Raw genomic sequence first — 226242 nt, forward strand, 5'->3', positions numbered from 1 at the left:
TGGTAGTGAGGCTGGATCGAGGTGATCAGGCTCTCGGGCATGACGGTGTCGGCCTGGAGGGAGACGTTGGGCGCGTCGACGCGCATCCCCGCGGTGTCCGCCCCGCTCGTGTTCGCCATCGCGTGATAGCGCGCCGAGTCGCTCATGTTCGTCGCGACGCGAATCGTTCGCTCGGTCCCGTCAGCGGCCGTCACCGTCTGCTCGATGCTGTCGGTGAGGTAGGTGGCCGCGTCCTCTCCCTCCGGCGGGATCGTCCAGAGGCCGTCGCTGACCAGGCGCATGTGCTCGGACCGGGTGACCCGCAGCGCGGTCTGCAGACGCGCCTTGATCTCGGCCTCCTGGGCGACCAGCCCGTACGTGCTCAGCGGTTGCGGGCTGGTCGTCATCTCGGCGTTGTGAAGCCCGAGCTCCTTCTCGAAACCGATGAGTTCGAGCAGCCGTCGCGGGACGCGCCGGAGCGCGCAGTCGTCGGACTTGACGGCGTAGAACTCGTACTCGAAGCCGACGATCGCCTGCGGATTGTCGAAGACGCCGTCCTCGACGGCCTCTTTGATCACCTCGGCGTCAGCCTCGGCCCGCCCGCGGAATTCCTCGGCGTCGACCGACAGCACGTCCGCGACTCGTGCTGCGAGTTCCGCCTCTTCTGGTGGCATACTCCCGAGTGCGCGCTCGACTGTCTTGAAAGCACGTCCCTCTATTGCCGGGGCGACGGTTCCCTCTCTCCGAACGGTTTTACCCGTCCCGGCGGATACACACTGCCGATGGAGTTCGCCACGTTCGCCGACCGTGCCGCCGCGATCGAAGCCGAACCCGCCGACCTCGAGATCGTCGCCCACGTCACGGCGCTGCTCGAGGCGGCGGAACCGCAGACCCTCGAGATCGTCGCCCGGTTCGTTCAGGGACGGGTCTTTCCGGCGTGGGAGTCGACGACGCTGGACATCGGACCGAACACCTGCTACGAGGCGATCGCCCGTGCGGCGGGGACCAACGTCTCCCCGGACGACGTCGAGGAGCGACTCGCCGAGGTCGGCGAGATCGGCGACGTGGCGGCGAGCTACGAGTTCGGCGGCCAGCAGGGATTGGGTGCGTTCGCGGGCGGCGATTCGGGGTCCGGCGACGGCGGCGACCTCACCGTTCCCGAGGTCCACGAGACGCTGACCGACCTCGCGGCGGCCGAGGGCTCGGGGAGCCAGGACCGCAAGGAGGACCTCCTCTTCGGTCTCTTCAACCGGTGCTCGAGCGACGAGGCGCGCTACCTCGCCCGCCTCGTCCTCTCGGAGATGCGCATCGGCGTCGGCGAAGGAACGGTCAGAGACGCGATCAGCGAGGCGTTCGACGTCCCCGGGGACAGCGTCGAACGCGCGCTGCAGGTGTCGAACGACTACGGACAGGTAGCCCGGGTCGCTCGCGAGGAGGGTCAGGACGGACTCGACGCGATCGACCTCGAGATCGGTCGGCCCGTCCAGGCGATGCTCGCCCAGGCCGGAACGGTCACCGACGCGCTCGAGGAGTGGGAGGAGGCGGCGGTGGAGTGGAAGTACGACGGGGCTCGAATCCAGTTGCACTACGAGCCGGATGGTGCGGACGCCGACGGTGCGGACGACGCGGCGGGCGAGACCCGGATCTTCTCGAGAAACATGGAGGAGGTTACGGACGCCCTCCCCGAGGCCGTCGAGTTCGCCGCCGACCACCTCGAGGAGCCGACGATCCTCGACGGCGAGGTCGTCGCGATCGACGACGACGGCGCACCGCTGCCGTTCCAGGAGGTGCTCAAGCGATTCCGGCGCAAACACGACGTCGCGAAGGCCCGCGAGAAGGTCGCGGTTCGGCCGGTCTTCTTCGACTGCCTTCACGCCGACGGCGAGGACTTGCTCGAAGAGCCGCTGACGGCGCGTCACGACCGACTCGAGGCCGCGCTGACCGACGATCCGGATCAGGCACCCGAGGACGTCGACGGACTCTCCCTGCTCCGGCTCACGGACGACCCCGACGAGATCGAAGCTATCGACGCCGACGCGCTCGAGGCGGGCCACGAGGGGATCATGCTCAAGGATCCCGACTCGACGTACTCGCCCGGGCGCCGGGGGAAGAACTGGCGCAAGCGCAAACCGGACGTCGAGACGCTGGACTGCGTCGTGACGGGCGCCGAGTGGGGCGAGGGTCGCCGGGCGACGTTTCTGGGGACGTTCGAGCTCTCGGTGCGCGACGGGGACGACCTCGAGACGGTCGGCAAGGTCGCGACCGGGATCACCGACGAGAAACTGGCCGAGTTGACGGAGCTACTCGAACCACACATCGCCGCCGAGCAGGGCCAGGTGGTCGAACTCGAGCCAGAAGTCGTCTTCGAGGTCGGCTACGAGGAGATCCAGAGCTCGCCCACGTACTCGTCGGGCTACGCGCTTCGGTTCCCGCGGTTCGTGGGGGTTCGTTCGGATAAACGGCCGGGGGATGCGGACACGCTCGAGCGACTCGAGCGGCTTCGAAAGTAAGGGTCGTTGTTAACTGTCGTTTCGGGCAGCACTGAGATCCGATCCGTTGACCGCGATAGTTCTTGAAACGGTCGTTGCGTAGAGGTTGAGTAGGTAACTGAGCAGTAATCGATCTCACCGGTAGCTGTCGAGAACAGCGTGCTGAATAGAGAGCATGAGTACAGCATGACGACTTCGTTTGTTTCACGCCGAAACCAGTGAACCACCTGCTCACTACATGTGCATATTGACCGCCAACGATTCTGACAGCTTCGATAGATGTTCTTCGCGGCGTGCTGAATACAGGGCGCGTTTCGGTTACGACACTCACCCCAGGACGCTGACGAAGACACATCGTGCCCTCAGGGTGATATCGTCGCTACTGCACCGAGTAGCCGTTGATCAATCTGGCTTTTCACTGTCATCCATCAGGGAAGAAACGATGAGTCGTTTGGTCCCACGCCGAAGGAGACCACTGGCTGCAGGTTGAGAGATATCCAGATTAGCGGCGACTTCGCTGAGAGTTGCGTTCCGTGGGTCTTCGAAATACCCTGTGTCGAGTGCGACGAGGAGTGCCTCTCGTTGGCTATCGGTCAATCCCGCGTCCGTATTCCCTAAACTAGCGTATTCGTTCACGCGCAGTAACTCGATATCAATGTCGTTCTGTTCTGCATAGTCCCATAGAGGGGCCAGATTCGTCCGGTCGGGCATCCATACTGTTAGAATCCAACCGTTTCCGTCGTTCTTCATATCGAGTATGACACCGTTCGCGGTCGAAATAATCGGTGAGATGATCTTCGATTCGTCCGTATACTCGAAGCTATAGATCGCCTTCTCGTCTCTGGTTTCAATAACTCGTTCAAACTCGCCAATGGTGTGATCATTCCGCAATCCGTCTTCGAACTGGCGGAAATCAGATGACTGTATGCGATAGAAGAATTTCCCCGATGTAGGGTCAGTTCCTGCCTCTAACACCGATTTGACTGTCGAACTCTGGTCGTGAGTGACTGTCTTTGTGAGCACTATGTCAGGGTGCTCGATTCGGACAACTGCTTTAATATCGGTCACTGTTCTATAGGGTAGGTGTCTTTAATGTATGAATATGTATATCTGGTGAAGCCCTTAGCAACTATCAGAACCGGTTTGCTGCATACAGAGGATATAAAGCATTGACGGTGCGTTCCGAATCGGAGTCAGCGAAACGCTACATACAGAGTCTGCGTTCAGCAGCCGGGCGCTGTTCTATGGGTCAGTGAAACGGAGGCTGCTGGGGGACGATATAAGAGAGCGGTCCGGCGGAGTTGGTGGTACACTACTCAGAACGAGGATGAACGCGCATCGAAAATCTCTCGCGGAGTTCTCTGGGCGATAATCATCCTTTTTGCTTGCCCTCGTCGTCCTCACTGCATCCACCGAGCAACCTGCGAAAGCGGTCAGGAACGCATGAAATCTTCTAGACCCGATATAAATGGATTATTCGATTAAGAGAGAGACCAATGCGGGCACGGTCGGTATGCATTATGTATGGCGCAGAGATACCATGCCGATGACCGAGGCAGCGACACTGAACCAAAATTCTACCTCCCCGCCGGGGTCACCCCACCGTTCGATACCAGTCGCTTCGAGCGTCTCCGGGCGTCGCTATTCAACCATTACGTTGAATCACGATAATGGGTTTCCCTGAGATAGATTCGGCTGTGTTCTTTGGTTCGATTACAATGGTAACTTGGGGAATTTGGGTAGTCTTGGGCAACGCTGCGTCGGAGTCTATCGACCCGAGGACGGCCGCCGCGATCTCCTATCTTGTTGCGGGACCCCTTGCACTCGGATACATACTCGTTTCAGACGCATCGCTTGCCATTACTGCGAGAGGGGGACTGCTCGCTGGCGTGGCCGGATTGTTCACCGGAATAGGCCTGATTTCGATGTACATCGGCCTTTCCGGAGGGTCGACAACAGTCGTCTCTACTCTCGGTGCGATGTACTTCGTCGTCGCGGCCCTCATCGGTATGGTTATCCTCGGAGACGAAGTTACGATAACGAGATTTGCTGGGATAGCGTTCGCAATTATTGGGGTCATTTTGGTTTCCCAATAGATTACCCCTACGCAATCGTTGGGCACGGGATAGCACTCTCGAAAAAATGAGCCAAGGCGCGTCTTCCACTTTCTTAGTAGGTATTAGAGGAAGCAGAATCCTTCTCGTTGCTGATCTACCAGTCCACGTTGTCTCCGTCTGTACTCGTCGCCGTGCTGGATTTCGCTCTGTCTCCAGCACGTCGTTCTTGATAGAGGTTGGATAGGTTTCAATCTGCAGCGTTCTATCGTTTGCCTGTACTGACCGACCACTTCCCTCGCAGATCAGCGCTCAGTCCATGCCACGTTCGCGCTATGTATTCAGCACGACTCTATCAAGATCTCTATTAGCTGATGGAAATAATCACGGTAGGTTCGCACTTTGCACGTAATACGGCGACCGAAATCCGGCAAGAACGGCTCTATCCCGGCAACGGGGGATCGCCACGCCCTCCCCAACCGATTCGCTCGGTCACTCGGTTCCCTCGTTCATCCCTCGCACGGCTTCGAGTCGCGTCTCGCTGTCGCTCGCCGCGATTCAGCGTGCGCCACAGCAGGCCGGATGATCGAGGACGAGCGACTGACGCCATGTAAGCACTCTTAAGAGCCATCGGGAACAGGATTGGCGTATGCAACCGCGCGACCTGTCCGATCACGTCGCCTACGAGGCGGGTCGAGGCATCGAGGAGGTCGCCCGCGAACTCGGGCGCGATCCCTCGGAGTTCATCAAACTCGCCTCGAACGAGAACCCGCACGGGCCCTCGCCGGCGGCCACCGTGGCCATCCGCGAGGCGGCCTCGAGCGTGAGTTCCTACCCCAAGTCCGCCCACACCGACCTCACCGCTGCGATCGCGGACCGCTGGAACGTCGACGACGCCCAGGTCTGGCTCGCCAACGGCGGCGACGGGGCGATCGACTACCTCTCTCGGGCCACGCTCGAGCCCGACGACGACGTGCTCGTTCCCGCACCCGGATTCGCCTACTACGGGATGAGCGCTCGCTTCCACCACGGCGAGGTTCGCGAGTACACCCTCGAGCGGGACGAGGAGTTCGCACAGTCCCCAGGGAAGGTGCTCTCGGCGTACGACGACGACCGGATCGTCTACCTGACCAGTCCGCACAACCCGACGGGTTCGACCGTCGACCTCGCGGACGTCGAGCGGATCGCCGAGGAGACCGGCGACGACACGCTCGTGGTCGTCGACGAAGCGTACGGCGAGTTCGCCGACGTCGACAGCGCCGTCGCGCTGCTCGAGGGCCGCGACGGCTTCGAGGCTCGCGACGACGTCGCCGTTCTGCGCACGTTCTCGAAGGCCTACGGGCTCGCGGGACTGCGTCTCGGCTACGCGATCGTTCCGGACGAGTGGGCCGACGCCTACGCCCGCGTCAACACGCCGTTCGCCGCGAGCGAACTCGCCTGCCGGGCGGGTCTCGCCGCCATCGACGACGACGAGCACGTCGACCGGACCCTCGAGACGGCGCGCGAGTCTCGCGAGTACATGCGCGAACGGATCGACGCGCACGTCTGGCCGAGCGAGGGCAACTTCGTGCTCGTCGCCGTCGGCGACGCGACGGCCGTCGCCGAGGAGACCCGGGAGCGCGGCGTCATCGTCCGGGATTGCTCGAGTTTCGGGCTTCCGGGCTGTATCCGCGTCACCTGCGGCACCGAGGCGGAGACCGACCGCGCCGTCGAGACGATCAACGCCGTCCTCGAGGACGTCGCTCCCGAGAGCAGGGAGGTGTCCGAGGCGTGAGGGTCGCCGTCACCGGGACCCCGGGGACGGGAAAGACCACCGCGACGAAACTACTCGAGTCCCGGCTCGAGGACCGCGATGACGCGCTCGAGGTGATCCACCTCAACGAGGTTCTCGAGGCGGAGGGGCTCTACACCGAGGTCGACCCCGACCGCGAGAGTAAGATCGCGGATCTCGACGGGCTGGCGGCCTGGCTCGACGGCTCCGGAGAGGCGGTGATCGAATCTCACCTCGCCCACCACTTCGCGGTCGACCGCGTCGCCGTCCTGCGCTGTCACCCCGAAACGCTCGAGGAGCGCTTGCTCGAGCGCGGCGAGACGGACGCCAAGGCGAGCGAGAACGCGGAGAGCGAGGCGCTCGACGTCATTCTCGCCGAGGCGGTCGAGGAACACGGACTCGAGTCGGTGTACGAGATCGATACGACCGAGCTGGCCCCCGAGGAAGTCGCGACCGAACTCGACGCGGTCGTCGCGGACGAGCGAGAACCGACCGCCGGCGAGGTCGACTTCGTGGGGTATCTCGGATGACGCTCGACAAGCTTCGTCCGTACGTCTCGCGCTTTCTGGATCCGTTCGTCAGGGGGTTCGACCGCGTCGGAATGACCCCCGACGGCGTCAGCCTGCTGGCGTTCGGGACGGCGGTGCTGGCCGCACTCGCGTTCCTGCTCGGCGGCCGGGCGGATCCGATCTGGTTCGTCGCCGCCGCGACGCTGGTCTTTCTGAACGGCTGGCTGGACATCATCGACGGCGCGCTCGCACGCGAGCAACAGACCGCCTCAGCGGGCGGGGACCTCCTCGACCACGTCATCGACCGCTACGCCGACATCGTCATCATCGGCGGGCTTGCCGCCGGCGTCGGGGACTACTTCCTCGGCTTCCTCGCGGTGACGGGCGTCGTGATGACCTCCTATCTGGGAACGCAGGCCCAGGCCGTCGGTCTCGACCGGGTCTACGGCGGACTCGTCGGCCGCGCCGACCGGCTGGCGATCATCGGCCTCGTCGGCTTCCTCGCCTATCCGCTCTCGGGCGAGTACGGCGGGCTCACGCTGATCGGCTGGCTGCTGGTCTTTCTTGCAGTCGTCGGCCACCTGACCGCACTCCAGCGGTTCTACTACGCCTGGGTGGCACTCGACTGATCGCGGTCCGCGCTCTGGGACTGCGCCGCATGGTTTATCACTCGCCGCGATATAGATTCCTCCATGGTTCAATGCGAGATGTGTGGCACCGAGACGTCGTCTCCGAAGACGATCAAGGTCGAGGGTGCGAAGCTGGACGTGTGTTCGAACTGTACCGATTTCGGTACCGAAGTCAAGCAGTCCTCCTCGAGTTCGAGCACGTCGACGAAGTACTCGACCGGCTCGAGTTCGTCCTCGAGTTCGAGCTCCGGCGGAACGTCGACGAGCGGTGGTTCGAGCTCCTCGAGTTCCGGTGGCTCGCGCCGACAGGACATGTTCGACGACATGGACGAACTCGCGACCGATTACGACGAGCGCGTCCGGAACGCTCGCGAGCAGAAGGGGCTCAGCCAGTCCGATCTCGCGAACGAACTCAACGAGAAGGCGAGCCTCATCCGAAAGATCGAACGTAGCGATACGCTTCCGAGCGACCAGGTGCAGTCGAAACTCGAGAGCTTCCTCGAGATCGACCTGAGCGCCGAGGGCGCCTCCGCCGACGACTCGGAGTGGTCCGGCGGCTCCTCGTCGGGGAGTTACACGCTCGGCGACGTCGTCAAGCGAAAGGACTGAGGCGGACTCGGCGTCGGTGCGGCCAACTGACGTGACTCGCAAGCTATTTCTTTCCTGCGGCGGGCGTCTCTCCTATGTTCGTTCTCGTCAACCTGAAGACGTACCCGTGTGATCCGATCGACGTCGCGGAAGCCGTCCGTGACGTCGACGAACGCACAGACGCGCGTCTGGCCGTCGCGCCGCAGGCCGCTCACCTCGAGCGCGTCGCCGAGACGGGCGTCGAGACGTGGGCCCAGCACGTCGATCCGATCGAGCACGGCAGTAACACCGGCCACACGCTCGCCGAGTCGGTCGCTGACGCGGGTGCGGTCGGAACGCTGATCAACCACTCCGAACGGCGGCTGAAGTTGGCCGACGTCGACGGCTCGGTTCGTGCGGCCGACCGTGCGGGCCTCGAGACGGTTGTCTGTGCCAACAATCCGGCCCAGATCGGCGCCGCGGCGGCGCTCGGCTCCGACGCCGTCGCCGTCGAACCGCCGGAACTCATCGGAACCGGGACGCCGGTCAGCCAGGCCGACCCCGACGTCGTCGAGGACGCCGTCGACGCCGCCGCGAGCGTCGATTCCGACGTCTCGGTGCTGTGCGGTGCCGGAATCAGTACCGGCGACGACGTCGTCGCCGCGGCCGACCTCGGCGCGGAGGGCGTGTTGCTCGCGAGCGGCGTCGCGAAGGCCGACGATCCGACGGCCGCCCTCGAGGACCTCGTGGAACCGCTCTGAGCCGGCGCGACCGATCACTTTTTTCGACGCCGAACCAATGCGGCGGTATGACATCGGAGCCACCGGTCGGCGTCGCACTCGAGAACCGCCTCATGAGCAACGGAATCTACGTGACGGACGTCGCGTGGCTCGACGACGATTCGGACGCTGACGATCTGCCTCGAGACGGCACGGGGCTGACTCTCACGTACGAAACCGTCTCCGAGTCGTCGGCCGTGACGAGCGACGAGGTGAGCGCCGTCGTTCGGACGCTCCTGTCGATCGCCGAGGAGCGAGAGTGGACACCCGGTCGCCTCGAGGTGACCTCGCGGACGACCGACGGCGCACTGCGCGGTCGCTGGCACGTCGAGGCGGAGTGGTTCGCGGGGCTCGGAACGGAACTCTCGGAGATCGAGTTCTCCCAGCGGGTTCTCGAGACGATCGGCGACGTGTCGGACGACGCGTAGATTCCGACCGAAATAAACACGAACGTTGATACGTATCTGGGGTCATACTTTTCGTAGATTCCGCTATGACCGGAGAACAGCTCTACGTCTCGCACGCATCCGCCGATCTCGACCTGGTCCAGAACCTGTTCTCGACGGTCAGGAACTTCCCCGTCGGCGTCCACGTCGCGCTCGAAGAGGTCGAATCCGGACGCTCGCGCAAGCGACTCGAGGGGCGGATCGCGAACAGCAACGTCGTCGTCGCGGTGTTGACGGAGCGGTCGGCCGACAGCCGGTGGGTCAACCAGGAGATCGGGTACGCGCTGGCGAAGGGAATCCCCGTCCTACCGCTGTACGCCGACGCCGATCTCCGGGGCGGATTTCTCACCGATATCGAGGGCGTGGCGATCGATCGAGACGATCTCTCGCGGACGATCTTCGAACTCCTCTGTCGGCTCCGGCGGGAACTCGCGCCGCTGGGCGCGCTCTCGGTTCCGAACTGGTACGTCCAGTTTACGTGCACGAGCGTCCGGTGTACGCACCCCGTCGTCCTCGAACTCGAGGCGGACCAGTCGAAGCTCTGGAAGCTTCACGAGCACGGCAAACTGCTCTCCACCTCGTGTGCGGACTGCGGGGCGACGTACGCCTTCGATCCGGCGACGATCGGGTACGTCCGCCGCGAAAACGCCGTTCAGTGATCGCTCTCCCGAAGCCTGTCGTAGGCGTCCGTGACCAGCTTGAACGCGGATTTGCTCCCGCTCTCCCGGTCGGGATGGGCGCGCTTGACCTGCTCGTGGAACGCCGTACGAAGCCGATCGGCGTCGGCTCCCGATTCGACGCTGAGGATCTCTCGGGCTCGTTCGCGCCGCATCGCGACGCGTTTGAGCACGCCGCGGTCCTCGGCCTCTACCTTGCACGACGAGCAGAGTCGCTCGGTCCGGTCGTCGATCGTCGTGGCGAGAAACAGTTCCTCGGCGACCCACTCGGCACACTGGCTACACCGGTTCAGGGCCCTGTCGGGTTCGTCCGCCGATTCCGTCTCGTCCCCGTCCGCTTCGCCGGGAACCTCGTCCGTACACGACGGACAGCAGGTCACGACGGTGCCGTCGTCCAGGACGAGTTCCTCGAGGTCCCGGCGTCGGAACGTTCCCGCACAGCCGTCGCACGTCCCGCGTCGGCTGTCCGGCGTGTCGGGCGTTCTGGCAGCGTTACGAGCGTGGGGTTCACACGACGGACAGCAGGCGACTCGATCCCCGTTCGGCATCGTCACCGCCGTCAATCGTTCCAGCGCGACCTGGCGGCCGCAGCCGTCACAGCACGCTCGACGTTCGCCGGCCACACTCATCACGCGAGTGATTTATCTTCTTCCTACTTCAGTGCTGTCTCCGTTCGATCCGCCGCGGCGGGCAGCACCGACGTCCGCTAGGAAGCGCTTACGCGGCCACCGCTCGGGTTGCACGGAGCGAAAGGGACAGATTAACGAAGTTCGAAGTGGCCGTACGAACGCTCGTGCGAGGGAATCCTCGCACGGAGACGCGTCTGTCCGTCGGACGGTCCCCGGTGACTCCTCGGTGACTCCTCGGTGGCACCTCGCCGGCCCCTCCTCTGTCAGGTCTTCGGCGGTGGCCGGTCGAAACAGCCGCTTTCGATCGCTGACGGCGGTCGGACGCGCTGCAATGGGCGGACGACGTTCTCACCCCGGACAGCAAATCGTATAGTGTCGGAGGGCCGAGTTCGGCGTATGGACGCCGCAGTTCGCTCGAACAACCCAGGTGGTGCTCTCGACCGGGAGACGATCGCACTCGGCGGCGCGGACGTCGCGCTGCTAGCCGGGATACTTCTCGTCGGACAGCGGAGCCACGGCGTCAACCCGCTCGCGGAACCGCTCGTAGCGCTCGAAACGGTGATCCCGTTCGTCGCCGGCTGGCTGGTCATGGCGACGCTAGCGGGCGTCTACGCGTCCGGTGTTTCGTCGTCGGTGGCTCGAACGGCCCGCACCACGACGGTCGCTTGGATCGCGGGGGCGAACGTCGGACTGCTCCTTCGGGCGTCGCCGCTGTTCGACGGCGGCGCGGCCTGGCCGTTCCCGCTCGTGATCACCGGGTTCGGACTCCTCGCGCTCGTCGCCTGGCGAATCGGATACGCGGCGTACGCCGGTTCGCGCTCGTAGACGCGCTCACCGTTCTTCCGTTTTCGTCTTCGTATCGATGTGCTTTGGCCGTCTCGAGTGAAGGACCTATCACGATCCGTATACACTGTGTTCCGTGCCGAAATAAAAAGTGTATACGATTATTATGGTTCCTTCGAGGAATCTCTCCGGACGATCACTGACGAGGACGGCCCCGTCCGGCGGTTGATAATAGGAGAAGGTATATTATTATCAGATGACGTACCAAGATAGCTGGCGTATTAGGATAAATGTTCTTTCCAGGACCCCAGAATAATCTTCTCATAAGTTATAGCTAACCAGCACTGCAAATTCAAATTAGAAACGAATCCACCATGGGGGAATTATGGGGAACACTTATATGGATATTCCTCATACTATAGAGTACATTATGGCTGGATATTACGACATTGTTCTTGGGTTGATCCCGGTCGCACTGCTCGGAATCACCGCTGCACTGATGGTCGTGGGCCTTTCGCTAACCACAGCAGTCCCGATCGGTTCGGTCGTTTCGATGGCGATTATCGGCCACGCAATGTTCGTCAATACACCCGCTGACGTCGCCGACGAGCCGAAGTCGGCTCGGCCGCCGCTCAACGCGGACTGATTCAGTCTTTCATTCCCCTTCTTTTTCTCTCTCGCCGTCGTTTCGCTCGTTATGACCGAGACGCTGTTTCTCACCAGCGGAGACGTCGCTGACCTCGCATCGCCCGCAGAGTACGTCGCAGCCGTCCGAGAGGGGTATCGCCAGCGCGGCGAGGGCGCCTCCGCCCAGCCGCGGTCGAAGTTCCTCCGGGCCGACCCCGAGGGGATGTTCACCAGCTACGCCGCCATCCTGCCGGATACCGGCGCGATGGGCGGCTACATGTACAGCGCCGGATTCGGGGCCGGCGACGCCTGGTTCATGACGCCGCTGTTCGACGCCGACAGCGGCGAACCGCTCGCCCTGCTCGACGGGGCGAGCATGAATCCCTTCAAGACCGGCGCCGTCGGCGCCGTCGGCGTCGACGAACTCGCGCGCGAGGACGCGGAGACGCTCGCGGTCATCGGCAGCGGCGCACAGGCCCGTGGGCAACTCCGCGCGACGGCGACCGTCCGCGAGCTCACCGACGTCCGCGTCTACTCGCCGACGCCCGAACACTGCGAGGCGTTCGCCGCGGACTTCGACGCGGAACTCGAGGCCGACGTCCACCCCGTCTCCTCGAGCGCGGACGCGCTCGCCGGCGCGGACGTCGCGATCACGGCGACGAAGGCGAGCGACCCGGTGTTCGACGGCGACGACCTCGAGCCCGGAACGCACGTCACGGCGATGGGCCAGTACAGCAGGGACGAGCGCGAACTGGATACGACCACGATCGAGCGGGCGACGTACGTCCCCGACCTGCGGGAGCGGGCGACGTTCGACGCGGGATCGTTCCTCGCGGCACTCGAGGCGGGCGTCGTGAGCGAGGACGACATCCACGCGGAACTCGGCGAGGTCGTCGCCGGGAACGCACCCGGCCGCACGGACGACGAGGAGATCACCGTCTTCGATAGCGGCGGTACCGGGATCGAGACGGTTGCCGCGGCGTACATGCTCTACGAGAAAGCGCTCGAGGAAGGGGTCGGTACCGAGATCTCGTTTGCACCGGCGAGCGAGGCGCTGACGGGCGACTGAAGGCGGAGGTCAGGCGGACCGAACCTTGAACCCGTACCGGGTGACGCCCTCCTGCGTGTAGATGCGTCGAATCGTCGACTCGACCGGGTCGCCGACCGCGAAGTCCGCCGGTTCGGCGTCGGTTCCCATCGCCGGCGCGCTGACGGTCTCGCCGTCCGGTGACTCGAGCGCGACGATCGCGGCCGCGTAGTCGCCCGAGCGAGCCTGCTGGTCGGCGAATTCGGGCGGCGCGCCGCCCTGAGAGATGGTCGTTACGGCCTCGATCGTTCCCTCGCCGGTGAGCCGAACGGTCTCGTACTCCGCGAGCGCACCGCACTCGCCGCAGGCGCCGCTCGGCGGGAACGCCAGTGCGCCACAGTCGACGCAGCGGCCGGCTTCGAGGCGGTAGCGCTGCGGGAGCGACCGCCGCCAGGAGGGGACGCTGACGTAGGCGCCGCCGCCCGAGGGCGGACCGCTCGTGACGACGCCGCGCTGGCGGAGGTACTCGGCGTAGGAGAGCGAACCGCCTCCCTCGAGTGCGCTCTCGACGGGCACCTCGTCGCTCGATTCGACGACGAACGCGTCCGCACCGGCGCCGCTGCCGTGAGAGACGGCGAGGATCGAGTCGCGACCGTCCGCGAGCGCGCCGGCGAGCGAGACGGGGACGCTCGCGGCTCCGAGGTCGCCCAGATCGTGGACGGTCGCACAGGTTTGGATCTCCTCAGTGCCGACGCCCGCGGCGCTCGCCGCACGGTAGGGAAGTTTTCCGTCGGGGGCCTGGATCGCCGCGGCGTCCGGCTCCGGATCGGAGTCCAGACTATCGACTGCGCCGCGGATCGTCTCGGTGAACGCCTGCCGGTCGTACCTGGTGACGTCGAGTCCCTGGGTCTCGTCCGAACCGGTCTCGCGAAACCGGGTACCGGGATAGGGTGCCGTGTGCGATCCGCGATCGACGATCGTCGCCGGCCCCTCGGACCCGAGGACGAACGCCGCGGCCCCGGCGCCTGCAGCGTGATCGACGTCGTCGTCGGGTGCCCCTCGAGGCGCGTCGGCCGCGACGACGAGTGCGGTCTCGGCGTCGCTCTCGAGCGCGTCCATCCCGGCCCAGAGCGCGCGGGTGCCGGCCCGCGTGCTGGCCGTAAACTCGTGGGCGGTCGTCGACTCGGAGAGCGCCAGCATCGCGCCGAGGCGGACGGTCAGGTCCTCCTCCTCGAGCGGCGCTCGCGAGGAGGCGAACGCCAGCCAGTCGACGCTCGAGGCAGAGCAGTCGGCGGCCTCGAGCGCCCTCGTCGCCGCCTCGTACGCCATCGTCAGCGAGTCCTCGTCGGCGCCGGCGACTGCCTTCTCGTTCACGCCCGAGGCCTGGAACCGTCCCCAGGCTTCCTCGAAGGCCTCAGCGCTGATCCGGAACCGCGGCGCGTACGCGCCGGCGCCGGTGACGGCTGCTGGGCTCACGCCTCCACCTCCGTATCGGTCCGTTCCAGAATGTGGACGACCGCCGCACCCCCGCTGCCGCCGACGTTGTGGGTGAGCCCGCGCGTCGGGTTCTCGAGCTGTCGCGGCCCCGCCGTCCCGGAGAGCTGTTTGAACGCTTCGACGACCTGCCCGGCGCCCGTCGCGCCGATGGGGTGGCCCTTCGACTTGAGTCCGCCGGAGGTGTTGACGGGGAGTTCCCCGGTGGGTTCGGTCGCACCGGACTCGATTAACTGACCGGCCTTGCCGCGTTCGCAGAAGCCGAGATCCTCGTAGGCCAGCAGTTCGGCGATCGCGAAGCAGTCGTGGACCTCCGCGAAGTCGAGATCCTCGGGATCGATTCCGGCCATCTCGTAGGCCGACTCGGCCGCCCGCTCGCTCGCGGGGACGCCGGTGTAGCTGTCGCGCTGGAAGAGGCCGACGCTATCGCTGCCGGCGCCGACGCCGGCGACCCGGATCGGCTCGTCCGCGTACTCCGCGACGACGTCCTCGCTGACGATCAGCGCGCAGGCCGCGCCGTCCGAGGTCGGACAGCAGTGATACAGGTTCAGCGGATCCGCGACGACCGGCGCGGACTGGGCGTCCTCGAGCGAGCACTCGAAGCCCAGCTGGGCGTGGGGGTTCTTCGCCCCGTTGGCGTGGTTCTTCACGGCGACCCGAGAGAGCTGTTCCCCGGTCGTTCCGTACCGCTCCATGTGGACGCTCGCCATCTGGGCGTAGACGCCGGCGAACGTGGTTCCAGAGAGACGCTCCCACTCGGTCTCGCCGGAGACGCCGAGCCAGTACTTCGCCGCGTCGGAGCTCAGATCGGACATGACTTCGAACCCGCCCGCGAGGACGACGTCGGCCATTCCCGACTTAACGGCCTGGACGGCCTGCCGGACGGCGAACCCGCTGGCCGCGCAGGCGTTCTCGACGCGGGTACACGGCACCCCATCCAACCCCACGTGCTCGGTCACGGCCGGCCCCGAGAGGCCGAGTTGCCGGCCGCCGACGCCGAGGGTCCCGACGAACGCCTCGTCCACGTCTCCCGGCTCGAGGCCGTCGGGAACGCTCTCGACGGCGGCCTCGAACGCCGTTCGAAACAGTGATCGATAGCTCTCCTCGGGAAAGGCCCCGAACGCCGACTGTCCCGCGCCGACGAGGTACGCGTCTCGCATACTCGAAGCAGTGTGACGGTGTCCCATAAGTGTACGCAGCCCGGATGGCGGTTCGTTCGCGAGGGATAGAAAGACGCACGTACCGCTAACCCGGCTCGGAGGGATGGATCTCCTATGCCCGACGGAGAAGCAGACCTGCTGGACCTGGAGTCCGACGAGGCGCGAGAGGTTGGCGCGGAGATGGCGCGCGAGCCGCCGGATTTCGTCACCGTGACACGCACTTCTACGGCCTCGTGTTCGTCGTCAACTCTCGTCCGAGCACCGTTCAGGGAGAGTTCCGCGGGAGATCGTCGGCCGACTGGCGCTCGAGAGAGTAAGTCGGGTCACCCGCGAAACCGTCATCGTCGACGACAGGTATCGAATCGTTGCGGGTAATTCGACGGTGTCGATCTCGCCGTAGGACGACGATACTCGCGTCAAACATCTACTTACCCCCGTATACTCACTGAAAACGGGAAGAAGTTCAAACGTCTCGGCTCCGTAGTACGACGCATGTCCCGCGCGGCCGAGCTCGCGTCCGTTCTCGAGACGAGTGACTCGCTGGCGATCGTCTGCCACGACAATCCCGACCCGGACTGTCTCGCCAGCGCTCTCGCCCTCGAGACGATCGCGACCGATCAGGACGTCGACGACGTGACGATCGCCTACGGCGGCGAGATCTCCCACCAGCAAAACCGCGCGTTCGTCAACATGCTCGACATCTCGCTCCAGGCGATCAGCGCGACCGATCTCGAGCTGTACGACACGGTCGCCTTCGTCGACCACTCACAGCCCGGAGCGAACACGGAGCTCCCGGAAAGCGTCGTACCGGAGATCGTCGTCGATCACCACCCCGGCGAGCCGGCCGATACGTCGTTCGTGGACGTCCGGATCGACTACGGTGCGACGGTGACGATCTTCATCGAGTACCTGAAGGACCTCGAGATCGACCTGACCGTCCGCCTCGCCTCGGCCCTGCTTTTCGCGTTGCACCGCGAGCGCCTCGATTTCGTCCGCGAGCCGACCAGACGCGAGTACCAGGCCGCACTCGACGTTTACTCGGCGGCGGACCTCGAACTGCTCGAACAGCTGTACGGCAGCGCGTTCTCGTCGGCGACGCTCGACGCCATCGGCCGCGCGATCGCTACCCGGGAGCGGCGGAGTTCGTCGCTCGTCGCGAACGTCGGGCAGACTCCCGAGACGGACGCGCTCCCGCAGGCCGCGGACTACCTGCTCAACCTCGAGGGGGTGGACACGGTGCTGGTCTACGGGATCGTCGAGGATGCGATCCGTCTGAGCGCCCGTTCGATCGATCCGCGGATTCACATCGGCAAGACGCTCACGACGGGCTACGACGATCTCGGATCGGTGGGCGGTCACCACGACATGGCCGGCGGCCGAATCAAACTGGGATTGTTCGCCGACAGCGTCGACGAGGATGCCGACGAACTGCTCGAGTTCGTCGGACAACGGCTGACCCACCGGTTCTTCGAAGCGCTCAACCTCGAGGACGAGTAGGACGGACGCGAAACGGAACCGATCGACTCAGTCGATGTCGATCGCGTGGGACTCCCCGGACGACTCGAGTTTGGGGAGGTGGATCGTCAGAACGCCGTTGTTGACCGTGGCGTGGACTTCGTCGACGTCGACCGGTTCGGGAAGCTGAACCTGCCGACTGAACGACTGGAGCTGTCGCTCGCGACGAATGTAGCTGTCGTCCTCGTCGGACGCGGTTTCGCGTTCGCGCTCACCGCTGACGAGCAGCGTCTCCCCGGAGATGCTGCTAGTGAGATCGTCGGCTCCGTAGCCTGGGACGTCGACGGTGACGATGAACTCGTCGTCGTGGTCGGCGAGGTCGAGACTCGTTGACTCCGCCCCGAAGTCGAACTGGCTCCCGCCGCCGGTCTCCATCTCCCACGTTCGGGGTGTACCGCCGAACTGACGGTTCAATCGGTCGAACAGTTCCTCGAGACTCTCGAACGGGTTTCGTCGGTCGGCCATGGGTCCTCGTTACCGTCTACGGCCCGAATCTCGAAAAAGCCATTTGTCGGCGTCTAGACGGTCAGCGAGGCGGACAGGTCGTCGGCCGAGATTGCGGCAGAATCGAGGGCAGGGCTGGTCGTTTTCAGGCTCCCGACCGTAGCGTCGTCTATGACGAAAGCACTGTTCGTCGTCAGCGAGGAAGGGTATTGGGGCGAAGAATGCGTCGAGCCGCTCGAGACCCTGTCGGACGCGGGCATCGAGATCACGGTCGCGACGCCGTCGGGGAGCCCGCCGGAGATCGACGAACGGTCCCTCGACCCCGAGCAGGTCGGCGAGGAGACGGCCGAACACGTCCGCGAGGTCCACGAGAACGACGAACGGCTGAACGATCCGATCCCGACCGCGCGAGCGGACGCCGAGGAGTTCGACGCGGTCGTCTTCCCCGGCGGTCACGGCACCGAGTGGGACGTCAATCAGGACAGCGACGCGCGACGGCTGCTCCGCGACACCGTCGAGGGCGACGACGGGAAGGCGCTGGTCGTCTGTCACGCCGTCGGCATCCTCGCGTTCGCCCGCGACAACCAGGGGGCGTTCATCGTCAACGGCCGCGACGTGACCGGCTTCCCCAGCGAGTGGGAGGACGAGATCGTCGACGAGAACGACTGCATGCCGAACGGCCGCAAGCTTCCCTACTGGATCGCGGACGAGGTCGAAGCCGCCGGCGGGAACTGGGACGCCGAACTCGACGCCGACACGAGCGTCACCGTCGACGGCGACCTGATCACCGCTCGCGGTCCCGAATCCTCGAGCGCGGCGGGCGAGACGCTGCTCGAGGAACTGGACGTCTAAGCGCCGAAATCACGCGCCAGAGCCACTGAAACGCCCGTCCTCGATCCGCCGGTCGGACGCGCCGTTCCGAACCGGGCCTGTTTTCCCTCCGCGATGCCGAGACTAGCTGTGACCTCCGCCGAACCGTCCCCACTCGAACAACCCGGCCGCCTCCACAGTCGCAGCTACCGGATCACCGTCGACGACGGTCGGGACTCGTTTTTCGCCCTCAGCATCGAAGACGCCGCCAACGACGACGCGTGGCTCATGTCCGACACCGTGCTCGCACTCGAGACGATGCGATAATCGCCGGTGCAGGCTCCGAGGCAGTCGGCCGGAGCCCGCTCGCCGCTCGCGCGTTGCCCTCGCCCGCTACGATTTTAGAGCGACGGCTCTCCCCACCCGACAACCCCATCACGAGAGCGAACCGGCTTTGCGATGTACTGACGGTTCAATCTGCGATACACTGTCGTCTCTTCTGTGATCGATAAACCGCAGTCGAACGACCACCGCCGTCCAATTCCTTGGGAACGGCCGTAGCCTGCCACCGCGAACAGTCGTTCCCGACCCGCGTGAAAGTCTGCGCGGCACGGCGTCCCCGGCAGGAACCGTGAAACCGGTGGCAGCTGCTCGCGGCGTTCGAACCCCGTCACCCCCGCCTAACGCTCGCCGATTCGAGAGGGAACTCACCCAGTATCTCGGGTTCTCGGTTAGTGTCACCGGAAGATATTTACAGAACTATTGAAATGTTATAGGTGTGAAACGGCCCTCCAGGCGGAGCTTCCTTACCGGTAGCACCGTCACGGCCGCCGGCCTCGCCGGCATCTCGGGTGGATCGTACGCGAAACACCTCGCGAGCCTCGACGCCGACTTCCCCGACGACGCTGAGGACGCACTCGCGTTGATTCCGGCGGAGTCAGTCGCGAATGGCGACTACCGGATGGTAATCCTCGCCGACATCGAGGACGAGGACGAGTACGGCTACGAGGTGCGGGAGGTTCTTCGCTCGTTCGACGACCTCGACGCCGACGACGTCTCCCGCGTCGCGACGGCTCGCGTCGCGGATCCTCCCGGTCAGATCGGCGTCGCAGCCGGGTCCTTTGACCGGCCCGACCCGGGCGAGGAGACCGGCGAGCAGGACGACTGGCGGCTCGCGGAAGCGAACGATCGTGCATACGCGACCGCGGAAGACCGCGCGGCGGTCGCCCACGGCGAGGAGTCCGCGGACCTGACGGCCGCGGCTGTCGACGTCGCTGCGGGCGACACCGAGGCGTTTCTCGACGTCCGCGGGGACGCTGCCGCGGCGTTTGAACTGCTCGCCGACCGGCCGCTCGTCTACTTCGCGCCCGACGTCGAGGAGGCGGGCTTCCCCGGCATCGATCCCGACACCCTCGACGCGTTCGCGGCGGGCTTTACGGACGCCCCGAACGTGATCGAGGGCACCGTCGAGAACCGATACGTCCTGTTCCCGGCCGCCGGCATCGACCTCGATGACGAGACCGTCGTGGAGATCGTCACCGAGCTGGAGCCCGGCGTCGCCGCCGAGATCGACGTCGACCGCGAAAACGACATCATCCACACGACGGTGGTCGCCGAGGAGCCGCCGGAACGCGACCGCGAGGCGGCACCCGACGCGCGAATCGTCGCCGAGGTCGATCACGACGAGGGCGTCGTCGTCTTCCGCCACCGCGAGGGTGAGCCGATCGACGCCGACGAGCTCGAGCTGTGGCACGACGGCGAGCTCTCCGACGGGCCGGCCGGCGAGTTCGACGTCTTCGAGGAGGGCGACGAGCTGACCGTCGCCACCGACCCCCTCGCCACGGTCACCCTTCGCTGGTTCGACGAGGACGAGAACGCGTTCTACACGTATGCCACCTTCCTCGTCGGACGGGACGCCTTCGAGGTCGACTACGACTTCGACGCGGAGCGCCTGGAGATCGAGTACGTCGGCGACCGGAAGGCCGACCCGGAGAAGCTGACTCTCCAGTACCGCTCCGATCGCGACGTGGAGAGGCTCGATGGCTTCGCCGACGAGTACGACGCGCTGACCGCGGGCGACGCGGTCACCGCCGAGGGTGTCGGCGTCGGCGACCGCGTTTCGCTGGAACTCGACGTGCCGAACGAGCCACGACGGTCACCGACGCGGCTGGTCAGCCACCGGGTTCGTCCGCCGCGGATCCACCTCCACCGTCGCCCGGAGGAGGGCGTTATCGCGCAGTATCACGACGAGCAAGAGCGCGACGCCGCGGAGTTCCGTCTGCTGGTCGACGGCCGGGAAGCGGAGACGCAGTTTGCCGACCTCGTGAACGCCTTAGAGCGCGGCGACGCCGTCGAACTCGGCGACTACGGTATCGGCACGGAGCTAACCGTCGACTGGATCGCACCGGACGAACCGATCGAAATCGGTGGCTTGGTCGTGCGTCCACACGCGCGATTCGACATGGAGTACGATGGCGGCGACGGAACCCTGACGATCGTCCACAACGAGGGCGACGCTGTCGACGCCGACGACCTCGAGCTGCGCGTCGGCGGCGAGCCGACGGATGTCCAGCCGGCCGACGAGCACGACCGATTCGAGCCGGGCGACGAGCTGAAGGTCGAGGCGGAGCCGTTCGTGGAGGGCAGCCTCTCGTGGGTCCCCGAGGACGTCGACCGCGAGTACACGCTCGGTCGGACGGTGACCGCCGCAGACACCTTCGAGGTAGACTACGATCCCGACGCTGACGAGGTGGAACTCACCTACGTCGGCGAGCAGCGGGCAGACCCCGAGCGGCTGGGCGTCCACCGCCGGGCCCGGGGTTCGGGTGGTACCGACGAACCGGAGCCGCTATTCGCCGAGGGACATAACACGCTAACGACGGACGACGCAATCGTGGTGGCAGACGTCGAGGTCGACGAGCACATCCGGGTCGTCCTCCGCGACGACGAAGGCCGGTACCGACACCACGTCTTCAACTTCACACCGAAGCCCCGCTTCGCGTTCTCCTTCGAGTCCCGGGAGGGCGGCGTCGTCGCCGTCTACCGCGATGAGTTCGCCCGTGGTGCCGCCGAGTTTCGGATCCTCGCGGACGGCGAAGAGACTGACGTTCAGCCGGCCGACGAGCACGACGAACTCGAAGGCGGCGACGAGATCGATCTCGGTGAATTCGAGACGGGGACCGAACTCGTCGTCGAGTGGACCGCCCCGGACCACCCGGTCGAGGTGAGCGACCACGTCATCGTCCCGGACGCTGATTTCGATGTCGTCTACGACGAGAACAAGACGCTGACCGTCACTCACGAGAACGGCGACGAACTCGCCGCCGCCGACGTCCAGTTGTTCATCCAGCCCACGCGGTCCGAGCCGGTGGTGTGGGGCGACGACGGCACCGTCGATGAGGGCGACAGCCGGACGGTTGAACTCGACGAAGACCCGGAGGTCGTCTTCATCGTTTTCCGAGAGCGCGAACTGCTCCACGAGGAGCAGATTAGCGACTGATCGGCGACTCGCGGTCCCCTGCGTTAAGCTGAATCGAGTATCGGATCTCATTCCCACCGACGCAGTGCATTCCCGGTACTGCATCGTCTCGAGTGTGTGGATCGAGAAATCCGCTGATTGAGGGAGTTCTTCGACCTCTCGAGCGCAGAGATCTTGGAAAGGGATCCTGGCTCGCCTTTCCTGCCCTACACCTCGAAGATCCTACTCCTCGCAGCCGTATACTCCGCGGTAGAATCTTTCGGGTGAACGCCGTAGATTCGCCCGCATCAGGGCTCGTTTCTTCCGTGAGCCTTCAAGAACTGAACATTCAAAATCAGTCCCTTTTTACCCGACGGCCGGGAACTGCGACTATGAGCTTCGAGGAAGACGACGACGTCGTCCTGCACGACGAACACAGCGAGTTCGACGGAGAGACCGGCACTGTCACCCAGACGATGGAATCGATGTTCGGCGACGTCACGTACACGATTAGCTTCGAGGACGGTCAGGAGACCGGCGTCCCCGAAGACGATCTCGAGGCGGCCGACGACGTCGACGCCGACGAAGACGAGGAGTAACCCGCTCTCCGGTTGGCCGATCGGGCCGATCACTGAACGCCCCGACCCCCTATCCGTACTGTACCCGAAGATGCCACAGATTCCGCTTCACTACGTCGACTTACGCGCGTTTTGTTACGCCACCGAGGACGAGAAGCGCGTCGAAGAGGCGCTTCGCACGTTCCTGCCCGAAGAGTTCGAGATCGAGCGCGCCGAGAGCGAGGGCCACTACGGCGACCGCATCCTCGTCCTCTCTGCGCGCGTCGAGAACGCCGACGACGTCCGCCACGTGCTCTCGCGACTGGCCGACCTCGAGTCACTCGACGACCTGCTTTCCGAACTCGACGACAGGGTCACCGAGAACACCGAACTCTTCTTGCGACTCGACAAGCAGGCGGCCTTCGAGGGGGACGTTCGTCTCGGCAACGGCATTACGTTCCGCGCGAAGGTCGAGGCCTACCCCGCGAAGAAAGAGCAGGCCGTCGAGAACGCACAGGAGGTTCTCGAGCGACTGCGCGAGGAGCCGTAACCCTCGAGCGCGGCGCTTTTCACTGCCGGCTGTGAGATTCATGTATGCACGTTCACGTCGTCGGTGAGGACCCCGTCCGCGACGCCGTCGCTACCGCGCTCGAAGACGTCGACGTCGACGTCCGAGACGCAGCAGCCGAGGATCTCGAGGAGGCCCGGTTCGCCGTCGTCAGCGGCGTCGCCGGCGCGGCGACGTTCGACCGAGCGAACGCGGCCGCCCGGGAGGGCGACACGCCCTGGATCGCCGTCGAGATCGGCGGCGTCGGCGGACAGCCGCTGTCGTCGGTCGACGCCGCCGTGTCGGGATTCGCCCCGGGAACGGGCTGTTTCGACTGTCTTCGCGCACGCGTCGCGTCGCACCTCGAGGAGAGCGCCGACGAGCCGACGGCGGATCGCAGCGCGGCCCGGTTCGCCGGCGCGGTCGCCGGTCGGGAGTGCGTCCGGGTCCTCTCCGGCGAGGAACGGTCGGTCATCGGCCACGTCGTCGAGATCCCTCACAACCGGCGGCGCTTCCTCCCGGTCCCGAACTGCGACTGCGCGGCCGGCGAGCGAGACCGGACGCTCGAGCGCGACGACGACGCGTTCGACCTCGCGACGGCCGTCGAGCACGCCGATCAGGCCATCGACGACCGGGTCGGCATCGTCGAAAGCATCGGCGAGGTCGAGTCGTTCCCCGCGCCGTACTACCTCGCGACGACGGCCGATACGTCGGGGTACAGCGACGCTAGCGCCCCGGCGCAGGCCGCGGGTGTCGATCCGGACTGGAACGCGGCGCTGATGAAGGCGGTCGGCGAGGGACTCGAGCGCTACTGCGCCGGCGTCTACCGGGACGACGAGTTCGTCCACGCGAGCGAGGACGACCTCGAGCGTGCGGTCTCGCCGACGGATCTGGTTCGACCGGACGAGGCCCCGGCGTACGATCCGAGCGAGGAGCACCGGTGGGTCGAGGGCGAGAACCTCGAGACGGGCGAGACGACGCAGCTTCCCGCCGCGGCGGTCCAGTTTCCCCAGCCCGGCGAGCGGCTGGTCCCCGCGATCACGACCGGCCTCGGACTCGGCTCCTCGCCCGTCGACGCCCTGCGATCGGGGCTGACGGAGGTCATAGAGCGCGACGCGACGATGCTCGCCTGGTACTCGACGTTCGACCCCCTCGGCCTCGCCGTCGAGGACGAGACGTTCGCCGCGCTCGAGCGCCGCGCCCGAAGCGAGGGGCTCACCGTAACGCCGATGCTGGTCACGCAGGACGTCGACGTGCCGGTCGTCGCGGTCACGGTCCACCGGGATCCGGACGCGGCCGGGGACGAGGCGTGGCCGGCGTTTGCGGCAGGTTCTGCGGCGGCGCTCGACGCCACCGAGGCGGCGACGTCGGCGCTGGCCGAGGCACTTCAGAACTGGATGGAACTGCGGAGTCTCGGTCGGGACGGGGCGGACGACGCGTCCGGCGCGATCGGCGAGTACGCGTCGTTCCCGGCCGCGGCGCGCGACTTCGTCAGTGTGGAGCGGACGGTTCCCGCGGCGAGCGTCGGTCCGGACGCGGCTCCGACCGGGGCCGAGGGACTCGAGGAACTCGTCTCGCGGACGGTCGACGCCGGACTGACGCCGTACGCGGCGCGACTGACGACGCGCGACGTCGACCGACTCGGCTTCGAGGCCGTTCGGGTCGTCGTCCCCGGCGCGCAACCGCTGTTCACCGGCGACCCGTTCTTCGGCGAGCGAGCCGAGCTGGTGCCGGACGACCTCGGCTTCGAGCCGCGACTCGAGCGCCCGTTCCACCCGTATCCCTGAGCGACCGCCCGCGATCCGTATCGCTTTATCGCCGCGGAATCTTCGCAGTGACGATGACGGACGAGCCGGACGAGTCGGCCGAACCGATCGCCCGCGAAGCCTACGATCGACTCGCCGCCGGATACGATCGTGAGGGAGAGACGAAACCTGCGAACGCCTACCTCGAGCGGCCGGCGACGCTTTCGTTGGTTCCAGACGTGGCTGGCGATCGGATTCTCGACGCGGGGTGTGGTGCGGGCCATCTCACCGCGGAACTCGCGGATCGCGGTGCGTCGGTCGTCGGCGTCGACGTCAGCGAAGCCATGCTCGCGTACGCTCGAGACCGGCAGCCGTCGGCGTCGTTCGTCCGGGCGGATCTCGGCACCGGGCTTCCGTTCGCGGATCGCGAGTTCGACGGAATCGCCAGTTCGCTCGCGTTTCACTACCTCCGGGAGTGGGAACCGCTCTTCCGCAAACTTCGCCGAATCCTCCGGCCTCGCGGCTGGCTAGTCTTTTCGGTCCAGCACCCCCACGCGGACTTCGTGGAGTACGACGACGCTCGAAACTATCACGAACGAGAGCGAGTCTCCGCGACGTGGGAGTCGTTCGGGACGACCGTCGACGTGCCGGCGTACCGCCGCCCGCTCTCCGCGATGGTCGACCCCGCACTCGACGCCGGCTTTCGGCTCGATCGACTGGTGGAACCGACGCCGACCGACGCGTACAAGCGGGTCGATTCGGAGCGCTACGAGTACGAGTCGACGAATCCGAATTTCCTCTGCTTCCGGTTCGTCGCGTCCGAACGGACCGACGGAACGTGATCCGAGGCCGGCGCTCGCGACGCGTCGACGGAGAACGGCTCAGTCGTCGTCGCGCTCGACGTCCGTTTCGTTCGACCGCTCCTCGGCCTCCTCCTCGTCCGTGATAACCTCGAGTTCGAGTTCGTCGTCGTGGATGGTGATGAGAACGAGTTGGCTCGTCTCGGTGATCGCGGTCGTTTCGACGAGGTTGTCGGCGCCGCGGTCGTCACCGAGCCGCGTGATGCGGAACCGCTGTTCGGACCCCTCGACGTGCGGAGGTCCGACCCGCTCGTTCGGCACTATCGTGTAGCTCTCCTCGTAGGTCTGGCGCTCCGCGTCTCGGGCGTGGGCCTCGAGGTGGACGTTGTAGGGCCGCTCCCCCTCGTTCGTGATCTCGATCGGCACCGGTCGCTGGAGGGTGCCCTGGAAGTGGTCCTCGATCGCCTCGACGCAGCCCGCGAGGCTCGTGACGGCGGCGACGCCGGCGAACTGCAGTACCGTGCGGCGATTCACGGTCGGCCCTCGGGACCGAACGAACGTCAGTATTGCTGTTTCCGGTCGTCTCGTTCGCGGAGAGATGCCGACTTTCTCGAGGCCCCGTTTGTCCCACTCTGGCACGAGGGATTTTGTCACGGTGTGCAAACCTCCGTACACGGAGAAAATCGCCATCGACGACGTCGACGTCGAACGCAACCCGATGGAGGTGCACTCGGTCAGACGGCCGGTCTCGCGGACCCTCGACTTCACCGACTTCGCGATGAACTACTTCGAACTCGAGCCCGGCGAGTCGTTTTCGGGCGGATTGCACACCCATCACGATCAGGAGGAGGTGTTCTACGTCCGGGAGGGCGTCGCCACGTTCGAGATCCGCGGGTCGCAGTCCGATTCGGACGGCACCCGTGGCGACGGTGGGAGCGACGAAACGAGCGAGGTGGCCGTCCGAGAGTTCGTTTCGCCTGACCCGTACCGAGTGTTCGAACTCGTTCGTCCAGGGATAGGCAGCGCTCGCAAACCGTTCGCCGATCGGCGCCTGTGAGCGGTCGTCAACCGACGTTCGCTGGCCGGTCGTTCACATGTTAACGAGCACATTCTCGGCGGTCTGATGAGTCGTATAGTATGATGGCTGGTAACAAAGATGCGCGAGTCGATCGGCGTGACCCCGGTCTGGGCGGGGTCACGGGGCATCGGTCGAGTCGTGGGGAGTTCAACGCTGGTGTGACCGAAACGAAACGGCGCTCGTACTCGAGGGGGTCGACAGACCAATGGCGCGAAACGTAACGATGAGCGTGGTCGGTGTGCTTTCGATCGTCGCACTGATCGCGGCGAGTCTCGGGTGGTACAGAGCGTTCTCGTTCGTCGGCGCAGGGGTCATTCTCTCGGTGTTCGCGGTGGCGTCGATCGAGCGAAGCGCCGGGGATCCCGACCTCGCTCCGTACACGGGGCTGATCGGCGCGCTGGCGGCGTTCTTCCTGCTCGGTCTCGGCGGGATCTGGCTGACGTGGGAGCCGGGTGCGACCGAGTACAGCTACGCTCTCGGCGTTCCGACGCCGACGCTCGTCTACTTCGCGTTCATCTGGCTGTTGCCGCTTACGGCGGCGATCTACTACGCGCTGATCTTCGACCGGATCGCCAGCGAGGAGATCGTCGACGACATCCTCGCGGAGGCGCGCGAAGAACAGCAGCGGGAGTCGTTCCCGCTGGCACCCGAACAGCCGAAACGGTCCATGGAGGCGACCGACGGAGGTGAGGTGAGCGATGAATAATCCCGCCGCGCTCTCCCCGTTCCTGCTCCAGGAAGAGGGAATCCCGGTCGCGGACGATCCGATCATCATCGGCTTCGGAGCAGCGTACCTGCTGATCGTCGTCCTCATCGGCGCCTGGGGCTGGAAGCAGACCGATACCACGAGCGACTTCCTGATCACGGGCAAGAGCATCGGGACGTGGGTGCTCGCGCTGACGGCGTTCTCGGTGATCCAGTCCGGGTTCGGCTTCGTCGGCGGGCCGGAACTGGTCTACTCGTTCGGCACCACCGCGCTGTGGATCTTCTTCACGGCGCCGCTCGGCTTCCTGCTGACGTGGGTCGTCCTCGCGAAGCGAATGCGTGTACTCGCCGATATCCGGAACGTATTGACGCTTCCCGACGCGATGTACGTCCGGTACGAGAGCGACTGGGTTCGGGGACTCAGCGGCGTCGCCGTCGCGCTCGGCGTCGTCGCCTATCTCGCGGTCAACCTGGCCGCGCTCCAGTACGTTATGCGCGCCATCTTCGGCATTCCGCTGCTCTGGGGGCTCCTCGGCGGTGCCCTGATCCTGCTGCTGTACAGCATGCTCGGCGGGATGATCGCCGGCGTCTGGACGGACTTCCTGCAGGCGATCACGATGATCGTCGGCGCCGCGTTCGTCTTCGTCTACGCGATGTCGTTCGGCGGCGGGATGGCGAACATCTCGCAGAACCTGGCGAGCGCGGATCCGAACCTCATCTCGCCGTTCGGGGCGATGGGCACCGCGACCACGGCCGTCTTCGTCGGCATCTCGTGGTGGATCCTGTTCTCCGTCGGCGCGGCCGGACAGCCCCACCTGATCACGAAGTTCTACATGAGCCGTGACATGACGATCCTGAAGTGGGGCGCACCTATCGCCGCCATCTCCTACGCCATCTCGAGCCTGATCGCGTTCTCCGCCGGGCTGTCGATGCGAGCGATGGTCGAAGCCGGTCAGCGACAGGAGACGTTCGCTCCCTCGGAGGTCGGTCCCGTCTTCGTCCTCGATCACACGGGGAGCGTCATCGCCGGGCTGATCCTCGCGGCGCTGCTCGCGGCGATCATGTCGACGAGCGACTCGTTCCTCAACATCGGTGCGGCGGCCATTTCGCGGGACATTCCGCGCGCGATGGGACGCCCCATTACGGACGACAAGACCGAACTCCGCGTGACTCAGGCCGCACTCGCGACGCTGACGGTCCTGTCGACGATCGTCGTCTTCTACTCGCAGGCGCTCGTCGGCATCCTGGGGGCGATCAGCTAGGGCTTCTTCGCCGCCGCGTTCGTTCCCGTCGCCGTCCTCGGGCTGAACTGGAAAGGGGCGACGAAGGAGGGCGCGATCGCCTCGCTCGTCGTCGGGATGGCGTTCAACATCGTGTACAACGTTCCAGCCGAGATGGCGGAGGCCCTCGAAGCCGGCTGGGCCCAGTCGCTCAACGAGACCGTCATGGCGACCTATCCGTTCGCGGAAGCGATGCCGGTCGAAGCGGTCGCGTTGCTGGTCGCGATGGTCGCGTTCATCTTCGTCTCGATCGCGACGCAGAACGGTCAGGACCTCCCGGCCGATCTGCACCCCCTGTTCGAACGATGATGACCGAAAACGAAGAGCCGATCACCCGCTTCGCGCGGTGGCTGCGCCAGCGCCCGAACTCGATCGAGTTCTGGGAACTGGTGCTCACCGACGAGCGGCTCGTCTGGTGTTACGTCGGCCAGTCCTACCGGTCGATGCTGTTGCGAGCCGATATGGGCGAACGTGACCGCACCATCGTCGAGGACAGCCGTCTCGAGGAACTCGAGGGGCTCGCCGAGGAGAACTTTTCGGTCCCGCTCGAAAACCTCGAGTCGATTCGCCACGTCGAGGGAACGCGGTTTCGCCGCGCGCAACTCGAAATCGAGTGGAGAGACGAGGACGGCACCCGGTACGACGGGGAGATGACGCTGGTCAGTACCAGCGAGGCCGATCCACAGGAGGGGGTCGTCGCCGCACTCGAGAACGATCCGCGCCTCGATCACGTCGACGTCGAGACAGAAACGCGGCGCTGGTCGTTCTTCTGAGTCGGTTCTGCCAACCTCTCTGAATCGAAAGGAAGCGGGGGACCGTCTACTGAGATCTACTGACGGATGCGAGACAACGGTATTCAGTTATCTTTGCAACCCCAGCCGAACGCCGTCCAGCCACCGTCGGCAGTAAGCACTTCTCCGGTGACGAAGTTGTCTCCTGAAGCGAGGAACTCGACGCAGTTCGCAACTTCGTCCGGCGTCCCAAACCGATCGAGCGGCGTTCTATCCCTGATATCCTGCTGATCGAATCCGGTATCATCTTGAGCCTGTTCGACCATTTCAGTCATGATATATCCCGGTGCGAGAGCGTTCACGCGTATATCGTGTTCCGCCCACTCGACAGCGAGACACCGAGTGAGATTGTTAACACCTCCCTTCGTCGTATTGTACGGAGTTCGATCCTGTTGTCCCATACTCCCCATCATACTCGAGATGTTGACAATTTCACCGCCGTCTCCCTGTTCGATCATTTGGGCTCCGGCCGCCTGCGCACAGAAGAAGACTCCCGTTAAGTTCACGTCGACGACCCGCTGCCACTCCTCGGGCGACATCTCCTCCGCGGGACCGCGGATGTTGATACCTGCGTTGTTTACCATTACGTCAAGACTACCGAAGCGGTCGACGGTTTCGTCGATCAGATTGTCGACCGACGGTTTTTCGCTCACGTCGACTTCGACCGCGTGAGCCGATCCGCCGCTCTCTTCGAACTCCTCGACAACTTGTTCACAGTCATCGAGTGATCGCGAACAAATAACAACATTATCACCGTTTTCCGCGAACCGATTTGCGATACTCTTTCCTAATCCTCTCGTCGATCCCGTTACGATTACCGTTCGTTTATCTGATCCGGTAGCCATAATATAACTGATCCCTCTCCTAAACGGGCTTAATTATTTTGATCGTGGAGCAACTGTAGATAATTCGGTTCGTTACCTCCGTTACTACATCCGTCTCTCACTTCCCGACGGCCGAGCGGCGTTTTCGGATCAGGAGTCTGTACCAGCAACAGACTCTGGGGTCGAATGCGCGTACACGCTCGCCACACCGGTGAACGCGGTCCTGGAAGCCGCCATCATCGCCTGAAGAACGGCGCTTCAACGAGATCGATTCCCCTTTTCGGTCGATTTCCAGCCACCAGTTTCCGACGCACTCACCGCTGTTTTCCGAGGAGCAGTTACCGTTTCATTCCCACACCTCCCTCACAGCCTTAGGGAAAACGGCGTCCGAAGCGTGAAACCCCGATAACCGCCCCGAGCCCGAATTCGAGTTTCTCGACGCGGCAGACGGATCGTTTTTTACGGTGAACGACGAGCGGTCACCCATGTCCACGGGAGATCCGTCGACGGCCGAGATCGACACGACACTGTTCATCACGGTTTCCGGTCCGCCGGGCTGCGGGGCGACGACGCTCTGTAAACGCCTCGCCGATGCAATGGGCTGTCCGTACGTCTCCGGCGGCGACATCTTCCGCGAACTCGCCGAGGATCGGGAGCTGAACCTCAACCAGCTCACGGCGAAGGCGGAGGCGTCCGACGAGATCGACCGGGCGCTCGATCAACGGCTGCAGTCCATCGCCGAGAAGTGGGGGATGGCGAACAAGCCGTTCATCCTCGAGTCTCGTCTCGCGGGCTGGCTCGCCGGCGAACGCGCCGACCTTCGGATCTGGCTCGACGCGCCCGAAGACGTCCGCCTCGAGCGAATCGAGGATCGTATCGAGACCGAGGCCGAGATGCGGGTCCGCGAAGTCAGCGAGGCGGGACGGTACCACTCCTACTACGAGATCGATATCGACGACCGCGAGTTCTACGATCTCCACATCAACACCGCCCGCTGGAGCAAGCAGGGGGTGTTCGAACTCGTCCGCACCGCACTCGAGGAGTACGATCCCGACATCGACGAGGGGGCGTTCTCGACGCCGACCGTGAATCTCTAGTTGATTTTCCGTCCGACCGTATTTCGTAGCGTGGCTTCTCGAGCGAATCGTGCTCGAACGCGAGAGGCGGTAGCGGCGACTCGGGGTGGTTCCGCTCCGCTGCGGCGGTCGTCCGACGGCGGTAGTTCTTTCTCGCTACCTGTCCACACACCGCACGAATGACGTACTTCGTTACGATCGACGCCGAGACGTACGAGGGGGCCCGCGAGACGTCCACGTGGGACGTTCCGGAAGGGTTCAACGCGGCCGCGGATCTGGTGGGCAAACACGACGACGGGGGACGCGTCGCGCTCTACCAGACCGCGTCCGACGGCGGCGACGAGGCGTACACCTTCGACGACCTCGACGCGCGGTCGAACGCGGTCGCGAACGCCCTCGAGTCGCGCGGACTCGAGTACGGCGACCGCGTGGCCGTCGTCGTCCCACAGAAGCCCGCGAACGCCCTCTCGCACCTCGCGTGCTGGAAGCTTGGTGCCGTCTCGCTACCGCTGTCGGTGCTGTTCGGCACGGACGCGCTGCGCTACCGGCTGACCGACAGCGAGGCCCGGATCGCGGTCGTCGACGCGTCGCAGTGGGAGACGATTCGCGAGGTCGCGCCCGACTGCCCGGCGCTCGAGCACGTGTTGGTCGTCGACGGCGATCCGGACGCGGAGCAGGCTGGCAACGCGACGGTCTCGAGCTTTTCGGGGATCGACTGGAACGAGTCCGCCTACGAGGTCGCCGAAACCGATGTCGACACGCCCGCGATCATCATGTACACGAGCGGGAGCACCGGCGAGCCGAAGGGGGTGCTCCACACGCACGGCGTCTGGCTCGGGCACTGCCCGGCCTTTTTCATGTATTTCGAACACGACATCGGCGACGACGCCGTCTACTGGACGCCCGCCGACTGGGCCTGGATCGGCGCGCTCGGCGATCTCGTCTTCCCGGCCTGGCACTACGGACAACCGGTCGTCGGCTACCCGATGGGCTCGTTCGACCCCGAGGCCGCGTTCGAACTCATGGCGGAGTACGACGTCACCGGGACCTTCCTGCCGCCGACGGCGATCCGGATGCTGATGGACGTCGACGACCCGACCGAACGGTACGATCTCTCGATCCGCGCGATCTGTTCGGGCGGAGAGCCGCTGACGCCCGAAATTCTCGAGTGGGCCGACGAGGCGCTCGCGGGAACGGTCGTCAACGAACTGTACGGCCAGACGGAGGCCAACCTGCTGGTGACCAACTGTCGAGAGTGGTTCCCGGCGAAGGCGGGGAGTATGGGCAAACCGGTCCCGGGTCACGACGTCAGGGTACTCGATCCCGAGACGGGCGATCCGATCGAAACCGGCGCAATCGGCGAGATCGCGGTCCGTCGCGGCGACGACCCCGTGATCTTCGAGGAGTACTGGAACGCGCCGGAGAAGACCGAGCGCGTCACGCTCGAGGACGGGCCGGACGGCGGCGTCTGGCACCTGACCGGCGACCTCGCCGAGCGGGACGGCGACGGCTTCCTCTGGTTCAAGTCGCGCGACGACGACCTCATCATCACGAGCGGCTACCGCGTCGGGCCGCGAGAGGTCGAGGAGGTGATCCTCGAGCACCCGGCGGTCGCGCAGGTCGGCGTCGTCGGCGTCCCGGACGAGCGACGCGGCGAAATCATCAAGGCCGTCGTCCAGCCCGCCGAAAACGCATCGACGGGCGACACGCTGCGCGAGGAGATCCGCGACCTCGTCCGGGATCGACTCGCCGAGTACGAGTACCCGCGCGAGATCGAGTTCCGCGACGAACTGCCGCAGACGACGACGGGAAAGATTCGCCGAACCGCGCTCAAAGAGACGTGACGGGTGGTGCGCGGATCGACGGTGTGTAGATCGATTGCGTACGAGCGACTCGAATTCGGTCTCGAGGTGCCGCGCTCACTCGTTCGGCGAGTAGTTCGGCGCCTCGTCGGTGATGACGACGTCGTGGGCGTGGCTCTCGGCCTGGCCGGCCGAGGAGACGCGGACGAACTCCGAGCGTTCCTTGAACTCGGGGACCGTTCCTGCACCGACGTAGCCCATTCCGGACTGCATGCCGCCCGCGAGCTGGTGAAGTTCGGACTTGAGCGTGCCCTTGTACGGCGTCGCGGCCTCGACGCCCTCGGGGACGTACTCGTCGTCGTCCTCGGGGTCTTCCTTCAGGTAGCGGTCGGCGTCGCCGGACTTCATCGCGCCGACGGAACCCATGCCGCGGTACTGCTTGTACTTCTTGCCGTTCATCGTCACGACGCGGCCGGGGGCCTCGTCGGTGCCGGCGAAGTACGAGCCGAGCATGACCGCGTCGGCGCCCGCGGCGATCGACTTGATCGCGTCGCCGGAGTAGCGGATGCCGCCGTCGGCGATTACCGGCACGTCGTGTTCGCTCGCGACGTCGGCGACCTGCGCGACGGCCGTAATCTGAGGCATGCCGGCGCCGGAGACGACGCGGGTCGTACAGATCGATCCCGGACCGATGCCGACCTTGATGCCGTCGGCGAAGTCGACGAGCTCCTCGGCCGCCTCGCGGGTACCGACGTTGCCCACGACGATGTCGGCCTCGACGGACTCCTTGATCTCGCGGGCGCCCTCGATAACGTTCATGTTGTGCGCGTGGGCGGTGTCGATGAACAGCACGTCGGCACCGGCCTCGTCGGCGGCGGCCGCGCGCTCGCTCTCGAACGGGCTGACGGCGACGCCACAGCGGAGTCGACCGTCCTCGTCGCGGACGGCTTCCTTGTACTCGCGGCGCTGGAGGATGCCCTGCATTGTCACCAGGCCGACGAGGAGGTTCTCGTCGTCGACGACGGGGACGCGCTCGATCTTGTGGTCGTACATCAGCTCGAACGCCTCGCGCGGGTCGATGTCCTCGGGTGCCGTGATGACCTCGTCGGTCATCGCTTCGGTGACGAGGTCGTCCTCGTTGACCTCGAGGTGGGGCCGGATGTCGGTACTCGAGATGATGCCCAGGACTTCGCCGTTCGTGTTGACGACGGGGGCGCCGCCGACGCCCTCGCGGGCCATTCGCTCGTCGACCTCGCGAACCGTCATCTCGGGGTCGGCGGTGACGACCGAGTCGAGGGGGATGATGAGCTCGTCGGCGCTCTTGACGCGCTCGATCTCCTCGACCATCTCGTCGACGTTCATGTTCCGGTGGATGACGCCGAGTCCGCCGTGGCGGGCCATCGCGGTCGCCATGCCGCTCTCCGTGACGGTGTCCATCGCGGCCGAGAGGATCGGGACCGACACCTCGACAGATTTCGAGACGCGCGAGGTGAGGTCGGCGTCGTCCGGTTCGACGCGACTCTCCTTCGGTCGAAGGAGGACGTCGTCGAACGTCAGCGCTTCCGGTACCTGCAGCTTCGAAGAATACGGCTCGTGCTCGGGAGTATCGTTCGCCATGTAAACTGTCCGAAACCGCCGGCAAAAAGTATTGCGAGACGGAATTCGGGTGTGAACGACTGACGATGGGCTCCCTCCTCCGGTTTCGGGTGTTCACGTTGTGCGCCCAAATTCGTTCACTTTCGTCAGAATCTGCTCGTCGTTGTCGAAAATACGCCGAGTTGTGTAACCACTTCCCACGCAACGTTTATTGACCGGCCAGTGCTCAACTCGTGTATGCACGCTGTGAGTTCCAGCGAATCCCGAACCGTTGGTCAGACGAGCTTCGACTCCGTCGCCACCAAAATTTTCGGGAACTTTACATTTAAACTCACAGCACGAGGCCCCGACCGGATGCGCTGGCTGCTCGAGTCAGCACGGCATTCGTCGTCACAACACCCCTCGGCCTCGGGTCACGGCCATCGACCCTGAGCGATGAGTACGTCACAGCACCCGATCGCCCTTCGCCTCGAGAACCTCGTCGGCGGCGATACGCGACTGTTAGCGCTGGTGATGATGCTCCCGCTGGTCGACGGCATCTTCCCGGCGCTGATCCTCACCGGTGCGTTAGACGATCCGTGGGGCGCCGTCCAGGTCGGCCTGCTGATCTTCGGCGGGAGTGCAACCGTCGCAGTAATCCTCGCCGAGATGAGCGGGACGCCCCGCGAACAGGTGAAGGTCGTCCTGCTCGTCGGCATCCCGCTGATTCTGCTTGCCGCCCTGCAGGCGGCACTGGCGCCCGCGATCGGCAGCGTCCTCAACACCGAAATCTTCGAGCGCTTCGCGGCGGTCGTGATCCTCGCCATCGCGGCCAAGACCGCGAGTGCGACGATCGGCGAGTATCTGCCGAGCCCCGCCGTTATCGTCGGACTCGGACTGGTCGCGAGTCTGGATCCGGCGGGCGCCTCGTTCGCCGTGATGGATAATCCCGCACTCGTCGCGAACGCGACGCTGGCGGCGGTCGTCGGGGTCGCGTTCGCGCTCTGTGTCGCCCTCAGCGGGTCCTACCTGCGGGAGTACATGGACATCGACCGGTTCCGCTTCGGTAGCGCCGTCGCGCTCGGCCTGCTGCCGCTGTCGCTGCTGGGGATGGCCTTCGGACAGGCGCCGCTCGCGGCGCTCGTCGTCGCCGCCGTCTTCGCGCTCGACATCCCGCTCGAGCGCGGCGACGACGAGTCCGCATCGAAGACCACCGCGTCGGAGACGATCGACGAACTGCCCTCGAGCGTCACCTCCCCGCCGGCGTCGGTGACGTCTGACACCGCACCGGCAGTCGGCACCGGCCCGCTGTTCGACGGGCGCGACTCGAGTTCGAGCACGTCCACCGACGGCGGCCGCGAGACGGTGCCCGACTCGGACTCCGTCCCGTCGGCGGACGCCAGTAGGACTACCGACGAGTCGGACGACGACTCTGGTCGGGGCGACTCGAGCGAGACCGAAGAACGAGCCCCCTGGCTGTAACCCGAATCGAAACCACTTTACGGCGTATCCCCCAACGTGTTCTCGAGGGGTCGTGGCCAAGCCAGGGATGGCGACTGACTCCAGAGGCAACGCGCCCGGGACGACACTCCAGACTGATATACTGATCGGACACCTGATCAGTGTCCGTGTGATGACCCTCTGGAGTTCCGAGGCGCACCGGAGATATCAGTCGATCGGGGGTTCAAATCCCTCCGACCCCATTTCTGCTGCGAGCAAATCCGCGAGCAGCAGCAATTGAACGAGGAGGATTTGAGTCCAGAGGACGGGCGAAGCGAAATCCTCGTGGTTCGAATCCCCCCGACCCTATCTGAAATAAAAAACCAAGAGAGGCTTTTCTCGCGTTCTCGATACATTCTGAACAGGGGGTGGTCCGCGTGACGGTCGCCCCTAGATCGTCGATCGACAATTCGACGTGTCGCAACTGCGGCGCCCACGTTTCTGAGCGGTTCCGTCGCGTCTACGGCGACAACGGCGACCACGCCCACCGTTGCGGCGAATGCGATACGTACGCCCGGCTGACTCGCGGTTCGGCTGCTGGCATCGACGTCCCGATCCCGGATCCAGAGACGTCGCCCGGCCGTCACGGAGGTGAGGCCGATGTCTGAACGCCTCGAGTGGCCGCCGGAGTTCGACCGAACGCTGTCGAGTGAGCGAACTCGGAATAAGAACTTCGACGTCTCGCTGTCGAAGGCGTTCGACGATCTCGAGGCGGAGCTGTCGCGACTCGACGTCGACGACTTCCGCTACTCGTTCGACGCTCAACAGCGCAAGAGCGATCAGCGTCCATACACTCGTGCGAACCCCGACGATCCAGGTTTCGTGCTCCGCTGGAGCATGGACGGCGAGCAGTACGCGGTGGCCTGCGACCGGTTCTCGCGACTCCGCGACAACGTGCGAACATTCGGACGGTACGTCCGCGAGAAGCGCAAGACGGAGCAGCGGCCGGTCGTCACCGGCGAGCCGGAGTTCGCGAACGCGCGACTACCACCGGCAGACGAGGAACCGATCGCTGCGGAGGTGCCGCCACACGAGATTCTAGACGTCGCTCCGGACGCGAACGAGTTCGAAATCCGGCGGGCGTTCCGCGAAAAGATCAAAGACGCCCATCCTGATACTGGTGGCAGCACAGCGGAGTTCCGGCGAATCAAGGGCGCGAAAGAGGCGATGACGGCCGACGGACCGGGAGGTGGCCGATGACGGAGTTCGTCCCGGCGAGTCGGCTGTATCACGTCGCGAGTCGGACGCCCGTAGCCCACCCTGCGGAGCAGGCGACCGACGAGCAGGTTCGGCGCGCGCTCGAGCGCCACGAATTTGCACAGCCCGAGAACGCGACGCGAAATGGAGGGTGTCGGCGATGAGCTCGCGCGCATCGCCCTTCGAACGTTCGAATGCGAGCGGTGATCCGTTCGAGGATCGTGGGGTGGTCGGCGTAAAAATCGAGACCGCAGTAGCGAGGGCTGATCACGAGTTCTCGAAGGTGTTTGATTCGGAACGCCCGTCCTCAACTACCGCCAACTCGGCATCACCGCAACATCCGGCGGGACTTCCGATAGGGCGTATTTCCCCGTTCTGGTGTTCGACGGCAGCGTATGCGGAACCACACGACTCACAGACTGCCGCTACTTTGCGGGACTCTTCGTTTCCGTTCATTAGCACCGTCAGGCAGTCGACGGATATAGCGTTCTCGTACGGCGGTTTGATATGAATCGAGGGTATCGGCCCTCGAAAGTCCGAAGGCGAGCGGCGACGCCCTCGAGGCCGAGATCGTCCAGACCATCGGCGCACTCGAGTACGTCGGTGACCGGACGGCGACCTGGCACGACGCGCGGACGTCGACTGTCCTCGAGCCGAGTGAGTCGCTGCCGTTCTTCGGGATCGTCCTCGTCGAGTCGGACGTCCCTGTTGAGATCAAGGGCTGTCAAATTCGAACGGGCAACGGGAGCGGATCGACTCGCGGCCGGTTCTACGTGAAGCGGGCGGCGCACGACCGGCTGCTCGAGGCGGGCGGGATGTACCTTCTCGCAGTGTACCTTCCGCGGCCAGGGTTGCCCCAGGTCGCCCGCGCGATCGTGCCGGCGAGCCTGTTCGACGAACTGCTTCGCGGTCGGTGGTACGACGTCGGCGGGTCGCGCTCGGAATCCGGGGTCGCGAAGCTCGCCTGGTCGCACGTGATCGAGCCCGAGTTCGTCGATCCGGAGGCACCCGTGGGTGGTCGGCTGTGAGTTCCGATACCGACCTCGCGATCAGAGACGGTCGGGATCAGATCCGTGATATCGCCGGGAACTGGGCGCGAGCCGACCGGATTCGAAACTGTCGGTTCTGTCGACGCAATTTGCGTGGGCTGTGGGCGGATCCGAGTCAAACGCGCGACGCTCGAGGAACTCGACCAGGAGCCGACCGTCGATCCGACGACGCTCGAGGCGACGGACCTCACGTCGTTCAAACACGTCTGCCACCCGTGCGAGGGTGCGACGTGGTGGAACCCGGTAGCGGTCCTCTCGGGACTGCTCGAGAACGGAGGTGAGTCGGCGTGAGCGACAATACCTGTACGAACGGTACTGAGCGACTGGTTCAGTACCCTGCTACCATCTGGGAAGGATTCTCCCGTATTCAAGCGGTTACATGTACTCCCCGGGCCGTTCTTCGAACTCGTCCCGATGATCGGTGGAGCAGAAGTGGATATTCTTCCCTTGATAGAGAGTTACGATCTGTTCTTCCTCGCTCTCGTAGAGTTCCTCACCACAAACGGGGCACTTTTCCATGTGGATTCTCCTCACGGAAGAGACAGGCAACGCGGCAAGGAGTGCTTTCCCTGCAATTACAAGGATACAGTGTCAACCGGTCGCTACACACGGGCACTGACCGCGAGCGGGGTGAGTAGCCGTGCTGGGCCCCATGGTGACCTGCACGGCCGGCACGAGCGCCCCGAGCTCGTTCAGCAGCACCGCGAGGAGCACGACGACTGTCTCGACGTCGGTCCACTCCTCCGGCGTACTCTCGTTCGTGAGCCACGCCGTGATCAGCACCTCGATCGAGATCAGGAACGCGTCCGTGATCTCCGTCCCGTGGGCCGCGTAGAGTGCATCGGTGAGCGCGACGTTCAGCGGTGCCGAGAACTCGAGCGTCCCGACCGCGCCGATCGAGAACGACGCGATCACGAACAACGGCGCGAGCAGGTTGTCTGTAAGATCGATTCCGTCTTCCCGACGTACCGCGGCGGGAACCATGTTCTGCGGTAGGCTGAGTGCCATACGCTCGGCCGTCGCCCCCGTCTGACGAAAAAGTCAGCAAAACCATGATTCAACAAATTTCATACCAAGGAGGGTTGCCGCCCGGTACATGGCATTGAACAAACTCCGGAAGCTCGACAAGAACTCGGCTGGCGTTACGCTACCGAAAGATGATCTCCGAGTTGAGGTACTGCTCGACGAAAACGGCGAGATCGACGGCGATCACCACGTCCACATTCAGCACGTCGACGACGGTGAATGGACGCTCGAACTTGTTGAGGAAATCAATGTATGAGTAATAGGAGTAGGTCGTTATGTAAGAGACGTAATTGAAAATCTGGATAAATACAATTTGAGATAAGAAGATGCTCTATATTGAGTTAGTTGTAGGCGTCATAGCCACCGAATTCGAACTCTTCAGAGGCGACAACGGTTTCAGTGTCATCATTAGTAACTGCGATCACAGTCAGGGTACCTTGTTGGTGGTCACCAGGATCAATCGCGCTAAAGTCCCAGTCATTATTGTCTCCATTTCCATCGCCATTACTATCGAATCCGTTTTCGGTGTTAGTGTCGTCTAATTCCCATGTGAAGGTAACAACATCTCCAGACTCAGTGAGAGTTGCGCTGCCGGTGTAATCACCGCCCAACTCAATTTCCTCCGCATTGCCCATTGACGTCACTGAAACCTGAACCTGTTGAGTGTTCGAATTATTTTCGACTTCAATTGTTGCTCCTGCCTGTGCTTCGCCCTCAATACTATCACCCATATCGAGAACGAATGCTGCGATCACGGCCGCGAGAATGACCGTTATAGCTACCATCAAGATAACCCCGATGACAGGCGATACTGCGCGTTCCTCGTCGTTGCCGACGAGCTTCCGTACGATCGTTTTCCCATCCATAATTAGAAGTCGTAATCTTCGGATGCGACGGTAGTTTCGGTATCGGAGTCAGTTATGGCAACGACAGTAATTGTACCAGAACCAGACACCTGAACATCTCCACTAGTTTCGCCTATCGAGAGTGTATCTCCGCTACTATCGAAGTTCCCTTCTGCAGTACTATCCACGCTATCTGTGTCACCTCGTACTTCGAAATCTACTGCATTTCCAGACGAGGTGATTTGGATCGTACCTTCCCTGTCGTCATTATCAATGTCGATTGACACTCCTGCCTGTGCTTCGCCCTCAATACTATCACCCATATCGAGAACGAATGCTGCGATCACGGCTGCGAGAATGACCGTGATGGCTACCATCAAGATAACCCCAATAACTGGCGATACTGCGCGTTCCTCGTCGTTGCCGACGAGCTTCCGTACGATTGCTTTTCCGTCCATAGTTTGATCTGCACCACCACAGCGGCGGAAGGCTTTTTGTGACCACCGTGGTCGGTTCCGGTGACGCGTCCAGTGGGATTGGGGGATCCAACCGATCTGTTCGCGTCGCCTTCCGTTCCGCGTTCTTCGGGTGCTAATTAGGACAGTTAAACCAGTACTAATAAATCTTGTTGACAGTCATGAAATCAAGAAGTATCAATGACATCTAGGGTTTTCAGATGTGAGAATTAGGCGGGTGTAGAACCCCTACAGGCACCCCTTGGACGGTTCATAACTGCCGATAGTAGCCGTTTCATCCGTTCTCGGATAATACACGAACGGTTATAGGATCGCGCTCACACTGGACCGATATGACCACTTCGGACCCCGTGATTCGCGCCGAAGATCTCGCGCGGACCTACGACGGTGGGCGGTACGCGGATTCGTGGGACGCGGTCCGGGGGAGTATTTGAGCCCGGAGGACGAGCGAAGCGAAGTCCTCGTGGTTCACATCCCTCCGATTATCCGAAGTAAAGATCCAGGAGAGTCTTTTCTCGAGTCCTCGAGCTATTCTGACCGAGGGCTATCGACGAGCAGGATCGGCGTGTGCTCGAGATTCGAGGTGAGCGACACCGCCGCAGGCGGCACCGATCACTGGTCGGCGACCCAGCTTTCGTCACCCCTGGTACAGTCGACTCTCACTTCACCTCCCGATTCGAGGAGGGTGCTCAGCACCTCCGTCTCGCGGGTAGGGCAGGTAGTGCTTTTCACAGCTAGTTGTTCCCTCTTTGAACGTCAAGAGGTACCGCACTACACAAGTGGGATGTGAGGACACGGGTTACAACTGATGAGTGTCGTGAGTGTCGCACTCGCACTGGAAGTCCCGCAGCGAACTCCGCGCGCTCGTCGAGAGTGCCGAGTACGCACTCGAGAGCGATGCCGATCGAGAGACCGCAGTCGGACTCCGGAAAAGTCACGCAAACCGCCCGCTCTGTAACGACTCGAGTCCCACACAACCGACCGCGGAACTCACACGGCGTCGCCGAACTCCTCCGCTTCCCACTCGGAAACGAGTCGCTTGGCTAACTCGCGTGGTTTGTGGTCGTAGACCAGGTGGTGCTCGAGAGTCTCGTCTTCCTCCATCGATTCGTTACAGACGGGACAGTACACCGGCGACTTGGTAGACATACTCGAAGTAGGTTACAGACGGACAAAAGCCCCCCGCCGAAACGAACTTCGAGAGCCCGGTGGGCGGATCGACCGCCGGGCTCGAACCCGACCACGAGGAACGAACCGGGCAGTATCCTGTCGGCTGGAAGCCAGTGCGGTAGATTCGTCGGACGGTCGCGGCGAATCCCACACCCAGTTACGGCCGACGTAGAGCGAGCGTCCGCTACGGCGAGAGAACGGCAATTCGGGCGGCCATGCGTCCGTTACACGCGGAGTGGTAGCAGAGATCTTTTCCATCTGGCAGCCCCAATAACTCCAATGACCCCACCGTCCCATCGGGACGCGGAATCGACGACCGCTGCTCGCCTTCGGCGACAGGAAATCGTCACCGACCTCGCTCAACGGGCCCTCGAGAGCGACGAGTTCGACCAGTTCGTTAACGATGCAGTGACCGCCGCCGTCGACGCGTTGAACGCGGAGTACGCGAGCCTCCTCGAGTTGCATCCCGCGGACGACGAGGCGGTTCTCAGAGCGGGCATCGGCTGGGACGACGATGCGGGCGAGACCGGGACGGTTCCGATCGGGCAGGGATCTCGAGTCGACGACGCGCTCCGTTCGGACGGACCGATCGTCGTCGGGGATCGCGAGTCGGACGAGATCGGTTCGGAGTCGGCGCTGCTCGCGACCCACGACGTGACGAGCGGGGTCCGTGTCGTCGTCGGCTCCGACGACGAGCCGTGGGGTGTCCTCGAGACCTACACGAGCGAGCGGCGAGCGTACGACGACCACGAGGTCGAGTTCCTCCGGCAGGTCGCGGACGTCATCTCCTCCGCGGCGGAGAACGCGGCCTCGGACCGTGATACCCGGACGTATCAGGCGGATCGGACCGCCTGGGAACCGCCACGGGAACGGATCGTCAGCGCGCTCGAGACCGCCAGCGAGGGGATCAGTCTCCTCGACGAGGACGGCGAGTTCGTCTACGTGAACGACGCCTACGCCGACCTCTACCGGTACGAACCCCAGGAGATGTACGGGATGCGCTGGGAGGCGCTCTATCCCGAGGGGATGACCGACGAGATCTACGAGGACGTCCTCCCGCTGCTCTCGACCGCGGACACCTGGTCCGGAGAGACGGTCGGGCTTCGCAGCGACGGCACGCAGTTTATCGAGGACCACTCCCTCTCGATGACGGACGACGGCAACATGGTCTGTGTCGTCCGGGACGTCACCAAACAGCGACGGCTCGAGGAGGAACTCGACGAGGTGTACAGCCGTATCACGGACGGCTTCATCGGTCTCGATCCTGAGTGGACGTTCACTCACGTCAACGACCGCGCCGCCGAACACATCGGCGCCGACGGTCGGGAACTGGTCGGAAAATCGCTCTGGGAGGTGTTTCCCGACTCCAGGTCGACGCTGGAATCGAAGTTCCGAACGGCGATGGCGACCCAGGAACCGGAGTCGTTCGAGGAGTACGTTCCGTCGCTCGACGCGTGGTTCGAGGTGAACGTGTACCCCTCCGAAACCGGTCTGTCGGTCTACTTCCGGGACGTGACCGAGCAGAAGACGTTCGAACGAGAGCTTCGGGAGAACAACTGGACGCTCCAGCGACTCTACGAGATCACGGCCGACCCGAACCAGGAGTTCGGCGAGAAGGTCGACCTCCTGCTCGAACTCGGCCGCGAGCGGCTCGGTCTCGACGTCGGTTTCGTCGCCAGTATCGACGCCGAGAGGGATCAGTTCGAGGTCGATTACGCGATCGGCGAGGACGAGCGGCTGCAGCCGGGAACGACGACCTCGCTCTCCGAGACGTACTGTCGACGGACGATCGAGTCGGACGAGCTGCTGGCCCTGGAAGACGTCCCGTCCCAGGGCGGGGTGGACGACCGCGCCTACGAACGGTGGGATTTCGACGCCTACGTCGGGTCCAGAATCGACCTCGACGAGGACCAGTACAAGACGATCTGCTTCGCCGACAACTCGAGCCGGTCGACGCCGTTTACGCCCGCGGAACGGAGCTTCGTCGAACTCGCCACCCAGTGGCTCAGCTACGAACTCGAGCGCCAGCAGTACCAGAGCGAACTCGAGGAACTCGTCGCGGAACTCGAGGAGTCGAACGAACGGCTGGAACACTTCGCGTACGCGGCTTCGCACGATCTCCAGGAGCCGCTGCGCATGGTGACGAGCTACCTCTCGCTGATCGAGAGCCGGTACGACGACGAACTCGACGAGGACGGCGAGGAGTTCCTCGAGTTCGCCGTCGACGGCGCCGATCGGATGCGCGAGATGATCGACGGACTGCTCGAGTACTCCCGAGTCGACACGCGCGGCGATCCGTTCGCGCCGGTCGACCTCGAGGAGGTTCTCTCGGAGGTGCGATCCGATCTCCAGTTGCAACTCGAGGAGACGGACGCCGACGTCACCGTCGCGTCACTGCCGCGCGTCGCCGGGGATGCCGATCAGCTCCGTCAGCTCTTCCAGAACCTGCTCAGTAACGCGATCAAGTACAGCGGGGACGAGCCACCTCGCGTGCACGTCTCGGCCGAGGAATCCGACGAAGGGTGGGCCGTCTCGGTTCGCGACGAGGGGATCGGGATCGAGTCGGACGAGCTCGACGGAATCTTCGAGCTGTTCCAGCGACTGCACACGCACGACGAGGAGTCGGGGACCGGGATCGGTCTCGCGCTCTGCCAGCGCATCGTCGAACGCCACGACGGCGAGATCGAGGTCGACTCCGAACCCGGTGCGGGCTCGACGTTTACGATCACGCTGCCGCCAGCCACGGTGCTCGAGGAATAAGCGTCGGCGAGTGATTGCGGTGCGAAGAGCTAACGGAACGGCGCCGTCTCCACTCGTCGGCGGGTAACGATCCAGCGACGAGTCGGCTCCGTGTTCGCCACACCACTCACTCGGTGTCGAACGAAACCCGCGTTACGTCCTCGGAACCACAGGTCGAACAGCGCTGGTCGGGTGACTCGACCAGTCGGCTGCCGCAGCGGCGACACGTCCCCCGACTCGTGTCTCCGCTCTCCCCGCAGAGTGAACACGCCCGGTGGGTCCCTCTGAAGTGGGCTCCGCAGTCCGAGCAGCTGTAGATGCTCTGCATAGAGAAACCTACGTTCCCGTCGCTAAAGTGCGTTTTCCACCTTTCACACCGCTTCGGACGGGAGTTACAGTCGGCGTTGGTTCGAGTCACGAAGCCGTCGGGTTTTTTACACCGTCCGTCGAATCCGACCCCATGGCACGGGATACCGTCCGGCTCGACTGGGACGACGACGTGGCGACGCTGACGATCGACCGCCCCGACGCGCTCAACGCGTTAGACGTGACGACGCTCGAGGCGATGGACGAGGCGCTCACGGAAGCGGCGGACGGAGACGCGCGTGCGCTCGTGCTTACGGGTGCCGGCGACGACGCGTTCATCGCCGGTGCGGACATCGGCTACATGCAGGACCTCACCACCGAGGAGGCCCAGGAGTGGGGCGAACTCGGCCACTCGGTCGCGGACGCCCTCGAGTCGTTCCCGGCGCCGACGATCGCCGCCGTCAACGGCTACGCGTTCGGCGGCGGCTGTGAGATGGCGATCGCCTGCGACCTCCGGGTCGCGAGCGAGTCCGCGCTGATCGGCAACACCGAGATCGATCTCGGCATCATTCCGGGCTGGGGGGCGACCCAGCGGCTGCCTCGACTCGTCGGCGACGAGACGGCCAGACGGATGATCTTCCTCGGCGAACGCCTCGACGCGGCGAGCGCCGCCGAGGTCGGCCTGGTCGGCGAGGTCGTTCCGGACGACGACCTCGAGTCGGTCGTCACCGAACTCGCGAACCGCCTCGCGTCGAAGCCGACGTTCGCCCTCCGGGCGGCGAAGCAGTCGATAAACCAGTTCGGCGAGGGTTCCCGGACGAGCGGGCTCGACTACGAGAAGCGAACGTTCGCCAGTCTGTTCGGGTCACACGACCAGCGCGAGGGGATGTCGGCGTTCCTCGAGGATCGGGAACCGACGTTCGAGTAATCGCGCCTCCCGACTGCGGGCGATTCGGGTCGCCTCCGAACCCGGTGCGGGTTCGGCGATCAGGTGACGCTACAGTGGCGAACTACGGCGGATTCGATCTACTTTTTCCACCGCACGTATCGGCTGCAAGCATATGTCTGGGTGACTGTTACGGGTTCTTTCGTCGAATCGGACGAAGGAGGCTACCGATCCGGAGCCGGCAACATCGTTCACGCTCGCGGCCGGATCACCAGAACCCGAGAGGAGATCCAACCCATGACAGCAGACGACGCTCCCGATTCCGATCGAGAACAGGACCGAGAAGCGGACGTGACTGACGCCGACGCTCCGGACGCGGACCGCGGTGACGACCGGCGATCGCCTCGAGCCGACGGCTCGGGCGCGGACCCCGGATCGACGGGGACGAGCGACGACGGCGGCGAGGAGGTCGACGAGAACAGCAAACACCGACAGCTCGACGAGGTCCGCGAGAACCCCGAGGGCGAGCAGCTGACGACCGATCACGGCGTCAAGGTCAGCGACACCGACAACTCCCTGAAGGCGGGCGAGCGCGGGCCGACGATCATGGAGGACTTCCACTTCCGGGAGAAGATGACGCAGTTCGACCACGAGTCGATCCCGGAGCGCGTGGTCCACGCCCGCGGGACCGGCGCGCACGGCTACTTCCAGCCCTACGAGGATCCCGATCTCGGCGAGTACGACGACGTCTCGGAACTGACGAAGGCCTCGTTCCTGCAGGATCCGGACCGGAAGACGCCGGTGTTCACGCGCTTCTCGACGGTCGTCGGCTCCCGCGGCTCGGCCGACACCGTCCGAGACGTCCGCGGCTTCGCGACCAAGTTCTACACCGAGGAGGGCAACTGGGACCTCGTCGGGAACAACATCCCGATCTTCTTCATCCAGGACGCGATGGAGTTCCCCGACCTCGTGCACGCGATCAAGCCCGAACCCGACGACGGGATGCCCCAGGCGTCGGCGGCCCACGACACCTTCTGGGACTTCGCCTCGCTCAAGCCGGAGATCACGCACATGATCATGTGGGTGCTCTCGGGCCGCGCGCTGCCCCGGTACTACCGCACGATGGAGGGATTCGGCGTCCACACGTTCCGACTCGTCAACGACGATGGCGAGTCGGTCTTCGTCAAGTTCCACTGGAAGCCCAAACTCGGCACTCATCAGCTGGTCTGGGACGAGACGCAGAAGCTCGCGGGCAAAGCGACGGACTTCAACCGGAAGAGCCTCTACGACGCCATCGAGGACGGTCATTACCCCGAGTGGGAACTCGGCGTCCAGATCGTCGCGGAAGAGGAGGCCGATCGGTTCGACTTCGACCTGCTCGATCCGACCAAGATCATCCCCGAGGAGGAGGTCCCGGTTCGGCCCCTCGGGAAGATGGTGCTCAACGAGACGCCGGACAACTTCTTCGCGGAAGTCGAACAGGCGGCCTTCCATCCCGGCAACGTCGTCCCCGGGATCGACTTCTCGAACGATCCGCTCCTCCAGGGGCGGCTGTTCTCCTACCAGGACACCCAGCTCAACCGCTTCGGCAGCGCGAACTGGGACGAGATCCCGATCAACCGACCGATCGCCGAGCGCCACAACAACCAGCGCGCCGGCTTCATGCGCCGGGAGATCAACGACAGCACGGTCTCCTACTCCCCGAACTCGATCGGCGACGACTATCCGGAAGAGGCCCCCGAGGAGGAAGGCGGCTACGAGCACCACGCCGAGAAGGTCGACGGGAAGAAGATCCGCAACCGGAGCGAGAGCTTCGAGAACCACTACTCGCAGGCGCGGCTGTTCTGGAACAGCATGAGCGAACCCGAGAAGGAGAACATCATCGACGCCGCGCACTTCGAACTCGGCAAGGTCGACCGGGTGGAGATTCGCGAGCGAATGGTCTACGACCACTTCAACAACGTCGACCACGAGTTCGCAAAGCGAGTCGCCGAGGGGATCGGGATCGAACCGCCCGAAGAGCCCGGCGATCAGCTTCCCGACCACGACAGGGAGTCGTCCGCGCTGAGCATGGAGAACACCGTAAAGGACACGATCGAGACGCGAAAGATCGCCGTACTGCTCGACGACGGCTTCGAGGACGACCACGTCTCGAGGGTCGTCGAGGAACTCGAGAACCGCGACGCCCAGGTCACGGTGATCTCGAAGGTACTCGGCGAGAAGGAAGGCGAAGACGGCGACGCGGTGGAAGCAGACCAGCACCACGTCGCGAGCGGTTCGATCATGTACGACGCGGTCTTCGTTCCCGGCGGAAGTGACGGCGTCGACGCCCTCGAGGAGCAGGGTGACGCCAAGCACTTCGTCGCAGAGGCGTTCAAGCACAAGAAGCCGATCGCCGCGCTCGGCGAGGGGACCGAGTTGCTCGAGACCGTCGAACTCCCGGACGTCGACGTCGCCGACGACGGCGAGGGGCCGGTCTCGTCAGCCGGAGTCGTGACGTGTCGCGACGACGGCGAACTGGACGCGTTCCTCGAGACGTTCGTCGATGCGATCGCACAGCACCGCCACTGGGAACGGTCTCCGAAGGAAGTCCCCGCGTAACTCGAGACGGCTCCGCCGGTCGGCCTTTTCCGACGGTTACCGTTCGATCGATCACCGTCTGACTCCCGTCCGGAGCAGGCTTACCGCCACGAGACGACCGGTCAATCGGGATGAGTGTCAGCGTCGGGCGTCAGTCACGGGGATTGGATGGCGGGAAGCACTACCGGTAACGTAACTGGTCTATACAGATTTGTGGACTGTACTGGTGATGACGACAGTCGTCGATCTCGAGATTCCGGCCGATCGGCTCGGAGTTGCCCACGCGTTCGATCGTGTTTCGACGTTCGAGTTTCACATCGGCGGGATGGTCGGTGACTTTCCCCCGCTGGTCTGGGTATCTGGCCCGGACCAGCGATCCGTTCGGCGGGCACTCGAGGCGGATCCTACCGTGGAGATCATCGCCGATCTGACCGACGATCCCCGGAACGAACGCGACGGCGACGAACGGGTGCGTGATCGGTGGCTGTATCGTCTCGAGTTCGGAAGTCGGGTCAAACTGTTTCAGCAACTCGTCTCGGAGAACGAGGGAGCGATTCTGGAAGCGAGCGGGCAGAACGATCACTGGTCGGTACAGTTGCTCTTTCACGATCGCCGGGCCGTCTCCGAGTGTCACGCGATGTTCGACCAGTACGATTTTCGGGTGAACGTGGCACGGGTCACCGGCATGAGCGATCTCCCGAGTACGCGAACGCCGCTCACCGAGACCCAGTACGAGACGATCTGTAAGGCCCACGAACTGGGGTACTTCGACGTTCCGCGGAAGGTAACGTTGAAAGAACTCGCGGCCGAACTGGACATCTCTCATCAGGCGCTCTCCGAGCGTCTCCGTCGGAGTCACGCCGCGCTCGTTAGCGCCGAACTGTCGAACGACATCGCACCACCGAAGATCGATCCGTGAGCCGGTCTTCGGGACGCGGCGGATTCCGTTCACCTTCGTTCCAGATCACCTGGACGGATGACAACACCCGAATATGATCGGAAATTTAATTTCGAAATAATTTGATTCTGCATCGGGTAAGTGTGGGAATAGGATATTTTATCGCAACCTAGACTCATTTCGCACCAACAATTACCTTTAATAGTTGACAGAGTAACAGTGAGGTGTCGGCGTAATCGCCGACGGACAGCGGCCTTGCTACGCGGTCTAGGAAGTGCCGGTGGATGACTCGTGCTCAATCACCTTCGGCGGTCACTCGTGGCTGTGTGACCGCTCCGCTGTGAGGCTCGGGTCGTGCCTCGGCCCAGGCACGATCCCGTATCCGTTCCGAAGAACGAGAAACCGCTTTGTACCTCCCGTGCGGCCGGCCGTCCCTCCTCTCGAGTCCCGGATCGTCAATCCGCGTGTGGCACGCGCCTCGTCCCGTTCGTCTCTGTCTGACCCTGGAGAGCCGTGTGCGCGTGAAACACGACCGAGAAGTCCTGCGGACTGGGGATCGCACAGGCGAGCCAGCCGATCAGCGCTGCCGTAACGACCGGCGGCTGGCTGGTCCCGCTCCCGGTGGCGACGAACACGAACGCAGGGACGGCGAGGAACAGCGGTGCCAGGGCTGCGACGCGGAGGATCCAGGGTGGTTCAGCACCGGTCGGGTGTGGCTGGACGACCGCCCACGGGCAGCTCCGTAACAGCCCGAGGACGCCGCCCCGCCGATCCGGTGCGTACGAAATCGTGTAGTCGATGGCAGCGAGCCGAAGCACGAGAGCGTGTGACCACTCGTGAGCGATCAGTCCGAGCACGACGACCAGTGCGAGTGCGCCGCCAGTAATCAGCAGTTCCGTTCCAAGCATAGCAGGTGCAAGCCGTTTATATTCAGCGCCGGGCAGACCCCGTTCGAGTTTCCAGTTACCCCACGCATCTCTGTGGTAGAAGTAGTACGATATTACTGTCCGGCTTCACATATTGTGGTATTATACTAACAACGGAAACGGTTTGCACCCGATTACAGAGCCGCCGTGCGATCAGGTGTGCACTGACTTCAGTGGCTACTACAGGTAGCGACTGGCTGGCCAACGGTTAAGTCCGTGGGGAGGTATTACATGCCATGGCACTTCGTGACTCCCTCGAGTTCGGCCACGCGGACCGCAAGCAAATCTACGAGTACGTGGAGCGACACGGAGCGGTCGATCCCACGAAGGCACAGGACCGTCTCGGCATCGATCCCGGCGGCTTCCGCCACCACGTCGCGATCCTGAAGCGCGACGGTCGTCTCGAGGAGAAAGACGGCACCCTCAGAGTGACGATCGACGCCGGTGCCGAAGAGGAGTACCGGTCGGCGGAACTCGAGTTCCACATTCGACCGGCGAGACAGGAGGACCTCTCGGGCGTCATCGGCGCGATCCGACAGGTCGCCGAGGAACGGACGTACATCGAGGCCGAGAGCGTCGCCGACGAGATCGACCACGAGGAGGCACTGCTCCGCCACAACGAACTCGAGTCGCGGATGTTCTTCGTCGCGACCGTCAACAACGAGGTCGTCGGCTGGGTCCACCTCAACGCGCCGGAACTGGAGAAGCTTTCCCACACCGCCGAACTCACCGTCGGCGTCCTCGAGGGATATCGCGGGCACGGTATCGGTGCGCACCTCCTCTCGCGAGGCCTCGAGTGGGCGGCCTCGAACGGCTACGAGAAGGTCTACCAGAGCGTCCCCTCGACGAACGAGGACGCGATCGCCTTCCTCGAAGAACACGACTGGGAGACCGAGGCGGTCCGGGAGGACCACTACAAGCTAAACGGTCATTACGTCGACGAAGTGATGATGGCCGTCGAACTCTGACCGGTTCGACGGACGCCAAAAGTGGCAGACGGCCTGCGGGCCGATCAGGCCGGGCTCCCCTCGCTCTCTGCGATCTCGAACAGGTCGTCGTACCCCTCGTCGGTCGGGAGCTGGTTCTTGATGTCCTCGAGTGCGCCCTCGGTGACCGCCCCCTCGACCACGTCGAGGACGACCCGTGCGTGGAAGGCGGCGTCGGCGGCGTCGTCCTCGCCGATCTCTTCGCGCTCGGCGACGCGGTCGACGAACTCGTCGAACTCGAAGCGCTCGACGTCGTCGACGTCCTCGAGGAACCGAGCGAGCTCCCCGGGGAGTTGCGATCCCAGGTTCTCCGCCTGTCCCGGGTCGACGCGCTCGGAGAGCGTCGTCAGGGTCGCACGGGAGATGCTCAGTGCGGCCTCTCGGGAGTCGAGCTGCGCGCGGTGTTGCACCTCGCCGATGAAGTTATCATACTGCATACTCGGGTGTCGAGCAGCCGTTCTGATTAGCCTGCAGCCTTAAATTGAAAGGACAGACCCGTCGCCGAGAACTCGTTCGACTCCGATGCGTCCGGTCGCCGCCACTCCTGCGTGATGGTCGAACCGAAAGACAGTTTGAACGGACGATGCTACGGGAAGGCATGCTTTCGATCGCCCTTGCCGGAAAGCCCAACGCCGGCAAGTCTACGTTCTACACCGCGGCGACGATGGCCGAAGTGGACGTCGCCAACTATCCGTTCACCACTATCGACGCCAACCGGGGTGTGAGCTACGTCCGGACCGACTGCCCCTGTCTCGAGCGCGACGAACGGTGCAACGCCGACAACTGCGAGGGCGGCAAGCGCTACGTTCCGATCGAACTCCTTGACGTCGCCGGACTCGTTCCCGGCGCCCACGAGGGGAAGGGCCTCGGCAACCAGTTTCTCGACGAACTCACCAACGCCGACGTGATCGTCAACGTCATCGACGCCTCCGGCGGGACTAACGAGAAGGGCGAACCCGTCGACATCGGCGAGCACGATCCGCTCGAGGACATCGACTTCGTCGAGGAGGAGATGGACCTCTGGCTGGCGGGCATCGTCGACCGCAACTGGGAGTCGATCGAGCGCAAGTCCCGGTCGCCGGGGTTCGACATCGACGATGCGCTGGCGGACATGCTGACCGGCTTCGGCGCCTCGCCGACCGACGTCGCGCGGACCCTCAGGGAGATCGACTACCCCGAGGATCCCCGCGAGTGGACCGACGACCACCGCGAGGCGCTGGCCCGTGAGATCCGCCAGCGGACCAAACCGATCGTCGTCGCGGCGAACAAGATCGATATCGCCCCCGAAGAGAACGTCGAACGCCTGCTCGACCTCGACAAACCCGTGATCCCGACCACGGCGGAGGGCGAACTCGCCCTGCGCCGGGCCGCCGACAACGGTCTCGTCGACTACGACCCGGGCGACGAGACGCTCGAGATCGGCGAGGACGTGAACGACGCCCAGCGCGAGGCCCTCGAGGGACTCGCCGAAACGATGGCCGAGTACGACGGAACGGGCGTGCAGACGGCGCTCGACTACGCGGTCTACGACCTGCTCGAGCACCTCACCGCCTACCCCGTCGAGGACGCCTCGAAGTGGTCCGACGGCAGCGGCAACGTCCTGCCCGACGCCTTTCTGCTCCCCGACGGCTCGACGCCGGTCGACCTCGCCTACGCCGTCCACTCCGACATCGGCGACGGCTACCTCCACGCCGTCGACGCCAGATCCTCCCGCGAAATCGGCGAGACCTACGAACTCGAGGAGGGTGACGTGATCAAGATCGTGAGTACCAACTGATCACTGCACCGCTCAGATTCGATCCGGTCCTGTCACCTGCTCTCTAACCGGACGCGGCGGTAGTGCGGGCGTTCTCTCTATCAGTTCCGGAGGCACCTCCCGAAGCGACGCGGATGCGCTGCGGCGAGTCCGTTTTCGGTTCGCCGTTCCCGGACGAAGCGGTAACGGAATCCGTCCCGCTTCGGTCCGTATCTGCCGGATTAGCGGTAACATTGCTTATCTCGTTAGCTTGCGTACTCTCTCTAATGGTCAAACAAATCAGCTGTCGAGAAGCGGGGATGGACTGTGACTTCCTCATCCGAGACGAAAACGAAGACGAGCTCGTCGAACTCGTCCAACGACACGCCGAACGGACGCACGACGCCGAAATGTCGGATCCGGACGTGCGCGGGCTCATGAGCGAGGTCGAATCGTAGACCGCCGTTCGCGCTCCGACCGAGAACTCACCCGAGAACGCTACTTATCAGCAGTCGGAGTCCGAGTCCGACGAGGATCAGCCCGGAGAGCCACCGCACGCCCGCGGCGACTCTCGGACGCGCGACCAGGAGTTGTCGCACGCCGCTCGAGCCGACCGCGACCGTCGCGAGGTAGCCCGTCGTCAGGACCGCGTAGATTCCGCCGAGGACCGATAGCTGGACCGGAACGTGGCCGCTTCGGTCGACGAACTGCGGAAGGAACGCGAGGAAGAACAGCGCCACCTGGGGGTTCAGGACGTTAACCATCACGGCCTCTCGGAACGGGTTCGCGGCGGATTCGGTGCTCCCGTCGATCAACAGCCCGTCGTCTCGAGCCGTTCGAACGCCGAGGTAGACGAGGTAGGCCGCGCCGACGTACGAGACGGCGGCGAACGCGAGCTCGGAGGTCCGAAAGATCGCGGAGAGTCCGACGACCGCCGCGACGGTGTGGACGAGCACGCCGACGCTGATCCCGCCGGCGGAAGCGACGCCGGCGTTGCGACCGTCGCCGATGCTCCTCGTGAGCACGTAGAGCGTGTCCGGTCCCGGAGAGAGAATCATCGCCCCCGCTGCCAGGAGGTAGACCGCGAGCACCGCCGGCTCGATCAGCGCGGAGCGAGCGACCTCGAGCATCGGCGGACTACCCCTCCGTGGATCCCGCGTTCGGACCGGGTGGATTCGACGCGACGCCGAACGAGGGCCGGCTCTCGGTGTCGATACGACCGACGGTTCGCTGGGGTCTCACTACCGGCCACGTTCGCGTCCGTCGATAAAAACGCGGGGGGATCCGCTCGCTCCGGAGAGGCCGGTCGACTCGAGGCCCGGTGATCCTCAACCCAGTCGAGACAGCGGTTCGAACCAGACGGCCGCCACAAGGACGGCGAGGAAGACGTACGAGCCGCGGATGAGCAGCATCGTCGCCAGGTCGGGCGGCGCGCGGCGGGCGACGACGGCGACCGCGGCGAAGGCGAGCGCCGCGAGGACCGCGGTGGGCGGAAAGATCCGCGCGACCGCGAAGGCGACGACGACGAGCAGCGCCGTGACCATGAGTCCGTAGGCGACGGTGTAGGCGCGATCCGGGCCCAGGGCGACGGCGACGGTCTGCTTTCGGATCGACCGGTCGTAGTCGTAGTCCGTGGCGTCGTCGATCACCTTGATCCCCGACAGCAGGACGAGGAAGACGACGGCGAAGCCGAGCGGAACGGCCGCGACCGTCTCGGCCTGCGCGTAGAATCCGCCGAACAGCGAGAGCGCGATTCCCAGCGGGTAGCCGGTCGTCGCCGTCACGGGGTTCATATCCAGTTGCGGCGCGTGGTAGTAGGCGATCAGCCACGTCGGCAGGGTCAGCGCGACGGCGACCCAGTCGACCAGCGCGAAGAGGACGAGACAGCAGAGCGCGAACGTCGCGGTCGAGAACGCGAGTCCGACGCGACAACCTCGCTCGGTCAGCGGGTGATCGTCGTCCTCGCCGCGGACGTAGAAATCGACGTAGCCGTCCTTGAGGTGGGCCGTGTACACCGCTGCGAACATCGCGACGACGTGGACCGCCGCGAGTACCGGAACGGCCTCTCGAGCGAGGACCGCCCCGAACAGGGAGGCGGCGAGCGGCGGCAGCATGAATACGGGGTGGACCTGCGACCAGAACGCCCGGAGCGTCGCCCCGATGCCGCCTCCGTGTCTCGCGAGGGACATAGCTCGTGTGACCACGAACCGACGTAAAATACCGTGGGTAACCGGGCGAATCGTCCGGCACCCGCCACCCGCCTCGCGACCGCGGCTACTGCGGCAGGTACGCGATGCCGACCGGATGGCGTTCGGTCTCCTGGCGCTCGGTTTCGGTCTGCGTCTTCTGCCCCGGATCGCCCTAACTCCCCGAAAACCGGTGAGCGAATCGGCCTCGTTCCCGCCGGGACACACAGATTCATGTGGAAGTACGACTCATGGTGGCCTATGTCAGGCAGCTACACCGGCGCCGATCTCTTTACCGACGCCCTCGAGTCCTACGGCGTCGACTACGTCTTCGGCAACCCGGGAACGACGGAACTGCCGGTCGTCGACGCGATCAGCCACAGCGACCTCGAGTACGTCCTCGGCCTCCACGAGGACGTCGCGGTCGGAATGGCCTCCGGCTACGCCCAGACGCGGCGGTATCACGCCCACCACGACGAGTCGATCACTCCGGTCGGCGTCGCGAACCTCCACATCGCACCCGGGCTGGCACACGGCCTCGGCAACCTCTACGCGGCGAAGATCGCCGGCGCGCCGGTCGTCGTCACCGCCGGTAACCACAGCACCGACTTCCGCCACGAGGAGCCGATCCTGTCGGGCGAACTCGTCGAGATGGCCGACCAGTTCTGCAAGTGGTCCGACGAGGTGCTCGACGTCGAGGCGCTGCCGGCGATGCTCCGACGCGCGTTCCGGGTCGCGCTGACGCCGCCGACAGGGCCGGTCTTCCTCGGCCTTCCGCTCGACGTGATGCTCACGGAGACCGACGCCGAACCCGAGCGACTCGGCGGGATTCCAAACGGCGGGAGCGGCGATCCGACCCAGCTCGAGCGCGCAGCAGAACTGCTGGCCGAGGCCGAGAACCCGGCGATGGTGGTCGGCGATCAGATTGCGCGCTCGGGGGCGGACGCCGTCGCCGCAGCAGTCGAACTCGCGGAGGCGTCCGGCGCCCGCGTCCACGGCGAGATCCTCGCCTGCGAGGTCGATTACCCGACCGACCACGCCCAGTGGGTCTCCTACATCCCGCCGGACGAGAACCTCGCGTCGATGCTGATGGATACCGACACGCTGCTGTTCGTCGGCTGTTCGACGAACACGACGCTGACCCGCCACGAGGAGGCGCTGGTCGATTCGGAGACGACCTGCATCCACGTCGGCGACGACGCCTGGCAACTCGGCAAGAACCAGCCGGCGGACGCCGCGGTCGTCGGCGACCCGGGACTCGCCCTGCAGGGACTTACCGAACGGGTTCAGGAGCGACTCTCCGAGGACGTCGTCGCGGAGCGCCTCGAGCACGTCGGCGCGGTCAGGGAGATGGTTGAAGCGAAGATCGCGGCGATGGGCGAGGACGAGGCGACCGACGACCCGCGGGCCTCGAAGGCCCAGCTCGTCGACGCGATGGAACGGGTCGCCGGCGACGCTTACATCGTCGACGAAGGGGTGACCTCGAAGTACGCCATGCTCACGCGCTGGGATCTCGCCCCCGAGCAGTACATCTCGAACAAGGGCGGCGGACTCGGCTACGGCCTGCCGGCGTCGGTCGGCGCGGCCGTCGCCGAGAGCCAGCGAGACGAGTCGCGGGACGTGATCGGCTTTATCGGCGACGGCTCCTACCTCTACTACCCGAACGCGATCTACAGCGCGGCCCGGTACGACCTCGACCTCACCGTCGTCGTCCCCGACAACCGCAACTACCGGATCCTGAAGGACAACACGCTCAAAATCATGGGCGGCGAGGAGGACGACTACGAGTTCGTCGGAATGGACTTCGAGCCGCCGGTCGACATTCCGAAGAACGCCGAGAGCCATGGCGCCCGCGGCGAACTCGTCGAGACGCCCGACGAGATCGAGGGAGCGCTCGAGGACGCGCTCGCCCGCGGCGGGACCGGCGTGCTCGACGTGCTGGTTCACGACTGACTCGAGTCCACTGAGAACGTTCGGCGGTTGCCGTCTACGGGGCGCTCCGTCGCTATAGGAGACGCACACAGAGCCTTCGAATCATCCCGTTCACGGTTGTATTGGTTTCGTTCTATGAATAGTCTAATTCAGTTAACCCGGGATTGTTATCGATAGAACAATTCGTGAGTGTTCGGTAGCGCTCGATTATTAATAAACGAGGATGAGACTCAAGGTGTTTTAAAATAACATTTATAACCAAACAAATCAAAAGTACGTTGTGAGTGAACCAAAGTATGTGGGAGAAATTCTTTTAATCGAAGATAATCCCGGGGATGTTCGTCTCACAAAGGAGATATTCAAGGAAGCGAGATTGTACGGTACTTACTACGTTGCTGACGACGGCGTCGAGGCGTTAGACTTCCTCTATCAGCGTGGCGACTACGTTGACGCACCTCGCCCGAATATCGTCTTTCTCGACTGGCATTTCCCCAAGAAGAGCGGGAAAGAGGTGCTGACGGAGCTAAAGAATGACGAACGCCTGAAACAGATTCCAGTAGTCGTTCTGACGGGGATACAACCGGAGTTGACCGATCTGAAATCGGAAACTCCTCGAGCCGATGCGTACATCCTGAAACCGCTCGATCTCGACGACCTCCTCAAGATCGTTGAAGAGTTCTCTCTCGATCAGCCTCTCGAGTGATTCTAACGAATATCGATATGTACCTCACCGGCACGTAACAGCCGTTTTGCGGCCAAACCGGAAACCCACGGTACACATACGACAGTCGTCACTCGTTCACTCGTCGAGTTCGGTGCGCTCACGAACCAGCTCTCCCGCCGCAGTCTCCGGGAATATCTTCCCCGGATTCAGCGTCCCCGTCGGATCGAGCGCGCGCTTGATCCGTCGCATGGTCTCGACCGCACCGGAGCCGTGTTCGGCCTCGAGGTACTCGCGTTTCCCCTGGCCGATTCCGTGTTCGCCGGTCGCCGTCCCGCCCAGTTCGAGCGCTCGCTCGACGATGGTCGCGTAGACTTCCTCGCCCCGCGCGACCTGATCCGGGTCGTTTCGATCGACGAGGACCGTGTAGTGGAGGTTGCCGTCGCCCGCGTGGCCGAAGCAGGGGGCCAGCAGGTCCCGTTCGTCCGCGAGGCGCCTGGTCTCGCGGACGATCTCCGGATACGAACTGATCGGGACCGTCACGTCGCCGGGGTGGAGCGGCTCGAGGTCGGTCTCGTACGACGCCACGGCGTACGCCAGTTCCCGGCGGGCCCGCCAGAGATCGTCCATCTCGCCGTCGTCCGCGCTCATCTCGAAGGTGGCGATGTCGTGCTCCTCGAAAATCGTTCGGCAGAGATCGATCTCCTCCTCGACGCCGTGGTTGGCGTGGAACTCGAGGAAGACCATCGGCGCGTCGGGGAGGTCGGTCCCCAGGTAGGCGTTGGCCATCCGCGCGCTCAGCCCGTCGACGAGTTCGATCCGCGCCACGTCGACGTCCGTCCGCACGGCGTCGGAGACCGCCGCGGTCGCGTCGTCCAGCGTCTCGAAGATCGCCCGCCCGCCGCGGATCTGCTGAGGGCGACCCGCGAGTTCCAGGGTCGCCTCGGTGACGACGGCGAGGGTGCCCTCGCTGCCGACGATCAGCTCGGTGAGGTTGTAGCCGCTCGAGGTCTTGATCGCTCGCGAACCCGTCTGCACGACGGTGCCGTCGGCGAGGACGGCCTCGAGGCCGAGCACCCAGTCGGCGATCTCGCCGTACCTGACCGTCTTCATCCCGCTGGCGTCCGTCGCGATCATTCCCCCGATCGTCGAGATGTCGCCCGAGGAGGGAAGCGGCGGGAAGAAGAGGCCGTCCGCGGCGACGTGCTCCTCGACGGCCGAGCCGACGATTCCCGGTCCGACGTCGATCTGGAAGTCGTCGGGTCGGTACTCCCGGATGTCGTCCATGCGCGTGAGATCGAGGCTGATCCCGCCGTAGGCCGGGACCGCGCTACCCTCGAGTCCCGTCCCCGCCGCGTAGGGCGTCACCGGCACCCCGCGTTCGGTCGCCGCCGCGAGGACCGCCGAGACGTCGTCGGTGCTCTCGGGCCAGACCACCGCGTCGGGACGAACCTCGCCGCCCCGTTGCTCCGCCCCGTAGTCGGCGGCGTGGCTGTCGCGCTGCCCCTCGGCGAACGAGCGCTGGTCGTCCGCGAGGGGGAGTCCCCCGAGAAACGAGCAGTCGTGTGTCATACGTGCACATCATTCACCGGTGGCATCAACGTTGTCCTCGCTCTCGGTCGCCGCAGGGCCCGCGATTCTCGGGGGCCCACGATCCGGGACAACGGTGACGGTACTCGAGCCCGTTCGATCGACCGTGACCGATCCGCCGGAGGACCTCCCCGACGATTCGCTCGAGGTGCAACTCGAGGCGCTTCGCGACCACCTCGAGGCGACCGCCGAGCTTCCGATCGATCCCAAGACGAACCGCTGGCTCGGGGAGGCCGAAGCCGTCGCTCGAGACGCCGCACGGAACGACATCGATCCGGAAACGGCTCGAGAGCGCGTGGATCAGGTCCGACGACTGCTCTCTGAGGCCGACGAGCCGGATCACGAGGAGGCGGCCGCGCACCTCGGGGCGGCTCGCGACCTGTGTCGTGACGTTCTATCGACGTGAGATGGGGAGAACGGCGTGCTGAATACAGAGGGTGTCTCTCTCACGGTACCTTCGGTATTTCTGCCCGCCACGTTTGAGTCAACTGGTGGGCAGAGATGCGAACTGAACGGCGGAAATTCGTTCGGATTCGGACGGTGTGCATTGAGCCGTTCCGAAAACTCCTGCGTGAGTCCGGGGCGCAGTTCAGTCTGAAACAGTTTCGCAGATAGAAACATGATACTATTGACCAGATAGTATTATAACTGGTTTTCCTGCTCGCTCGTATGGCTATGTGGGACCGACGATCCGTACTGGCAACCTGTGCAGCGCTTTCGACAACCGGCGCGCTCGCGTCGATCGGCTCGACGGCCGCGGAATCGACGGGGTCGGGAGAGACGACCTCGAGTTCGGGCTGGCTCGACGGCTCGGAGGGATGGTCCTCGGCTCGCGGCAACGCCGCGAACTCTCGCTATCTACCGCTTGAGGGCGAGTTCCCGAAACCGGATACCGAGGCCTGGCGGTACGAACTGCCGGATGCGGAGGACGTTGAGACCGCCGTCACGACCGACCGAGTGGCCGTCGTCGACGGTACGGTCTACGTCCGGACGGACGGCGAGATCCACGCGCTCGATGCCGCCCACGGCGACCTCGAGTGGGCGACGGACGCCGACGCGACCGGCGCTCCGGCGGTGTTCGATGGCGCGGTCTACGTCACGGGCGACCGTCACCTCGCGGCGCTCGACACCGCGGACGGGACGGTCGAGTGGGAGCGGGAGTTCGAGACCGACGAGTCGCTCGCGGACCCGACGATCGCGTTCGAGACGATCTACCTCGTCGTCGACGGCGCGCTCCACGCGCTCGAGCCCGCGGACGGTTCGACTCAATGGACGGTGGAGACGGTCGACGTGCGGGCCAACTCTCCGGACTCCGAATCCGACGAGCGGGTGCCGACGCCGTTCCGCCCGGAGACGGTCGCCGTCGCGAACGGGACCGTCTACGCCGCCCTCGAGGGCGCGCCGTGGGTCGACGAGAGCGCCTGGGAGGATGAAACGTTCGAGTTCTCCTGCGCGTTCGGCGCGGTCGACGCGGCGACCGGCGACAGGGAGTGGGGAGTCGCGCTCGTCGACCCGTACGCGGGCGGTGACACCGCCGCTCCGATCACCGCGAGCGAACGGGTCGTAAACGCGAACCTGACCAGTGGAACAGGCAGTTACAGACTCAGTACCGAAGACGGGAGCGGCTACTTTCTCGAGTGGTCCGTGAAAGCCGGTACGGAAACGAGATTCGTCCACACCTACGGGGATATGAACGGCCTCCTCTCTGTTCGCGATCACGAAGACGAGAACCACTGGATGGTCGAGAGCGACGTTACCGCGTGGCAGTCGCCGATCGTCGTGGGCGACACGTTGATCGCCGATCACTACTCGACGTACACCTCCGACTATCCAAAGAAGTCGCTCGTCGCGTTCGACATCGCTGACGGCAGCGACCGCTGGGTCCTCGACTTCGACGAACAGCTCTCCGACTCCAGCGGCGAACCCGCCGCCGCCGCCGAGAACACGCTCTACCTCGAGACCGGCGAGGCACTCGTCGCGCTGCGTTCGTCCGACGCCGAACCAGACGACGGAGACGACTCGGACGACGGAGACGGCGACGATGACTCCGATTGCGACTGCGAAGACGGAAACGGTGGCGGAGACGGAAACGGGAACAACGACGGCGACGGCGGAAACGGTGACAGCGATGATAGCGACGCTGACGGCGGGAACGGCGGCAGCGACGGAGACGACGAAAACGGCGACATCGGTGACGGCGACGGTTCGAACGGCGGGGACGACGATACCGGATCGGATGGTGATGCGACCGAACCGGACGAGGACGACAGTGTGCCCGGCTTCACGACCGGTGCCGGTCTTCTCGGCGGCGCGGCCACCCTCGAGTGGCTGCGCCGGAAGGCCGGCGCCGACGAATCGACCGCCGTCGACGAATCAGCCAAGTAACGAACACCACTGATTGCGACGATCTTCTGTTCGGCACGGCTTCCTCCTTCTCTCGATATTTGATAGAAACCGCGGCGTTACATTCGAATATTTATATAAAGATGACAATTCAAATCCGTCCGCAATTCTGAAGAGTCCGACGGATCCACGGGGTCCAACCGCACTACGACGTTCCCGGTAGACCCGTGAAGATGGGACGCGCCTCCTACGCGGCGCCGTCTCCACTCGAGTATCGCGGCTCTCGATCCGTTAAGTCAATCAGTGACGCGGTCGATGGTGCCACGTATGATTCGACGGCCTTTGCGGAGGGGAGACGCGTGAACGCGGAACTGGACCTGCTGGTGCGACTCGGCGACTACGAGCGACCGCAGGAGGTCGCCGACCGCGCCGTCCGCGCGGAGGAACTGGGCTTCGACCGCATCTCGATGGGCGAGACGACGGGCTGGAACATCGTCCCGGTGCTGACGCTCGTCGCCGACCGGACGGACGAGCTCGGCGTCTCGAACGACGTCATCTCGCCGTTCGGCCGGTCGCCAGCAATGCTCGCCCAGACGGCGCTGACGCTGCACGACGCTTCGGATGGCCGGTTCCGGCTCGGACTCGGCCCGAGTTCGCCCGCGATCACCGAACGCTGGCACGGCCAGTCGTTCGACCGCCCGCTGCGGCGTACGCGCGAGGCAATCGAGATCGTCCGGGCCGTCTACGAGGAGGGCAACCCCGCTTACGAAGGCGAAATCTTCGATGTCGCCGGGCTCAATTACGAGCGGGAACTCCCCGAAAATCCGCCGCCGATCGACCTCGGAACGCTCGGACCGAAAGCGACGGAGATGGCGGGTCGGTTCGGCGACGGCTGGGCGCCCCAACTGTTCACGAAAGATGGCCTCGAGGAGCGACTCGAGGACCTCGAGCGCGGCGCCGAACTCGCGGGTAAAGACCTCTCTGACCTGCGCGTGAGCCCGATCGTTCGCGGGGTCGCCTCCGAGGACCGCGATCGGGCACGCGACCTCGCTCGCGGAACCGTCGTGTTCATGCTCGGCGCCTACGGTCCCTACTACGGCGATTCCGTGGCCGACCAGGGTTACCCCGACGTCGTTTCGGACATCCGGGACGCCTGGGAGGACAGGGACACCGACGCGATGGCCGCGCGGCTCCCCGACGAGGTGTTAGACGAACTGGCTCCCGCGGGCACTCCCGAGGAGGTCCGCGAGTGGGTCGCGGAGTACGCCGCGATCGACGGCGTCGACGCCGTCCGCGTCGGCTTCGTCGACGGGATGACCGACGAGGACAAGGAGGCGACGATGGCGGCCGTTGCGGACGTGAAATAACAAAGACGGAGCGGCTCGAGCCGTCTCACCGATTGCGAGCGCGTAGGGAGACGCTCTTCACGCCGTAGCTCTGGCAGGCACCCTGTGCCTGCTCCGTGAGGAACTCGTACCCCGAGTTCTCCCTGAGGTCGACGACCGCAAAGCCGGGGGTCTCGATCACGTCGGTGTAGTCGTCGATCTGCATGGCGCCGCCGATACACGCCGCCCAGAGGTCCGCATCCTGCTTGATCCGGTCCGGCAGCCGGCGCTCGCTGATGATGTCGGAGATCGCCAGCCGTCCGTCGGGGGCGAGAACCCGGCTCACCTCCTCGAAGACGCGATCCTTCCTCGCGGAGAGGTTGATCACGCCGTTCGACAGTACGACGTCGAACGTCCCATCTTCGAACGGCAGCTCCTCGATGTACCCTTTCTCGAAGGAGACGTTCGATACTCCTGCATCGTCGCGGAGCCGTCGCGACTTCGCGAGCTGTTCGTCGGTCATGTCGAGACCGGTCACGTGGCCGCCGTCGCCGACCCGAAGCGCCGCGACGAAGACGTCCATTCCGGAGCCGCTGCCGAGATCGAGGACGCGATCGCCCTCGGTGAGGTCGGCGAGATCCACGTGATAGCCGACGCCGGCGAAGGAATCGACGGCGTCCTGCGGGATCTGGTCGAGTTCTCCCGGCGAGTAGCCGAGTCGCTCCGCCAGTCCGCGCCCCATCTCGAAGTGGAACTCCTCGTCCGGCGCGTCGGCGACGTCTCGATAGATTTCTTTCACCCTGTTCTCCAGTTCCTGTTCGTTGACTGTAGTGCTCATTTGCGTGTCCTCGTCAGGTGACGATCACGTCGGTCTCGAGCGGCGCCTCGTTCGTGATCATGTCCACCAGCGGCGACGTCTTCTCGACCCGTTCCTTGAGTTCGATGACCTGGTCGTCCGAGGCGTCGGTCGTGACGTACGTCGTGCAGGTCATCGTGCTGTACCCCGGGCGGACCTCCTCGGAGATTCCGAGGAATCCTCGAAGGTCGATGTCGCCGTCCAGTTCGAACCGAAGCTCCTCGAGATCGATGTCCATGGCCGCGGCGTTCGCGGCGTAGCCGACGCTCAGACACGACCCGAGCGCGGCGAGCAGCAGTTCGGCCGCGTTCGGTCCGGTCCGCTCGCCGAGGATTTCCTCCGGCTCGTCGCCCTCGATTCGGAACGTCTCGGTTCGGATTCGGTCGCCCGCTTGATCGAACTCGTCGATCGTCGTCGCGCACTTCAGGGCGTCGGTCCACTCGGTTTTCGCGTGGAATCTGAATCGCCCGGCGTCCGGTTCCCGTGAGATCGTTTCGACCGCCTGACCGAGCTGTTCGACGTCGACGCCGTTTTTGACTGTCATGGTAGTGTTCACCCAGCTGGTTCCGTCGTCGGGAAAGGCGGTCCGCGCCGGCTCCGGATCGCCGGCCGTCGGCCGCGGTTCGGTTCGCCCTTCCGTCAGAAGTGATACGGCTGTTCGGACGATGTACGTACCTCGTGATATTCGGGCGATCGGTGAGTCCGTTGCAGCCGGTGACTCGCGGTCACCGGCTGCAAGGCGCCGCTCGTTCGTCGGACGATAGCCGTCTGCGGCTTCCTTTCTCCCCGAGCCAGCAGCTACCGATCCTCGCGAGCACCCCGGAACTGCTCCGTCAGTTCGTCACCACTTCGATCGCGAGCGGCCGGGCCTCTCGCCGGTAGGATTCGTAAACCGACTCCGCCCACTCGCGCACCGCCGGGACGTCGGTGTCGATCAGGACCCGTACCGTTCCGCTGTCGGGATTGTAGCCACAGACGCCGACGCGGTCGTCGAAGAGACAGATCCCGTAGGTCGGCAGGTCGTCGTGGAGCAGGACCGCGAGATTCCCGCTCTCCAGGGTTTCCGCCGACTGCTCCGGATACGTCGACCGGATGTGGCTGGCAACGTTCGGCGGGTCGATGATCTCGGTTCGCATCCCGTCGACGATCCGCTGGCAGAGTTCGACCTGACAGGGCTCGAACAGGGCCAGGTCGAAGCCGACGAACCGAAACCGATCGGTCTCCCGCAGCAGCGACACGAATCGGTTCACCGGGCGGTACGGGTCGTCGACCGCGGCGACCGTCACGACCGCGTCGCTCATCGTCTCGAGTCCCAGTTCGCGCACCTCGAGGGGTAGCCACTGCCAGACGTCGCGGAACTGCCGTTCGGTTTCGAGTCGCCCGAGCAGTTCCTCCATCACGGACGCGACGAACGCGCCCGGCTGCGTCGCCTCGTACCGATGGCCGTCCCTGCGGACCCAGTGTCGGGCTTCGAACTCGCGAAGCGTTCGGCTAATCGTCGACGGTGAGACGCCGGTCAACTCACGAAGGTCCGTGCGACTCCGGGGGCGTCCGGCCAGCGCGGCGAGTGTGGTAACGCGGTGCGGTGCCCGCGTGAGATACGCGACGTCGTCGACCGCGCTCGATCGTTCCGTCGCTCGGGTGTCGGTTCCGCCAGGGTCGTCACTCTCGTCGAGGTACGTCACCATGCCACTCCTACGCACGCAGGGATAATAGCGTTAGACGGAACCAGTCACAAATCGAACCAAACCGGGTCAAACTGGGTTCACGGCCGCCCGACTCGTCGTTTCGACCGGTCAGGGCTCGATGACGACTTTCCCGAGGAAGCTCTCGCCCATAACGTCGCGCTGGGCCCGAGCGGCCTCCTCGAGGTCGTAGGTCCGCTCGACGTCGACCGAGAGTCGCCCGGTATCCATGAGGTGTGCGACCCCGCGCAGCGGCACGCGGAGATCCGGCGTGTTGAACATGCTCATGAACTGGTAGCTGACGTCCTTCGAGCGGGCCGCGCCGTCGTTCGTGAACGCCGGATCGGGGCTGTTCTCGCCGATGCCGACGACTCGGGCACCCTGGGCCGCGACGTCGGCGTCGAACTGGAGGTAGTCGTCGAGCCGATGGTCGAGGATCGCGTCCGCGCCGCCGTCGCTCGCCTCGAGCACGGCGTCCGCGAGGTCGTCGCGGCCGTAGTCGAGGACGGTCCCGGCGCCGAGTTCCGAGAGCCGCTCGTGGTACTCTTCGGCCGCGGTCGTCACGACGCGGGCGCTCACCGCGTCGCCGATCTGGACGGCGACGTGACCGACGCCGCCGGAACCGCCGTGGACGAGGCAGTACTCGGCGGGGTCGAGGTCGGCGTGGTCGATCAGCGCGCGCCAGGCGGTGACGCCGACGACGCCCGCGGCGCCCGCCTCGGTCGCGTCGACGCCGTCGGGGAGGTGGACGACGCGATCGGTCGGGACGGTCGCGTACTCGGCGTACGCCCCCTGGAACGAGCCGTTCCCGATTCCGGTGCCGTAGACGCGGTCGCCCTCGGCAAAGTCCTCGACGTCCGATCCCGTCTCCGCGACGGTACCCGCGAAGTCGACGCCCGGCGTGAACGGGACGTCGACCGGCGAGTACGAGCCGTCCCGGAAGTAGGTGTCGACGGGGTTGATACCGGCGGCGGCGACCTCGAGCAACAGTTCGTCGGCCGCGGGTTCGGGTCGGTCGATCTCTTCGACCTGCAGTACGTCGGGTCCACCGTGTTCTGAAAGTCGTACGGCGCGCATGACGGTCGACACCACGTCTCGAGGTGTAAAAAGGTACGCCATCCCGCGTCGGTCGCCCTTGCGGTGGCGGGTAGTCCCTCGAATCGACAGATTAAGAGTCCTCACCGGCGAAGCCGTCGTCGATGTTAGACACGCTACTGCACACCGGTTCCGAACACCCCGACCTCCTGTGGATCGTCCTACCGAGTCTCCTCTCGTTCGTCGCTGGAGTGAGCGCCGGCACGTTCTCCGATCGAGTTCGGAGCTGGCTCCGACCGCAGCACGAAACGTCGAACGACTGAGCCTGCGTTCCGCTCGGGATCGATTCGCCCGTCGCCGGCCTCCCGGTTTCGCACCGGGACACCTGTGCGACGGGCGAGGGAATTACCGGACCGCGGCCGTCGCATCGTCGATGATCTCGAGCGCCTCTTTCAGTTCCTCCATCCCCGTCGCGTAGGAGAGGCGGGCGTAGCCCTCACCGTTCGCGCCGAAGGCGTCGCCGGGGACGACGATCACGTCTCGGTCGAGGACCGCATCGCACCAGCCGTCGGGCACCTTCGGCATGACGTAGAACGCCCCGGAGGGCGTGGGAACCTCGAGGCCGGCGTCCTCGAGGCCGTCGACCACGACGTCGCGCCGCTCCTCGAAGGCGTCGACCATCTCCCGGACCGGTTCCTGCGGGCCGGTTATCGCGGCTTCGGCGGCGTACTGTGCTGGGGCGGAGGCGCAGGCCTGGGCGTACTGGTGAACCCGGAGCATCCGTTCGATTCGACGGTTCGAGGCGACGATCCAGCCGAGGCGCCAGCCCGTCATCGAGTAGGTCTTCGAGCAGGCGCTGACGACGACGACGTTGTCCGTTTCGGCGAACTGCATCGGCGAGTAGTGCTCGCCCTCGAAGACGATGTGCTCGTACACCTCGTCGGTGAGACAGAGCACGTCGTGTTCGTCCGCGATGCGGGCGAACTCGCGCATATCGGCCTCGCTCTGGACGGCACCCGTCGGATTCGCCGGGCTGTTGACGACGAATACTGCCGTCTCGTCGGTGACGGTCTCCTCGACCGCCGCCGGATCGAGCGTGAGGTCCTCGCGCAGTCCGACCGGCTTCGGCGTTCCGCCGGCGATCCGGGTCAGCGCGTCGTAGGAAACGAAGCCGGGATCGGGGAAGATGACCTCCTGGCCGGGATCGACGTGGGCCTCGAGTACCAGGTGGAGCGCCTCGCTACCGCCGGACGTGGCGATGATATCCGCGGGATCGACGTCGATCTCGTAGTCGCGGTCGTACTTGTCCGCGATCGCCTCGCGGAGCGATCGGGTTCCCTTGTTCGACGTGTACGCGTCGGTTAGCTCGGCCTCGATGGCTTCGATCGCGCCGCGGCGGGCGTGTTCGGGCGTCGGAAAGTCCGGCTGCCCGATTCCGAGATTGATCGCGTCCTCGCTCGCGGCCTCGAACACCTCTCGAATACCGCTGATCGACACCTGCTCGACCCGGGCTGCAAACTCCGTCATGGCTAAACGGCTGTGGGCGATCCCGATAACTCTTGATGTGTGCTCGCTTCGCACGATTACGGACCCGCCGCCGCAAACGAACCGTGTGGGAGGTTCTCTACCCGGCCGAACGAGTCACAACAAATATACGCCCGCTACGGCACAACTGTGGTGATGACGACCTCTCGACGATCGCTTCTCGCTGCGGGGGCGACCGGTACGCTCGCGGTCACGTCCGGCTGTCTGGACGTCGTGTTCGGCGGTGAACCGCTCGAGTTCGACGCCGGCCGCGTCGCCCCGACGGATGCGGCACTCGCGGACACCGGCTACGAAGTAGACGAGACCGACCAACGATCGGTCGAGCAAACGATCAGCGTCGGCGTCGACCGCCAGGTACGCGGCTCGTTCTGGAGTTCGACCTACACGAAACGGCGCGAACACGAGGGGGAACTGCGCGACGCGAGCCTGTTCGCCGCGATTTCGTTACCGGGGATGAAGGCCGTCGGCCACTCCGTCAACCCGCTCGACGGGATGTCGAGCGAGGAACTCCTCGAAGAGATTCTCGAGCGAGTCGACGGGACGTACGGCTCGATAAAGGACGTCACTCACGAGGAGTCGTTCTCGCTCGAGATCCTCGAGGCGGGCCGGGAGGTGGACGTCTTCGTCGGCGAGACGGAGTTCGAGGGCGAGCGCGTCGAGGTCGACGTCACGATCACGTCGTTCGATCACGAAGACGACCTCCTCGTCCTGGTCGGGAGTCATCCCGACCTGCTCGCCGAGGAGTCGGCGAACCTCGAACTGTTGATGGAATCTGTCGAGCATCCGGTCGACGACGAATAGGGAACTACGGCGGCGTCGAACCGCTCTTCTGCGGACGTGTTTTGGCGCGAGCGTTACCAGTAGATAGTAGCACGATTTCTTTATTCAGAAACACTCGTGAAACGTCTGGTACGTACGGGCGATACAGGTACCGCGCGGTCAGCATCTGCTCGCTTTGCGAGCAGTCCACCGCCGAAGCGGACGAAGTCCGCGCAGGCGGCCTTTTTCATCGAAGTTTTTGCGCCGAGGGTGAGCGAGCACAGCGAGCGAACCCGAGGCGGAAAAAGTTCGTTGTGCATCTCTACGTAGCGAATCGACCAGTTCAGATTCAGAACCAACACTGAATAAAGAAACTGTCTTACCAATTACTGTTACCGACGTGCGCGTCCCTGACGTTGTCAGTTCGGTGTCTTCCGGGGGCGCAATAGCAGTCGCTCGTGGGTAGTAGAAGTGACGGGGTAGGTCAACAACGGGAAGCACGCGTGGAAACCACACGTGCCGAAAGGTGGCTGCTGACCGTGCCGTCTACCTGGTCCTCTCTCCTGTCGCTACAAAACACCTCCGATACTCAGGTCTGTAAAGTTCGGTGTTTTGAGAAACGTCGCTCTGCAAGCGACGTGATCCGTACTGCGTCTCGAGAAGACAAAAACCGCACCGAAACCGAGCGGCCGTCGTCAGTAGAATTCGCGGACGAGGTCCATCGCGTCCTCGGGCGCGCCGTCCGGAATCTCGGACATGTCCTCGGTGACGCCGTGCTGTTCGTGGTACGGCACGGAGTTTTCGTTCTGATACATCACGCCCTGGTACTCCTTCTCGCTGTCGAGGATGACTTTCTTGGCGGCCTCGTAGTCGTTCGCGTCGTGGTCCTCGTCCTCCTGCAGGTCGACCAGCGAGTCGCGGAAGTAGTCGTAGGTGTCGACGTCGTTGAACGTGACGCAGGGACTGAAGACGTTGACGAAGCCGAAACCGTCGTGTTCGATCGCTTTCTGGACGATCTCCTGGTGGCGCAGCGCGTCCGAGGCGAACGACTGCGCGATGAAGGTGGCGCCGGAAGCGAGCGCGAGCGCGAGCGGGTTGACCGGCGGCTGCTTCGGTCCTTCGGGCGTCGTCGCGGTCTCGAAGTCCGAGCGCGAGGTCGGCGAGGCCTGTCCCTTCGTCAGGCCGTAGATCCGGTTGTCCATGACGACGTAGGACATGTCGACGTTCCGGCGGACGGCGTGGACGAAGTGACCGGCACCGATCGAGTAGCCGTCACCGTCGCCGCCGGCGACCATGACCTCGATGTCGGGGCGGGCCATCTTGACGCCGGTCCCGACCGGGAGCGCACGGCCGTGAACCCCGTGAAGGGCGTAGCTGTGCATGTAGGTCCCGATCTTGCCGGAACAGCCGATCCCGGCCACCACGAAGGTGTTGTCGGGATCGTTGCCGGTCTCGGCGAGGGCTTTCATCATACCGTTCATCGTCCCGAAGTCGCCGCATCCGGGACACCACGTCGGCTGCTTGTCGGATTTGAAGTCTGTGAATCGAACGTCGGAGCTCATTGTGCTGGTACCTCCTCGGAGAGTTTGTCGGTGATCTCTTCTGCGAGTTCGTCCGCCTTGAAGCGGACGCCGGTGTACTTGTTAATGCGCTTCACGCGGGTAAGCACGTCGTGTTCGATGAGGTCGGCGAACTGCCCGGTCGCGTTACACTCGGCGACGATCACGTCGTCGGCGGCCTCGATCTCCTCGCTCAGATCCGGTCGCGGGAAGATGTACGGCACCGAGATCACGCGCACGTCGATTCCTTCGTCCTCGAGGTAGTCGAGTGCTTCGACGAGCGCGCCCTCGTTCGACCCCCACGAGATGACGAGGTTGTCCGCGTCGGAGTTCCCGAACTCGCGGTAGTCCCAGTCTTCCTCGTTCTTGGCCGTCTCGACCTTTCGGTTTCGCTTGTCGACCTGCTGAACGCGTTCGTTCTGTTCCTCGGTCCGCCGACCGAGTTCGTCGTGCTCGAGACCCGTGCTCATGTGGGCGCCGTCGGTCGTGCCGGGGACTGCACGCGGACTGACGCCGTCCTCGGTGACGGCGTGGGCGCGGAACCGACCCTGGGCGTCGAGCCACTCGTCGACCTCCTCTTCGTCGACGAGTTTGCCGCGGTCGATCTCGACCTCGTCCATGTCGAACGCCTCCGGCGGGAACGTCTGTTCGGTCACCGCGAGCGCGAGGTCGGCGACGACGTAGACCGGGGTCTGGTACTGCTCGGCGAAGTTGAACGCCTCGACGGTCTTCCAGAAACACTCCGAGATGGTCGTCGGGGCGACGACGAACCGCGGGATCTCGCCGTGGCCGCCGTACAGCGTCATGTTGAGGTCGCCCTGCTCCTGTTTCGTCGGCATCCCGGTCGAGGGACCCGAGCGCATGACGTCGACGATGACCAGCGGCGTCTCGCTGGTCGCGACCAGTCCGAAGGTCTCGGTCATGAGGTCGATACCGGGGCCCGAGGTCGCCGTCATCGAGCGCGCACCGCCGCGTGCGGCGCCGAGCGCCATGTTGATCGCGGCCAGTTCGTCCTCGGCCTGGACGACGTGCCCGCCGAACTCCTCGATTCGACCCGTCAGATACGTCATCACGTCCGTCGCCGGCGTGATCGGATAGCCGGCGTAGAAGCGACAGCCGGCGGCGATCGCACCCATCCCGATCGCCTCGTCGCCGTTGAGCAGGACGTAATCGTTGTCGGTCGTCTCGAGGTCGTAGCCGAGGTCGTCGAGATCGTAGTTCTCCCGGACGTACTCCTGTCCCAGGCGAGCGGCTTCCTTGTTGTTCTCGACGATCTGCGTTCCCTTCCCGCCGAAGCGCTTCTCGAGCGATTCGTCGAGGTACTCGACGTCGAAGCCCGTGATCTCGCAGGCGGCACCGAGCGCGACGACGTTGCGCATGATCGAACCGCCGGCGTCCTCGGCGATCGACTTCAGCGGAACGTCGACGCCCGTGACGTCCTCGGGAACGTCGGCGTCCCAGGAGCGCTCGCCGTCGTAGATGACGGCGCTCCCCTCGTGGAGTTCGTCCAGGTTCTCGTCGATCGTTCGCTGGGTCAGTGCGACGAGGATGTCCAGTCGATCGACGACGCTCTGGACCTCGTCGACGGACGTCCGGATCTTGTAGGCTGTGTATCCGCCGCGGATCCGCGACGCGAAGTCTTTCGAGGTGAATACGTGTCGTCCAGCACGCGAGAGTGCCTGAGCGAAGATCTTACCGGTGGAGTCGATGCCGTCGCCAGCCTCGCCCCCGATCGCCCAGTTGAGGTCCTCAGCCATGTTATGCAGAACCTTGCTCCCAGTAAATGAAAAGGCTTCTGAAACCCCCATCGAACTACTGACTCGCCCCCGAGTATATCGTTACTCGCCCCGGTCGTCCGCCCCTCGCCGAGGTGAACGGAACCGCTTTTCACGCCGCCGCTGGACTGGTTCGACATGGTCGACATCGAGGGAACGCCAGTTGCCGTCGAATCGGTACGCGAGGTCGGACCGAACACCGTCGCGCTCGAACTCGAAACGCCCGACGGATTCGACGCGCTTCCGGGACAGTTCGTGCTGCTCCGGGCCGTGCCGGGCGAGGACGAGGCCGCCGACGAGGACGACGTCGTCGCGCGCCACTACACGCTTTCTTCCTCGTCGGTCGAGGAGACCTTCGAGATCACGGTCGGGATCGACCCCGACGGCGATCTCTCGCCGTGGCTCGCGGACCTCGAGAGCGGCGAGACCGTCCACGTCGAGGGCCCCTTCGGCGAGATCACCTACGAACGCGATCGGGACGTCGTCGCGGTCGCGGGCGGTCCGGGTATCGGCCCCGCGGTCTCGATCGCCGAAGCGGCGTACGAGGCGGGCCACGACGCGACCGTCGTCTACCAGGCCGACGAACCGGCCCACGTCAACCGACTCGAGAATCTCGAGGACGAGGGCGTGACGGTCGTCTTCGTCGACGAGGACGACGAGGACGAACTGGGCGACGCGATCGGGGCGCACCTCGAGGACGGACAGTGCTACGCCTTCGGCTTCCACGACTTCGTCACGTTCGTCGCGGAGACGATCGACGAGGCGGGTGGCGACTCCGACGAGGCGCTGATCGAGAACTTCGGGTAAGAGGTCGCTTTCGCGCTCGGGAGCGGCGGTTCGATCGATGACGGGCCGCTATGCCCGCACCGAGCGTCAGTGCTCGGAGTCTTCGATCTCCGCGTAGTACTCCTCCTCCGACCAGTCGCCGTCGAGGTACGCGTTGGCCCATTCGGGTTCGAGAAAGACCATGAAATCCACGTTTTCGTCGTCGAGAGCGGTCGGCATCGCGCGACGATCGAACCCCCGACCGACGATCTCGGCGTAGGCGGTCCCGAGGATCGGGACGTCGGCGTCTACTCCGCCGCTGTCGGTGTACTCCGGGACGAACATCCCGTTTAATTCCCAGTTCGCGACCGAGAGGTCGTCGTCGATAGCCTCGACCATCTCCGCGGCGAGCCCCCTCACCTCCTCGCTGTCGCCGCTCGGATCGTCCGCGTCGCCGGCTCCCCCGTCATCACCGTCCCCGTTCCCGGTCGTATCGTCCAGACAGCCCGCGATCGTTCCGCCGCCGACGGCAGTCGCGATACCCAGAAGGGTCCGCCTCGAGAGGGCGGCGGGTGTTCCGGAGATCCCTCGTTGTGCCATGAATAGGACCTCCGTTATCGAGTCACAAAATACGTTCCCGGGATCGGTAGTAGCGCGGATAGGTACGGACCGTTCCCTACTCGATCCACGAGTGTGAGTCTCGTTCACGCACGACTGAACGAAGAGTTATTCGGCCGGAGTCCCTGAAACAAACAATGAGCGCGCTCGAACCCACGCTCCTGCAACTCGAGGAGGTGCTCGCCGAGCCGACGCTGCTCGTCGGACTGCTCGTGCTCGCGGTCGCGGCCATCACCGTCTGGCAGATGGTCGAGATCGTCGACGCCTACAACAGGGGTGCGCTGACCGTCTTCGGGGAGTATCGCAAACTGCTCCAGCCGGGGCTGAACATCGTGCCGCCGTTCGTCTCGCGGGTCTACACGTTCGACATGCGAACCCAGACGATCGACGTGCCGACCCAGGAGGCGATCACGCGGGACAACTCGCCCGTGACCGCCGACGCCGTCGTCTACATCCGCGTTATGGACGCGAAACGAGCGTTCCTCGAGGTCGACGACTACAAGAACGCCGTCTCGAACCTCGCCCAGACGACGCTGCGAGCCGTGCTGGGTGACATGGAACTCGACGACACGCTCAGCCGGCGCGAGATGATCAACGAGCGGATTCGCACCGAACTCGACGAACCCACCGACGAGTGGGGGATCCGCGTCGAGAGCGTCGAGGTCCGCGAGGTCACGCCCTCGCGCGACGTCAAGGGGGCGATGGAGCAACAGACCTCCGCCGAACGGAAGCGCCGCGCGATGATCCTCGAGGCCCAGGGTGAACGCCGCAGCGCCGTCGAGAAAGCGGAGGGTGACAAGCAGTCGAACATCATCCGCGCCCAGGGTGAAAAGCAGAGCCAGATCCTCGAGGCCCAGGGTGACTCGATCTCGACCGTCCTGCGCGCTCGCTCCGCCGAGTCGATGGGCGAACGGGCCGTGATCGACAAGGGGATGGAAACCCTCGCCGAGATCGGGGGAAGCGAGTCGACGACGTTCGTCATGCCCCAGGAACTCACCTCGATGGTCGGCCGCTACGGCAAACACCTCTCCGGCAGCGACGTCGAACAGGACGGTGCGAAACTCGAGAGTCTCGAGTTCGACGACGAGACCCGCGAACTGATCGGCCTCGACGACATCAGCGAGATCCTCGGCGAGATCGACGAGGAACTCGAGATGGACGTCGAGGCGATGGAACAGGAGGCCAAGGCGATTCAGGAGGGCGAAGACATGGGCCAGAATCCCGACAGCGTCAGCGATCCCGACGAAGTCGACGCGATGCCGGGTGAGGCGGAGTCAGACGAGCGCTAAGAGAACCGCTCGAGCAGTTCTGACGGAGCCGGGCGAGCACCGAGGCCGGAAACCAGAATCGTTTTTCACCGTCCGGCGGATGTGAGAGCATGCCAGACGAGTCGCAGTTCGACCCCGGGGAGCGTCCGATATCGCGATGGACGCGATCGCAGGCGGCGGATCGGGCGCAGCGACGAGACGATGGCGCCGGTCGTCTATCCGCCGGAGAACGACGTCGACCTCGATCTGCACATCTGGGACACCTGGTTCCCCCGGAATCGCGACGGCACGATCGCCGAAATCGACGGCTACCGAGTCGTCTTCTCGCTGACGGCCTCGAGCGAACTCTTTCCCGGCAAGCGCCACGACGTGGCGACGATTCGCCACTTCTACTCCCGGGACGGCCGCGAGTGGACCTGCGGCGGACCGGTCTTCGAGGACGGCGCGGAGCAACGCTCCGCGAGCAGTCGGACGCAGTCCGGCGACGACCGGCCTGTCGATCTCGGGCCCGTTCGACCACGAGATCCTGTTGTGCCCGGACGGGACGGTGTACGAGCGAGAAGACCAGTCCCGCGGAATGATCTACACCTTCCGCAACCCGTGGTTCTTCGAGGATCCCCAGACCGGCGAGACCTGTCTGCTGTTCGAGACCAACACGCCGATTCCAGATCCCGAACTCGAGGAGGGTTCGACGCCGAACCGAAACACCTCGATTTCAACGGCAGCGTCGGCATCGCCGTCTCGCCGTCCGGCGATCCGACCGACTGGGAACTCGAGTCGCCGCTACTGGAGGGTGCCGGGACGAACCAGGAACTCGAGCGCCCGCACGTCGTCGTCCGCGACGGGCGATACTACCTGTTCCTCTCGAGTCACGAACACACCTCCGCGGAGGGACTCGAGGGGTACGACGCGCTCTACGGATTCGTCGCCGATTCGCTGCGAGGCGAGTACGTGCCGCTGAACGAGTCCGGACTCGTCCTGACGAACCCACCGAGCGCCCCGTTTCAGACTTACTCCTGGCTCGCCTACCCACACCGCGAGGAAATCCTCGTCAACAGCTTCTTCAACTACTACGACCTGCGGGGGCTCTCGCTCGACGACGTGACGAACCTCTCGCTCGACGAACAGCAGCGACGGTTCGGCGGTACGTGGCCTCCACGGTTCGGCTGACCGTCGACGGTACCGAAAGTCGCGCGCTCGGGGTTCTCGAGCACGGGCGCTTGCCGCTTCCGGACGAGGACTTCCCGCCGATCCGGCGTATCGGTCGATTTACCCGCCGGGGAATTCGACCCGCGTCGCCCCTCGTCCGTCGGCGTCTTCGGGCCGCCGGATCGATTTCCGACGAGCAACGGCCGCGTACGCGCCCTGTAGCGCGCCCCTCTTCGCGGTAGCGACGCTGAACGATCAGCGTACGTTCAAATGACTAAATTAGGAAATCCGTGAGGATGGTAGCAACTCAATGGCGGATCAAAAAACCGCGAGTGTACGTCGATCTGATCTTCGTGGGGATGACGCCGAGACGAGGCGCGCGGTGGGCGAGACGCAATCGGGCCACGAAGCGGCCGTCATCGATACGATCAGAGCGATCGACAGCGCCCGGTGGAACGCGGTCGTCGAGCGCTCGAGCTGTGGCACCGTCTTCCACCGTCACGAGTGGCTCGACGCGATCGAAACAGGGCTGGAGTACGAGTCGAAACACCTCGTCGTGACGAAGGACGGAAACATCATCGGGCTGCTGCCAAATTTCGTCGCGGACGTTCCGATGACGCCGGTCCAGCGGTTGACGTCCCTCTACCCGGGGTTCGGCGGACCGGTGGTGACGACGGACGTGGAAGACGCCCTCTCGCTGATGATCGACGCCGTTCCGGACCTCTGCACCGGGCGGACGGTCGCCCACGAGATCCGCGCGTGCAACACCGACTACCTCCGGTACAACGACTTTCTGCAGTCTCGAGGGTACCGTCCGGCTCGACTGGGCGGTCGGTTTCTGCTCCACCTCGACAGGAGCTACGAGGAGATCCTGGCCGGCATGAGTAAATCGAGACGAAAGGGTATCGAACGCGGACGGGATACCGATCACGAGATCGTCGAAGAGGACGTGACGAGGGCGAGCCTGGAGCGATTTCACCGGGTGTACGAACGACACATGGAAAACGTCGGGGGCGAAGCTTATCCGCTCGAGTTCTTCGAACGCCTAGCGGACGTGCGGTCGCGGATACTCCTCGTCACGATCCGAATCGAGGGCGAGTACGCGGGCGGGTTCCTAGAGCTGCTCGACGACGAGCAATCCGCCGTACACGGATTTTTCGCCGCCGTACCCGAAGCGTACTACGACTATCACGCGTCGGAACTCCTGTACGATTACGTGATCCGGTGGGCGATAGACCACGACTACGACCTGTACGACTTCGGCGGTTCGGAGGCCGACTTCGACGACGGCGTGTTCAGGTTCAAGGAGGGGTTCGGCGGTCGCCTGGTCCCGAACCTCTACTGGGAGCGCGGCTGCAGTCCGGCGTGGAAACTGGTGAAGGCTGGGCGATCGCTGTACTGGCGACACGCCAAGTGAGCGGCGATCACCGCCGACGCCGTCGGCCAGCCGAGCGACGAGTGTGTTGCGGTCGGCGATTTCGCCGGCCCTCGTGCCGTTCGCACCGTCCGCCGGGAACTGTTTCTCCGCCGAGATCCGTCCGGATCATGTCTCCGGGAGCGGCAGTCCCGTCCGCGTCACATTATCCGATAACCATCAATTGTAAGACATACTCAGGCCAAACGAGGGAGATAACTATGGCGGTAGAAGTGTGAGATAGTTAATAAATGACGCCGGCGAAACCGACCGCAGTCGGAATCCTGTGCGAGCCGTTCCTGTACGAGTGGCACGTGCGCTCCGTAGAGCGACTGCAGGCTGAGGCGAGTGCGAACGTTCCGCTGGTAGTGAGCAACGCCGCTACTAGGGAACACGAAGCCGAATCGTGGAACACGAGGGATCGCATCGGTCTCGACGACGTCGTCCAATTTTTCGACGTCTTCCGGCGGCAGAAAGCCTGGACGGTCGTTCTGGCGGAGCGAAACGTCGGCCGGTTGCTCGGCGACGAGGAACCGCTCTGGCACCGACGCTCCGTCGAAAACGTCGAGTGCCTCGCCGACGCGGATCACGTTCGCTGCGAGCCGAGGCGGGAGGACGGTTGGTTCGAGTTCCCCGACGACGTCGTCGCCAGGATCGCGGAGCGGTGCGACGTCGTGATCCTCTTCGGGTTCGGTCTGATCAGAGGAAAAATCCTAAACGCGCCCGAGTACGGCGTTCTGAACGTCCATCCTGCTGATATCCGGCGGTATCGAGGATTAGGTCCCGAGACGGCTTTCTACGACGGACGGACCAGCGCCGGCGCGACGGTTCAACGGCTAAACGAGACGGTCGACGGCGGCGAGATCGTCGCGTTCGACGAGACGGATATTAGCGATTGCGACACGCTGTGGGACGTCTGGGAGCGAATCGTAACGCTACAGGCCCGCCTCCTGGCCGAGGCCGTCGACAATTTGCGCGACCCGACGTTCGAACCGACGAGCGTCCCCGACGAGCAACTGGGCGACTTCTACTATCGAAGTCACCGTCACGGGCCGGAGTTCTCGGGACGAATCCTGGCGAAGAACCTCTTCGGGCGAATCCGGCGACAGTTTCGGAAAGCGGACGTCGCGGGCGGTCGGTCTATTTAACGTACGGTTCGGTTACACCGGGCGTAGGGAGCTTTTACGGCTACCTTTCGCTGCGATTCTCCTCGCTTATTTTTCTCGTTCGGGCCGCTTCGACCCCGCGACCGCGCTGCCGGCTCCGATCATCGCGACGACGCGGCCTCCTCGCGAGTCGCGGACTCCCGTTCTTCCTCCCAAGCCGAACCCATCGTCCACACGTCGATCGACTCGATGGCGGCGGTCCCGTCGGCCGCGTGGATCGACACGCCGTCGCTGTCCTCGCGCGTCGGGAAGATCCGGGTCGTCAAGCAGTGGCGTTCGTTCGCGAAAAGTTCGACGACCGAGCCGTCGACGAGGACGCGAAGCGAGAGCGTGTCGTCGACCGGCGTTACGGGCATCGAAACGGGTGCGTCCGAAGCTTGCGGATCCGCCGTCGACGCCGACCGATCGACGACCACGTCGCCCTCTCGCGTGTATCGGATCAGCGTCGTTTCCTCGCCGTCCGGCGACTCGCGGACGGCGAGTCCGAATTCGGCGGCGTCGTCGAGTCGAACCTCGGCCCGGAGTTCGAAGGATCGACTGTTGACCGGAAGCTGTCGCCGTTCGTCCTCGAGCACCCGTTCGTCCCCGTACTCGTGTGATTCCCGAAGTTCGGTCAGTTCGGGTGCGGGTCGCTGTCGAAGCCTCCCGTCGGCGTCGAGTTCCACTTGCCGGGGAAGCGACAGGGTTCCCGACCAGCCGGCGTCCCACTGGGCGGCGGGGCTTCTGTCCGGTTTCACCCAGCCCCAGGTGAGCTAGCGGTCGTTGTCGTCGTCGCGCAGCGACTGCGGTGCGTAGTAGACGCCGTGATCGAGGAGTCGTCGCTCGCCGTCGCCGAGGATCGCGAGGAGATTCGATAGCAGGCGCGTTCGGTTTTTCGCGGCCGCGTCGATTACCGGCCCGTCGAACTCGAGGGCGGTTCCGAGTCCGGCGACGTCGCCCTCGCCGACCCGCCAGCCGACCAGCGCGACCTCGTGGGGTGCCTCGATATCCTCGTGGAGGGTACTCGCGAGGACGGTCCCTCGCTCCGGAAGCACGCGTTCGTACCGCGCAGACGGCTGTACCCCCTCCGGCGCTCGCGTCCGGATGCGAACTCCGTCCAGTCCGTCGACGGCGGGATGGTCGTCGTAGTGCGATTTCCAGAAGAGTCCCGCCGTCGTCGGCTCCTCGAGCAGCGAGACGTCGGGGACGACGGGGTCGATATCGAGCGTCGGGACGGCCTCGAGGGCCCGCAGGGTGAGCAACAGCCCGCCCTCCTTCTCGACGTACGTCCTGATCGGCTCGCTGGCGCCCGTCAGCGCGGGAACGTCCGCGGCCGGTTCGGCGCGGTGCCACCAGAGGACGTCGTACTCCGTCGGGACGGTGCCGTCCGTCGCGACGGCGGCGAGTGAGACAGTATCCGCGTCGATCCCGGCCTCGGCACACCACTCGAGTGCCGCGTGCTGTTCCGGTGAACGGTCGCCGTCGACCAGGAACCCGACGGTTGCTGCTAGATCACTCATCTACACGCAACGCAGCGTTGGACGGTTATAGGATTGCCGAGGCGGACCGGTTACGGCACGATTCACCCCTCTCGCACGCCTCCTTGCCACCGATATCCGAATTCCGGGGAGGAGTCCCGGTGGATCAAGCAGGGGCGTGCTATTTGATCGTGGGGTCCCTCGTCTCGGACGAGAGACGATGACCATTCACGCTACCAGTTCGGGGTTCGACGGATCGGCTGCGAAGAAGCTCAGTACCGTCTCGACGGTGATCGACGCGGCGCTCGCGTTCGCTCGAGGCCGACCGAAGAGCGGCCTGCTGCTGCTCGCGGCTGCCGCGCTTTCCTCGCGGCTCCCCGGTCTCGGAACGGCCGTCTCGCTGCTGCTCAGACTGGCCCGACGGCTCCGCTAACTCGGGCTCGAACTGAAACTCGTGGCAAAGGAGTTTATGTTGCGAGGTAGCCGGAATCAGTATGAGGCGGCGCGAGCTACTCGTCCGTACGGCCGGCGGATTCGGCGGAATCGTCACGTTCGGGAGCGGCGGCGCCGGAGGGGCCTCGATCAGTCGATCTCCCGACGAGCCGGACGCGAGGGACCGACTGATCGAGCGTCGTGACCAGCGCTGCGTCGGCGACGAGGAAGACGAGGCGACGATCCGATTCGCGGACGAGTGCGTGGTCGTCGAGGGACTGATCAGAACGCCGACGCCGTGTCACCCGCTCGAACTCGAGGACGCGTCGTTCGACCCAGCCGACGACGCGCTCGTAGTCCGGGTCGGGGTCGGTCGTCCGGATGAAACGATCTGCGTGCAGTGTCTCGGTATCGTCGAGTACGAAGCCAGGATCGGTCTCGACGGACGTTCTCCCGACCGCGTCGAGGTCGTCCACGAGCGCCCCGACGAGACGGTCGACGTCGCGACCGCTGATCGGTAGACTCAGTGCTCGACGAACTCGATCAGGATTCCGCCGGTGTCTCTCGGATGCAGGAACGCGACCGTGTGGCCCCACGCACCGGGGCGCGGCTCCTCGTCGACGAGTTCGACGTCCTGGTCGCGTGCGGTCTCGAGTGCGGCCTCGATGTCGTCGGTCGCGAGCGCGAGGTGGTGGACACCCGGGCCGTTGCGGTCGAGGTACTGCGAGATCGTTCCGCCCTCGAGGGGCTCGAGCAGTTCGACGTAACCGTTGCCGCAGTCGAGGAAGACGACGCGCATCCCGTCGAACTCCTCCTCGTGAGCGATCTCGAGGTCGAAGAGCTCCGCGTACAGTTCTGCGAGGTCCCGTGCGTCGTCGGTCGCGATCCCTGCGTGGTCGAAGTGCATCGAGAGAGGGGTTCGATCCGCCGCGGTGAGAGTGTTGCTGTTCGAACGATTCTATCGCGACGGCTGGTTCCGACTCGACGGGTTGTTCCTCGATCGGTCCGAACTACTCACGCGTCGCCGTCGTCTACGGCCGGCAGCGTGAACGAGAACGTCGAGCCCTCGCCGGGCTCGGAGTCGACCCAGATGTCGCCGCCGTGGCGCTCGACGATCCGCTCGCACAGAGCCAGTCCGATGCCGGTGCCGGCGTGCTCGTTGCGGCTGTGGAGGCGATTGAACATCTCGAAGATACGGTCTCTCTCGTCCGGTTCGATCCCGATACCCTCGTCGCGAACGGAGACGGTCCACTCCGTTCCAGTTCGTTCGGTCGAGACGTGAACGCGCGGAGCGTCGTCGCTGTACTCGATCGCGTTGTCGAGCAGGTTCTGGAACACCTGCCGGAGCTGGCTGGCGTCTCCCTCGACGCGTGGGAGCGGCTCCGCGGTGATCTCGGCGTCGCGTTCCGCGATCCGTATCTCGAGGTCCGACAGGACGTCCTCGAGGACCGTCTCGAGATCGACCGATTCGAACGGATCGCCCCGCGTCTTGATCCGGGAGTAAGCGAGCAGCCCGTCGATCATCGCCCGCATCCGCTCGGCACCGTCGAGGGCGTACTCGAGGAACTCCTCGCCGTCGTCGTCGAGCGCGTCCTCGTACCGCCGCTCGAGAAGCTGGAGGTAGCTCGAGACCATCCGCAACGGCTCCTGCAGGTCGTGGCTGGCGGCGTAGGCGAACTGCTCGAGGCGCCGGGTCTCCGCCTGTAACTCGTCGATGTACTCCTGGCGTTCGAAGTGAAACTTCACGAGCGTCGCGACCGTGTCGATCAGCTCGCGCTCTTCGTCGATAAACAGTTCCGTCTCGTTCTCCGGCGGGAGTTCGATGAAGCCGACGTCGATCGTGATCGGCGTCCCGTTGGCCGTACTGGTGCGGGCGGTGATCTGTCGCTCGAACAGTTCGTACGCATCGGTGGCCGCCTCGTAATCGCCGATCGAGATGTGCGCGGCGGTCCGCGCCGGGTACCGGAAGGACTTCGGGAGCTCCGCGACGAACTCCTCGAGCAGCTCGTCGACCGGCTGGTCGCCGGTCTCGAGCAAGTTCGTGGCGAGCTGGACGGTGGCCAGTTCCTGCTCACGTTCCTCGAGTTCCTGCTTGCGCCGTTCTGCTAGCTCCTTCAGCTCGGTGATGTCCGTCGCGGTCACGACGACCTGCTTCGGCTCTCTCCCTTCGGCGGTAATCGGCGTGGCGTTTATCGACAGCCACGTCTGCTGCTGGTCCGGTGGGTCTAACAGAATTTCTCGATCGTACAGGGGCTCGCCCGTCTCGAAGGCCCGGGCTGCGGGTCGTTCCTCGACCGAGAGCAGGTTGCCGTTCGCGTCGAACACGTTCCGCTGGTCCGCAGTGTACTCCAGGGCGTCGGCCGGTGAAACGCCGAGCAGTTCCGACATCCGTTCGTTTGCCCGACTGATCGATCCGTCCGGATTGACGACCTTGATGCCGACCGGACTCGTTTCCAGAATCTGCTCGGTCAGGTCGCGTTCGCGCTGGAGTTGCTGTTCCCGCGCTCGACGATCGGTCATATCACGAGTGACCTTCGCGTACCCCTGTAGCTCGCCCTCGTCACGGATGGCCGTAATCGTCACGTTCGCCCAGAACTGCGAGCCGTCGGAGCGGACGCGCCAGCCTTCGTCCTCGACGGAACCGCGTTCTCTCGCCTGTCCGAGATTCCGCTCAGGAACGCCGTTCGCCCGATCGTCGTCGGTGTAGAAAACCGAAAAGTGCTCGCCGAGGATCTCCGTCGCCTCGTAGCCCTTGATTCGTTCGGCCCCTTCGTTCCAGCTGACGATCCGCCCCTCGGGATCGAGCATGAATATCGCGTACTCTTCGACCGCATCGACCAGCGACTGAAACCGCTGTTCGCTCTCCTGGTGGGCCCGTTTCGACTCCTTCCGGTCGGTTATGTCGTAGTACAGTTCGACGCGACCGCCGGCGTACTGGCCGGACTCGATGGGTTTGCTCCGGTGTTCGAGCCAGCGCTCCGCTCGATCGGGACCGGGCGTGATTCGACACTCGAACCGTTCGATGTAGGTATTATCGTCGTAGGTCGCCGAGAGGGTCTCCACGAATTCGTCGGGATCGGCGAGGCGGTCCCGAATCGTCTCCTCGATGACCGTGCGCTTGTCCCGACCGATGACATCGGTTCGATCCACGCCGAAGTACTCTTCGGCGGTTTCGTCGATCCACGCGACGTCGAACCTCTCGTCGAGGATGAACACGCCGACGTCGGCTTCGTCGATGACGGAGGAGATCGACTTGTAGGTCTCCCAGATCGACGTGAAGTCGTCGTGTCCGCGGCCACGGTCGTCGACGTCTCGAAGGACGCCGACGGTTCCCTCGAACTCGCCGTCAGTTTCGAGGAGGCTGAACCGCAACTCGCAGGGAACGGCGTCGCCGTCTGCAGTCTCGATTGAGAGGTCGAACGTGGTGTTTCCGTCCGCGTCGGTCTCGAGCCGTCTTCGGACTTCGTGCGCCAGTTTCTCGGCGTTCTCCTCGTCGACGACGATCGAGACGTGCTCGCCGAGAAGTTCGTCGCGCGCGTACCCTGTCGTTTCGAGGACGCCGTCGTTGACCGCGACGAACCGCCCCTCGGCGTCGAGTTGGAAAATTCCGTCGTCGACCGTGTTCACCAGCGTTTGATACCGTTGAAGCGCCTCAGTTTCGTTCTCTCCACCCCAGAACGCTCCTTCGGAAGCCCCCACACGATCGTCCATACCGGTACCGTGACTCGTGAGCCGCATAAGCTCTCTGTCCGACCGGTATGGTAACGGACGATAACTCTCATCTCCAGTCGCCCGTCACTACGTGAGTCCGATTCTGCGTGCGATTCTCGACGCCAGACTTCGCTCGGTCAGTTCGAACACCGTCCGCATCTCGTCGGACGAGAGTTCGAAGTCGAAGACGTCCGCGTTCGCCTCGATGTGTTCGCGACTCGAGGCCTTCGGGATCGCGGCGACGAAGGGCTGCTGGAGCAGCCACCGCAAGGCGACTTGCGCCGCGGATTTCCCGTACCGCTCGCCGATCTCCTCGAGGCGATCGTCGCCGACGACGGAACCCTTCGCGAGCGGGCTGTACGCCGTCAGCAGGATCTCCTCGTCGACGCAGTACGACAGGAGGTCGTCCTGTCGGTGGTAGGGATGGTACTTCACCTGGTTGGTAAGGATCGGCGTCTCCGAACGCTCTTGTGCGTGCTCGAGTTGCTCGACCGAGAAGTTACTGACGCCGATGTGCTCGACGGCACCCTCGTCCTGGAGCTCGTTCATCGCACCGAGCGTCTCCTCGAGCGGCGTGTGATCTCGCGGCGCGTGGATCAACAGGAGATCGACGCGGTCGATCCCCAGGCGCTCGAGGCTCGCGCGGGTCGACTCGAGGACGTCGTCGTGCGCGAGATTGGCGGTATCGACCTTAGTCACGACGAAGACGTCCTCGCGCGGAACGTCGCTCTCCGCGAGCGCGTTCCCGACGGCGTCCTCGTTGTCGTACAGCTGGGCGGTGTCGACGTGTCGGTAGCCGGCCTCGAGCGCGGCCGCGACCGCGCGCCGACACTCGTCGCCGGTCGTTCGGGCAGTTCCGAACCCGAGCGACGGGACGTCGACCCCCTGTGCGGTTACGGTTTCGGATGCGGGATCGGGGTTCACGGACGGACGTTCACCGCTTCGGCTCTTGAGTATTCTCCCGATCGACCGGAGTTCGGTTTCCCGCCGATCGTTCGCCGGCAGTACACGGGTCGGAACCCGTAGCGATACTCTGAATCGGTCGAATCGTATTACTGTTACCCGTTTCTATTAACGCACCTGCTCCAGTAACGGATAACAATCATACGCGCGCGACTTTTTATCAATCTCCGTATAATATTTATGCCGATAGTCGCCGTAGCCGTCAATCACGTCGACCTCGAGGCCGTAACCACGCGGATCGCTGCACCAGGCCGGTCACTCGAGCGGCTTCCAGTATTAATGGAGATTGATGATCCGATGAAAGCCATCGTACTTGCGGGTGGATACGCAACCCGTATGTGGCCGATTACGAGGCACCGACCGAAGATGCTCCTGCCGCTCGGAGAGCGGACTGTTATCGGGCAAATCCTCGCGCAACTCGAGGCAGACGAGCGAATCGACGACATTTACGTGAGCGTCAATCGACGATTCGCCGAGGATTTCGTGCAGTTTCTCGCGGCGAGCGGGTTCGAACGTCCGCGGGTGAGCGTCGAAGAGACGACGAGCGAGTACGAGAAGCTCGGCGTCATTGGCGCGCTCTCGCAACTCGTCGAGCGCGAGAGGATCGACGACGATCTGCTGGTCGTCGCCGGTGACAACCTGATGGGCTTCACCATGAGTGAGTTCGTCGATGCGTTTCAAGAACGCGACGCATCGACGATTGCAACCTACGACGTCGGCTCGCGCGAGAAGGCGAAATCGTACGGTCTCGTCCGGGCCGACAACGGCCGAGTAACGAGTTTTCAGGAGAAACCGGCCGAACCCGAGAGTACGCTCGTTTCGGTCGCCTGTTACGCGTTTCCCCGCGATGTTGTCGTCTTCGACGAGTACCTCGCCGACGGGAACAATCCGGACGAGATCGGCTGGTTCGTACAGTGGTTGCAGGCGCGACAGCCGGTCTACACGTACTCGTTCGACGAGGTCTGGTACGACATCGGCTCCGGCGAGAGTTACATCGACGCCGTCAGCTGGGCGCTCGAGGGCGAGTCGTTGGTCGCGGAGTCCGCGACGGTCGAAGAGTCGACGCTTCAAGAGAGCGTCCACGTGATGCCCGGCGCGACGGTCGAAAACTCGACGCTCCGAAAGTCGGTCGTCTTTCCCGAGACGGAGATCAGGAACAGCGAGCTCTCTCGAACGGTCGTCGATCAGTACGCGTCGGTCGTCGACCTCGAACTGTCGGAGACGCTCGTCGGTCCTCACTCGAAGCTCAGCCGGTGATCGATTACTCGACCGTTCCCGTTCGGTTTCGTAACCGAGACCGCCCGTACACCGTTCGACGACTAACGCCAAGCCGGAGCCGAAGACGGCCGCAATCGCGGCGATCGGGGGCCGCTCCTCACGCTGATTCGTCTATAGCACCAATTGAAACGGTTCACACACCGATCGCACTGTGCGCGGTTCTCGCTTGCTTCGCTCGCTCCGACCCGCGCTCCCGTCGTGCGATCGGTGTGCGCTGACTTTCAGCGGCTACTATAGTCGCACTCGAACCGCGAAGACAGTACTGATCGGCCCCTCGAACTGCTCGAGCGTCTTTTCGACGACCTCTTCGACGAGACGTTCCGTACCGACCCTTCGTATCCGAGCGCGACAGGTGACGACCCGCGATTTCGGTGTGACCGTCCTCTGCCCGTTCGTCGACGATCCGTCCATCGAGTTCCGCTCGAGAACGTCCGGATACGAGACGTCCTCGCCGGTCTCTGTTTCTTCGGTTTTCACCGTACACACCCCGCAATACCTGTGCCGACGATTGTTCCGCCGGCATCGACCAGAAATTCCGCCGATCCGTCGCGCGCTTGCCCTGTTCTTCTTCCAACGTCATACGACCGGCGTCCGTCGGTAGTAATGCCCTCATTCAACCACACGTAACGCTAACGTGAGCGTACACGGGCGCTCCGGTGGACGAAGCGTCGGCCGAGTGAGCGACCGAGGCAGTTCATCACACACGTGACAACAACACACCATACACGTATATAATATTATAGTATAAAGAACGGGGCTAATCGTGTTACTTTTATCGGTTGGTTCGATGTCAGTTGTCTAAGTCCCCGGACGAATCGTGTATGAACACGGCCGAAAACGCGCCTCGAACCGCGTCACACGTGCCCTCTAAGCCCCCGTTAAAGATGAGATCCGATGAAACCGACTCGACGCCGACCCGATCAGAATCGGAGAGGCCGACCGTGGATGCGCCCAGCGGTGGCGTATTGCTCGCATCCGATAGCGAAATCGACCCCGTCTTGAGCATCATTATGCCGACCCTCAACGAGGAGGTCGGCGTCGTCGAATGTCTCCGACGGATCAAACGGGCGGTGACGGAGTTGGACGTCCCGGCCGAGGTGATCGTGAGCGATAGTTCGACGGACCGAACTCCGGCGATCGCCCGCGAACACGGCGCGATCGTCGTGACTCCTGACGGAATAGGATACGGCTACGCGTACCGGTACGCGTTTGAACGTGCGCGTGGCGATTACATCGCGATCGGCGACGCGGACACGACCTACGATTTCGAAGATCTTCCTCGCCTGTACGAGCGCGTCGCGCACGGTGACGCGGATATGGCGCTCGGAAGTCGCTTGAACGGCGAGATCGAACCCGGAGCGATGCCACTCTTGCATCGGTATATCGGCAACCCTGCGCTCACGATGTTCCTGAACGTATTCTACGACGCAAACGTGAGCGACGCTCACAGCGGGTTTCGGGTCGTCGAAAAGGAAGCTCTCGATCAACTCGAACTCCGCAGCAGCGGGATGGAGTTCGCGAGCGAGATGTTGATGAAGGCAAATGTCGAGGGACTGGAGATTGAGGAGGTACCCATCACCTATCACACTCGAGAAGGAGAGGCGAAACTCAGCACCCTTCACGACGGCTGGCGACACGTTCGGTTTATGCTGATCAACGCCCCAGGGTACCTCTTCTCAGTACCGAGCGTACTATTCCTGGTCTCCGGGATTGCACTTTTGCTTTCCGCTCGATTTACCACCGATATTCTCGTGTTCTTCGGACTTCGTGCGGCCGTGGTCGGGAGTCTGCTGCTTATCGTTGGTTTCCAGATCGGCAGTCTCGCGGTCTTCAGCACAGTCGCGGGTGGCTCGATTCGTGCTACGCGCGATCCCCTCACGAACTGGATCGCCGACTCCAGGAAACTCGAGCACGGCCTTACTGCTGGAGTTCTATTATCTGTCAGCGGTACGGCGTATTATGCCGTCCTCTTGGTTAGAGCTCTCGAAGCGGGTTCGCCTCCTTCACTCATATCCAGCATGACTGCGTTTACCGTGATCATATTGGGATTGCAAACGGTATTTTCGTCGTTCTTCTTCAGCCTTCTCGGAGACTATCACAAATGACGTTCCGATCGGTGTAGGGGAACTGTAGAACCCCTCTCTAGGAGGAATCGATCTAGATATAAATTGATAGCTTTACTGCCTGTAATAAAAACCACGTTCACCGTCGTCGGTTCTCTACTAGGCGGTGTCGCGTTGTAATTACCACCAGTCCGGTATCGGCACCCGATCTCTCCACTCGCGCCCCTCGATGTCCCAGTCCCCAGCAGGTTCCGTTAATCCCTGACGGTTGAATTCGCTCTTCAGAGCGATCCGTTTACTCACGTACTCTTCGCCGAGGACATTATGGCGGTATCGCAGATATGTTCCGTATGCGAATAGTAGGAACCCGATCGGAGCCGGGATGATAAACATGCTCCAGACAGCCCCGGTTACGATATACTTCGTCGATTTTCGGTACCGCTCTCCTCGCTTGATCTCTTTCTTGGACCATCCTTGTTCTTGAAATTGCTTTTTGATCCAATATTCTCGGTACTGCCAGTTCTCTGCGGTCGAGTCTTTCATCACTTATCTAACGATATCCCGAGGTATGTAATAAGTGGGCAGGAACAATCCAATTAGTAATGTGTGTATTGTGAATAACGGTCTCGCGTTACGAGCATCATTACCCATGCAATCTTATGGTAATAACGACAAATTATACGAATTTATTTGATATTCTATCACCAAACTCCTGTGAACGGTTCTGCGACCAGTATTTCTAAATCGTGTACCAGAGAACGTTTCAAAGGATAATATAGTCTCACACCTGACATAAGACATAGTGAATTTATCAGCTGTTAGGCGCGTCATTACAAGGATTTTATTGGGAATACCAAAAACGATGAGCGGACGATCGTCGCGGGGAACTTTCCGGACGTTCCTTCGAGAGTTTCCCGCAGATCTCGGGGCGGTACTCGTACTGACGGCACTGGTTAACGTCTCTACCTTTGCACCAGTAGTCCGAGAGACGGCGCTGCGGATCCCTCTCGGTCTCGTGTTTATCCTTTTCGCTCCGGGATACGTCTTTGTCGCGGCTTTGTTTCCCGAGATCCCGTCGAACGACACTACCGATAGCGGATCAGAGAGCCGGATTTCGAGGGTACGGTCCGAAATGGACTTGATCAAGCGCGTCGCTCTTTCTCTCGGGGTGAGCATAGCGATCGTCCCGCTGATCGGACTCGTACTGTCTTTCGTGCCGGTGAGTAGCGGGTTCAGGTCGGTCATGGTTGCACTGACCGTATTTACGCTCACCGTCACGATCGTCGCGGCGATACGAAGACGGGACCTGCCCGAAGAAAAACGCTTTCAGATTCCGTATCGCGACTGGTACGGTACTTGCCGCAGCGGTATTCTCGAACCGGACACGCGTCTCGATCTGGGCTACAGCATCCTCGTTATACTCTCGCTCGTCTTGTTGCTCGGGGCAGTGTCGTTCGCGATCACCGCCCCGCTCGAGGACGAGCAATTCTCGACCATCTACCTCCTCACGGAAGAGGAGGAAGACCTCACCGCGAATAATTATCCGACGGAGTTCGCCGCAGGGGAGAGCGAGGAGTTAATCGTCGGCGTCGAGAATAACGAACATCGGACGGTAGCGTACACCGTGGTCGCTGTCGAACAGAAAGCGGACGTCGTCGACAACCGAACTTCCGTTACCGAACAGCGGGAGCTCGATCGCTTCGAGACGGAACTCGACCACGACGAATCGTCCCAGCGTACGTACGAATTAGAGCCCACGTTGACGGGTGAGAACGTCCGCGTCGTGTGGTTACTGTACGCCGACGGTACCGTGCCCGACGAACCGTCGATGGAGAACGCCGACTACTACGTCTATCTCTGGCTGAGCGTCACCGAGTGACCGGACCGCTCTCGAAACGCTGCGTCACTAGCGCTGGTCTCGGGACCGGGAGTGAAAGATGAGCGCTATCCACACCGACTACTGTCAGCGATATATTTCTAATTTTACTATTGTGGGGAATCGAAGAGTTATCGCTGCTGTCACCGCTCGAACTGTTTCGGAAACGCGTCACTAGTAGCACCCCCTATTTAACCCTCGACACCGTCGGGCTATAAATGATTCTCCATGGAAAATCGAGATCGTGGGGAAATAATGTCCGATTCAGGTAAAGAGTACGTTCTGGTCACGGAGTATTTCCACCCGGATACGGCATCCACCGGCCAATTGATGACGGATCTCGCGGTCGGGCTCAAGGAACGAGGACTGGACATCAAAGTGTATACCGGACAGCCGAACTATCACAGCGGGGAAAACGAGAAACAGCCGAGGGTGTCAGTGTACGAGAATACTCCCGTAGTTCGGATTAGCGCTCCACAAGTTCGTCAGTCGTCACTGATTCGGCGATTGTTTAACTGGACGGTATTCATCTCCTGGATGTTCGTAGTGCTACTTCTCGATACGTCGCGGAACGACCGTGAGGTGGTATTCGTTTCAATAACCCCGTTCCTTTCGACGGTGGTGTCGTTAGCCTGTCGGCTCAACGGCTGGGATTACACGTACATCGCGTACGATCTCTATCCGGACCAGGCCGCCGAGTTGGGATACGTGGCGAAAGGCGGGATCGTCGAGAGGCTATGGCGACGGGTTGAGAATAGCACGCTCTCGAGTGCGAACAACGTCGTAGTCAACGGGGAACTGATGAAAGAACGGTTACTCGAAAATTCCGAGGGGCGAGTAGATCCGACCGACGTAAAAATTATACACAACTGGGCAGACGAGGACTTTCTCCGACCGATGCCCAAAGAAGAGAATCCCTTCAGCCGAGAACACGACCTCGTCGATCCGTTCACCGTCCTGTACTCGGGGAACATCGGAGAATTCCACGATCTCGAGACGTTGATCGAAGCGGCAGCTCGGTTCGACGACGGAGACGTACAGTTTCTCATCATCGGCGAAGGTGACAAGAAGAAGTCGCTAATCCGCCTCGCGGAGTCCCTCTCTATCCTCGGGGATACCGTAACGTTCCTCCCGTATCAACCGTGGGACGACCTGCCGCACAGTCTCACGTCCGGCGACGTTTCCGTCGTAACGGTCCAGAAAGGCTTCGAGGGAGTCTGCGTCTCGAGCAAGATCTATTCGGCGATGGCGGCGGGAATGCCGATTCTCTGTATCGCTCAACCGTTCGACGACGAATCTCGTCTCGTCGATCAGTTCGACATGGGACTTCACGTCCCGCAGGGAGACGTCGACGGCACCGTCGAAGCGATCGAATCGTGGCGATCGGACGAGAGACTGTTGCAGAACCAAGGCCGAAACGCTCGGTCGGCCTTCGAGCAGAATTTCACGAAAGACGAGTGTATCGACGATTATTATCAGTTATTGACCGAAGACGGTCGGTAGGTCTGCTCACTCGATCTTCGTGCGGCAGTGTACGAACGCGAGCTGGATCGTCTACCTGAGTCGGCGAAACTCCCCTGTCCCGACGAAGGAGAACTCGCAACGTCGATCGGAACCGTAGCGCTGTTCGAACCCGTCGAACGGGTGGGAGCGTCGCGTCGATCGTCTCACTCACCGTCCGAACCGAGAGATGTAGTGATTGCGGTAACTCGGAGACGGTTACTCTCGAGACGAGGGTGAATTGATGAAGACGGACTCGGAGTCGTAGATTCTGTTATTCGAGGTTATACACGGGACGCGTTCGATTTCGGTGTACCTCTCGTACTCCGCTTGCGCACTCGCCCAATCGGTCGTCTCGCTCTCTCCGTCCTGTTCCAATAGCGGTACGATTAATTGACCTCTCTCCTCTAATTCACCGCTTCTGACTAGAAACGGTGTCGTGCAAATTTGATCGGTCTCTTCCACCGTGGTCACGTCTGACCGAGTGGATTGACCGGTTTCCTCTTCGACTACTTTCGAATACTCGAGAAAGCTCACCGATTGTCTATCACCCGTAACCGTATCGGTGTGGTAGATGCTGAATTGGACGGCGTCACTCTCCGGTTCCGTGAAATAGTCGCTAAACGTTCCGGTCCGTTCGAGAGGGTTGTCCCGCGTGTACAGGTCGTTAGAATACGTTACCGTCCCCGTCAGGGCTGCCGTGACGAGGAGGAGTACGAGCAAGGGTTCGGAATGCGTCCGCAATAATTCTACGCAGCCGATGCTCGCAACCAGAACGATCAACACCAAACTGTACTGTGCCAGCCGCTCGATGCCGATCCGGAGGAATACGTACTGGAGAGGGCCGGGGAAGTATATCGGCGCGGTTACGATTCCCGCGATGACGAGGACGAGTATCTTGTGTCCGGTATCTTCGCTAATTTTGAAAAAGCCCGCGATAAATAGTATCAGAATCACGCTACTGTTGGCGAGTGTGGAAAGGACGCCGATGGGCGACGAGAACGCGAACCCGCCCTCGGTGGTCGTTCCGGAGAGGAGACTACCGTACGAGAAACTGGCTTCGATTAACTCTACCACGTATCGTGGGATATCGGCGAGAAGAATGAGGAATAACTGAAGCGAGATCATGATCGCGACGAGGAAAATTACTTGGAAGTGATATCGACTATTCACGACGATATTGTGGAAGTAGCCGTAACTGATCCGATCGCCGAAGAGGACGATTAGCAGGACGAACCCGAGCAACACCGAATCGATTTTATGATAAAATGCGATGGAAACGAGAAACGTTACGGAGAGGATACCGTATCGGAATCCAAAGTTCGTCTGGTTGGCCAGCGCGATCAAGACGATTCCCGTGAGGAAAAGCGATACTCCCGACGCCATCGACCGGGGCAACGAGTAGAGTCCGATGTAGTGAAACTGGTGAGTCAAAGAGAGCACGAAAGCGGGAACGAGCGTATACCGATCGGGAATGACGTTCAATTCGCTCGTGATCCACGTTATCGCCCATAAACAGGAGACGTACATGATCGCAGAAGTTACGAAAAGCGCCACTCGAGGAGAGAGGACCGTTACGTCTCCGATGATTTTAACTAGAATGAAATAGTTCGGAAACAAGTCGTATCCGGCTAACGTCGTGAGCTCGTCGGTTCGAAGTGAAATTTCGGTCGAAGCCCACATCCACAGGGTGTCTCCGGAACCGATATAGAGGGCGTTCGTGAGCGTGGTGGAAAGGTGAAACAGCAAATTGGTGGCGGTGAGACCCACGAGCGGCAACACGAAACGAAACGAAACGAGAGAGTAGACGATCGCGAGTGTATTCAGGACCGCTAAGATGACGAAGAATAATCGGGGACGAGGGGCAAATATCGATAGAATCACCGCCGCGCTAACGGCAACTACGAATGAAAATACAAAAACTGTACCGTTAAATTCGATTTTCTCGAAGGTATTCTCGGTCGGTTTGCTTTCGGAAACAACGAGTTGGTACAAGAACGGACAAAGAAACAGCGGTAGAATCGCGTAAGACGCTATAATCGCTATAAACGTCATCTCGAAAGAAAGAAGGACGACAACCGCACAAATTCCAACTATCGGACCGAGAACGGCTAGAGCTCGAATCGTTCGATCGACACTCCAGATAGTCCCCCTCATTATCGGCATTTCTTACTATTCCGGCTACCATTAAACCGGTGCCTTGCCATTCTCGTAAGAAATATCGGTGAGAATGATAATAATCTGAATATAATGGTGTAGAATAAAACTAACCGAACACGTCTGTTTTCAATACGGTGCCTCGTCCCTTGAGGATTTCGAGGCCCTCGAATCACACCCACTCACTTTCAGAGTCGAGGCTTCCCCGTCACAGCACGTTTGACGCGACGAGGCGCTTGTAACGAAGCAGGATTTTAACAACGATCGGCCGCTCCCGTAGAAATCCTTTCGAGTCGTGTTCGCCGTGTGAGGTACAATTCTACTGGAACGTATACTAAAACTGGAGATACGTATATGAATTAGGCGTATTATTAGTAGCATAGATGTCATTTGGCTCCTATCCTTTTATGGATGGTCGAAGTATTGGCCAAAGGTAGTCCCTTATACCCTCTCGAAATTTCTCACACCCTCAGAGAATCTGACGAACGGAAAACACCGGATAGCATCCTGAAAATTAGAACGCATTCACGCGAGTAAAGAGACCGAAAATGGATATTGTCAAGTCCAGCTTCAAGGTGTTAATGGCAAAGACTGCGGGAGCGTTACTCACGTTCGTCGGAACTGTGATCTTTGCCAGGGAGCTGGGCGCTACCGCACTCGGAATTTTCTTCTTATTTCAAGCCGCTCTCGGCGTATTGGCCGTGCCCGCGGATTTCGGCTTACGGACTGCGGTAGAAAAACGTCTCAGTGAGGGACAAACCGGCGATCAGATCTTCACCGCCGGAATCATTCTCAAAACGGTCCCGCTGGGCGCGGTCTCTGTCGGGATTATCGCATTTCAAGGGACAATAAATGCCTACCTCGGAGCTCCACTGGCGATGTATCTCGTATTAACTCTTATTTTACAGGAATTGGCAGACTTTTCGCTCCGTCTCTTGCGCGGTGAATTACGCGTCGGCGAGACGTGGTTTCTTCAATTTATCAGGGATGCTGGTTGGGTCGTCGTCGGCATCCCGTTACTGGTTCTCGGCTTCGACGTCTACGCACTAGTGTACGGATTGTTAGTCGGGTTTACGGTTACGTTCGTTTGGGGGATGCACAAAACGTCGCTCGCGTTTCAGCAGCCCGCCAAACTACACGTCGACTCGCTCGTTTCGTACGCTAAGTTCGACGTGTTTTCTGGAGTCGGAAAGCAGTTTTATAGCCGAATGGATTTACTGGTGATCGCGATATTTCTTCCCAAGGCGGCCGTAAGTAGTTACGAGATCGCGTGGCTCATCACGATGGTGGTGATCCTCACCGGAGAGTCGGTCGCCGTAACGATTTTTCCGCAAGTCAGCGAATGGAGCGCCCAGAAAGCGACCGACAGAATCGAAGCGATCGTTCCCGCCGCGCTCGTCCCCGGCTTGTTGATTTCTATTCCCGCCTTCTTCGGAACGCTGGTGTTTTCCAGCGAAATACTCGGACTCGTATTCGGGGACGCGTACACGATCGCGTCGGTTGCCCTGATAATACTGATGGGGGAGAAAATACTCCAGTCGTTCTACGTCGTGTTCGGTCGTTCACTCCGAGCGATAAACAGAGAGGACTTGTCAGCCAAATCGACGATAGTGTCGATCGTAGCTAACCTGATCCTCACGTTCGTTTTAGTCCCGCTATTCGGTTTGTCCGGTGCGGCGATCGCGACGGCGGTCTCGTTCGGTCTGAACACTATCTTACACGCCGTCTATCTATCCGAATTCATATCGATCAGATTTCCTATCGTGGAGGTGGGATGGGCGTTAGTCGCCGCGATCACGATGACGATCTCGTTACTCGCTCTGCGTCACGTCCTCCCGATTCAAACGCTCGTAGAGCTACTGCTAGTCATTTCTCTGGGGGCTCTCACGTACACTGTCGTGTTACTGTTGTTCCCTCCGCTGAGAAAAAACGTAATCGTGCAGGCGAAGCACATACTGGATATTTAACCGAACGGCGATCGGCGGTACGAGTCGAGCCGATACGCCCAGTGAGACCGCCCGAACTCTCCGCCTATCCGTACTCCGTAACTCGCTACCGACCGTTGCCGTCGCCTCGATTCCGGATCGCGGTCAATAGGCGGCTTCCCACGACCATTCGAGGTTCTCCGCTCCAGCAGGCGGTGGTGAGACGTAGTGCACCGTGAGGGTCGACTCGTCCGCCGTCACGTGACTGACGGATCCCGCGTCCTCGGACTGTGGCGTTACGTGGCGAAACCGCGGGGTACCGACTAACTCGTGGTCGATCGGAAACTCCGACGTACTGCCGTCGCCGCTTCGAACGTCCGTTCCCCGGTTTAGGGTGGTATCCGTGTTTCCACCGTTGAACGTGACGTCGAAGTAATCACCGTTTCGGGGATCGGCTCCCGCGGGATCCCAGCCGACGTCGCCGTCTCGCATCCACGAGCGGACGAAGATGTGATTTCGTTCACCCCCCTGATACGAGACGGCCGCTTCGCCGTTCCCGTGAAGGCTATTGGCGACGATGTAGGAGTCTTTCAGTCCGCTCTCTGCCCCCAGCAGAATGCCGTGACCGCCGTTAGATTCGGAGCGGAGGTAGCCGACGTGGAGTTCCTGACCGTCCGCCTTCAGGCCGTGGCTATCCCAGTCGGTGACGAGCGCCTGACCGATCGATACCGGACCGCCGTCGATCTCGACTCCGATATTGCCCGTTCCGGAGTTCGACCCGTTGCCGCGGGCGATCAGTCGGCCGATTCGAGTCGCTTCCCCGATCTCGAGGCCGCCGCCGCTTCCGCCAGCCTGGAGTTTGACCTGCCGACAGCTGAACTCGTCGTCGACGATCCCGTCCTCGTTATCGACGTAGACGTAGGTTGCTTCGCCGTGATTGGCGTGCAGCTGAGGGGCGTGATTACTGTAACTGTGGAGGTAGAGGTCGTCGTAATAGCCGTCCCACGAATCGTCGGTATCGGTATCGTGCAACCAGCCCCGGCCGGCGTGTTCGGCCGGAACGGCCCAGATCGTCGAGTCGTGTGGCCCGCGCCAGACGATGCCGTGGCCGTCTCCGTTCCAGGCTCGGAGTCTGATCGCGGCTTCCGGTTTTTCCTTTCCGGTCCAGTTCGCGGTCTCTTGCCAGCCGCATTCGCTGTAGAAAGACGTACCCGCGCAGTTCTCGATAAAGGCCGGGGTGTTCCCGTAGCCGCCTAGGCGATAGTTCTTTCCGTAGAAGGCGACGCCGCCGATCTCGATACCGTCGACCGACGTCGTCGAACTGCCGCCGTTGTTCTCGCGATTGCCGTAGATGAAGCCGTGGAAACCGAAGTTGTAGGGAACCTCGGTCGGTTCCGTCCCGGAGCGCCAGGTGTTACTACCGGTGAGCGGATCGAAATCACGTGATTTCACCGCACAGATATTCGCGTCGTCCGCGATCTCGAGGTTCGCGACGAGCGTCACGTTCGATTTGAGCACGACCGGTGACGAGATCGTGACGAACTCTGACGGCCCGACGACGTAGCTCTGGCCCATCACCGGCGTTGCAGAATGGGCAGCGTCGATCAGCTCGTTGACGTCGGCGGCGGTCGATCCGGCGTCGAAAGTCCGCGTATTGTGCGGGCCAACCGCACCGCCGATCGGTTTCGTGTGCGTCGTTCCGCCGGGATCGGTAAACGAATCGGTGACGGTAAACGCCCCGACTTTGCGCGTAGCGAGGTTCCACTCCGTTCCGTCACCGTCGTACACGGCTCCCGTGTCGGTGGCGATGAACGTCGCTCCGACGTGAGGCGTGTATTTCGAGCGAGCGGCTTCTTCATCACGGACGAGGAGTCGCTCCTCGATCGTTTCCATATCGGACGTTCGTCCCCCCTCGGCGTCGTCCGACTCGTACAAGTTCAGCCGGTGGTTCGGCGTTTTCTCTTCCATTCCTAATCTACTACAAAAAACGGCGGCGGGCGAGCCAATAGGTATACGTCATCGTTATGAGAACCCAATACGATATTAAAGATCCCCGGATTCGGGACTACTATCGTACGTGCACGCCAATTTCGTCGTGTAGCGGCCGGAGGAGCGTCGATGATCGAAACGGGGTGACTCGTCACCTTTTATGCAGTAGTTGGTGAAGATTATCAGATACGTCCGATCTCTCTCGGTTCTCTCGATACCAGTCGACGGTGCGTTCGATTCCGTCACTGAGATCGTACTCCGGTTCCCAGTCGAGTAATTCGTTCGCGCGCGTACTGTCTGCGGCTCGATGACGAACTCCGACCGGTTTCTCCGTCCGGTAATCGATTTCCTCGGGACGCCAGTCGAGCGAGTCGAAGATAGCCTCCACTACGTTATTGACGGAGATGTAGTCTGGAACACCGGCGTTGACGGGCGTACCGTCGGTGACGTTTTCGGCAGCCAGGCGAAGAGCGCTCGTGATATCCTTCACGTACGTGAAATTCCGCGTTTGCTCTCCGTCTCCCCAGATTTGGAACGGGTCCTGCTCGGCGTACGCCTTCGCGATTAGCGCGACTATCGCGTGCGTTTCGTTCTCTCGAGGGCCGTAGGCCGTGAAAATACGAACGATGCTGGCGTCGATGTCGTACTGCTCTTGGTGAGCCTGGAGCGATCGTTCGCCCATGAGTTTAGCCCATCCGTACATCTCGTCGGCGAACGCGCCACCTCGCTCTTCGAAACTCACCATCTCTTCGCGCAGCGGTCGTTTTTCCTGTTGGATATCGGTCGGATAGACGCACGCACTCGAGGCGAACGTGATACGATCGACGTCGTTCTTCGCCGCCGTCTCGAAGACGATATTATCGAGCGCCATGTTCGTCGCGCAGTTCGCGGGATGGTTCGAAATGTACCCCCGTCCCCCGTGGTCGGCGGCGAGGTGAAACACCGTGTCCACGTCCGAAGTCGCTTCCGAAGCGAAGTCCCAATTTTTGAGATCGCCTTCGATGATGGAAATTCGGTCTTCGACGGCCGAGAGGTGGTCGCGTTCCCCGCTCGAGAAATCGTCGGCGACGACGACGTCCGCACCTTCCGCTACTAGGTCTTCGACGAGATACGAACCGATGAAAGAGGCGCCTCCCGTTACCAGAACCCGTTCTTCTGTCCAATCGATCATTCGTCCTCACCTCGACCCGGGCGTGTAGCACGGTTGAGAGAGGGAAGTTCTACCACTGGCGAGGTGATTTTCGTCGCCACGCTCGTGCCGGTATCTACTGGACGTTCCATCACAGGCCCCTACTCGGATCATTCACTGTTTTATTATGTGCGTACTACAAGACCGCGGGAAAATTCCGCGCGTGTATGTGGGATCTAAATCCGGTATTGTCCCGTAAGAAACCGTAATCCGTCACGGAAACGTAAAGTTGCGTCAAGAGAGCGGAAACGCAACCCGTTCCACCGCGGTTAATAACTGGTAGAACAGGCAAAACACGGAAGATTTCGTACACGTATGCGACTGCGGGTCTATAGTTCGTAGTCATATTTCGCCTACGAGTCTGCGAGCGGCCCGTTCGACGGCCTCGTCGCTCGACTGATCCGGTTCCCATCCCGTCGCGAGGAGTTTTTCGGTAGAGAGACGCATCCGCCTTACATCCCCGGGCCATCCTCGTTCGGTACCGGTGTACTCGTATCGAGGGTCCAAGCCCATTACGTCGGAGACGATATCCGCGATCTGGTTGACCGACGTGGTCGTCCCCGTACCGAGATTGAACGTGTTTACGGGATCGCCTGTCCGGTCGATGACGTGTAGCATCGCATTGATACAATCGCTAACGTACATGTACGACTTCTCCTGGCGACCGTCACCGAGAATCTGCAACCGATCGGGGTTCGTAGAGAGTTTCTCGATAAAATCGGGAATGACCGCGCCGCGAAGGCGCGGCCCGATTATATTCGCGAACCTGAAATTCCAAACGGTGAGGTCGTTCGAGTGGGCGGTAGCCGATAGTAGCCCCTCGTCCGCGAGTTTGGACGCTCCGTAGACGCTAATCGGTTCCAGCGGCCCGAAGTCTTCCGGCGTCGGGTTCGGCGCTTCGCCGTACACCGTCGACGAGGAGGTGAATACGATCTTCGAAACGCCGACGTCCGCCATCCGCTCGAGTAGGTTGTACGTCATCCGGCTGTTCTCCTCGAACTGTCTTCGCGGGTTCGGCGAGTTGACGACCTTCGACGCCGCTAAGTGGTATACGATATCGATAGTGTCGGTGAGCGCCGACTCCGCCGTCTCTCGCTCGGTAAGATCACCGTTTACGAACGTCGTCTCTTCTGGCATCCACGTCCTCTCTCCGTGGGACAAGTCATCGACGACGGTCACAGAATCTCCTCCTCTGACGAGTCGTTCGGCGAGATGAGAACCGATGAACCCCGCTCCTCCGGTAATCAACGCGTGGTCGTTACTCATAACTATAGATTCATCAGGTGAGAAGTAATGTATTATTCTTCGATACCTGGGATATTTAGCCGACAATAATGACTTTGAATATCACGTACGTAATTGTCACTTCTCCGCCGTCACTCTCCTTACCGTGTGCCCGTCGATGCGCGACGCGGAGAATCACGGTAACCACGGGGACGGCGACGACGGTAGACCGTCAGCGAAAGAAGAGCTACGAGAAACTGGCTATCGGCGTTCATCTTCTCTCACGACGATGTCGAGGGCTGTCCCCCCAGTTGGGCCCGCGAGCGGCTTACCCGTCTCTGATCGGGCACCGTGTAGAACTGTGCTAAACTATGCCAATACGTGATTTCTCGAGAACAAGACCGATATATTCGTTTAACGGTACCGACAAGCTATTTTGCGTCGTACTGAGGGTCCGGCATGCGAAACAAGCGACTCCTCGTAACCGGCGGGGCGGGATTCATCGGGTCGAATCTCGCGAATCGGCTAGCCGGCCGAAACGACGTGATCGCGGTCGACAGCGGGTACCTCGGAACGCCCGAGAACCTCAACGATCGAGTAGTCTTCGAGGATCGGAGCGTTCTCGCCGAGGATCTGCCGACCGACGTGGACGTCGTCTTTCACCTCGCGGCGCTCTCGTCGTACGGGATGCACGAGCGGGATCCGACGACGGGAGTACGAGTCAACGTCGAGGGGTTCGTTAACACCGTCGAACAGGCCCGGGACGACGGCTGTGATACGGTCGTCTACGCCTCGACGTCGTCGATCTACGGCAGTCGAACGGAACCTTCGCCGGAGGACACGGAGGTGTCGGTCCACACCGGGTACGAGGCCTCGAAACTCGCTCGAGAGAAGTACGCGGAGTACTTCGCGAACCATTACGGGATGCGCCTCGCCGGGCTGCGGTTCTTCTCGGTGTACCAAGGGTATCACGGCGCGGAAGAACACAAGGGCGTGTACGCGAACGTCATCGCGCAGTTCGCGGACGACATCGCCCACGGCCGGTCGCCGCGGATTTTCGGCGACGGCACCCAGACCCGCGACTTCACGCACGTCGACGATATCGTTCGCGGCATCGAACTGGCCGCAGAGCACCGATTGAACGGGGTCTACAACCTCGGAACGGGCGAGGCCCACGAGTTCAACGCCGTCGTCGATCAGCTCGCCGAGGAACTCGACGCCGACGTCGAACCGGAATACGTCGAAAACCCGATTCCGGGGCAGGTGTACGTCCGCGATACGTGCGCGGATCCGACGAAGATGATGAACGCTACCGGCTGGGAACCGCGGGTGAGCTTCGAAGAGGGAATCCGGCGCGTGTGTGGGCCGTACCGGGACTCGTAACACCTCCCCACGATGAAGGAGCGATACAACTTCACGGAACGCGATTGGTACGAACCCGTCGACGGCGGCCCGGTTCGTATAGCCGTCGTCGGCACGGGACGGTTCGCCTGTCGCCGAGCACTTCCCGCGATTCGAAAAACGGACCTGTGCGAGGCGACGATCGTGGTCGACCTGTGGTCCGAAAAAGCGCGGGCGGTAGCGGAGGCGTTCGACGTTCCGAACTGGATCAGCAGTGACGAGTTCAAAGCTGGAGTCGCGGTCGAGACGTACGACGCGGTGTACGTTGCCACGCCGAACGCGTTTCACCTGCCGTACGTGGAGGCTGCGGCTCGATTCGGCAAATCGGTTCTGTGTGAGAAACCCCTCGACGTGAGCATCGATCGAGCCGAGCGAATGGTTCGGATCTGCGAGAGAGAGGACGTGATGTTGATGACGGGATATCGGATGCAGACGGAACCCTTCATCAGACGCATGCGCGAACTCGTCGCGGACGGATTCATCGGCCAGCCGGTTCACCTCACCGGTAAATTTTCCAATTGTATAGATACCGACGGTGGCACGATACGGTGGCGAAACGATCCGTCCATCGCGGGTGGCGGTGCACTGATGGATCTCGGAATCTACCCGTTGAACACGATCCGGTTTCTACTGGGACGCGATCCCGTCCGGGTGTACGGGTCCACGGCGTCGAACCACCTGGCGTTCGAAGAGGTCGACGAGCACGTGGCGTTTCAGTTGCTGTTCCCCGATAGCGTGGTCGCGTCCTGTACCGCCAGTCTCAACGCGTATCCGTCGAGCCGACTCGAGATATACGGTACCGAAGGAGAGATCCAGATAACGTCGGCGTTCGGCGGCATCGCTTCGGAAGAGATCGTCGCGGAGCGCGACGGCACTCGAATCGAGTACGCGGGTCCGCCGGTCGACGAAGTGAGAGAAGAGTTCGACTACTTCGCGTACTGTCTCCTGGCGGATCAGAAACCGGAACCCAGTGGAAAAGACGGCGTCGCCGATCTGGTGATCATCGAGGCGATATACGAATCCGACGAGAGGGGGAGACCGATTTCGCTGTAGGTGCGACGGAGAGAACCGATCTCCCGGTCGCGGGACCATCTGGGACTCTCGAGCCGTTCCAAATCGCGGCGACCGCGTCCCGAGGTTCCTGACTCTCATCAAAATATGGAGTTAACGCGGCGGGACGCTCAAAACGCCTAATTGGGCGACGGGAAAACCGGGACACTCCGGGGTCGAAATCATGTCACGGGGAATAACACACTTCGCTTTCGGCAGCACCGTCACCGCGATCATCGTCGCTCTCGTTCCCGACGTTCCGTATCCGCGGACGCTCGTCCTCGTGGGCGGCGCGTGGGGACTCGTTCCCGACGCGGTGAAACTCGTTCGCCACCCGATTCTGTCGACACTCCACGAGGGTCCGATAGCCGACATGTTCTGGTTCCACCGTACGTTCGATCGGTTCGACGTCGCCGACTCCGTCGGGCTCGCGAGCGTATCGCTGGCGATCTTTATCGGCGTCACGTCGATCCTCGAGCGGCGGTCCTATCGGGCACCCGAGACGGTTCGCGACCGGGTACCCGACTGACCGACAGCGAAGCGCGGTCGCCTCCGGAGAACAGCGACGGATCGGATTCCGGCGATTCGTGTCTCTGGCCGTAAGACAGAGTCACGAGTACTGATTGGGTAGTAGCTGGAACCCCGAGACTCTCCCTCGTCCGACCGATCACGCCCCGCCAAACCGTCTGAACCCCCCGCCGGCGACCAGTTCCCGACCGTCTCGACGTCCGGTACCGACGGAACGGTGCGAAAACGGTCAGGAATTACTGATAATTCGGAGAACGTTTTACGTGTGTTCGTGGAATGCGGGGGTACTATGACCGAGTTTGGCGCAACGTACGTCCCGAAGGTGTGCGCCTACATCACCCGCAACGAGCGAGAACTACTCGTGTTCGAGGGGCCCGAACACGACGGGCTGCAGATCCCGAAGGGGACGATCGAAGCCGGCGAATCGAGACTCGAGGCGCTGCGACGAGAGGTCAGGGAGGAAAGCGGTCTCAAGACGCTACGAGCGGTCCGGCACGTCGCGAGCGACAGTTGGATGCGCCAAAAATCGCCCCCGCGGTTCTACAGACGCCACTTCTTTCACGCATCCGTCGACGGGGCCCCCGACGAGTGGACGCACGCGGTTACCGGCGAGGGCGCGGAACGCGGCTTCGAGTTCGAGTTCTCCTGGCAGGAACTCCCGCCGAATCGCGAATTCGCGATGGCACTCGACGACTACGTCCACCTCGTCGAGCGGTCACTCTCGCGGACCGATCGGTAACCGCTCGCGTCCCTATCGCCGTCTACGCGCCGGTCCCTCGCACGACCGGTCGAATTTTTTCTCACTCCTCAGACGGCTCCCGGCTGGTACTCACCGAACTCGTCGCGCATGACGTTACAGATCTCGCCGACCGTCGCGTAGGCCTTCACCGCGTCGACGATGTACGGCATGAGGTTCTCCTCGCCCCGCGCGGCGTCGCGCAGGGCCTCGAGCGTCTCGTCGACGGCCTCGTCGTCGCGCTCCGCGCGAGTCGACTCGAGGCTATCGATCTGGCGACGCTCGTCCTCCGCGGTGACTTCCTCGACGTCCATCTGGGGGTCCTCGTCGACCTCGAACTCGTTGACGCCGACGATGACCCGCTCTTTCTCCTCGATCTCGCGCTGGCGGTCGAAGGCGGTGTCCTGGATCTGGCGCTGGACCCACTGCTGCTCGACGGCCTCGAGCATTCCGTCGCGTTTGTCGACCTCGTCGATGATCTCGTAGGCGTCCTCCTCGACTTCGTCGGTCAGCGATTCGACGTAGTAGCTGCCCGCGAGCGGGTCGATCGTGTCGGCCGCGCCGGATTCGTGGGCGAGGATCTGCTGAGTTCGAAGGGCGGTTCGAACGGACTCCTCGGTCGGGAGGGCGAGGGCCTCGTCCTTCCCGTTGGTGTGGAGACTCTGCGTGCCGCCGAGCACCGCCGCGAGCGCCTGGTAGGCCACCCGGACGACGTTGTTCTCGATCTGCTGGGCGGTCAGCATCGAACCCGCAGTCTGAGTGTGGAACTTCAGCTGTTTCGATTTGGGGTTCTCCGCGTCGAAGCGCTCCTCCATGATGTCGTGCCACATCCGGCGGGCCGCGCGGAACTTGGCGACCTCCTCGAAAATGTTGTTGTGCCCGTTGAAGAAAAAGGAGAGCTGCGGGGCGAACTCGTCGACGTCCAGTCCGGCCTCGATGGCCGCTTCGACGTACTCGATGCCGTTTCCGAGGGTGAAGGCGAGTTCCTGAGCGGCCGTCGAACCGGCCTCGCGGATGTGGTAGCCCGAGATCGAGATCGTGTTGAACTTCGGCGTCTCCGCGGCGCAGAACTCGAAGATATCCGTGATGATCCGCATCGAGGGCTCCGGCGGGTAGATGTAGGTGTTTCGAGCGATGTACTCCTTCAGGAGGTCGTTCTGAATCGTCCCTCGAAGTTCCTTGCGGTCGACGCCCTGCTTGTCGCCGACCGCGATGTACATCGCGAGCAGCACGGAGGCGGGCGCGTTGATCGTCATCGAAGTCGAGACCTCGTCGAGCGGGATGCCGTCGAAGACGGTCTCCATGTCCGAAAGCGAGTCGATCGCGACGCCGGCTTTTCCCACCTCGCCGGCCGCCATGCTGGCGTCGGAGTCGTACCCCATCTGCGTCGGCAGGTCGAAGGCCATCGAGAGTCCCGTCTGGCCCTGGTCGAGCAGGTAGTGATAGCGCTCGTTGGTGTCCGCCGGCGTCGAGAACCCGGCGTACTGGCGCATCGTCCACATTCGTCCTCGATACCCCGTCGAGTAGACGCCGCGCGTGTACGGCGGCTCACCCGGATAGCCGAGATCCTCCCGGTAGTCGAGGTCGTCGACGTCCGCCGGCGTGTAGAGGCGATCGACCTCCTGTCCTCCCGTATCGGTCGTGAACGTTTCCTTGCGCTCACCGAACCGCTCGAGCACCGGCTCGACCTCTTCCTCGTGCCACTCTTCGTGGCCCTCGCGGATCTCCTCGAGTTCCTCGGAATCGAACATTATAGTTACCGATGGTCGGAGAGGGCTTCAAGGTTAATGTACGCGACCAATGCTATGGGATTCGATACACCGTCAGCCGCGAGCGGGCGTCCGACTCAGACGGCGTCGGTCGGTTCGTGCCGGTCGGCCATCCGCGAGGCTTCGCTGGCGTACCGGTCCCGCTCCGCCGGATCGTCGACGGGCCCGAGTTCATCCGGTGAGACGACCAGTCCCGCTTTCGTGTCCCTGACAGGGCCGCTGAAACTCGTCAGCGCGCGCTCTCGGCGGTGGTAGTATCGTCCGTCCTCCGTTGCGTAAATGAGAACGATGAGGTTGAGCTCGTCGTCCGAGTACGTGCGTTCGACGAGCCAGACGCGGACGCCGTCGTCAGCGTCACTGCCATCGGCGCCGGATCTCGAGCGTGATCGATCGGAACACATCGGTGGTAGTCAGATTCCCGCGACCTTTTTCCGCTGTGCCGTCGTCGAGCCGGGTATGGGCTCGGAGACGCCGTTGCCGACGGGCGAGGGGACGCGCAATCGCCGTCGGGCCGCCCTCTACGTCGCTCCCTTTCTCGCGATCGGACTGTTCAACCTCGTCATCTTGCTCCGATGGGGACTGGATCCGCTGTGGGCCTTCGCGATCGTGCCACCGATCCTGTTTATCACCGCGGTCGCCTGGATCGCGTTTCGGCACGGATTCGACCGCCGCCCGCACGATCCCGGGAACCAGTCGTAAGCCACCGTGACCTCGCTCAGCGGCCCGTATCGTACTTGTAGGTCGCGGTATCGGAATCGATCCCGAAGTCCTCGGCCGTCTCGGTAGTCGGCTCTTCCTCGGGACTCTTCGAGGCCTGCTTGAACGCTTCCCGGAGTCGCTCGGGCATCTGGAACCGGTCGATCTCGATCTCGAGCGGCACCGCGTCCGGATCGGTCCGGTCGCGCTTCTCCGAGAGTCGCCCCTGAAGCGGTTCCGGAAGCTGTTCCGTCTCGATCCGGCGGAAGCCGAACTGAGCGAGGTAGGCGCTCTGGCCGGTTAGCGAGTAGACGGTATCGAACCCCTCGTCGCCGGCGTACTCGAGGAGTCGCTCGATGACGTGTGCGCCGACACCCTGACCACGCCAGCTCTCGAGAACGCCGATACTGGTCAACTCGCAGACCTCGGCCGGTCCCTCGTCACCGGCGGGACTGCCGTTTGCGTCGGTCGGTTCGCCGTCGACCTTGTGGACGCGGATGCGCCCGAAACCCGCCTTCTCGCCGGTGACTTCGTCGATCGCGACGACGTAGTCACGCGAGCGGAACGCCGTGTCGTCGAGCCCCATCGACTCGATGTAGTCGAGCAGCCAGACCTCCTCCCTGTTTTTCGCGTCCCGCACGTACATGAGTGGATCTAGGCCATCTGCCACCAAAAGCGTTTGTGGGGCCCCAGAACCCCACCCGTGGCGTAGCGTGGTCTGTAGTCGGTAATGTGGCGTTCATTTTGACTGTATTTGAGTCGTCTCCGGTGTACGTACGGCGTACAGGACGGGCGGTAAACCCGGATTTCGGCGATGGCGTCCTCCGGACCCGAGGCAGTGAGTTGCGTGAAAGCCGACAAATAGATCGATTTCGGTGGCGGTACGGTTCCTTTCGGGATCCCGAGAATCGGCTGTCCGATGTCGAACACGAGCGTGAGGCGAGATCGGCGGCCGCGATATCACTATTGTAACCGACAACGCATCCGATCAGTATCGAGTCCGCAATTAGCTGCGCATTTTGTTCTCTCGATTCGGTCGCGTCGCCGGTAATACGAGATATTCTAGATGTGGGGACAGCGGTAGTTGTCGTCTGAGTTAATTAATAGTTGAAACGCTCTCGACCGTTCATAATGGCATTCGCAATACGGCCGGAGTGGGCGAGACCCGCCCAGAGACCATATGACAGACGAACCATCGCGTAGCACTCGCCGCAGCGTGCTTCTGACCACGGGTGGAATCACCGTCAGTGCGGTCGGGCTTACTGGAGGGGCTGCTGCCTCCCGCAAGGACGGGAAAAAGAAAGACGGCACAAAGAACAACGGGAAGAGGAAGAAAGACGAACCGAAGAAAAAGAAGGACAAGAAGGGCGATAAGAGGAAGAAGGGCAAGAAACGCGATAAGAAGAAGCCGAAGAAAAAGGACGAGAAACGCGGTAAGCGGAAGAAGGACAAACACGGCCGGAAAAAGGAGGAAGACGGAACCGTCGTCGAAGCCGGGGATACTCGAATCGTGACCGGGAGCAGCGGAAGCCGCGTCGAGGCGGGCGACGTCGTCATCGACACGAGATAGTGATCGACGGCCGATTCCAGCTTCATCCGCACCGTGACTCTCCGAATTGCAGTCGGGTCACGCGCTCTCCCACGCCGACCGCGAAGCAGCGATCGCGGCGGCGAATCCGCTTCTCGCGCAACCCACAGCTAAGGTCTCTCGTCCGTAACGTCTGTGCATGCTTCACGCGACAGGCCCACTACTCACCGTCGACGTCGGTGAGCGTACCACCTCGGAAACGGCTATCGACGACCTGCTCGAGAGCTACGTCGGCGGTCGAGCGGCGGCGACCGCCCTCGCCCACGAACGCATCCCGTTCGACGCCGACCCCTTCGGTCCGGAGAATCGCGCGTACCTCTCGACCGGTCCGCTTCAGCAGTCTCAGATGTCCTTTACGGGACGAATGAACATGACCGGACTCTCGCCGCTCACCGACGGCCTGGTCTCGACTAACGCGGGCGGCTACCTCTCGCGGAACTTCGTCTCGACGGGAATCAGCGTCCTCGAGATCGCGGGCGAGAGCGACGAGCCGCTCGCCGTCCACGTCACGGATCAGGGCGTCGAGTTCGAGGAAGTACCGGAGCTCGAGGGTGCGACCGTCCCCGAAACCTCCGAGTACGTGGCGGACAGTCGCGACCTCGGCGCCGAGCACTGCATCGCGATCGGTCCCGCGGGCGAGAACCTGGTCCGGTTCGCGTCGGTGATGACATTCGACTCGCGCGCGTTCGGTCGCGGGGGCCTCGGTGCGGTTCTGGGAGCGAAGAACGTGAAGTGCGTCACCTTCGAGGGTGACGTCGAACCGCCGCTCGAGATCCCGAACCCGCCGGAGATGGACGTCCACCGGGAGGCCGCCCAGTCCGACGATCGGATGCGACGGCAGGGGACGACCGGCGGCACGGAGTTCATCAACGAGAACTTCTCGCTTCCCACCAGGTACTTCGAGGAGTACGAGTTCGAACACGCCGCCGACATCGGCGGCGACGCCGTCGAGGAGAAGAAGTACAAGAAAGGCGCGTGTTCGGCCTGCGCGTACGCCTGCAAACTGCCGACCAGAGACGAGGAGAGCGGCGTCGAGACCGAGGGACCTGAGTTCGAGACCGTCTACTCGTTCGGCTCGTGCCAGGGCGTCGGCGACATCGTGGACGTTATGAAGGCGAACGAGCTCTGCGACACGCTCGGGATGGACACCATCTCGGCCGGCGTCACCGTCGCGGCCTATCTCGCCAGCGAGGACGAGTTCGGCAACGCGGAACTCGCCCGGGAGGTCACCGAGCAGATCGCCCGCCGCGAGGGTATCGGCGACTCGCTCGCCGAAGGCGTCGACCGGGTCCACGACGAACTCGGCGTCGACAACTACACCGTCAAGGGGATGGAGTTCGCCGCGCACGACGGTCGAGTCCTCCACGGACAGGGCCTCTCCTACGCCGTCGCGAACCGCGGCGCGGATCACATGTACGCCGGAATGCTGACCCTCGAGTACAGCGGCGAGCTCGATCCCGAGGGGACGCTCGGGAAGGCCGAAACGCTCGTCGCGGAGGAGAACGCGGCCGCGTTCCGAGATACGGGCGTCGTCTGCGCCTTCGGAGGCGACTACGTCACCGACGATCGCCTCGAGACCCTGTTCGACGCCGACTACGAGGAGCTCATGGACGTCGGTGCGGAGACCGTCCGCCTCGAGCGCCACTTCAATAACCAGCGCGGGTTCGGCCGGGACGCGGACGACCTGCCGTACGAGATCCCCGACCTCGAGGACGCGATCGAGGAGTACTACGCGGCTCGAGGCTGGTCAGAGGGGACCGTTCCGGACGGGACGGTCGAACCGAACGCACCGTCCGCCGACTGATTCGCCGCTCGACTGGGGTCGCCCGGTTTCGGGCCGAGACTCGTTCCGCTTACAACAACTGGAACGGTTTCCATACCGATCGTACGACGGCTGTGCGATCGGGTGTGCACCGACGTTCAGTGGCGACTATACCATACCGTTGCGCGACGTACCCTTCGTATGTACACGCCACTCAAACGGTTCCTCGTGATGTTCGGCGGCTCACTCGTTGCCGCCGCGGTTCTCACGGTCATCCTCGCCCCGCCGAACGCAGTCGCGGGCCTGCTTACGTTCGGGATCATCCTCGTTGCTGCCGCCTCGCTCTCGTACGTCGTCGGGTATCTCGGAACGCCGTGGGATAGCGCTGCGTACCCGGCGTCGGATGCCGAGGAGCCGACTGAAGCCGCCAGGATCGACGCGAACGAATTCACCTGGATGATCCGGGAGGGGATCGGCGTCGCGATCGCGTCGCTGTTCGGACTGTTGTTCCTGGTCCTCTTCTTGCTCGAGGAGACGGCACTGATTCGCTCACCGGCGTTGACGGCCGGTCGAATCGGCAAATTCGTCCTCCTCGGTGTGCTTGCACTCGCACTCGCCGTCCTGGCGCTGTGGAGTTGGCGGGGCAGGAACTTCGACACGTGAGTTGTTGGGTTACGTCCGGGTTCACTCGGAACGTTCGTCCGTCGGGTCGCTCGAGAAATTCATAATTAACATCCTTTCGGCCCAAAGATTAATGACTGTGCCCGTCCACCGCTAGATTGCTTCGAGCAGGGCTGCTCGAGCAGGGTTATACGAACTCGCAGTTGGGACGTGGCTGTGGCCTCGACTGACCTCTCAGGTCGTCACCATGGCCCTGAACGGTCAACTACTCTTCCCCGCTGCAATTCTTCGAACCGACGGTAGCGGCTTCTCGAACGGAGACTCATAACTGGTCTGTCCGCGTTGTCACGCCGGTAGTAACACGGCGGCTACTTTCTTCGTGTTCACAGTTCGTTTATCCCCTTCGACGGACGTAGGTGTGGTATGTCATTCGAATCGAAGAGGAGGGGCGCAGGCACGTGTACGCAGTGTGGCAACGCGTTTGCGGTCCGGCAGTCGACGGACGGAACGGTTCGTCCGATCGGAACCACCGCGTGTTCCTGTGGTTCGACGTCGTTTCGCGTGCTGGAGCAGTAACGTCGCGGCTACTGTCGCGACGCCTGATCGTCCGCTCTCGCTGAAAAAGTGCTAACGCTCCACGCGGCGTACTTCGTTCGATGAACTCCGAGTGCCAAAACTGTGGCTGGTACGGTGATGCGAACGAACTGAACTGGATGATCCTCGAGAACGACGGGGTCGGCGGCGCGCGCGTCTGCCCCGAGTGTCGGAACGTGGACGTCGTGATCCTCGCCTGAGAGAGTGGTTCGACGATCCTTCTCGATCCCGTTTTCCGGACGATAGCGTTCCTTTCCCTCGACGGTTTCCATCGGTCCGGCGAACGCGATCGCGGCTGAACCGGTAGCGCCGACAGTAGCGCCGTACGGAGAGCGTACGGATGCCGAAACGAGGTGCGGGGCCGATTCGAGTACGCTCGAATCGCGCATCCGGTGGCGGAAGTTGGGTCAGCGTTCGACCCGGAACCGGTCGACGGACCGCAGTGTCAGGAACGCGGTGAGTGCATCAAATTAGTGGGTTCGCGTGGTGGATTCTCTATGTCCGAGGATCGGTGTGGTTACACAGTACGGCTTGGCGGAATCGAAGGCGTCGGAGCGGTCTGTTGCTGGCGATCGACGTGGGAGGACACGGACCGCTGTATCTGGCACACCGCCGAAACCGTCCCACCGGAAGCGTATCGGCGAACGCGGCTGGAACCGGGTGATCGACTCGACGGCGCCGACCTCCGTGGTGCGGTGCTGGCGGAGACGGAGTCTCTCGCCGGTTGCTCGCTGATCGGGGCCGACTTCACGGACGCGGTACTCGACCGCGCGGATCTCTCCGGTGCGGATCTCCGCCGGGCAACGTTTCGCGACGTTGACGCTCGCCGGGCGTCGTTCACGGCCGCGAACCTCCACGATTCGGTGTTCTTTTTCGTCGACCTCCGGGGCGCGAACTTCGATGATGCGATGCTCTACCGCGCGGGTCTGACGGACGTCCGCATCAACCTCCAGACCTCTTTCGGCGACTTCACAGTTTACGAGAGTGACCTCGAAGGAAACGCGGACGGGGACGCCGCGACCGAGATGGCCGACTCCGCGAAGTGGGTCTATCGGGAACTGCAGCGGGTCTACGACGAGAACGCGTTTCCGGAACGGGTGCGAGAGAACTACCTTCGGGAGATGGACCTCCGTCGGAGACGCGCCTGGCAAACCGGCAACTACCTGCAGGCGCTCAAACTGGCCGGATCGCGGTGGATCATGCGCTACGGAATGAGCCCCTGGCGCGTCGTTCTGACCTCGCTGACGACGATTCTCGTCTGTGCGTTGTTGTATCCCGTGACCGGCGGCATTCGCGAAGTCAGAGGCGAGGAGACGATCACGTATCAGATCGGCGACCCGACAGAGGCACCGAGCTGGGTGCTGATTAGCGCCTTCTTCAGGAGTCTGTACTTTAGCGTCGTCACGTTCGGGACGCTGGGGTACGGGGATATCCAGCCCGTCGGCCGATGGGCGCGCGTCATCGCGAGCGTCGAATCGCTGCTCGGGATCCTGTTGATGGCGCTGCTGGTCTTCGTACTCACACAGAGCGTCCAACACTGAACAGGGACTCCCGTTCGGCTGCCCGGACACCTCTACCGCGGGCAACTCGACCGGGAGACGGTGTGGCGAGAGCGCCTCGAGCGAACGGCCGAACGGGTGTGGTCGTCGTCGCAACGACCGTCCTTTTCGCCGGTGCTCTTCGCGGTTGCGCCGTGGATGCTTCGGCGAACGGCGACGCGAGAGTTCTTCACCGAGGAGTCGGAGACGGGCGTCGACGGAAGAACGCGACCAATACCGGCGAGTATCGGGGCGTCCGTGTCGTTCGCGCCGGTTCCGTCTCGACACAACCGTTCTCACACGATTCCGATATTGTATTATACCGACAGCTCAATTAACCAGACATGTATGATCTGACCGGCTTTCAGCGCGACCTGCTGTACGTGATCGTTGGCCAGGACGAACCGCACGGGCTGGCGATTCAGGAGGAACTCGAGAAGTACTACGAGAAGGAGATCCACCACGGCCGACTGTATCCGAACCTCGATACGCTCGTCGACAAGGGGCTCGTCGAAAAGGGGCAGGTCGATCGCCGGACGAACTTCTACACCGTGACGCGACGCGGACAGCGTGAACTCGAGGCCCGGCGCGAGTGGGAACAGCAGTACGTCGGCGAATTGCTCTCGGAGTCGTAATCGCCGCGGCCCCGGACTGGCGGCGTCGCAAGACGGCCCCGGAGCACCGGCAGAGCGTCACATTCGCGCCGCGACTCGCGGCCCACTCACAGCGAACTGACCACCGCGACCGGACACGGTGCGTTCTGGACGGCGTACTCGACGCGGGGTCCGAGAAACGCTCGCCGGGAGATCGGACGCACAGTCGAACCTATGAAGATCCCGCCGCGTGTCGTCCCCGAAGTTTCTGCCGTCTCGCTAACGCACATCACGTCCTGAGCGACCTCCTGATCGCGGATCAGCGGACCGACGAGTCGGGCAGCGTACTGCGTGTCGGCGCCCCCGCGAGTCGGCAACAGGATCCGTGCGAGGTCGTTGACGAAGCTCTTCTGGAGGACCGCCTCGCGTTCGATCCGCTCTCGCTCCTCCTCGGTCATCTCGATCTTGAGGACCGACCACCGCATGATCGACGGCGCCATCAGCGACGTCACGATGGCGACCGTGACGATGACGCTGTACACGTTGATCGTCAGGATTCCCGCCCCGACGCCGATGGTTGCGACGATGATCTCCGTGGCCCCGCGCGCGTTCATCCCGCCGCCGATCGTGATCCCCTCCCACCTCGAGAGGCCGGCCAGCCGGGAGACGCCCGTGATTCCGGCGAACTTCCCGAAACAGGCTACGGTGAGTACGATCAGTCCCACGCCGAACACCGTCGGATCCAACAGGGCGGCGACGTCCATCCGGAGTCCGGCGATGGCGAAGAAAATCGGCGCGAAGATGGCGAGCGTCATCACCTCGAAGGTGTGCCGGAGATCGTAGCTGAACCGCTTTCCCTGACTGATCAGGATGCCGACGACGAACGCGCCGAGAATCGCTTCGAGCCCGTATACTGGGTCACCGCACCCGCGGCGAGGGCGAGCAACATCAGCGTCGAGAGCAGCGCGATGTCGCTTCCGAAGACGTTGCCGACCCAGCGCACGAGCGCGGTGACGAATCGGGGTCCGATCGTGAACGCGATCCCGAGAAAGACGAGCACCGAGAGGATCGTCGTCGCGGCCGAGCCGACGTCGACCGCGCCGGTTCGGGCGAGTCCGGCGACCGTCGCGAGCAGGATCCAGCCGATCGTGTCGTCGACCTTCGTCACGAAGAACTCGAGTGGTTGTCCGTCGTACCGTCCACCTGCCGACCACTTCTTTCCGTTCGTACGATATGATCGGTGACATACTCGATACGATACGTGTTCGATCACCGAATTCGGGCGAGAAGTACGAAGTGAGCGGAAAAGAGTTTCCGAAAGTAGATCCCCGTACCCCGAACGTATCGATGTTCTCGTCGTTTTTCGTAGAATTCCTTCAATAGTTAAGTCGGTTCGGCAACACGAACGAACGATGAACAATCACGACGACGTTCTCGAGGAACTCGCTCGACTGCCGACGATGGCACACCCGACCGTCTCCCCGTCCGGGAACGAGGTCGCGCTCTACTACGACGTCAGCGGCCGGAACGAACTGCACGTCGTCGACGTCGACTCCGGCGAACTGACGCGGTGGTCCGACGGCGAGGTGCCGCGGAACGCGCGGTGGTTCGTCTCGTGGGACGCGGACGGCGACCGCGTGTTCTTCCACCTCGACGACGACGGCGACGAACAGAACGACGTCTACGCGCTCTCGCGCGACGGGACGGTCGAACCGATCGTCGAGACGGACGGGCAGGTCGTCATCCAGGACGTCGGCGACGACGGCGAGACGCTGCTGCTCGCTTCGACCCGCGACGGACAGTTCAACGTCTACCGCCACGACCTCGCGACGGGAGAGACGACCAAGGTGACCGACTACGAGCGGGCGGCCGGGGGCGCACGGCTCTCGCCGGACGGCGATCGAATCGCGTACGCGACCAACGAGTCCGACGACTACGAAAACGAGGACGTCTACGTCGCGAACGCCGACGGCTCCGAGCCGCGGAACCTCGAGCTCGGCGAGGTCGGCGCCGAAGCGACGCCTGCCGACTGGAGCCCCGACGGCGGACGACTGCTGGTCGGCGACAATACCGAGGATCTCGGCCGCGTCGGCGTTTACAACTTCGAGACCGACGACGTCACTTGGTACGGTGATGGAACGTACGAGGAACAGGCCGTCGCGTTCCTCCCCGGCGGGGAGCGCCTCCTCGCGTCGCGCGCCCGCGACGCCGTCTCCGTCCCCGTCGTCTACGACTGCGAGACGGGCGAGGGACGAGAACTCGACGTTCCCGAGGGAGTCACGTCGGTTGGCGGGATAGGTCCGGCGGGAATCAGCGTCGACGAGGATCGGATCCTCCTCGAGCACACCAGCCCGACCCGGCGGTCGGAACTGTTGGTCTACGACCTTCGCACCGACGAGTACGAGACGCTGATCGAGGCCGAGCACGGCCCGTTCGAGCCCGGCGACTTCGCCGACGCGGAGTACCTCACGTTCCCGTCGGACGGCGTCCCCGAGATGCCGGCGAGGGCGGTCGACCACGTGCCGTACGAGGAACTCGAGATCGGCGCGCTGCTGTACGACTCCGGCGAACGACCCTCGCCGCTGATCGTCAACCCCCACGGCGGACCGCGCGCCCGCGATACGAAGTCGTTCGACCTCTACACGCAGGTGCTCGCCTCCCGCGGCTTCTCGGTGTTGCAGGTTAACTACCGAGGCTCGTCCGGACGGGGCCGCGAGTTCGTCGAGAAACTGATCGACGACTGGGGCGGCGCCGAGCAGGGCGACGTCGCGACTGCCGTCGAGTACGCCCTCGAACGCTACGACTGGCTCGACGACGACCGCGTGGTCGTTTTCGGCGGCTCCTACGGCGGCTACTCGGCGTACTGGCAACTCGTCCAGTATCCCGACCTCTACGAGACCGGCATCGCGTGGATCGGCCTCACCGACCTCGAGGAGATGTACGAGACCACGATGCCCCACTTCCGAACCGAACTCATGGAGAAGTACCTCGGGACGCCCGAAGAAAATCCCGACCTCTACGCGGAGCGCTCACCGATCACCTACGCCGAGAACCTCGACGCGCCGCTGTGTATGGTTCACGGCGTCAACGATCGCCGGGTTCCCGTCTCACAGGCTCGTCTCTTCCGCGACGTGCTCGAAGAGCGCGGCCTCGAGGCCGGCGAGGGCGGCGCCTTCGAGTACCACGAACTCGGCGAGGAGGGTCACGCGTCCTCCGACCAGACTCAGAAACTGCGGCTGTTCCGGCTGCTCACGGACTTCCTCGAACGTCGCGTCGACCTCGAGGGGGTGCGCAGTCGGCAGTAGGTCGGAGTAATACTGTCGAACAAACGTCAGTGAACACTCGGTCGCGTCTCACGGATCGTCGCCGGCGGCGACGACCGTTCGAGCGCAATCGATGTGTGAATAGTGTTGTCCGGCAGTATAATCCCGCAAGCGCATCGATCATCGACCGATCGACTCACGATCCGTCGCGCTACCGCTCCAGACCGCGCGGATTTTCAGCCGATGGGAGTTCTGCAGGAGATGACTCTATGTGGCCAGTTAGCATAGTTTGTCGACGTGATTCGACTCACGGCAGACGCACCGTCAGCAGAGAGTATCGGTAGCTCGATCGGGTAATCAGCATGGCAGCTTCGGAATCCCCTTCGCAGAATGGCGTTCCGGCAATCGATGTCGAGGGTGCCACGTGGACCGTCGAAATCGACAGCGGTCAGTTCCCCGTCCTCGATCACGGGGAAGGCCCGGCCGTTCTCCTACTTCACGGGTTTCCGGACTCTCGGTACCTCTGGCGGTACCAGGCGCCCGCGCTGGCCGACGCCGGATTTCGAGTGATCGCGCCGGATCTGCGGGGGTTCGGCGACGCGCCGAAGCCCGAAGCGGTCGAGGCGTACGCGCTGCCCGACGTTCTCGACGATATCACGGATATCGCGGTCGAACTGGACCTCGAGACCGTCAGGCTCGTCGGCCACGACTGGGGATCGGACGTCGCGTGGCTGCTGGCGGCCACCCGGCCGGAGTTCGTCGAGCGGCTGGTCGCGCTGTCGGTCGGGGCGCCGGGCAACTCGCGATCCCGGACGATCGAACAGCGCGAGCGCTTCTGGTACGCGTACTTCTTCCTGTTCGAGGGGGTCGCCGAAGCGTGGCTGCGACACGACGACTGGCGGTTGTTCCGCGAGTGGACGCGGGAACAGGGCGACCAGGAGCGCTACCTCGAGGACCTCTCCCGGCCGGGAGCGCTCACGGCGGGGCTCAACTGGTACCGGGCGAACTTCACCCCTCGCCCGCCGTCGGAGCGCGGCGCGGACTATCCGAACGTGACCCGCCCGGTGCTCGGCGTCTGGAGCGACGGCGACTTCGCGCTCACCGAGGACCACATGATTGGCTCCGAGGAGAAGGTCGATGGTCCGTGGCGCTACGAGAAGCTCACCGGTGCCGGCCACTGGATGATGCTCGACAGGCCGGCCGAACTGAACGCCCTCCTCGTCGAATTCACCGACGGGAGAACAGCTTGATCGCCGTCAGTTCTATCCAGAGCAGCGTCCAGACGACGAAGGGACGTTGGAGTGCGCCGTTCGGGGATTCACCCGGCTCGAGCGGGACGGCGAACAGAGCGACGAACCAGCCCGAGAATAGCAGTAGAAGCAGGACGCTCCACCACCGGGTGATCCGGGCGTACCCGTCCCACCGGGAATCGGTCGCCATTCTGAACGAAACGACGTACATTCCGGCTGCGAGCGAGAGGAACCCGATCAGCACGAAGCCGATGTGAATCAGGTTGATGGGGGCCGTCGACTCTAGATCGAGGGGCGTTGCACCGGTTCCGACCGTCGCGAACAGTCCAAACGCCGCGACGAGGCCGGGCCCCTTCGTCGATCCGTTGCCGCCACCGATGTCTCGGTGCAGTCCGACGGCGAACGCGACGATGAGAAGCCCGGCGACGATCATCACCGCATTAAAATACGTGGCGTACGGCGCGCCCTGCGCGCCGAGTTCGCTGAGCGTGTTCGCCGCGTGGCTGTAATTCGGCGTCAGCATCGCGAGAACGAGTGCCGAAAGCAGTATCGATGCCGGTGCGACCATCCCACACAGCGCCAGTACTCGTTGTGCGGGGTCGGTCGATAGATCGACGGTTCGGATGCTCCCACCGACGGGTTTCTTCGGTTTTTCAGGTTCGCTCGTCATCGATCGCTCCCCCGACGAACGGTCCCCTCGCGGGCATTTTCCAGTCCGCTTCGCCCCCTCGTGAGTCTCCCCGTTCGTGTCACGGTTTTCACCCGATTTTCGCGCCCCTGGCCGACAGTAGCAGTACGCCTGCCGGATGCGTGACGCGGTACCAGTACGTGCGAGAGTGAGATCAAACTACCTCCCGACAGATCGGCACCGCCTGACGATGTTGCAGGGGACGAACGGTCGGACACGGTTCGAGGTGCGTGGTAACGAGCCGCCTTTGAGACACCCCGAAATTACTTCCGTACCCGTGGGGTCCGTTAGTCGCACTGGGGATGGAACCGACACCCGCCGTGTGAACCGAATTCGAACGCGAGCGGTGAATTCGGGATGCGAGACCGATGACCGAAACCGGGAGAATGATCGACGCAGGCCAACCCGATCGGACGCCGTCGGACGGGCACGATGCCGCTGCGAGCTCTCGGCGACGCGTACTGAGGCGGCTCGCTGTCGGTGGTGCCATCGTCGCCGCTACCAGTCTCGAGGCGACAGATAGCCGGCTCGCCGACGAAACCGAGGCCGACCGGACGGTATCCGGGAGTGAGAGCGACGGACGGGTAGTGACGAGCGTCGACGAGGCTCGAGAGGCGGTCGTGCGGATCGGAACGGAACGAACGGGTGCGGCGGACGGCGACGAACCGATCCCGGCTACCGGGTCCGGCTTCGTGATCGATCCGTCGGGCATCGTCGTGACGAACAGCCACGTCGTGACCGGCGTCGACTCGCTCGACGTTTCCGTCGGCCGAGCGCGGACGTCGCCCGACGCGGCCGTACTCGGCACCGCTGAGTGTGCCGACCTGGCGGTGCTCGAGCTCGCGGGCGAGGGGTACACGCCCCTCGCGTGGTACGGTGACGAGCCCGAACGCGGACTCGACGTGTGGGCGCTCGGCTTTCCGGACGGCGACTCGTACGCGCCGACCGAGGGAACGATCACGGGAACGACCGAGACGGCGAACGCCTGGGTCGCCGTCGACGCCGAGATCGAACACACGGCCGACCTTCTCGGCGGGAACTCGGGCGGCCCGCTGGTCACCGCCGACGGCCGCGTCGTCGGCGTCAACTACGCGGCGACCAACCCGTTCGCGCCGGTCGAGGAGACGGAACGGTTCGCGATCGGCGCGACGGTCGCGAGAGAAGCCGCTGAGACGGTCCGTCGCGGGGCGGCTCCGTCGTCGATCGGCATCCACGGCATCGCCGTTCCCACCGACGACCGCTGTCCGGCCGGGATCCGGGTGTCGTCGGTCGAGTCCGACAGTCCGGCCGGCGCCGTCGGCGTTCGGCCCGGCGACGTGCTCACCGCGATCGCGAACGCGTACGTGGGAAGAGACGGCACCGTTCGCGAGTACTGTGCCGCGTTGGACGCCCGCGATCTGGCCGACGACCTGCCGCTCCAGGTCTACCGCGACGGCAAACTCCTCGAGGGCGTACTCAACGGTCGCGCACTCGAGCCGGTCATCGAACTGTCCGCCCCGGCGCTCGCACGCTCGGACGAACCGTACGCGGAGTACACGACGCTCACCGACGAGACGGGGACGATCTGGGTCGACGTGCCGGCCGAGTGGACCGACCGCCACTACCGGCGGGCCGACGTCGGCCCGAGCCTGATCGCCGCCCCCGATATCGAGCGCTTCCTGACGACGTTCGAGACGCCGGGGCTCTGGATCCTGGGTTCCGCGGCCCTCGACCGCGACGCCGACTGGACGCTGGCCGAGCTACGGCACCGGGACTGTACGGCCACCGAGCCGATCCCGTACGACGATGGGCTCTATACGGGCGTCACCCGACTCGCGACCGACTGCGGAGATCCCCAGTCGACCATCGTTACCATCGTCGCCGAGCCGCGGGACCGGTCGTTCGCGATCGTGGTTTTCAGCCACCTCGTCGCAGACCGCGACCGAGACGCCCTCGAGCGCGTCCTGGCTGCGTTTCACCACCGAGATCGGGCGGGCGCCCACGGCTGACGCGTTCGCAGAACGGTTCGCATTCCGATAGGGTCCGTGTGACCGTCGATCGAACGTGAACGGAGGCCGTGCCACCGGATCTGCTACCGATTCGTGCCATCTCGGGAACGCCGTCGAAGCGACGAGGTCCGCGTGACCTTCGAACGATACGGATAGGTGAACGAATCCTGACGCCGAGAGCAAGGACCGGGACGCCCGGTGAAGCGCCGGCTCGATTATTTATTACACGAGATTGTGGTGTGGTGACAGATAACGCCATCGGATGCTGACGAGCGTGCGGGAGAGAGGGAGGTCCGTGCGATGCTGGTGACCGGCGATCGGGTGAGCGACTCCGGGAACCTCCTCGCCGAGGTGCACGACGCCGCGGTCGAACACGTTCACGCCGATCGCGGACAACTCGGGGAGACCGCGGTCGTGGTCATCGAGGAGGGAGAGGCCTCGGCTGCTACGACGGGTGATCGGCTCGCCACGTTGGTACGAGCGAGCCGACACGTACGAAGACGATCGTCTGCTGACCGTGAGGGACGGCGACCTGCTGAAACTCCCGCGACCGCTCCCCGCCGACGGGGACGAGGTCGCTCTCAACCCCGCGGTTACGACATCGAGCAGATCCGCTGTGATGAGACCGTGAACACGCGCCACGAACTGTTGCTCGAGACCCGACTCACCCCGCCGAGAGCGCTTCCTCGAGCCGATCCTCGATCTCCGTCAGTTCGTCCCGAAGTTCCTCGCCTTCCTCTCCCTCGAGTTCCGCCAGCCGGTTGGCGAGCCCCTCGAGTCGCGAGTACTTCTCGCTCTCGTCGGTCGTCGTCTTCTGGGCGTACACCTGTTCGTCGATCTCGTACACCTCGTCCGCCTCGAGGTCGGTCGCGGCCAGCACGACGTCCAGTTTGTCCCGGTCGATGCCGAGTACCCACTCGCGCGGAACGCCGCGCTCGTCGAGGGCGTCGAACACGTCCTCCTCGTCCCTCGTGCGACGCCGCTCGCGCGTCGTTCGGCGAACGCTTCCGAAGTGGCCGTGGAGCTGCTGGTCGGGACCGAGTCGCTCGAGCAGCGGCTCCCGGACCTCGCGGCGCAGCCTGTCGGCTCCGCGCTGGACGTCCGAGAGGAGTACGTACCGGTCCGTCAGCGACTCGGTGTCCAGCGACGCCGGATCGCCAGCACCGAGTCGCTCGAGGTGGTCGGCGAGCAACAGCGCGTCGTCGTGGACCCGTTCCGGTGGCGTCCGCGCCTCGGCGGCGGGAATCAGGTACGGACTCTCGCCGACGGTGGCTCTCTCGGAATCGTTCGTGATCGCGTCGTCCTCGACGGTGTACTCGCCCAGCAGGCTCACCAGACTGGCGTACGGTTCGACGCCCGGCGGAAGATCGTCGACGGGGATCGAACCGTCTGCGAGCCGCTCGAGGAGTACTTCGAACTGCTCCCGCCAGAGCGGCCGTTCCTCGCCGCTGTCGCCGAACTGGACGACGATCCGGTCGCGTTCGATCGACTCGATCCCGAACGTGCGCTCGGAGACGGGCGTCAGCAGCGCCGCACCCCGCTCGAGACGCTCACACTGTTCCTGCAGATCGTTCCAGAACGATTCGGTCTCCATACTGCCGGTTCGTCGCGCGCGACGAAAAATCGGGTCCACGAAGCTGCCACCCTGCGGCCGCAGCGAGCCGTTTTTTCTTCGTTCACCCGCCGTACACCGACGGTACCAGCCGAACGACCGACTCCTCCTCCAGCGGCGTCTCGAGCCCCTCGAGGTGGGTCACGTTCTTCGTATCCTTCGTGACGACCGTCCGTCCAGCGAGCCCGGTTCCGTCGTCGCTCACGAGTCGCCCCTCGAGGGCCGGAAACTCGGCCTCGAGTTCGCGGAGCAGTTCGCCGACGGTGTCGGCCGTCGTCTCGTGATGGACCGTCTTCTCGCCGACGTCCTCCCGGAACGGACCGAAGAAGAGACACTCGATTTGCACGCCTCGAGCCTTTGTTGCGCTCGATCTTGTAACCGACGATCGTCTCGCGATCGACGGCGTCCGTCGCTTCGCGCGGACTACCAGCGCCCGAGATAGGGTCTCCTTATCGGTGATAGGCAGTTCGTACTTTTGAATCGTTGAACGCCGTGAGATTACCGTTTCCGTCTGCAACTGAACTAAATGGAGGCGGTAACTAAGAGGTACGGTTCAGATGACCGTTGGTATGACACGAGCTGGACCGGAGACGGTCGGCATCCTGGCCGATCCGTACCTCAACGAGTGGCAGGTACACGCCCTCGAGCGGCTCGCGGCCGAGCGAGACGTCACGTTCTCGCTGGTCGTCAGCAACGGCCAGAAGGCGAAGGAGACCGACGATCCCGAATCGTGGAACACACGCGATCGAATCTCCCTGGACGACGTGCGGCAGTTCGTCGATCTCTTCAACGACCAGAAGGCGTGGTCGCTCGTTCTCGCGGAGCGAAACGTCGCCAAACTGGTCGGCGGCGAGCGACCGCTCTGGCGGCGTCACTCGGTCGAGAACGTCGACTGTCTCGCCGAGGCCGATCGCATTCAGTGCGATCCGCAGACGGACGGCGCCTGGTACGAGTTTCCGGACGAGGTCGTCGACCGCGTCGCGGAGGAGTGTGACGTTCTGGTTCTCTTCGGCTTCGGACTCATCCGAGGGCCGATCCTCGACGCGCCGGAGCACGGCGTGTTGAGCTTCCACCCCGCCGACATTCGCTCGTACCGCGGCATGGGCCCGCCGCCGATATTCCACGACGGACGACGACGGTGCGGTGCGACGCTCCAGCGGCTGAACGAGTCGATCGACGGCGGCGAAATCGTCGCGTACGACGACGCCGCCATTGACGACTGCGCCACGCTGTGGGACGTGTTCGATCGTGCCGCGACGCTGCAGATCGATCTCCTGACCGAAGGCATCAGTAACCTGCACGATCCGGCGTTCGAGCCGGCGACCGTCCCCGAGGAGCAGTTGGGGGAGATCTACTACCGGAAACAGCGATACAGCCTGTCGTTCTCGGGGCGGATCCTGCTGAAGAACCTCGTCGGGCGGGCGCGACAGCGACTCGGAAGGAAGCGCGAGTCGACCGAGGCGTCGATCGGCTCGGCGACGTCGTCCCGGTAACCGCGCGGAGACCGAGCAGCTAGCGTCAGTCTTCGTCGTCCTCGCCGTTTTCGTCGCTCTCGTCCGCTTACTCTTCGCCGTCGTCGTCCTCGTCGGTCTCGTTTCTTCGGGGTCGCTGCTTTCGTTCTCGTCGGCCGTCTCCTCTTCCGTCGGATCGTCTTCGGGATCGTCACCCTCCGGCTCTGGGATCGGCTGGACGACGACGCGTTCGTCGAGCAACAGGGGCGAAAACTCGAGTGGATCGCGGGCGGCCCGAATATCCCGGCGACGACGTACCGGGAGTTAGTCGAGGAGTTGCTCCTCGGGAACCGCCTGGTCGAGAACGATCTGCACCTCTGCGGTCGGTACGTCGATCTCTCGGCGATCGAGACGCCGGTGTTGCTCGTCCTCGGCGAGGAAGACGCGTTCGTTCCTTGGGAGGCGAGCGTTCCGTTCCTCGACCGAATCAGCAGCGACGACACGGCGATCATCGAACTCCCGACCGGTCACGTCGGGCTCTCGGTCGCGGAGGTGGCCCACGAACGAGGGTGGCCGCGGATCGCGGACTGGCTCGAGGAGCGGAGTTCCTGAGCGTCCGACCGCGCTCACCGTTCGAGGAACGATCGGACGCGCGAGTCGAACCGCCACTTGCGCTCGTGAAACGCGCCGTGTTTCGCGCCCGGAACGAGTTCGAGTTCTCCGTTCGGTAACTCGGCGACGGTTTTCCGCGCGAGCGACGCCGTGAAGAACGGGTCGCGCTCGCCGCCGAAGACGAGCGTCGGCTGGTCGATCGCCGCGAGTTCGTCGCAGCCGTCGAACTCGAGGATGAACTCGAGGGAGCGCCAGACGTCAGCGGGGTCCGCCGGGCGCGGCTGGAACACGCGGCCGGCGGTCCGGAGCGCGAGGGGATAGCCCACCGCGCGGCCGTCGGAGAACATCGCGGCGGCGAGTTCCGATCGGATCGAGGCCCAGTCGTGCCCGCGGGCGTAGCGTTCGAACTGTCGTAGGGTCGGTCGCGCGTCCTCGTCGAGCCGGCAGGCGCTGTTCGCGAGGACGAGTCGATCGACCAGCTCGGGCCGCTCGCGGGCGAGCGCCTGTCCGATCAACCCGCCCATCGAGATGCCGATCACGTCGACCGCGTCGCTCGAGTCGCCGATCGCCTCGAGGGCCCGCGCGTGGGTCGCGAACGGCATCGTCGGCGTCGTATCCCGACGGAAGTCCCCGCGGTCGACTGAGCAGGTAGACCGCGTATTCGTCGAGGTAGCGGGCGACGTAGGGCGCGAGCGCCATGCCCGCAAACGGCGGATAGCTGCCGGGGAACATCGCGTCACCGAACCCCGGCATAATGACGAGCGAGCGCGATCCGCTGCCGGTCTTGACGTACGGGTGACCGCCGGGGAGTTCCCCGGTATCGCTTCCGGCCGTCAACGGTTTCAGGACGGAGTCAGCCGATCCCACAGGGATTTCATCTCCGAGGCCGTCGCCAGCGTATCGAGTTCGCGGTAGGCCGATTTCTCCTCGTCGTAGTTGGACTCGAGGGGCCTCTGGGCGTCGTCGGAGAGTTCGAGCTCGGTTGCCAACATCGATAACCCTTCGTAGGCCGTCATCTCGATCCGCTCCGTCATCATGCCGGCGTTGAGGTAGACCATGTCGAGCAGGTCGTCGTCCTCGATCTGGCGCTCGAAGGTACGACGTTCCTCCTCGAGGGCGTCGAGGATGGGCGCTTCCTGCGTCTCCGGCGGAACGTCCAGAGCCGCGAAGACGTCCTCGAGCCGCTGGACCTGGGCGCGGGTTTCGTCGCGGTGGTCGGCGAACCCCTGGCTCATCCGATCGTTTCCGGTGTTTCTCGACATCTCGTCGAGCGTCTCGACGAGTTCCTGCTCGATGTAGTACTGCTGACGGAGCTTGTGGACGAACAGTTCGTGGAGTGTGTCGATGCTCATCTCGATCTATTCGCCAGTAGCCACGTGCATAACCCTCGCCCCCGAACACGCAGGTACGTCGGCGATCGCTCGGTCCGCATCCGAACGACCAGATTCCCGTCGCTACGCTGACTCGAGCACGGGGATGTCCGCCGGCGTGTCGAAATCGTGGAAGTGCTCGCCCTTCTCGGCGCTGAGGATGTCGAGCGCCGCCGCGCCGCCGTCGCCGGCGGCGATGACGGCCTGCCACTCCTCGGCTCGTACCATCGCGCCCGTCGCGTAGCAGTTCTCGACGCTCGTCTCCATGCTGAGGGTCACGTCGACGGTGTCGTCGTCGTCGAAGTCACAGCCGAGCACCTCCGCGGTCGATCGGTCCGCCCCGGTCGCGAGGACGACGTACGTCGCCTCGTACTCGCCGTCCGTAGTCTCGATCCGGAATCCGTCGGCCGTCTCCTCGACGTCGGTCACTTCTTCGTTCGTGTGCAGGTCTGCGCCGCGGTCCTGCACCTGTCCCCGAGCGAGGGTCAAGAATTCGTCGCCGCTGATGCTCCGGATGCCGAGGTAGTTGAACAGGTGGGCCTTGTGCATCCACGTCTCGTCGGTGTCGAAGACGACGGTCTCGAGGCCGTTCTTCGCGGTGAACAGTGCTGCGCTCAACCCGGCGGTTCCGCCGCCGACGATTGCAACGTCTGGCATGATGGGAACCACCACGAGGGCCGTGGTAAACAATTTTGCTGCCGGAACGGACACCCCTCGAACGAAAACGGTCCCTGTCTCGCAGCCGACGCGAGTTCGACGCGGCTGACCGTCTCAGCAATCGTCGGCGTTCACGTCGATCTGGCCGGGTTCGAGAACCGGCTCGCTCGAGACGGCGACGTCGCCTCGCCCATCGTCGCCATCGTCGGCTACCACGTCTGCGTCCGCGTGTTCACCGTCGGTGAGAACGATTACGCCCCCGGCGAGCAACGGCGCGATCACGCCGGCGATCACGGTTCGCGGGTCCGAGAGCGGTGCCCGAACGACGACGCGATCTCCTTCCTCGAGTCCGTGCTCGTCGATCACCTCGCGGGCCGCTTCGAGTGCTTCCTCGTGTGTCAGTCGTCGGTCGCCGTCGGTCAGGAGCGTCGTGTCCGGCGATATCGAGAGCGGCGGGAACGACGGGTTCTCGCTCCAGAGGCCGGCGTCGAAGTGATGGACGCCGGGTTCGTCGGGTTCGTCGCCGTAGCAGACCCGCTGTGCCCCGCGCGGCAGGTCGTACGATCCGACGTCGTCGGTCGGTGCGACGAGCGTTCGGAACTCCGTGTCGCCCGTCAGATCTGCCGGGGGGTCGAACCGCGTGGTCCCCTCGAGCAACGTCGTCCCGAAAAACGCGAGCAGCGCGAGCGGACCGCTGCCGACGATTCCGACGGTGACGCCTTCTCGAACGCCCGAGTGACGGAGGAAGTTGCCGGCCTTCCAGGAGGTCGTACAGAGCCAGTGGACGTCGAATTCGCGGCCGGTCGCGTCGACGAGCGCCGTCCGGTCGTCGCGTCGATCGCGCGTCAGCAGACTGTCGACCGTCTCCATACGAGAGGATTCGAGCACTAACTCAAAAGTCCGCCGAGTTCGTCGCCACCGACATTCTGATCCCCTCGCCGCTGCCGTCGTTTTGAACGGGTTACTGGCTTCTTTCCCGTTTCCGAACCCATCAGGGCCGCTGAATCCCGCTGAATCGGGGTTAAATGACGTCGTGCTTCCGATAGAATCGCCGCGTCCGATCGTCGGCCAAGAGCGGGCGGTGAACCTGCATCGCAGCGACGCCGGTCTGACTGTTCCCCTCGATAATCTTGAACTCGCCTTCGTCGGTGACGACGACGTCCCAGCCGACGTACGGCATGTGCGAGAGCGTGTCGGCGATCTCGAGCAGTTTGGTGCGGATCTCCTCCCAGCCGGGAATCTCCGTTCCCTCGATGCGGGCGCCGGTTTCTGGATGCGTTTCGTGCCAGGTGACGGACTCCTTGTGGTAGTAGTGGGCACCGGCGCTGAGTTCTCCCGTCTCCCGATCGACTTCCGCACTCAATCCTCCCTTCGAGAAGTTGTCCACGGGTGCGGAGTTGCTGGTGCCGATCCGCTGGACCGCGATCGGAATAAACGCCTCCTGTGCGTCCTCGTCGTACATCGTGAGAACCCGGATCGTGTTTACCGTGTCGGGATACAACTCGTCGGCGTACTCGCCCTGTTCGACGAACTCACAGACGAGGTAGTCCTCGAGATCAGCGAGCGTCTCGGCCAGTTCGGCGTCGTTCATCGGCGCCCCGTCGTACAGATAGCTCCCGTCCTCCCGCTCGAGAAAGTGAACGTTGTTCCCGCCGCCGCCGCTAAACCACTTGAGCACGAGGCGGTCTCCATCCGAGAGGGTGTCGTCGAGCCACTCGATCGGATCCACGGACGGCCGCGAGGGGTTAGGGTCGGGGGAACGTTCGAGTTCGATACCGCCGTCACTCGCGACCGCGACATCGTCGTCCTCCGACTCGAACACGTGGAACTGGCCGTCCTTGAGCAGGCCGTACACCGTCGACCGGGAGGACGGGAACTCGCGGAGGATCTGGTGAAAGGCGAGTTTGTTGTCGATCAGCGCACCCCAGTGGCCGTTGATTCGACCCGAGCGGACGTACCGCTGATAATCGTCGAGATACGTCGTCGGTTCGTAGGTGTCGAAATCGTAGAGGACACCCGATTTGCTCAGAAACCGCCGTCTGTAGAGCCAGAGGCGCTCTCGGGACGAGAAGTCGAACATCGGTCCGTCCTGTCGCTCGTCTCGGACCAGGTTGCGTACCCGATTCACCGTCTGATACGCTTCGCGGATATTCATTGAGGACAGCTTTCAGCGGTTACCATATACTTATACACTGGGTAGCGACTTCGGTTACACGATCGAAACAGTCCGTCGTTACCCCGTTCTCGCCGCGTCGAGCTGTTTGGGAGTTGTTAAAACGCTCGCTTGATCTTCTCGAAGAAGCCTTCGTTGACTTCGATTTCGTCGCCACCGGCCTCGGCGAAGGCCTCGAGCGCCTCGCGTTGCTCCTCGTTGAGCGAGTCGGGCGTCACGATCTGGACCTTGACGTAGAGGTCGCCCTGTCCGCGGCCGCGAAGGCGTGGCATCCCCTTCCCCTTGAGCCGGAACGTCTCGCCGCTCTGGGTCCCACCCGGAACCTCGAACTCGACGCTCCCTTCGAGGGTCGGCACCTGGATCGTGTCTCCGAACGTCGCCTGCGGGAACGAGATGGGGAGTCGGTAGCGAAGATCGTCGCCCTCGCGCTCGAACTCCTCGTGTTCGGCGATGGCGACGTCGATCAGCAGGTCGCCGCGAGGACCGCTCTCGGGGCTCGGCGCCCCCTCGCGCTCCATGCGGAGCGTCTGTCCGTCCTGGATGCCCGCCGGCACTTCGACGGTGAGCGTCGCCTCGGCCCGGACGTAGCCCTCGCCGTGACACTCGCCACAGGTTTCGGAGTACAGCGTTCCCTCGCCCTCACAGCGGGGACAGGAGGTCGTCTGCTGGACGCGTCCGAGCGGCGTCTGCTGGACCTGGGTCACCTGCCCGCGACCTTGACACTCCGGACAGGTCTGGGCGTCCGCCTCCGGCGGGTGGCCCTCGCCATCGCAGACCTCACACTCCTCCGGTCGCTCGACGGTGAACTGTTTCTCGACGCCCTCGTAGGCCTCCTCGAGCGTGATCTCGAGTCCCGTTCGCAGGTCGCGCCCCTTCCGCGGCCGACGTCGACCGCGGCCGCCACCGCCGCCGCCGAAGACCTGTTCGAAGATGTCGCCGAGACCGCCACCGCCCATGCCGCCACCGCCGCCCATTCCGCCGAACGGGCCGCCGCCCATCCCGCCGGCGCCGGCGTCGCCGGCGTCGTAGCCGTGCTTTTCGGCCTGCTCGTAGCGGTCGTGACCCATCCGATCGTAGGCGTCGCGTTTCTCCTCGTCCGTGAGGACCTGCTTTGCCTTCTGGATCTTCTTGAATTTCTCCTCGGCGTCAGGATCGTCGCTGACGTCCGGATGGTACTCGGTGGCCTTCTTCCGGTACGCCTGCTTGATCTCCTCGGCGGACGCGTCGCGACTCACGCCGAGAACGTCGTAGAAGTCCTCGCTCATTCGTTGTTCCACCGATACTCGGTTGAGACACTTGAAACGACCGTTCGCCAACGAACTTTTTCCGCCTCGGGTTCGCTCTCTCCGCTGGCTCACCACTCTCTGCTCACGGGCACTTCGTGCCCGTTCGCACGGCTCGCGGGACCGATGGTCCCGCGCTGGGCGCAAAAAACCTCAGAACTCTTCGATTTCTGATGGACCCGCAAGCGCTCCGCGCTTGCGGACTTCGATGAAAAAAGGCCGCTCAGTCCCGCTGGTCGCTCGCGGATGCAGTGCTTGCGACTCGACCGCAGCGGTTAGTTGAGGACTCGTACTCGTCCTTTCAGTCGTCGTCCTCTTCGAAAAGTGAGCGGAAGCGAACTTTTCGAAACTACGATGGACTCGCTACGCTCGCCCATCGAGTTGACGAAAACGACTCAGTCTTCGTCGTTTTCTTCAACGTCTTCGAAGTCGGCGTCGACGAACTCCTCGTCTTCGCCGTCAGCAGCCGCGCCGCCCGGCCCTGGGTTCGGGCCGCCGCCCATGCCGCCCATTCCGCCGGGACCGGCACCGGCCGCACCGCCTGCGGCGCCGCCGGCACCTGCGGCGCCGGCTTCCTGCTGGTACATCTGCTTGCCGATCTCCTGAAGCTCCGTGCTCAGGCTCTCGGTCGCTTCCTCGATGTCCTCGGCCTCGGCATCGTCGTCGTCGATCGTCTCCTCGAGGTCCTCGACGGCAGCCTCGATATCCGCGCGCAGATCGTCGTCGACCTGCTCCTCGTTCTCCTCGAGCAGCGTCTCGGCGCGCTGGATCGTCGCCTCGGCGGTGTTGCGCGCCTCGATGCGCTGGCGCTTCTTCTCGTCCTCCTCGGCGTGCTGTTCGGCTTCCTCCTGCATCTGCTCGATCTCGGCGTCGGAGAGGCCGGCACCGCCCTCGATGGTGATCTCCTCGCTGGTACCGGTGCCCTTGTCCTCGGCCGAGACGTTGACGATCCCGTTCTCGTCGATGGAGAACGTGACCTCGATCTGGGGCGTTCCGGCGGGGGCCGGCGGGATGCCGGTCAGGTGGAACTCGCCCAGCATCTCGTTCTTCTCGGCCAGCTCGCGCTCACCCTGGAAGACCCGGACCTGCACCGAAGTCTGGTTGTCCGCCGCGGTGGTGAAGATCTTCGACTCCTCGGTCGGAATCGTCGTGTTCTTCTCGATGAGTCGCTCGAAGAGGCCGCCCTTGACCTCGATACCGAGCGAGAGCGGCGTGACGTCGAGCAGCACGATGTCGTCGACTTCGCCGCCGAGGACGCCGCCTTGGATCGCCGCACCGAGCGCGACGGCCTCGTCGGGGTTGACGTTCTTCTGGGGTTCCTGACCCGTGAGCTCCTCGACCTTCTCTGAAACTTGGGGCATCCGAGTCGAGCCACCGACCAGGAGGACCTCGTCGATGTCGTCCTTTTCGTAGCCGGCGTCCTCGAGCGCCTGCTCGGTCGGCTCGACGGTGCGCTCGATCAGATCCTGGGTTAGCGACTCGAACTTGGCGCGGGTCATGGACTCCTCCAGGTGGATCGGGCCGTCGTCGGTCGCCGTGATGAACGGCAGGTTGATTTCGGTCTCCTTGCGCGAGGAGAGTTCGATCTTGGCTTCCTCGGCCGCGTCCTTCAGGCGCTGGAGCGCCTGCCGGTCCTCGCGGAGGTCGACGCCGTGGTCGGCCTCGAACTCGTCGGCGAGGTAGTCGATGATCGCCTCGTCCCAGTCGTCGCCGCCGAGGTCGTTGTCACCGTTGGTCGCGACGACCTCGTAGACGCCGCCGCCGAGATCGAGAAGAGAGACGTCGAAGGTTCCGCCACCGAGGTCGTAGACGAGCACCGTCTGGTCGGACTCGTCGTCGAGGCCGTAGGCCATCGACGCGGCGGTGGGTTCGTTGACGATGCGCTCGACTTCGAAACCGGCGATCTCGCCGGCGTCCTTGGTCGCCTGGCGCTGTTTGTCGTTGAAGTACGCGGGAACTGTAATGACGGCCTTCTCGACGTCGTCGCCGAGGTACTCCTCGGCGTCGTGTTTGATCTTCTGGAGGATCATCGCCGAAATCTCCTCGGGCGTGTACTCCTCGCCCTCGATCTCGACGGCGTAATCGTCCTCGCCCATGTGGCGCTTGATAGACTGGATCGTCCGCTCGGGGTTCTGGACGGCCTGGTTCTTCGCGGGTTTGCCGACGAGTCGCTCGTCGTCGTCGGTGAACGCGACGACGGAGGGTGTCGTCCGTTCGCCTTCGGCGTTCGCGATGATCTCCGGATCGCCACCTTCCATCACCGCGAACGCGCTGTTCGTCGTTCCGAGGTCGATTCCGAGAATCTTGTTACTCGCCATTACGAGATGGGTTGTGCTCACTTTGGTTTAAAGCTTATCACAGATAACGACCGCACTTGGTATTATAGAAATGAGGCGGTGAGAGGGGCGAATATCCTCTCTCGTTGATTCTGTAGGCCTTCAATTACCGGGCGACGAAAACTCCAATCCGGATCTCCCGCTAGCTCAAGTTCGACCCGGCGGTCAGTAGCCACTCACCGCCGTGGTGACAGTGACGCCAGCGTCGTAGTAAAGTCAGGATCGACCGCAAGCGTGCGTACCTGTACGAAGTCATTCCCTGCTGGATACTATAGTACCAACTGAAACGATTTACACACCGATCGCACTGTCCGCGGTTCTCGCTTGCTTCGCTCGCTCCGAACCGCGCTCCTGTCGGGCGATCGGGTGTGCACTGACTGTCAGTGGCTACTATAGCGGAACGTCGCCGGAAGACCGCGCTCTCGCTGTGAGAAACGAGAACGCATCGACAGCGGCCTCGAACGGAAACTCCGTCTCGAAAATTTACTCGGCGTCGCCTGTCTCGGCTCCGTCGTCCGCCGATCCGTTTTCCGACTCCGACGCTTCGTCTTCGTCGGGCGTCTCGTCCTCGAGGCTGCCGTTCGAGACGGTCACCTGTGCGTTCTGGATGACCTTCTCGCCCATCTCGTAGCCGGGCGTGTAGACGTCGGCGACCGCCCCCTCGGGTTGGCTGCTGTCGACCTGCATCATCACTTCGTGGCGCTGCGGGTCGACGTCGGTACCCGGCTCGGGGGTGATCTCCGAGACGTCCTCGTCCTCGAGCACGCGGTCGAACTCTCGGAGCGTCATTTCGACGCCGTCGCGCAGGCTTTCGGCGTCACTGCTCTCCTCCTCGAGGGCGCGTTTCAGGTTGTCGCGAACGCCGACGAGTCGCTCGACGAGGTCCTCCGTCGCGCGATCTTTCATCTGCTGCTGGCGCTTCTTGGCGCGTTTCTTGTAGTTCTGGAAGTCGGCCTGCTTGCGCTTGAGGCGGTCCTTCAGGTCGTCGACCTCCGCTTCGGACTCCTCGAGTTCGGTCCGAAGTTCCTCGATGGTCTCGGCCTGTTCCTCGACTCGCTCGTCGAGATCCTCGAGTTCCTCGCGCTGCTGGGCGACGGTGTCGTTGAGCTGTCGCGCTTCGTCGACGATCCCGTTGACCTGGTGGGCGAGGTCGTCGTCGTGCTCCGTGATCCGGTCCAGGAGTTCCTGAACGTCCTCGCTCGTTTCGGGAACGTCGTCCTGGCTCGCGTCCGACTCGGCGGCCGTCGATTCGGCTGCTGATTCCGACTCCGATTCCCCTGTCGTTCCCTCGGCCTCGACGTCGGCCGGCTCGCCGTCGTCGGATCGGTCCTCGGACGGGACACCCTGGGCGGAAGCGTTCGTGCCCTCGTCTTCGCTCATGTCCCAGTCAACGAACAGCGGTAATAAAAGGGTTGAGGTACGCCCTCGTTGCGGAATCGATCCGACGGAAATTCTCTCGAGCGAACCGTTCGCGGGAGTCGCCGAGATCGACCGGAGGATCCAATCCGCCGACCGACAGCCGACAGTATATGTGGCTCCCGCGCGGAGTACCGGGCGTGACGTCGCCAGATTCGAGGGGTGAACCCGCAGTCGAACTCCGGTACGAGGACGGGACCGTTCGCCTCGACGGTCTCGACTCCGCACTCGCGTCGACGATCCGAGAGCGAGTTCCCGACCTCGACCCCGATCCGCGGACGGACGGCTGGCGAGTGCCCGCGTTTCGGTACGCCGCCTGTCGTGCAGTCCTCTCTCGACGCGGCGTTCCGTTCGAGGACCACGTGCTCGACGCCGCCCCCCTCTCCGACCTTCGGTCCGCGTACGAACTCCGCGAGTACCAGCGCGAGGCGCTGTCGGCGTGGTTCGAGACCGACCGCTGGAGCGACATCGACCGCGACGGAGGGACCCCTACTGAACGCGCTCCCGCCGGCGTCCTCGAACTCCCCACGGGCAGCGGGAAGACCGTCATCGCGCTGAAGGCGATCGAACGCCTCGCCGTGCCGACGATCGTGGTCGTCCCGACGATCGATCTGCTCGAGCAGTGGCAGCGGGAACTCGAGCGCGAGTTCGGCCACGAGATCGGACGCTTCGGCGGCGGCGAGCAGCGACTCGCTCCGATCACGGTGTCGACCTACGACTCGGCCTACCTGAAGGCCGACTCGGTGGGCGACCGCTTCGGTCTGGTCGTCTTCGACGAGGTTCACCACCTCGGCGGCGAGGGCTACCGCGAGATCGCCCGCCTGCTCGCCGCTCCGGCACGAATGGGGCTCACCGCGACGTTCGAGCGACCTGACGGCGCACACGAGGTCGTCGAGGAGATCGTCGGCCCGCTTCGCTACCGTATCGCACCCGACGAACTGGCCGGCGAACACCTGGCTCCCTACGACGTGAAGCGACTCGAGGTGTCGCTCACCCCCGACGAGCGCGAGGAGTACGACCGCAACCAGGAGGTCTTTGCGGACTACCTCGCGAAATCGAACATCCAGTTCAACAGCGGTTCGGACTACCAGGAACTCGTCAAGCGTTCGGGTTCGGATCCCGAAGCCCGGAAGGCGCTGCTTGCGCGCCAGCGCGCCCGAGAGATCACCTACGGTAGCGAGGCCAAGGTCGACGCGCTCGAGGGGATCCTCGACGACCACCGCGGCGAGCGGATCATCGTCTTCACGGCGTACAACGACCTCGCGTACGACGTCAGCGAGCGGTTTCTCGTCCCGACGATCACCCATCAGACTGGCGCGGCGGAACGCCGGGAGATTCTGGATCGCTTCCGCGAGGGGACGTACACCCGGACCGGAACGTCGAACGTCCTCGACGAGGGGGTCGACGTCCCCGACGCGAACGTCGCGATCGTCCTCTCGGGCAGCGGCAGCGAGCGGGAGTTCACCCAGCGACTCGGTCGGATCCTGCGTCCGAAGGCGGACGGGGGGCGAGCGCTCCTCTACGAGGTCGTCGCGAGCGAGACCGCAGAGGAGCGGACGGCCGAGCGACGTCGCTAGGGCCGCCGAATCGGCGGTCGACGCGAGCGTAGGTCCAAGTCGGTCCTGGTCGAAGGAGGCGTATGGTCGGGGCACCGACGGTCGCGAGAGTTCGAGGTGACTATCAATGAGTTCGTCGGCGACGAGCGGTGGCGTGGACGGTCTCGTCGCGGTACTGGTCCCCCTGTTCGCGGTCGGACTCGCGGCAGTTCATCTGTTCGCCGGCCGCCTTCGCGTTCTCGATGTAATTCCGCGAAGCCGGTGGCTATCGTTCGCGGGCGGGGTCTCGGTCGCGTACGTGTTCGTCCACGTCCTTCCCGAGATCGGAGCCGCCGCGGAGGCGATCGAAGGGAGCGACACGCCCCTGGCCGCGATCGAGAATCACGTCTACATCGTCGCGCTCCTCGGGTTCGTCGTCTTCTACGGGCTCGAGCGGTTCGCGAGGGAAGCGCGCCTCGAGGACGGATCGGCCGACGTCGAACGCACGCCGATGACGGACGGGGCTTTCTGGCTTCACACCGTTTCGTTTGCGGCGTACAACGCTCTCGTGGGATATCTCCTCGTCCACCAGGAAGATCCCGGAGTCGCGAGCGTGACCTTCTTTTTCGTCGCAATGGCGTTGCACTTTCTGGTGAACGACTTCGGTCTTCGCGACCATCACGGACGGGCGTATCATCGGTACGGTCGATGGCTACTCGCGGGCGCAGTGGTCCTCGGTCTCGCTATCGGCTACGCGACGACCGTAACCGAACTGGTTCTCGGCGTGCTGTTCGCGTTTCTGTCCGGCGGCGTCGTCCTCAACGTGATCAAAGAAGAACTGCCAACCGAGCGCCGAAGCCGATTCTGGGCGTTCGCGACCGGTGCGGCGGGGTACACGATCCTGTTACTCGGAGGGTAGCTCACCGGACGCATCCTCGAGCCGCCCGACGCTCCCGGTCGCCGCGACGGTTACGGCTTCGATCGTCGACCGTTCGGAAGTCCCGTCGTTCGCACCTCGCGAAAATCACGGGGCGTGCAGAAACGACTCAATGTGCAGAAATGTTGCCACTTAACTGAACATACGTGGTCGGAGGTGCGGACGAGTCGATAACTATATCAAATATCGTTATGCCACTACTACGCATGGTGCTGGAACTTTCAACGGGGAGTACCGTCGCGATCCTCGCGATGGTCGTCCTCCCGATCGTGACGCTCGTATTGTACTGGCTCGACCGGACGCAGAACGACGGCTACGTTTCCGTCCTGGGGAGGCGGTAACGTGGTGTCGACGCTGCAACTCACGTTCGGCGCGTATCTGCTCGTCCTGCTCGTCATCGGCGCGTACTTCTTCCTCACGACGGAGACGAATCGGCTCTCGGATTACTTGCTCGCGGGGCGAGACGTCGGGACGTGGCCGGTCGCCATCTCGGAGGTTTCGTCGGTCGCCAGCGGGTGGACCTTTTTCGCCTGGGTCGGCGTCGGGTTCACGGTCGGTCTCAACGGGCTGTGGTTCTCGATAACGATGATCTTCCTCGTCATCTTCATGTACCGGTACGTCGGCTCTCGGTTCCGCCGTCAGTCCGAGGACCTCGGTAGCATCACGATCGCCGACCACCTCTCGCTGGCGGTCGCGGACGAGCGGCTCAGCACGTACATCCGCGTCGTCGCGACGCTCTCGATCCTCGTCTTCATGGGCGCGTATATCGGTGCGCAGGTCATCGCGGTCGGCGAAGCGATGGATACCGGGATCGGAATCAACTACGGGATCGCGATCGCCGTCGGCGGCGTCGTCGTCGGCCTATACACGATGCTCGGCGGATTCAACGCCTCCATCTGGACCGACGTCTTTCAGGGAATCCTCATCTTCGTCGCTGCGGTGACGCTTCCGGTACTGATGATCGCCGAAATCGGCGGCTGGTCGGCGTTCGTCGCCGAGGCGGCGGCGGTCGACGACGGGGCGCTGTTCGACATGACCGGCGGTCTCGCCGGACAGGCTCTGCTCATCGGGACGCTCGCGTGGGTGACCTTCGCGTTCGGGACTATCGGTCAGCCTCACTCGCTGATGCGTCTCCAGGCGATCCGGTCCGAGCGACTGCTCAGTCCCGCGGCGACCATCGCGGTCGCCTTCCAGTCGCTTCGCCTCACGGTTCCGCTGTTCATCGGCGCGGCCGGCCGCGTGCTCTACGGCTCCGTCGAAAACCCGGAGAACGTCGCGATGATGGCGATCGTCGACTTCTTCCCGGCGATCATCGCCGGGATCCTGCTGGCGGCGATCGTCTCCGCGATCCTCTCGACGTCCGACTCGATGCTGCTCGTCGCATCGTCGGACTTCACGCGGTTCTACGAGGAACAGATCGATCCGGACGCGAGCCAGGCGCAACTCATCCTGCTCGGTCGGGGAGCGGTCGGCGTCCTGGCGCTCGGCGGGGTCGCCCTCGCCTTCGTTCGGCCCGGGACTATCTTCGAGATCATCGAGTTCGCCTACGTCGGCCTCGGCGCGACGTTCGGACTGCCGTTGCTGTTCATGCTGTTCTGGGAGCGGACGACCGGCGAGGCGATCCTGGCCGGCATCGTCTCCGGACTCGTGGTGTCGATCGGCAACCTGTACTTCGCCGGGGACTACTTCCCGATCTTCGTCTGGCCCGTCTGCATCGCGGTGATCGTCGGCGTCACGCTCGCGACCTCGAGCACCGGCGCCGACGTCGCCGAGGTGCCCGAACCGACGTCGGCCGGGAGACAACCTGCGGACGACTGACGCCGCGGCGTCCGTTCCGAGAGGCGTCTCGAGATGCCGGGTCACTTTTGCGTTCGCCGCGCGGACGCAGACGTAGATGCTGACGAAGGACCTGCTCCGCGTCTCGCGAGCTGGCGGCGGCTATCACCCCCGGTTCGCGGGCCGCGAGCACCGTCCGCTCGCCGCCCGCGTCATCGGCACGTACCAGGGACACGTCGGGAAGCCCCGCGAGGAACTCGAGGCCGCCCTCACGGATCTCGAGCGCGATGCGGACCACTTCAAACTCGTGCGCGGCTTCTCGGCGCTGCTCGAGCGCGACGCGACCTTCGAGACCGAGGCGGCGGTCGAGCCCGAACGTGCCCGGAAAGCTGCGTTCGAGGCGGCCGAAGCCGTCGGCGTCGTCACCGAGGACGAGCGGGCGATGGCGCTCGTTCGCGCCGCCGAGGGGCTCGACCTGTCGGCCGACGACCTCGAGCGGGCGCTGTACGCCGACCTCAAGGAACGCCAGGTCCTCGATACGGTCGAGCCGCGGTGGGACCCCGACGGCCTGGTCGCCCAGTACAACCTCTCGCTGGCCCAGACGGCGCTGTTCGACGCGACCGAACTGCGGGTCCGCTCGAGCGATCCGAAGGCGCTGGTGTCGGCGATCAAGCGGCTGCGGCTGATGTACGAGATCCGGCAAACCGACGATGCTATCGGGCCGAGCGACCGCGAGGTCGTCGTCACCGGACCAACCCACCTCTTCCGGGCGACCCGCCGGTACGGCACGCGCTTCGCCCGCGTGCTGCGGACGATCGCGACGGCCGACGAGTGGCGTCTCGAGGCGACGATCGACGACCGCGGCACCGAGCGCACGCTCTCCCTCTCCGACGAGAACCCCGTCCGGGTTCCGAACGCCGAACCCGTCGCCGACGTCTCCTTCGACAGTAGCGTCGAGGCCGACTTCGCCGCCCGGTTCTCGAGTCTCGACCTCGACTGGGACCTCGTGCGCGAGCCAGAGCCTCTCGCGACGGGAACGCGGGTGATGATCCCGGACTTCGCGTTCGACTATGAACACGGCGAGTTCCGCGTGTTCTTCGAAATTATGGGCTTCTGGACGCCCGAGTACGTGGCAAAGAAGCTCGGACAGCTCGAGGGGCTCGAGGACGTCGAACTGATCGTCGCCGTCGACGAGTCCCTCGGCGTCGGCGAGGAGATCGCGGCGCGGGATTTCCGGGCGATCCCCTACTCGGGCTCGGTCCGGTTGAAGGACGTCGCGGACGTCCTCCGGGAGTACGAACGCCAACTCGTCGCCGAGAGCGCGGCCGCGCTCCCGGACGAACTGCGACCCGACGACGACGTCGTCTCTCTCGAGGCCCTCGCCGCCCGCCGCGGCGTGAGCGAGGACGCGCTGGCGGACGTCTCGTTCCCCGAGCACGAACTGGTGGGACGGACCCTAGTACGACCGGCGGTGCTCGACTCGCTCGGCGGCGAGATCGAGGCGGGAATATCGCTCTCGGAGGCCGAATCGGCGCTCGAGGCGTGCGGAATCAGCGACTCGAGTGCGATCCTCGCCGAACTCGGCTACCGCGTCGAGTGGGAGGGGCTCGTCGGGGGGACGGTGATCGAACGGGAGTAACCTGGGTGCGTACCCTCCGGCGCAGCGCCCTCAAGGGGTCAGCACGGTCTTGATGCACTCGTCTTCCTTCTCGTTAAACGTCTCGTACATCTCCGGGCCCTCGTCGAGCGACGCCTGGTGACTGATGACGAACGAGGGGTCGATCTCGCCCGCTTCGATCTTCTCGAGCAGCGGATCGAGGTAGCGCTGGACGTGCGTCTGTCCCGTCTTCACCGTCAGCGACTTGTTCATTACGGGACCGAACGGGAGGTTGTCGGAACGCCCGAGGTAGACGCCGGGAACCGAGAGCGTCCCGCCCTTCCGGCAGCACTTGATCGCCTGTCGGAGCACGTGGGGACGGTCCTCCTGGAGGTGCATTTCCTGTTTGACCTGATCGGCGAAGCCGAGGAGGCCCGTGCCGTGGGCCTCCGTTCCGACCGCGTCGATACACCGGTCCGGCCCGCGATCCCCGGTCATCTCCATGAGTCGATCGTAGACGTCGTCCTCCTCGAAGTCGATCGTCTCCGCGTCGCCGTGTTCTCGCGCCATCTCGAGGCGCTCGGGGATCCGGTCGATGGCGATCACTCGCTCGGCGCCGAGCATCCAGGCGCTCTGGATGGCGAACTGGCCGACCGCCCCGCAGCCCCAGACCGCGACCGTGTCGTTCTCCTCGATCTCGGCGTTCTCGGCGGCCATGTACCCCGTCGGGAAGACGTCGGAGAGGAACAGCACTTGCTCGTCCGGAAGGCCGGAGTCGACCTTTACCGGCCCGACGTCGGCGTACGGGATCCGCAGGTACTCGGCCTGCCCGCCGGCGTAGCCGCCCAGCATGTGGGAGTATCCGAACAGGGCGGCCGGCGAGTGGCCCATCATCTTCCGGGCGATTTCGGCGTTCGGGTTCGAGTTGTCACAGAGGGAGTACATGTCGTTCCCGCAGAACCAGCAGGAGCCGCAGCTGATCGTGAAGGGAACGACGACGCGGTCGCCCTCTTCCAAGGTTTCGACCTCGTCGCCGACTTCGACCACCTCGCCCATCGGCTCGTGACCGACGATGTCTCCCTCCCGCATCGATGGCATGTAGCCGTTGTAGAGGTGGAGGTCGGAGCCGCAGATGGCAGTGGCCGTGATCTCGATTATCGCGTCGTTCGGGTTGACGATCTCGGGCTTCGGAACCTCGCTGACGCGGACGTCCTGTTCGCCGTGCCAGGTGAGCGCTTTCATCGTGCCATCCATTGTGTATCCACGTTCGCAACCCTCACCCAGCTTTCAATTAAATAGAACCCCTGTTTGTGCAGTAGATTGAACGAATCCCTGAGCGAGAGTCGCCGAATCACGCCGCTCGAAGCCGCACCAGCACGTCGTCCCGATCGCGGGGAAACGAATCACCATCATCGAGCCCCGGCCCGCCGTCGTGGTTCGATGTGACCGCCAGCACGTCGCCGTTCGGCGCTTCCGTCACGTGTCGAATCCGTCCCAGTTCGTCGTCCAGCACGCGATGGGTGGTGGCGGTGTACGCACCGTCGAGCCACGCGTCGTCGTACCGCCTGGACGCCCCGTCCAGCGGCGGTTCCTCGGCGTCGGACGGCAGCAGGGTGACGACGGTGAGATGCGTCTCCTGGAGACTCGCGACCAGTAATCGGTGTCGCCACGCGGGAATCGCGTCGCCCTCGTAGAAGACGCAGCCGCCGGGCGCCCAGGTCAGCTCCGGCCCGGTGTTCACCAGCGGCGGCTCGAAGGCGTCGTGATCGTCGTAGCTCTCGTACTCCTCGTCGTCGGGGCCGCCCTGGACGACCGGCCAACCGAAGTTCGCGCCGGGCTGCAGTCGCTGAATTTCGTCCCGCCCGGTCGGCCCGTGGTCCGTACAGAGCGGCGTCTCGTCGGGCAGCCAGGCGAATCCCTGGGGATTGCGGTGGCCGTAGGTGAACACCCGCGGATCGGCATCCTCGAGGTCGGGATTCGCGGCCGAGGGCTCGCCGTCCGGCCCAACTCGAAGAATCGTTCCGCCGAGTCGACCCGGGTCCTGCGCGGGATCCTCCTCGGAGGTCCCGTCGGTGATCCAGAGGTCGTCCTCCGGACCGAACGCGATACGCCCGCCGATCGTGTGGTGGCCCTCCATTCCCTCGACGAGCACCTCGAGCGTCTCGAGCGGGTCGTCCGCGGTCGCGTCGAATCGGCCGACGCGGTTGTCCTCGCTCGAGCCGTAGTAGACGTAGACGAACGCCGGGTCGGGATAGGACGGGTGGACGGCGACGCCCTGCGCGTGGTCGCCCGGCAGGTCCCGCCGATCCTCGTCCGAGACGTCCGCCGCGTCGAGCGGGTCGCCTCCAGCCTCGAGCACCGCCTCGGTCTCGAACCGCAGCAGGCGCCCCTCGCGTTCGGTGACGAAGAGGTCGTCCGTCGGAGTGAACGCAAGGTCCCAGGGGACCGTCAGGTCGGTGACGAGCGGCTCCGGTTCGACGGACGGCTCGAGCGGGGATCCCGTGGGATGCTCCCAGTCCGGCTCCTGGTCCGCGTCACCGTCGTCCGCCGGCGCGGAGTCGTCGCTCGGTTCCCGTTCTTCGCCCCCGTCGTCGGACAACGACGTGCAACCCGCGAGCGCAGCCGCACTCGTCGCTGCGAGAAATACCCTCCGGGACGGCGGCTTACCGTTCTCTGACACGGTTACCCGTTGGCTGACCGTTCAGAAAAATCACCGGTTAGATGTCATCAAAGTTACTGCTGTACTCGAGAAACGAGGGGAAGCGGTACGGTATTCGGGGTCGTCGATCCGGTCGCTACAGCTCCCGCTGTCGTCCCTTCGGCACCATCGAGCGCAGTTCGCCGTGAACGTACAGACCGACGCCGAGGGGTTCGCGCTCGCCGGCGACCTCGTGGGCACCGACGAGATACCCCCAGTCGCCGTCCCACCACTCGAGGTCCTGATCCTCGCCGGCGGCGAACCGTCTCGCTTCCTCGCGCTCGAGGTCGATCACGCAGTCGGTCGCGTACCGACCGAACCGCTGGACGAAGTCCGTCGTCGGCTTCCAGTGTTCCTGGCGGGTGCGCAGGCAGGTCATCCCGATCGCCTCGATCGAGAGCGGCGTCGGCGCCTCGCCCCGGTAGATCCAGATCTTGCCGGCACCCTTCTCCCAGAACGTGTAGTCGTCGAACGTCTCCAACGGGATGCCGAAGCGGTCCGCGAAGTAATCGACGACCTCTTCGCGGCTGACTCGACCCTCGACGGTTCGCTCGGACGGGGTTTCCGGCAGCCGATCGAATCGCTGCCCGTCGTTTTGCTCGAGGTCCGCGTCGTCCGCGCGTTCGTCCGCCATCAGGCGGTCACCTCCAGCTTCGCCACGAAGAACCCGCCGGTGTCGTTCTGGTGGGGGTAGATCCGCGCCGCCCGCTCGAGGCTCGAGTCGTACGTCTCCTCGTTCCACTCGGTAAGCCCCGTCGAGCGCTCGAGTCCGATGTCGAAGTCGACGACGCGGCAGTTCTCTTCGTTGAGAGCGTGCTGGACGACGGCCTCGTTCTCCTCGGGCGCGAACGTACACGTCGAGTAGACGACCGTCCCGCCCTCGCGGGTGGCCTGGATCGCTCGGCGGAGGATTCCCTTCTGGATACCCGCGACGGAGGAGACGTGGCCCTCGGACCAGTTGTCGAGCGCGTCGGGGTTCTTTCGGATCGTTCCCTCGCAAGAACAGGGCGCATCCACGAGCACGCGGTCGAACTCGTCGAAGTCGAACCGCTCGAGCGAGTAGTTGCGGGCGTCGTCGTTCGTCACGGCGAGACTCGTCGCGCCGAGCCGTTCGGCGTTAAAGCGCAGCGCCGAGATTCGACCGAGGTTGTTGTCGTTCGCGACGACGGTGCCGCGGTCGTCCATCAGCGCCGCGAGCTGGGTCGCCTTCCCGCCGGGTGCGGCACAGCAATCCCAGACGCGCTCGCCGGGTTCGGGGTCGAGGACGACCGGCGGCACCGCCGACACCTCCTCCTGGCCGTGGGTGAAGCCGTGAAACGACGTCCACGTCGAGCCCGGCGAGTCGGTCTCGAGTCGCAGGACGCGAGGGTTCCAGTCGGCCTGTTCGTAGTCGGCGCCCTCCTCCTCGAGGGCGGCCGTCGCTCGCTCGACCGAGGACTTGATCGTGTTTACGCGGACCGCGTTGCCGAGCGGTCGGTCGCAGGCCGCGAGAAACGCCTCGAAATCGTCGATGATCGGTCGATACCGCTCGAGTGGCTCCATCGCCTCGTGGTTCGATCGCCTGTCGCTTGTGGGTTTCGAAGCGCCAGCACCGACGGCAGTCCCGTGCGAGCCGCCGGCGTCGTCTTTATGCCACTCTCTCGCAATTGTCACCGTATGGCAGCGATTCAGCTCCAGGGACCCGAGATAACGCTCGAGAACCCGACGCTCGTCGAGGGGTTTCCGGGAGTCGGACTCGTCGGCAAGATCGCGACCGACCACCTCGTCAGAGAACTCGAGATGGACTACTACGCCAGCGTCGACTGCGACGGACTGCCGCGGATCGGCGTTTACCGGGGTGGTGACGGACAGGTACTGCCCCCCGTTCGAATTTATGTTAGCGAGGAGCACGACCTGTTCGCGCTCCAGAGCGACGCGCCGATCGGCGCTAACGCCGTCGACAGCGTCACCAACTGCGTGACCGGCTGGATCGCAGAGCGAGGAGTTCGTCCGATCTACCTCAGCGGGCTCCCCACCGAACGCGACGGACAACCGTCGCTGTACGGCATCGCTACCGGCGATGAGGCCGAGACGCTCGAGGAACACGGCATCGACGTCCCGCCCGAGGACGGCGTCGTCAGCGGTCCGACGGGAGCGCTGCTCAACCGCGCCGCACAGCGGGGGGACGACAGCCTCGGACTCATCGTCGGCTCCAGCCGGCAGTTCCCCGATCCGGAGGCGGCGAGCGTCCTGCTCGAGGAGGGGATCGCACCGATCACGGGCGTCTCGATCGACGTCTCGGACCTCGTCGACCGCGCGGAGGAGATCCGAGAGAAACGGGAACAGTTCGCACAGCAGATGCAGGAGATGAGCCAGGACGAGAGTTCCCAGGCCCAGCCGTTGCGGATGTACCAGTGACTGCTCCCGCGGCTAACGCCGTGGGCTTTCGTCTCGGTTATCCGGAATCAGCAGCCGCGTTCCCGTCGCGAGCGGTTCCGGTTCGCACGCGAGGTCGACGCTTCGAGGACGACACCGTCCTCGCAGGAAGCAGCGCACTCGAGCGCGAGCGGCCCTGGAATCGGCCGTGCGAGCAACGACCCTCGCTCCCGAACCGTTGATCGCAACCCAAACCCATTTTCGCGCGCTGTTCCTCCCTCCGCACATGGGAATCGAAGACGCGGAAGCGATCGCGCCGGGAACGTGTCCGACCACGAACGGAATGCCGATGATCGGGCTCGGAACCTGGCAGAACGACGACTCCGACGAGTGTGCCGAGAGCGTTCGAAACGCCCTCGAGACGGGCTATCGCCACATCGACACGGCGCAGGCGTACGACAACGAGTCGGCCGTCGGCGAAGGGATCGCCAGCGCCGACGTCGACCGGGAGGACGTCTTTCTCGCGACGAAGATCTGGACCTCGAACCTGGCGTACGACGACGTTCTCGAGACGGCCCGGGAGAGTCTCGACCGACTCGGCGTCGACGCCGTCGACCTGCTGTACGTCCACTGGCCGGCCCGGACGTACGACCCCGAGGGGACGCTCGCGGCGTTCTCGGAGCTGTACGACGAGGGTCTGATCGAGAACGTCGGCGTGAGCAACTTCCTCCCGGAGCAACTCGAAGCGGCCATCGACATCTGCGACGCGCCGATCGTGGCGAACCAGGTCGAACTGCACCCGCTGCTCCAGCAGCCGGAGCTTCGCGAGGCCTGTGCGAACTACGATGTCGACGTCGTCGCCTACTCGCCGCTGGCCCGCGGCGCGGTGTTCGACCAGCCGGAGATCCAGAACGTCGCGGCCAGACACGACGTCAGCGAAGCGCAGGTGAGCCTCGCCTGGCTGCGCGAGAAGGGCGTCACCGCGATTCCGAAGGCGACGGGCGAGGAGCACCTCCGCGACAACTGGGAGTCGCTCGCGCTGGAACTCCACCGGGACGATATCGACACGATCGACTCGATCGGCGAGACCAAACGCGAGGTCGATCCCGAGTTCGGTCCCTGGAACTGAGACGTCGGTATACCTCTCGACTGGAGAGAATAAGCAGGAAAGCTTACGGTTCAGTAGTTTTTTGCGTTCCGTATGTCAACTCGCTCACGCCGTAGCGGCGGTGGTGGGGTCGTCGGTGCGGTCAGGACCGACGTCCAGCGGTTACACGGCGCCTGGATGGAACTCGTCTTCCCCAGGCAGCGTGGCCGCGGCCACTCCGTCATGGGAAAGTGGAAGCCCGAAACGCTCGTACAGAAGTTCGGCTACTACTGCTGGGGTGCGCTCGGTGCACTCGGCCTCGTCCTGCTGTATCCGCTCACTGTCGTCGGCCTCGCAACCCGGTACTACGCCACGAAACTCGACTCGACCAGGACCAGACTCGGTATCGCCGGCGTCACCGCGATCTCGCTTCTCGCCTGGGGAACACTGACAGTTATCGCACACATTCAGCTCGAGTTCGGACCGTTCCTGGCGATCGCAGCGGCGAGTGCGGTGGCGACCGTCTCGACGACGCTCGCCGCCGTCTGCTCGAAATTCGGGGGCCGCGCCGTCTCGGTCCTGTTCGCGTACCCGTTCGCGATGACGGCGCTGTTCCTGCCGCCGGTCGTCGCCGCGCTCGTCACGCCGTCGCTCGAGGGAATCGTCCTCGAGCCCAGCTACGAGTTCGCCGTCTGGGCGCTCGACAACGTCCTGGTCGTCGGCGGACTCAACGAGTTCCTCCGGGCGAACTACGAACTCGAAGGTGCGGCGTACGCCGCGATGTGGCTGGGCGTTTCCTTCCCGCTCGGCTGGTTCTTCGGACTGGTCGTCGCGCTGGCGAACCTCGTCCGCCCGTCGCAATAGACTGCGACGCGCGTCGGTAACGTGTTCGTCTTTCTGTCACTCCTCGCGAGCGAACTGCCGGTTCCGCACCTCATTTGGGAATCCGAATCGAACCGTCGGGCATGGAGTTCGATCTTCCAACGACGGCGGCGACGTTTATCGCACTGATCGCGATCAGCATCGTCGGCATGCTCGTTTCGAACGTGATGGCGACGGATACCGTCCTGATGATGGTCGCGCCGTCGATGGTGCTCTTCGGCGCGATCATGCTCGTTATCGGCATGAAGTACGGCGAGCACCGGGCGACCCTGTAACCGCCGACTCGGGGCTCGATCGGCGGAGACGGATCGGATCGTTCGCGTGATCGACGTCGGAGCGAAGTCGTCTCATTCGTCGGCGTACTGCAGAAAATCGATCGAATCGCTGGTGTGAGAGCGGTCGGCCGTCCGTCTACATGTAGCCGAGGTCGCGCAGGCGTTCCATCAGGTCCTCCTTGTCCTGGGCGCGGCCCGCGCGTTCGGTCGTTCCCTCGAGGTCCTGGAGCCAGGCGGGGTCGTCCACCGTCTTCTCGGTGCTGATCTCGCTGCCGAGCGAGCGGAACCCTTCCCAGTACTTCGGCGAGACTGGGGTGTCCTCGGGCTCGAGGTCGTTGGGCAGGTCGTCTTTCCCTTCCGGGACGTAGCCCTCGTCCGGGAACTCCTCGACGGTGTCCGGAACGACGAAGTTCCAGAAGGCCTCCCAGACGGCCGCCTCGTCGAACTGCAGGATGGGCTGGACGCGGTCGTGGGGCGGGTAGATGTCGGGGTCGTGGCGCGGCGAGAAGAACGTCTCGTCGGCGCGGGCCTCCTGTTCGTCCCAGCGGACGCCCGAGAGGATGCCGTCGACGTCGTACTCCTCGAGCGCGTCGTTGAGCGCCACCGTCTTCAACAGGTGGTTGCCGGCGTAGGTGTCGAGCAGGAACGGGAAGGTGTCCTCCTCGTACTCGAGGATGTTGTCGACGTGGTGCTGGTTGTGCTCGGAGAGTTCGTCGACCGGAATGTCGTCGCCGGGCTCTAAGTCGTTCGCCTCGACGTACTCGCCGATGTCCTCGTTGCGCGCGTAGATCACTTCGAGGTCCCACTTCTCGGCCCAGTTGTCGACGAAGTCGTGGATCTCGTCGAAGTGCTGGTAGTGGTCGATGAAGATCGCCGGGGGTACTTCGAGGTCGTAGCGCTCGGCAACTTCCTTGACGAAGTAGAGGACGAGCGTCGAGTCCTTCCCGCCGGTCCACATGACCGCGGGGTTCTCGTACTGCTCGAGTCCCTGCCGGGTTACTTCGACCGCCTTCTCGATCTTGTCGTTGATGTGCGGGTAATCCTCGGGGTCCTCGCCGTCACCGTCGTCGTAGTTGACGTCGACGTAGTCGGGAAAGTTCTCGGTCATCGTACTGTAATTAGATATAATTAGGACGGTTAAACCGTTTTTGGGACCGGAAACCTCTGACGGAACCTCGGACGGGTCGTATCACCCACACGACCACTCTGTAAACGATCCCACGGGAATTTCGTCGCTCCGGCGCTCGAGACGTCAGCTACCGCTCCGAACCGGCCAGAAATTCAAGAAACAAACTATTTATATATTTTTGATGGGTATGGCAGTCCATGATAGACGGTGTTGCGATCGGTCTCGTTCTCGGCGGCGTCGTACTCCTGTTCTCCGGCGCCGCGCTCTCGGTGTACGGTGTCGTGATCCTGGGACTCTTCCTCGGCGGCGGCGGCGGCTACCTCGTCGGTCCGTCGGTCGGCGGCGCGCTCGGTCTCGAGGGCGTGGCGGCCGCCGGAGCACCGGTCCTCCTCGGCGCGCTCGCGGGTGGCCTCCTCGGCTACCTGCTGCTGTCGGCTGCGGTCGCCCTGATGAGCTTCGTCGTCGGGACGATTCTCACGATGGCCGTGGTCGCACCGGCCGTCCTGGAGCAGCAGTGGTACCTCGAGTGGGGTGTCGCGCTCGCCGCCGGCCTTGTCGCCGCGTTCCTGGGGATGCTCCTCACGAAGTGGACGATGGTCGTGATCACCGCGATCGTCGGGGCTGCGTTCGCCTCCCGGTCGCTGACGCTCGAGCAGTTCGCCGCCGCACAGCAGTCGCTGACGCTCGACCCGCTGCTGTTCGAGGTCACCTCGCCGCCGTTTCTGGGACTGGTCGCGCTCGGCGTCCTCTCGCAGTTCGGCCTGTTCAAGTTCGGCTACGTAACGCGGATCGCACGGCTGCTGCCGGGCGCAACGGTGCTTCCCGGTCGCCGTCGCGAGGAACCGGAGCCGACGGGATAACGCGGTCGTACCTCGTCGGCCGTCGACCGCACGGAAAAGAGAATTCGATCGCTACCAGTGTCGTCCGTCCCTCGCCGACGGCGTAGTTCCCGGTCCTCCGCCGTCCGTTTCTCGAGCCGGTTTGGCGGCGCCTCGGCGGTCGCTCTCGGTCACCGTTCGCGGCTGTCGTCCTCGAACCGATTCCTCCGGCGATACCCGTTACGAACGTCCGCCGAGATCGGTATTTCACGGAATACCGGTCAGCCGCGCGAACTGACACAGATACTTTAACGACTCGATCATGTTGGATGTGGTTACAATATCAGCAGACTGAACACCGTGAAAGTATTATATAATGGTGGTCTAACGTCAGAAAACCGCATCGGGGCGGCTATCCGCCTTCGACGGATCGAACCGCTCGTGGAGCCGCCAACGCTCTGCCGGGCCGTGTATCGCCGCGCGCTCGTCCTCGTGAAAGGTGTGGCTTACTTTGTAGATCGCCGGCCCACGAACGGACAACGATGCCCGCGGAAGATCGGTTCGCGAGTCACGTGGTCGACGACGAATCAGTGCGGGTTCTCACTACCGGGAGACTCCTCGAGGGATTCACGCCGGGACGGCTGACCATCGGCCTCACCGACCGACGGCTGCTGTGCGTCTCGGAGACGGGTGCGTTCACGGATGTCAGATACGAGTACATTAGCTCGGTCCGGAGTCGTCCACAACCCAGGTGGGAGTACCAGTACCGAACCGGCGACGCCGTTCTGGCGGGGCTGATCGGTGGCTTTCTCGCACTCGTTTTCCTCTTCGTCGCCGTCGGAACTGCCTCGGGAACCGGCTTGATCGATGGCTCGCTTACGATCGTTCTCGCGACAGCGACCGCCGTAGCCGTCGTGTCGACCCAGCGCGTCCGCAGGGCGACCGGGAACGGACAGGCGAATCGACAGCTGTTCGTCGGAGCCGGCGTCTTCACGCTCGTCGCGTTCGTCGCCGCCGCGGTCGTCTCACCGAGCGTCTCGCTGCCGCTGTTCGCCCTCGCGACGGGGTGTGGACTGGTGATCGCCGCGTACGGTCCCCGGTACGCCGCCGCGTTCGACGGGGTCGGGCTGCGGCGTCACCGAAAGACACAGCTCACGATCACCACCGTCGACGGGCAGTCGATACAGCTCGTAACCGACGTCGACGCGGAACTCGACCGGGAACTCAGCGCGTCCCTCTCCCGAAACGACTCGCCTTCGCCGACCGTTCCGCTGACCCGTTCCACCCCGGATTGAACCGATCGCTCCCATCGGGTGGATCGTCGTTCACCTGTCACGAATCAGTAGCGGCGGCGACGATCGGAGTTACCACTCGACGAGGGCGCTGCGGCCGTGTGCCGACAGGAGGACCGCGAAGAACGTCGCGACGCCGGTCAGCGCGAACGCGCCGCCGACGTAGAAGACCGACGCCATGCTCACCTCGTACATGAGCCAGCCGCCGAGCAGCGGCGCGATAACGCTGCCCGGCCGCCAGACGAGTTCGCGGATGCCGAAGCTCGAGGCGACGCCACCTTCGTCGGTCCCCTCGTCGGCGAACAGCGCCATGCTCGCCGGTTCGCGGAAGCTGTCCGCGACGCCGAGCAGGCCCGAGAGCGCGACGAGCGGAAGGAATGCCGGCGAGATCTCGCCGAACAGCGAAAACTGAGCCGGGATCGACTCGAGCGGCAGTACGAGAAAACTCGCGCCCGCGAGGACCGCCGGAAGCGTGACGACGAGTTCGGACGGTAACTCGAGCGCGGCGCCGATCGCCGGCGAGAGCGGAACGAGCAGCGCGACGAGGCCGTAGGCGGCGCCGCCGGCGAAGACGAACAGCGCGCGACCGTAGCCGTCCGAGAGCCGTCCCGTGAACGGCTGACAGCACATGTTCGTGAACTTCTCCGCGACGACGGTGAGCGCGACCGCGAGTCCGCCGTAGGCCAGTCCTCCCTGAGCGGCGGAGACGCCGGCGAAGATCGGCACCCAGGTCCGGACCAGCGTCACCGAGAACGCGTACTGGAACCGAAAGCTCGAGACGGTGAGGATCCGCCGGTTGAGCGCGAGGTCGGTGAACGGAAAGCCGTAGATTCGCGTCTCGTCGGGGTCGAGGTAGACGAACGTGCCGAGCCACGCGACGAGCATGATACAGACGATGATCGCGAAGATCGGCCCGAAGCCGAACGCCTCGTAGAGCGCGCCCGCGCTCAGGCTGCCGACGATCGAGGCGGCGAAGCTCGCGGCGTTCGCCTTCCCGATGTAGTTCGCCCGGGTGTCGAGGGTGGCGATCTGCCCGACGAGCGAGAGCGTCATCAGCCCGGCGCCCGTGACGGCGATCCCCTGAAGCCCGCGGATCGCGATGAACGAGGCGCTCGAGTCGACGAGCGGAAACAGCGCGTAGGCGCCGACCCCGGCCGCGAGCACGGCGAGCAGGACGAGACGCTTGTCGAAACGGTCGCCGGCCCAGGCGAGCGGGATGACGGCGGCCGTCTGGGCGAGCGTGAAGCCGGTCGTGTACATGCCAACGATGAGGCCGGCGCCGATCGTGACGCCGAGGATCGTCGTTCCCGTCGGCTCGAGCGCGTTGATGTAGGAGGGCAGTAGCGTGATCAGCGTAATGAATCCGAACCCTTCCGCGAACCGGGAGAGGTAGAGCACCCAGAACTGGAGTCGATCCTCGTTCACGGTGGCCGTTTCGAGGAGGACGAGAAAGGTATTTCGAAGCGAAACTCTCGACGCGAAACCGGAAACGGACGGTGAGTGGGTTTCGTCGCGTAGCCTGGGGAAGGGAGCGGCCTCCCCTCTTTACTCACAAGAGATATGATATCCCTCTCGAAAGGCTCCCTATGCGAGTTGTTGACGCGGACGTGCTCATCACGGGCCGGGACGAGCGACCGCTCGAGGACGGACGAATCGTTCTCGACGACGAGGGAACCATCGACGCGGTCGGCACGCAGGAGGACGTCGGCGCGCCGGACGGCGTCGACCGCGAGCACTATCCGGCGGTCACCCCGGGGCTCATCGACGCTCACCTCCACCTTCAGGGGATGCGCGAGATGGATCCGCTGTCCTGGATCACGGAGTCCTCGGAACTGGGGACCGCGCGAGCGACGGCCGACCTCCGGGATCTCCTCGCGGCGGGGTTCACCGCCGTTCGGGACGTCGGTTCGACGACCGGAATCGGTCTCCGCGACGCCGTCGACGAAGGGACCATTCCGGGCCCCCGGATCTTCACGAGCGGACAGAGCATCAGCCAGACCGGGGGCCACGGCGACGCCCACTACCTGCCCTACGAGTGGATGACGAACACCGACGAGTCGCTCTCGACGTTAGCAGACGGCGCCGACGAGTGCCGGAAGGAAGCCCGCAAGCGCATCCGCGACGGCGTCGACGTCCTCAAGATCATGACGACCGGCGGGGTCCTGAGCGAGAAAGATGCGCCCGACCAGAGCCAGTTCACCGACGCCGAGATCCGGGCGTTCGTCGAGGAAGCCCACCGCGTCGGTATCCCGGTCGCCTCCCACGCCCAGGGTGCGCCCGGTATCAAGAGCGCGCTGCGAAACGGCGTCGACACCATCGAACACGGCTTTTCCCTCGACGAGGAGTGTCTCGACCTCTTCACCGAAACCGGGGCGGTCTTCGTCCCGACGCTCTCGATCGTGTACCGCCTGATCGAGAAAGGGAGCGACCACGGCGTCCCCGAATACGGACTCGAGAAGGCCCGGAGAGCCAACGAGGCCCACTTCGCCTCGGTCGAGCGCGCCTACGAGGCCGGCGTCCCCATCGCGACGGGGACGGACTTCCTCGGTCCGGACCTCGTCCCGCACGGCGAGAACGCCCTCGAACTCGAACTGTTCGTCGAGGAGATCGGCATGGACGAGCACGAAGCACTGCAGTCCGCGACCCGAGTTGCCGCCGAAACCGTTCCCGCCGACGACATCGGGACTCTCGATGCCGGCAACCGCGGCGACCTGCTCGCGCTCGGCCGGGATCCGCTCGAGGATATCACCGCCGTTCGAGCGGTCGAAGCGGTGTACTGTGGCGGTGAACCCGCCGAAATCCAGTGACCGTCTCGGCTAGACGGGAGGTGAGCGCTCATCTGCCGCCCAAATCACGTTGGAGCAATGGTGAAGCGCGACGAGGCCATCTACCGATGTATGAGCCGAGCAGAATCCGCTTCGAAGGTCGTGGCAGTGTGTCAGGTCTGTGACTCGGTGTACGTTTCGGAGCAGAAGCCGGACGGAACGATCCGTCCGATCGGCGTCACTGCGGACTGTACGTGCGGTAACGGAGAGTTTCGTCGCGTGTCGTAAGCCGGACTGATATCGTGAGGCGCGCTGAGTTGTCTACTCGAGTTACGAGGGGAGGCGAGTGAGGCACTCGCGGCAGTACCGCATACTGGTTCGGTTCGCGACGCCGCACGCGGGACAGTGGACGTTCGCGGTACCGGCGCGTTCGAAGTCGAGTCCTCCGCCCAGGACGGCGAGGACGTCATCGTTCGTCGTGATCTCGTTCCCGTTGCCCCGGCTGCGCGCCCATTCGTTGATGAGGTCGTCGTCCCGCAACCGCTCGAGTCCCCGAACCAGTCCCAGAAAGAGGATCGTCGGGGCGATTATCACGAACGCTGCAACCGCGAGTCGGCCGACGATCCCGTACGTACTCGGATCGTCCATGGGATCGGTACGGCGACGGTGGCGATACGTCTATCGTCGATCGGTACCGACGCTGACACCGATTTTCTCGGCGAGCGAAGAACCGGTCCGCTGGGGTTTTTAGTCCGTGATGAACTTGTTGTCGCGCCAGTTGACGCCGCCCTGGCCCGAACCGCCGTCTCGCGGTCCCTCGACGACTTCGATGTCGGCCGGACGCGGCTCGCCTTCGACGATTCGCGTCGCGTCGAGGTCGCCGTCGCGTTCGGAAATTGCCGTCAGCGTTCCCTTCTCGGCGGCTTCGGCGATCTCACAGAGAACGAGAAACATCTCGTACTGCAGCAGCGAGTTCTGCAGTACCGTCTCGCGGTCGCCCTTGAACGCGGCGAATTCGACGAGTTCGGATTCGATCTCCTCCTCTTCCTCGTCCCAGCGGAAGGTGTTCCGCCGCTCGTCGGGGTCTTCTTCGTAGACGCGGTTCTCGGTGACGCTCGCCTTGAGCTGTGCGGTGGGCGTGTACTTGCTCACCGAGTCGTCCTCGGAGACGGCTTTCAGGATGAGCGTGTTGTTCCGTCGGGTAATCTCTACGTCCGTGATTCCCTCGGGGAAGGTTGCTTCGTCGATGTGGTCGTGAAGATCTTCGAGGGGCAATTCGAGGGTCGAGTGCAGCCGATAAACGTGTCTGGATTCCTCTGTGGGCATAGGTGGGAAGGTGTGCGGGACGGTCGCTACCCTCTAGTACGGACGCGTGGCTTATATGATCTGCTATTAACTCCGAAAACCACCCACACGAATAAATTTAACTCAGATGGTGGGCAATCTATTCTGCGTCGCCGAGGGTTTCGGCTAGCTCGCCGCGTTCCTCGAGTTCCTCGAGGATGTCAGAGCCGCCGACGAACTCGCCGTCGACGAACGTCTGCGGAATCGTTTCCCAGTCGCTGCGCTCCGACAGCGCCGCGCGGTACTCGTCGAGGGACTCGAGAACGTCGACCGTCTCGTACTCGTCGCGGTGCTGGTCGATCAGTCCGAGCGCTTTCCGGGAGTAGCCACACTGCGGCATCAGTTCCGTTCCCTTCATGAAGAGAACGACGTCGTTCTCCTCGATGGTCTCCGCGACCTGCTCGTCGACTTCTTCCTGATCGAGACCCTGGTTCGGTGGGAAGTCCATACCGGTCGTATGGCCGTGAACGGGATAGGCCTTGCGTCGTCGCAGTTCTGTTGACCGTCTTTCACGCCGGGCTCGGTCCCGTTCGAGACCGTTCCGAGCGCGTCAGACCGGTCGAGAGGCGCGCGAGCGCTGGCCGGGACGGCTCGAGCGGGAGGACGACCGGCGGAGAAGAAGCCGTCCGGAATCAGTCGGCGGCCGTCGCCGGAGCGCGGCTGTCGGCGCGCGCCGACCGCCAGAATCCCTGAACGTAGGCTCCGACGAACATGCCGGCGATGCCGTAGAGAACGAAGATGTTACCGACGCCGAGGCTGGCGTAGGCCGCGCCGGGACAGATCCCCGACAGTCCCCAGCCGACGCCGAAGATGCCGCCGCCGCCGACCACGTTCCTGTCGAGCGTCTTCAGCCGACGGCCGTAGACTGCGCCGGTCAGCGGCGCCCGACCGCAGAACTGCTTGACGCCGAAGAACACGATTCCCGTCACGACCGCGGCGCCGAGCATCACGAACAGCAGGCCGAGATCCGAAAGCTGCAGGAAATTCAGGACGACCTCCGGCTGAGCCATGTGGCTGAAGCCGAGTCCGAAGCCGAAGATCAGCCCGCCGACGAAGACCAGCGGCAGGAACAGCGAGTGTTGCTCGTGTTCGGCGCTCATTGCTCACACCTCCGGTGTCGTCGGTGTTCGTGGCTCGCGGCTCGCGGTTCGCTTCGCTCATCGCTCACTGTTCCGAGATTTTCGCGCTGCTCAAATCCCGCGGCTCGCGTTGCTCTCCGCTCGCTTCTCCGGGATTCTCGCGCGAGAATCCCGCTCATCACGGGCTCACCCCCAGCGCCTGTACTAACTGAGCCACTCCGATCGCGATCAACAGGAAGGTCGCGACGCCGACGAAGGATGCGCTCGAGGCGGATCCGACGCCGCAGACGCCGTGGCCGGAGGTACAGCCCTTCCCGAGACGGGTTCCGATCCCGATGAGGATGCCGCCGACGAACAGCCGCCAAGGCTGGACGTCCGTCAGCCAGATCGTGAAGCCGCCGATCTCCCGGAATTCGCCCGCCGTTGCGGGCTGGTGGAGCGAGCTCCCGACGAGCCCGCTCTGAAACGTGGCGGCGTAGATCGCCGCTCCGGCGACGATTCCGAGCGTGAAGACGACGCGCCAGTCTCGGGAGGGACGATACTGCTGGAACCGCGAGAGACTCGAGCCGTACGAGAGCGTCGACTCGAGGAACGTGCTCGCCCCGACGGGGATGCCGGTCCCGAGGTAGATCACGGCGGTCCCGACTCCGACCAGCAGCCCGCCGATCGCGTAGTGGCTGATCCCGTTCGGGAACAGCTCCGCGAGGACGGCGACGACGAGTCCTATTGCTGTCATCATTCCGAAGAATGAGGTGCCGGCGTATCAATCCACCGGATCGGTAGAAATCGCCCGTATCTCGGACGCTCGTGACGGTTCCGACTCCCAGCGGGTCGTGAGAGCCGAGGCAGTCTTCCATCTCGTCTGATACGAAATCTCGGAAGAGCCCTCCGGCCACCGGTAGAACGATCCGTTTGATTCTGGTCGATGACTTCAAATGATTTAACTCGTTTTTTTCTTCGTCTGGTTTCAAACACCGGTAGACAAATGGCTCATTCGAACGCCTCTCGGAGACGAGTGTTAACGCGTGGCGCCGGAATTCTCACACTCGCATCTGCGGGATGTCTCGACGAGGAAACGGAGAGCGACGAGCAGGAGACTCTCGAAGCGGACGACGGGAGCGACGATGACTCGCACGACCAGGAGGACGGTGACTCCCACGATCACAGTCACGATACCGATCACGAGTTGGGCCAACCCCAATCCGAGATCGAAATCGAGATGACGGTGAACGACAGCGGCGAACACTTTCTCCCACACGTCGTTCACGTCGAACCGGGCGGCACCGTCGAGTGGGTGCTAGAGAGCGGAAGCCACGATACCGTTGCCTACCATCCGGATACCCACGGGAGCCAACAGCGAATCCCTGACGATGCCGATCCCTGGGAGAGCGAACTGTTAGCTGACGGCGGCGAGACGTTCGAACGAACGTTCGAGGTGGACGGCGTCTACGACTACGTCTGTACCCCGCACGAGGAAACCGGAATGGTCGGCACTATCGTCGTCGGTTGGCCGGATCCGGCCGAACAACCGGGCCTGGAGCCGCCCGCTGACAATCTCCCGGATACCGCGATCGAACAACTCGAGCGCTACAACGAGCAGGTCCGCGAATTCCTCGAGAACGAAGACGACCACGACGATCATGACGACCACGGTGACCACGACGATCACTAGTCAACGCCGCTTCTTCGGGAGACCCCCTCTAGTCGTCGGTTCTTGCGAACGCTCTCGAGACGGCACTCAACCGAACCGGTGCGTACGTACCCGTTACTCCGCCGTGTTCGAGGTCGAGAGGACGTCGAGCTTTTCTGCGGCGTAGCCGAAGACGTCCTGATAGCCGTTCGAGGACATGAGAACGGGGTAGAACGGCTCGTTCGCGACCTGTTTCTGGCCGTCGGCGGCGGCGAACGCGTCGCCGGGGTCAACCTCCGTGAAGTTCTCGACGAAGACCTCGTAGGTGTCGGCCCGATCCTTGTGGATACACTCGACGAGCCGGTACACGGGGAGATCGCGGCCGACCGTATCGCCGGGAAGCGCGCCGACGGCGGTCAGGAACGCTCGAGTGAGCCGATCCGCGTTCTGTGCGGCGGTCTCCGATCCCTGAAGGCCGCACTCGACCTCGAGGGTTTCGATCTCGGAGAAGAGCCGTCCTTCCGCGAAGTTGCTCGTCTCGACCATCGCCTGGACGGGAAGCTGCGGACAGATCTCCTTGGCCGTCTCGGTCACCTCGTTGACGATAGCGAACGGTTCCGCGTGGCTCTGCGTGGAGTGCATCGAGAACGAGAGACAGCCCTCGAGTTCCTCGACGAGTTGGTGAGCGAGTCGTCCTTCGTGGGTCTTCGCGTTCGGATCGCCGGGGAACGCGCGGTTGAGGTCCTCGTCGACGAACCGTACCCGTCGCTCGAGTGCCTCCTCGTTCACGACGACGAGTTTGATAGGACGGTCGACGGTCGGGTTCTCGTCGAGAAGCCGCTCGATAGCGCGAACGCCGCAGGGTTCGTCTCCGTGAATCCCCCCGACAACTGCGATTTCCGGCGTTCCCGACCCGAGCTGTGCAACTTTCATTACCTGTGTTACGAACTTCGGCCTCAAATGCGATTCGGTCCGGAAGAACAGTCGCTGAAACCACAGGGATCCGATTTGGTGTCGCAAGGCGACGCACGGGACGACGCGGGATTCGAGGGCGCGCTCGCTACTCGAGCGACTCGACGAACTCGTAGTCGAGCAGTCGTGCAGCCGGTCGGTCGTCGTCGAGCGGAATCTGCCAGCCGTCGATCCGCGACGGTTCCTCGAGGGCGTTCGTCAGCGTTTTCCGGACCTCGATCGCGTCGACGCCGTAGTAGTCACTCGGCACGTTCTCCAGGTACTGCAGCGCCGTCTCGAAGAGACTCCGCATGCCGCCGTCGTCCTCGAAGTCGGCCCGTTTGTACGCGCCGGCGGCGACCTGGACCATCCCGTGAAGGAACGCGCTCTCGGTCGTGCCGCGGCCGTAGTTGTACCACTCCGTCTCGAAGCAGTCGTGAGACTCGTGGAACGCGCCGTCGTTGAACAGACGAACGCCGTGGACGACGGCGCGTCGAAGCGTTCCGTGTTCCCAGCCGTTCGACTCGCCGCGGGCCGGGTTCCAGCCGGTCGGATTGCCCGCAGTCGGCGGCGCAACGCTGTGATCTCTCGTGTGGTCGGTCATCGGTGATCGGTGGTGGATCGGACGGCGCGTGCGGACGATAGGACTCGCATCTCACTGTTAGTTCAGTTCTCGAGCATAGGATGACTTTCGCTCGTCGCCTTGGGGTGCAGTACGACATATAGAAAGTTAGAGCATTACTCCGGTTGTCCGCTATAAAGCCGAGTGGGCTCGCCGTTCGGAACTGCCCGATGTGATGGCGAAAGCTCGTATTCAGCTACCCAACGGGCGAACTGAGAGACCGTCCCGCGGCCGGAATACACAGTCACGAAAATCCACATATCATAAGAAAAGTATTTATCCGCATCGTTAATATATTCGACTAGATGAATTATCCATACGGGGCGTGTCAGGGCTGTGGTGAGCGACTCTTCGGACACGTCGACGGCGGGTACGTGTGCCACAACTGCGAAACGCGGTATCGCTCCGAACCGGTTAGCGACGGTTCCTCGAGCAGACAGGGGCTCGAGCAGCGCCCGCAGGCGTAAGCCAAACCGCAGACTATTCATACGCCTTTCTCGAACGATCACATGCGTGCGAGGGTAGCCAAGCGGCCAACGGCGGCGGACTCAAGATCCGCTCTCGTAGGAGTTCGTGGGTTCGATTCCCTCCCCTCGCATTGCAGTGAGGCGCATCCCGCGCCGAACGAAAATGCACGGAGGGATCGAATGACGCCGGGGTTCTGCGCGAAGCGCAGGTTCCCGGTGGTGGTTCGATTCCCTCCCCTCGCACTGGCAACCAGTGCGGCAAGAGAGCACCTCTTGCCCTCGCAAACTTCTCCGACACGCTCACTCTCGAGCGACGGCTCCCGGACTCGAGTCGCCGACGCCGACGATCGGTCACTGACACGAAACGTGACACCTTTTGACGCCGGCCCCCTCAGGCTGGGCAATGAGTAACTCTGACGAGGCTGCTCGCCGGGCCGAGGTCGCCGCTCGTGCGGCCAGAGCGGGGGCAGCGATCGCCGGCGACGCGTTTCGCACGACGCTCGAGGTCGAACGGAAGGACGGCAAGACCGACGTCGTCACGCAGGCGGATCGCGACGCCCAGGCGGCCGTGATCGACGTCGTACGAGAGGAGTTTCCGGACGACCCCATCGTCGGCGAGGAGGAGGACGAACTGAAGGAGGTTCCGAAGACGGGGCCGGCGTGGATCGTCGACCCGATCGACGGCACGAACAACTTCGTCAGGGGGATCCGCTCGTTCGGAACCGCCGTCGCGGCGGTCGTCGACGGCGAACCGGTCGGCGCCGCGACGATCTGTCCGGCCCTCTCGGACGGCTATCGGAGCGGTCCGGACGGCGTCGTCCGGAACGACGAGTCGATCTCGGTCAGCGACTGCGGCGACCCCGAGGCGGCGACCGTCTCGCCGACGTTCTGGTGGGACTTCGACCACCGCGACCAGTACGCCGCCGCGAACCGAGAGATCGTTACCCGCTTCGGCGACATGCGCCGGTTCGGCTGCGCCCAGCTCGGACTCGCGATGGTCGCCTCGGGTGCGCTCGAGGGGATCACGACGAACCTGCGGGCGAACCCGTGGGATACCGTCGCCGGCGTCCACCTCGTCCGGCAGGCCGGCGGGCGAGTCACGGATCTCGAGGGCGAGCGCTGGCGTCACGACAGCGCCGGACTGGTCGCCTCGAACGGCGAGATCCACGACGAACTGCTCGAGGCCGCCCGCCGGATCGACGCGTAAGATTCCGTTTCTCCCGGACTGAAAACCGGAAACGGTAAGCGGTCGCTCCAACGGATATCGGTTATGGACGAGTACATCGAACGGTACGGGGCCCAGCGAGTCTGGACCGCGGCCGTCGTGACTCTCGCTGTCGGCGTCGCAGCCCTCGCGTTGCTGTTCCCGCAGCGAGTGTACGTCGATCTCATCTGGCAGTACTACTGGGGGCCGGTCGTCGCCGACGCTCAGGACATGAGCTGTGTCGCCTGGGCCGACGGCGCGGAAGTTCCCTGCAGCGAGGCACCGGCGGACGCCGGTCCGACCGCCTCGCCGGGATACACGTTCGTCTCTTATGCCGGCTATATCCCGACGCTGCTGTTGTTGCTGATCGGGATCGGGTTCATCATCGAACGCCTCGAGATCGAGCGCTACCGAGCTGGCTTCTACGGCCTGTTCCCGTTCATGCTGTTCGGCGGCGCGCTGCGCGTCGTCGAGGACGCGAACGTCGCGGCCTACCGCGAGACCGGCGAACTCGCGATCGAACTCCCGTGGTCCGGCCTCCTGATCAGCCCGCTCATCTACTTCACGGTCTTCCTGATCGCCCTCGCCGCGGTCGTCTCGTCCGTCTGGCTCGACAGAAACGACTACGTCTCGGGCTACGAGTACCCGCTGTTCGGCATCGGCACCGCCGCGCTGACGATCACGGTCGGCTATCTCGGCTACCTCGCGTACGCGGAACCGTACGCGAGCTTCCACGGCGGCTTGCTGGCGACGACGCTCGCCGGCGCGACGATCGCGACGGCGATCACCTGGGTCGTCATCGATCGCTTCGCCCCCGAAATCAACAGCGGCACCCGGCTCATGGGTGTCGTCGTCATCTGGGCCCACGCCGTCGACGGGGTCGCGAACGTCATCGGCCTCGACTGGGCGACCGTCTTCGGTCTGCCGCGTAACCTCGTTCCGAAACACCCGATCAACGACGCGATCGTCACCTACACCGGCACAGTCCTCCCCGAGAGCATCGTCAGCGTCACCGGCGCCGCCTGGCCGTTCCTGCTCGTGAAACTCGCCGCAGCGGTCGTCGTGATCGCGCTCTTCAACGACGAGATCTTCGACGAGAGCCCTCGGTTCGCGTACCTGCTCATGATCGCCGTCGTCGCCGTCGGCCTCGGACCGGGCACCCGCGACATGCTGCGGGCTACCTTCGGGGTCTGAACCGGCCGCACCGCCCCGTCCCCTCGAGCGCAGTCGACGTGTTTTTCCCGCCGGTCGCGGATGTCGTTGCTGGATGTCCAGTACGAACCAGCGAACCGAGAACGACGACCCGCCCCTCGAGCGAGAGGAGCTTCCGTCGGAGCCCGACGTCGATCACTTGCTCGAGCACCTCGAGGAACTCGAAGGCCTCGTCGACGACCCGGCTGAGCGCGAGCAGGTTCGGCGGACGATGCGGGTGGCTCGACGCATTCCCGGGGTGAACGCGGTCGAGAACGGGATCCGGAAGTACACGGCCCGGGACATGGCCGAGGCATTCGTGGGCAGCATTCTCCTCGCGCTGCCGCTGCTCGTCGAGGACGGCGTGTTCGAGATCGCCGAGCACTTCGTAGCGGTCACCGTCTCGGGCGTCCCACTCTTTCTGCTCTCGAACGTCCTCTTTATCCTCCTGCTCACGACCGGCCTGATCTACTGGACCGATATTCGAAAGGTGAGCGTGACGAAGCCGCTGTTCGGCTTCGTTCCCCGGCGATTGGTCGGAGTCCTCGGAATCTCGTTCCTCACGGCGGCCGGACTGATGGTCATGTGGGGCCGGATCTTCGTGGAGGGTCCGACGAGCGCGGAGGCGTTCGCCCGAATCACGGTCATCTGGACGGCCGGCGCCTTCGGCGCCGCACTCGGGGACATTCTGCCGGGTGAGAGCGAGGGTCACGACGTCACGATCGGCAATCTCGACGATATCGTCAGCCCGGACCGGTAGCCGGTCGACGCGTTCGGCGGTGCGCCACCGGATCGGGAACGACTTACGGCCGCGAGATGCAAGAGAAACGTATGACAGAGGATTCAGCCGCGGACGCGGGCTGGTTCGCGGGACTCGAGCCCGACGATCTCGAGGCAGGCGCCGCCGCGATCGCCGAGGGGACGGCTCCGGAGCCGGCGGACTGGCCGAGCCGTGCGCTCGAGGCAGGCTTCGCGAGCGACGAGGACGAGTACTACGATCGGCTTCACGAGGCGACGACGGCCGCAACTCGTTCCGCCGTCGAACGGCGGGAACGGGCCGACGACCGCCAACTCGTCCACGCGATCCGGGCGATGGACGACTGTCATCGGACGGCGAACGAACTCGCCGAGCGGCTGGCCGAGTGGGGCGGCACGATCGATCCCGACGCGGGAACCGGCGTCGCCTACGCTCGAGAACTGGTAGCCGAGACCGATCGCGAGGTCGATCACCCTCGCGTCCGCTCGCTGGCCGAGCGCGTCGTCTCGCTCGCCGAGGAGGGCGAGGAGCTACGGGAGTACGTCGAACGGGAGACGCCGACCGTCGCGCCGAACCTCGCCGCCCTCGCCGGACCGGTGCTCGCGGCAAGGCTGATCTCGCTCGCGGGCGGTCTCGAGAACCTCGCGAAGAAACCGAGCGGCACGGTCCAGGTGCTGGGCGCCGAAGACGCCCTGTTCGCCCACCTTCGGGGTCACGCACCCTCGCCGAAGCACGGCATCATCTACACGCACGACGCGGTGCGAGGAACGCACCCCGAAAACCGGGGGTCGGCGGCTCGCGCACTCGCCGGCAAGCTCTCTATCGCGACCCGCGTCGACCACTACTCGGGCGAGCGCAAGCCCGAACTCGAGGCCGAACTCACCGAGCGCATCGAAACGATCCAGGCCCGGACGGTCGACGACGGAGCCGACGAGACCGGGGGTGACGGCGATGAGTGATCGCGAGCTACCCGCCGGCATCGAGCGCCACGAGTTCGACGGAGCGGCCCGTCTGGCGACGCGCGGGGAACCAGTGTACGGCGAACCGACCGATGGCGAGTGGCGCGCCTGGAACCCCAACCGGTCGAAACTCGGCGCGATGCTCGACCTCGAGATGGAAACCGGTCTCGAGGGCGGCGACGAGGAGACGGTGCTGTATCTGGGTGCCGCCAGCGGAACGACGGTGAGTCACGTCGCCGACTTCGCGGGTCCGACCTACGCCGTCGAGTTCGCGGCCCGGCCGGCGCGGGACCTGCTCGAGGCGGCCGACTCCCGGCCGCGGCTCTTCCCGCTGCTCAAGGACGCGCGGAAACCCGAGAGCTACGCCCACGTCGTCGAGTCCGATGTCGACGTCATCGTCCAGGACGTCGCGACCCGCGGACAGTCCCGGGTGGCGCTCGAGAACCGCCGGTTCCTCGCCGACGACGGCCGACTGCTGCTCGCGGTCAAGGCCAGAAGCGAGGACGTGACGCGCGACCCGGAGGGCGTGTTCGACGACGTTCGCGACGAGCTGGCCGAGGGGTACGAGCTGCTCGAGACGCGACGTCTCGACGAGTATCACACCGATCACCTCGGGATCGTCGCCCGTCCCCGATAACCCGTCGGAGATGCGTTCGAGCGCTACCTTTTGCCGACCGATTCTTCGATAACGAATATATGAGGTGTTGTGGTACTGTAGCGTGTCATGAGCGAACATCCCACGATCGGTGAGACGCTCGAACAGTCGGTCGATCGGTATCCCGATCGCGACGCGATCATCTATCCGCGAAAGAACCAGCGCTGGACCTACGCGGAGTTCGACGAGCGCGTCAACGGGCTGGCTAACGCGATGCTCGAGGTCGGTATCAAGAAGGGAGACAGAGTCGCGACCGTCCTCCACAACGGGTCGGAGATGGCGCTTACCGTCTACGCCTGCGCGAAGATCGGCGCCGTGTTCACCCCGCTGAACTTCCGCCTTCCCGCGGGCGAGATCGAGTACATCGTCGACGACGCCGAGGCCGAACTGCTCCTGTTCGAATCCGCGACCCGGGAGGCGGTCGAGGGCGCCCGCTCGGCCCTCGAGACCGTCGACGAGTACGTGTACGTCGACGAAGACGCGCCGGAGTACGCGCGCGAGTTCCACGAGCTGCTCGAGTCGGGGTCAGGCGAGCGACCCGGAATTTCCGTCGAAGAGGACGACGCGTACGCGTTCATCTACACCTCGGGGACGACGGGCCGTCCGAAGGGGGTCGTCCACGAGCACCGGAGCATGGTGGAACACGATCTCCTGTGTATCGCGGAGATGAACCTCACCCGCGACGACGTCGGACTGTCGATGATGCCGCTGTATCACTGCGCCGAACTCCACTGTAACCTGTTTCCGCGGATTCACCGCGGTGCGACGACCGTCATCCACCACGAGTTCGAACCGCAGGCGGCCCTCGAAGCGATCGAGACCCACGGCGTCACGGTCCTGTTTGCCGCGCCGACCGCCTGGAACGCCCTCTCGCTGGCCGCCGCCGAAGCGGACGTCGACGTCTCGTCGCTGCGGATCGGCCTGTACGGTGCGGCGCCGATGCCGGAACAGGTGCTCGACAACTGCATGGAGCACCTCTGTGAGCGGTACGTGCAGGCCTACGGAATGACGGAAATCGGACCCGCCGGCGTGTTCCAGCCGCCGGAGGACCAGCGCTCGAAGCAGGGCTGTGCCGGGCTGCCCGCGCTCAATCACGAACTGCGCGTGGTCGAACCCGACGCGGATCCGGATCGGGAAGTCGACGACGGCGAGATCGGCGAAATTCTGATCGCCAGCCCGTGTAGGATGCGCGAGTACTGGAACCGTCCGAACGCTACCGAACGATCGTTGCGCGACGCCGACGGAACGACGTGGTACTACACCGGCGACCTCGGCTATCTCGACGACGACGGTTACCTCTACGTCGTCGACCGGAAGGACGACATGATCGTCTCCGGCGGCGAGAACGTGTATCCGGCGGAGGTCGAAGATGCGCTGTTCTCCCACGAGGGCGTCGAAGAGGCCGCCGTCGTCGGCGAACCGCACGAGGAGTGGGGCGAGACGATCGCGGCGTACGTCGTCGCGACCGGGGATCTCTCGGCGAGCGATCTCGACGGGTTCGTCGTCGGCAGCGACCGACTCGCCGATTTCAAGCGACCGCGGCGGTACTACTTCGTCGACGAACTCCCCAAGAACCCCAGCGGCAAGGTCCAGAAGTTCAAGCTTCGGGACGGCGAGGCGGACGTCGAGTCCGAAGCCGAAACCGTCTCCTCCTGAGCGGCGACGAGCCGGTCAGGACGCTGTCGACGGCCGCCGCGTGGGTTTTCGGTGACGAATCCGGCGGCTCGAGCCGACTCCAAACCGTATTTACTTCCGGGGCCGAAACTGGGCACCGATGGAACGCGGGTCGCCGGAATCGTTCACGCGCATGGGTACACTGGGGATCGAGGAGGAGTTCTACGTGGTCGACGAGCGCGGCCGCCCGACGAGCGGCACCGACGAGCTCGTCTACGAACACGAGCCGCCGGAAATTCTCGCGAATCGGCTCGATCACGAACTGTTCAAGTGCGTCATCGAGACCCAGACGCCGCGTATCGAAACGCCCGGCGACGCCCGCGAGCGTCTGCTCGAGGTCCGCCGAGCGCTGATCGAGTACGCCACCCGTCACGGCTACGACATCGCCGCGGCGGGCCTGCACCCGCTGGCGAAGTGGCGCGAACTCGAGCACGCCGAGAAACCCCGCTACCGCTCGCAGCTCGATCGAATTCAGTATCCGCAGCACCGCAACACGACGGCCGGCGTCCACGTCCACGTCGGCGTCGACGACGCCGACAAGGCGGTCTGGATCGCCAACGAACTGCGCTGGTTCATGCCGGTCATGCTCGCGCTCTCGGCGAACTCGCCGTACTGGAACGGGTTCGACACCGGACTCCAGTCCGCCCGCTCGAAGATCTTCGAGGCGCTGCCGAACACGGGGATGCCGACCGCCTTCGAGGATTTCGACGCGTTCGACCGGTTCGAGCGACGGATGCTCGAGACGGACGCGATCGAGGACCGCGGCGAACTCTGGTACGACGTGCGACCCCACACGGCCCACGGGACGGTCGAACTCCGTGCGCCCGACGGACAGGCCGACCCCGACGTCGTGATGGCGTTCGTCGAGTACGCCCACGCGCTCGTCGAGGCGCTCGCCGAGGAGTACGAGGACGGGACGCCCGGCCGCCGACACCGGCGAGAGCTACTCGACGAGAACAAGTGGCGCGCGATCCGCCACGGTCGCGACGCCGCGTTCGTCGACCGCGACCTCGAGGGCACCGTCGACCTCGGCGAACTCGTCGATCGCGAGTGCAAGCGACTGGGGATCGACGGCATCAGGCGCGTCTACGAGGGCGAGAGCGGCGCCGAGAGACAGCGTCGACTGCTCGAAGGCGAGGGCCCGGACGCGCTCTGCGAATCGCTGCTTCTCGAAGCGAAGTAAGCCGGCTTCGCCGTCGATCCGCGAGATCGTACGCGACACCTCCGGATCCGCTGTCGGTGGGACTGTTCCGACTACCCGTCAGTGCGCTCGGATAACACGGCCGGCTCGCCGCGTTCGGCGCTCTCGTACAGCGCGTCGATCACTCGCATATTCGCGATCGCCTCGTCGGCGTCGGTTCGCGGTCGAACGCCCTCCTCGACGCAGCGAGCGAAGTGTTCGACCTCCAGCCGGTAGTGGTCGACGGGGTCGAACGTCTCGACGGCGTGTCGCCCGTCGATTCGGTACTCCAACGCGAGCGGTTTCTCGAGCGGCGCGTCGAAGGCGTCCGCGACCTCGATCCAGCCGTTCGGCCCCTCGACGCGGTACCGCTGGACCTTCGGGGTGTCGAGACCCGAGGCGATCCGAGCGGACGATCCGTCGTCGTACTCGAGAATACCCGCGAGTTCGGTGTCGACGCCCGCGTTCCGTGAGTCGTGGGTGTAGGCGTAGACCCGGTCCGGCTCCCCGAGGAACTGGCGCGCGGCGGAGACGGCGTAACAGCCCACGTCCATCAGCGATCCGCCGGCGAGTTCCTCGCTCAGGCGGACGTTCTCCGGATCGTCGTACAGTGCGAACTTGAACGAGGCGGAGAGCGAGCGAACGTCCTCGAGTCCCTCGCGAGCGAGTTCGATCGCGCGTTCGGTTCGTGGGTGGTAGCGGTACATGAACGCCTCCATGAGCGTGACGTTCCGTTCGTCGCAGTACGCGGCGACGTCGCGAGCCTCGTCCGCGTCGACCGCTAGCGGTTTCTCGCAGAGGACGTCCAGACCGGCGTCGGCCGCTCGTTTCGTCCACTCGGCGTGAAGCGCGTTGGGAACGGGGACGTAGACCGCGTCGATCCCGGCGTCGTCCAGGAGCTCCTCGTACGCGTCGTAGCTTCGAGGGACGCCGAACTCGTCCGCCGTCGTTCGAGCCCGTTCGCCGTCGCGGGAAGCGATCGCACCGACGCCGTGTTCGCTCGCCCGAATCGCGGGGATCACCGACTTCCGAGCGATTCCCGCCGTGCCGAGAATACCGAATTCCATACCGTCGACACCGTTTTCGACCCGGAAAAAGGCGTAGGATGTTCGACACGCATCAGTACTGGTCCGATGAACCCGGGTCCGCTTACCCAGAATCACTATGTGATCGTACTCGGTACCGATTCGCATGACGATCTACCGGACTCGAGCGGGGCTTCGTCACCAGTTCCGGGACGTGCTGAACTTCTACTACCCGGGCTGTATCGATACGGCCGTCGGCGGCTACGTCGCGCAACTCGACGAGCGCGACGGGCACGTCTACGACGCCCGAACCAAACACCTCGTCGCGACGGCGCGGGGCGTCCACAACTTCAGCCTGGGCGTTCTCGCCGACGGTCCCGACTGGTGTCGGTACGCCGCCGAACACGGCCTGCGCTTTCTGGCGAACGATCACTGGGACGACGACCGCGAGGGGTACGACTGGCTGCTCGAGGGGCGTGAGGCGAGGGACCGGACGCGACACTGCTACGGGCACGCGTTCGTCCTGCTCGCCGGAGCGCGGGCCACGCAGGCCGGAATTCCCGGTGGGCGCGCGGAACTCGAGCGCGCGTTCGACGTCCTCGAGGGGCGCTTCTGGGAGCCCGATCGCGAACTGTACGCGGACCGGGCGACGCCGGACTGGGAACTCTCGGCGTACCGCGGGCAGAACGCCAACATGCACGCCTGCGAGGCGCTGCTCTCGGCGTACGAGGCCACCGGCGACGATCGGTTCCTCGAGCGATCTTACACCATCGCCGACCGATTCACCCGCGAGATCACGGCGGCGACCGACGGCCTCCTGTGGGAACACTACACCGAGGAGTGGGGCCCCGATCTCTCCTACAACGAGGACAGCCCGCGCCACCAGTTCCGACCGCCGGGGTATCAGCCCGGCCACCACGCCGAGTGGGCGAAGCTGCTCGCGCTGCTCGCCGACTACCGACCGGAGGAGTGGCTGCTCGAGCGAGCGTTCGAACTGTTCGACGCGGCCGTCGAGCTCGGCTGGGACGACGAGTACGGCGGGCTCTACTACACGGTCGACGCCGACGGGGAGCCGATCGTCGCAGACAAGTACGGCTGGGTCCACACGGAGGCCATCGGCGCCAGCGCGCTGCTGAGTCGCCACGACGACGCCTACGGCTCGTGGTACGACCGCCTCTGGGAGTACTCGCTCGAGCACCTGCGCAACCCCCGGTACGGCAACTGGTACGAGCGACTGACTCGGGACCACGAGCGCGACGGACCGAACCGCGGAACGGCGGTCGAACCGGGCTACCACCCGCTAACCAACTGCTGGCTCGCGATGCGGGCGCTCGAGGCCGACCCGGCCGCCTTCGAGTAGCGAAAGTAAACCCGCGCGACGCTCGGTTCGCGGTCAACTCGGCACCCGTACGTTACCGCGTCGCGGCGGCGTAACCTCGACCGATTCGTCGGACCGCGGCGACGATAGATGCCCCCGCAAAGGTTTAACCCCGCACGGAGACTTCGTCCCTCCGAGAGGAGACATGGCTTCAGATGACACCGAGGAACACCCGGGAGAGGAGCGAGTCGGAGACGACGAACCGCTCGAGGCGGGCGATCTCGTCGGCGACACGGACGACGGACGGAGCGCGGCCGTCGAGGAAGTCGACCAGCGGATCGTCGACCTACTGTCGTGGATTCTCGACACGGAGACGCGCGCGAAGATCTACGTCCACCTGTTGGCGAGCCCCGGCAGCACCTCCGAGGAGGTCGCAAAAGGGACCGGACTCTACCCCAGCACCGTTCGGGAAGCGCTCGCCGAACTCCACGAAGAGGAACGGGTCAGCCGGGAAAAGCGCGCGAACGAGGGGGCCGGTAACAATCCGTACGAGTACACGGCGATCCAGCCGAGCGAACTCGTCGGCGGCGTCGTCGACCAGGTACAGCGGGAACTGAACACGATCTTTACGCTCGACCGCGTCCTCGATCGTCAGTCAGCGGAACCGCCCGCGCTCGACGAGGACCTCGAACCGGTCAAGATCACCGTCGACGACACGACCCCGACGGCGACCGACGGAAACGAGGCGGACTCCGTCTCGTTCGAGGACGACGTCGAGATCGAAACGGCCGCGGCCGATACGGAGGTCGAAGAGCCACCGGACGAGGACGAAACCGACGGTCCTGCTCGGGAATAACCGTCCTCAGTCCTCCTCGAGTCCGAGCACGGCCGGTCGCTCGAGCGTGATGTCGCGGTCGACCGCCGAGGCGGTTACCGTCGGCCACCGGCCGGTCGCGGTCAGCACCTCGATCTCGTCGGCGGCGACGAGTGCCGTATCCTCGCTTTTCGCGCCCTGTACGGTCGGATTCCAGGCGTACGCCATCGGCGAGTCGACCGTCGCGTCGTGTCCCGGCGTCGCGATCCACTCCCGACCGGCGAAGCCGGCCGCGCCGCCCTGATGGTGGTGTTCCCACTCGCCGCCGTAGCCGACCGCAGCGTAGGCGTCCTGGATCGCGCCGAAGACGTCCCCTGCCGTTTCGCCGTCTGTCGCCGCCGTCTGCGTCGCCGCGAGCGCCGTAGTCTCGACGCGGGCCGCGGCGCGGTGTCTGTCCTCGAGCCACTCCGGCGGGTCGAAGGCGACGGTACGGGTACAGCTCGCGTGCAGTCCCGCGCGCTCGGCCGTGACCGAGACGAGCGCGTAGTCGCCGAGTTCGGCCTCCGTCGGCGTGTAGTGGCGGTATCGCGTCGCGCGGTCGCTTCCGCCGACGAGCGCGACCGGCGCCTCGATGTCGCGCGCCGAGAGTGCGACTTTGAGCGCCGATGCGACCTCGTGTTCGGTGTCCTCGGGTTGGAGTTCGCGACAGACCGATTCGACGGCCGCGGCCGTCTGTCGTCCCAACTCGCGATAGCGCTCGCGGTCGCGCTCGGTCAGGGGCTGGCGCAGTTCCGTCGGGTCGACGCGCTCGATCCCGGAAACGTCGATATCGGCGGCCGCTCGCTCGTCGCCGGTCCGGGCCGCGATGGCGTCCTCGAGCGAGGACTCGTACCAGGAAAACTCCTCGATCGATACGGCGTCGGATGCAAGGTCCGGCAGCTCTTCGGCTGCGATACGGTCGGCCTCGATGTTGTTCGTCAGTACTCGAGCGGTGGCTCCGTCGTAGCCGACGGCAGCGACGCCGGCGTCGCCCTCGCGGTCGACGACGTTGTTGCCGCCCGTGAGCCAGGCGAAGGAGTTCGGCCGGGCGAACCAGACCGACTCGAGTTCGTGCGTCTCGAGGTAGCGCTCGAGTCGCTCGCGCTTGTCCATGTCGGGTGCTGGCGTGGGTGACCCTTGAATCCGACGAACCCGTTCGGTCTCCGTCCGGCGAGCGGGGCGAATCCGGCCGGGGCCGGGTTCGTCTCGGGTAATCTAAGTACGGGTGGTTCTAACCCCCGCCAGAACGCCCGTGTCGACCCACAGCCACACCTCCGGTCACAGACTCCGTCCGCTGATCGCTCGGTTCGGCTTCCCCCATCTGCTGGCAGCGACGCTCGCGCTGGTCGCGGCGACGATCCTGCTCGGCGTCGCGGCGAAGGCGACCGGCTCGGGACTGGCCTGCGAAGCGAACTGGCCCCAGTGTGACGCCGGGCCGTACAACCTGCTGCCCGCGAACCTTCCCAGTTTCTACGAGTGGTTCCACCGGTTCGTCGCGATGTTCGCCGGCTTCGCGATCGTCGGCTCCGCACTCGCCGCCTGGCGCTCGCCGTCGGTCGACCGGCACGTGACGTCGCTGGTCGTTCTCGGCATGCTCCTGACGCCGGTCCAGGTGTACCTCGGCCGCGAGACCGTCTTCCAGTACCAGATGGAGATCCTCTCGCTCCACTTCTGGACCGCGGTGCTCATCTTCTCGATGTTCGTGGTCGCGACCGTCCTCGTCTGGGCGCCGAAGCTGACGGCCACACACGTCACCGGCGCGCTCGGACTCGGGCTCGTCGCGCTGCCGCTGCACGTCGCGCTCAGCCCGACGGATCTCGGCGTCGTGACGAACTACGGTCCAACCATCCAGCTGCTCCAGTACGCCGTGACGCTCGCGCTGGTTGCGTCCGTCATCGTCGCCACGATGGTCGGTCGGTGGCGATTCGACGACCGCCCGCTGCTCGGACTGCTGGCCGGATCGACCGTGCTGGCGCTCGCGGTCACCTACCTCGGACGACGCGCCGTGATGACGTTCAGCCCCGCGCTCGACCAGTTCTACCTCGTCGTCGCGCTGGCTCTCCTCGTCGCGTTCGTCGTCGGAATCTGGCGGAGCCGATCGACCGCAGCAGCGTCTCGAGACGCGCTCTCGTCGTAGCATCGCGTCTCGGGGATTTGTTTTCAGTTCAGCCGCTCTGCTAAGACATTTTTCTGCTGATGGACATTCCTCGGCTGTGTTAGAGACAGCTGAAACACATATCAGACCACCTCAGTACGGGAAGTTACGATCTCGACGGGGAATAGAAAGAGAACGTCAGGTGGATATTTTTGAGAGACAGCACCGATACTGCGGACAAGAAGTCCGATACCGAGGCCGATGAGGCCTCCAATTGCGAGGACTTCCGCCGCATTGAGAAGCGCAGTTTCTGGAAGCGAGGACTCGATTTCACCCTGACGTCACCTAAAATCGGTTCCGGTGGTCCCAACACGGCTGACAACGACGACTGCTGCTGCTGAAATTGCCACTTTTAAATCAATTGGCGTGTAGAGATGCGAACTGAACGGCGGAGACACTGGCGACGGCAACGGCGAAACCGATACTGGTGATTCCGATATCGACGACGCGGGTGATGATTCCGACGCCGATGGTGATGACAACGACGGCACCGGATCGAACGGCGGTGCGCCCGAGCCCGACGAGGACGACAGTATGCCTGGCTTCACGACCGGTGCCGGCGTCCTCGGCGGCGCGGCGACCCTCGAGTGGCTGCGCCGGAAGGCCGGCACGGGCGACTCCGCTGGCGTCGACCAACCGGCCGAGTAACGGCCCATCGTTCGAATTGCCCGCTGGGTCGTACTGCATTCGTGCCTTCTATTCAGCATCAACTCCGTTTTCTACTCGAACACTGTCAAGAGTGGCGTGCTGAATACAGAGAATGTATGCAGCACGGCACCCTCGTTTATTTCTCACGTTCAGGTCGAAACCAACCAGCATAGACAGCTGCTCAGTGAACGAGAATTGGCGGAAATAGCTACTGTTGGAGGCTTGAAATTCTTCCTGTTAAGAACCCACCAATTCTCTTATACCCGTTGACCCGCATCGCTACACAATGGGAAACGGGTCATCGGAAGCGGTAATACTATTGGTAGAAGACAATCCCGGCGATATTCGCCTCATAGAAGAATCCTTCTCAGACGGCAACATCGCAAACACACTCCACACGGTCACTGATGGTCAAGCCGCCCTCGACTTCATCTATCAACGCAACGAGTACGAGGACGCTCCCCGACCGGACATTGTACTTCTCGACCTGAACCTGCCGAAAGTGGACGGTGAAGACGTTCTACACGAAATCAAACACCATCCCGAACTGGATCCTGTTCTAGTGATTGTCCTCACCGGAATGGATGAAGGTCTGATTGAATCCCGCGACCTCGACCATGATGCAGATGAAGATGCAATCCTCGAAAAACCAGTTGATCCCGGCGAGTTTGCTGAGGTGATTCGGTCGTTCGAGCAGTTCCGGTTAGCAGTTATGCGAGAAGACTGACGAGGACAGCTTCTACGGTAACTCCTTGTCCTGTACTGAGCAATTCTCTCCACCGCTTGATCGAACAGTAGTTCCTACTACATTCGCGCCCTGTATTCAGCACGGCTCTGCTAATATTATCGCTAGTTGATAAAAGTCTCAGCGTTAGGTTCGAACTTGCACGTAACGGATCGCTGGTTTTTCGCTATAGACCACATAGAGGACGTCGTGTTATGTTTCGGGGAACGATGTAACTTGCGGACGAGAATCCATCCAACAGCTGTCAGGAACGGCGTGTTGAATACGGATGATCGATCCATCGACTACTAAGCATAGAACCACTTGTAACCCAAATCAGTTCGGGCAATCTATTCCGCCGGTTATTTTCTTCGTGGATGATTCGAGTTACCCTATGGCTCTAGTCTGGTAAATCGAAATCTTCCCAGGTGCTGTTGGTTTATTTGAACGAATCAGTGTCCGGCACAGGGCAGCTTTATCCCCTCGCGAGTTCTTGATTATAGATAGTGATAATAATGGCGGTAACTCCACAAAGTAACGTCGAGATAGTACGAGGCGTGTATGACGGTTTCAACGAGGGGGATATCGACTCGGTCTTAGCGAGAATGGCTGACGACATTGAGTGGACCGAACCGGATGGCATCATGTTTGCCGGGACCTACCGGACCCCCACTGCGGTGCTGGAGAACGTTTTCCAACCAGCCATGAGAGAGTTCAAGACCTTCAGGGTCGAACCGGATCAGTTCATCGACGGCGGTGATACGGTCGTCGCCCTGGGTATGTTCCGGGCCACGACCGAGGCGGACGAACAGATCGAAAGCCCGTTCGCGCACGTCTACGAACACCACGACGGCCGGATTACCCGGTTCGTGAACTACACGGACACCGCGCTGTGGCAGTAGGCCGCTCACTTCTTAAACACCGTCTTTCGAGTGAACGCGATGAGGGATACGCGCCTTCTATTCGATACGGCTCTACCGACATCACCGGCAGTCAATAAATCTACCAGCGTTAGGTTCGAATTCCTACGTAACAACCGTTTCAGACGAGATTACACCTGAAGAACGGCATTTCAAGAGGAACGGTTCGACCGTACTTATCCGATCGCGATAACAATCCCTCCAGCGGCGAGGACGGCACCGATGCCGACCGCGAACAGGATGTAGTTCGCGACCGGGCTCTTTGCCGGTGTCACGTTCACCGTGTATCGCCGCCGGGAGATTGGCCAGAACGGGCGGATCCCCATGGGCGTCAGTGCGTCCGCGAGGAGATGTGAGACGATCGAGAGCGCGCCGACGACGAACGCGAACGCGACGAACCCGACGTCGACGAGCGGCGACGCCGCGTCGACGAGAACGGCCGCGCCGGCGGCGAGTGCGGCACCGACGAGGAGCGCGAACAGGAGGGAGTGAGTCGGTCCGCGATGCTCGAGAAACGGCACTTGATGGTCGAAGTCGGGTAGCGTCGAGAGGGAGACGCAGACGAGGCCGCCGACGATAGCAGCCGTCTCGTGGCCGGTGACGGCGACGGCGGCACCGAATGGCGCGTACGCGGCCAGGGACGCGCCGTAGTGGCCAACCTGATACATCCTAAACATGTACTCAGTGTCGTCTTATAAGTCCATCGCCCGAGAGGTACCCGATCTTGTAGGCCGGGTACTTCGACATCTTCCGTCGGACGACGACCGTGGAACTCGAGGAGCGGTTCGGCGTCTCGGACTCGGCCGTATCACGGCAACTGCGTCGCGGTCTCGCCACGCTCGTCGATTCGACGGCCCGTATCGAGACGCGACCGGAGGACACTGCAGCCGATCCCGGCACCGGGCAGTCGAACCCTGCACCGAAGAGGGGTGACGGTGACTAACCGCGGCGATTATGGTCGTTCATTTCTTCCGTACACCCGTGCAGAACGTCACCGACAGGACCAGCAACCCGTTCGGTATGCGACCGCCCTTCGACCGAACCCCGCCCGGTGACCGGACCGCCGTTTTCGGCTACGGGGACGCCAACGCGGACTTCCACCTGATCGGCGATTACCCCGGCCGCCACGGCGGTGCCGAAACCGGCGTTCCGTTTACCGGATCCGACGCCGGCCGTGCCCTCCAGGACGTCCTCCGGGAGGTCGGCTTCGTGAGCGGTCCGTCGACCGAACCCGTCTGCGAGAACCTGTTCTGTAGCTACATCCAGATGTGCTGCCTGCCGGCGGATCGGACGCCGACCGAGGAGGAGTACGACGTTCTCGAGCGGTACTTCGACGCCGAACTGCGGGCGATCAACGCGCACGTTCTCCTGCCGGTCGGCGAGCGGGCGACGGATCACGTCCTCCGGGAGTACACGACCCAGCGACACCGCCTCGAACTCGACACGGCGGCGCTCAACGCGACCGAGATCCGCGGCCGGGGCTTCCTGATCGTCCCGATCAGAGAGCCGACAGAGTGGGAGGATACGGAGCGGGAAGCGCTCGTCGCGCGACTCGAGGCGATTCTGGGCCGGGACTACCGCCAGACGAAGGGTGTCGCGACGATGGTCGGTTAGCGGCCGAACCGCGTCCTGACCGTCGCCCGGAGCGGCAGACAGAGCGCACCGACCACCGGGACGAGCACGAACGCGACGAGATCGACGACGAGCGTGGCGTCTCCCGTTATCGCAGCGGCGAACCCGACTGCGGGTGCCAGCACGGGGAGCACGTACAGGTAAGTGGGCGTCCAGCCGGATCCCTGCCTCGTCCGAAAGACGACGACGCCGAACAGCAGCGGCATCAGTACCGTTCCGGCGAGCAGCGGTCCGCCGACCATCGCCGTCGCCGTGCCCGCGACGAGGGCGACGACGATGGTTTCGTCGATCGTCACCGGACGCCAGGTGTCGCCCGCGCGAACGAACCGTGCGACGAGCACCGCTGCGATCGTGGCGACGACGACGCCCGCCAACCCGCCGTACCACTGGATCGGCTCGAGCGGGGGCGCCACGAGTTCGGCGCCGGTCACGAAACCGACGGTCGTCTCGAGTCCGTACCGACCGCTCGTGAGCGCCGTCCGGAGCCCCTCCGGATCGGCGCCGACGGCGGTTATCTCGGTCCGAAGGCGCTCGAGAGCGGCGACGTTCGCGCTGGCAAAGTGGCCGAGTCCCGCGACGTAGACGACCAGCGAGAGCCAGAGCAGCGGCAATCCGAATCTCTGGCGTCGCCACCAGCGGACGACCGCGCTTTCGGTCGTCGAATCGGCGCTCGTCGCGGTCTCGACGGTCGCGCCGGTCGCGCTTTTGTCCGCCGTCGCGGTGTTCGTTCCGCCGCTCGCTCTCGAATCGCGGGCCCCCGCGGTCGAACCTGCGGCAGTCCCGGCGCTTTCGGTGGCTCCAGCGGTCCGCGAGGAGCCACTCGTCGTCGACCCACTCGAGGCGGACTCGCTCGAGGTCGTCGCGCCGCTCGCCGATCCGGCAGCGGAACCGGTCGTCGACGCCGAGGAGGTCGAGCCACCGGTCGCCGAACTGCTGGCCGGCGACGCACCCGCCGCCGCAGTCGCCTCGGCGTCTGTCTCCTCGTCCTCGTCGCTCCGCCAGACGTCGGGCGAGGGCAGTCCGCTGGTTCGCTTCGCGACGTAGGTCTCGTGGCCGAGTCGGTCGTAGGCCTTCCGCTCGACCGGATCGCCGAGGATGTCGTAGGCCTTCCTGATCGCCGTAAACTGCGCCCGTGCTCGCGAGTCGTCGTTGTGGTCCGGGTGATAGATTCGAACCTGTTCGCGGTAGGCGTCCTTGATCTCGTCCTGGGAGGCGTCGGAAGAGATCTCGAACAGATCGTAGAAGTCCTCTGTCATGTGAACTCGGGGACGGTACCGTTTACACCGTAGTTGTACCTGGGGGGTTATAATTTCAGTGTTACGGATATTCAACTTTGAATATACTCCGACCAACTCGTTTTGGTCGATCACGACGGCTCAACAGAAGTCCCCGAGCGAGGTCTGGCCGATCGGGCGACGCTCGTCGGTCGCCGTCCGCTCGTTCGGCTCGCAGTCGTCCGTTCCGCCGTTCACCGGTCGCTGCTGCTCGCCCGTTCTGTCACTGTCCGTTCCGCTGCTGTCCGTTCCACCGTCGCTCTGTCGCCGCTGCCCGTCCGCACTGCCGGCAGTTCGCCCCCAGCCCTCGAGGCTGGCCTGATCGGCGGCGGAGAACTCGAGGTTCGAGATTCTGACGCCGAGTTTCCGGACCGATTCGGTCTCGAACTCGGTGAAGAGATCCCGAGCGATCCGGTCGACGAGGTCGGGATCGTCGATCGGTCCCGGCAACGACCGCTCGCGCGTGTTGACGTCGAACGGCGGCGTCACCGCCTTGACGCCGACGGTCCGGTAGAGCGCACCTCTTCGGCGAGCGCGATCGGCGACGGCCGCTGCGAGCGTCTCGATCTGTTCGTACTTCGGATCGGGTTCGGCGACCGGTTCGGCGAACGCCGACTCCCGCGAGAAGCTCTTCGGGTCCCCCTTCGGCTCGACCCGGCGGTCGTCTTCTCCGCGGGCGCGGTCGTAGAGCTCCCGCCCGCGCTCGCCGAACCGGGAGACCAGCGGCTCCGGATCGGCCGCCGCGACGTCGCCGGCCGTCTCGAGTCCCATCTCCCGCAACTCGCGGGCCGTCACGGGGCCGACGCCGTGAAGCAGGTCGACCTCGAGGGGGGCGAGGAACTTCCGGAGTTCGCCGGGACGGACCACCGTCAGTCCGTCGGGCTTGTCGTAGTCGCTCGCGATCTTGGCCGCGCTCATCGTAGGCGCCGCGCCGACGCTGACGACGATGCCGACCTCTCGGCGGATGCGGTCTTTCACGTGGCGGGCGAAACCGTCGGCGACCTCCCAGGCGGTGCGCTCGGTGACGTCGAGGTAGGCCTCGTCGATGCTCACCTCGCGAACGACGTCGGCGCAGTCGTGGAGGATCGCTTGAACCTCCTCGGCCACGGACTCGTAGTAGTCCATGTCCACGGGTCGGTAGTGGCCGGTTTCGTCGGGCTCCCGCGGTGACTCGAGGTCGGAATCGTAGTCGCCCGCGTCGGGATCGAGCGCCGCGCGCCGGGGCAGCCGCTCGAGGGCGCTCGAGATCGCCTGCGCGCTCTCGACGCCGAACTCGCGAGCTTCGTAGCTGGCGGTGGCGACGGCGCCGACGGTCTCGCCCGGCTCGTACCCCATGCCGACGACGAGGGGTTCGTCCTCGAGTTCGGGCTCGCGCAGTCGCTCGCAGGCGGCGTAGAAGCAGTCGGCGTCGACGTGCAGGATGATGGGGTCCTCGTCGTCCTCGTCGGCTTCGACGCCCGGAAGTCGCGGCCCGTCGGACATTCAGTTGAGGATTCGACCGAACGGTTGTGAACGTTGCGCCCCAACCTCTTTTACCGAGATCCTCCCTCGTTCGTTTCACTCACTCGGTCGAACCCCGGTAAAACCCGTTGATGCTGTCAGAACGCGTTGCGTTCTGACTGCTAATCAGAACCGCTTACGGTTCTGATGATGCCAAAAAGCCGCCGTCGCGGGGTTTCACCCCGCTCCGGCGGTGTCGTTCGAAACGGCAGAGCCGTTTCGCGAGTGAGCAAACGCTTCGCGTTTGCGATCTATGCAAGACCGGAGGTCTTGCAGCATGCCGAGAAAGCGAAACTCTCTCGTAACAAACCGCTCGCGTTGCTCGCGGATGCACGCTCCACCGCCGGGCGTTCCTTTCGCACCAGCAATAATCGAACGGGGTGTTTTAGTTTCGAATGGTTTTCTGGGTAGCGACAGCGTATCACGAGTTACTGTCACATGACCCGACCGACCGAGGGCGAAACCCACACGTTCGAGCGCGCGTTCACGAACGACGAGGTTCGGCAGTTCGCCGACCTCTCGCGGGACACCCAGTCCCGACACACCGATCCCGATCCGGAGGGACGACTGCTGGTACACGGACTGTTGACGGCGACGCTGCCGACGAAGATCGGCGGCGACCTCGAGGTACTGGCCTCGTCGATGACGTTCGAGTTTCGCCAGCCGGTCTACACCGGGCAGTCGATCACGTGCAGGTGGCTGTACGAGGACGTCGTGAAGCGCGAGGACCGCTACGACCTGACCGCGGACGTCGTCTGCGAGAACGGCCACGGAGACACCGTTCTCACGGCGACCATCGAGGGGATCGTCTGGGACGACGGGTCGAACGACGGTTGATAACGCCTCGAGAACGCGTCTTCAGTTGTACCCACGCCAGCGCTTTCCGCACTCGGTACACTTGAAAAAGCGCGTCGGCGGCTCGTCGGCCGAGGCCGTCTGCTTGAGCGTGTACCAGGCCTCCTGGTTGCCACACTCGTCGCAGACGACGTCGGTCGCCTTCGGCTTCCCCTCGAAGTTCGCGTCCTCGGTGGACTCGATCACGTCGTCGTCGATCTGCGATTCGGTCGAGACGAACTCGCTCTCGCTCTCGCGCTCGCTCGAGGCGTCGCAGTTCGTACAGACCATGCGGTCGCCGTCAGCTTTCATCATCGAGCCGCAGTCGTCGCAAAACTGCATGTCCGCACGTACGCACGCACAGCGACAAAACTCCCTCGTTCGTCGAACGCTCGAACGTCTCCGTCTTACACCTGAACGTTCCGATCGCGCTATAGTACCAACTGAAACGGTTTCCACACCGATCGCACTGTGCGCGGTTCTCGCTTGCTTCGCTCGCTCCGACCCGCGCTCCCGTCGTGCGATCGGGTGTGCACTGACTTTCAGTGGCTACTATACTATAGTTTTCAAATTCCCTCACAGCACCTAAGAAGGGGGTGAATGCGCAATTTGCGGGGGAAGTTCTTATACATCTCGCCACAAACTGTGCGTTAAATGACTTCCTCTCCTTACACGGATGCAGATTCGGCCGTTCACGCTCGCATCCGTCAACAGGAGGTCGTTGCCGAACTCGGACAGCAGGCGCTCGAAACGGACGACCTCGACCGGTTGATGCACGACGCTGCGGTCGCGGTCGCCGAGACGCTCGACGTCGAATACGCGACCGTCCTCGAGTTGTCGCCCGGTGGCGACGAAGTCGTTCTCAGGCACGGTGTCGGCTGGCAGAATGAAGTCGTCGACGAGGCGACGATCCCGGCGACTCTCGACTCGCGAGTCGGATACACGCTCCACTCGGAGGAGCCGATCATCGTCACCGACTACCGTACCGAGGAGCGGTTCTCCGACCCCGATCTGCTCATCGAGCACGGTGTCGTCAGCGGAATCAGCGTCGTCATCGGTTCCGCCGAGGAGCCGCGGGGCGTTCTGGGAACGCATTCGACCGAGGAGCGGGAGTTTACCGAACACGACGCGAATTTCGTTCAAAGCGTCGCAAACGTACTCGCAACGGCGATCGAGAACAAAGCAGCACACAGCCAACTGCGAGAGATCCACGAGCGGATCACCAACGGGGTCCTGGCGCTGAACGAAGAGTGGGAATTCACTCACGTCAACCAGCAGGCCGAGGAGAGCCTCGGTCACGACGCCGACGAGTTACTGGGTGCGAATATTTGGGAACTTTTCCCCTCGCTAGCGGGAACCGAGTTCGAAGAGCACTACCGAGAAGCGATGGACTCCCAGGAGTCCGTCTCGTTCGAGGGGTATTACCCGCCGTTCGACGCGTGGTTCGAGGAGCACGCGTACCCGTCCGAAACGGGCCTATCGGTGTACTTCCGCGACGTCACCGAGCAAAAGCAGATCGAGGCCGAACTCGACGAGATTTACGGACGCATCTCGGACGCCTTCTTCGCGCTCGACGAGGAGTGGCAGTTCACGTACCTGAACGAACGCGCTCACGAACTGATCAACCCCGAGGACCGAGCGCTAATCGGCGAGTCCGTCTGGGAAGCGTTTCCCGAGGCGACCGAACGAACGTTCAAATCCGAGTACGAGGAGGCGATGTCCGAACAGGAGACCGTCTCCTTCGAAGAGTACTATCCCGATCCGCTCAATACGTGGTTCGACGTTCGAGCGTACCCCTCCGAGACGGGACTCTCAGTCTACTTCCGAGACATCACTGAGCGAAAGGAGCGCGAAGCCAAACTCGAGAAAACGATACGCGAGTTGCGCGAAAGCGAGGAGCGGTTGCGTCTCGCACTCAAGGCCGGAGAGATGGGCACGTGGGAACTCGACCTGCAAACGGAGGAGTCGCCCGTTCGTTCTCCACACCACGATCGGATCTTCGGCTACGAGGAACCGCTCGACGACTGGGACTTCGAGACCTTCCTCGAACACGTCCATCCGGACGATCGCGTGGATGTGGAACGACGGTTCGAGGGGGCCTTCGAGACGGGCGAGTGGGAATTCGACTGCCGGATCACGCGGGCCGACGGCGAGCAACGGGTGATCGCCGCTCAGGGAGTGTTCTACTACGATGAGGGCGAGCCGGTACGTGCAGTCGGGGTGGTACAGGACGTGACCGAACAGAAAGCGCACGAACGACAACTCGAGAAGTCCAATCAGCGGCTCGAGCAATTCGCGTACGCGGCTTCCCACGACCTACAAGAGCCGCTTCGCATGGTATCGAGTTACCTCTCCCTCATCGAACGCCGGTACGGCGGTGAACTCGACGACGACGCCGAAGAATTCCTCGAGTTCGCCGTCGACGGTGCGGATCGAATGCGCGAAATGGTCGACGGTCTGCTCGAGTATTCGCGAGTCGATACACAGGGTGATCCGCTCGAACCGGTCGATTTGGCCAGTCTCGTCGAGAACGTACGGGAAGATCTCCAAATGCAGATCGCGGAGAGCGATGCGCAAATCACGACCGAGGATCTTCCCCCCGTAATGGGTGATGACAGTCAGCTACGCCAGGTTTTCCAAAACCTCATCAGTAACGCGATCGCGTACAGCGGGACCGAGCCGCCTCGGATCCACATCGAAGCCGACAGACGGGGACGGAAGTGGATGCTCTCGGTTCGCGACGAGGGTATCGGTATCGATCCCGATAACCAGGATCGCGTCTTCGAGGTGTTCCAGCGCCTCCACAGCCGCGAGAACCATTCCGGCACCGGGATCGGCCTCGCACTCTGCCAACGGATCGTCGAGCGCCACGATGGACGTATCTGGGTCGACTCCGAACCGGGCGAGGGATCGACGTTCTCGTTCACGCTTCCGGCAGTCGGAGAGCTCGATTCACTGAATTCGCCGTCGTAATCGCTCGACGATAGCTGTGGTAGGTGAGAGCGGCTGCTGAATACGCGCTCTGTTCGCAGACGAGAATATTCTCCTCCTGATCGACGGTTCCCTTCGACGCTTCGTGACTATCGCCCGCTACCGGAGTCGATCTCCGCGCCGCTCGCCGCCGGCGCCGCGAGCACGACCGACCCCTCGAGTCCCCGACCCTCGAGCGCCTTCCGCGCGGCCGCCCTCGCTTCCGCGGCGTGGCGTCGATCCGTCAGCCCGTAGACGACGGGCCCCCACGACGACTGGCCGACGCCGGAGAGCACGGGACACCCCTCGAGCGCCTCGACGAGTTCGCCCGCCGGCGGGCGGAAGACGCCGCCCTGGGCGTCCGCGTACCAGGCGCCGTTCTTGCGGCCGATCTCGGCGACGGCGTCGCCGAACGCCTCGAGCCGGCCCTCGGCGGCCGCGGGAAGCAGCTTTCGGGTGACGACGCCGGCGATCTCGTCGGCGACGGCGGGGTCGGCTCGTTCGACGACGGCGCGCATGCTCGCGTCTTCGTTCTCGCCGCTGCGGCCGGGCTCGGCGTCGGGGACGACGACCAGAAACCGCCAATCGTCGGGCAGTCGGTGCCGGGCGACGACCGGCGGCACCGTCCAGTCCCCCTCCGCCGGCGGCTCAGTCGTGAACCGGTTCGTCGGGTGGCCCGCGTCGACGACGAAGCCGCCATCTTCGAACGTCGCGACGCCGACGCCGCTGCGTCCGCCCCGCCCCATCGCCGGCGCGTGCGGTCGAACCCGCGGCTCGAGGTCGTGTGCTGCTGCCGTCGCCGCGAACACGGAGAGCGCGATCTGGGTGCCGCTGCCGAGACCGACGTGGCGGGGAAGCCGCTCCTCGAGGGTCACGGCGACTCCGGAGACGTCGAGCACGTCGACGGCTCGCTCGGCGTACTCGCGAACCAGCGGATCGTCCGCATCGACGGTCGCTGCCGGCTCGGCGGTGATGGTGACCCGCGGCTCCTCAAGGCCGACCCCGATCCCGCCGTAGAGCCGTCTGCGGGCGAGCGAGAGGTTCTGAAAGCCGACGTGGATCCGCGCACCGGCGCTGACGGTTGCCGTCGCCATGTCCGTGCTAGCGGTACGAACGCCCCCGGGAAGGGGGTTTCGACGCTGGCAACGCCTGACGGCGATCGCATCCCCGGAAGCGAAACCACCCGCGCCATTTAGTAGCCCGTCCGTCGTGGGTCGTGACATCACATGTCGAACACCGAAGTCGACCGGATCCCGGTCACCGTCGTTAGTGGGTATCTCGGCGCCGGCAAGACGACGCTCGTCAACCACCTGCTGACGAACGCCGCGGGTCGGGAGATCGCGGTCATCGTCAACGACATGGGCGAGGTCAACGTCGACGCGGACCTGATCGCCCGCGAGAACGAAGAGGAGGGGATCGTCGATCTCTCGAACGGCTGTATCTGCTGCCGATTACAGGGGGATCTCCTCGACGAAACCCGACGACTCGCGGAGAGCCGGGAGTTCGAGTACCTGCTCGTCGAGTCCTCCGGGATCAGCGAGCCGATCCCGGTGGCCCGGGTGTTCACGGAGGGGACCGAGGAGAGCGAGATCGATCCGACGGAGCTGTTCGAGCTGGATACGACGGTCACCGTCCTCGACACCTACGGCTTCTGGAAGGAGTTCGACGCCGGCGAGTCCCTGCCCGAACACGCCCAGCCGGACGAGCAACGGCCGCTGAGCGAGGTCCTCGTCGAGAGTATCGAGTTCTGCGACGTCCTCCTGCTGAACAAGACCGATATGATCCCCGACGACGTTCTCGAGGAGATCGAAGCCGTCGTGGATCGGCTTCAGCCCGGCGCCGAGCGAGTCCGCACGAGCCACTGCGAGGTCGATCCCGACCTCGTGCTGGGAACCGGTCGGTTCGACTTCGAGGAGGCGAAGCGGTCGCAGGGGTGGAAACGCGAGCTGCGCGGCGACGGTCACGATCACGGTGGACGCGCCCGTTCGCACGCCCACGACCAGCGCGCTGCCGACCTCCACGGCGTCTCGTCGTTCGTTTTCCGAGCCGACGAGCCGTTTCGTCCCGACGAACTGGGCGACTGGCTCGAGGAGTGGGACGGCTCGATCGTCCGGGCGAAGGGCGTCTGTCACGTCGCCGGCCGCGACGAGGTGATCGGACTCAGTCAGGCCGGTCCGTCGGTGCAGGCGGGGCCGATCGGCGAGTGGCGGCCGGACGACGACCGACGGACGCAGCTGGTGTTTATCGGCCGCGAGATGGACGAAGCGCGGATCCGCGAGGAACTCGAGGCGATGCTCGTCGCGACGGACGAACAGGTCGAAGACCAGAACTGGGCCGATCCGTTCCCGCTATGATTCCAGTTCGTCGCTGAGTTCGTCCCAGGATTCGTGGAAGCCGTGGGTCGACTGGGAGGTCGCCGTCGCCGTAATGGCGTTCTGGTAGACGTCGTCGTACTCGAGCAACTGCCCCCAGCCGTCGGTGAACGAGTAGTTACAGTACTGGCACACGGAGCGAGATAACACCGGAATCGATATACGCCTTTCTGTCACCGCGTTCCTCGAGCGCTCGTCGCCGAAGGAATCGGCTCGATGGCCGATCCAAAAGTCCATAACGGTGCGCTACCGAGGGCGCCTACTCGACGGCACTCCGCCGAGAGACGATCATGAACACGAAGCGAAACGGCGCGTACGTTGGCGGTACGACCGACGTAGTCGAACGCTCCTGTGACCACTGCGACTGGCACGCAGTCGACGACACGTACCCCGGCCTGATCGAGCGGTATCAGGACCACCTCCGGGAGGCGCACCCGAAAGTCTGGCTTCGACGCTAACGAGTGACGTATACGTGGTATAGTACCAACTGAAACGGTTTTCACACCGATCGCACTGTCCGCGGTTCGGAGCGAGCGAAGCAAGCGAGAACCGCGCTCCCGTCGTGCGATCGGGTGTGCACTGACTGTCAGTGGCTACTATATTCCGTTAGCGGTTGAAAACACGCGCCGCCGACAATAACGGCCAAATCAGACTTATCCAGCCGTAACACGCTATTACCCTCTACTATCGCGTGGAAGTATTATTTACGCCCCTAGCTAGTCAATACCATGCCTTTCGCAGACTGGCGGCGCTCCCTCGCGGGGGTGACGATCGAACAGTGGTTTGGGGTGTTGCTCCTCGTGGGGCTGGGAGTACTGCTGCTCGATTTCGCGCGTCGCATCGTCCTCGGCGACCTCCGGTTCGGCACGCTTTCGGTGTTTCTCTGGCGAGGGCTCGTCGACGGAGTCATCATCGCGCTCGCCGCCGTCGGACTGTCGATGACGTACGCTATTCTCAGATTCGCGAACTTCTCGCACGGCGATCTCGTCACTACCGGTGCGTTCCTGGGGTGGACTAGCGCCTACGTCGTCGGGGGACTCGGGATCGCCGAGTTCGGGTCGACCGTTCTCCTGAACGCCGACAGCGGGACCTCTGCCCGCGAACTCGACATGCACCTGTTCGGGGCACCGCTCGCGATCGTCGCCGGGTTACTCGTCGCGGCGATCGGAACGATCCTCGTCGCGCTGGCGATCGATCGATTGGTGTACAAGCGCATGCGAAACGCCGGCGGGATCCCACTGTTGATCGCGAGCGTCGGCATCGCGCTGGCGCTTCGGTACGTCATCGTGTTCTTCTACGGGGAGCAGACGCGCGGTGTGACCAGGAGTTCGCCGACGGTCGAACACGAGTTACTCTTCTGGACCGATTCGCTGGACGTCCACCAGTCTACCCTCGTCGTGATCGGCGTGGCACTGATGATCGCGCTCCACCTCCTGTTGCAGTACACGAAGCTCGGAAAGGCCATGCGGGCGATGGCCGACAACCGTGATCTCGCGCTGATCACCGGAATTCCGACTGAGCGAGTGATCCTGATGACCTGGATCATCGGTGCGGGGCTGACCGGAACGGCTGGCTATCTGATCGTCCTCGAACAGGAGACGCTCAGCTTCAACACGGGATGGTTCCTGCTCCTGTTGATCTTCTCTGCGGTCATCCTCGGCGGTATCGGATCGATCTACGGCGCGATCGCCGGCGGGTTGATCATCGGGCTGGCGACCAACGTCTCGCTGGTCTGGATCCCGGGTGACCTGACCGAGGTTGCCGCGTTTACGCTCATGATCTTGATCCTCCTCTTCAGGCCGTCCGGAATCTTCGGGGGGGTGGAAACGGCGTGACTCGCGAACCGCCCGTCGCGCCGGACGGCGGCGAAGCCCCCGAGGAGGAGTTCGTGGGCGGTGCCGATCCCGGCGGCCGTCCCCGCTGGCTCGACGATATCGCCATCATCGCAACGGCCACGCTCGTGGTGTACGGTCTCTTCATCGGCCTCGGCCTCGCGGCAGGGCTGGACTTCAACGGCATCGTCAGCACGCTCCAGCAGGTGACGCTGCTTGCGGCGTCGTTCGCCCTGGTCGCCCTGGCGCTCAACCTCCACTGGGGCTACACGGGGCTGTTCAACATCGGCATCGCCGGCTTTATGGCTGTCGGCGCCTACACGATGGCGCTGGTGACGGCCGCACCGGACGCCACGTTCCCCGGACTCGGACTGCCGCTGTGGATCGGCGTTCCGGCGGGACTCGTGGCCGCCGCGCTCGTCGGCTTCCTGGTTTCGTTGCCGGCGTTGCGCCTCCGCGCCGACTACTTCGCGATCGTCACCCTGGCGTTCGCGGAGGTGATCCGGCTGCTGTACAACTCGAGCGCGCTCCGGGAGTTCGATCTGCTCGGCGTCGAGTTCGGGACCGGCGGCGGACAGGGAATGTCGTTCCCGAACCTGCGAAACACGATCTCGCGGCGGATTATGTACGTCGACGGGGACCAGGGAGCGGGGCCTACCCTCGTCGGCCGGCCGTTCCTGCGGGCCGGGGACGCGCTGGAGCTGAGCCCGTCAGTCGTCGAGGGGTGGGTGTACACTGCCATCCTGGTGGTGCTGGTCGCGTTCGCGTTCGTGGTCATCACCTGGATTGGCAACTCCCCGTTCGGCAGGGTGTTGAAAGCCATCAGGGAGGACGAACTCGCGGCCCAATCGCTCGGCAAGAACACCGATCGCGTGAAGATCAAGGCGTTCGTGGTCGGGTGCGCGTTCATGGGGCTGGCGGGCATGGTCTGGCAGGGCCGCCGGGGATACATCGACCCAAACCTGTTTCTGCCGATCGTCACGTTCTACATTTTCACCGCGCTGATCATCGGCGGCTCCGGGTCGAACACCGGGAGCGTCGTCGGGGCACTCCTGTTCGCCGGGTTGCTCTTCGAGGGGCCGCCGTTCGTCCAGCGCATCGTGGACGCCACCTTCGACCTGCCGCGGCCCCCGACGGTCTACGACGGAGTGGTCGCGCTCGGTGATCTCGACCCGATGCCGCTGCTTGGGTATGCGGTGGGCGAGCTCCCGAACCTCCGGTTCGTCCTCTTCGGCGTGGTTCTCGTCGTCCTGATGATCTACCGCCCGGACGGGATACTCGGCCACCGGAACGAACCCGCATCGCCGATCGACCTGACGAAAGAGCGACCGCCGAGCGAACGCGATACTCCCTCGCCGCAGGGAGGTGAGCCGAATGAGTGAATCGGCCGTCGTCGACGGGGAGCGAGCGGAGACGGTCGTGCTCCGCGTTTCGAACCTCGAGAAGCGATTCGGTGGGATCGTGGCAGTCGACGGCGCCGGTTTCGAGGTCAAGCGGGGGACGATAACGGGACTTATCGGTCCGAACGGGGCCGGCAAGTCGACGGTGTTCAACCTGATCACCGGCGTCTACAAACTGGATTCCGGTCGGGTGATCTTCGAGGGCGAGGACGTAACTGGATTGCAACCACACCAGCTGGTGGATCGCGGGCTGGTACGAACCTTCCAGATCAGCCGGATGCTCAGCGGGATGACCGTGCTCGAGAACATGCTACTGGCGTTCGACGACCAGCTCGGCGAGTCCCTCTGGTGCACGGTCGTGCCCAGCGTTCGTCGATCGATCGTCGAACAGGAGCGAGAGTTGCTCGAGCGCGCCTGGGAGACGCTCGAACTGTTCGAGATCGATCACCTGGCCCACGAGGACGCGTCGAACCTCTCGGGCGGGCAGCGAAAGCTCCTCGAACTCGCCCGGGCGCTCCTGACGGACCCGGAGATGTTGTTACTCGACGAGCCGATGGCCGGCGTCAACCCCACGCTCGAGAAGAAACTCCTCGAGCGCATCCACGAACTCAGATCGCAGGGATACACCTTTCTCCTCGTCGAGCACGACATGGACGTCATCATGAACAACTGCGAGACGGTGATCGTCATGCATCAGGGTCGGGTGCTCTCGCGTGGCTCTCCCCAAGAGATACAGGAGGACGAACGCGTCATCGATGCCTATCTCGGGGGCGAGATCTGATACTCGTCGCCGAGAGTTTCGATGCCTCGCTCGAAAAACGGTTGGCCGGCTGCCCTATTCCTCCTCGAAGTCGATCTGCTCGACCGCTTCGAGTTCGAAGTCACCGAACTCGAAGACATCGTACGTGACGGCTTGCATGTCGCCGTTGTCGTCGAACTCGACGGTACTCGAGGCACCCTGGTAGGAGATCTCCTCTCCCGCGGCGGCGAGTTCGATTCCCTCGGCGAGGTTCGACGGGCCGACCGTCTCGCCGTTCGGGTTCGCGACGGCCCGCATCTCGTCACGGACGGCGGGACCGTCGTTCGAACCCGCACGAGCGTTCGCCAGGATCATGACGGCGCTCGCGTCGTAGCCGTGGGCGGTGAACACCCCCGGCCCTCTCCCGAACTCGTTCTCGTACAGTTCGGTGAACGTGTCGACGTCCGGACCGTCGGCGGCCGGAGCGGTCCCCAGAACGTTGTTCATCGGGTTGTCGACGTTCACCGGGAGGTCGTCCTCGATCAGACCGTCGGTGACGACGACGGGCAGTTCGGGGTCGAAGCCCGCGTAGAAGTCCCGGAAGATCTGGACGCCGCTGACGGGGAACGCGATCACGAGCAGGAAATCGGGCTCGTCCGCGAGCGCGCTCTCAAGGATGGAGGTGTACGACGGCTGCTCCGGTTCGAACGCCTCGGCAGCCGTAACCGTGCCACCGAGCTCCTCGAAGCTCTCCTCGAACACGCCCGCGAGCGCCTGTCCGTAGGCATCGTTCAGGGCGAGCACCGCCGCACTCTCCCACTCACGGTCCTCGTACGCGAGTTCTGCGATGACTGGACCTTGTAATGCGTCGCTCGGTGCGGTACGGAAAACGAAGTCGTCGTCGGCGAGGTCCGTGATATCCGGGCTCGTGCTCGCGGGCGAACACATGACGACCTGATTCGGGACCGCGACCTCCTGGGCGACTGGTATCGTTACGTCGGACGCCGCCGCGCCGGTGAACATCGGGAACCCGGCGTCGACGAGCGACTGTGCGGCACTGATCCCTGCCTCGGAAAGCGTCTGAGAATCTTCGCGCTGGACTTGGATTTCGAACTCACTTCCCTCGCCTGCGAGCTGGATAGCGGGGAGTTCGGCCCCGTCCGCGATCGGCCCTCCCAGTTCGCCCAAATCTCCGGATTCCGGCTGCAGGATCCCTAGCATGATCTCACGGTCCTGCACGCTGAAACTTCGATCGCCGCTGAGAGTACCCGCGAAGGACAATGCTCCTACGCCACCGATCCCAGTTAGCACACTGCGCCGGCTGATTCGAGCCATGGTAGTTGTAGGGAGTAATAAGCAAAAGAGTTTATCTAGGGCAGTGTTAGAGCTCTAATGTTGGTGATTTTGGTTAATTTATTGAATTTCATAGTAATACTCCGATACCACTGTTAACCCTCGTTCCGGGCCCGTTCAGGTGCTGGCCGATGTCATCCGATTCCGCCCATTTATCCGTGTTTCCCGGGTACAACGGTAACGAGAACCGACTATAACGTTAATTACCTTCTAGTGGGCTGGGAGATTCAGTTACCAAACTCGAACCGCGGTCAGGTTCGCCGCGGTACGGGTCCCGCGTAGTGCCACAATCCGCTAATATACTACCGACTGTTAACGACGCGTCTCTACTCAAAGAAATTTGAGGACTTCGGGATCAGGGCTCGAGCAGAACCTTGATGACACCTTCTTCGCGGTCGTCGAACCGCTCGTACATCTCGGGTGCCTCCTCGAGGTCGACGCGGTGGGAGACGACCCAGCTGGGATCGGCGCGTCCTTCGATGATCATGTCTCGCAGCTTCCGGTTGTACTGCTTGACGTTCGTCTGCCCGGTACCCAGCTTCAGTCCCTTCTCGAAGGCCTTGCCGAAGTCGATTCCGAGCCGGCCCTGAGCCGCCATCTCGTCGGGCGCGCCGGGGTCCGTCGGGACGTACAGTCCCGGGATGCCGAGCGCGCCGGTCGGTCGGACGGTCTGGATGAGCTGATTGAGCACGATCGCCGGGTTCTCCCGGGCCGGATCGTAGGCGTCGTCGCTCGGGTCCGTCTCGGGGTCGATCGCCTGGTAGCCGACGGCGTCGACGCCCTTGTCGACCTCGTCGCCGTGCTCGTCGATGATCTGTTCGACCGGATCGCCCTCCTCGAAGTTGATGGTGTGCGCGTCGCAGTGGTCCTCGGCCATCTCGAGTCGGCTCGGAACCCGGTCGACGACGTAGATTTCCGAGGCGCCCTGGATCTTCGCGCTGTAGGCGGCCATCAGGCCGACGGGACCGGCGCCGTAGATCGCGATCGACTCGCCGGGCTGGAGGTTCGCCAGCCGGGTGCCGTGCCACCCCGTCGGGAAGATGTCCGCGAGCAGCGCGAACGCGTCCTCGTGCTCGTCGCCCTCCGGGAGTTTCAGGGCGTTGAAGTCGGCGTAGGGGACGCGGAGTTTCTCGGCCTGTCCGCCCTTGTACGGCCCCATCGCGACGTAGCCGTAGGCGCCGCCGGCGAAGCCCGGGTTAACGTTGGTACAGAAGCCCGTATAGCCGTTCTCGCAGTTCTGACAGAAGCCGCAGGCGACGTTGAACGGCATGACGACGCGGTCGCCTTGCTCGAGCGTCGTGACGGCGTCGCCGACCTCGCTGACGGTCCCCATGTTCTCGTGGCCGAAGACGATTCCCTCTTCGGCGCCGGTTCGGCCCTCGTACATGTGGAGGTCCGATCCACAGATCGCCGTCGTCGTGATGTCGACGAGGACGTCGTTCGGGTGTTCGATTTCGGGTTCGTCTACTTCTTCGATGGACACGTCGTGCGGTCCCTGGTATACGACAGCGTTCATTGACATGCGGTATCAAGCCTCGAAAATTCTCACCACTATCTCGCTGGTAAAGGTTGTTGTGAACCAGAAGCCACGGATTATGAAGGTTTCAACGGGACCGTTTCCGGGGATAGAACTGACGGAGGGCGACGAACGTCACCGAAGACACCACACAGGGTGGATCGAAACGACGTGCTCCGTGGACGCGCGGGCCGACAGACGATACGCATCGTGCTCGACCGTCGAGAGACTCGAGCGATCCCGTACGATCCCGGCTCGAGCGAAACCGGGCCCTCTTACTACCGGTCCGCCGTAGCTAGCGGCGTGACGACAACCGACTCACTCGGCGGCGTCGTCCTCGCGGGCGGCTACTCGACGCGCTTCGGCGGGGCCGACAAGGCGGTCGCCGACCTCGCGGGGACGCCGATGATCCGGCGGGTCGTCGACCGACTCGCCGTCGTGACCGACGAGATCGTGATCAACTGCCGCGAGGACCAGATCGACGCGATTCGAGACGCGCTGGCCGGCTGTGATGCGTCCATCCGCATCGCGACTGATCCGGTTCCCGACCGGGGGCCGCTGGCCGGTATCCGGGTCGGCCTCGAGGCCGTCGACCGGGAGTACGCCGCCGTCGTCGCCTGCGACATGCCGTTCGTCGATCCGTCGCTGCTCGAGCGGCTGTACGACAGTGCGCGCGGCCGCGACGGCGCGGTCGTCCAGCTCGAGGATCAGTGGTACCAGACGACCCAGGCGGTCTACCGGGCGGACGCGATGGCCGGCGCTTGCGCCGCGGCACTCGAGGACGGGGACGGACGGATTCTCGCGGCGCTCGAGCGACTCGACTACGCCGTCGTCGGCGAGGACGATCTCGAGGGCGTCGCCGACGAGACGTTCGAGAGCATCGACACGCAGGAGGCGCTTCGCGAGGCGGCGAGGCGACTCGGGGAGTGAGTAGCCACTAAAGATCGATGTACAACCGATCGCACAGCTGCGCGATCGGCGTGTGAACCGTTTCAGCTGGTACTCCGGTCGCTCTCCCCGACCGAACGACCGGCGGGATCGGGCTCGCTGCCAGCAACGATTGAGAAGAAGGGGTGACTTATGGCCCCTCGATGCGAGAACCGACCATGAGCAGCGAGGATCAGTTCGACCACGGAAAGGACGAGCGGTTGCAGAGCCGAGACGTGACCGAAGGGGCCGACCGCGCCCCCCACCGGGCGATGTTTCGGGCGATGGGATTCGACGACGAGGACCTGGGATCGCCGATGATCGGCGTCCCGAACCCCGCCGCGGACATCACGCCGTGTAACGTCCACCTCGACGACGTGGCGGCGTCGGCGCTCGAGGGTGTCGACGACGCCGACGGGATGCCGATCGAGTTCGGGACGATCACGATCTCTGACGCAATCTCGATGGGAACGGAAGGGATGAAGGCGTCGCTGATCTCCCGGGAACTCATCGCGGACAGCGTCGAACTCGTCAGTTTCGGCGAGCGCATGGACGGTCTCGTCACCGTGGCGGGCTGTGACAAGAACCTCCCCGGGATGATGATGGCCGCGATCCGCACGGATCTCCCCTCGGTCTTCCTCTACGGCGGGTCGATCATGCCCGGCGAGCACGAGGGCCGGGACGTCACCATCGTCCAGGTCTTCGAGGGCGTCGGCGCCTACGCCACCGGCGAGATGGACGCCGAGGAACTGGACGACCTGGAACGCCACGCCTGCCCCGGTGCCGGATCCTGCGGCGGCATGTTCACCGCGAACACGATGGCCTCGATCTCGGAGGCGCTCGGGCTCGCCCCGCTCGGCAGCGCGTCGCCGCCGGCCGAGGACGAGGAACGGTACGAGGTCGCCCGACGCGCGGGCGAACTCGCCGTCGAGGTCGTCGAGGAGGATCGCCGTCCCTCCGACATCCTCTCTCGAGAGTCCTTCGAGAACGCCATCGCCCTTCAGACGGCCATCGGCGGTTCGACCAACGGCGTCCTCCACCTTCTGGCGCTCGCCCGCGAGGCCGGCGTCGACCTCGAGATCGAGGACTTCGACGAAATTTCGCGACGGACGCCGAAGATCGCCGATCTCCAGCCCGGCGGCGACAGCGTGATGAACGACCTCCACGAACTCGGCGGCGTTCCCGTGGTAATCCGGCGGCTGCTCGAGGCCGACCTGTTCCACGGCGACGCGATGACCGTGACGGGCCGAACCGTCGAGGAGGAACTCGAAGTCCTCGACGTGCCGACCGACGACGAAATCGAGGTCGACTTCCTCTACCCCGTCGACGACCCGAAGGAAGAGGAGGGTGCGATCAAGATCCTGACGGGTAATCTCGCACCCGATGGTGCGGTGCTCAAGGTCACCGGTGACGACGAGTTCCACCACCGGGGTCCGGCGCGAATCTTCGAGGACGAGGAAGGCGCCATGCGATACGTCCAGGAGGGCGACGTCGAGAGCGGCGACGTGATCGTGATCCGTAACGAGGGTCCCCGCGGCGGACCGGGCATGCGCGAGATGCTCGGTGTGACCGCCGCGGTCGTCGGCGCCGGCCACGAGGACGACGTCGCGCTGATCACCGACGGCCGCTTCTCGGGCGCCACTCGCGGCCCGATGATCGGACACGTCGCGCCCGAGGCGTCCGTCGGCGGTCCGATCGGCTTACTCGAGGACGGCGACGAGATCACTGTCGACATCCCCGAGCGAACCCTCGCTGTCGACGCGAGCGACGAGGAACTCGCCGCCCGCCGCGAGGAGTGGACGCGACCGGAACCGGCCTACGACGCGGGCGTCCTCGCGAAGTTCGCGCGGGACTTCGACTCGGCGTCGAACGGCGCGGTAACCAATCCCGGCGTCAAACGGGAGTAGAGCCGTCGCCCTGCGAATGGCCGGCGCGGTCGTTCGCCATCCGCCGTTTTTAATTATCTTCGTTATACAACTGTCTCCGCTTCGGCTTTCGCTGGCTTGCAACGGGTTTTCCGTAGCTGGTCACTGACTCGTATACGAGCACGAGCAATGTGTAAGTACTGCCTCGAGTGTGACTGGCAGCGGAGTACGGCCGACGGCTACACGGAAGAGGAGGTCTCGAAGCAGGCGATCGAACACTTCGTCGAAACCGGTCATACGGTCGACTCGCTGCACCTGCCACCGCCTGCCGTCATCAAAAATTAACTCGACCGGTTCCGCCCGTTCTCGCCGGCACAGCGGCCCGCGTTAGAACGGCGGCGAGTTCGGAATCTCGGAGTCGACGTCGCCGGTCGGTCGGACGCCCAGTCCGTGGAAGTCCGGAATCGCGGGTGCGTCTTCCTCATCGTTCTGTGCGGCCTGAATCTCTTCGTCGTCGTACTCGTCGATCGGGTCGGGCTCGACGGTTGCGACGATCTCTCGGCTCTCGACGTCGAGCACCGAAAAGCCGGGCGTGACGCCGGTCGCAGCGTGCGGGTCGCCCGACAGCGGCGCGGGGCCACGCAGGGTGACGAACATGTACTCGCCATCCGGCGAGGACCACATGATGTCTGGCGCGTCGCGCTCGTCGGATTCGTCGGACTGGTGCTCGCCGTAGGCGTCGATCTCCTCGATGACCTCGTCGGTCTCGGGATCGACGACGGCGCCGTCGTTGGTCTCGCGATTCAGGACCCACAGCTCCTCGCCGTCGGGGGTAAACCAGAAGCCGTGCGCGTCGACGCCCTCGGTGGACTCACCGTCGACGACGACCTCGTCCGCCTCGGTGTCGTAGACGTAGTACTCGCCGACGCCGTCTTCGCCCTCGTCGGGGTCCGAGGGAAGGCCGGCGGTGAGGTAGAACTTCTCGTCCTCATAGTGGGGCATCGTCCCACAGTTCGTCGGGATCTCCTCGCCGGAGTAGGCCAGTTCGACCTCGAACTCGTCGTGGTCGACGATGACGACGCCGGCGTCGTGGTAGCTCGGACCGAGCGTGTGGATCGAACGACCCTGGTGATCGAACTGGTGACAGATCGGACTCGCGGACTCGATGCCCGCCTCTTGGACGGTTTCGTCGTCGGGGAGGACGAGCTCGTCGACCTGCTCGAACTCCTCGTTCTCGAGGTCGGCCTCGACGCGAGCGATCGTCTCCTCGGCGATGACGTCGACGTGGATGTACTCGTCGTCCGGCGAGAAGATGGCCATGTGGGAGCCGGGACCGGTTTCGACGTTACCGACGAGTTCGCAGTCCTCGGTCCGGAAGACGAGAACGCGCTCGCCGGCGGTACAGGCGATAGCGGCGTACTCGTAGTCCGAGCTGAAGTCGATCATGTGCGGGACGACGCCCTCCTCGGGGACGCCCTCGAGTTCGTTTAGCTCGATCGACCGCGTCTGGTCGAACTCGTCGTCGCCCTCGCCGGGTTCGTAGAGGTGGACGGTGTCGGTTCCCTGATCGAGCGCCCAGATCTCGTACTGACCGTCTTCCTGATCGTCGTCTCCGTTTTCACTGTCGTCGCTCGTCTCGTCGTCGCTCGTCTCGTCGTCGCTCGCCTCGTCGGAGCAACCGGCAACGGCAACGATTCCGGCAGTCGCGCCTCCTGCAAGAACCCGCCTGCGAGTTGGATTTGTCTGCATACCCGACGACTCCGAACTGGCTGTTCAAAAGCCTGCGGGTTTCAGCCTCTCTACCCGGCGAATTTTGGGTGTTGGCCGTCGGAAGAAGCAAAAATTGACTCGGATCGAACCGACCACGAGTTTGACAGGCGAACTGACGACAGTCTCCGTTCTCTCGAAAGGGTTAGCTCCCGTAGAAAATGCAACCGTTGCCGCTACCTGTGTTGCCGGCCGGAGATACCGCCCGTCAGAACAGGACGAGCGTTCGCCCAGCGGTGGCGACGCCGCTGCGGGCTCCCTCGCTAGCCGCGACGCTCGAGAATGCGGTCGATGATCAGCCGCGTCGACAGAAGTTCGTCGTCGCTCGCCGGTTCGCGTCCGCTCGCGCGCCGAACGTCGCAGTCGATCCCGCGGTGCTCGAGTGCCCCCCGGATCGCGTCCGCGTCGTGGTGCTGGTCGTGGCCGAGTGCGATCACGTCGGGACCGATCTCCTCGATCGGCACGAAGATGTCCTCCTCGTGACCGAGCACCGCTTCGTCGACGGCCTCGAGCGCGGCGACGACGTCACGCCGCTGTGTCGCAGAACAGATCGGATCCTCCTTGTGATCGACGTTCGACCTGCGCGCGACGATAACGTACAGTTCGTCACCCATCGCCGCCGCCTCCTCGAGGTAGTGGACGTGTCCCGGGTGGAGGATGTCGAAGGTCCCCTGTGCGATAACCGTCCGTGTCATGCTCGAGTCCTCTTTGCCGTTCTGGTCCATGCGTTCGTGTTCGGCGTCAGCGGCCGTCGGTACCGGTCTCGCGCCTCGAGGGGAGTCCGTCGCCTCATCGTCGCAGTTCCTCGTCGATGTCGGCCTGCGTAAAGTCGAAGAAGTCGTCGGTCTCGGGAAGATCGACGTCGATCACGTTCAGGTTCGTCGGCCGCCCCTGCGAGTCGAAGGCCTTCCAGTCGTTTCGCCGGTAGGGAGCGCCGATGATGACGTGGACGCTCCCGCGACCGAACGTCTCGAGGTCCGCACTGCTCGGACTGATCACGCCGTTCGGGTGCGAGTGAACGCTGCCGAGCGCCTTCACGTCGTTCGGAATCTGGCTCGTCTTGACGGTCGCGCTGACGCTGTTGGCCTCGGTTCCCGGAACGACGAGCACGTCCGTGATGACGAGTCCGTCCCGATCGAGTCCCAGCTTGTCGGTCTCGGTCCCCCGGAGAAATCCCATGTACTCGTTCGGGTGGGACGCCTCCGAGGACTCGAGAGCGAACTCGAGCGTCTCCTCGGCGATCCCGAGAATCTCGCCCGAGCGAAACAGCGCGTCGAACAGCCCCATATCTCCCCATCCGGGCTTGCGGTTGCTAAACGTTCCGAAAGGCGACCCCCCCCGAGACTGTTCTACCACTCCTTCTTAACAAGGGTTATAGGCGCCCATCCCAAACTACGTGCAAAGATGACTGTTGAGCCCGCCGGAGAATCCGGCGAAGACGACGGGGATTCCGTCGTATACGATCTCGCTTCGGACTGTACCGAAACCGACGTCGAACAGAACCGGCCGTATCTCGCCGAAATTAACGGTATCGTCGACTACGGCGTCTTCGTCGACCTCTCCGATTCCGTCTCCGGTCTCGTCCACGAATCGGTTCTCGAAGGTACCTACGCCGTCGGCGACGAACTCGTCGTCGAACTCGAGGCGGTCCGCGACAACGGCGACATGGCGTTCGATCCCGTCGACGTCGAGGACTACACGCTCGAGTCCGTCTCCCACGACTACTCGCTGACCGGCACCGATCGCCTCGAGGCCAACGTCGGCGACCAGATCCACCTCGAGGGAGAGGTCGTTCAGGTCAAACAGACCGCCGGACCGACGATCTTCCACGTGGCCGACGAGCAGGGCGTCGTCCCCTGTGCGGCTTTCGAGGAAGCCGGCGTCCGCGCCTTCCCCGCCGTCGAGGTCGGTGACGTCGTTCGCGTCACCGGAACGCCGGAACACCGCGAGGGATCCGTCCAGATCGAGGTCGACGGACTGTCGACGCTCGATGGCGAGGACGCCGAGGAGGCCCGCGAGCGACTCGAGAACGCCCTCGAGGAGCGCGCCGAGCCCCACGACGTCGAACCGCTGATCGACTGGCCCGCCTTCGAGAAACTCCGACCGAACCTGAAGGAGGTCGCGAAGCTGCTCCGTCGGACGGTCCTCGAGGGGCGCCCGATCCGCGTTCGCCACCACGCCGACGGCGACGGGATGTGCGCCGCCGTTCCCGTCCAGATCGCGCTCGAGCGATTCATCGCCGACGTCCACGAGGACGAGGACGCCCCGCGTCACCTCATCAAGCGTCTTCCGGCGAAGGCGCCGTTCTACGAGATGGAAGACGCCACGCGGGACCTCAACTTCGCGCTCGAGGACCGCGAGAAGCACGGCCAGCAGCTTCCGCTCCTGTTGATGCTCGACAACGGCTCGACGGCCGAGGACGTTCCGGCCTACGAGACGCTGGCCCACTACGACATCCCGATCGTCGCCGTCGATCACCACCACCCCGACCCCGATGCGGTAGGTGAACTGCTCGACGCGCACGTCAACCCCTACCTGCACGACGAGGACTACCGGATCACGACGGGGATGTGCTGTGTCGAACTCGCCCGGATGATCTATCCCGATCTGACCGACGAACTCCGCCACGTCCCCGCCGTCGCCGGCCTCTCGGACCGCTCGAAGGCCGACGCGATGGACGACTACCTCGAACTCGCCGCCGAGGAGGGGTACGACGAGGAACGCCTGCAGGACCTGAGCGAGGCGCTCGACTACGCCGCCTTCTGGCTGCGCTACAACTCGGGCGACCAGCTGATCCAGGACCTGCTCCAGGTCGACGGCAGCGAGGAGGAGCGCCACCGCGAACTCGTCTCCTTCTTCGCGGATCGGGCCCGCGAGGAGGTCGACGAGCAGCTCGACGCCGCCATGCCCCACGTCGAACGCGAGGAACTGGACAACGACGCGCACCTCTACCGGATCGACGTCGAGAACTACGCCCACCGCTTTACCTACCCCGCGCCCGGCAAGACCACCGGCGAGATCCACGATCGCAAGATCGAGGAGACCGGCGACCCGGTGATCACGGTCGGCTACGGTCCCGACTTCGCCGTCCTGCGCAGTGACGGCGTCCGACTGGACATCCCGCAGATGGTCTCGGAACTCGAAGAGGAGTTCCCGGGCGGCGGCGTCTCCGGCGGCGGCCACCTCGTCGTCGGCTCGATCAAGTTCGTCAAGGGTAAACGCGAGGACGTCATCGACGCCCTGATCGAGAAAATGGCCGACGCCGACATCGACGAAGAGCTCTCGAGTGCGGCGCTGATCGACGACTGAAGGCCCGCGGATCCCGGATTCCGTTCGGTCTCCGTTCGGTCTCCGTTCGACCACGCTGCCCCTCACACCGACGTACCGATTCACCCGACAGCAGCCTCGATCGCTCGTTCGGATGGACGGTATCCGGAATGACCGAATGCTTATCAGTCACAACTACGAACGGTTCGTGAATGAGTTCGTCTCGAGTTGAAGCTGAACTCCGCAAGCGCGTGAGCCAGCAGGAGGTCGTCGCCGACCTCAGTCAGCGGGTACTCGATACGGACGACCCCGATGAGTTACTGGCGGACGTTTCGGACGCCGTCCGCACTGCGGTCGATGCGGACGCCTGTCGCTTTTTCGAGCGGCTGCCACACGGTGATCGTGCCGTCTGTCGAGAGGCCGACGGCTGGACCGACGAACAGACACCGACGACGATCACGACCGATCCGGACGGGTCGCTCCTCGGGTACGCGTTGCAACACGAGGAGCCGGTCGTCGTCGACGATCTGCAGGCCGACGATCGGTTCGACCCTCCGGATCGGCTCCTCGAGCACGACGCCAGCAGTAGTCTCTGCGTTCCGATCGGTCCGGACGGCGAACCGTGGGGGGTCCTCGAGGCACACGGTGTCAGGCCCCAGGCGTTCGACGAGGCCGATACCGCGGTCCTTCGGACGATCGCGAACGTCCTGACTACCGCGTTCGAGACCAACGGTTCGGACCGCCGGCTCGACGGTGAGTGGTCTCTCAAGGAGCAGTTCCTCGAACGAAGCCCGGTTGGGATCACGGTCGTCGATACGGACGGAAAGATGCAGTTCGCGAACGAACGCGCAGCGGAGATCCTCGGACGGAGCCGGGAGGAGATCGCCGATTTCACTCACGACGATCCGCGCTGGGGACTCATCGATACGGACGGAACCAGCCTGCCGGCCGGCGATCACCCGTTCGATCGCGTCTTCGAGGCCGGCGAGTCGACCACCAATATGGAAGTCGGCGCACACCGACCCGACGGGACGCGGATCTGGCTCTCGATCGACGGCGCACCGTTGCGATCCGACGGAAGCCTCATCGGCGGCGTCTTCGCGATCACGGACGTCACCGAGCAAAAGCGCCTCGAGAACGAGTTCGAGGAGATGATAGACCGGGTCACGGACGCCTTCTACGCACTCGACGACGAGTTCCGGTTTACGCACGTCAACGAACGTGCCGAGGAGTTGCTTCAACACTCCGAGGCGGAACTCCTGGGTGAACGGCTCTGGAACGTCTTTCCGGAGGCAGCGACCGAGGAGGAAGTGTGGGACAGTTTCAACGCGGCGATGGAGACGCAGGAGCCGACCAGCTACGAGCTGTACTTCGAGCCGCTGGATTTCTGGGTCGAAGCGAACCTGTACCCGTCCGAATCGGGCATCTCGGTCTACTTCCGCGATATCACCGCACGGAAGGAACGCGAGCAAAAACTCGAGCAGTACCGGTCGTTGACTGAGGCCGCACAGGACGTCGTCCTGACGATCGACGAGGAGAGCACGATCCAGTCGGTGAACCCGGCGGTCGAAGACGTCTTCGGCTACGACCGGAACGAACTCGTCGGCGAGTCGCTGACGACGCTCATGCCGGAACGGCTCGTGAACGGGCATCGACGAGGACTCGGGCAGTACCTCGAAACCGGGGCGCGGACGCTCGAGTGGGAGTACGTCGAACTTCCGGGTCGCCACGCAGACGGCTCGGAGATTCCGCTGGCGATCTCGTTCAGCGAGGTCGAGTACGAGGGCGGACGGTTCTTCACGGGTATTCTCCGCGACATCACCGATCGAAAAGCACACGAGCGACGATTGCGGGAGGAACGAGACCTCACGAACCGGATCGTCGAAACCAGTCCGACCGGGATCATCACCGTCGGTCCCGACGGCTCGTTCGAGCGAGTCAACGAACGCACCGAGGAGATCACGGGCTACTCGGGGAAAGACCTCGAGAAACTTATCGGCGGAACAGCCGGTTTCGATCCCGTAAAGCCCGGCGGCGAGTCGTTTTCGGCGGACGAGATTCCGACGCAGCGTGTCCTTGCCGACGGCGAGACGATTCACGACCTCGAGATCGGGTTACTGCGAGCGGACGGCGAGCGGGTGTGGCTGTCGCTGAGCGGGACGCCGCTGTGGGACGACGGCGGGAGTAGCGGCGCGGTCTTTACGTTCGCCGATATCACCGAGCGCAGGGAGTACCACCAGAAACTCGAGGAAACGAACGACCGCCTCGAACGGGCGAACGAGCGGCTCGAACGCTCCAACGAACGGCTCGAGAGTTCGAACGAGCGACTGGAACACTTCGCGTATGCGACCTCACACGACCTTCAGGAGCCGTTACGGATGGTCTCGAGCTACCTCCGCCTCATCGAGGACCGCTACGGCGACGCGCTCGACGAGGACGGCGAGGAGTTCCTCGCGTTCGCCGTCGACGGCGCCGACCGGATGCGAGAGATGATCGACGGCCTGCTCACGTACTCCCGCATCGAAACGCGGGGACAGCCGCTCGAACCGGTCGCGTTGAACGACGTCGTCGACGCCGTTCGAACCGATCTACAGCTCCAGTTCGACGAGAGCGACGCGACGCTTACGGCGGCAGACTTGCCCCGCGTCGAGGGCGATCCCAGTCAGCTCCGGCAGCTGTTCCAGAACCTGTTCGACAACGCGATCGAGTACAGCGGCGACGAGCCGCCGACGATCGAGGTTTCGGCCGAACGAGCGGGCGAGATGTGGGTCGTTTCCGTCAGCGACCGAGGTATCGGGATTCCGGAGGACGAGACCGCGGTCATCTTCGAGGTGTTCGAACGGCTCCACACGATCGACGAGCACGAGGGGACCGGCATCGGACTCGCGCTCTGTCAGCGGATTGTCGAGCGCCACGGCGGCGAGATCTGGGTCGACTCCGAGCCCGGCGAGGGCTCGACGTTCTCGCTTACGCTGCCGGCCGTGATGGACGACCAGCCGTGACCCGATCGAGCCCCGGCCCGTCTCAGAACTGGTAGCGGCGTTCGTCGTCCATACTCGGATACTGGTCGGCACCGGTCATCTCCTCGAACGTCATTCCCGAGAGGTACTCGTCGTAGGTGACGTCGTAGCTCGAGCGGAGCTGAAAGTCCAGCTTCCCGGTGTCGACGGTCGTCTGGAAGAGCATGTGGATCGCCCGGCGGACGAGTTCGTCCGTCTCCTCGGGCTCGAGCGCCGCTTCGAGCAGCGCGAGTTCGTTGCGAGTCTCCCGGTCGAGAGAGAGCGCTAGCTCGTCGCCGAAGTCGGCGTACGATTCCCGTACTTCGTCGTTGAGGTCGTCGAGACTCATACGAGGGCGGACTCGAGCCCGGCAGATAGGCCTTTCGTGCTCGTCCCGGCACGCGTCGGTCGTCCTCGAGCCGGTGACGCGATCCAGTAAACGTAAGACGGCACGCTCGCTAGCTGGGGCGATGAGTGACGCCGACGTCGACGCGTGGTCGCTTCCGGACGATCTCGAGGCCGTTCGCGAGTCGCTGATCGCGTGGTACGAGGACGACCGTCGATCCTTTCCCTGGCGCGAAACGGACGATCCGTACGCGATTCTCGTCAGCGAGGTGATGAGCCAGCAGACCCAGCTCGACCGAGTCGTCGACGCCTGGGAGGAGTTCCTCGAGCGCTGGCCGACGACCGCCGATCTGGCCGCCGCCGACCGGGCGGACGTGGTCGGCTTCTGGACGGGTCACAGCCTCGGCTATAACAACCGGGCGAAGTATCTCCACGAGGCTGCGAAGCAGGTCGAGAACGAGTACGACGGTGAGTTTCCGGAGACACCCGACGAGCTCCAGGAGCTGATGGGCGTCGGTCCCTACACCGCCAACGCGGTGGCGAGTTTCGCGTTCAACAACGGCAACGCCGTCGTCGATACCAACGTCAAACGCGTCTGTTACCGCGCCTTCGACGTCCCGGACGACGACGCGGCCTTCGAAGAGGCTGCGAACGAACTCATGCCCGACGACCGATCGCGGGTCTGGAACAACGCGATCATGGAACTCGGCGGCGTCGCCTGCCAGCAGACGCCTCGCTGCGACGAGGTCGGCTGTCCCTGGCGCGAGTGGTGTGGCGCCTACGCCAGCGGCGACTTCACCGCCCCCGACGTGCCGACGCAGCCGAGCTTCGAGGGGAGTCGTCGGCAGTTCCGCGGGCGCGTGATCGGGACGCTCCGGGAGTACGACGAACTCGAACTCGACGCGCTGGGCCACCGCATCCGGGTCGACTACGCTCCGGACGGAGCGTACGGTCGCGAGTGGCTCGAGGGACTCCTCTCCGACCTCTCGGACGACGGACTGGTCGAGCTCGACGAGACGGACGCGGAACCCGTCGCCCGACTCGAGCGATAGTCGTCACTTTCCTACGCGGACTCCTCGCGTCGTCGAACGGCGCGTCCGTCCGGTTTGCGTCCGGTTCGATGTCGACGAACACCGCGAACAGCGCGCCGAGGAGCGTCCCGTAGAGCAGGTGCCCCACGAGGCGGCGGTTCCCCGTTCGAGCGCCGCCTTCGAGGACGGCTCGTTCGTCGATTCGAAACTCGAGGAGCGCGCCGCCACGCTCGGCCGTCGAGTCGTCCAGTACGCGACGATCGAACCGGAGCCGGACTCCTTCGAGAGCGACCGCAACGTCGGCGCCGAGGGCAAGTAGCGCGCGTTAGCCGCCGAGAACGCGCTGGAACCGGCGCTGGTGTGCGACGACCGCGAAGAGCCCGAAGGCGAGAACGGCCAGCTGAATCGTCTCGATTCGGATCACGAGCGTCGTGATGCCGAGCGACAGCGGCGGCGTGACGATCGCCCAGTCGACGAACCAGGCCGACGAGAGCAACACTACCGCGCCGGCGGCCAGCAGCGCACCCGGGACGACCGACGCCAGCAGCTCACGGTCGGTCGACCAGGGCCGGAAGACGCGCTGTTCGAGCGAGAACTGGAGGACAAGGCCCGCACCCAGCGCGACGGTCGCGACGAGCACGCCGACCTCACCGTCGATCCGCTCGGCGAGGAACAGCCAGACGAGCCAGCCGGTCGTGAGCGCGAGCGCGGCGCCGAGCCGACGCGGTTCGAGGGCCGTCTCGAGTTCGCCGACCGTCGCGCCGAAGATGCTCGTCCGCAGGAGCGAGCCGCAGAACAGCACTCCGAGCGCGACGAGCGCCGTCGACGTGGTCCGCGATCCGACGACGAGCCAGAACCAGAGCCCGACGGTGACCGTTTCGACCGCGGCAGCCGAGAACGCCGCGGTCACTCCGACGACGCGCCGGCGTGTCGTCCGACCGAGAACGCCCGGTTGCCGGATGACGCTCATACACGGTCGTTCGCGGGCTACCCGTTTCGTTATGTAATTCCTTCTCACTCGACTCGAGGTCGTCTCGTGTCAGAGCAGCGTCCACCGTCTTCCGCTCGACTGAGGGTGGTTCTGCTGTCGTCCGCAGTCGGTAGCGATTGCTTATTCCGCCCAAATAATGGTTGAAACTCGTTTAATTCCTGATTTCCGAACGGGTTTCGAGAAACATTGGATAAACCTATGTGTGGGGATGTGGACGACCCGACTATGGCCGACACTGAACAGGAGCAGACACTGTCGGAACTCGTCGTAAAGGAACTGGTCGAACAAGGACTGGACTCCTCCATGCGGGACTCGATCCTCGAGGCCGTCGAGGAGTCCGAGGGCGGCGGTACCGGCGGATCGGGCGGTCTTCCGATGGCGGGAGCGCTGTTCGGTCTGGGCGCTGCCGTCGGCTACCTCGTTGGACGGGAGTCTCCCGAATTCGAGGACACGTCGCTCGAGGACGTCCAGGAGCCCGAAATCATCGAAGACATCACGAACGATTCGGAGGAAACCGAGGACGCGGAAGCCGAAGCCGAGGAGCCGGAGTCCTCCTCGGGCCGTCTCCCGCGGCTTCTTCTCGTTCTCGGGGCCCTCGCGGGTATCGCGGTCCTCCGCCGTCGGTTCGCGAGCGGCGAGGACGAGGAGTGGGAACCGATCGAGGAGTTCGAGCCGGCGACCGATCTCGACGAGGACGAGACGGAAGACGACGAGGAGGGCGAGGAACTCGAAGCCGAGACGGACGACGACACCGAAGAGTAGACTGACGGCTGGTTTTCGACGCCTCGAGGCAAAGACGTGCGCTCGAGGGGGTTCGTCCCGGTGTATCGTGACGCCGAGTCCCTTGACGAAGGAGCTAAGGGGGCGACGCCGACACTGTGCACCCAATGGAGACGACCCACCGCGTCGTCGTCGGCGACGCCCGCGAACTCTCGCAGGTAGCCGACGAATCCGTCGAACTCGTCGTCACGTCCCCGCCGTACCCGATGATCGAGATGTGGGACGAGCTCTTCGCGGAGCTCGACCCCGCTATCGGCGACGCGCTCGAGTCCGGCGACGGTCGCACGGCCTTCGAAGCGATGCACGCCCAGCTCGAGCGCGTCTGGGACGAACTCGAGCGCGTCCTCGTCGACGGCGGGATCGCCTGCATCAACGTGGGTGACGCGACCCGGTCGGTCGACGGGAGTTTTCGCGTCTACCCCAACCACGCCCGCGTGCTCGAGGCCTTCGAGTCCCGCGGTTTCGACCCCCTCCCCGACGTGCTCTGGCGGAAGCCGGCCAACAGCGCGGCCAAGTTCATGGGCAGCGGGATGATTCCGCCGAACGCCTACGTCACGCTCGAGCACGAGTACGTGCTGGTCTTCCGGAAGGGGGGCGACAGCCGGTCGTTCGAGCCGGGCGCCGACCGGCGGTACGAGGCCGCCTACTTCTGGGAAGAACGCAACCGCTGGTTCTCCGACGTCTGGACCGAGGTTCGCGGGGAGTTACAGGCGCTCGACGGCGGTCACGGGGAGCTGCGGGAGCGGTCGGCCGCCTACCCCCTCGAGATCCCCTACCGGCTGTGCTGTATGTACTCGGCGTACGGAGACACCGTCCTCGACCCCTTCTGGGGGACCGGAACGACCTCGGTGGCGGCGATGTGCGCCGGCCGGAACTCGATCGGCTACGAACTCGAGCCGGCGTTCCGGAAGGTCTTCGCGGACCGAATCGCGGACGTTCCCGCTCTCTCGCGCTCGGTCGGCCGCACGCGCCTCGAGCGCCACCGCGAGTTCGTCGCCGACCGACAGGAGGCGGGGAAGGAACTCTCGTACGACGCCGTCCACTACGAGACGCCCGTCGTGACGAAGATGGAACGCGAGATCCGGTTTCGAGAGGTCGCGGGCGTCGAGCCGATCGCAGACGAGAACGGCTACCGTGCCGAACACGAACCGCTGTCGGTCGAGTAGCTGCGCCCGATTCGTGGGGTGCTTTCACGTGGAAGGCGGACCGTCTTGCAACAGCGCGTCGAACGGTCGGTATGAGCCGGCACGTTCTCGTCGCGATAGACGACTCCGAAGCCTCGAGATCGGCGTTCGAGTACGCACTCGAGGAGTATCCAGAGTCGAGAATCACCGCGTTACACGTGTTCGACCCGACGCATCCCAACATCTACGCGGACGCCACGGGCGGGTCGGCCGAACAGTACGAGGAGTTCGAACTGGCCAACCGCGAGCACGGCGCGGAACTGCTCGAGGAGGCGACGGAGCTCGCCGCAGACCGCGGACGGGAGGTTCGGACGGCACTCGAGGACGGAACGCCGGCCGAGACGATCGTCGATTACGCCGCCGACCACGACATCGATCGCCTCGTCGTTGGCACCCGCGATCGAGCCGTTACGAGCCGCGCGTTGCTCGGGAGCGTCTCCAGAGCCGTCGCGAAGCGCGCGTCCGTCCCCGTGACGATCGTGTAGCGAAACGGGACCCGAAGCCACCAGCGTTTTTATCGCCGACGACTCGTACACGATCGATGGACACTTCCGTCGATCTGGACCGATTCGACTCGAGACGCTCGACAGCGTACGCAAATCGCGGCATGGTCGCGACGAGCCAGCCGCTCGCGGCGCAGGCCGGGGTATCAATCCTCGAAGCCGGCGGGAACGCCTTCGACGCGGCGGTCGCGACCGCGGCCGCGCTCAACGTCGTCGAGCCGACCTCGACCGGGATCGGCGGCGACGTCTTCGCGCTCTATCGGACCGCTGACGGCGAGGTTGGCGCGATGCGCTCCTGCGGCGGCGCCCCCGCGAACGCGACGATCGAGAACGTGAAGGGCGCGCTCGAGGAGGCCGACGACGTCTCGCAGTATTACCCCGAGTCGCGCGGCTACGCCGTCGACGGCGATGCGAGTGGCGACGCCCTCGAGATGCCCTTCCTCGGCCCCCACGCGGTGACCGTCCCCGGGACGGCCCGCGGCTGGGAGGCCACGGTCGAGGAACTCGGAGAACTCTCGCTTTCGGACGCGCTCGAGCCGGCGATCCACTACGCCACCGAGGGCTACCCAGTCTCGCCGGTAATCGCCCACTACTGGCAGGGTGCCGAGGACCTCTTCACCGACGAACACGCCCGCGAGGCGTACCTCTTCGACGGCGAGAGTCCGGAGATCGGCGAGACCGTGACGCTGCCGCGACTCGGTGAATCGATGCAGAAAATCGCCGACGAGGGCGCCGACGCCTTTTACGAGGGCGAGATCGCGGACGCGATCGTCGAGGAGATCCAGTCCGCGGGCGGCTTTCTGACCCGCGAAGACCTCGCCGACTTCGAACCCGAGTTCGTCGACCCCGTCAGCACGAGCTACAACGGGACCGAGGTGTACGAACTGCCGCCGAACAACCAGGGCCTGCTCGCCCTCGAGGCGCTGAACATCGCCGAGGAAATCGGCGCGGGCGAGCACGAGTACGACTCGCCGGAGCGGGTCCACGCCTTCACCGAGGCGATGAAACTCGCGTTCGTCGACGGCCACCACTACGTCACCGACCCCGAGTACGAGCAGATCCCGCCGCTGGCCTCGAAGGAGTACGCCCGCGAGCGCGCCGCGGCGATCGGCGACTCGCCGATCCAGGACCCCGAGGTCGGCGTTCCGACGAAGGCGGCCGAGGACGCCGACACCGTCCTCCTGACGGTCGGCGACGAGGAGGGGAACATCGTCTCCTACATCAACTCCCGGTTCGCCGGCTTCGGCAGCGGACTCGTCGCGGGCGACACCGGCATCGCGCTCCAGAACCGGGGCGCCTCGTTCTCGCTCGATCCCGACCATCCGAACAGTCTCGAGCCCGAGAAGCGGCCGTTCCACACGCTGGTCCCCGCCGTCGCGAAACTCGACGAGGACGACTGGCTGGCGTTCGGCGTCATGGGCGGCTACATGCAGCCCCAGGGCCACGTCCAGGTGCTCTCGAACATCGTCGACTACGGGATGGACCTGCAGGAAGCGCTCGACGCACCGCGCTGGCGCTACCGCGAGGACGGTAGCCTTGGCGTCGAGGAGCGACTGCCGAACGCGGCGAAGCTGGCGCGGAAGGGCCACGACGTGGGCGTCCTCCCGCCGGTGATGTTCGGCGGTGCACAGGCCGTCCGCCGACGGGGTGAGACGCTGTCCGGCGCGACCGAACCGCGAAAGGACGGCTCCGCAATCGGTTACTGAGCCGTTCCCCGGAACGATCTCGGATACCGCTGTCCCGGGTTACCGCCTGAACCGTCGCGAACTTTTTACGCACACCGTACGCAACGACGGTATGGGTTCCGAACTCGAGCCCCCCGAAACAACGCCGATTCGCGTTCTCGTCGTCGGGTCGTCGTCCTGGACCCGGAGCGCCACGACGGTGCTCGAGGAACACGACGGTACCGTCACGGTCGAGGACCGCGTTCACGGTCTCGGCGACGGGCGGCCCGAGTCAACGGATTGCGTGCTCACCGACGAACGAGCGGTCTGCTCGACGGTCGGGGACCGCTGTCCGGTCGTCTACGCTGTCGACGACGTAACGAACGCCGACGTCGACGAACTTCTCGCCGACGGTGTAGCCGACGTCATCGAGAAAACGGCGTGTGAAGACTCGACGCTACTCGAGCACCGACTCCAGCAGGCCGTCCGAAGTTCGTCGACGAAGCCGGCCCTCGAGCGGCGCGAATCGTGGTACCGATCGCTGATCGAGCGCTCGTCGGATTTACTGGTCGTCTTCGAGGAGTCGGGTCGGATGACGTACGTTAGCCCCTCAGCCGAGCGCGTCGCGGGACTCGAAGCGAACGAGTTGCTCGGGGAGCGCGTTCTCGACAGGATTCACCCCGACGACAGGGACGGCGTCGTCGAAACGTTCGAGGCCGTCTGTACCGATTCGTCGGGTGCGAGCAGAACCGTCACCTACCGCTATCCCAGCGGTGACGAATCCTGGAGGGTTCACGACGTCGTTCTCACCAACTTCCTGGAAGACCCCATCGTCGGCGGCGTCATCGGTTCGATTCGAGACGTTACGAAGTATCACAGTCTCGAGCGCGAACTGAGCGAGTCGCTCGAGCGGGTGACCGACGCGTTCTACGCGCTCGATCCGGAGTGGCGATTCACGTACGTCAACAACCGAGCCGAGACGCTCCTCGGCTACTCGCGTGAGGAACTGCTCGGAAAGGACGTTCGGGAGATGTTTCCCCACGGGTTCCGATCGAATCTGTTCGATCGGTTCGGCCGGGCGATAGAACAGCAGGAATCCGTCTCGTGGGAGCGGTACTCGAAGTCGCTCGACATCTGGATGGAGATCCACGCGTACCCGTCCGAGACCGGCCTGTCGGTGTACTTCCGCGACATCACCGAGCGGGTCGAGCGAAAGCAGGAACTGACCGAGCGAACGGAACGGCTGCAGGTGCTGGTCGAAAACGCGCCCGTCATTCACTACGTCATCGACGACGAGGGAACGATCACGCTCTCGGACGGACGCGGACTCGAGAACATCGGCTTCGAGCCGAGCGAGGTCGTCGGCGAGCCGTTCTTCGAACGCTTCGAGGAGTACCCCGAAATCTGCGCCGACGCGAGGGCGGCTCTCGAAGGGACCCCCGTCCACAGTCAGCGACGGGTTCTCGACCGGGTGTTCGAGTCGTGGTACCAGCCGGTCACGGACGACGGCGAGGTCGACCGAGTAATCGGCATCGCCGTCGACATCACCGAACGCGTCCAGTATCAGGACGCGCTAAACGCCCTCCACGAGGCGACAACCCACCTGCTCACCGTCGACTCGAAGCGGGAAGCCGCCGAGTACATCATCGACATGGCCGACGACGTCCTCGACCTCGACGGCATCGTCTTCCGGTTCGACAAGCGACACAACGAGCTGATTCCGTTCGCGTACTCGTCCGCCCTCGAGTCGGAGATCGGCCCTCCCCCGCGACTCGGCCCGAATGGCAGCGTGGCGTGGGAGACGTTCGTCGCGGGATCACTGTCCGTCTTCGACGATGTCGGTGAGTTCGAACCGTGTCAGATCGAGGGGGTGGCCGTCCGAAGCGGACTCTGCGTCCCGCTCGGCGAATACGGCGTACTGGTGGCGCTCTCGACGGCCGAGCGACAGTACGACGACGACATCCTCGAGCTGGCGGAGCTGTTCGCCGCGACGGCGGAAGCGGCGCTGGACCGAATCGGTCAGACCCGGCGGCTCCACGATCGCGAGCAGGAACTGAAACGACAGAACCACCACCTCGAGCGGCTGAACCGCGCGAACGAGATCAGACAGCGGATCGAGGAGCACCTGTTGCTGTCCGATTCACGAACGGCGATCGAACAGGGTATCTGTGATCGACTCGCCGATACCGATGCGTGCTCGTTCGCCTGGATCGGCGAACCGGATCCGAGCGGGAGCCAGATCCAACCGCGAGTACACGCCGGTCTCGAGCGCGGCTATCTCGACGCGGTCACCGCGACCACCGTCGACGACTCCGCCGCCGAGCCGACCGGTCGAGCGGTTCGCTCCCGGCGACCGATCCACGTCGAGAACGTCGCCACCAGCGTTCACGACGGCGCGTGGCGGACCGACGCGCTCTCCAGGAGTTTCCAGTCGGTGTACACCGTACCGCTCGTCTACGATGGCTATCTCTACGGCGTGCTTTCGATCTACGGCGACGACCGGAACGCCTTCTGTGAGGCGTTCCGGTCGATGCTCGCCGACCTCGGTGAAACCATCGCGTACACGATCGACGCGGTCAAGCGAAAGAACGCGCTCCTCGACGCGGGCGTCACCGAGGTCGAACTCGAACTCACGACCGACTCCACGCTGTGCCGATTCGCCGACCATCTCGAGGGTCGTATCTCGTTCGAGGGCGCGACGCTGCAGGCCGACGGATCGGCGCTCGTGTTCGTCGCCGTCGAACCGCCGATCGCCGACTCCGGAATCGACGCGAGTCTCGAGGGGATCGACGACGTGGTGGTGATCGCCGAAACGGAGAGTCAGACGCTGGTACAGTTTCGGCTTACCGGTCCGTTCCTGGGGAAGATCGTCAACGACCACGGCGGCACGTTGCGGGAGTTCGTCAGCGAGGAGGGCCTGAACCGGGCGATCATCCACGTTCCGGACGGCGTCGAGATTCGCGAAGTCCTCTCGGATATCAACCGCCGCGGGCTCTCGGTATCGATGGTCGCCCGCCGCGAGCGGGCTTCGAGCGGCGTTTCGGCGCTCGACGCTCCCGCGCGAAACGCGATGCTCGAGCGTCTCACGACGAGACAGCAGGAGGTCGTTCGGACGGCCTACCACGGCGGGTTCTTCGAGTGGCCACGGCAGACGACGGGCGAAGAGATCGCTGGCTCGCTGAACATCTCCCCGCCAGCATTTCACAAACACGTGCGGGCCGTCGAACAGAAGGTTTTCAGGGCCCTGTTCGAAGGGATGACGACTGACGGTTAATTGATTAACCCCTTCTCAGCGAGGCTATTATACAGTTAACGACCAGCTTCTTTACGGCAAACCGAGAACGGGGTACTGTCTTCCCACCGACCGAACTGGGGGTGTGTACTACTAATGACAGAGATGACGCCGCGACAACGTTCCTCATCGGTAGAGGACTGCTACACAGTACAGTACGACCGACTCGGCGACGAGCCGCTCAGCGTGACGATCGCTGATGCCGTTGCAACGCACAGCGGGACGGACGTGACGGAACTCGAACCCCTTCACTACGCGATCAACGCCGACGCACTCGAGCGCCTGTTCGAACCGCGATCGAACGGACTTCGAACCGGCGGTTCGGTAACGTTCGAGTACAATGACTGCACCGTTACCGTTACGGCTGACGGCGAGATCCACGTCGAATCTTCCTGAGTGGCGCAGCGACGCTGCGAGTCCTCTCTGCTGCTCCGACCTATCGCGTTGTCGACCAGTTCCAGCCCCGAGTGATATAAACACATTATATTGTAATTATTCAGCAACCAAAACGGGTATGTACGAGCGGTAGTAAGCACGGTACCATGGTAAAGGATACCGTACAAACGATGAAAGATGTGAACCACACGCCGCCAGAGGGTGAGTCGGTGACGAACGTCTGGCACCGCGGCGATCGCGACGAATAACGTTCAGGTCCGCGTTCGCGGTCGGTGGGAGGCGCTCGACTCTCGCTCACCCTTCGCTTCCCGTTTTCCCGCGCAGTGTGTGTTGAACCTCGCCAGTACCGGGATCCGTCGACGCCCCACTGTCTGTGGCTCGTTGACGTACTTCGGTCGCTCTCGAGACGATGCCTCGGCTCCGCGTTTCCGGTATCGGCCCGCGTTGGATAGAAACGAGTCCCCTCGAGGACGCGCCGTCTCGTCGGTCGATCCTGATCCCACTCCGGTTCGGGACTGGGAGTCGACCGACCGCAGCACCGGACCACACCCGACTCGATTCCGCAGCAAGGCGCCGACGAGTGATTCCCTATGAATCTCGACATGGCTCACCGCACTGATATCGTGTTCGAATAGTACGAGTGCGGGCGAGTATCCGAATTTGTAATCGAGAAGGAAATCTCACTCCACGATCTCGACATCGCGATCACGACGGTCGCTAAAGAGCGACCGTCCGATCGAGCAAAAACCCATACGTATCCGGTAGAGCCGCTCTCAGATCTCGTCTTCTCCTGTCTGGTATCCGTATCTCAGCCATCTTTTTGAACGACGAGCTGCCAGTCGTCGTGTATCTGTACAGCATACCGGTGATCGTTATGAAGCGTCAGATCGACAGTGACGGTAGCAATATCGCCGTTGTTGGTGATGAGACGGTTGAGTGCCTCCGGATCTATGTGGTCGTAGAGTCTGATTCCCAGGTCTGTCTGGAAATCCGTCGGATCAACGTCTTCGATGGCAGCGATGGCCTGCACGATGGCGGTACTGGGCGGTGTATCTGTGTCGTACTGGTGTTCAATGCGTCTCTGGTCGTTCGAATCGCTGAAGATATTCGGCGAAGTCATCAGTGTAAGTTAGATGCACCTCGCACGGAGAGAGACACGATCTCGTTGCACACACTCGCAGGCATTTCGATTCGAATTAGCCGGTGAGCATCACTGGTAGAGTACGTTCTCGCTTTCGGTCAGTGAACCGGATGATTGCCGATCCGTCTCGATACACGCGCCACCTGTACGTAACACGGTATTTTTTCGAAGTAGTTTGCACCGAAGAGCGGCAATTCGTTACCGATAGAGTGCGAACTGAGCACCAGATTCGTAATCGCCATCGGAGCTACTGCTGATCGATTATCGGTTCGACTGTCACATCATATGACATTATCAGTCGGTATTTCAACGCGGTGTACTTCTTCCAGTAGTGAGGTTTGCCGTTATCGGTCGCGGGAGCAGACGATCAGTTCATCACTTTCGAACCGAATTTGATAGCGGTCAATAGCGAAGGAGACGATGGCCTGTTCGGATCGTTGATTTCGTACGAGCACATCGAGCGCTTCCGGATCAACGTAATCGTAGAGAGTGATTCCGCACTCGGTTGTGAGTTCGGCTGGATCGACGTTCTTGACGGTTGCGAGAGCGTTAATTACAGCGATACTCGGTTTCGTAGCCGACCAATCGTCCGTCCTCTGTACGTGGATAGAACTCGAATCAGAACTCCTCTCGGCCCCCGACTGGTCTCCCTCGTCCATGCCCCTCGTATGCTATCGAGCATCATAACGTTGTGTGATTTTTAGAGTGAATCTCGTACGGGCTTAGTCCGCCCGATTGCTGTCGAATCGCTACGTGGTCCCGTCGCCTTCCGGTTTCGGAAGATGGGCGTGCTCCAACTCGAAAATAAGCCGTTCGGTACGTACTGTCCCTCTGATCCGGGGAAGGGCACTCGGGACAGACGTGTTCGGTGACCCCACCCAGTGTTACGACGTTCTCCTCGCTGCCGATCAACCGTGTGAGGACCGATCGACGTTCTGATTTCACGACCACTTCTCGAGTTCGGTATCGACCGTCCCGAGAGCGAGAGCAGTCCGCACGACGCGCCGATCTCCTCCAGGGTGGTGATCCTGTGAGACAACCGATCGTATGGTATCGTCGATGAGTGACGAGCCGAACGACCGTTTCACCCCACTTGTTGAATACCTTCGCTGAAGAGGATGCAGTATGAGCGACGAACCTGATACTCGAATTGACCACCCAGAGAGGCTCTGCCATGCGATAGTTGCGGTTCTCGAAGAACTCGAGCAGGAAGAGATAATCGAGGAAGAACGAGCATCTGAACTGCGCTCTCAAATTTACCGCTCGATCAGTACCCGTGATAAATTCCCTGAGGAATAGCCCGGGACACTGTTTCACCTCTGAGTCGACCGCCGACGCGGACTCTCGAGGATCTACGGGCTTGGAGCGAGCCGGCGCGCTTCTCGGTGTTATCGTTCGTCTCCGACTCGTGATGTCTGTGAAAAGCGTGCCCGGGGCGGGGAGGGCTCCGAACCACGGAAAGACTCACTCCGTTCGTCTTTCCTGCCTTCACCTCGCTCCGCTCGGTGAAGACCACCGGGTTCGTCGCCCCATCCCGAGCACTGGGTTTCAGACTCGTCACTCACTACGTTCGTGACGTCGCGAAGAAAGCTAGTGCCCGGGGAGGGCTCCGAACCCTCGATCTCCGCATGTCCCAGGTTCGAGGCTCGGCAGTCCTCTAGGGACACGGAGGCTTCCAAGGCGAAACCGCACCGAATCTCTGAACCCTATGAGTGCGGCGCTATGTCCAGCTAAGCCACCCGGGCTCGTCTTCTGGTAGTGCCGTCTGTTTCTTTAACCTTCCCATTCACCGCGGCCGTGCAACGTGGACCCACGGATTTATCACCTGCCCTTACCAAACCCGGCGTATGACCGTTCCCGGCCTTGTACAGTCTGCTCTCGATGGTGAGGAGATCGTCACGCGAATCTCTATCGGCGGCGACGACGAGATTTTCGTGACTCCCTCGAGCAGTATCGTCTATCGGGCTGAAGGCCTTCTGAGCACGAGACGGATCAAACAGTTCTCCCACGACGCGGATCGGATCACGCTCTCGGAAGGGCGACGCAAGACCTCGTTCACGCTCGAGTACTCCCTCGACGACCCCGCGGAGTTTACGATTCCCGCGGGCAAGACCGAGGAGGTCCTCCGGCCGATCCTCGCCGGCGTGTTGAACGGAAACGGGATCACCAGTCCCGACGAGACCGTCGTCAAAGTCTACCGGTTCAGCGAACTCACGCTGATCCTCACGAGCGACCGGCTCGTCAAGCACATCGGCGAGGCGGTCTGGGACGAAGACTACGCGGAGTACCGCTTCGACGACGTGACGAACCTCTCGTTCGAGGACGGAAGCGTCGCGACGCAGATCGTCCTCACGGTCGACGGCCGCCCGCAGCGGATCAAGGCGCCGAACGACGCGGCGGACGACATCCGCGAGCGGCTCCAGCGAGCGCTGTTCGCGTACCACGACGTCGAGTCGCTCGCCGAACTCAACGCGATCCTCGGTGAGGAGCAGGAGGACGACGGTGACGACGGGACGGTCGACTTCGGTGATGGCGTCGATCCGCTCGACGCAAACCCGCCCGAACCCGACGAGGGTGGGGAGGCGACCGCCAGCGCAGCGGGTCAGTCCCGGGCAGCCGATCAGATCGACGACGAATCCGGCGGTACCGACCCCCGATCGAACCGATCCGAAGCGGAGTCGACGACGCTCGAGTCACGGCGGCTGATGGACGACCTCGCGGACGAGTCGGCACCCGATGCGGCGCAGCCTTCGGGGGAAGCTGGCGGGGCAACTGACGCCAGCTCGGATCCGAGTCCCGAAGTTCTCGAGCGCCTCGAGACGCTCGAGGCGGCGGTCGAACGACAGAACGAGCACCTCGAGAAGCAACAGCAGACGATCGAACAGCTGATTACCGAACTTCGGCAGGGTCGGTAACGCCCTCTCGCCCGGTTCCGAATACGGTTACTCTCGGCCTGTAACCTTCCGAATACACGAGGAGCCGAACGGACCGAGTTCGCCGCTCTCGAGGTCGATGAAGTAGCCGGTCGAGAGTCCGGAGCCACAGCGCCGGCAGGAAAACTCCCCCTCCTTCGTGATGACGTCCTGATCGAACCGGACGTACTGGCGGCTCTTCGGACGGACGATACCGTCCTCGCGTTCGATGATGCCGCGAAGCTCCGCCCGGTCGAGGATCGTCCGGGTCACCGCGGGATCGCTGGTGACGGTCTCGATGCGATCGACGACCTCGGCGAGCGACAGCGACTCGTGCTCGAGTCGCTCGAGCAACGCCAGTCCGAGTTCGACCCGATCGTCGGTCGCGTCGACCGTGCCCTCGTCAGCGCCCATCGGTCAAAGCTGTCGTGCCGGATCGAATAAACGTTGTGCTGGCCGACCCCGCGAGGCACAAAGGTTTCAACGGTCGCGAAAGAACAGCGGTCGATGACGATGCCGACGGCGGCGATGCGAGCCCTCGCGGGGGCGCTCCTCCTCGGGATGGTTACGACCGCGGGCGTTCTCGTCCCGGCGTCGATGCTGGTGAACGCTGCCGAATCGGTGGCGGCCGATCCGATTCGCTTCGCACTTCTCGTCGCCGGTCTCTACCTCGTTCGGCCGCTGTTCGCCCTGCCGACGACGCCGCTCGCGGTCGTCGTCGGCTACGGCTACGGCGTCTCGTTCGGGGTCCCGATCGCACTCGTCGGTGTCGTCGCGACCGCGATTCCCGTCTTTCTCACCGCTCGCTGGCTCGGCGACGGTCCTCGAGCGGCGGAGCTACCGATCTTCGGGCGGGTCGGACGGCTCCTCGAGCGAACCGAGTGTGCGGTCCAGCGCTACTACGATACTGCGGGACCGATCCGCGGCGTCACCGCCTCGCGGCTCGCACCGATTCCCTCGGACGTCTCGACGTGTTCGGCGGCGGTCAGCGGTGTCCGACTTCGTCACCTGGTGATCGGCACGGCGCTTGGCGAACTCCCGTGGACGATTGCAGCGGTCGTCGTCGGCGCGTCGGCCGCGACGGTCACCACCGACGGATTCGGTGATTTGGGACTCGCTCTGACGATCGCGTGCAGTCTCGCCGCTGCGCTCTTGCTCGCGGGGCCGATATACGACTATCTGTGGGGACGACCCCCGGCCGAGGACTCGAGCCGCCCCCTGGACGGCTAAACTCGGCTATCGAAACGGGTCGCTGCAGTCGATCACGACTCCGTGTTGGGGACAGACGTACTTGCAGTGCCGTTTGTACATCGGCGCCCGACAGTGCGGGCAGGTCGGAGCGCCGGACGGCTGGTCGCTCCGACCCTGCGAACCGCCGTCGCCGTCCGATCCCGCGTCGCCGTCACCGGTCATACGTTCCCGTTCCCGCGGAGCCAGCTAAGTGCTGGTGGTTTCGGGCCGCTCGAGCGGCTCCGTTCACTCGGAGTACGTAGCGATCCGGCGTACCCGCTGAGCCATCGCTGGCCTGGTGATCGCTCGCACGACCGTCGTCGTCGGTTTGTACGTAGTTTCCCCCGTCGGAGATTTCATCGCAGTAACCGTCCAGAACCCGGGCGATCGAAAGGTTAGCCGGCAGAGTCCCGTTTCGTCCGTCCGTGCTCTCTTCTGTCTGCTAACGATTATCGCCCCCTCGACCGGTTTACGCGACCGATCTCGTACGCGAAAGGTGACGGAGTCTCCGACTTTCACTTCCCCAGTCTCGGCCTCGAGGACGAGCGATCGTGTCCTTCGCATGTGGGCCTTTCACACATGGCGGACAAAAAGCTGTTACCTGAACACGATGGTATCGAGTGTCGCGTGGTGATTCATCGACGCGTAGGTACTCGTCGGACTTCTCGTCAAAACAGCGCTCGGTCAAAAAGAGCGGACAGAAGCGCTCAGTGTGCGCTCGTTAACACTCGCTCCAGCCGCAGGACTCGCAGGTCTTGCAGCCTTCGGAGTAGTACAGCGAGAGCGAGCCGCAGTCAGGACACTCCGGCGACTCGCCGGCGTCGATGAGGTCCTGGACGGAATCGTCGTCGTCAGACGATGCACCGGCGGCAGCGGCCCCGCCGTCGGTCTTCGGTCCGTCGACGGTCGCGTCCGTATCGGCCGACTCTTCGAGCGTCTGCTGGGTCGGGTACGGCTTGTCGATCTCGTTCTCGAGGTAGCGGCGCATCGCGGTGCCGATGGCGTCCGGGATCGACTGGATCTGTTCGCCCTTGTCCCAGGCGACCTTCGGCGAGCGGGTGCCACAGAGTTCGTCGACGATCTCCTCGGGGTCGACGCCCGAGCGCAGCGAGGTGGAGATGACCTTCGCCAGCGCCTCGGTGAAGGAGTTCGTAAAGCCACCCGAGTGGCCGATGTTCGCGAACAGTTCGAACGGCTGACCCGTCTCGGGATCCTCGTTGATCGTCACGTAGACCTTGCCGTAGCCCGTGTCGATGCGCTGGCTGACGCCCTGCAGCGCGTCGGGACGCTCGCGCTTCTCGGTGAAGTCGACCTGAATCGGCTCTCGGCCCTCGTCCTCTATCGTCGCGATCTCCTCGCCGAGGACGTCCTGGACGTCGTCGCTCTCGAGGAACGCCTCGAGACCGCCGAAGATCTCGTCGATCTGATCGACGAGCGCCTCGGCGGCTTCGGTCTCGTCGGCGAAGTCGGCGTTCTCGGCGCGCGTCGTCAGCACCTGCTTCGAGCGGGTGCCGTCGCGGTAGTAGGTGACGCCCTTGCCGCCGTTCTCGTAGACCCACTCGAAGACCTCCTTTGCGTCCTCGAGCGTGGAGTCGTTCGGCGCGTTGACGGTCTTCGAGATGGCGGAGTCGACGCCCTTCTGGCAGGCACACTGGACGGCAGCGTGCTGTTTCGCCGAGAGGTCACTGGTGATGACGAACAGTTCGCCGATCGCGTCCGGCACCGTCGAGAGCCCCTCGACGCCTTCGAACTGGTTCGTGGCCATCTGCTCCTGGGCCTCCTCCTTGACGGCGTCGACGTCGATGTCGTTGTCCTCGAGGACGCGCAGGAAGTAGTCGTCGAACTCGACGAGCATCTCGTCGCCCTGGACGTCGTCGGTGACGTTCTTGTAGTAAGCGACGTTGTAGATCGGCTCACAGCCGCCCGTCGTGTTGCCGACCATCGAGGTCGTGCCGGTCGGTGCGATGGTCGTTACGTTGTGGTTCCGGATCGGGAACCCGTCGGGGAACCGGTCGGCGTCGAGGCCGGTCTGGTGCTCGAACCACTCGCGGTACTCGGTCGGGTTCGCGTACTTCGAGTCGTCCCAGTCGTTGAAGGAGTCGCGTTCCTTCGCGAGTTCGTGGCTGGTCCACTTGGCCTCGTGGTTGATGTGGGTCATCAGCTGGCGGGCGACCTCGTTGCCCTCGTCGCTGCCGTACTTGATGCCGAGCTGGATGTACAGCTGGGCCAGCCCCATCACGCCGAGACCGATCTTGCGCATGTCCCGGACCTTCTCCTCGATCTCCTCGACCGGGAAGTCGGACATGGTGACGACGTTCTCGAGGAAGCGCGTGCCGTAGGTGATGCGCTCGTCGAACTCCTCGTAGTCGATCGCCTCCTCGAGGAAGGCCTCGACGGCCGCCGCCTGCGAGTCGTAGTCGTCGGCGTGCTCGTCGGCCCAGACGCGCCAGTCGGGCGCCTCCCGGTCGGCCAGCGTCGAGAGGTTGATGTGACCGAGGTTACAGGCCTCGTACTCCTCGAGGGGCTGTTCGCCGCAGGGGTTCGTCGCCAGGATCTGGTGATCCTCCTGCTTTTCGACGTCGAACGAGTGCTGTTTGTTCACTCGCTCGAGGTAGATCACGCCGGGTTCGCCGTTCTCGTGAGCGCCGGAGACGATGCGCTCGAAGATCAGTTCCGCCGGGATGGAGAGCGGTTCGCCGACCTCGACGTGTTCGCCGAGATCGTAGCGACTGTACATCTCCTTGGTCTCCTCGGTGGCGATGTGGGGCTCCTCCGTGCGCGGATTGGTGAAGGTGTACTCCTCGCCGTTCTGGACCGCTTCCATGAAGTCGTCGGTGACGCCGACGGAGATATTGAAGTTAGAGAGATGGCCCTCGACGGCGTTGCGCAGGTGTTTCGGAACGCGGCCCTCCTCGTCGATGAGGCTGCGGGCCTCCTCGAGCGCCTCGGAGAAGCTGGTGTAGGTGTAGTCGTCGGGGTCGTTGAGCCGCAGACAGTGAGCCAGCGAGACGTCCTTGTTCTTGGCGTGGATGAACTCGATGACGTCGGGGTGAGAGACGCGCATGATCCCCATCTGAGCGCCACGACGGGTGCCCCCCTGGGCGATGGTCTCACAGAGCTGGTCGTAGGTCCGCATGAAGGTGATCGGGCCCGAGGCGATGCCGCCGGTCGAGCCGACGGAGTCGCCGTAGGGGCGGAGCTGCCAGAAGCCGTAGCCGACGCCGCCGCCGGACTGGAAGACTTCCGCGGCCTTCTTGGCCGTCTCGTGGATGTCCGAGAGATCGTCGTCGGGGCTCATGACGAAACAGGCCGAGAGCTGCTGGAGTTCGTCGCCCGCGTTCATCAGCGTCGGCGAGTTCGGCATAAAGGAGAGCGTCTCCATTCCTTCAGTAAAGGTCTCGGCGACGTCCTCGACGTGCTCGCGGACCTCGTCGGGAAGTTCGGGAACGACCGTCTCGTAGGCGAACTTGTTGACGTTCTGCTCGCTCAGGACGGTCTCGGTGTCGTCGTCCGTCGTCGTTCCGGCACCGAAGACCTCCGCAGCGAGTTCGTCGCGTCGCGGGTGGCCGGGCTTGAGCTGGTCGGGCGTGACGGTGATCTCGAGGCCCTGCTTTTCGGCCTCGTAGACGGCTTCCGCCAGCGCGATGTTCTCTCCGACGCGCTCGAAGAGATCCTCCTGTCGTTCGGCGAGTTCGCCCTCGGCGTCCTTGCGGAGATAGCGTGCGGGCAGAATGTTGTGATAGGCGTTAGCCGTCAGGCGCTCCTCCAGCGTGTCGCCTTCGGTACGCTTGATCGGCAGCGTCAACTCTTCGGCGGAGAGCTCTGATTCGCTCATGCGCGGGCCACCTCGTGGAGATCCCGTTGCCGTACGTCGATTCTGGCGTGGGTTCGAGTCCTGGATTGGTTCATTCGTGACGAAGGTTCGGTATTCATGCATCCCTCATAAAACGTGGTGTTGTTCTCCCACTCTTATTGAAGTAATGCAATTTAGGTTGTATAGATGTCACTGTACTCTTCGCGGTTCTTCAATGAGGGCCGTCGAAACGGCTGTCTCGAAGCCTACGTGTTGCTACGGGACCAACCGTCTTAACGATTTTCAGACCAAACTGATAGTAAACTCGAGCGTCGTATTTGCTGGCAAATCGCCCGGTACGCTCTTTCAGGGAGGTGCGAATGTGATTGGCCGAACATGTTCTATCCGTTGACTGTACTAGTATCGAATTTGTCACAGTATCCAGAAAGATTACGTGCGTTCAGTGCGCGCTCTCGCGTGTATGATCGAACCACTGACATCCGGATCGGCGGTCCTCCTCGTGCTGGCGGCGATTGCACTGCTGGCGGTCGTGATCGTCGCGATCCGAATCGCGATCAAACTCGCTATCCGCGTCGGAATCGTCGCTGCGATCGTGCTCACCGGACTGTACACCGTCGGTGTTATCGGCTGACGCGACTGTCACTTCGAACGAACCGACGCTGAACCGCGTAGAACGGAGGGCCTCGCTGGCTCCATTCGGCACGCAGTGGTCACTCGCCGTCTCGGTCACAGCAGGCAGAAGGTATAGTCGTCGAGCGGGAACGCGATTACCGACCGAACGCGAACTACTCCGTCTACACCGACTCGAGGAAGTTTTCGATGACGTCGTGTCCCACGGCCGTGAGCACGCTCTCCGGGTGGAACTGGACGCACTCGATCGGGAACTCCCGGTGGCGGACGCCCATAACGAGTTCTGCACCGGCGTGTTCTGCCGTCGCCGTCACCTCGAAACAGTCCGGGACCTCGGTCGCGACGAGCGAGTGGTACCGTCCGGCGCGAAAGCCCTGCTCGAGTCCCTCGAAAACGCCGGTCCCGTCGTGCTCGACCGCGGACGCCTTCCCGTGGATCGGCTCCGGAGCGCGACCGACCGTGCCGCCGTAGGCGTAGACTGCCGCCTCGAGTCCCAGGCAGACGCCGAGCGTCGGCACTTCGGGGCTGATCTCGCGCAGGACGTCCATCGAGACGCCGATGTCGCGGTCGTTCTTCGGGTGTCCGGGGCCGGGACTGACCACGATGGCGTCCGGATCGATCGCTCGAACGTCCTCGAGCGAGGCCGTGTTCTTCACCACCTCGGTCTCGGTTCCCTCCTGCTGGCTGACGTACTCGACCAGATTGTACGTGAACGAATCGTAGTTGTCGACGAAGAGGATTCGACGCGCGTCGGCCCGCTGCTGGCGATCCGCTCCAGCGGCGCTCATCGGCTCACCTCCGGCGGCGTCTCGACCGGGTCGTCCGCAGAATCATCGTCGTACTCGATCGCCTCGAGTGCTGCCAGGACCCCGCCCATCTTCTTCTCGGTCTCCTCGTACTCGGCAGTCGGGTCGCTGTCGGCGACCAGTCCGGCGCCGGCCTGCACCGTGATCCGGTCGCGCTCGCGCTCATCTTCCACGGTAGCCGTTCGAATCACGATCGCGAAGTCGGCGTCCCCGGTCCAGGAGTAGTAGCCGACGCCGCCCCCGTAGAGGCCGCGCGGCTCGGTCTCGAGTTCGTCGATGATCTCCATCGCGCGGATCTTCGGGGCGCCCGAGAGCGTTCCGGCGGGGAACGCCGCCCGCGTCGCGTCGAACGCGTCGGGAGACGCTGTCTCCCGGGCTGCCGAACGCTGTTCGGCACCATCCGCACCGGAGGCCAGTTCGCCCGTTACCGTCGACTCGATGTGCTGGACGTGGCTGTACTTCAGCACGTTCATGAACTCGTCGACGCGGACCGAGCCCGGTTCGGCGACGCGGCGCACGTCGTTGCGCGCGAGGTCGACCAGCATCGTGTGCTCCGCGCGTTCCTTCTCGTCGGCCAGCATCTCGCCGGCCAGCCGGCGATCCTCGACCGGGCTCGAGCCCCGATCGCAAGTGCCCGCGATGGGGTTCGACATGACCTCGCGTCCGCGCACGGAGACCAGCGTCTCGGGACTGGCCCCGACGACGGTCAGTTCGTCGTGCTCGAGGAGGTACATGTACGGCGAGGGGTTCACCTCGCGCATCGCCTCGTAGAATCCGATGGGATCGATCTCACCGGAGAGCTCCCTCGTGCGCGAGACGACGCCCTGATAGATGTCGCCGTCGAGGACGTGCTCTTTCGCCCGTCGAACGCTCTCTTCGTACGTCGTCTTCGATCCCGCAACCTCGTCCTCCCGGACGAAGCCGCCGGTCTCCGGCTCCTCGGCCGTTCCGAGCGTCTCCTCGACGGCGGTCGCTTCCGCCAGCAGCGCGTCGTAGACCTCGTCGGGATCGTCCCCGGCTTCGAGCACCGGCGTGAAGACCAGCGAGACGGTCCCGTCGCGCTCGTCGAACGCGAGCGTCTTCGTCGTCAGGACGAACTGCGCGTCCGGGAACCGCGAGTCGGGGCGCTCGAGGCCGACCTCCTCGAGCCAGAGGTCGTAGACGGCGTCGTAGGCGAGAAAGCCGACGAGTCCGCCCTCCAGGTGCTGCCGATCGTGATCCGGGAAGTTCGCGAGGCGCACGTCCGGCAGCGCGGCCCGGAGCGCGTCGACCGTGTCCCCCTCGGGCTCCGTCTCGAGCGACTCGAGGGGCGGATCGTCCGAGAGCGCCTCGACCGAGGTCCCCTCCGGTCCGACCGTCACGACGGCCTCGGGCTCGTAGCCGACGTAGGAGTACCGGGCGTGACGGTCCGTCTGCGAGGAGTTCGGCCGGAACGCTCCGTCGGGGTCGCTCGAGGCGGTTTTCTCCGCGCTCTCGAGCAGAAACGCGTACGGCGATCGCTCCTGATCGCTCGAACTCGAGCGACCGGTCAGCGCAGCGTATGCGGCGAGGGGCGACGTCTCGACGTCGAGCGTGGCGACGGCCCGAACGACGACGGGGCGGTCGCCGGAATCGCCGGCGTGTTCGCGAAACGCCTCTCGGTCGACGTCGAGCGTCGCCCGCTCCGCCGACGATTGTTCCGGTTCGGTCATGATTGCAGGGCCGGCGTCGACGCGGTCTTCGCTCGCTCGACGAACGTTCGCACGGCGTCGGCGTCCTTGCCACCCTCGGGTGTCTCGACGCCGCTCGCGACGTCGACGGCGAACGGCTCGACCGTCCGCACCGCGTCGGCGACGTTCTCGGGCGTCAGTCCGCCGGCGAGAATCACTGGCGACTCGAGATCAGTTGTCGTCGTCCGGGTCCGGTTCCAGTCGTGGGTCTCGCCGGTACCGCCGCCGCCATCCTCGCCGGGCGTGTCGACGAGCAACCCGTCGGCGACGGCGTCGTAGCGCTCGGCGGTCGCCGCGGTCGCACCGCCCGCGTCGAGCGCCACCAGGAGCGTCGCGTCGATCCGCTCTCGTACCGACGCGAGTTCGTCCGGCTCGAGGGTTCCGTGGATCTGCACCGCGTCGGCCCCGACCGCATCCACCAGTTCGGTCGCCGCCGCCGGATCGTCCGGCATCGTCACGAGCACGGTCGTCACGAACGGCGGCGCGGCCGCGACGAGTTCGGCCGCCCGATCGGGCGACACCTCGCGGTGGGTGTCGACCGGCACGTCACAGATGACGCCGATCGCGTCCGTTCCGGCGTCGACGGCCGTCTCGAGGTCGTCCTCGGTCGTTATTCCACAGATCTTCACGCGCGTCATCGTGCCTCCTGTCCCGGGACCTCCGCTCGGTTCTGGCTGCAGAGCTGCTCGAGTTTCGCCGCCGCGTCGCCGGACTCGATCGCCTCGCGTGCGGCGTCGGCGCCCGCTTCGAGCGAGTCGGCCGCATCCGCGACGTAGATCGCCGCGCCGGCGTTTGCGAGGATGACGTCGCGTTTCGCGCCCGTCACGTCGCCCTCGACGATGCCGCGCATGTCGGCCGCGTTCTCCGCGGGCGAGCCGCCCGCGATGTCCGCGATCTCCTGTTCTCCGAGGCCGAGATCGGCAGCCTCGAGGGTGTACTCTTCGACGTCGGATCCGTTCACTTCTGCAGCGACGGTCTCGCCGTGGATCGCGATTTCGTCGGTGCCGGCGCCGTGGACGACCAGCGCGCGCTCGACGTCCATCCGCGCGAGCGCGTCCGCGAGAACGGGCACGAGGTCGGGATCGTAGACGCCGACGACCTGGGCGTCCGCGCCGGCGGGGTTCGTCAGCGGGCCGAGCACGTTGAAGACGGTCCGCATCCCGAGTTCCTTTCGCGGACCGATGACGGCCTTCATCGCCGGGTGAAACACCGGCGCGAGCATGAAGCCGATCCCGTCGCGTTCGATCGCGTCCTCGACGGCCGGAGGTTCGGCCTCGACGCGGACGCCGACCTCCTCGAGAACGTCGGCGCTCCCGGACGAGGAGGAAACCGAGTAGTTGCCGTGTTTGGCGACCGGCACGCCCGCTCCGGCGGCGACGATCGCGCTCGTCGTCGAGACGTTGATCGTATCGTAGTCGTCCCCGCCCGTCCCGCAGGTGTCGACCAGCGGTTCCCCGTCGGGCTCGATCGTTCGGGCCGCTTCGCGCATTCCCTGCGCGAAGCCGGCGATCTCGGCTTCGGTCTCGCCCTTTGCACGCAGCGCCGCGAGCAGCGCACCGATCTGTGCCTCCGTCGCGCCCTCGAACACCGCTCTCGAGGCCGCTCGAGCGTCTTTCTGTGTGAGATCCTCCCCGTCCGTAACCCGTTCGACGAACTCCTGCATAGTGAACACCAATGTACGTAGTTGTCTTACAATGTCCAAATCAGTACATCGACTTAAGCGTGTCGGAGGATCGTGGTTCGGACTCGC

215 protein-coding genes, 3 tRNA genes and 3 pseudogenes (1 of these 221 cut by a window edge) are annotated in these 226242 nt (G+C 63.9%); 129 read left to right on the forward strand and 92 right to left on the reverse strand.

Going from position 1 to position 226242, the window contains the following annotated elements; all coding sequences use genetic code 11:
• Positions 1–653 carry the 5' end (the start) of a hypothetical protein gene (locus tag NED97_RS08265; RefSeq protein ID WP_252490228.1) on the reverse strand. The gene continues 910 nt to the left of window position 1, outside the view, so 653 of the gene's 1563 nt are visible here — the first part of the coding sequence; it begins with the start codon at positions 651–653; its stop codon lies beyond the left edge, outside the window.
• Between the two features lie 108 nt (positions 654–761).
• On the opposite strand from NED97_RS08265, the gene ligA reads away from it, so the two are divergent.
• Entirely contained in the window at positions 762–2489 is a 1728-nt protein-coding gene (gene ligA, locus NED97_RS08270) for an ATP-dependent DNA ligase LigA (RefSeq protein WP_252490229.1), read from the forward strand.
• A 381-nt stretch (positions 2490–2870) separates the two neighbouring features.
• Here ligA and NED97_RS08275 read toward each other — a convergent pair whose 3' ends face one another.
• Positions 2871–3536 carry a helix-turn-helix domain-containing protein gene (locus NED97_RS08275; protein ID WP_252490230.1) on the reverse strand — a complete coding sequence of 222 codons (666 nt, stop codon included), beginning with the start codon at positions 3534–3536 and terminating at the stop codon, positions 2871–2873.
• A gap of 602 nt (positions 3537–4138) precedes the next feature.
• Here NED97_RS08275 and NED97_RS08280 point away from each other — a divergent pair.
• From NED97_RS08280 to NED97_RS08315, 8 genes are all read left to right on the forward strand, one after another.
• A complete protein-coding gene (locus NED97_RS08280; protein ID WP_252490231.1) occupies positions 4139–4564 on the forward strand; it encodes an EamA family transporter in 426 nt (141 codons plus the stop codon).
• A gap of 607 nt (positions 4565–5171) precedes the next feature.
• Entirely contained in the window at positions 5172–6296 is a 1125-nt protein-coding gene (gene hisC, locus NED97_RS08285; RefSeq protein ID WP_252490232.1) for a histidinol-phosphate transaminase, read from the forward strand.
• Positions 6293–6823, forward strand: a complete 531-nt coding sequence (locus NED97_RS08290) for an adenylate kinase family protein (protein ID WP_252490233.1) — start codon at positions 6293–6295, stop codon at positions 6821–6823. The genes hisC and NED97_RS08290 overlap by 4 nt, the downstream gene beginning before the upstream one ends.
• Positions 6820–7431, forward strand: a complete 612-nt coding sequence (locus NED97_RS08295) for a CDP-alcohol phosphatidyltransferase family protein (RefSeq protein ID WP_252490234.1) — start codon at positions 6820–6822, stop codon at positions 7429–7431. The genes NED97_RS08290 and NED97_RS08295 overlap by 4 nt, the downstream gene beginning before the upstream one ends.
• Before the next feature lie 63 nt (positions 7432–7494).
• Positions 7495–8040: a multiprotein bridging factor aMBF1 gene (locus NED97_RS08300; protein WP_345781234.1), complete on the forward strand. Its 546-nt coding sequence runs from the start codon at positions 7495–7497 to the stop codon at positions 8038–8040.
• A gap of 74 nt (positions 8041–8114) precedes the next feature.
• Positions 8115–8759 (forward strand): triose-phosphate isomerase, encoded by a 645-nt coding sequence (gene tpiA / locus NED97_RS08305; protein ID WP_252490235.1) that lies wholly within the window; start codon positions 8115–8117, stop codon positions 8757–8759.
• A 47-nt stretch (positions 8760–8806) separates the two neighbouring features.
• On the forward strand, positions 8807–9205 hold the full coding sequence (locus NED97_RS08310) for a hypothetical protein (protein WP_252490236.1): 399 nt from the start codon (positions 8807–8809) through the stop codon (positions 9203–9205).
• 65 nt (positions 9206–9270) lie between these two features.
• The gene (locus NED97_RS08315) at positions 9271–9882 is read left to right on the forward strand and encodes a toll/interleukin-1 receptor domain-containing protein (protein ID WP_252490237.1); all 612 of its coding nucleotides are present in this window, start codon (positions 9271–9273) and stop codon (positions 9880–9882) included.
• Here the strand turns inward: NED97_RS08315 and NED97_RS08320 are convergent.
• Positions 9876–10529: a J domain-containing protein gene (locus NED97_RS08320; RefSeq protein WP_252490238.1), complete on the reverse strand. Its 654-nt coding sequence runs from the start codon at positions 10527–10529 to the stop codon at positions 9876–9878. The genes NED97_RS08315 and NED97_RS08320 overlap by 7 nt on opposite strands.
• A gap of 396 nt (positions 10530–10925) precedes the next feature.
• Here NED97_RS08320 and NED97_RS08325 point away from each other — a divergent pair, with 396 nt between their 5' ends.
• From NED97_RS08325 to NED97_RS08335, 3 genes are all read left to right on the forward strand, one after another.
• Positions 10926–11354, forward strand: coding sequence for a DUF3054 domain-containing protein (locus NED97_RS08325; RefSeq protein WP_252490239.1), 429 nt, complete (start codon positions 10926–10928; stop codon positions 11352–11354).
• 388 nt (positions 11355–11742) lie between these two features.
• Entirely contained in the window at positions 11743–11958 is a 216-nt protein-coding gene (locus tag NED97_RS08330; protein WP_252490240.1) for a hypothetical protein, read from the forward strand.
• Positions 11959–12009: 51 nt separating this feature from the next.
• Positions 12010–13008, forward strand: a complete 999-nt coding sequence (locus NED97_RS08335; RefSeq protein ID WP_252490241.1) for an ornithine cyclodeaminase family protein — start codon at positions 12010–12012, stop codon at positions 13006–13008.
• Between the two features lie 9 nt (positions 13009–13017).
• Here NED97_RS08335 and NED97_RS08340 read toward each other — a convergent pair whose 3' ends face one another.
• Together NED97_RS08340 and NED97_RS08345 are read right to left on the reverse strand one after the other, a co-directional pair.
• Positions 13018–14442, reverse strand: a complete 1425-nt coding sequence (locus NED97_RS08340; protein WP_252490242.1) for a zinc ribbon domain-containing protein — start codon at positions 14440–14442, stop codon at positions 13018–13020.
• Positions 14439–15620 carry a thiolase domain-containing protein gene (locus NED97_RS08345; RefSeq protein WP_252490243.1) on the reverse strand — a complete coding sequence of 394 codons (1182 nt, stop codon included), beginning with the start codon at positions 15618–15620 and terminating at the stop codon, positions 14439–14441. The genes NED97_RS08340 and NED97_RS08345 overlap by 4 nt, the downstream gene beginning before the upstream one ends.
• A gap of 492 nt (positions 15621–16112) precedes the next feature.
• Between NED97_RS08345 and NED97_RS08350 the strand changes: the two genes are divergently transcribed.
• The gene (locus NED97_RS08350; protein WP_252490244.1) at positions 16113–17117 is read left to right on the forward strand and encodes a DHH family phosphoesterase; all 1005 of its coding nucleotides are present in this window, start codon (positions 16113–16115) and stop codon (positions 17115–17117) included.
• Positions 17118–17144: 27 nt separating this feature from the next.
• Here NED97_RS08350 and NED97_RS08355 read toward each other — a convergent pair whose 3' ends face one another.
• The gene (locus NED97_RS08355; protein ID WP_252490245.1) at positions 17145–17600 is read right to left on the reverse strand and encodes an Hsp20/alpha crystallin family protein; all 456 of its coding nucleotides are present in this window, start codon (positions 17598–17600) and stop codon (positions 17145–17147) included.
• A gap of 150 nt (positions 17601–17750) precedes the next feature.
• On the opposite strand from NED97_RS08355, the gene NED97_RS08360 reads away from it, so the two are divergent.
• The 7 genes from NED97_RS08360 to NED97_RS08390 all read left to right on the forward strand — a co-directional run bounded on the left by NED97_RS08360 (position 17751) and on the right by NED97_RS08390 (position 25537).
• Positions 17751–18431, forward strand: coding sequence for a type 1 glutamine amidotransferase domain-containing protein (locus tag NED97_RS08360; RefSeq protein ID WP_252490246.1), 681 nt, complete (start codon positions 17751–17753; stop codon positions 18429–18431).
• 93 nt (positions 18432–18524) lie between these two features.
• Entirely contained in the window at positions 18525–18716 is a 192-nt protein-coding gene (locus tag NED97_RS08365; RefSeq protein ID WP_252490247.1) for a hypothetical protein, read from the forward strand.
• A gap of 451 nt (positions 18717–19167) precedes the next feature.
• Complete coding sequence (locus NED97_RS08370) at positions 19168–21888, forward strand: hypothetical protein (RefSeq protein ID WP_252490248.1); 2721 nt, start codon at positions 19168–19170, stop codon at positions 21886–21888.
• A gap of 350 nt (positions 21889–22238) precedes the next feature.
• Complete coding sequence (locus NED97_RS08375) at positions 22239–22445, forward strand: DUF1918 domain-containing protein (RefSeq protein ID WP_252490249.1); 207 nt, start codon at positions 22239–22241, stop codon at positions 22443–22445.
• Between the two features lie 70 nt (positions 22446–22515).
• Complete coding sequence (locus tag NED97_RS08380; protein ID WP_252490250.1) at positions 22516–22953, forward strand: RNA-binding protein; 438 nt, start codon at positions 22516–22518, stop codon at positions 22951–22953.
• Between the two features lie 44 nt (positions 22954–22997).
• Positions 22998–24737: a YcaO-like family protein gene (locus NED97_RS08385; RefSeq protein ID WP_252490251.1), complete on the forward strand. Its 1740-nt coding sequence runs from the start codon at positions 22998–23000 to the stop codon at positions 24735–24737.
• Between the two features lie 53 nt (positions 24738–24790).
• Positions 24791–25537 (forward strand): class I SAM-dependent methyltransferase, encoded by a 747-nt coding sequence (locus tag NED97_RS08390; protein ID WP_252490252.1) that lies wholly within the window; start codon positions 24791–24793, stop codon positions 25535–25537.
• Between the two features lie 39 nt (positions 25538–25576).
• Here the strand turns inward: NED97_RS08390 and NED97_RS08395 are convergent, their stop codons facing one another.
• The gene (locus NED97_RS08395) at positions 25577–26029 is read right to left on the reverse strand and encodes a hypothetical protein (protein ID WP_252490253.1); all 453 of its coding nucleotides are present in this window, start codon (positions 26027–26029) and stop codon (positions 25577–25579) included.
• 184 nt (positions 26030–26213) lie between these two features.
• On the opposite strand from NED97_RS08395, the gene NED97_RS23340 reads away from it, so the two are divergent.
• The 4 genes and pseudogenes from NED97_RS23340 to NED97_RS08415 all read left to right on the forward strand — a co-directional run bounded on the left by NED97_RS23340 (position 26214) and on the right by NED97_RS08415 (position 29331).
• Positions 26214–26552: a cupin domain-containing protein gene (locus NED97_RS23340; protein WP_252490597.1), complete on the forward strand. Its 339-nt coding sequence runs from the start codon at positions 26214–26216 to the stop codon at positions 26550–26552.
• A gap of 226 nt (positions 26553–26778) precedes the next feature.
• Positions 26779–27279 carry a hypothetical protein gene (locus tag NED97_RS08405; protein ID WP_252490254.1) on the forward strand — a complete coding sequence of 167 codons (501 nt, stop codon included), beginning with the start codon at positions 26779–26781 and terminating at the stop codon, positions 27277–27279.
• Positions 27272–28867 (forward strand): annotated as a pseudogene (locus NED97_RS08410) (sodium:solute symporter family transporter). Before NED97_RS08405 ends, NED97_RS08410 begins: the two are co-directional and overlap by 8 nt.
• Entirely contained in the window at positions 28864–29331 is a 468-nt protein-coding gene (locus tag NED97_RS08415) for a hypothetical protein (RefSeq protein ID WP_252490255.1), read from the forward strand. Before NED97_RS08410 ends, NED97_RS08415 begins: the two are co-directional and overlap by 4 nt.
• A gap of 83 nt (positions 29332–29414) precedes the next feature.
• On the opposite strand, the gene NED97_RS08420 is transcribed toward NED97_RS08415, so the two are convergent.
• On the reverse strand, positions 29415–30194 hold the full coding sequence (locus tag NED97_RS08420) for an SDR family NAD(P)-dependent oxidoreductase (RefSeq protein WP_252490256.1): 780 nt from the start codon (positions 30192–30194) through the stop codon (positions 29415–29417).
• A gap of 464 nt (positions 30195–30658) precedes the next feature.
• On the opposite strand from NED97_RS08420, the gene cmk reads away from it, so the two are divergent.
• A complete protein-coding gene (gene cmk / locus NED97_RS08425) occupies positions 30659–31270 on the forward strand; it encodes a (d)CMP kinase (protein ID WP_252490257.1) in 612 nt (203 codons plus the stop codon).
• A gap of 158 nt (positions 31271–31428) precedes the next feature.
• Entirely contained in the window at positions 31429–33093 is a 1665-nt protein-coding gene (locus NED97_RS08430; RefSeq protein WP_252490258.1) for an AMP-binding protein, read from the forward strand.
• Between the two features lie 75 nt (positions 33094–33168).
• Here NED97_RS08430 and guaB read toward each other — a convergent pair whose 3' ends face one another.
• The gene (gene guaB, locus NED97_RS08435; protein ID WP_252490259.1) at positions 33169–34668 is read right to left on the reverse strand and encodes an IMP dehydrogenase; all 1500 of its coding nucleotides are present in this window, start codon (positions 34666–34668) and stop codon (positions 33169–33171) included.
• A 414-nt stretch (positions 34669–35082) separates the two neighbouring features.
• Between guaB and NED97_RS08440 the strand changes: the two genes are divergently transcribed.
• From NED97_RS08440 to NED97_RS08470, 7 genes are all read left to right on the forward strand, one after another.
• Positions 35083–36108 (forward strand): DUF5794 domain-containing protein, encoded by a 1026-nt coding sequence (locus NED97_RS08440; protein WP_252490260.1) that lies wholly within the window; start codon positions 35083–35085, stop codon positions 36106–36108.
• Between the two features lie 46 nt (positions 36109–36154).
• Positions 36155–36329, forward strand: a tRNA-Trp gene (locus NED97_RS08445).
• Between the two features lie 165 nt (positions 36330–36494).
• On the forward strand, positions 36495–36734 hold the full coding sequence (locus NED97_RS08450) for a DUF7563 family protein (RefSeq protein WP_252490261.1): 240 nt from the start codon (positions 36495–36497) through the stop codon (positions 36732–36734).
• A complete protein-coding gene (locus NED97_RS08455; RefSeq protein ID WP_252490262.1) occupies positions 36727–37326 on the forward strand; it encodes a J domain-containing protein in 600 nt (199 codons plus the stop codon). The genes NED97_RS08450 and NED97_RS08455 overlap by 8 nt, the downstream gene beginning before the upstream one ends.
• A complete protein-coding gene (locus NED97_RS08460; RefSeq protein WP_252490263.1) occupies positions 37323–37487 on the forward strand; it encodes a hypothetical protein in 165 nt (54 codons plus the stop codon). Before NED97_RS08455 ends, NED97_RS08460 begins: the two co-directional genes overlap by 4 nt.
• A gap of 405 nt (positions 37488–37892) precedes the next feature.
• Positions 37893–38351: a hypothetical protein gene (locus NED97_RS08465; RefSeq protein ID WP_252490598.1), complete on the forward strand. Its 459-nt coding sequence runs from the start codon at positions 37893–37895 to the stop codon at positions 38349–38351.
• A gap of 48 nt (positions 38352–38399) precedes the next feature.
• On the forward strand, positions 38400–38663 hold the full coding sequence (locus NED97_RS08470; protein WP_382207616.1) for a hypothetical protein: 264 nt from the start codon (positions 38400–38402) through the stop codon (positions 38661–38663).
• An 84-nt stretch (positions 38664–38747) separates the two neighbouring features.
• Here the strand turns inward: NED97_RS08470 and NED97_RS08475 are convergent, their stop codons facing one another.
• Both NED97_RS08475 and NED97_RS08480 read right to left on the reverse strand, forming a co-directional pair.
• A complete protein-coding gene (locus tag NED97_RS08475; protein WP_252490264.1) occupies positions 38748–38891 on the reverse strand; it encodes a TRASH domain-containing protein in 144 nt (47 codons plus the stop codon).
• A gap of 72 nt (positions 38892–38963) precedes the next feature.
• Positions 38964–39380 (reverse strand): hypothetical protein, encoded by a 417-nt coding sequence (locus NED97_RS08480; protein ID WP_252490265.1) that lies wholly within the window; start codon positions 39378–39380, stop codon positions 38964–38966.
• 88 nt (positions 39381–39468) lie between these two features.
• On the opposite strand from NED97_RS08480, the gene NED97_RS08485 reads away from it, so the two are divergent.
• Positions 39469–39654, forward strand: coding sequence for a hypothetical protein (locus NED97_RS08485; RefSeq protein ID WP_252490266.1), 186 nt, complete (start codon positions 39469–39471; stop codon positions 39652–39654).
• An 85-nt stretch (positions 39655–39739) separates the two neighbouring features.
• Here the strand turns inward: NED97_RS08485 and NED97_RS08490 are convergent, their stop codons facing one another.
• The 3 genes from NED97_RS08490 to NED97_RS08500 form a co-directional block, all read right to left on the reverse strand.
• Positions 39740–40264, reverse strand: coding sequence for a type IV pilin (locus NED97_RS08490; RefSeq protein ID WP_252490267.1), 525 nt, complete (start codon positions 40262–40264; stop codon positions 39740–39742).
• 2 nt (positions 40265–40266) lie between these two features.
• Positions 40267–40701 (reverse strand): type IV pilin, encoded by a 435-nt coding sequence (locus tag NED97_RS08495; protein WP_252490268.1) that lies wholly within the window; start codon positions 40699–40701, stop codon positions 40267–40269.
• Between the two features lie 1008 nt (positions 40702–41709).
• A complete protein-coding gene (locus NED97_RS08500; RefSeq protein ID WP_252490269.1) occupies positions 41710–41868 on the reverse strand; it encodes a hypothetical protein in 159 nt (52 codons plus the stop codon).
• Between the two features lie 300 nt (positions 41869–42168).
• Between NED97_RS08500 and NED97_RS08505 the strand changes: the two genes are divergently transcribed.
• The 4 genes from NED97_RS08505 (at position 42169) to NED97_RS08520 (ending at position 49319) form a co-directional block, all read left to right on the forward strand.
• On the forward strand, positions 42169–44649 hold the full coding sequence (locus NED97_RS08505; protein WP_252490270.1) for an ATP-binding protein: 2481 nt from the start codon (positions 42169–42171) through the stop codon (positions 44647–44649).
• A gap of 439 nt (positions 44650–45088) precedes the next feature.
• Positions 45089–45862 (forward strand): enoyl-CoA hydratase/isomerase family protein, encoded by a 774-nt coding sequence (locus tag NED97_RS08510; RefSeq protein ID WP_252490271.1) that lies wholly within the window; start codon positions 45089–45091, stop codon positions 45860–45862.
• A gap of 255 nt (positions 45863–46117) precedes the next feature.
• Entirely contained in the window at positions 46118–48421 is a 2304-nt protein-coding gene (locus NED97_RS08515; protein ID WP_252490272.1) for a catalase, read from the forward strand.
• 208 nt (positions 48422–48629) lie between these two features.
• The gene (locus NED97_RS08520) at positions 48630–49319 is read left to right on the forward strand and encodes a helix-turn-helix domain-containing protein (RefSeq protein ID WP_252490273.1); all 690 of its coding nucleotides are present in this window, start codon (positions 48630–48632) and stop codon (positions 49317–49319) included.
• 434 nt (positions 49320–49753) lie between these two features.
• Here the strand turns inward: NED97_RS08520 and NED97_RS08525 are convergent, their stop codons facing one another.
• Entirely contained in the window at positions 49754–50206 is a 453-nt protein-coding gene (locus NED97_RS08525) for a hypothetical protein (protein WP_252490274.1), read from the reverse strand.
• A gap of 254 nt (positions 50207–50460) precedes the next feature.
• Here NED97_RS08525 and NED97_RS08530 point away from each other — a divergent pair, with 254 nt between their 5' ends.
• Positions 50461–51192, forward strand: a complete 732-nt coding sequence (locus NED97_RS08530) for a GNAT family N-acetyltransferase (protein WP_252490275.1) — start codon at positions 50461–50463, stop codon at positions 51190–51192.
• Between the two features lie 44 nt (positions 51193–51236).
• On the opposite strand, the gene NED97_RS08535 is transcribed toward NED97_RS08530, so the two are convergent.
• Positions 51237–51647, reverse strand: coding sequence for a DUF2267 domain-containing protein (locus tag NED97_RS08535; protein ID WP_252490276.1), 411 nt, complete (start codon positions 51645–51647; stop codon positions 51237–51239).
• A 161-nt stretch (positions 51648–51808) separates the two neighbouring features.
• On the opposite strand from NED97_RS08535, the gene NED97_RS08540 reads away from it, so the two are divergent.
• Both NED97_RS08540 and NED97_RS08545 read left to right on the forward strand, forming a co-directional pair.
• The gene (locus NED97_RS08540; RefSeq protein ID WP_252490277.1) at positions 51809–52987 is read left to right on the forward strand and encodes a redox-regulated ATPase YchF; all 1179 of its coding nucleotides are present in this window, start codon (positions 51809–51811) and stop codon (positions 52985–52987) included.
• Between the two features lie 245 nt (positions 52988–53232).
• Positions 53233–53403, forward strand: a complete 171-nt coding sequence (locus tag NED97_RS08545) for a DUF1059 domain-containing protein (protein WP_252490278.1) — start codon at positions 53233–53235, stop codon at positions 53401–53403.
• 27 nt (positions 53404–53430) lie between these two features.
• Here NED97_RS08545 and NED97_RS08550 read toward each other — a convergent pair whose 3' ends face one another.
• Positions 53431–54075, reverse strand: coding sequence for a LysE family translocator (locus tag NED97_RS08550; RefSeq protein WP_252490279.1), 645 nt, complete (start codon positions 54073–54075; stop codon positions 53431–53433).
• Positions 54076–54273: 198 nt separating this feature from the next.
• A complete protein-coding gene (locus NED97_RS08555) occupies positions 54274–55134 on the reverse strand; it encodes a UbiA family prenyltransferase (protein ID WP_252490280.1) in 861 nt (286 codons plus the stop codon).
• A 258-nt stretch (positions 55135–55392) separates the two neighbouring features.
• On the opposite strand from NED97_RS08555, the gene NED97_RS08560 reads away from it, so the two are divergent.
• Together NED97_RS08560 and NED97_RS08565 are read left to right on the forward strand one after the other, a co-directional pair.
• A complete protein-coding gene (locus NED97_RS08560) occupies positions 55393–57084 on the forward strand; it encodes a thiamine pyrophosphate-binding protein (RefSeq protein ID WP_252490281.1) in 1692 nt (563 codons plus the stop codon).
• A 259-nt stretch (positions 57085–57343) separates the two neighbouring features.
• Positions 57344–57766 carry a response regulator gene (locus NED97_RS08565; RefSeq protein ID WP_252490282.1) on the forward strand — a complete coding sequence of 141 codons (423 nt, stop codon included), beginning with the start codon at positions 57344–57346 and terminating at the stop codon, positions 57764–57766.
• 96 nt (positions 57767–57862) lie between these two features.
• Here NED97_RS08565 and NED97_RS08570 read toward each other — a convergent pair whose 3' ends face one another.
• Positions 57863–59296, reverse strand: a complete 1434-nt coding sequence (locus tag NED97_RS08570) for an FAD-binding oxidoreductase (RefSeq protein ID WP_252490283.1) — start codon at positions 59294–59296, stop codon at positions 57863–57865.
• Between the two features lie 124 nt (positions 59297–59420).
• Here NED97_RS08570 and NED97_RS08575 point away from each other — a divergent pair, with 124 nt between their 5' ends.
• The 3 genes from NED97_RS08575 to NED97_RS08585 all read left to right on the forward strand — a co-directional run bounded on the left by NED97_RS08575 (position 59421) and on the right by NED97_RS08585 (position 63024).
• Complete coding sequence (locus tag NED97_RS08575; RefSeq protein ID WP_252490284.1) at positions 59421–59720, forward strand: hypothetical protein; 300 nt, start codon at positions 59421–59423, stop codon at positions 59718–59720.
• Positions 59721–59983: 263 nt separating this feature from the next.
• Positions 59984–61699 carry a PQQ-binding-like beta-propeller repeat protein gene (locus tag NED97_RS08580; protein ID WP_252490285.1) on the forward strand — a complete coding sequence of 572 codons (1716 nt, stop codon included), beginning with the start codon at positions 59984–59986 and terminating at the stop codon, positions 61697–61699.
• Positions 61700–62016: 317 nt separating this feature from the next.
• Complete coding sequence (locus tag NED97_RS08585) at positions 62017–63024, forward strand: TIGR04024 family LLM class F420-dependent oxidoreductase (protein ID WP_252490286.1); 1008 nt, start codon at positions 62017–62019, stop codon at positions 63022–63024.
• A gap of 25 nt (positions 63025–63049) precedes the next feature.
• On the opposite strand, the gene NED97_RS08590 is transcribed toward NED97_RS08585, so the two are convergent.
• The 4 genes from NED97_RS08590 to NED97_RS08605 all read right to left on the reverse strand — a co-directional run bounded on the left by NED97_RS08590 (position 63050) and on the right by NED97_RS08605 (position 66600).
• A complete protein-coding gene (locus NED97_RS08590; RefSeq protein WP_252490287.1) occupies positions 63050–63820 on the reverse strand; it encodes a methyltransferase domain-containing protein in 771 nt (256 codons plus the stop codon).
• A gap of 13 nt (positions 63821–63833) precedes the next feature.
• Complete coding sequence (locus NED97_RS08595) at positions 63834–64382, reverse strand: OsmC family protein (protein WP_252490288.1); 549 nt, start codon at positions 64380–64382, stop codon at positions 63834–63836.
• 289 nt (positions 64383–64671) lie between these two features.
• Positions 64672–65523, reverse strand: a complete 852-nt coding sequence (locus tag NED97_RS08600) for a helix-turn-helix transcriptional regulator (RefSeq protein ID WP_252490289.1) — start codon at positions 65521–65523, stop codon at positions 64672–64674.
• 111 nt (positions 65524–65634) lie between these two features.
• Positions 65635–66600: an NADPH:quinone reductase gene (locus NED97_RS08605; protein WP_252490290.1), complete on the reverse strand. Its 966-nt coding sequence runs from the start codon at positions 66598–66600 to the stop codon at positions 65635–65637.
• Positions 66601–66722: 122 nt separating this feature from the next.
• Between NED97_RS08605 and NED97_RS08610 the strand changes: the two genes are divergently transcribed.
• On the forward strand, positions 66723–66881 hold the full coding sequence (locus NED97_RS08610; RefSeq protein WP_252490291.1) for a hypothetical protein: 159 nt from the start codon (positions 66723–66725) through the stop codon (positions 66879–66881).
• Positions 66882–66963: 82 nt separating this feature from the next.
• Here the strand turns inward: NED97_RS08610 and NED97_RS08615 are convergent, their stop codons facing one another.
• Positions 66964–68085 (reverse strand): pyridoxal phosphate-dependent aminotransferase, encoded by a 1122-nt coding sequence (locus NED97_RS08615; RefSeq protein ID WP_252490292.1) that lies wholly within the window; start codon positions 68083–68085, stop codon positions 66964–66966.
• A 153-nt stretch (positions 68086–68238) separates the two neighbouring features.
• On the opposite strand from NED97_RS08615, the gene NED97_RS08620 reads away from it, so the two are divergent.
• Positions 68239–68904 (forward strand): DUF6517 family protein, encoded by a 666-nt coding sequence (locus NED97_RS08620; RefSeq protein WP_252490293.1) that lies wholly within the window; start codon positions 68239–68241, stop codon positions 68902–68904.
• A gap of 653 nt (positions 68905–69557) precedes the next feature.
• Here the strand turns inward: NED97_RS08620 and NED97_RS08625 are convergent.
• Positions 69558–70424, reverse strand: a complete 867-nt coding sequence (locus NED97_RS08625) for a 2-oxoacid:ferredoxin oxidoreductase subunit beta (RefSeq protein ID WP_252490294.1) — start codon at positions 70422–70424, stop codon at positions 69558–69560.
• A complete protein-coding gene (locus tag NED97_RS08630) occupies positions 70421–72178 on the reverse strand; it encodes a 2-oxoacid:acceptor oxidoreductase subunit alpha (protein WP_252490295.1) in 1758 nt (585 codons plus the stop codon). The genes NED97_RS08625 and NED97_RS08630 overlap by 4 nt, the downstream gene beginning before the upstream one ends.
• A gap of 165 nt (positions 72179–72343) precedes the next feature.
• On the opposite strand from NED97_RS08630, the gene NED97_RS08635 reads away from it, so the two are divergent.
• Entirely contained in the window at positions 72344–73003 is a 660-nt protein-coding gene (locus NED97_RS08635) for an FAD-dependent oxidoreductase (protein ID WP_252490599.1), read from the forward strand.
• 66 nt (positions 73004–73069) lie between these two features.
• Here NED97_RS08635 and NED97_RS08640 read toward each other — a convergent pair whose 3' ends face one another.
• On the reverse strand, positions 73070–73561 hold the full coding sequence (locus NED97_RS08640) for a hypothetical protein (RefSeq protein WP_252490296.1): 492 nt from the start codon (positions 73559–73561) through the stop codon (positions 73070–73072).
• Between the two features lie 155 nt (positions 73562–73716).
• Between NED97_RS08640 and NED97_RS08645 the strand changes: the two genes are divergently transcribed.
• The 4 genes and pseudogenes from NED97_RS08645 to NED97_RS08670 all read left to right on the forward strand — a co-directional run bounded on the left by NED97_RS08645 (position 73717) and on the right by NED97_RS08670 (position 78558).
• Positions 73717–74868, forward strand: coding sequence for an SPFH domain-containing protein (locus tag NED97_RS08645; protein WP_252490297.1), 1152 nt, complete (start codon positions 73717–73719; stop codon positions 74866–74868).
• A gap of 89 nt (positions 74869–74957) precedes the next feature.
• Positions 74958–76238, forward strand: a pseudogene (locus tag NED97_RS23345) (glycoside hydrolase family 68 protein).
• A 68-nt stretch (positions 76239–76306) separates the two neighbouring features.
• Entirely contained in the window at positions 76307–77413 is a 1107-nt protein-coding gene (locus NED97_RS08665; protein ID WP_382206391.1) for a lipid II:glycine glycyltransferase FemX, read from the forward strand.
• 248 nt (positions 77414–77661) lie between these two features.
• The gene (locus tag NED97_RS08670) at positions 77662–78558 is read left to right on the forward strand and encodes a formyltransferase family protein (RefSeq protein ID WP_252490299.1); all 897 of its coding nucleotides are present in this window, start codon (positions 77662–77664) and stop codon (positions 78556–78558) included.
• Positions 78559–78677: 119 nt separating this feature from the next.
• On the opposite strand, the gene NED97_RS08675 is transcribed toward NED97_RS08670, so the two are convergent.
• Entirely contained in the window at positions 78678–79313 is a 636-nt protein-coding gene (locus NED97_RS08675) for a glycoside hydrolase family 32 protein (RefSeq protein ID WP_252490300.1), read from the reverse strand.
• Between the two features lie 15 nt (positions 79314–79328).
• The gene (locus NED97_RS08680) at positions 79329–80075 is read right to left on the reverse strand and encodes a hypothetical protein (RefSeq protein WP_252490301.1); all 747 of its coding nucleotides are present in this window, start codon (positions 80073–80075) and stop codon (positions 79329–79331) included.
• A 178-nt stretch (positions 80076–80253) separates the two neighbouring features.
• On the opposite strand from NED97_RS08680, the gene NED97_RS08685 reads away from it, so the two are divergent.
• Positions 80254–80466, forward strand: a complete 213-nt coding sequence (locus tag NED97_RS08685; RefSeq protein ID WP_252490302.1) for a hypothetical protein — start codon at positions 80254–80256, stop codon at positions 80464–80466.
• 61 nt (positions 80467–80527) lie between these two features.
• Positions 80528–80986, forward strand: coding sequence for a hypothetical protein (locus NED97_RS08690; protein ID WP_252490303.1), 459 nt, complete (start codon positions 80528–80530; stop codon positions 80984–80986).
• 2 nt (positions 80987–80988) lie between these two features.
• Here NED97_RS08690 and mce read toward each other — a convergent pair whose 3' ends face one another.
• The 3 genes from mce to NED97_RS08705 form a co-directional block, all read right to left on the reverse strand.
• Entirely contained in the window at positions 80989–81372 is a 384-nt protein-coding gene (gene mce, locus NED97_RS08695; protein ID WP_252490304.1) for a methylmalonyl-CoA epimerase, read from the reverse strand.
• Positions 81373–81479: 107 nt separating this feature from the next.
• Positions 81480–84176 (reverse strand): PAS domain-containing sensor histidine kinase, encoded by a 2697-nt coding sequence (locus NED97_RS08700; protein ID WP_252490305.1) that lies wholly within the window; start codon positions 84174–84176, stop codon positions 81480–81482.
• Between the two features lie 87 nt (positions 84177–84263).
• Positions 84264–85100: an aldo/keto reductase gene (locus tag NED97_RS08705; RefSeq protein ID WP_252490306.1), complete on the reverse strand. Its 837-nt coding sequence runs from the start codon at positions 85098–85100 to the stop codon at positions 84264–84266.
• Positions 85101–85436: 336 nt separating this feature from the next.
• Between NED97_RS08705 and NED97_RS08710 the strand changes: the two genes are divergently transcribed.
• Positions 85437–86396, forward strand: coding sequence for a sugar phosphate nucleotidyltransferase (locus NED97_RS08710; protein WP_252490601.1), 960 nt, complete (start codon positions 85437–85439; stop codon positions 86394–86396).
• A gap of 252 nt (positions 86397–86648) precedes the next feature.
• On the opposite strand, the gene NED97_RS08715 is transcribed toward NED97_RS08710, so the two are convergent.
• Positions 86649–86894: a hypothetical protein gene (locus tag NED97_RS08715; protein ID WP_252490307.1), complete on the reverse strand. Its 246-nt coding sequence runs from the start codon at positions 86892–86894 to the stop codon at positions 86649–86651.
• Between the two features lie 344 nt (positions 86895–87238).
• On the opposite strand from NED97_RS08715, the gene NED97_RS08720 reads away from it, so the two are divergent.
• Positions 87239–88522 carry a glycosyltransferase family 2 protein gene (locus NED97_RS08720; RefSeq protein WP_252490308.1) on the forward strand — a complete coding sequence of 428 codons (1284 nt, stop codon included), beginning with the start codon at positions 87239–87241 and terminating at the stop codon, positions 88520–88522.
• Positions 88523–88660: 138 nt separating this feature from the next.
• Here NED97_RS08720 and NED97_RS08725 read toward each other — a convergent pair whose 3' ends face one another.
• Complete coding sequence (locus NED97_RS08725; RefSeq protein WP_252490309.1) at positions 88661–89023, reverse strand: hypothetical protein; 363 nt, start codon at positions 89021–89023, stop codon at positions 88661–88663.
• A 319-nt stretch (positions 89024–89342) separates the two neighbouring features.
• On the opposite strand from NED97_RS08725, the gene NED97_RS08730 reads away from it, so the two are divergent.
• Both NED97_RS08730 and NED97_RS08735 read left to right on the forward strand, forming a co-directional pair.
• Positions 89343–90359 carry a DUF1616 domain-containing protein gene (locus NED97_RS08730; protein ID WP_252490310.1) on the forward strand — a complete coding sequence of 339 codons (1017 nt, stop codon included), beginning with the start codon at positions 89343–89345 and terminating at the stop codon, positions 90357–90359.
• Positions 90360–90686: 327 nt separating this feature from the next.
• Entirely contained in the window at positions 90687–91859 is a 1173-nt protein-coding gene (locus NED97_RS08735) for a glycosyltransferase family 4 protein (protein ID WP_252490602.1), read from the forward strand.
• A 216-nt stretch (positions 91860–92075) separates the two neighbouring features.
• Here the strand turns inward: NED97_RS08735 and NED97_RS08740 are convergent, their stop codons facing one another.
• Positions 92076–94013, reverse strand: coding sequence for a hypothetical protein (locus NED97_RS08740; protein ID WP_252490311.1), 1938 nt, complete (start codon positions 94011–94013; stop codon positions 92076–92078).
• Positions 94014–94561: 548 nt separating this feature from the next.
• On the opposite strand from NED97_RS08740, the gene NED97_RS08745 reads away from it, so the two are divergent.
• The gene (locus tag NED97_RS08745; protein WP_252490312.1) at positions 94562–95980 is read left to right on the forward strand and encodes an oligosaccharide flippase family protein; all 1419 of its coding nucleotides are present in this window, start codon (positions 94562–94564) and stop codon (positions 95978–95980) included.
• A 123-nt stretch (positions 95981–96103) separates the two neighbouring features.
• On the opposite strand, the gene NED97_RS08750 is transcribed toward NED97_RS08745, so the two are convergent.
• The 3 genes from NED97_RS08750 to NED97_RS08760 all read right to left on the reverse strand — a co-directional run bounded on the left by NED97_RS08750 (position 96104) and on the right by NED97_RS08760 (position 100388).
• A complete protein-coding gene (locus NED97_RS08750) occupies positions 96104–97831 on the reverse strand; it encodes a hypothetical protein (RefSeq protein WP_252490313.1) in 1728 nt (575 codons plus the stop codon).
• A gap of 247 nt (positions 97832–98078) precedes the next feature.
• Positions 98079–99098, reverse strand: coding sequence for an NAD-dependent epimerase/dehydratase family protein (locus NED97_RS08755; protein WP_252490314.1), 1020 nt, complete (start codon positions 99096–99098; stop codon positions 98079–98081).
• A 360-nt stretch (positions 99099–99458) separates the two neighbouring features.
• On the reverse strand, positions 99459–100388 hold the full coding sequence (locus NED97_RS08760) for an NAD-dependent epimerase/dehydratase family protein (RefSeq protein ID WP_252490603.1): 930 nt from the start codon (positions 100386–100388) through the stop codon (positions 99459–99461).
• Between the two features lie 411 nt (positions 100389–100799).
• On the opposite strand from NED97_RS08760, the gene NED97_RS08765 reads away from it, so the two are divergent.
• The 4 genes from NED97_RS08765 to NED97_RS08780 all read left to right on the forward strand — a co-directional run bounded on the left by NED97_RS08765 (position 100800) and on the right by NED97_RS08780 (position 104058).
• Positions 100800–101723, forward strand: a complete 924-nt coding sequence (locus NED97_RS08765) for an NAD-dependent epimerase/dehydratase family protein (protein ID WP_252490315.1) — start codon at positions 100800–100802, stop codon at positions 101721–101723.
• Positions 101724–101735: 12 nt separating this feature from the next.
• Positions 101736–102794 carry a D-xylose 1-dehydrogenase Gfo6 gene (gene gfo6 / locus NED97_RS08770; protein WP_252490316.1) on the forward strand — a complete coding sequence of 353 codons (1059 nt, stop codon included), beginning with the start codon at positions 101736–101738 and terminating at the stop codon, positions 102792–102794.
• Between the two features lie 181 nt (positions 102795–102975).
• Positions 102976–103320, forward strand: a complete 345-nt coding sequence (locus NED97_RS08775; RefSeq protein ID WP_252490317.1) for a metal-dependent hydrolase — start codon at positions 102976–102978, stop codon at positions 103318–103320.
• 288 nt (positions 103321–103608) lie between these two features.
• Positions 103609–104058, forward strand: coding sequence for an NUDIX hydrolase (locus tag NED97_RS08780; protein ID WP_252490318.1), 450 nt, complete (start codon positions 103609–103611; stop codon positions 104056–104058).
• A gap of 68 nt (positions 104059–104126) precedes the next feature.
• Here the strand turns inward: NED97_RS08780 and NED97_RS08785 are convergent, their stop codons facing one another.
• Together NED97_RS08785 and NED97_RS08790 are read right to left on the reverse strand one after the other, a co-directional pair.
• Positions 104127–105806 carry an acyl-CoA mutase large subunit family protein gene (locus tag NED97_RS08785; protein WP_252490319.1) on the reverse strand — a complete coding sequence of 560 codons (1680 nt, stop codon included), beginning with the start codon at positions 105804–105806 and terminating at the stop codon, positions 104127–104129.
• A 95-nt stretch (positions 105807–105901) separates the two neighbouring features.
• A complete protein-coding gene (locus tag NED97_RS08790; protein WP_252490320.1) occupies positions 105902–106225 on the reverse strand; it encodes a hypothetical protein in 324 nt (107 codons plus the stop codon).
• Between the two features lie 55 nt (positions 106226–106280).
• Here NED97_RS08790 and NED97_RS08795 point away from each other — a divergent pair, with 55 nt between their 5' ends.
• Positions 106281–106523, forward strand: a complete 243-nt coding sequence (locus NED97_RS08795) for a hypothetical protein (protein ID WP_252490321.1) — start codon at positions 106281–106283, stop codon at positions 106521–106523.
• A 16-nt stretch (positions 106524–106539) separates the two neighbouring features.
• Here the strand turns inward: NED97_RS08795 and NED97_RS08800 are convergent, their stop codons facing one another.
• Complete coding sequence (locus tag NED97_RS08800; protein ID WP_252490322.1) at positions 106540–107166, reverse strand: GNAT family N-acetyltransferase; 627 nt, start codon at positions 107164–107166, stop codon at positions 106540–106542.
• A 534-nt stretch (positions 107167–107700) separates the two neighbouring features.
• On the opposite strand from NED97_RS08800, the gene NED97_RS08805 reads away from it, so the two are divergent.
• The 6 genes from NED97_RS08805 (at position 107701) to NED97_RS08830 (ending at position 113258) form a co-directional block, all read left to right on the forward strand.
• Positions 107701–108090, forward strand: a complete 390-nt coding sequence (locus tag NED97_RS08805) for a hypothetical protein (RefSeq protein ID WP_252490323.1) — start codon at positions 107701–107703, stop codon at positions 108088–108090.
• A 157-nt stretch (positions 108091–108247) separates the two neighbouring features.
• The gene (locus NED97_RS08810) at positions 108248–109912 is read left to right on the forward strand and encodes an aldehyde ferredoxin oxidoreductase C-terminal domain-containing protein (RefSeq protein WP_252490324.1); all 1665 of its coding nucleotides are present in this window, start codon (positions 108248–108250) and stop codon (positions 109910–109912) included.
• A 159-nt stretch (positions 109913–110071) separates the two neighbouring features.
• The gene (locus tag NED97_RS08815; protein WP_252490325.1) at positions 110072–110533 is read left to right on the forward strand and encodes a hypothetical protein; all 462 of its coding nucleotides are present in this window, start codon (positions 110072–110074) and stop codon (positions 110531–110533) included.
• Between the two features lie 614 nt (positions 110534–111147).
• A complete protein-coding gene (locus tag NED97_RS08820; RefSeq protein WP_252490326.1) occupies positions 111148–111285 on the forward strand; it encodes a hypothetical protein in 138 nt (45 codons plus the stop codon).
• A gap of 297 nt (positions 111286–111582) precedes the next feature.
• Entirely contained in the window at positions 111583–112626 is a 1044-nt protein-coding gene (locus NED97_RS08825; protein WP_252490327.1) for a pentapeptide repeat-containing protein, read from the forward strand.
• Between the two features lie 341 nt (positions 112627–112967).
• The gene (locus NED97_RS08830; RefSeq protein WP_252490328.1) at positions 112968–113258 is read left to right on the forward strand and encodes a PadR family transcriptional regulator; all 291 of its coding nucleotides are present in this window, start codon (positions 112968–112970) and stop codon (positions 113256–113258) included.
• Between the two features lie 86 nt (positions 113259–113344).
• On the opposite strand, the gene NED97_RS08835 is transcribed toward NED97_RS08830, so the two are convergent.
• Together NED97_RS08835 and NED97_RS08840 are read right to left on the reverse strand one after the other, a co-directional pair.
• Entirely contained in the window at positions 113345–114112 is a 768-nt protein-coding gene (locus NED97_RS08835; RefSeq protein ID WP_252490604.1) for a cation:proton antiporter, read from the reverse strand.
• On the reverse strand, positions 114082–114384 hold the full coding sequence (locus tag NED97_RS08840) for a hypothetical protein (RefSeq protein ID WP_252490672.1): 303 nt from the start codon (positions 114382–114384) through the stop codon (positions 114082–114084). The genes NED97_RS08835 and NED97_RS08840 overlap by 31 nt, the downstream gene beginning before the upstream one ends.
• Positions 114385–114628: 244 nt before the next feature.
• Between NED97_RS08840 and NED97_RS08845 the strand changes: the two genes are divergently transcribed.
• Positions 114629–116521, forward strand: coding sequence for a S9 family peptidase (locus tag NED97_RS08845; RefSeq protein ID WP_252490329.1), 1893 nt, complete (start codon positions 114629–114631; stop codon positions 116519–116521).
• Between the two features lie 320 nt (positions 116522–116841).
• Positions 116842–117729, forward strand: a complete 888-nt coding sequence (locus NED97_RS08850) for an alpha/beta fold hydrolase (protein WP_252490330.1) — start codon at positions 116842–116844, stop codon at positions 117727–117729.
• On the opposite strand, the gene NED97_RS08855 is transcribed toward NED97_RS08850, so the two are convergent.
• The gene (locus NED97_RS08855; protein WP_252490331.1) at positions 117707–118399 is read right to left on the reverse strand and encodes a DUF998 domain-containing protein; all 693 of its coding nucleotides are present in this window, start codon (positions 118397–118399) and stop codon (positions 117707–117709) included. The two genes, NED97_RS08850 and NED97_RS08855, sit on opposite strands and share 23 nt — an antisense overlap.
• A gap of 605 nt (positions 118400–119004) precedes the next feature.
• Here NED97_RS08855 and NED97_RS08860 point away from each other — a divergent pair.
• Positions 119005–120405, forward strand: coding sequence for a S1C family serine protease (locus tag NED97_RS08860; protein WP_252490332.1), 1401 nt, complete (start codon positions 119005–119007; stop codon positions 120403–120405).
• 664 nt (positions 120406–121069) lie between these two features.
• Here NED97_RS08860 and NED97_RS08865 read toward each other — a convergent pair.
• Both NED97_RS08865 and NED97_RS08870 read right to left on the reverse strand, forming a co-directional pair.
• Positions 121070–121999, reverse strand: a complete 930-nt coding sequence (locus tag NED97_RS08865; protein ID WP_252490333.1) for a hypothetical protein — start codon at positions 121997–121999, stop codon at positions 121070–121072.
• 82 nt (positions 122000–122081) lie between these two features.
• Positions 122082–122363, reverse strand: a complete 282-nt coding sequence (locus NED97_RS08870; protein ID WP_252490334.1) for a ubiquitin-like small modifier protein 1 — start codon at positions 122361–122363, stop codon at positions 122082–122084.
• Positions 122364–122586: 223 nt separating this feature from the next.
• Here NED97_RS08870 and NED97_RS08875 point away from each other — a divergent pair, with 223 nt between their 5' ends.
• Together NED97_RS08875 and NED97_RS08880 are read left to right on the forward strand one after the other, a co-directional pair.
• Positions 122587–123510: a formyltransferase family protein gene (locus NED97_RS08875; protein WP_252490335.1), complete on the forward strand. Its 924-nt coding sequence runs from the start codon at positions 122587–122589 to the stop codon at positions 123508–123510.
• A 294-nt stretch (positions 123511–123804) separates the two neighbouring features.
• The gene (locus tag NED97_RS08880) at positions 123805–124080 is read left to right on the forward strand and encodes a hypothetical protein (RefSeq protein WP_252490336.1); all 276 of its coding nucleotides are present in this window, start codon (positions 123805–123807) and stop codon (positions 124078–124080) included.
• Positions 124081–124094: 14 nt separating this feature from the next.
• Here NED97_RS08880 and NED97_RS08885 read toward each other — a convergent pair whose 3' ends face one another.
• The 8 genes from NED97_RS08885 to grpE form a co-directional block, all read right to left on the reverse strand.
• A complete protein-coding gene (locus NED97_RS08885; protein WP_252490337.1) occupies positions 124095–124682 on the reverse strand; it encodes an alpha/beta fold hydrolase in 588 nt (195 codons plus the stop codon).
• A 240-nt stretch (positions 124683–124922) separates the two neighbouring features.
• On the reverse strand, positions 124923–125432 hold the full coding sequence (locus NED97_RS08890; RefSeq protein WP_252490338.1) for a YciE/YciF ferroxidase family protein: 510 nt from the start codon (positions 125430–125432) through the stop codon (positions 124923–124925).
• Between the two features lie 102 nt (positions 125433–125534).
• Positions 125535–126107 (reverse strand): NAD(P)/FAD-dependent oxidoreductase, encoded by a 573-nt coding sequence (locus NED97_RS08895; protein WP_252490339.1) that lies wholly within the window; start codon positions 126105–126107, stop codon positions 125535–125537.
• 114 nt (positions 126108–126221) lie between these two features.
• Positions 126222–126977 carry an acyl-CoA synthetase family protein gene (locus NED97_RS08900; RefSeq protein WP_252490340.1) on the reverse strand — a complete coding sequence of 252 codons (756 nt, stop codon included), beginning with the start codon at positions 126975–126977 and terminating at the stop codon, positions 126222–126224.
• A 151-nt stretch (positions 126978–127128) separates the two neighbouring features.
• The gene (locus tag NED97_RS08905) at positions 127129–128262 is read right to left on the reverse strand and encodes a sugar-transfer associated ATP-grasp domain-containing protein (RefSeq protein WP_252490341.1); all 1134 of its coding nucleotides are present in this window, start codon (positions 128260–128262) and stop codon (positions 127129–127131) included.
• A gap of 116 nt (positions 128263–128378) precedes the next feature.
• The gene (gene dnaJ / locus NED97_RS08910) at positions 128379–129545 is read right to left on the reverse strand and encodes a molecular chaperone DnaJ (protein ID WP_252490342.1); all 1167 of its coding nucleotides are present in this window, start codon (positions 129543–129545) and stop codon (positions 128379–128381) included.
• A 413-nt stretch (positions 129546–129958) separates the two neighbouring features.
• Complete coding sequence (dnaK, locus tag NED97_RS08915) at positions 129959–131881, reverse strand: molecular chaperone DnaK (RefSeq protein ID WP_252490343.1); 1923 nt, start codon at positions 131879–131881, stop codon at positions 129959–129961.
• Positions 131882–132382: 501 nt separating this feature from the next.
• The gene (gene grpE, locus NED97_RS08920; RefSeq protein WP_252490344.1) at positions 132383–133279 is read right to left on the reverse strand and encodes a nucleotide exchange factor GrpE; all 897 of its coding nucleotides are present in this window, start codon (positions 133277–133279) and stop codon (positions 132383–132385) included.
• Positions 133280–133428: 149 nt separating this feature from the next.
• Here grpE and NED97_RS08925 point away from each other — a divergent pair, with 149 nt between their 5' ends.
• The 5 genes from NED97_RS08925 to NED97_RS08940 all read left to right on the forward strand — a co-directional run bounded on the left by NED97_RS08925 (position 133429) and on the right by NED97_RS08940 (position 139202).
• On the forward strand, positions 133429–134892 hold the full coding sequence (locus NED97_RS08925; protein WP_382206426.1) for a DEAD/DEAH box helicase: 1464 nt from the start codon (positions 133429–133431) through the stop codon (positions 134890–134892).
• Between the two features lie 106 nt (positions 134893–134998).
• Positions 134999–135769, forward strand: a complete 771-nt coding sequence (locus tag NED97_RS08930) for a ZIP family metal transporter (RefSeq protein ID WP_252490346.1) — start codon at positions 134999–135001, stop codon at positions 135767–135769.
• Between the two features lie 224 nt (positions 135770–135993).
• Complete coding sequence (locus NED97_RS23085) at positions 135994–136128, forward strand: hypothetical protein (protein WP_256493419.1); 135 nt, start codon at positions 135994–135996, stop codon at positions 136126–136128.
• Between the two features lie 4 nt (positions 136129–136132).
• Positions 136133–137605: a sodium/proline symporter gene (locus NED97_RS08935; protein WP_252490347.1), complete on the forward strand. Its 1473-nt coding sequence runs from the start codon at positions 136133–136135 to the stop codon at positions 137603–137605.
• A 76-nt stretch (positions 137606–137681) separates the two neighbouring features.
• Positions 137682–139202 (forward strand): DUF790 family protein, encoded by a 1521-nt coding sequence (locus NED97_RS08940; RefSeq protein ID WP_252490348.1) that lies wholly within the window; start codon positions 137682–137684, stop codon positions 139200–139202.
• A gap of 30 nt (positions 139203–139232) precedes the next feature.
• Here the strand turns inward: NED97_RS08940 and NED97_RS08945 are convergent, their stop codons facing one another.
• The 4 genes from NED97_RS08945 to NED97_RS08960 form a co-directional block, all read right to left on the reverse strand.
• A complete protein-coding gene (locus tag NED97_RS08945) occupies positions 139233–140402 on the reverse strand; it encodes a zinc-dependent alcohol dehydrogenase (protein ID WP_252490605.1) in 1170 nt (389 codons plus the stop codon).
• A 109-nt stretch (positions 140403–140511) separates the two neighbouring features.
• Complete coding sequence (locus tag NED97_RS08950; RefSeq protein WP_252490349.1) at positions 140512–141759, reverse strand: PQQ-dependent sugar dehydrogenase; 1248 nt, start codon at positions 141757–141759, stop codon at positions 140512–140514.
• 196 nt (positions 141760–141955) lie between these two features.
• Positions 141956–142492 (reverse strand): DUF7122 family protein, encoded by a 537-nt coding sequence (locus tag NED97_RS08955; protein ID WP_252490350.1) that lies wholly within the window; start codon positions 142490–142492, stop codon positions 141956–141958.
• Positions 142492–143400, reverse strand: coding sequence for an RsmB/NOP family class I SAM-dependent RNA methyltransferase (locus NED97_RS08960; protein ID WP_252490351.1), 909 nt, complete (start codon positions 143398–143400; stop codon positions 142492–142494). The genes NED97_RS08955 and NED97_RS08960 overlap by 1 nt, the downstream gene beginning before the upstream one ends.
• Positions 143401–143514: 114 nt before the next feature.
• On the opposite strand from NED97_RS08960, the gene NED97_RS08965 reads away from it, so the two are divergent.
• The 4 genes from NED97_RS08965 to NED97_RS08980 all read left to right on the forward strand — a co-directional run bounded on the left by NED97_RS08965 (position 143515) and on the right by NED97_RS08980 (position 146457).
• Complete coding sequence (locus tag NED97_RS08965; protein WP_252490352.1) at positions 143515–144255, forward strand: proteasome assembly chaperone family protein; 741 nt, start codon at positions 143515–143517, stop codon at positions 144253–144255.
• A gap of 244 nt (positions 144256–144499) precedes the next feature.
• On the forward strand, positions 144500–145342 hold the full coding sequence (locus tag NED97_RS08970; RefSeq protein ID WP_252490353.1) for an aldo/keto reductase: 843 nt from the start codon (positions 144500–144502) through the stop codon (positions 145340–145342).
• Positions 145343–145414: 72 nt separating this feature from the next.
• Complete coding sequence (locus tag NED97_RS08975; RefSeq protein ID WP_252490354.1) at positions 145415–146164, forward strand: hypothetical protein; 750 nt, start codon at positions 145415–145417, stop codon at positions 146162–146164.
• Positions 146165–146265: 101 nt separating this feature from the next.
• A complete protein-coding gene (locus tag NED97_RS08980; protein ID WP_252490355.1) occupies positions 146266–146457 on the forward strand; it encodes a DUF7333 family protein in 192 nt (63 codons plus the stop codon).
• Between the two features lie 136 nt (positions 146458–146593).
• Here NED97_RS08980 and NED97_RS08985 read toward each other — a convergent pair whose 3' ends face one another.
• A complete protein-coding gene (locus NED97_RS08985) occupies positions 146594–147565 on the reverse strand; it encodes a phosphoadenosine phosphosulfate reductase family protein (protein ID WP_252490356.1) in 972 nt (323 codons plus the stop codon).
• A 218-nt stretch (positions 147566–147783) separates the two neighbouring features.
• Here NED97_RS08985 and NED97_RS08990 point away from each other — a divergent pair, with 218 nt between their 5' ends.
• Complete coding sequence (locus tag NED97_RS08990; RefSeq protein WP_252490357.1) at positions 147784–148446, forward strand: phosphate ABC transporter permease; 663 nt, start codon at positions 147784–147786, stop codon at positions 148444–148446.
• Between the two features lie 500 nt (positions 148447–148946).
• Entirely contained in the window at positions 148947–149699 is a 753-nt protein-coding gene (locus NED97_RS08995) for a hypothetical protein (RefSeq protein ID WP_252490358.1), read from the forward strand.
• A gap of 69 nt (positions 149700–149768) precedes the next feature.
• Here NED97_RS08995 and NED97_RS09000 read toward each other — a convergent pair whose 3' ends face one another.
• Entirely contained in the window at positions 149769–151121 is a 1353-nt protein-coding gene (locus tag NED97_RS09000; RefSeq protein WP_252490359.1) for an MFS transporter, read from the reverse strand.
• 161 nt (positions 151122–151282) lie between these two features.
• Between NED97_RS09000 and NED97_RS09005 the strand changes: the two genes are divergently transcribed.
• The gene (locus tag NED97_RS09005) at positions 151283–152503 is read left to right on the forward strand and encodes a metal-dependent hydrolase family protein (RefSeq protein WP_252490360.1); all 1221 of its coding nucleotides are present in this window, start codon (positions 151283–151285) and stop codon (positions 152501–152503) included.
• A 288-nt stretch (positions 152504–152791) separates the two neighbouring features.
• Here the strand turns inward: NED97_RS09005 and NED97_RS09010 are convergent, their stop codons facing one another.
• The 5 genes from NED97_RS09010 to NED97_RS09030 form a co-directional block, all read right to left on the reverse strand.
• A complete protein-coding gene (locus NED97_RS09010) occupies positions 152792–153109 on the reverse strand; it encodes a DUF7577 domain-containing protein (protein ID WP_252490361.1) in 318 nt (105 codons plus the stop codon).
• 99 nt (positions 153110–153208) lie between these two features.
• Positions 153209–153787, reverse strand: coding sequence for a DUF7110 family protein (locus tag NED97_RS09015; RefSeq protein WP_148857812.1), 579 nt, complete (start codon positions 153785–153787; stop codon positions 153209–153211).
• A gap of 118 nt (positions 153788–153905) precedes the next feature.
• Positions 153906–154253, reverse strand: coding sequence for a glutaredoxin family protein (locus NED97_RS09020; protein ID WP_252490362.1), 348 nt, complete (start codon positions 154251–154253; stop codon positions 153906–153908).
• A gap of 184 nt (positions 154254–154437) precedes the next feature.
• Positions 154438–154905, reverse strand: coding sequence for a DUF6691 family protein (locus tag NED97_RS09025; RefSeq protein ID WP_252490363.1), 468 nt, complete (start codon positions 154903–154905; stop codon positions 154438–154440).
• 157 nt (positions 154906–155062) lie between these two features.
• Positions 155063–155620: a YeeE/YedE family protein gene (locus NED97_RS09030; RefSeq protein ID WP_382206442.1), complete on the reverse strand. Its 558-nt coding sequence runs from the start codon at positions 155618–155620 to the stop codon at positions 155063–155065.
• 279 nt (positions 155621–155899) lie between these two features.
• On the opposite strand from NED97_RS09030, the gene NED97_RS09035 reads away from it, so the two are divergent.
• Positions 155900–156556 (forward strand): cupredoxin domain-containing protein, encoded by a 657-nt coding sequence (locus NED97_RS09035; protein WP_252490365.1) that lies wholly within the window; start codon positions 155900–155902, stop codon positions 156554–156556.
• 93 nt (positions 156557–156649) lie between these two features.
• On the opposite strand, the gene NED97_RS09040 is transcribed toward NED97_RS09035, so the two are convergent.
• Both NED97_RS09040 and NED97_RS09045 read right to left on the reverse strand, forming a co-directional pair.
• Entirely contained in the window at positions 156650–157447 is a 798-nt protein-coding gene (locus NED97_RS09040) for a M14 family metallopeptidase (RefSeq protein WP_252490366.1), read from the reverse strand.
• A 127-nt stretch (positions 157448–157574) separates the two neighbouring features.
• Positions 157575–158069 (reverse strand): DUF309 domain-containing protein, encoded by a 495-nt coding sequence (locus NED97_RS09045; protein ID WP_252490367.1) that lies wholly within the window; start codon positions 158067–158069, stop codon positions 157575–157577.
• Between the two features lie 323 nt (positions 158070–158392).
• On the opposite strand from NED97_RS09045, the gene NED97_RS09050 reads away from it, so the two are divergent.
• The 9 genes from NED97_RS09050 to NED97_RS09090 all read left to right on the forward strand — a co-directional run bounded on the left by NED97_RS09050 (position 158393) and on the right by NED97_RS09090 (position 166177).
• Entirely contained in the window at positions 158393–158554 is a 162-nt protein-coding gene (locus NED97_RS09050; RefSeq protein ID WP_252490673.1) for a hypothetical protein, read from the forward strand.
• Between the two features lie 48 nt (positions 158555–158602).
• A tRNA-Leu gene (locus tag NED97_RS09055) sits at positions 158603–158685 on the forward strand.
• 272 nt (positions 158686–158957) lie between these two features.
• Positions 158958–159761, forward strand: coding sequence for an inositol monophosphatase family protein (locus NED97_RS09060; RefSeq protein ID WP_252490368.1), 804 nt, complete (start codon positions 158958–158960; stop codon positions 159759–159761).
• Between the two features lie 63 nt (positions 159762–159824).
• Entirely contained in the window at positions 159825–160952 is a 1128-nt protein-coding gene (locus tag NED97_RS09065; RefSeq protein ID WP_252490369.1) for a DUF63 family protein, read from the forward strand.
• Between the two features lie 73 nt (positions 160953–161025).
• Positions 161026–161709 carry a DUF2391 domain-containing protein gene (locus NED97_RS09070; protein ID WP_252490370.1) on the forward strand — a complete coding sequence of 228 codons (684 nt, stop codon included), beginning with the start codon at positions 161026–161028 and terminating at the stop codon, positions 161707–161709.
• 71 nt (positions 161710–161780) lie between these two features.
• Complete coding sequence (locus NED97_RS09075; protein WP_252490371.1) at positions 161781–162665, forward strand: NOP5/NOP56 family protein; 885 nt, start codon at positions 161781–161783, stop codon at positions 162663–162665.
• A complete protein-coding gene (locus NED97_RS09080; protein ID WP_252490372.1) occupies positions 162658–163302 on the forward strand; it encodes a fibrillarin-like rRNA/tRNA 2'-O-methyltransferase in 645 nt (214 codons plus the stop codon). Before NED97_RS09075 ends, NED97_RS09080 begins: the two co-directional genes overlap by 8 nt.
• 87 nt (positions 163303–163389) lie before the next feature.
• On the forward strand, positions 163390–164976 hold the full coding sequence (locus NED97_RS09085) for a long-chain-fatty-acid--CoA ligase (protein WP_252490373.1): 1587 nt from the start codon (positions 163390–163392) through the stop codon (positions 164974–164976).
• 118 nt (positions 164977–165094) lie between these two features.
• Positions 165095–166177 carry a glutamate--cysteine ligase gene (locus tag NED97_RS09090; protein ID WP_252490374.1) on the forward strand — a complete coding sequence of 361 codons (1083 nt, stop codon included), beginning with the start codon at positions 165095–165097 and terminating at the stop codon, positions 166175–166177.
• A gap of 71 nt (positions 166178–166248) precedes the next feature.
• Here the strand turns inward: NED97_RS09090 and NED97_RS09095 are convergent, their stop codons facing one another.
• Positions 166249–167241 (reverse strand): Gfo/Idh/MocA family protein, encoded by a 993-nt coding sequence (locus tag NED97_RS09095; RefSeq protein ID WP_252490375.1) that lies wholly within the window; start codon positions 167239–167241, stop codon positions 166249–166251.
• Positions 167242–167365: 124 nt separating this feature from the next.
• On the opposite strand from NED97_RS09095, the gene NED97_RS09100 reads away from it, so the two are divergent.
• A complete protein-coding gene (locus tag NED97_RS09100; protein ID WP_252490376.1) occupies positions 167366–168559 on the forward strand; it encodes an AGE family epimerase/isomerase in 1194 nt (397 codons plus the stop codon).
• Positions 168560–168722: 163 nt separating this feature from the next.
• Positions 168723–169373, forward strand: coding sequence for a helix-turn-helix domain-containing protein (locus NED97_RS09105; RefSeq protein WP_252490377.1), 651 nt, complete (start codon positions 168723–168725; stop codon positions 169371–169373).
• 6 nt (positions 169374–169379) lie between these two features.
• On the opposite strand, the gene NED97_RS09110 is transcribed toward NED97_RS09105, so the two are convergent.
• Entirely contained in the window at positions 169380–170483 is a 1104-nt protein-coding gene (locus NED97_RS09110) for a M24 family metallopeptidase (RefSeq protein WP_252490378.1), read from the reverse strand.
• Positions 170484–170622: 139 nt separating this feature from the next.
• On the opposite strand from NED97_RS09110, the gene NED97_RS09115 reads away from it, so the two are divergent.
• The 3 genes from NED97_RS09115 to NED97_RS09125 all read left to right on the forward strand — a co-directional run bounded on the left by NED97_RS09115 (position 170623) and on the right by NED97_RS09125 (position 173799).
• On the forward strand, positions 170623–171507 hold the full coding sequence (locus NED97_RS09115) for a COX15/CtaA family protein (protein WP_252490379.1): 885 nt from the start codon (positions 170623–170625) through the stop codon (positions 171505–171507).
• A 952-nt stretch (positions 171508–172459) separates the two neighbouring features.
• Positions 172460–172900: a response regulator gene (locus NED97_RS09120; protein WP_252490380.1), complete on the forward strand. Its 441-nt coding sequence runs from the start codon at positions 172460–172462 to the stop codon at positions 172898–172900.
• Positions 172901–173412: 512 nt separating this feature from the next.
• Complete coding sequence (locus tag NED97_RS09125; protein WP_252490606.1) at positions 173413–173799, forward strand: nuclear transport factor 2 family protein; 387 nt, start codon at positions 173413–173415, stop codon at positions 173797–173799.
• A gap of 194 nt (positions 173800–173993) precedes the next feature.
• On the opposite strand, the gene NED97_RS09130 is transcribed toward NED97_RS09125, so the two are convergent.
• The gene (locus NED97_RS09130) at positions 173994–174485 is read right to left on the reverse strand and encodes a metal-dependent hydrolase (protein ID WP_252490381.1); all 492 of its coding nucleotides are present in this window, start codon (positions 174483–174485) and stop codon (positions 173994–173996) included.
• Between the two features lie 98 nt (positions 174486–174583).
• Between NED97_RS09130 and NED97_RS23220 the strand changes: the two genes are divergently transcribed.
• Entirely contained in the window at positions 174584–174760 is a 177-nt protein-coding gene (locus NED97_RS23220) for a hypothetical protein (RefSeq protein ID WP_345781235.1), read from the forward strand.
• Between the two features lie 38 nt (positions 174761–174798).
• A complete protein-coding gene (locus tag NED97_RS09140) occupies positions 174799–175431 on the forward strand; it encodes a uracil-DNA glycosylase family protein (protein WP_252490382.1) in 633 nt (210 codons plus the stop codon).
• Here NED97_RS09140 and NED97_RS09145 read toward each other — a convergent pair.
• Both NED97_RS09145 and NED97_RS09150 read right to left on the reverse strand, forming a co-directional pair.
• Positions 175428–176705, reverse strand: a complete 1278-nt coding sequence (locus NED97_RS09145; RefSeq protein WP_252490383.1) for a J domain-containing protein — start codon at positions 176703–176705, stop codon at positions 175428–175430. The genes NED97_RS09140 and NED97_RS09145 overlap by 4 nt on opposite strands.
• A 120-nt stretch (positions 176706–176825) precedes the next feature.
• Positions 176826–178205: a DNA polymerase Y family protein gene (locus NED97_RS09150; RefSeq protein ID WP_252490384.1), complete on the reverse strand. Its 1380-nt coding sequence runs from the start codon at positions 178203–178205 to the stop codon at positions 176826–176828.
• 456 nt (positions 178206–178661) lie between these two features.
• Between NED97_RS09150 and NED97_RS09155 the strand changes: the two genes are divergently transcribed.
• Entirely contained in the window at positions 178662–179060 is a 399-nt protein-coding gene (locus NED97_RS09155) for a hotdog family protein (protein WP_252490385.1), read from the forward strand.
• Between the two features lie 21 nt (positions 179061–179081).
• Here NED97_RS09155 and NED97_RS09160 read toward each other — a convergent pair whose 3' ends face one another.
• Entirely contained in the window at positions 179082–179399 is a 318-nt protein-coding gene (locus NED97_RS09160) for a transcription factor S (RefSeq protein WP_252490386.1), read from the reverse strand.
• 312 nt (positions 179400–179711) lie between these two features.
• Between NED97_RS09160 and NED97_RS09165 the strand changes: the two genes are divergently transcribed.
• Complete coding sequence (locus NED97_RS09165; RefSeq protein WP_252490387.1) at positions 179712–182030, forward strand: PAS domain-containing protein; 2319 nt, start codon at positions 179712–179714, stop codon at positions 182028–182030.
• A 107-nt stretch (positions 182031–182137) separates the two neighbouring features.
• Here the strand turns inward: NED97_RS09165 and NED97_RS09170 are convergent, their stop codons facing one another.
• The gene (locus NED97_RS09170; protein ID WP_252490388.1) at positions 182138–183121 is read right to left on the reverse strand and encodes a beta-ribofuranosylaminobenzene 5'-phosphate synthase family protein; all 984 of its coding nucleotides are present in this window, start codon (positions 183119–183121) and stop codon (positions 182138–182140) included.
• A gap of 132 nt (positions 183122–183253) precedes the next feature.
• Here NED97_RS09170 and NED97_RS09175 point away from each other — a divergent pair, with 132 nt between their 5' ends.
• Entirely contained in the window at positions 183254–184381 is a 1128-nt protein-coding gene (locus NED97_RS09175) for a CobW family GTP-binding protein (RefSeq protein WP_252490389.1), read from the forward strand.
• Here NED97_RS09175 and NED97_RS09180 read toward each other — a convergent pair.
• Positions 184376–184534 (reverse strand): hypothetical protein, encoded by a 159-nt coding sequence (locus tag NED97_RS09180; protein ID WP_252490390.1) that lies wholly within the window; start codon positions 184532–184534, stop codon positions 184376–184378. The genes NED97_RS09175 and NED97_RS09180 overlap by 6 nt on opposite strands.
• A 155-nt stretch (positions 184535–184689) precedes the next feature.
• Between NED97_RS09180 and NED97_RS09185 the strand changes: the two genes are divergently transcribed.
• The 4 genes from NED97_RS09185 (at position 184690) to NED97_RS09200 (ending at position 188412) form a co-directional block, all read left to right on the forward strand.
• Entirely contained in the window at positions 184690–184857 is a 168-nt protein-coding gene (locus tag NED97_RS09185) for a hypothetical protein (RefSeq protein ID WP_252490391.1), read from the forward strand.
• Positions 184858–185127: 270 nt separating this feature from the next.
• Positions 185128–186234, forward strand: coding sequence for a branched-chain amino acid ABC transporter permease (locus tag NED97_RS09190; RefSeq protein ID WP_252490392.1), 1107 nt, complete (start codon positions 185128–185130; stop codon positions 186232–186234).
• A complete protein-coding gene (locus NED97_RS09195; RefSeq protein ID WP_252490393.1) occupies positions 186231–187613 on the forward strand; it encodes a branched-chain amino acid ABC transporter permease in 1383 nt (460 codons plus the stop codon). Before NED97_RS09190 ends, NED97_RS09195 begins: the two co-directional genes overlap by 4 nt.
• Positions 187606–188412, forward strand: coding sequence for an ABC transporter ATP-binding protein (locus NED97_RS09200; RefSeq protein WP_252490394.1), 807 nt, complete (start codon positions 187606–187608; stop codon positions 188410–188412). The genes NED97_RS09195 and NED97_RS09200 overlap by 8 nt, the downstream gene beginning before the upstream one ends.
• A 54-nt stretch (positions 188413–188466) precedes the next feature.
• Here the strand turns inward: NED97_RS09200 and NED97_RS09205 are convergent, their stop codons facing one another.
• The gene (locus tag NED97_RS09205; protein ID WP_252490395.1) at positions 188467–189705 is read right to left on the reverse strand and encodes an ABC transporter substrate-binding protein; all 1239 of its coding nucleotides are present in this window, start codon (positions 189703–189705) and stop codon (positions 188467–188469) included.
• Positions 189706–190078: 373 nt separating this feature from the next.
• Positions 190079–191239 (reverse strand): glutathione-independent formaldehyde dehydrogenase, encoded by a 1161-nt coding sequence (locus NED97_RS09210; RefSeq protein WP_252490396.1) that lies wholly within the window; start codon positions 191237–191239, stop codon positions 190079–190081.
• A gap of 303 nt (positions 191240–191542) precedes the next feature.
• Between NED97_RS09210 and mobA the strand changes: the two genes are divergently transcribed.
• From mobA to NED97_RS09225, 3 genes are all read left to right on the forward strand, one after another.
• Positions 191543–192169 carry a molybdenum cofactor guanylyltransferase gene (mobA, locus tag NED97_RS09215; protein ID WP_252490397.1) on the forward strand — a complete coding sequence of 209 codons (627 nt, stop codon included), beginning with the start codon at positions 191543–191545 and terminating at the stop codon, positions 192167–192169.
• 176 nt (positions 192170–192345) lie between these two features.
• The gene (gene ilvD, locus NED97_RS09220) at positions 192346–194073 is read left to right on the forward strand and encodes a dihydroxy-acid dehydratase (protein WP_252490398.1); all 1728 of its coding nucleotides are present in this window, start codon (positions 192346–192348) and stop codon (positions 194071–194073) included.
• Between the two features lie 147 nt (positions 194074–194220).
• Entirely contained in the window at positions 194221–194376 is a 156-nt protein-coding gene (locus tag NED97_RS09225) for a hypothetical protein (protein WP_252490399.1), read from the forward strand.
• Positions 194377–194418: 42 nt separating this feature from the next.
• On the opposite strand, the gene NED97_RS09230 is transcribed toward NED97_RS09225, so the two are convergent.
• From NED97_RS09230 to NED97_RS09240, 3 genes are all read right to left on the reverse strand, one after another.
• Positions 194419–195780 (reverse strand): YncE family protein, encoded by a 1362-nt coding sequence (locus tag NED97_RS09230; protein ID WP_252490400.1) that lies wholly within the window; start codon positions 195778–195780, stop codon positions 194419–194421.
• A gap of 281 nt (positions 195781–196061) precedes the next feature.
• Positions 196062–196493: an FAD synthase gene (locus NED97_RS09235; RefSeq protein ID WP_252490401.1), complete on the reverse strand. Its 432-nt coding sequence runs from the start codon at positions 196491–196493 to the stop codon at positions 196062–196064.
• A gap of 94 nt (positions 196494–196587) precedes the next feature.
• Entirely contained in the window at positions 196588–197085 is a 498-nt protein-coding gene (locus NED97_RS09240; RefSeq protein ID WP_252490402.1) for a Mov34/MPN/PAD-1 family protein, read from the reverse strand.
• Between the two features lie 117 nt (positions 197086–197202).
• Here NED97_RS09240 and NED97_RS09245 point away from each other — a divergent pair, with 117 nt between their 5' ends.
• Both NED97_RS09245 and NED97_RS09250 read left to right on the forward strand, forming a co-directional pair.
• Positions 197203–199107, forward strand: coding sequence for a DHH family phosphoesterase (locus NED97_RS09245; RefSeq protein ID WP_252490403.1), 1905 nt, complete (start codon positions 197203–197205; stop codon positions 199105–199107).
• Positions 199108–199277: 170 nt separating this feature from the next.
• Positions 199278–202067 carry a PAS domain S-box protein gene (locus tag NED97_RS09250; protein WP_252490404.1) on the forward strand — a complete coding sequence of 930 codons (2790 nt, stop codon included), beginning with the start codon at positions 199278–199280 and terminating at the stop codon, positions 202065–202067.
• A gap of 22 nt (positions 202068–202089) precedes the next feature.
• Here the strand turns inward: NED97_RS09250 and NED97_RS09255 are convergent, their stop codons facing one another.
• A complete protein-coding gene (locus NED97_RS09255; RefSeq protein WP_252490405.1) occupies positions 202090–202413 on the reverse strand; it encodes a hypothetical protein in 324 nt (107 codons plus the stop codon).
• 121 nt (positions 202414–202534) lie between these two features.
• Between NED97_RS09255 and NED97_RS09260 the strand changes: the two genes are divergently transcribed.
• The gene (locus NED97_RS09260) at positions 202535–203461 is read left to right on the forward strand and encodes an HhH-GPD family protein (RefSeq protein ID WP_252490406.1); all 927 of its coding nucleotides are present in this window, start codon (positions 202535–202537) and stop codon (positions 203459–203461) included.
• Positions 203462–203579: 118 nt separating this feature from the next.
• Positions 203580–203759, forward strand: a pseudogene (locus NED97_RS09265) (FMN reductase); the annotation flags it as partial.
• Between the two features lie 6 nt (positions 203760–203765).
• On the opposite strand, the gene NED97_RS09270 reads toward NED97_RS09265, so the two are convergent.
• On the reverse strand, positions 203766–204410 hold the full coding sequence (locus NED97_RS09270; RefSeq protein ID WP_252490407.1) for a hypothetical protein: 645 nt from the start codon (positions 204408–204410) through the stop codon (positions 203766–203768).
• 246 nt (positions 204411–204656) lie between these two features.
• Here NED97_RS09270 and NED97_RS09275 point away from each other — a divergent pair, with 246 nt between their 5' ends.
• From NED97_RS09275 to NED97_RS09300, 6 genes are all read left to right on the forward strand, one after another.
• Positions 204657–205193: a hypothetical protein gene (locus NED97_RS09275; RefSeq protein WP_252490408.1), complete on the forward strand. Its 537-nt coding sequence runs from the start codon at positions 204657–204659 to the stop codon at positions 205191–205193.
• Positions 205194–205318: 125 nt separating this feature from the next.
• The gene (locus NED97_RS09280; protein ID WP_252490409.1) at positions 205319–206377 is read left to right on the forward strand and encodes a DNA-methyltransferase; all 1059 of its coding nucleotides are present in this window, start codon (positions 205319–205321) and stop codon (positions 206375–206377) included.
• Positions 206378–206448: 71 nt separating this feature from the next.
• Positions 206449–206880, forward strand: coding sequence for a universal stress protein (locus NED97_RS09285; RefSeq protein WP_252490410.1), 432 nt, complete (start codon positions 206449–206451; stop codon positions 206878–206880).
• A gap of 56 nt (positions 206881–206936) precedes the next feature.
• Positions 206937–208604 carry a gamma-glutamyltransferase gene (ggt, locus tag NED97_RS09290; protein WP_252490411.1) on the forward strand — a complete coding sequence of 556 codons (1668 nt, stop codon included), beginning with the start codon at positions 206937–206939 and terminating at the stop codon, positions 208602–208604.
• 91 nt (positions 208605–208695) lie between these two features.
• Entirely contained in the window at positions 208696–211836 is a 3141-nt protein-coding gene (locus tag NED97_RS09295) for a PAS domain S-box protein (protein WP_252490412.1), read from the forward strand.
• Between the two features lie 114 nt (positions 211837–211950).
• Positions 211951–212250 carry a HalOD1 output domain-containing protein gene (locus tag NED97_RS09300; RefSeq protein ID WP_252490413.1) on the forward strand — a complete coding sequence of 100 codons (300 nt, stop codon included), beginning with the start codon at positions 211951–211953 and terminating at the stop codon, positions 212248–212250.
• Between the two features lie 808 nt (positions 212251–213058).
• On the opposite strand, the gene NED97_RS09305 is transcribed toward NED97_RS09300, so the two are convergent.
• Both NED97_RS09305 and NED97_RS09310 read right to left on the reverse strand, forming a co-directional pair.
• A complete protein-coding gene (locus NED97_RS09305) occupies positions 213059–213370 on the reverse strand; it encodes a HalOD1 output domain-containing protein (protein ID WP_252490414.1) in 312 nt (103 codons plus the stop codon).
• A 365-nt stretch (positions 213371–213735) separates the two neighbouring features.
• Positions 213736–214050: a HalOD1 output domain-containing protein gene (locus NED97_RS09310; protein ID WP_252490415.1), complete on the reverse strand. Its 315-nt coding sequence runs from the start codon at positions 214048–214050 to the stop codon at positions 213736–213738.
• Positions 214051–214516: 466 nt separating this feature from the next.
• On the opposite strand from NED97_RS09310, the gene NED97_RS09315 reads away from it, so the two are divergent.
• The gene (locus NED97_RS09315) at positions 214517–214690 is read left to right on the forward strand and encodes a hypothetical protein (RefSeq protein ID WP_252490416.1); all 174 of its coding nucleotides are present in this window, start codon (positions 214517–214519) and stop codon (positions 214688–214690) included.
• Positions 214691–214985: 295 nt separating this feature from the next.
• On the opposite strand, the gene NED97_RS09320 is transcribed toward NED97_RS09315, so the two are convergent.
• Positions 214986–215136 (reverse strand) — tRNA-Met (locus NED97_RS09320).
• 102 nt (positions 215137–215238) lie between these two features.
• Between NED97_RS09320 and NED97_RS09325 the strand changes: the two genes are divergently transcribed.
• Positions 215239–216306, forward strand: coding sequence for a DUF7115 domain-containing protein (locus NED97_RS09325; protein WP_252490417.1), 1068 nt, complete (start codon positions 215239–215241; stop codon positions 216304–216306).
• A 27-nt stretch (positions 216307–216333) separates the two neighbouring features.
• Here NED97_RS09325 and NED97_RS09330 read toward each other — a convergent pair whose 3' ends face one another.
• Positions 216334–216717: a DUF5830 family protein gene (locus NED97_RS09330; protein WP_252490418.1), complete on the reverse strand. Its 384-nt coding sequence runs from the start codon at positions 216715–216717 to the stop codon at positions 216334–216336.
• Between the two features lie 93 nt (positions 216718–216810).
• On the opposite strand from NED97_RS09330, the gene NED97_RS09335 reads away from it, so the two are divergent.
• A complete protein-coding gene (locus NED97_RS09335) occupies positions 216811–217533 on the forward strand; it encodes a TVP38/TMEM64 family protein (RefSeq protein ID WP_252490419.1) in 723 nt (240 codons plus the stop codon).
• A gap of 6 nt (positions 217534–217539) precedes the next feature.
• Here NED97_RS09335 and NED97_RS09340 read toward each other — a convergent pair whose 3' ends face one another.
• Entirely contained in the window at positions 217540–217716 is a 177-nt protein-coding gene (locus NED97_RS09340; protein WP_252490420.1) for an HVO_2523 family zinc finger protein, read from the reverse strand.
• 538 nt (positions 217717–218254) lie between these two features.
• Positions 218255–221368, reverse strand: a complete 3114-nt coding sequence (locus NED97_RS09350) for an adenosylcobalamin-dependent ribonucleoside-diphosphate reductase (RefSeq protein ID WP_252490422.1) — start codon at positions 221366–221368, stop codon at positions 218255–218257.
• A gap of 439 nt (positions 221369–221807) precedes the next feature.
• Between NED97_RS09350 and NED97_RS09355 the strand changes: the two genes are divergently transcribed.
• The gene (locus NED97_RS09355; RefSeq protein WP_252490423.1) at positions 221808–221978 is read left to right on the forward strand and encodes a hypothetical protein; all 171 of its coding nucleotides are present in this window, start codon (positions 221808–221810) and stop codon (positions 221976–221978) included.
• Positions 221979–222141: 163 nt separating this feature from the next.
• On the opposite strand, the gene trpG is transcribed toward NED97_RS09355, so the two are convergent.
• The 4 genes from trpG to trpD are packed head-to-tail and all read right to left on the reverse strand — an operon-like array spanning position 222142 to position 226155.
• The gene (gene trpG, locus NED97_RS09360) at positions 222142–222765 is read right to left on the reverse strand and encodes an anthranilate synthase component II (RefSeq protein WP_252490424.1); all 624 of its coding nucleotides are present in this window, start codon (positions 222763–222765) and stop codon (positions 222142–222144) included.
• The gene (trpE, locus tag NED97_RS09365; protein ID WP_252490425.1) at positions 222762–224474 is read right to left on the reverse strand and encodes an anthranilate synthase component I; all 1713 of its coding nucleotides are present in this window, start codon (positions 224472–224474) and stop codon (positions 222762–222764) included. Before trpE ends, trpG begins: the two co-directional genes overlap by 4 nt.
• Positions 224471–225130, reverse strand: coding sequence for a phosphoribosylanthranilate isomerase (locus NED97_RS09370; protein ID WP_252490426.1), 660 nt, complete (start codon positions 225128–225130; stop codon positions 224471–224473). Before NED97_RS09370 ends, trpE begins: the two co-directional genes overlap by 4 nt.
• Positions 225127–226155, reverse strand: coding sequence for an anthranilate phosphoribosyltransferase (trpD, locus tag NED97_RS09375; protein ID WP_252490427.1), 1029 nt, complete (start codon positions 226153–226155; stop codon positions 225127–225129). Before trpD ends, NED97_RS09370 begins: the two co-directional genes overlap by 4 nt.
• Between the last annotated feature and the right edge of the window lie 87 nt (positions 226156–226242).

The sequence above is a fragment of the Natronococcus sp. CG52 genome, from assembly GCF_023913515.1.
In the GTDB taxonomy this organism is placed as follows: Archaea; Halobacteriota; Halobacteria; order Halobacteriales; family Natrialbaceae; genus Natronococcus; species Natronococcus zhouii.

Coding starts and splice junctions, on each gene's coding strand:
- ligA (WP_252490229.1), top strand. CDS start 762: ATGGAGTTCGCCACGTTCGCCGACCGTGCCGCCGCGATCGAAGCCGAA.
- NED97_RS08280 (WP_252490231.1), top strand. CDS start 4,139: ATGGGTTTCCCTGAGATAGATTCGGCTGTGTTCTTTGGTTCGATTACA.
- hisC (WP_252490232.1), top strand. CDS start 5,172: ATGCAACCGCGCGACCTGTCCGATCACGTCGCCTACGAGGCGGGTCGA.
- NED97_RS08295 (WP_252490234.1), top strand. CDS start 6,820: ATGACGCTCGACAAGCTTCGTCCGTACGTCTCGCGCTTTCTGGATCCG.
- NED97_RS08300 (WP_345781234.1), top strand. CDS start 7,495: ATGGTTCAATGCGAGATGTGTGGCACCGAGACGTCGTCTCCGAAGACG.
- tpiA (WP_252490235.1), top strand. CDS start 8,115: ATGTTCGTTCTCGTCAACCTGAAGACGTACCCGTGTGATCCGATCGAC.
- NED97_RS08310 (WP_252490236.1), top strand. CDS start 8,807: ATGACATCGGAGCCACCGGTCGGCGTCGCACTCGAGAACCGCCTCATG.
- NED97_RS08315 (WP_252490237.1), top strand. CDS start 9,271: ATGACCGGAGAACAGCTCTACGTCTCGCACGCATCCGCCGATCTCGAC.
- NED97_RS08320 (WP_252490238.1), bottom strand. CDS start 10,529: ATGAGTGTGGCCGGCGAACGTCGAGCGTGCTGTGACGGCTGCGGCCGC.
- NED97_RS08325 (WP_252490239.1), top strand. CDS start 10,926: ATGGACGCCGCAGTTCGCTCGAACAACCCAGGTGGTGCTCTCGACCGG.
- NED97_RS08330 (WP_252490240.1), top strand. CDS start 11,743: ATGGCTGGATATTACGACATTGTTCTTGGGTTGATCCCGGTCGCACTG.
- NED97_RS08335 (WP_252490241.1), top strand. CDS start 12,010: ATGACCGAGACGCTGTTTCTCACCAGCGGAGACGTCGCTGACCTCGCA.
- NED97_RS08345 (WP_252490243.1), bottom strand. CDS start 15,620: ATGCGAGACGCGTACCTCGTCGGCGCGGGACAGTCGGCGTTCGGGGCC.
- NED97_RS08350 (WP_252490244.1), top strand. CDS start 16,113: ATGTCCCGCGCGGCCGAGCTCGCGTCCGTTCTCGAGACGAGTGACTCG.
- NED97_RS08355 (WP_252490245.1), bottom strand. CDS start 17,600: ATGGCCGACCGACGAAACCCGTTCGAGAGTCTCGAGGAACTGTTCGAC.
- NED97_RS08360 (WP_252490246.1), top strand. CDS start 17,751: ATGACGAAAGCACTGTTCGTCGTCAGCGAGGAAGGGTATTGGGGCGAA.
- NED97_RS08365 (WP_252490247.1), top strand. CDS start 18,525: ATGCCGAGACTAGCTGTGACCTCCGCCGAACCGTCCCCACTCGAACAA.
- NED97_RS08375 (WP_252490249.1), top strand. CDS start 22,239: ATGAGCTTCGAGGAAGACGACGACGTCGTCCTGCACGACGAACACAGC.
- NED97_RS08380 (WP_252490250.1), top strand. CDS start 22,516: ATGCCACAGATTCCGCTTCACTACGTCGACTTACGCGCGTTTTGTTAC.
- NED97_RS08385 (WP_252490251.1), top strand. CDS start 22,998: ATGCACGTTCACGTCGTCGGTGAGGACCCCGTCCGCGACGCCGTCGCT.
- NED97_RS08390 (WP_252490252.1), top strand. CDS start 24,791: ATGACGGACGAGCCGGACGAGTCGGCCGAACCGATCGCCCGCGAAGCC.
- NED97_RS23340 (WP_252490597.1), top strand. CDS start 26,214: ATGGAGGTGCACTCGGTCAGACGGCCGGTCTCGCGGACCCTCGACTTC.
- NED97_RS08405 (WP_252490254.1), top strand. CDS start 26,779: ATGGCGCGAAACGTAACGATGAGCGTGGTCGGTGTGCTTTCGATCGTC.
- NED97_RS08415 (WP_252490255.1), top strand. CDS start 28,864: ATGATGACCGAAAACGAAGAGCCGATCACCCGCTTCGCGCGGTGGCTG.
- NED97_RS08420 (WP_252490256.1), bottom strand. CDS start 30,194: ATGGCTACCGGATCAGATAAACGAACGGTAATCGTAACGGGATCGACG.
- cmk (WP_252490257.1), top strand. CDS start 30,659: ATGTCCACGGGAGATCCGTCGACGGCCGAGATCGACACGACACTGTTC.
- NED97_RS08430 (WP_252490258.1), top strand. CDS start 31,429: ATGACGTACTTCGTTACGATCGACGCCGAGACGTACGAGGGGGCCCGC.
- guaB (WP_252490259.1), bottom strand. CDS start 34,668: ATGGCGAACGATACTCCCGAGCACGAGCCGTATTCTTCGAAGCTGCAG.
- NED97_RS08440 (WP_252490260.1), top strand. CDS start 35,083: ATGAGTACGTCACAGCACCCGATCGCCCTTCGCCTCGAGAACCTCGTC.
- NED97_RS08455 (WP_252490262.1), top strand. CDS start 36,727: ATGTCTGAACGCCTCGAGTGGCCGCCGGAGTTCGACCGAACGCTGTCG.
- NED97_RS08460 (WP_252490263.1), top strand. CDS start 37,323: ATGACGGAGTTCGTCCCGGCGAGTCGGCTGTATCACGTCGCGAGTCGG.
- NED97_RS08475 (WP_252490264.1), bottom strand. CDS start 38,891: ATGGAAAAGTGCCCCGTTTGTGGTGAGGAACTCTACGAGAGCGAGGAA.
- NED97_RS08480 (WP_252490265.1), bottom strand. CDS start 39,380: ATGGCACTCAGCCTACCGCAGAACATGGTTCCCGCCGCGGTACGTCGG.
- NED97_RS08485 (WP_252490266.1), top strand. CDS start 39,469: ATGGCATTGAACAAACTCCGGAAGCTCGACAAGAACTCGGCTGGCGTT.
- NED97_RS08490 (WP_252490267.1), bottom strand. CDS start 40,264: ATGGATGGGAAAACGATCGTACGGAAGCTCGTCGGCAACGACGAGGAA.
- NED97_RS08495 (WP_252490268.1), bottom strand. CDS start 40,701: ATGGACGGAAAAGCAATCGTACGGAAGCTCGTCGGCAACGACGAGGAA.
- NED97_RS08500 (WP_252490269.1), bottom strand. CDS start 41,868: ATGTCTACCAAGTCGCCGGTGTACTGTCCCGTCTGTAACGAATCGATG.
- NED97_RS08505 (WP_252490270.1), top strand. CDS start 42,169: ATGACCCCACCGTCCCATCGGGACGCGGAATCGACGACCGCTGCTCGC.
- NED97_RS08510 (WP_252490271.1), top strand. CDS start 45,089: ATGGCACGGGATACCGTCCGGCTCGACTGGGACGACGACGTGGCGACG.
- NED97_RS08515 (WP_252490272.1), top strand. CDS start 46,118: ATGACAGCAGACGACGCTCCCGATTCCGATCGAGAACAGGACCGAGAA.
- NED97_RS08520 (WP_252490273.1), top strand. CDS start 48,630: ATGACGACAGTCGTCGATCTCGAGATTCCGGCCGATCGGCTCGGAGTT.
- NED97_RS08525 (WP_252490274.1), bottom strand. CDS start 50,206: ATGCTTGGAACGGAACTGCTGATTACTGGCGGCGCACTCGCACTGGTC.
- NED97_RS08530 (WP_252490275.1), top strand. CDS start 50,461: ATGGCACTTCGTGACTCCCTCGAGTTCGGCCACGCGGACCGCAAGCAA.
- NED97_RS08535 (WP_252490276.1), bottom strand. CDS start 51,647: ATGCAGTATGATAACTTCATCGGCGAGGTGCAACACCGCGCGCAGCTC.
- NED97_RS08540 (WP_252490277.1), top strand. CDS start 51,809: ATGCTTTCGATCGCCCTTGCCGGAAAGCCCAACGCCGGCAAGTCTACG.
- NED97_RS08545 (WP_252490278.1), top strand. CDS start 53,233: ATGGTCAAACAAATCAGCTGTCGAGAAGCGGGGATGGACTGTGACTTC.
- NED97_RS08550 (WP_252490279.1), bottom strand. CDS start 54,075: ATGCTCGAGGTCGCTCGCTCCGCGCTGATCGAGCCGGCGGTGCTCGCG.
- NED97_RS08555 (WP_252490280.1), bottom strand. CDS start 55,134: ATGTCCCTCGCGAGACACGGAGGCGGCATCGGGGCGACGCTCCGGGCG.
- NED97_RS08560 (WP_252490281.1), top strand. CDS start 55,393: ATGTCAGGCAGCTACACCGGCGCCGATCTCTTTACCGACGCCCTCGAG.
- NED97_RS08570 (WP_252490283.1), bottom strand. CDS start 59,296: ATGACACACGACTGCTCGTTTCTCGGGGGACTCCCCCTCGCGGACGAC.
- NED97_RS08580 (WP_252490285.1), top strand. CDS start 59,984: ATGGCTATGTGGGACCGACGATCCGTACTGGCAACCTGTGCAGCGCTT.
- NED97_RS08590 (WP_252490287.1), bottom strand. CDS start 63,820: ATGAGCACTACAGTCAACGAACAGGAACTGGAGAACAGGGTGAAAGAA.
- NED97_RS08595 (WP_252490288.1), bottom strand. CDS start 64,382: ATGACAGTCAAAAACGGCGTCGACGTCGAACAGCTCGGTCAGGCGGTC.
- NED97_RS08605 (WP_252490290.1), bottom strand. CDS start 66,600: ATGCGCGCCGTACGACTTTCAGAACACGGTGGACCCGACGTACTGCAG.
- NED97_RS08610 (WP_252490291.1), top strand. CDS start 66,723: ATGTTAGACACGCTACTGCACACCGGTTCCGAACACCCCGACCTCCTG.
- NED97_RS08615 (WP_252490292.1), bottom strand. CDS start 68,085: ATGACGGAGTTTGCAGCCCGGGTCGAGCAGGTGTCGATCAGCGGTATT.
- NED97_RS08620 (WP_252490293.1), top strand. CDS start 68,239: ATGACGACCTCTCGACGATCGCTTCTCGCTGCGGGGGCGACCGGTACG.
- NED97_RS08625 (WP_252490294.1), bottom strand. CDS start 70,424: ATGAGCTCCGACGTTCGATTCACAGACTTCAAATCCGACAAGCAGCCG.
- NED97_RS08630 (WP_252490295.1), bottom strand. CDS start 72,178: ATGGCTGAGGACCTCAACTGGGCGATCGGGGGCGAGGCTGGCGACGGC.
- NED97_RS08640 (WP_252490296.1), bottom strand. CDS start 73,561: ATGGCACAACGAGGGATCTCCGGAACACCCGCCGCCCTCTCGAGGCGG.
- NED97_RS08645 (WP_252490297.1), top strand. CDS start 73,717: ATGAGCGCGCTCGAACCCACGCTCCTGCAACTCGAGGAGGTGCTCGCC.
- NED97_RS08665 (WP_382206391.1), top strand. CDS start 76,307: ATGGCGGATCAAAAAACCGCGAGTGTACGTCGATCTGATCTTCGTGGG.
- NED97_RS08670 (WP_252490299.1), top strand. CDS start 77,662: ATGACGCCGGCGAAACCGACCGCAGTCGGAATCCTGTGCGAGCCGTTC.
- NED97_RS08680 (WP_252490301.1), bottom strand. CDS start 80,075: ATGAGTGATCTAGCAGCAACCGTCGGGTTCCTGGTCGACGGCGACCGT.
- NED97_RS08685 (WP_252490302.1), top strand. CDS start 80,254: ATGACCATTCACGCTACCAGTTCGGGGTTCGACGGATCGGCTGCGAAG.
- NED97_RS08690 (WP_252490303.1), top strand. CDS start 80,528: ATGAGGCGGCGCGAGCTACTCGTCCGTACGGCCGGCGGATTCGGCGGA.
- mce (WP_252490304.1), bottom strand. CDS start 81,372: ATGCACTTCGACCACGCAGGGATCGCGACCGACGACGCACGGGACCTC.
- NED97_RS08700 (WP_252490305.1), bottom strand. CDS start 84,176: ATGGACGATCGTGTGGGGGCTTCCGAAGGAGCGTTCTGGGGTGGAGAG.
- NED97_RS08710 (WP_252490601.1), top strand. CDS start 85,437: ATGAAAGCCATCGTACTTGCGGGTGGATACGCAACCCGTATGTGGCCG.
- NED97_RS08720 (WP_252490308.1), top strand. CDS start 87,239: ATGAACACGGCCGAAAACGCGCCTCGAACCGCGTCACACGTGCCCTCT.
- NED97_RS08725 (WP_252490309.1), bottom strand. CDS start 89,023: ATGAAAGACTCGACCGCAGAGAACTGGCAGTACCGAGAATATTGGATC.
- NED97_RS08730 (WP_252490310.1), top strand. CDS start 89,343: ATGAGCGGACGATCGTCGCGGGGAACTTTCCGGACGTTCCTTCGAGAG.
- NED97_RS08735 (WP_252490602.1), top strand. CDS start 90,687: ATGACGGATCTCGCGGTCGGGCTCAAGGAACGAGGACTGGACATCAAA.
- NED97_RS08740 (WP_252490311.1), bottom strand. CDS start 94,013: ATGAGGGGGACTATCTGGAGTGTCGATCGAACGATTCGAGCTCTAGCC.
- NED97_RS08745 (WP_252490312.1), top strand. CDS start 94,562: ATGGATATTGTCAAGTCCAGCTTCAAGGTGTTAATGGCAAAGACTGCG.
- NED97_RS08750 (WP_252490313.1), bottom strand. CDS start 97,831: ATGGAAACGATCGAGGAGCGACTCCTCGTCCGTGATGAAGAAGCCGCT.
- NED97_RS08755 (WP_252490314.1), bottom strand. CDS start 99,098: ATGATCGATTGGACAGAAGAACGGGTTCTGGTAACGGGAGGCGCCTCT.
- NED97_RS08765 (WP_252490315.1), top strand. CDS start 100,800: ATGCGAAACAAGCGACTCCTCGTAACCGGCGGGGCGGGATTCATCGGG.
- gfo6 (WP_252490316.1), top strand. CDS start 101,736: ATGAAGGAGCGATACAACTTCACGGAACGCGATTGGTACGAACCCGTC.
- NED97_RS08775 (WP_252490317.1), top strand. CDS start 102,976: ATGTCACGGGGAATAACACACTTCGCTTTCGGCAGCACCGTCACCGCG.
- NED97_RS08780 (WP_252490318.1), top strand. CDS start 103,609: ATGACCGAGTTTGGCGCAACGTACGTCCCGAAGGTGTGCGCCTACATC.
- NED97_RS08785 (WP_252490319.1), bottom strand. CDS start 105,806: ATGTTCGATTCCGAGGAACTCGAGGAGATCCGCGAGGGCCACGAAGAG.
- NED97_RS08790 (WP_252490320.1), bottom strand. CDS start 106,225: ATGTGTTCCGATCGATCACGCTCGAGATCCGGCGCCGATGGCAGTGAC.
- NED97_RS08795 (WP_252490321.1), top strand. CDS start 106,281: ATGGGCTCGGAGACGCCGTTGCCGACGGGCGAGGGGACGCGCAATCGC.
- NED97_RS08800 (WP_252490322.1), bottom strand. CDS start 107,166: ATGTACGTGCGGGACGCGAAAAACAGGGAGGAGGTCTGGCTGCTCGAC.
- NED97_RS08805 (WP_252490323.1), top strand. CDS start 107,701: ATGACAGACGAACCATCGCGTAGCACTCGCCGCAGCGTGCTTCTGACC.
- NED97_RS08810 (WP_252490324.1), top strand. CDS start 108,248: ATGCTTCACGCGACAGGCCCACTACTCACCGTCGACGTCGGTGAGCGT.
- NED97_RS08815 (WP_252490325.1), top strand. CDS start 110,072: ATGTACACGCCACTCAAACGGTTCCTCGTGATGTTCGGCGGCTCACTC.
- NED97_RS08820 (WP_252490326.1), top strand. CDS start 111,148: ATGAACTCCGAGTGCCAAAACTGTGGCTGGTACGGTGATGCGAACGAA.
- NED97_RS08825 (WP_252490327.1), top strand. CDS start 111,583: ATGTCCGAGGATCGGTGTGGTTACACAGTACGGCTTGGCGGAATCGAA.
- NED97_RS08830 (WP_252490328.1), top strand. CDS start 112,968: ATGTATGATCTGACCGGCTTTCAGCGCGACCTGCTGTACGTGATCGTT.
- NED97_RS08845 (WP_252490329.1), top strand. CDS start 114,629: ATGAACAATCACGACGACGTTCTCGAGGAACTCGCTCGACTGCCGACG.
- NED97_RS08850 (WP_252490330.1), top strand. CDS start 116,842: ATGGCAGCTTCGGAATCCCCTTCGCAGAATGGCGTTCCGGCAATCGAT.
- NED97_RS08855 (WP_252490331.1), bottom strand. CDS start 118,399: ATGACGAGCGAACCTGAAAAACCGAAGAAACCCGTCGGTGGGAGCATC.
- NED97_RS08865 (WP_252490333.1), bottom strand. CDS start 121,999: ATGGAGACCGAATCGTTCTGGAACGATCTGCAGGAACAGTGTGAGCGT.
- NED97_RS08875 (WP_252490335.1), top strand. CDS start 122,587: ATGACACGAGCTGGACCGGAGACGGTCGGCATCCTGGCCGATCCGTAC.
- NED97_RS08885 (WP_252490337.1), bottom strand. CDS start 124,682: ATGCCGTTCGCGACCCACGCGCGGGCCCTCGAGGCGATCGGCGACTCG.
- NED97_RS08890 (WP_252490338.1), bottom strand. CDS start 125,432: ATGAGCATCGACACACTCCACGAACTGTTCGTCCACAAGCTCCGTCAG.
- NED97_RS08895 (WP_252490339.1), bottom strand. CDS start 126,107: ATGCCAGACGTTGCAATCGTCGGCGGCGGAACCGCCGGGTTGAGCGCA.
- NED97_RS08900 (WP_252490340.1), bottom strand. CDS start 126,977: ATGGAGACGGTCGACAGTCTGCTGACGCGCGATCGACGCGACGACCGG.
- NED97_RS08905 (WP_252490341.1), bottom strand. CDS start 128,262: ATGAATATCCGCGAAGCGTATCAGACGGTGAATCGGGTACGCAACCTG.
- dnaJ (WP_252490342.1), bottom strand. CDS start 129,545: ATGAGCGAGGACTTCTACGACGTTCTCGGCGTGAGTCGCGACGCGTCC.
- dnaK (WP_252490343.1), bottom strand. CDS start 131,881: ATGGCGAGTAACAAGATTCTCGGAATCGACCTCGGAACGACGAACAGC.
- grpE (WP_252490344.1), bottom strand. CDS start 133,279: ATGAGCGAAGACGAGGGCACGAACGCTTCCGCCCAGGGTGTCCCGTCC.
- NED97_RS08925 (WP_382206426.1), top strand. CDS start 133,429: ATGTGGCTCCCGCGCGGAGTACCGGGCGTGACGTCGCCAGATTCGAGG.
- NED97_RS08930 (WP_252490346.1), top strand. CDS start 134,999: ATGAGTTCGTCGGCGACGAGCGGTGGCGTGGACGGTCTCGTCGCGGTA.
- NED97_RS23085 (WP_256493419.1), top strand. CDS start 135,994: ATGGTGCTGGAACTTTCAACGGGGAGTACCGTCGCGATCCTCGCGATG.
- NED97_RS08940 (WP_252490348.1), top strand. CDS start 137,682: ATGCTGACGAAGGACCTGCTCCGCGTCTCGCGAGCTGGCGGCGGCTAT.
- NED97_RS08945 (WP_252490605.1), bottom strand. CDS start 140,402: ATGAAAGCGCTCACCTGGCACGGCGAACAGGACGTCCGCGTCAGCGAG.
- NED97_RS08955 (WP_252490350.1), bottom strand. CDS start 142,492: ATGGCGGACGAACGCGCGGACGACGCGGACCTCGAGCAAAACGACGGG.
- NED97_RS08960 (WP_252490351.1), bottom strand. CDS start 143,400: ATGGAGCCACTCGAGCGGTATCGACCGATCATCGACGATTTCGAGGCG.
- NED97_RS08965 (WP_252490352.1), top strand. CDS start 143,515: ATGGCAGCGATTCAGCTCCAGGGACCCGAGATAACGCTCGAGAACCCG.
- NED97_RS08970 (WP_252490353.1), top strand. CDS start 144,500: ATGGGAATCGAAGACGCGGAAGCGATCGCGCCGGGAACGTGTCCGACC.
- NED97_RS08975 (WP_252490354.1), top strand. CDS start 145,415: ATGTCAACTCGCTCACGCCGTAGCGGCGGTGGTGGGGTCGTCGGTGCG.
- NED97_RS08980 (WP_252490355.1), top strand. CDS start 146,266: ATGGAGTTCGATCTTCCAACGACGGCGGCGACGTTTATCGCACTGATC.
- NED97_RS08985 (WP_252490356.1), bottom strand. CDS start 147,565: ATGACCGAGAACTTTCCCGACTACGTCGACGTCAACTACGACGACGGT.
- NED97_RS08990 (WP_252490357.1), top strand. CDS start 147,784: ATGATAGACGGTGTTGCGATCGGTCTCGTTCTCGGCGGCGTCGTACTC.
- NED97_RS08995 (WP_252490358.1), top strand. CDS start 148,947: ATGCCCGCGGAAGATCGGTTCGCGAGTCACGTGGTCGACGACGAATCA.
- NED97_RS09005 (WP_252490360.1), top strand. CDS start 151,283: ATGCGAGTTGTTGACGCGGACGTGCTCATCACGGGCCGGGACGAGCGA.
- NED97_RS09010 (WP_252490361.1), bottom strand. CDS start 153,109: ATGGACGATCCGAGTACGTACGGGATCGTCGGCCGACTCGCGGTTGCA.
- NED97_RS09015 (WP_148857812.1), bottom strand. CDS start 153,787: ATGCCCACAGAGGAATCCAGACACGTTTATCGGCTGCACTCGACCCTC.
- NED97_RS09020 (WP_252490362.1), bottom strand. CDS start 154,253: ATGGACTTCCCACCGAACCAGGGTCTCGATCAGGAAGAAGTCGACGAG.
- NED97_RS09025 (WP_252490363.1), bottom strand. CDS start 154,905: ATGAGCGCCGAACACGAGCAACACTCGCTGTTCCTGCCGCTGGTCTTC.
- NED97_RS09030 (WP_382206442.1), bottom strand. CDS start 155,620: ATGACAGCAATAGGACTCGTCGTCGCCGTCCTCGCGGAGCTGTTCCCG.
- NED97_RS09040 (WP_252490366.1), bottom strand. CDS start 157,447: ATGAAAGTTGCACAGCTCGGGTCGGGAACGCCGGAAATCGCAGTTGTC.
- NED97_RS09045 (WP_252490367.1), bottom strand. CDS start 158,069: ATGACCGACCACACGAGAGATCACAGCGTTGCGCCGCCGACTGCGGGC.
- NED97_RS09050 (WP_252490673.1), top strand. CDS start 158,393: ATGAATTATCCATACGGGGCGTGTCAGGGCTGTGGTGAGCGACTCTTC.
- NED97_RS09060 (WP_252490368.1), top strand. CDS start 158,958: ATGAGTAACTCTGACGAGGCTGCTCGCCGGGCCGAGGTCGCCGCTCGT.
- NED97_RS09065 (WP_252490369.1), top strand. CDS start 159,825: ATGGACGAGTACATCGAACGGTACGGGGCCCAGCGAGTCTGGACCGCG.
- NED97_RS09070 (WP_252490370.1), top strand. CDS start 161,026: ATGTCCAGTACGAACCAGCGAACCGAGAACGACGACCCGCCCCTCGAG.
- NED97_RS09075 (WP_252490371.1), top strand. CDS start 161,781: ATGACAGAGGATTCAGCCGCGGACGCGGGCTGGTTCGCGGGACTCGAG.
- NED97_RS09080 (WP_252490372.1), top strand. CDS start 162,658: ATGAGTGATCGCGAGCTACCCGCCGGCATCGAGCGCCACGAGTTCGAC.
- NED97_RS09085 (WP_252490373.1), top strand. CDS start 163,390: ATGAGCGAACATCCCACGATCGGTGAGACGCTCGAACAGTCGGTCGAT.
- NED97_RS09090 (WP_252490374.1), top strand. CDS start 165,095: ATGGAACGCGGGTCGCCGGAATCGTTCACGCGCATGGGTACACTGGGG.
- NED97_RS09095 (WP_252490375.1), bottom strand. CDS start 167,241: ATGGAATTCGGTATTCTCGGCACGGCGGGAATCGCTCGGAAGTCGGTG.
- NED97_RS09100 (WP_252490376.1), top strand. CDS start 167,366: ATGACGATCTACCGGACTCGAGCGGGGCTTCGTCACCAGTTCCGGGAC.
- NED97_RS09105 (WP_252490377.1), top strand. CDS start 168,723: ATGGCTTCAGATGACACCGAGGAACACCCGGGAGAGGAGCGAGTCGGA.
- NED97_RS09110 (WP_252490378.1), bottom strand. CDS start 170,483: ATGGACAAGCGCGAGCGACTCGAGCGCTACCTCGAGACGCACGAACTC.
- NED97_RS09120 (WP_252490380.1), top strand. CDS start 172,460: ATGGGAAACGGGTCATCGGAAGCGGTAATACTATTGGTAGAAGACAAT.
- NED97_RS09125 (WP_252490606.1), top strand. CDS start 173,413: ATGGCGGTAACTCCACAAAGTAACGTCGAGATAGTACGAGGCGTGTAT.
- NED97_RS09130 (WP_252490381.1), bottom strand. CDS start 174,485: ATGTATCAGGTTGGCCACTACGGCGCGTCCCTGGCCGCGTACGCGCCA.
- NED97_RS09145 (WP_252490383.1), bottom strand. CDS start 176,705: ATGACAGAGGACTTCTACGATCTGTTCGAGATCTCTTCCGACGCCTCC.
- NED97_RS09150 (WP_252490384.1), bottom strand. CDS start 178,205: ATGTCCGACGGGCCGCGACTTCCGGGCGTCGAAGCCGACGAGGACGAC.
- NED97_RS09155 (WP_252490385.1), top strand. CDS start 178,662: ATGACCCGACCGACCGAGGGCGAAACCCACACGTTCGAGCGCGCGTTC.
- NED97_RS09160 (WP_252490386.1), bottom strand. CDS start 179,399: ATGCAGTTTTGCGACGACTGCGGCTCGATGATGAAAGCTGACGGCGAC.
- NED97_RS09165 (WP_252490387.1), top strand. CDS start 179,712: ATGACTTCCTCTCCTTACACGGATGCAGATTCGGCCGTTCACGCTCGC.
- NED97_RS09170 (WP_252490388.1), bottom strand. CDS start 183,121: ATGGCGACGGCAACCGTCAGCGCCGGTGCGCGGATCCACGTCGGCTTT.
- NED97_RS09175 (WP_252490389.1), top strand. CDS start 183,254: ATGTCGAACACCGAAGTCGACCGGATCCCGGTCACCGTCGTTAGTGGG.
- NED97_RS09185 (WP_252490391.1), top strand. CDS start 184,690: ATGAACACGAAGCGAAACGGCGCGTACGTTGGCGGTACGACCGACGTA.
- NED97_RS09190 (WP_252490392.1), top strand. CDS start 185,128: ATGCCTTTCGCAGACTGGCGGCGCTCCCTCGCGGGGGTGACGATCGAA.
- NED97_RS09200 (WP_252490394.1), top strand. CDS start 187,606: ATGAGTGAATCGGCCGTCGTCGACGGGGAGCGAGCGGAGACGGTCGTG.
- NED97_RS09205 (WP_252490395.1), bottom strand. CDS start 189,705: ATGGCTCGAATCAGCCGGCGCAGTGTGCTAACTGGGATCGGTGGCGTA.
- NED97_RS09210 (WP_252490396.1), bottom strand. CDS start 191,239: ATGAACGCTGTCGTATACCAGGGACCGCACGACGTGTCCATCGAAGAA.
- ilvD (WP_252490398.1), top strand. CDS start 192,346: ATGAGCAGCGAGGATCAGTTCGACCACGGAAAGGACGAGCGGTTGCAG.
- NED97_RS09225 (WP_252490399.1), top strand. CDS start 194,221: ATGTGTAAGTACTGCCTCGAGTGTGACTGGCAGCGGAGTACGGCCGAC.
- NED97_RS09230 (WP_252490400.1), bottom strand. CDS start 195,780: ATGCAGACAAATCCAACTCGCAGGCGGGTTCTTGCAGGAGGCGCGACT.
- NED97_RS09235 (WP_252490401.1), bottom strand. CDS start 196,493: ATGACACGGACGGTTATCGCACAGGGGACCTTCGACATCCTCCACCCG.
- NED97_RS09240 (WP_252490402.1), bottom strand. CDS start 197,085: ATGGGGCTGTTCGACGCGCTGTTTCGCTCGGGCGAGATTCTCGGGATC.
- NED97_RS09245 (WP_252490403.1), top strand. CDS start 197,203: ATGACTGTTGAGCCCGCCGGAGAATCCGGCGAAGACGACGGGGATTCC.
- NED97_RS09250 (WP_252490404.1), top strand. CDS start 199,278: ATGAGTTCGTCTCGAGTTGAAGCTGAACTCCGCAAGCGCGTGAGCCAG.
- NED97_RS09255 (WP_252490405.1), bottom strand. CDS start 202,413: ATGAGTCTCGACGACCTCAACGACGAAGTACGGGAATCGTACGCCGAC.
- NED97_RS09260 (WP_252490406.1), top strand. CDS start 202,535: ATGAGTGACGCCGACGTCGACGCGTGGTCGCTTCCGGACGATCTCGAG.
- NED97_RS09270 (WP_252490407.1), bottom strand. CDS start 204,410: ATGAGCGTCATCCGGCAACCGGGCGTTCTCGGTCGGACGACACGCCGG.
- NED97_RS09275 (WP_252490408.1), top strand. CDS start 204,657: ATGGCCGACACTGAACAGGAGCAGACACTGTCGGAACTCGTCGTAAAG.
- NED97_RS09280 (WP_252490409.1), top strand. CDS start 205,319: ATGGAGACGACCCACCGCGTCGTCGTCGGCGACGCCCGCGAACTCTCG.
- NED97_RS09285 (WP_252490410.1), top strand. CDS start 206,449: ATGAGCCGGCACGTTCTCGTCGCGATAGACGACTCCGAAGCCTCGAGA.
- ggt (WP_252490411.1), top strand. CDS start 206,937: ATGGACACTTCCGTCGATCTGGACCGATTCGACTCGAGACGCTCGACA.
- NED97_RS09295 (WP_252490412.1), top strand. CDS start 208,696: ATGGGTTCCGAACTCGAGCCCCCCGAAACAACGCCGATTCGCGTTCTC.
- NED97_RS09300 (WP_252490413.1), top strand. CDS start 211,951: ATGACAGAGATGACGCCGCGACAACGTTCCTCATCGGTAGAGGACTGC.
- NED97_RS09305 (WP_252490414.1), bottom strand. CDS start 213,370: ATGACTTCGCCGAATATCTTCAGCGATTCGAACGACCAGAGACGCATT.
- NED97_RS09310 (WP_252490415.1), bottom strand. CDS start 214,050: ATGGACGAGGGAGACCAGTCGGGGGCCGAGAGGAGTTCTGATTCGAGT.
- NED97_RS09315 (WP_252490416.1), top strand. CDS start 214,517: ATGAGCGACGAACCTGATACTCGAATTGACCACCCAGAGAGGCTCTGC.
- NED97_RS09325 (WP_252490417.1), top strand. CDS start 215,239: ATGACCGTTCCCGGCCTTGTACAGTCTGCTCTCGATGGTGAGGAGATC.
- NED97_RS09330 (WP_252490418.1), bottom strand. CDS start 216,717: ATGGGCGCTGACGAGGGCACGGTCGACGCGACCGACGATCGGGTCGAA.
- NED97_RS09335 (WP_252490419.1), top strand. CDS start 216,811: ATGACGATGCCGACGGCGGCGATGCGAGCCCTCGCGGGGGCGCTCCTC.
- NED97_RS09340 (WP_252490420.1), bottom strand. CDS start 217,716: ATGACCGGTGACGGCGACGCGGGATCGGACGGCGACGGCGGTTCGCAG.
- NED97_RS09350 (WP_252490422.1), bottom strand. CDS start 221,368: ATGAGCGAATCAGAGCTCTCCGCCGAAGAGTTGACGCTGCCGATCAAG.
- NED97_RS09355 (WP_252490423.1), top strand. CDS start 221,808: ATGATCGAACCACTGACATCCGGATCGGCGGTCCTCCTCGTGCTGGCG.
- trpG (WP_252490424.1), bottom strand. CDS start 222,765: ATGAGCGCCGCTGGAGCGGATCGCCAGCAGCGGGCCGACGCGCGTCGA.
- trpE (WP_252490425.1), bottom strand. CDS start 224,474: ATGACCGAACCGGAACAATCGTCGGCGGAGCGGGCGACGCTCGACGTC.
- NED97_RS09370 (WP_252490426.1), bottom strand. CDS start 225,130: ATGACGCGCGTGAAGATCTGTGGAATAACGACCGAGGACGACCTCGAG.
- trpD (WP_252490427.1), bottom strand. CDS start 226,155: ATGCAGGAGTTCGTCGAACGGGTTACGGACGGGGAGGATCTCACACAG.